The sequence below is a fragment of the Sphingopyxis sp. 22461 genome, assembly GCF_052044915.1.
In the GTDB taxonomy this organism is placed as follows: Bacteria; Pseudomonadota; Alphaproteobacteria; order Sphingomonadales; family Sphingomonadaceae; genus Sphingopyxis.
The window spans coordinates 1-218,812 of sequence record NZ_JBQENY010000007.1 but is presented as its reverse complement, the minus strand read 5'-3'; the positions used below and the strand labels follow the sequence as shown (position 1 = coordinate 218,812).

Genomic DNA, 218,812 nt, shown 5'->3' with positions numbered 1-218,812 from the left:
ATTTTTTCGTCGCCGCGATCCTCACGCTCGGCGCGCCATGGTTCATCGCCGTTCCTGCCGCGGGCCATGCGCCGCACATCCTCGGCGCCGCGATCCTCGCGACCACCTCGCTCCTGCTGTTGAGCTGGGCCTATGCCCGCGCCGAGACGCAGATTCTTGCGACGACCGAATATACCGGCTTCCTGTGGGCGATGGTCTTCGGCTGGTTCTTCTTCGACGAAGCCGTCACGCTGCCGACGTTCGCCGGTGCGCTGCTGATCGTCGCCGCCTGCCTGATCGTCGCGCGCAAGGCACCGCACGGCGACCCGATCGAGCCCGCGGCGGCTTAGTCTCCCTCCCATAAATGGGAGGGGAGAAGTTAAACCGCCGCCCTCGCCAACCGGTCATTGATCGCCGCGCCCAGCCCCTCCACCGGGATCGCCGCCACGGCGATCTTCGCCTTCGCGCTCGCCGCGCCGGCATGCAGCGCATCGAACAACCGCGCCGCTGCCTCGGTCAGATCGCCTGCCGCGCTCAGATCATAGTCCCCCGCGATCGCACCGAACCCGATGCCATACTCGGCGTCGGCAAACTCGGTCGCCCCCAGCCGCACCGGCTTGCCCGGCGCATAATGGCTCGCAAGCATCCCCGGCGCGACGATGTCCGATCCCTTCACGCCCGTCACCGCCATCCCGCTCGCCGCCGCGAGCATATCCGCCGTCACCGGCCCCGGCCGCAAGATTTCGACCGCGCCATCCTTCACCCGCGCGATCGTCGACTCCACGCCCGCCATCGTCGGCCCGTCGTCGATCACCAGCGTGATCCGTCCGTCGAGGCTCGCCAGCACATGCTCGGCTTTTGTCGGGCTCACCCGCCCGCTGGCATTCGCGCTCGGCGCCGCGAGCGGTGCGCCCGTCTCCGCCAGCAACGCCTGCATCGCGCGATGCCCCGGCACCCTTATCGCAATCGTATCGAGCCCTGCCGTCGCGATACTCGCCACCGGACAGTCATCAGTACGCGGCACCACCAACGTCAGCGGCCCCGGCCAGAAGCGCGCCGCGAGCGCCCGCTCGACCGCACCGAATACGCCCAGCGCCTCGGCAGCCGCCAGGTCCGGCACATGCACGATCAACGGATTAAAATCGGGCCGGCCCTTCGCGGCATAAATCCGCGCAACCGCTTTCGGATTGCGTGCATCGGCGGCGAGGCCATAGACCGTCTCGGTCGGCACCGCGACCGGCCAACCCTCCCCGATCAGCCCCGCGGCGCGCGCCATCGCCTCCGCCCCAAAGCGGCGGATATCGGTCGTCATGCGCGTTTGACCATCAGCCATGCCGCGCTATAGCGCCCGCGCAACGATATTCACCAGGAAAGTCGGCTCCCATGACTTACACGCCGCCCACCACCGAACAGCTTTTCGTCCTCAACCATATCGCACGCGTCGACGCGATGGCGAGCCACGAGCGCTTCGCCGCCGCGACGCCCGACATGGTCGAGGCGATCGTCACCGGCATCGGCGAGTTCGCCGCCGACGTCTATGCTCCGCTCAACCGCGTCGGCGACACGGTCAATCCCAAGTGGGACAATGGCAAGGTCACGATGCCCCCGGGGTTCAGGCAAGCGTACAAGCAGTTCGTCGAGGCGGGCTGGGGCAGCATCGACGGCCCCGGCGACTATGGCGGACAGGACCTGCCCTTCACCCTCGCGACGGTGGTGATCGAGGCGCTCGGCAGCGCGAACATGGGCTTTTCGCTGTGCAGCATCCTCACCCCCGGCGCGATCCACGCGCTGATGGCCTATGGCACCGAGGCACAGCGCCAGACCTGGCTTCCCAAGCTGATCACCGGCGAATGGAACGGCACGATGAACCTGACCGAGCCTGCCGCGGGCAGCGACGTCGGCGCGCTGCGCTCGACCGCCGAAAAGGTCACCGAGGGCGAGCATGCCGGACTCTACAGGATCAAGGGGCAAAAGATCTTCATCACCTTCGGCGAGCATGATCTCACCGATAATATCGTCCACCTCGTCCTCGCGCGCACCCCCGGCGCGCCCGAGGGGACGCGCGGCATCTCGCTCTTCCTCGTCCCCAAATACCGCCTCGATGCGGACGGCAAGCCGGCGCACTCGAACGGCGTCCACTGCGCCTCGATCGAGCACAAGCTCGGCATCCACGGCTCGCCAACCGCGGTGATGGTCTATGGCGAGGACGAAGACTGCCTCGGCGAGATCGTCGGCGACGAAATGGGCGGCATGCGCGCGATGTTCGTGATGATGAACAATGCGCGGCTGATGATCGGCTGCCAAGGCATCCAGATCGGCGAACGCGCGACGCAGCAGGCGCAGCGCTTCGCCGCCGAGCGCGTCCAGTCGTCGCTCGCGGGCTCGCCCGACCGCACCCCGGTGACGATCGACCAGCACCCCGACGTCCGCCGCATGCTGTGGCGGATGCGTGCGCAGACCGAGGCCGCGCGCGCCCTCACTTATTACGCCGCGGCGCAGATCGATTTCGGCAAGCTCGGCGACGAAGCCGCCGCGATGCGCGCCGACATCCTCATCCCGCTGGTGAAGGCGCACGCGACCGACATCGGCTGCGAGGTCGCGAGCCTCGGCGTGCAGGTGCACGGCGGCATGGGCTTCATCGAGGAAACCGGCGCCGCGCAGCATTATCGCGACGCGCGCATCGCCCCGATCTACGAAGGCACCAACGGCATCCAGGCCGCCGATCTCGTCGGGCGCAAGCTCGGCATGGCGGGGGGCGATCTTGTCCGCGGCCTCATCGACGATATCGCACACGGCGCCGCCGATTTCCCCGAGCTGCAGCAGCTCGTCGACGCGTGCCGCGCGGTCACGGACTGGATGGTCGGCGCGAACACCGGCGACCGGCTCGCGGGCAGCTATCCCTATCTCACGATGCTCGCGACGGCGACGTGCGGATGGCTGATGGCGATCCAGCACAGAGCCGCGCGCGCTGCGCTCGAAGAGGGCAATGGCGACCGTGCCTTCCTCGAAGCGAAGATCGTCTCGACACGATTCTACCTCGAACAGATCGTCCCTGCGGCGACCGGCCTCGCCGCTTCGGCGCTCGCCGGCGACGCGGCGCTGGAGCCGCTGCCCGTGATCGCCTGAAACACTTGGAATCCTGCGCCTGATGCTCCGGCGCGCGGCGCAGGATTTCATTCATAATTAACGCGATGATAACCATCTGGGACTAGGCACGGCCGGCAATTGCTGGAGACGTGCGTGCCCATCCCGGTCAAAAGTCTGATCATCAGCTGGCGAACCATCGCACTGTCGCTGCTCATCACGCTGGCGGTGGGCATTTCGTCGGCTGGCGAAATCGCCGACCGGGTGCTCGATGCGGTCGTCGGCCGTCTCGCCAATCGCGCGGTTACCGGGCAGGTCGTTGTGGTCGCGCTCGACGAGCGCACAATGGCGCAATCGCCCAACCGCAACTTTTCGATGACGCAATATGCAAACGTGGTCGACGCCGCGAACCGGGCCGGCGCCAAGCGCCTCCTGATCGATTTCTATTTCGACCGGCGGGAGGCGGACCGCGACTTCCCGCTATTCGTCGATGCGGTAAGGAATATGGGCGACCGCGTGGTGCTCGCCGTCTCGACGCGCCAGGTCCCCGGCAGCGACGAAAAAGTTACGACCTTTCCCAGCAAGCAATTTGGCCGCGATGTTCCCATGGCGAGCATCGCCATCGAAAGCGAGTTTTGGCAGGTCTGGAGCGCTCCGATCGCTTATCGCGCCGAAGGGCGGCTGCTTCCGACATTTGCCGCGATCATTGCCGGCCGGCATAGCGATACGCCGAAGAGCTTTCGCCTCGATCTCGGCTACAACACCCGGACAATCCCGGAGTATAGCGCAGTTGATCTGCTTTCGGGCAAGGTGGGCACGCGTGAACTGGCTGGCAAGGATGTGATCTTTGCCCCGACCGCGCCCAGCTTTCAGGATTATTTCTATCTGCCGGGGCATAATCGCATTCCCGGCGGCTTCCTTCACGTCATCGCCGCGGAAACGCTGAAGCGCGGAAATCCCGTCGACATCGGCTGGATTCCCCCGCTGCTATTCGCTGTCGCGGCGATCGGACTGGCGCTGCTCCCCCGCTTTCAACGCGCCTTCGCTCCGATCGCCCTAGGCACAACGGCCACCCTCATCGGCGGCAAGATCTTCCTCGGCACCATGCTCGTCACCTCGTGGATCGGCGCCGCGCTCTTCTTCATCGCCGCTATCGCCGCCAACGTGTCGCGCACCCGCCGCCGCGCTTCCGCACAACGCGAAAATCCGGTCTCGGGCCTGCCGAATTTCGAGGCGCTGCGGTCGCAAGCAGCGTTCGGCAGCGCGACCGTCGTCGCGGCGAAGGTCGTCAATTTCGAGGATCTCGCCGCTTTCATTCCGGGCGACGGTATCGCCAAGCTCGTCGAACAAGTCACACGCCGCCTCCAGCTCGCCTCGCAGGGCACGACGCTGCACCACGATCTCGACGGCACCTTCGCCTGGCTCGTCCCCTATTATCAGCACAGCCAGATCGAAGGGCAACTCGCGGGGCTTGCCGCGCTGTTCAACGCGCCGCTGACGATCGGCGAGCTGCGTGTCGACGTCGCGATCGCCTTCGGGGTCAACGACGAGTTCGAAGGGTCGAACGCCCAGCGCCTCGCCGCGGCGCTCGTCGCCGCCGAGCGCGCGATCCGCACGCGCTCGCTGTGGACCAAATATACTTCGCGCCAGAAAGAGGACGCCGGCTGGCAATTGAGCTTCCACTCGCAGCTTGAGGACGCATTGACCGGCGGCGACATCTGGGTCGCCTTCCAGCCGCAATATCAGATCGCGACGCGGCAGCTCGTCGGGGTCGAGGCGCTCGCGCGCTGGACGCACCCGACGCGCGGACCGATCCCGCCCGACGAGTTCATCGTCCAGGCCGAAAAGAGCCAGGACATCTATCGCCTCACCTTGTTCGTGATGGATCAGGCGATCCGCTCGGCCGCGCAGCTGCGCGAACGCGGGCTTCCGATCAACATGTCGGTTAACTTGTCGGCGAGCCTGCTCGACCACAGCGACCTCGTCGGCACGATCCGCGTCATGCTCACCGCACATCACCTGCCGCCCGAGGTTTTGACGATCGAGATCACCGAAACCGCGCAGATCGAAAACAGCCGCCAGGCGCGCCAGACGCTCGCCCAGCTCCGCCGCACCGGCATCCGCCTGTCGATCGACGATTATGGCACCGGCCAGTCAAACCTCGAATATCTAACCGAGATCGAGGCCGACGAAATCAAGATCGACAAGCGATTCGTGATGACGATGCGCGATTCGCAGCGGAACCTCGAAGTCGTCAAATCGACGATCGATCTCGCGCACCGCCTCGGCGCCGTCGCGGTCGCCGAAGGCATCGAAGACGCCGAAACCATGGCGCTTCTCGCCGGCCTCGGCTGCGATGTCGGACAGGGCTATCATCTTGGAAAACCTCAACTGTTTTCCGAACTAACCGCAACGCTCGCCGCGCCTCCCAAAGACCGCACCGCATAGCTGCCAAACTGGCAGCAATGCTTATAGTTAAGACTCGATTTACCTTACTAATTAAGGTATATGCTCCGTTAACTGTTCCTCGTGGGCAGTGCGAACAGGAGATTTATCATGGGTTGGTTTTGGCAATTCCTGGGCGGCACCGGTACGGACAGTGCTGGCGGTCAGGCCTAAGCAGAATTAGGTTTCAGGAGGGGCTCCGGCATCGCCGGGGCCCTTTCTTTTTGTCCAAAACCCGCATGACGGCCGCCGCGGAATGACCGCTTGCCGGTGCGGTGATCCGCACCGGAAGGGCGTTACCGGCGTCGCCTTTCGCTCCGGTCTTCCCATTCAAAAAATTCCGCTTTTTGATCCGGCGACGCCAATCGCTCCGCAAACCCGCGGAAAGGCTGGCGCGGCGCCTCGCGCTCGTGCATCTGCCGCGACGAGACGAATCAAATTATCGACGAATTGAGTCCCCAATCTGTCATTTAGCGTCTTGCATCGCGGCGCCGACGTGGCACTATAGGTGGTGGGTCACACACGGGGGCACCCCAAGAAATAGTATTCGGCTGCAACTGGCGGATTTCCGTCGTCCATCCCATATGGACACGGGAAAACCCTCCCTGCGCCCAAAAAAAGTGCCCACGGGGACAGGTTTAGATGCTAAGACCGGGGCTTCGCCCTGAGTCGAACAAGACAGGAACAAAGCGCACCAGTTGCGCGTTCAAATCGGGGGCGAATAAGATGGATTTTCGGGAAACGGAACGGGTGGAGACGAGCGACGTGGCGACGGCGGAACTGACGAAGAATGAAGCCCCCGTGGCACCCGAATCGACGGGTGAATCGGCTCCCGATGCGGCGCCCGCGGCAAAGCTCAACGACAGCAGCGAGCCCAAGGTCCACGCGCGCCGATTCGAGGTCGTGACCGACCGCAGCCGCGACGCGCTGCTCACCGACTTCGGCAAGGAAACGCTCGAGGATCGTTACCTGCTGCCCGGCGAATCGTACCAGGATCTCTTCGCGCGCGTCGCCGACGCCTATGCCGATGATCAGGACCACGCGCAGCGCCTGTACGACTATATCTCGAAGCTGTGGTTCATGCCCGCGACCCCCGTTCTCTCGAACGGCGGCACCGGCCGCGGCCTGCCGATCAGCTGCTATCTGAACTCGGTCGACGACAGCCTCGAAGGCATCGTCGGCACGTGGAACGAGAATGTCTGGCTCGCGAGCCGCGGCGGCGGCATCGGCACCTATTGGGGCGCGGTGCGCGGCATCGGCGAACCCGTCGGCCTCAACGGCAAGACCAGCGGCATCATTCCTTTCGTCCGCGTGATGGACTCGCTCACCCTCGCGATCTCGCAGGGCAGCCTCCGCCGCGGCTCGGCCGCCTGCTACCTCGACGTCTCGCACCCCGAGATCGAGGAGTTCCTCGAGGTCCGCAAACCCTCGGGCGACTTCAACCGCAAGGCGCTCAATCTCCACCACGGTGTGCTCATCACCGACGAGTTCATGGAGGCCGTCCGCGACGGCGCCGAATTCAACCTGCGCAGCCCGAAGGACCAGAGCGTCCGCGGCACCGTCGACGCGCGCTCGCTGTTCCAGAAGCTCGTCGAAACGCGCCTCGCGACCGGCGAGCCCTACATCATCTTCATCGATCAGGTGAACCGCATGATGCCCAAGCATCATCGCGACCTCGGCCTCAAGGTCACCACCTCGAACCTCTGCAGCGAAATCACGCTGCCGACGGGCCGCGACCATCTCGGCAACGATCGCACCGCGGTCTGCTGCCTCTCGTCCTTGAACCTCGAAACCTGGGACGAGTGGAACGGCGACAAGGTCTTCATCGAGGATGTGATGCGCATGCTCGATAATGTCCTCCAGGACTATATCGACCGCGCCCCGCCCGAAATGGCGCGCGCCAAATATAGCGCGAGCCGCGAACGCTCGGTCGGCCTCGGCGTGATGGGCTTCCACAGCTTCCTCCAGGCACGCGGCCTGCCGTTCGAGGGTGCGATGGCGAAGTCGTCGAACCTCCGCGTCTTCAAGCATATCCGCGCGCAGGTCGATCAGGCGTCGATGCTGCTCGCCAAGGAACGCGGCCCCTGCCCCGACGCCGCCGATCAGGGCGTGATGGAGCGCTTCAGCTGCAAGATGGCGATCGCGCCGACCGCGTCGATCAGCATCATCTGCGGCGGCACCAGCGCGTGCATCGAGCCGATCCCGGCGAACATCTACACGCACAAGACGCTGTCGGGCAGCTTCTCGATCCGCAACCCGCACTTGGAAGCCCTGCTCGTCGACAAGGCGAAGAACAGCGACAATGTGTGGAACTCGATCCTCGAAAAGGGCGGCAGCGTCCAGCACCTCGACTTCCTGACGCAGGACGAGAAGGACTGCTACAAGACGAGCTTCGAGATCGACCAGCGCTGGCTGCTCGAACTCGCCGCCGATCGTACGCCCTATATCGACCAGGCGGCGTCGCTGAACCTCTTCATCCCGGCGGACGTCGAGAAATGGGATCTGCTGATGCTCCACTATCGCGCGTGGGAACTCGGCATCAAATCGCTCTATTACCTGCGGTCCAAGTCGGTGCAGCGCGCCGGTTTCGCGGGCGGGGTCGAAGCCGACAACACCGCCGAGGCGCCCGTGTATCAGTTGGAGAGCACCGACTACGACGAGTGCCTGGCCTGCCAATAAGACGGCACTCCCCCTTCCTGTCATTCCCGCGAAAGCGGGAACCCAGGGCGGGGTCACGCAACACTGGGTCCCCGCTTTCGCGGGGATGACGAAGCAAAAGACCGAGGAAGCCCGCCATGCCGTTGTTAGAAGCCCGCAACACCTACAAGCCCTTCGAATATCCCTGGGCGTTCGATTTCTGGAAGCGCCAGCAGCAGATCCACTGGGTTCCCGAGGAAGTGCCGCTGGGCGAGGATTGCCGCGACTGGGCGCAGAAGATTTCGGACCACGAACGCAACCTGCTCACGCAGATTTTCCGCTTCTTCACGCAGGCCGATATCGAGGTGCAGGATTGCTACCACGACAAATATGGCCGCGTGTTCAAGCCGACCGAAATCAAGATGATGCTGACAGCATTCAGCAACATGGAAACCGTGCACATCGCGGCTTACTCGCACCTGCTCGACACAATCGGCATGCCCGAAAGCGAATATGGCATGTTCCTCGAATATGACGAGATGCGCGCCAAGCACGACTATATGCAGCAGTTCGGCGTCGACAATGACGAGGACATTGCGCGCACGCTCGCGATGTTCGGCGGCTTTACCGAAGGGCTCCAGCTCTTCGCCAGCTTCGCGATGCTGATGAACTTCCCGCGCTTCAACAAGATGAAGGGCATGGGCCAGATCGTCAGCTGGTCGATCCGCGACGAAAGCCTCCACTGCGAAGGCATCATCAAGCTGTTCCACACCTTCACCAAGGAACGCGGCTGTCTGACCAAGGCGGTGAAGGAAGACATCATCGACACCTGCCAGAAGACGGTGCGGCTCGAGGATGCATTCATCGACCTGGCGTTCGAACAGGGCCCCGTCCCCGGCATGACGCCGAAGGAGATCAAGCGCTACATCCGCTACATCGCCGACTGGCGCCTCGGACAGCTCGGGTTCCAGCCGATCTACATGATCGACGAACACCCGCTCCCCTGGCTCGCCCCGCTGCTCAACGGCGTCGAGCACGCCAACTTCTTCGAAACGCGCGCGACCGAATACAGCAAGGGCGCGACGCGCGGCGACTGGAACAGCGTCTGGACCAGCTTCGACAGCCGCAAGAAGGCGAAGAACAGCGAAGACGCGAGCCCGGTCAACGACGCCGAAAGCGACGGCGAAGACATGTTCAAACAAGCCGGCATCGCCGCCGAATAATGTCTTCCTGAAAACCCCTCCCGCCTGCGGGAGGGGCAGCGAGACTTGGGAGCTTGCTCCCTAGTCGCAGCGGGGAGGGCCACAAACGCCAAACCCCGCAGCGACCCAGATAAAACAAGGCCAACCAAATGACCGAAAAACAGAAACTCATCATCCTCAGCCAGCCGCAGCGCACGACGCTCGAAGGTCTGTCGAACCGCCGCCCCCAACTCCCCACCGACCCGATCCGCGACGAACTCGTCACGCTGGGCCTCGTCGTGAAGCAGGGCGCCAAATGGGCGCTGACCCCGCAGGGCAAGAAGGTGCTGGCGGCGAGCTCGAACCGGCGCAACTCGGGCGGGTTTTCGGTTTGAGAACCGATAAAACGACGCTGGATGTAACATCGACTTAGAAATCGCGGCGGGGTGAGATTCCGATGAACCAGCGCATGGTAAATGAGCTGTTAAAGTCTCAGTATTCAGAAAACTATCGGCGCGCAGAATCTCTAAAGAATGAATTAGTTTCTCAAATTCATTCCATAATTAGCCGTGAAAAGATAACACTCGGCGTCCCGCTCGAACATCGAGTAAAATCTTGGGATTCTATAGAAGAAAAATTTGATAGAAAATCGATAGAATTACCAGACATACGAGACTTGTCTGATCTTATAGGTATAAGGATAATTACGCTTTTCGAGAAAGACGCACAAAGGTTTGAGGATATATTCAGGGAATCTTTTGACGTTATAGATTTCGAATATACTGGCTCGAGACTCTCAGACAGCCAGTTTGGCTATCAATCTCGCCATTTTGTCGCGAAGATTAAATCAGAATGGGAAAATGTTCCAACTTTGAAGGGCATGACTGACTTTAAGTTTGAAGTGCAGGTGCGTACCTTGGCTCAGCACATCTGGGCAGCGGCGTCGCACAAGCTCCAGTACAAACGAGAAGACGCTGTGCCTCAAGGCTTGAAACGCTCTATCCATAGAATTTCGGCTTTGTTGGAAACGGTTGATTTAGAATTAGCCAGATTGCAGCAAGAGCGCGAGACTTATGACCAGACGGCAAAGAACATAGTCAGTGAGCCGAATGATTTAAATGTAGAAACCGTTAGAGCCGTGATGTCAGAAATATGGCCGAACGACAACGCTGATGATGACGAAAACTATGACGAAATTCTAAAAGAACTATCTGTATTAGAAATCAATGATAGCAAAATATTTGCTGACATTCTAAAAAGTAACAAGGACTCCGTCGTTTTTGATGACAAGCAGAGGGCATTGTCTGAAATTCCAACCGATTCCAGAGAGGAAGACAGAAGAAACAGGGGTGTTTATTACACCTTAACCGGCTTAACTAGAATGGCTCTTTCCAGAGAATTCGGCGAAAAATATGATGAGATGCTTTTGGTAGAATACAAGTAGAATACACCGAAGGGCGCACTGTCTCCCCAATTCTTGGTCCCATTCAGGCGTCAAGATGCCGGATCAAGTCCGGCATGACGATCCGAAGAGAAGCATCCGATCCGACCCAATCTTCGTCACCCCGGACTTGATCCGGGGTCCATCGCCGCCCTAGCCTCCATCCCATGCACGCCGACTTCCAGCCCTGCGTCTATACCATGGCGAGCGCGTGGCACGGCACGCTCTACACCGGCGTCACCTCCCATCTGATCCAGCGCGTGTGCCAGCATCGGGGCGGCAGCTTCGACGGCTTCACAAAACGATACGGCGTCAAAACGCTCGTCTGGTTCGAACTCGCCGGGACGATGCACGCCGCGATCACGCGCGAGAAGCAGATCAAGAACTGGCAGCGCAAGTGGAAGATCGAACTGATCGAGACGGCGAACCCGGAATGGCGCGATTTGGCGGAGGAATTGGGATTGTCTCCGTTGGGCGGGTGACACCTCGCCCTCCTTCGTCATGCCGGACTTGATCCGGCATCCATTCTACGGCCGCCTTATGGACCCCGGATCAAGTCCGGGGTGACAAAAAGAGACGTGGGTCCGCAAGCCCCTCAATGCACCGTAACCGGCCGCATCACCCCGCCCACACGCGCGACCGCGAACATCACGCCGTCGCGCACCACCTCGGGCGGGCCTTCGAGCATATAGAGCTTCATCAGCTCGCGCGTGACCTCGCTGTCGTCGTCGACGACCAGCCGGAGCGAATCCAGCCCCATATTGCCGCGCGCCACCACCACATCGCGCACCAGCGCGAGCGGCCATTGGGCACTCGCGCCGCGATAGAGCGTCACCCCGTCGTGGCGCAGATAATCGCCGCGCCGCCGCCACATGCCGATGATATAGGCCCAGACGCCGAGCACCGCCGCGATCCCGAGCAGCAGCAGCGGCTGCCCGAACACCATGTTCCAAAAGGCATCGACCGGATCGCCGCCCCAGTCGAGCCGCACCAGCAAGACGCCGAGCAGCACCGCGCAGGCGAACTGCCACCCCACCAGCGGCGCCGCGCGCAGCCGTGCCACCACCACCATTTTCCGGTCCCCGTTTGTCATCGCGGCCTAAATAGGCATCGCCGCCCCGCCGCGCTACCCCGCCCCGACTCATGCCCTTTCGCGCCGATGCGAAACAGGACCGCGCGCGCCTTTCCTACATAACCGCCGCGTGCCAGCCTTGCGCCCCTCGCTCTTTGAACCGTTGAAATCCGCAGCCGCTCCGCGGCGCGAAGCATCGCACCCGCGCGCGACCTTCGCGACCTTTCGCCCGGGCGCTCCGTGGGCGATCTTTGCGATCTTCGCGCCGCCCGCTTTTCCCACTCTCCTGGCGCCAAAAGCGTGCGCACGGGGAGGCGACGAGCGGGCGCCGCGACGCCGCAAAGGGAACCTACGGGCGCAGCATCCGTAATTATTGCAGCACAACACAGATTCGCCCAATCGCCCAAGGAGTCGAGATCATCGAGACCAGAATCCTCATTGCCTACGGTCTGATCCTGTTGCTGGTCGCGGCGGGCATCGCAGGCATCGCGTTCCTGCGCCACAACCGCCACGACCGCAGGATCGCCCGCCAGCGCGCGCGCGAACAGGTGCGCCGCGACGAGCGGCGCGACGCGGCGTCCCGACCGGACTAACCGCCCCTGCCGCGCGACGGATCGCCGCCCCCCGCGCCGGATCCTTGCTATACTCCGGCGCGAAAGGAGAAAGCCCATGCAGGCTGTAACCGAAGGCGACCGCCGCAAGGAGGTTCGCGTCCTCCTCGATCAGATCCAGGCGCACCCCGAACGCGACTGGACCGCGGCGCGCCAGCGCCTCGCAACGCTCAATAAATTGATCGCGGGGCCGCCCGGAAAACCGCCCCGTCCGCAACCGCATTAGCCACTCGTCGCGCACGCGCGGCGGTCCGTCGCAATGCGCCAAACGCAATGCAACAATCGGACATTGCACAAGTTTCTCCAGCCAAGGCATCGGCGACGCCCCCTTCCCCCCCGCGGGGCGCGCCGATGCCTGACCCAAATCCCCTGACTCAAGTCCCACGACGGAGACAGACATGCGCAAAGCATTTCCCCTTCTGACGGTCGCCCCCGCCCTCCTCGCCTTCCCCGCGCTCGCGCAGACCGCGTCCGCACCGGCCCCCGCGCAGCTCGCCCCCGACGGCAGCGCCAACATCAATCTGGTCGGCAAGGTCGGGCTGAAGGGCGGCGCGGTCGATGCCGCGGTCGATGGCGTCACCAACCCCGTCGGCGGCACCGTCGATCGCGTCGACAGCACGGTCGGCAAGGCCGTCGATACCGCGAATCTGACCCTCGCAACGCGCGAACAGGTGCGCGCGGGCGCCGAACTTTACGATACCGGCGGCAACAGCGTCGGAACGGTGCAGAGCGTCGAAGGCGACACCGCGGTCGTGGTGCGCGGCGGCAAGCTCTACAATGTGCCGATCGCCCAGATCTATCACGGCGCGGTGGGTGCGACCCACGGCCTCGTCACCAAATTGTCGAGCGCCGAAATCCAGGCGCGCACCACCGCCGCGATCGAATCGCGCTGACATATCGGGACTAGCCGCGGCGACCCCTTGCAATAAGGGACGTGGCCGCGCTGGGGGGAGCCGGGTGCACTCGGCTCCCCGCCTTGAAAATTAGGAGACCGCATCGCGCCAGCGATCGGGGAGGGAGCCGGGACACCGGCTCCCTTTCGTCGTTATGCCGCACCCGCAAACGAAAATGGCCCGCCCCAGGGGAGGGGGCGGGCCAGTTCGGTGCCGGCGCGCCCGATTGCGCCGCCGGCCCTCTGTTATCTCGCCTAAACTATTCGGCCTCTTCGAACAGGTCGACCGCGTTCGCGGCGTTCGCCGACAGGCGGACCGTGTCGCCCTCGACCGCCGCGACCAGACCCGCGGGCAGGTAATGATGCTTGCCGTCGCCGCTGTCGGCCTTGGTCAGCTTGATGCGCTCGCCGTCGAGATGGTCGACGGTGCCGACGTGGACGCCGTCGGCGCCGACAACGTTCAGGCCTTCCTTGATCGCGCTATGGTCATGCTCTGCCATGGTCATTCTCCTTGCCGCTCCGGGAGGGGGGAGCTTGACCATCATACGCACAGAAAAGCGAGTCGGCTCCCCTATACTAAGGCAGAGCGCCCGAAAGCCGCGCCCGCTTTCCATCGCGCCGCCGCACCGCTACCCCGACCGATTAGCACCAGGGGCGCCGCCGCCCCTCCCATGGCCGCGCCAGCCCCTCGGCGACCAGCACCGACCCGACGCTCGCCCCGCCGCGCGTGACGATGCGCAGGTTGCGGCCGTAGCGATCGGTGTCGCGCCCGGCGCTTTCGAGGCTGAAGGCGCCGGCATTCAGCCAGGCGCGGAGCCGTTCGGTCGCGGCGTCGCCGAGCGCCGCTTCCTCGGCGCAGCGCGCAGGATGCGTTTCGGGGGTGTCGATATCGGCGATGCGATATTTGTCGCCCGCGAACCAGAAGGTATCGCCGTCGACGACGCAATTGCTGCCGCCGCCGCTGTGACAGAGTGCGAAACGCGCCGACAGCGCGTCGCGCGCCGCTGCGCCTTCGCCGCCCGCAAGCATGGATGCCGCGGGCGCGGGCATCGCTTCGGCTCCGCCCGGAAAGCCCCGAAAGGTCGCGAGCGCAGCGACGAAGACGACCGCCATCGCCGGCTTCAGCCACAGCTTCGATCGGGCAGTGCGCCGCCGGCGCACCGGCAGCGGATCGTAAAAATCGGGTCCGGACATGCCGCGACCCTAGCGGTCGGGGCTTGGCAGAATCCCGGCGAGGCTGCACCGCTTTGACCGGCAAAGCAGGTCAATCGCGCCCGCTACGGCGCCGTTTTGACTCTTAATCCAAGGAGGTCAGGGCGCGCCGCGTGGCTCGTCGTCCTCGACCCCGCCCGGGCCAAGCTCGTCATCCTCGTCGTCGTCGCTGCGTTCGCCGCGATAGGCGTCCATGTCGATGACGCCCGACCGTTCCATCTGGGTCATATGATCGACCAGATCCTGCACATCGTCGCTATCGTCGCCGCGGCCGACCTTGTCGCTGTCTTCCTGCGGCCGGTCGCGGCGCGCGGCTTCGGCGACGCTCTGCGCCTGCGCATCCTCGTCATCCTGCTCGCGATTGCGCGCTTCGGGCGCTTCATCGGCTTGGGCATCTGCTCTGCGGGGATCGTCGATCATGGCCGGCTCCTTTCAGGGGATAGCCGGGAAACGCGCGGGATCGCGCGGCCGTTCCTCAGGCGGCGGCCGCCAGTATTTTCGTCTCGATCACGCGAATGAAAACCTCGGGATCCTGCGCCCCCGGGATCAGCATCCGCCCGCCGAGAATGAAGGCGGGCACCCCGGTGATATTCTGATCGGCCCAATAGGCTTCCTCGGTGCGCACCATCTCGCCAAACTCGCCCGACGCCAGGATCGCCGCCGCGCGCGCGCGGTCGAGTCCCACCGAGGCCGCGACATCGGCGAGTACCGCATGATCGCTAACGTCGCGATTGTCGGTGAAGTGCGCGGTGAACAACGCGAGCTTCAGCGCGGTCTGCACGCCCGTCGCGGCATCCTGCTCGGGCTCCTCAAGCGCGCCCGCCCAGGTCAGCAGGCGGTGCGCATCGAAACTGTTGCGCATCCGGAACTCCGGCCCGCGATTGAAGGTGAAGCCAAGGTCGGCGGCGACCCCCGCCATCCTGCCGCTGTTCGTCCGGCTCTGCTCGGCGCTGATCCCATATTTGCGCATGACATGCGCCGCGGCGTCCTCGCCCTCCGCCGGCATGTCGGGATTCAGCTCGAACGGATGCCACTGGACGCGGAAATCCAGCCGCCCCGCAAAATGGTCCATGACCTTCCGGAACTTCAGCCAGCCGATGATGCACCAGGGGCACATCACGTCGGACACGATGTCGACGGCGAGGCGCGGCACGCGCGGTTCGGTCAAATTTCTTCTCCTGCCGGCACGCGCCGCCGCACTCAGTCGGAACGGCGATCCTTACCCGTCCGCCGATCGCCCTTTCGGCGATCCGGCCCTTTGTAATTCGGGTCGTCGGTCGTCCGGCGGTCACTCGACCGCCGCTCCGAACTCGCCCTTTTGTCCTCATCGCTTGTCATACGCTTCCTCCCCACCACAAAGGAAAACAGAAGCGACCCGGCGCGTAATAACTCACAAAATGGTTAAAAAGACAAGCAACGGCGGGAATAGGCCGTTTGTGGGTGGGTCAGCTTTGGGGTGGTGAGCGGACGTTGCTTCCTTACGCTTCGTCATCCCGGACTTGATCCGGGATCCCGCTTTTTGAGGCATCGGCTGGCTCCGACCTCAAGCGGGACCCCGGATCAAGTCCGGGGCGACGAGAGTGTTGGAGTCCGCAACCGGTCGAAACCTGCCCGCGCGCTTACCCGTCAATGGCAGCACCATAATCGACGCTTTACCGAACCATTCATGGATCAGATCATCTGAAACGACCCGCTCTTCTCAAAAGCGGTAAATGCCTCGACGCTTCGGCGCATATTCTCAAGCATCGGGGGCAGGTCGTCCGGGCGATACCATTGCAGGTCGAGCGTTTCCGATCCGTCGGCGGTTACATCGCCGTCAAATTCGGTCGCGTAAAACATCATGACGAAGAACTGGCAAACATCACCGTTCGGGAAGCGCACCGTCTCATATTCCGGATCGCTGCCGAAACCGAAGGGCACCGGATTTCGAATGCGCAGTCCCGTTTCCTCGAGCGTCTCGCGAACGACCACCTCGGTCAGATCCTCGCCCTCCTCCGCATTTCCGCCGGGAAGGCCCCACACGCCAAAGTCGCTTCGATGTTGCAGGAGGATCGATCCATCGCCGCGGACTATCACGACGCGCGCGCCCGGAACCAGCAGGCAGCGGCTCCCGACGAGCGAACGCAGCTTTCCAAGATAGCTGTCCGCGAAACTCATTGGACCGCCCGCTATCCAGCGTCGACGGGCACCGCATTATCGACCGCCGCGACCGGCCGCGACAACACCCACCAGCTGCCAACCATCAGCAACACCGTCAGCGCCTCGATGATCATCGCTTGCACAATCCCCGTATTGACCGCATCGCCGCTCGCCACCCCGAACAACCGGCCGGCGAGCGCGGTGCCATAAAGCGCGGCGGGCACGAGCAGCGCGCGCAGCCAGCCCGGCACCAGCGCACCGGTCAAGGCCGCGCCGGCGGCGACGAGGAAGAAGGCCGACAAGTCGGCGCGGACTGTATTCCTGGCCGGTCCTTCGACCAATATGCCGAAGGCTTCGGTATAGCTCGCGGGATCGAACAACCCGCGCGCGCCGACGATGACGAAGAACAGCGCCCACAGCAGGACGGCGCCGCGCAAGACCCAATTGACCATCATTCTTCTCCCTTGTTGCTCGCAGGCTGCGCCATCGGGGAAGAAAGTTCAATCTATTCCGGGTTAAAGCCCGTCCGCCGCGAACGTCTCTTCGATCCAGCCGCCGCCGAGCACGCGCGAATTGTCGGCGGCATCGTACAGCACCGCCGCCTGCCCCGGCGCGACGCCATATTCGGCCTCGGCAAAGATCAGCCGATCGCCCGCGACGCGCGCGGGCACCGGCTTCGCCATGCTGCGCACCTTCGCCAGCACATCGCGCCCGTCGACCGCGCCCAGCCAGTTCGCCTCGCCCAGCCGCGCGCCGGAAACCGCGAGCGCGCGCCGCGGCCCGACGACGACGGCTTTCGTCGCGGCTTCGAGGCGCACCACGTACAATGGCTCGGCCTGCCCGCCGATCTCGATCCCGCGCCGCTGCCCGACGGTATAATGAATCAGGCCCTTGTGCGCGCCGAGCACGGTGCCGTCGACATGGACGATGTCGCCCTGATCGTCGGCCTCGGGGCGCAGCTTCCGAACGAGCGTCGCATAGTCGCCGTCGGGGACGAAGCAGATGTCCTGGCTGTCGGGCTTGCCGGCGACGCCCAAGCCAAGGTCGCGTGCGATCTCGCGCACGACGCTCTTCTCAAGGCCGCCCAGGGGAAAGCGCAGGAAGTCGAGCTGGTCCTGCGTCGTCGCGAAGAGGAAATAGCTCTGGTCGCGCGCCGGATCGACCGCGCGGTGCAGCTCGGCGCCCGCGGGCCCCATCATACGGCGGACATAATGACCCGTCGCCAGGCAGTCGGCGCCCAGCTCCTTCGCGAGCCGGAACAGGTCGGTGAACTTCACCCCCATATTACAGCGTACGCAGGGGATCGGCGTCCGCCCCGACAGATATTCGTCGGCGAACTGGTCGATCACCGTGTCGCGAAAGCGGCTTTCATGATCATAGACATGATGCGCGAAGCCCAGCCGGTCGGCGACCGCGCGCGCGTCGCGGATGTCCTGGCCGGCGCAGCAGGCACCAACGCGCTTCGCCTTGGCGCCATGATCGTAGAGCTGGAGCGTCACGCCGATCACCTCGGCGCCCGATCGCGCGGCGAGCGCGGCGACGACGCTCGAGTCGACTCCGCCCGACATCGCGACGACGATTCGCCGGTCTTTCAGCGGCATCGGCAGCTGAAAGTCGGCCTGGGCAAGCCCGGCAGGGGAAGGAATCGTCTCGATCATGATCGGCGCCATCTAGGGATGCGAATGCAAAAAAGCCAGCTTTTCCGCGCAAAGTGTCAAGATATTGACGGGGGTTAAGCTTCGCTAACAGGTTCTGAAACAGGCATTTACGGGACCTTAGCTCCTCTGGCGTAGACGAGTCGCATGAACTTCGTTCCATCCGATCTTCCGCGCATCGCCGGTGCGGCCAAGCTGTCAAAGCCCGGCTTCGACATCATATTGGCGGTGTCCAGCGCACGCCAGGCTGCCCTGCCGACGGTGCGGCAGCTGCGGACGCAGGCGCATCGCGAACGCCATGCGGCGAAGCTTAACGCTGTGCGCCACATATTTTGCGGGACGCGCGCAAGGGCGGAACAAAAAGCCCCGCGCGTCGTTCGTTTCTTCGATTTGTCCGACGATGCGAACGCCCTGCCCGAAACTATGAACGGCCTGTTTACCAGAGGATTTCAGCCGATGTTGAATCCCTCTGTTCTAGATACGAATGCGTCGGACACACCCCCCTCCGACGGTAATAATGTGGAATGAGCATGATCGAGAATCAGAAAATCCGGCCCGCACAGGTTATCGGCCCCCTCGGGGAGCCGTTGACGCTGGACTCGCTGCCGCCCCCATCGACGACCCGCTGGGTCGTTCGCCGCAAGGCAGAGGTCGTCGCGGCCGTTAACGGCGGGCTCCTGTCCGTCGACGAAGCGTGCGAACGCTATGGGCTGACCCTCGAGGAATTTGCCGGCTGGCAGCGGTCGATCGACCGCAGCGGCATGCCCGGACTGCGCGTCACGCGCATCCAGCATTACCGCGACCTCTACGAGCGCCAACAGCGCTTCTAAAGGACGCGGGACCGGACCAGGCATGAGAGAGGGCGCTTCGGGCGCCCTCTTTTTTTGCCTGCCGCACATGGATGGATAAGTGCGGCAGCGCTCCGGACCGGCCGAGTTAAATATTGCCGTTGCGGCGCCTCCCGATTACTCCCGCCATAAAAGCGGGGGGAATATTGTGAATTCTAATCATCTGAAAAAGATGTTCTTATCGGCTGCGATCGCGGCCCTGGTCGCAAGTTGTGGTGGCGGCGGAGACTCGGGCGGCGGCAATGTCGTCACCGTGCCGCCCACACCGACACCAACCCCCACGCCGACACCGACCCCCACGCCCACCCCGACCATATTTTCGGCCGTCGGTGGCGGCCCGCTGTTGGCGACCGTCTTGATCGATATGAACGGCAACAGCCAGTTCAACGATGCACCGGACGTCATGACGCCGACCTCGATGACGGGAACCTTTGGCCGCGGCGTTACGGTCCCGGGAACGGGAATAGGATCGGTGCCGGGATCGCCAGCGCATCGAATGCAGGCGTACGGCATCGATGCCACGACCGGTCTTGCCTTCGCCCAGATGACGGCTCCGGCCGGCGCGACGGTGATCTCCCCGCTCAGCACATTGATCGACGCGCACGGCAACCAGAACAGCGTGCGCAATGCGCTCGGGCTCTCGACGGGCGCGGCCGCCCTGCGAAGCGACACGAATTTACTCACATTCAATCCTGTCGACGGGCGGCGCAGCAGCAACGCCATGGTGGCCGAGGACGCGGCGCGAATAACGTCGGTCAACCTTCAGTTGCTGGCATTGGCGGTGGTGACCAAGGACACGAACGGCGATCCGATCGACTCCACCGTCACGCTGCGCGAAGTCTCCCAATATCTCGCCCAACTCATCAACGAGACCGGGAACGCGAGGCTCTCCGACAAGGCGGTCGTCTTGGCGGCACTGAAGAAGAGCCGCGTAGCCGTGGGCTGGCCCGACGCCGGTCTCGATGCGATGGCGACGCTGCTCGTGAAATATCTTGCGGCGATGCCCGAACGATTGTCCGATGACGCCGCGGTCCGCGCCTGGGCCTACGCCTATCGTTTCTATGTCCTCCCCGAACTCAAGATCCTGCACAGGAGCTGGCCCAACGCCGCGTTGGCGCGGATCGAGGCGATAACCCAGGCCGACATCGAGGCTGCGGCGCAATCCTTTGCGACGGTCGTACCGCCGGCCATGACCGCTTATGTCGGGGTAACCGACTATCGCGAACTCGGTCCCGAGGGCACGACTCCCTATCGCATCAGGATGGGCGGGTGCGACACCCAGCCCTATGCGCCTTACTGCAACGACTGGACGCTGTTCGGCGGCTCGTCGTCGCAGGGCAGCATCACGTCGGTCGAGTCCAACGCGCCGGGGGCGCTGTCGGTATTGCTGTCGAGCGACGGTTATGTGACGGTGTCGCGGCGCGGCACCTTCACCGGTCTCACGCATTTCACCTACACCGGACGCTCGCCGGATGGCTTGACGTCGACGGGTACGGTCTATGTCAGGGTAAGGGACGTTCCCTGAATTCCCGCCCCAAACAACGCCGAATCAAAAGAAAATCCGCGCGATTTCACGGACTTGATAATTTCATTGCAACCCTTGCGTTCACCCCGCGTTAAGCCTCCAAGTCAACTTTGGGAGTCATTCAATATGCGTAAGATGTTCATCACCCTCGCCGCCACCTCGGCCCTCGCGCTCGGCGCCTGCCAGAGCCCGGCTGCCGACAAGGTCGAGGATCAGGCCGAAGCCAAGGCCGACGTGATCGACGAGCAGGCCGACGCCATGCCCGAGGGCGCGGCCAAGGAAGCAACCGAAGCGAAGGCCGACGCTGTCGAAGCCGCCGGCGAGGAAAAGGCCAACGCGATGGACGACAATGGCGAGATCGCCCCGTCGGAAACCGGTGCGATGGCACCGGCAGACCCCGCCAAGAAGTAAGGGCTGCCTCCCCTAAAGGGCAGGGTGAAGGGCGCCGGTTCATTCCGGCGCCCTTTATCGTGCGCGGCATATTTTCGCGGGACCTGTGATCTCGATCACCCCTGCCCCGCGCAATCGCGGATATCGACCCTGAATGGGACGGGAACTCGCTTTTAAGCGAACCATTTCACGGACCACCCTTCCGCCGCCACCAGCGACCCAGGGCGGCGGGAGGGACTATCCCCCGGCCTCTTCGAGCAGGCGCAGCACATCCTGCACCCCCGGCGCGTCGTCATCGGCGCGCAGCGCCGCGATCCCCGCCGCGACGTCAAGCTTATAGTCGGCGACCCCCGCCGACTCGCCCGCCCACGCCGCATCCAGCGATTTCACCAGCCGCCGCGCCGCGGCATTTTCCGACAGCATATGTACGTCGAGCATGTCGAGCCCCTCGGCATGACAATGGACAAGCAGCGCGGCGGTCATCATCCGCGCCAGCCCTCGCCCCTGGAATGCGTCGAGCACCGCAATCGAAAATTCGCCCACCGGTCCGTCATGCCGGTGGCGCACCGCATGCACCGCGCCGATCGGCGGCTGCCCCGGGCATTCGGTGCAGATCGCGCCCCACGCGATATGGTCGTGCCCGTCTACATCGGCGAGCCGCTCGACCACCGCATCGGGCAGGACCGGCGCGGGCGAGAAAAAGCGCAGATAGCGCGACTCTGCCGACAGCTTCGCAATCCCCTCGCGGATCAGCGGCGCATCGTCGGGGGTGATCGTGCGGAGGCACACCGCGGTGCCGTCGTTCAGCGTGCAGTGCACCGCGATATCCTCGATCCGCGGCGCCACCCGCGCCCCTGCCTGCTTGTCCATTCCGGTCATCGCGGCCTCCTGCCCGCGCACGATAGGGGCGCCGCGCCCCGCCCGCAATCCACCCGCTTGGCGGCGCGCCCTACGCATTTTCCCCCGCCATAATCGGTGAAATGTTGAAAGCCGGACCGCCCTTAACTTTGGTAATGTTGCACCTCGAAGTCGAAAAGGTTGCACGTCTGTGATCCACGCTCACCCGGACAGCGACGCACGCTATGAAGTGCTCGGCGACCGCCTCGCGCGGCTGCGTCAGGCCAGGGGGCTCAGCAAGACCGAAATCGCCGGCCGGCTCGGCGTCACCGTCACCTCGATCTGCTATTGGGAACAGGGCCGCTCGCGCCCGCGGCTCGCGCGGCTGCAGGCGCTCGCCGATCTCCTCGGCACCTCGCCCACCGAGCTTTTGAGCCGCGACAGCGCGCCGGGCAGCGACCATTTGTCGGACCTCGTCACCCGCATGCGCGCCGAAATCGCCCACGCCGCGGGCACCACCCCGTCGAAGGTGCGCATCACGATCGAGATGTAGGCGCCCCGCCGCCGCCCCTCCCCCTTCGTCGCCCCGCCCCTGACACGGGGCGGCGTTGGGCGCGCCTCCTATCCCTTCGTCATCCCGGACTTGATCCGGGATCCCGCTTAGCGACGGTGGATAGCGGGACCCCGGATCAAGTCCGGGGTGACGATACAGGAGGACTCCAACTTTCCCCTTTCCTACATTGTTCCCATATGGTTCGTTTATAAAATTCAAACGAACCACAGGAGCCAAGCCGCGTGAAACAGGAAATCCTCCCGCCCCTCCCCGCCGTCATCGACGCAGAGGCCGACCCCGCAATTAACCCCGACGACCTCCCCGAAGAACTCGCCTTCACCCCCGTCGAACAGCGCACCAGACGCTGGACCGGCATCACCGCCCAGAAACAACGGATGTTCATCGCGCATCTCGCCGCGACCGGCGCGGTGAGCATGGCGGCGAAGGTCGCGGGCCACTCGACCTCGGCCTTCTACCAGCTCAGAAAACGCGACGACGCGGGCAGCTTCGCCGCCGCATGGGACCGCGCGGTCGAGGCGGGCGCGCGCCGCGTCGCCGACCTGCTCATGGAATATGCGATCTATGGCGTGCCCGAGACGATCTCGAAGGAGGGCCGCGTCATCCTCGAACGCCGCCGGCCGCACATCCGCGCGATGCAGCATATCGCCGCCAGCCGCTTCCCCGAACGCTTCGGCGGCATCAACCCCGTCGACGGCCCGGCCACCGCGCTCCCGCATGCCATCCGCCGCCTGCGCGAGAAATGGCAGGTCGAGTGGGAGGCCGAGCGCCAGGCCAAGCTGCTCGAACATAACGCGCGCGCGAACCGGCAGGAGACCGACCTCGACGACCGCCTCCGCATCATCCGCACCGCCTATCAGCGCAAGATTTCGCACGACCCGGTCAAGCGCGCCGCGTGGGACCTGCTCACCGGCCCCGGCACCGATTGGGCCGCGGTGCGAAAAGCCGACGCCTATATCAACCCGCAAAAGCACGAATGGCACATGCACCACCCCGACATGATCGTCCCGCTATCGGCCGGGTCGGGCAATGTCGACTGGGAGGCGGCCGAGGGCGGCGACCTGTCGAACCCTGCCCCGCCCCCCGCCGACCATGTCCCCTGGACCGAGGGCGGCGAAGAGGACGAGATCTGGTTCGAGCGTTACGAGGATCATATGATCGAGGGCGAAGCCGGCGAAAGCGACCTCGCCAATGGCAAGATCACCCGCGGCGACATGCGCATGGCCGCCCACACCGTGCGCGAGCGCGCCGAGGCCTGGCAACAGGCGCGCCAGCCCGTGTTCCAGCACCCCCACGGCTTCCTCGCCGACACCAGCCTGTACGGCGGCGGCACCGGCCGCGAACGCGACACCGCCCGCCGCCGCATCGAACGCGCGATCGCCGAGCTGGAGCGCGAATGGAACGCCGCCTATTGCGAGGAAAGCTGGGCGGCGTGGAAGGCGGGAACCCCGTCGCCCGCCGCCTCGCATCAGGCCGAGCACCGGGCGGAGGGCGAAGCATGAGCCTCGAACGCCGCATCCGCGAAGCCCGCCCCCACGAAGCCGGCTCCGCCCGCTTCGGCCGCAGGGTCGAAAGCATATGGTCCAGCCGCGCAACCCTATGGCGGCTGGGTCTCCTACGAAGCCTTCCAGCCCGAACAGGTCCAGGCCCGCCTCTCGATCGGCCGCCTGATCCACGACGATGATTGCATCAAGGTACTCGCCGGATCGGCAACGATCGTCGGCGACGAGGAACGGCTGATGCTGAGCGGGGTGATCGAGATTCCGGCGCGGTGTGTGGTGCGGATTGTGCGGTTGGAGGAGGCCAGCGATTAATGGCCGTTTTCTGACCGTACGCTTTGAGATCGGCGCACCATCAAAGCAGACATACGGTCGGCGCAGCGCGAGCCATCTCGCTTATGTAGTCCTCAGTGAGTCCGTAAATTTCCAGCCTTATGTTGCAAACGCACTACGTCAAAAGGGACTCCCCAAGCGAGTACCTTTAAGGCAGATACTGCGTCATGCAGAAAAGAAAACAGACAGCTTGGTGGCTGGTTGGCTCCTATGTTGTCTGGACACTTGTCATTCAGCCGATTTGGAATCTCAATATCGAAAGGGCTGCCGAAAAGGGCGGCGTGGACGGCGTTGTTGCCGATTTTGCGCCGATGACTTGGGTGCAAGAGATATGGAGTTTTCTGCCAAGCTCATTTGCCGCTGGCTTCGTTGCAGGCGCTCTCATCTTTTCCTACTGGGAAAATATAGTCAGCGTCATACGTGGAGTTCGTGGAAAAAAGCCGGAGCGAGACATGCGCGTCTGGATCGGCAACATGTGGCCACATTTCGATCCGGAGCACCGCACAATCGATTTGTGGATCACCCTTGTAAATGTCGGAACTGAGCCACTTAAACTTGTCCGACCGCAGGGCGTGATAAAAATCACGTCCGCTGGAGGATCTTACGAGCTTTCAAATCCCCGTTTTCAACAGGGTCCGGACGAAGGAGTCTTTTACAGCCGAGGGGTGTACTCGACTATCGCCGTCCGTTTCGATGTTCCCTCAAAAATTTGGTCGTCGCTTCCCGACATGTTTATCTGGCGCAACCCCCGCACGATTATGCACTTCGAGGAGTTCTCGATTATCATGGCGGCGGAGGATCTCACCGAGAAGGTCGTGAAAGGTTGGGACAGCCTGCGCCTCACGACCGGTGATTGGGAAATTTGCTCCCGCGAGACATTCAAACTGTTCGACAGCCCGGAAGAAAAAGAGAAGTTTCAAAAATCGCTCGGGTCGCTTGCCAATCTCTTTGGAAGCAAAAAATAGCAGGACGCCCGGTTGATTGTTACTAAGCAAAAGCACTTCTCCCCCTCGTCCCAGTCGCTAAGGATCTTGCCATGATCTTGATCCATGACCCGACGCAGGACCGTGCAATCCGCAATGAAGCGGCTGACAAGCTCGACCGAGGCCCCTTCGTGGAAAGTCTTGTACGCGCGCTGGTGCGTCAGGAGCTGGACAACGACGGCAAGCTCAAGGCGATGCGCGCTCATGGGCATGTGGTAGGGCTAACGGGCCGTTGGGGTCTCGGGAAATCGAGCATCGTAAATCTTCTGGCACTCAAGCTCGGAGCGATGGACCGGGTGCTGGTGGCTCAGTTCAATCCTTGGCTTGTTGGAAGTCGGGACGAGCTTTTGACGGGATTTTTTAACGCACTGCGTAGTGCAACTGGACGGAATACGCGTGAAGAGATGGACGCGCTTCGCAACGATATTGATAAGTATTGGGGCGCGATCAATTTTGCGGGGCATGCAGTGGCGGCGGGCGCCAGCATTAGCGGCTTTGGGTTTCTCAAGAAGGCGCGCGAATGGATTAAGCCCAATCCGCGAACGCCCGATGAAGAGCGTGTTTCGCTCGAGAAAAAATTAGAGAAGCTCGGATGCGCGGTAGTGGTGCTGATCGACGAGTTAGACCGCGTCGAGGATGATGAGGTTCGCGCGGTGGCGCGGCTGATTAAAGCGGTTGGTGAGATTAAAGGTCTTTCCTATCTTGTCGCTTATGATCCTGAGCGAGTGGTCGAGGCGCTTGGTCGCGGGACCCCGGGGGAACGGCGTGAAAATGGCGCACGTTATCTGGAGAAAATCGTACAGCATCAGATTCCTCTGCGCCCGCTGTTCGACGACGACACGCGCCCGCTGCTCGAAGCGGCGCTTGAACAGCAGGGTCTGGCGCTTCCCGATGATCCCGAAGCGAGCGAGAGAATCATCTTCGATCATTTGGTCGCAGTGATTGAGACTCCACGCGAGGTCAAACGGCTAGTGGGTTCGTTCGCGGTGCTCGAACCTGCAGTGCGCGGCGAGATTTCGCCATATGATGTGCTTGGCTATTGCTGGCTTATCGCTAAGGCTCCGACGTTGCGCGACCGCATCGCCGAGCAGATCGACGCATTGGTCGACGATCCAGGCGAAGACGAAATGCTCGCTCGGCTGAGTCGACAGATGGACAAGGAATCTTCGCCCGACATCGTAGCGGTCTTAGGTGATGGCGCCGCGCCATATCGTACGCTTCTTCATCTCTTGTTCCCGCGTTTTTCGTCACAACCAACAGCCGGCGGCGGCCGACGCTTGTCGCGCCGCCGCAATCTAGTGCGAATGCTCTATCTCGGTAATCCACCCGGAATGATCCACCGGGGGCAGGTTGAGCGGCTATGGACGGGAAGCGACCTCAAGGCGCTCGAAGCCGAGCTCCGATCGGCACGAGGCGACAACGTGTTGAGTGGATATCTCGATCGACTCGACGATCTGCTTCCCGAGCTTCCCGAAGCGCATGATGTCAGCTTCTGGACAGGTCTTGCGCGCAGTTTGGTGCGCGAGAGCGATTGGATAAAGGGACCCGACGATGCGAGTGCGCGCGCCGAAGAAGCAGCGACAGCCCTTATGCGTCTCGGGCTGCGCGACAATCGCCAGAAGCCGCGAGTTCGCAAGGTGCTCAGCGCCCTCATCGCAGACGGCGATCTTGTTGTGGCGCCATGGATCTTACGCAAGACGCTTCTTGCGAACGGACTGTCTCCTAATTCAAAGGGACCTAAGACCGAGGCGATCCTGGACCTCGCCCAGAGCAAGAAGCTCCTCGACAGCGAGCTCGCGCGCTACCGCCAAGCAGTCTTGAGCGGGTATGCACTCAAGCGTATCCCGCGGGTGGAGCTCTACTTCATCCTTTCGCAATCCGGCGCTTGGGACGAGGCGCTGCGTCGATCACTGACGCGGCAACTTTCCTCCGCAAAGGCAATCGGGACTTTGGCCAGTTTATTCGTGCCTCCGGGCTACATCATCGAGCGCGAGACAGTCGACGAGTTTTGCGACTCCCACGAGCTTCGCACGCGCACCGAGCGATTACTCAAGCGCAAGAACAGCTTGCCAGACCCGTGGGTCAATCAGTGCGTGCGCCGGCTAGCCCATATCTTGGCCGGACGCGATGCAATCTTTGCCGACGAAGTATGACAGTCAGGCGGCTTGGCTCAAACGGGAGCTTTCAGGTTGCTGTCGCGCAAGCTGCGACGACTTAGATCGGCCGCAAACTGGCAGCTAAGCATCATCCCCCATCCGCAGCGCCGCAATAAACGCCTCCTGCGGAATGTTCACATTCCCATATTCGCGCATCCGCTTTTTGCCCTCTTTCTGCTTTTCCAGCAGCTTCTTCTTGCGGCTCGCGTCGCCGCCATAGCATTTGGCGGTCACGTCCTTGCGCAGTGCGGCGATGGTTTCGCGGGCGATCACCTTGCCGCCGATCGCGGCCTGGATCGGGATCTTGAACATATGGCGCGGGATCAGGTCCTTGAGGCGCTCGCACATGCCGCGGCCGCGCGTTTCGGCGGTGCCGCGGTGGACGATCATGCTCAGCGCGTCGACCGGCTCGTTGTTGACGAGGATGCTCATCTTGACGAGGTCGCCGGGGCGGTGGCCGATCTGGTGATAGTCGAAGCTGGCGTAACCGCGGCTGATGCTCTTCAACCGGTCATAGAAATCGAACACGACTTCGTTGAGCGGCAGTTCATAGGTGATCTGCGCGCGGCCGCCCACATAGGTCAGGTTCTTCTGCACCCCGCGGCGGTCCTGGCACAGCTTCAGGATCGGGCCGAGATATTCGTCGGGCACGTAAATCACCGCCTCGATCCACGGCTCCTGAATCTCGTCGATGCGGTTCGGGTCGGGCATGTCGGCGGGGTTGTGGAGTTCGATCTCCTTCGCCGCCTCATTCTTGGTATGACCGAGCTTGAGCTTGTACACCACCGACGGCGCGGTGGTGATCAGGTCGAGGTCATATTCGCGCGTCAGCCGCTCCTGGATGATCTCGAGGTGCAGCAGGCCGAGGAAACCGCAGCGAAAGCCGAAGCCGAGCGCGGCCGAGCTTTCCATCTCGAACGAGAAGCTCGCATCGTTGAGGCGGAGCTTCTGGATGCTCTCGCGCAATTTTTCGAAGTCGTTCGCGTCGGTCGGGAACATGCCGCAGAAGACGACGGGCTGGACTTCCTTGAACCCCGGCAGCGCCTGCGCCGCGGGCTTTTTCGCGTCGGTCACCGTGTCGCCGACGCGCGCCTGCGCGACGTCCTTGATCTGCGCGGTGATGAAGCCGATTTCGCCGGGGCCGAGCTCGCTGAGCTGCTCGATCTTGGGCGTGAAACAGCCGACGCGGTCGATCAGATGGGTGGTGCCCGCCTGCATGAATTTGATCTGCTGACCTTTTTTCAGCACGCCGTCGACGACGCGGATCAGGATGACGACGCCGAGATAGGGGTCGTACCAGCTGTCGACGAGCATCGCGACGAGCGGCGCGGTCGCGTCGCCCTTCGGCGGCGGGATGCGCGTGACGATCGCTTCGAGCGCCTCCTCGATGCCGATCCCGGCCTTCGCGCTCGCGAGCACCGCGTCGTCGGCGGGCAGCCCGATGATGTCCTCGATCTCGGCCTTCACCTTGTCGACGTCGGCCGCGGGCAGGTCGATCTTGTTGATCACCGGGACGATCTCATGGTCGTGCTCGATCGACTGATAGACGTTCGCCAGCGTCTGCGCCTCGACCCCCTGCGCCGCATCGACGACGAGCAGCGCGCCCTCGCACGCCGCGAGCGACCGCGACACTTCATAGGCGAAGTCAACGTGGCCGGGCGTGTCCATCAGGTTGAGCTCGTACGTCTCGCCGTCGTGCGCCTTATACTTCAGGCGCACCGTCTGCGCCTTGATCGTGATCCCGCGCTCCTTCTCGATGTCCATATTATCAAGGACTTGCGCGGACATCTCGCGCGCGGTCAGCCCGCCCGTGAACTGGATGAGCCGGTCGGCCAGCGTCGACTTGCCATGATCGATGTGCGCGATGATCGAAAAATTGCGAATATGGGACAGAGGCGTGGTCATGCGCCGCGCACTAGCAGGCGAAAGCGCCGCTGTCAGCAGGGTCTTGAAGCCTCAAAAGCCCCGCATGCGCGGGTCGGTTTTGAGGCTTTTGTGGCTTCAAGGAGACAAGGGATACCGATGTACGATGCGAGACTGTCTCCTTTGTCGCTTTAAGCGAGCGATTATCTTCTGATCAATTCAGCCGGGCTGCTGGGGCAAGAGCAAGGCGTGTACCGCCTGACCGATCGCAGCAAGGCATTTCTGGCCGATGACCCCACGCTAGTCGAAGAGCTCGACAGGAACGAAGGGTTGCCCCGCATATTGGCTTTGCTCGCCGAAAAAGCATCGGCAAAGCGCAGCGACCTGCTCGATGACTGGGGCAATTATCTGGCGCAGGTGTCGAAAATTACCAGCCTGTCGATGATCAAAGATACGCTGCGCCGCCGTCTGCTCAATCTGGTCGAGCGGGGCTTGGTGGATCGCGACGGCAATCGCTACTCCCTGTCCGAAGCGGGTCGCGCCTATCTGAAAGCCCTTGGCGAGCAGGTTTCGCCGGCAGAACAAAAAGTAATCGGCGCGTCGCCAAGCGAGATCGACGCTGCATCGGCGATAGCTGCGCACAACAAGGTGGCGCGCGAAGCGCTGGTCGGCCGATTGATGGCGCTAGAGCCATACGCTTTTGAGCATTTCGTCAAGGAGTTGCTCGAAGCGATGGACTATGAAAATGTCCAGGTTACGAAGCAGAGCGGAGACAAGGGCGTCGATGTCGTCGCCAATTTCCAGTTCGGGATCACCGAAATCAAGGAAGTAGTTCAGGTCAAGCGAAGCGAGCTAACAGTTCGCCGCCCCTTGATCGACCAGCTTCGTGGTGCGCTACCCTATCATGGTGCAATCCGTGGAACATTGATCACGCTGGGGCGCTTCGCGAAAGGTGTCGAAGAGGCTGCCCTTTTTCCGGGAGCCGCTCCGATTACGCTCATCGATGGCGAACGGCTGGTCGAGCTCGTCGAACGGCATGAGGTCGGATTGCGGAAGAAGCCGGCGTATCTGCTGGAAATCAATGAAGCCTTTTTTGCCGAAAAAAATCTGGAAGACCTAGCCGACGGAGCGATGACCGCCTCCGACAATTAGACTTCCGTCGCTCACCGCCGTCATTCAGCCAGCCATCGCGCGCAATCATCCCGCACCCGCGCATCGCGATCGCGCATCCCCCGCTCCAGCACCGCCACCCTGTCCTCGCCCTCCGCCGCCGCCGCCAGCGCCGCAATCGCGTTCGCGCGCACCCTTGGCACCGGATGCGCCTTGGCAAACTGCTCGGCGACGTCCTTCCCATCCTCCGTCAGATGCACCGCGCAGCGGAGCAGCATTTCGCTACTGGTCAGCGTCGGGCGTTTGGCGATCGTGCCATGCTCGAGATCGACGATATACTGGTCGCGCCATGGGACGTGGTCGCCCTCGTCCATGATGTTGAGGCTGACCGAAAGGCTGGGCGGCGGGAGCTGGCTGTGGATGTCGCGATGGGCGCGGTAGAGCATCATCTTGCCATGGCTTAAGCTGCTGCGCTCGACGAATGTCAGGTTCAGCGACTCGCCGAGGCGGCCGTCGACGGTTTCGGGGTCGTAATCATAATAGTCGCTGACATAGCCGGGGCCGAAATAGCCGGCGGTGAGGAAGCTGAAATTATGGTCGTGCGGGACGCCGTAGGAGAAGGCCGCGGGGCCGCTCGCGGTGAAAGCGGCGTCGCGCTCGGACGGCCACATGTTGGCGCGGAGGTAAAAGCCGCGCGGGCTGCGGTGGATGAGGAAGACCTGCGCCGTATAGCGGTTGAGGGTGAGCTGGTCGGCGTAGCTTGCCTTGAGCGCGGCGATCACGCGGTCGGCGAGAAAGTCGGGGTTGCGGGCGAGGCCGGCGAGGAGGTCGGCGCAGCGCGCAATACTCGCTTCGTCGGCGAGGTCGACGCCGCATTCGTCGAGGCGCGCGGTCACCTCTTGGATATCGAGCGCGGGGCCCGCGGGCGGGTCGATCAGGCGGGGCATGGGGTCGACCCCTTCGCGCGGGGCGCCGGTTTGGGGGTGGAGGGCGCCGGGCTTGTGCAAGGCCCCGGCCCTCCACCCCCCTCCCGCCCCGTCTCACCGGAAGGCAGGGAGAAGAGCCTATGCGTCGCCGCGGCGGCGCTGCGAACCTCGGGATGCGGATCGGTCGCCGCCATCGCGCCGAGATGCGGAAACGCCGCTGCGGGATCGAGCGCGACGAGTTCGCGCATCGCGTTCCAGCGCGCGGCGAAATCCTCGCTTGCCGTCTCGGCGACGAAAAGCGGCGCCGCGTCGGTGCGGCTAAGCTGGCGCAGCAGCGCGAGCGCCATCTGGCGGAAGCTGCTGTCGCGGCGCGAGGCGCTGACGTGGGTCAGGCGGCCGCTTGCGATGTCATAGGCGCGGATCGGGAGACGGGACGGCGGCTGGACGATGAGTTCAAGGAAGAGGATGTCGCTGCTAGCGCCCTGAAGTGTGAAGCTTTGGCGCGCGGTGTCGAGGGTCAGCGTCTCGCCAGTCCGCAACGGGCGCGGCGGCTGGCTGTGGCACCGGGCGGCACTTTGGGCGGTGAAGCCGCCGGCTTCCTCGGCCGCGCTGACCGCCACCGCGTGCGCGCAAAGCTCGGCGGCGCCGTCGTCGAGAACATGGATCGCCGCGCGGCCGGGGACGAAGACCGCGCTGCCGGACGCGGCGCCATTAGCCGTGAATGGCCGCAGCTGGAGCGTCAGGCGGATTGCCTCGCGATCGGCGAGGACGAGCCCGCCAGCACCGCCATCGCCGCCGCCCACCATCCGCAGCGGCGGGCGCGCAAAGGGGTCGGCGGCGAGCAAGGTCAGTGCCGCATCGAGCCGGTTGCGGAGCCAGTGTGTGTCGGAGAGCCAGGGGAGAAGGCGCGTTATCGCAACATCGGCGGGGGCGTCGGCGAGCGCCGCGATGGCGGTCAGCAGCCCGTCGGGGGCGCTGTCGGCCGCGCTCCACGCGGCGTCGAGGTCTGCGACCGCGCGGCGCATCGTTCGACGGCGCGCGACATCGGCGCGGGGAAAATGGTCGTGGCGGGATGGCATGACGGCACCCTCGAAAAGCGGGGGAACGAAGGGCGCCGGTTTGGTGGCGCCCTCCGTTCCCGCCGCAGCTCAGTCGTAGACGATCATCGCGATCGCGACAGCGAGTTCGAAGACCGACGGCCCCGATGATGCGCTTTCGCCCATCAGCGAGCCGAACAATCCGACTGCGGTGTCAAGCAAAGGCAGCGCCTCGATATCGATGGTTGGCAGACCCATATTCCCCCTCCTGTCCTGAACGGCGGCGCGACCTGCCGCCGTGAACAGGGCTAGGAAGGCGCGGGCGCGCTTCCCAGTTAACTTATCGTAATCGCAGCCATGTCGCTGGTCGAAGCGGGGTTGCGGCGGTGTGCGCCGGGGATAGGCTGGCGCCTTCGAAACCGGGAGACCCGTCATGCGCCACACCATCGCCGCCGTCCTTTGCACGCTGTTGCTCGCCGCGCCCGCGGGCGCCGAAACCTTGCTCGTCGGCAACAAGGGCGAAGATACGCTGAGCGTCATCGCGCTGGCGTCGGGGGAAGAACTGGCGCGACTGCCGACGGGCAAGATGCCGCACGAGATCGCGATCTCGCCCGACGGCAAGCAGGCCGCGGTGGTCGCCTATGGCAGCACGACGATCGACGTGTTCGACGTCGCGAACCGGATCAAGATCCGGACGATCGACCTCAGCCCCAATCAGCGGCCGCACGGGCTGCTGTGGCTGTCCGACGGGCGGCTGGTCGCGACGACCGAGGGCAGCGAGTCGGTCGCGGTGGTGGCCCCCGATGGCAAGCTGACGTCGATTTCGACGGGGCAGAAGGGCACGCACATGATCGTCGTCGCGCCCGACAACCGCACCGCTTACACCGCGAATATCGCGGCGGGGACGGTGAGCGTGCTCGACCTCAAGACCGCGAAGAAGCTGCGCGACCTGACCATCGGCGGCAAGCCCGAAGGGCTGGCACTGACGAAACGCGGGCGCGAGCTGTGGGTCGGCGACCTCGATGCGCCGCGCGTGTCGATCTGGGATACGAAGACCGGCAAGAAAATCGCAGAGCAGCCGGTCGACCCGGTCGCGATCCGCGTGCTGGCGAGCCCCGACGGCGAGCTGGTCGCGACGAGCAATATCGCGAGCGGCACGATCAGCCTGTTCGACGCCGAAACGCGCGCGCCGGTGCGGACGATCAAGGTGTCGGGCGAGGCGGCCAAGGGTCAAGTCACCCTGCTGTTCAGCGCAGACTCGAAGCGGTTCTATGCTGCCGAGACCGGGCACGACAAGGTGGCGGAAATCGACGTCGCGAACGGCGAAGTGCTGCGCCGGATCGCCGCGGGGAAGAATGGCGACGGGCTGGCGATCGCGCCCTAGGCTTTTTCGGCGCGCAATGTGTCGCGAAAGGCAGCGAGGCGGCGGACGGCCTCGTCGAGTATCGCGCCGTCCTTGGCGAAACAGAGGCGGAGGATGTGGCGCGGCCCGTCGCCTTCGAAAAGCGCCGAGACGGGAATCGAGGCGACCCCCGCTTCGCGCACTGCGCGTTCGCTGAACTCACAGTCGGAGAGCGCGATCCCCGATGCGGCGAGGTCGATGCACAGGAACCAGGTGGCGGCGTTCGGCAGGACGGCGAAGCCCGCGGCGTCCAGTGCTGCCGCAAGACGCTGACGCGATGCGTCCCAGCGCTCACGCTGCGACGCGAACCATGCGTCAGGGCGACCGAGCCCCTCCGCCACCGCCCATTGCAGCGCGGGCGGGGTCGTGAAGGTCAGAAATTGATGCGCGCGGCCGAGCGCGGTTGCCATTTCAGGCGCGGCGCATAGCCAGCCGGTCTTCCACCCTGTCAGACCGAAGATCTTGCCCGCCGAACCGATCTTGACCGCGCGTTCGGCCATGCCCGGGAAGGACATCAGCGAACGGTGCGGCACTCCGTCGAAGCGGACATCCTCCCAGACCTCGTCGCAGATTGCGACGAGGTCGTGGCGCACGCAGGCGTCGGCGATCATAGCCAGTTCGGCCTCGCTCGCGACCGTGCCGGCTGGATTGAGCGGATCGTCGAGGATGAGGACGCGTGTGCGCGGCGTGATTACTGCGGCGAGCTGCCCGGCATCGTAGCGCCAGTCGGGCGGGGTGAGCGCGATCGAGACCGGGATACCCCCGGCGCGGCGCACCATCGGCGCGTAACTGTCATAGGCGGGCTGGAACAGGATCACCTCGTCGCCCGGCGCGACGAACGCGAGGATGGCTGCGGCAAGCGCTTCGGTCGCGCCCGAGGTCACGATCACCTGTTCGCGGATCAGCGCCAGCCCCTGCCGCCGCGCGTAGAAGGTGCAGATCGCGTCGCGCAGTTCGGGGAGCCCGAACGCCGGCGGATATTGGTTCGACTTTTCGGCGAGTGCGCGCGCCGCGGCGGCGATCATGTCGGGATGCGGCGGCTCGTCAGGAAAGCCCTGGCCCAGGTTGATCGCGTCATGCGCCCGCGCGAGCCCCGACATATGCTCGAAAATCGTCGGCTCCATGACGGCATAGAGCGGGTGGACCGGGCTCATGGAGGCAAAAGCCAGAGCGACAGGCCGGGCGGCGGGTCGACGGGGGGTGCATCGGCGATGTGACGCACCGCGTCGGCGCGGGCGCGGTCGAGAATGGCGGCGGGCACGTCCGCCGGGTGGAAAATATGATCGGCCTCGCCGAGCAGGCGCGCGGCGCGGAGGGTGAGGTCGTCGGGATCGGCGCTTGCCAGGGTGATGGTTTCGAGGCGCGATGGCTGGCTCGGGGTTTCGCTCGCCAGCCAGCGCTCGACCTTATCCGCCGCATCGGTGCCGAGCGGATCGAGCGCGCCGCCGCTCGCGAGCGCGGCATCGATTGCGCGGCGACGGTCGGCGGCGGCGGGCCAGCGCGCCTTCATCGCGCCGCGCGCGGCGTGGAGCGCCGCCGCGAGCGCGCCGAGGCGGGCGGGAAGCAAGGCTTCGATGCGCTGGCGGACGGCTTTTGCGAGGCCCGCCGATGCCCCGCCCGTCCCGATCGCGATCGTCACCGGCGCGCGGTCGACGATCGCCGGGGTGGTGAAATCGCAGAGGTCGGGGCGGTCGACGACATTGACGAGCAGCCCGTGCGCGCGGAGCGCGACGGCGGCGGCACGGGCTTCGGCGTCATCGTCCAGCGCGACGAAAGCGATCGTCGCGCCGTCTTCCCACGCCGGCACGATCCGCCCGCCCGCGCGCACGATCAGCCGCGCCTTGGCATCGGCGGCTTCCCCCTTCCCGACCAGCACGACCGTGCGGCCGGACAAGTTCAGGAAGATGGGAAGCTGTTCCATCGTCAGTCGATCCAGTCGGGCACGCGCTCGGCGGCCATGATCGTCCCCGCCGTGATCCGGTCGGCGACAACGGCATAGCGGTCGCCGTCGACGAGCACCTCGGGAACCAGACTGCGGCTGTTGTAGGTCGACGCCATCGTCGCGCCATACGCCCCCGCGCTGCAGAAGACCGCGAGGTCACCCGCCTCGACCTTGTCGATCAGCCGGTCGCGCGCGAAGGTGTCGCCGGTTTCGCAGACCGGCCCGACGATCGATGCGGTCATCGTCTCGCCCGACGGCTTTACCGCGACGAAATCGTGCCAGGCGTCATAGAGCGCGGGCCTGGCAAGGTCGTTCATCGCCGCATCGACGATGACGAAGGGGTGCGTTGCGCCGGGTTTCACCCACAATGTCTCGGTCAGCAAAACCCCCGAATTGCCCGCGATGACGCGGCCGGGTTCGAACATCAGCGTGACGTCCCAATCGCGCGTTACGCGCGCGACCATCGCACCATAATCGGCGGGCGACGGCGGAATGATATTGTCGCCCGCCCGATACGGCACGCCAAGCCCGCCGCCGAGGTCGACATGGGTGATGCTGTGCCCCGCGGCGCGCAGCTCGGCGACGAGCTCGCCCACGCGCTTGAACGCCGCCTCGAACGGGGCGAGGCTGGTGAGCTGGCTGCCGATATGGACCGCGATGCCGCGCAAGTTGAGCCCCGGCAGCGCCGACAGCCGGGCGAAGATTTCGGGCGCGACGTCGATCCCGACGCCGAACTTGTTATCGGCCTTGCCGGTCGAGATTTTGGCATGCGTGCCCGCGTCGACGTCGGGATTGACGCGCAGCACCGCGGGCGCGGTCATTTCCTTTGCGAGCGCGATCTCGGCGAGCGCGATACCCTCGGGCTCGTGCTCGATGTTGAACTGGCCGATGCCGCGGTCGAGCCCGAGCGCCAGTTCGGCGCGCGTCTTGCCGACGCCCGAAAAGACGATGTCCTCGGCCGCCATGCCCGCCGCGAACGCGCGTTCGAGCTCGCCGCCCGATACGACGTCGGCGCCATAGCCCTGCCGCGCGAGAACGCGCAGCACGCCGAGGTTGGGATTGCTCTTGATCGCGAAGGCGAGATGCTTCCTCGGAACATCCTTCAGCCCGTCGCGAAACGCCTGCGCATGACGTTCGAGCGTCGCGCGCGAATAGACATAGACGGGGGTGCCGATTTCCTCGGCAATGCGCGGCAAGGGAATGTCCTCGGCGTGCATCACGCCGTCACGAAGTTCAAAATGATTCATTTGGTATAGTCCTGAGGCTCAGCCCGGAGGCGGCAGATCGAAATCGTCGGGTTCGCGTTGTTCAGACCGTTTGAGAAGTTCGTCGCTGCGCGCGGGCCGGGCCTGCGCGTCAGGCGTCGTAAGCTCCTCCGTAGTCGGGGCGCGGGTCGCGCCGACGGGAATCACCGGTGCAGGCTGGCCTGCCACGGGCTTCAGATCTTCCTTGCTGCCGCACGCGCCGAGCAGCGCGATTGCAGCCATGCCAACAAGGATGAGGCGCTTGGTCGCCATCAAATCGTTCCTTCGAGCGCCGCACGGGCCGCGGCGATGGCCTGCCTTACCCGTTCGGGCGCCGTCCCGCCATAGCTGGTGCGGCTGGCGACCGACGCTTCGACGGTCAGCGCCGCGAGCACCTCGGGTGTCACCGCGGCATGGATCGCCGCGGCGTCGGTTGCGGGCAGCGCCGACAGTTCGACGCCGAGTTCCTCGGCACGCTTGACGCACGAGCCGACGACATGATGCGCCTCGCGGAACGGCAGTCCCGCCTCGCGCACCAGCCAGTCGGCAAGGTCGGTGGCGGTCGAATAGCCCGAAGCGGCGAGCGCGCGCATGCGGTCGGTGCGGAAGGTCAGCGTTTCGACCATGCCCGTCATCGCGGCGAGCGACAGCGCGAGCGCGTCGAAGGCGCCGAAGACAGTTTCCTTGTCGTCCTGCAAATCCTTCGAATAGGTGAGCGGCAGGCCCTTCACGATCACCGCGAGGCGCTGGAAGGCGCCGAGCAGTAGGCCCGCGCGACCGCGCACCAGTTCGGCGGCGTCGGGATTGCGCTTTTGTGGCATGATCGAGCTGCCCGTCGACCAGGCGTCGGGCAGGCTGATGAAACCGAAGGGCTGGCTGGCCCAGATCACAATCTCTTCGGCAAGGCGCGACAAATGGATCGCGGCGATCGACGCCGAGGCGCAGAATTCGAGCGCGAAGTCGCGGTCGGAGACGGCGTCGATGCTGTTCGCCATCGGGCGATCGAAGCCGAGCGCGGCGGCGGTCGCGTGGCGGTCGACGGGGAAGCCGGTTCCCGCGAGCGCGGCTGCGCCGAGCGGCGATTCGTTGAGGCGGCGGCGGGCATCGGCAAAGCGGCTGCGGTCGCGGCCGAACATCTCGACATAAGCGAGCAGATGATGGCCGAGCGTTACCGGCTGCGCGACCTGCAGGTGCGTGAAGCCCGGCATGATACTGTCGGCATGTTCATCGGCGCGCGCGAGCAGCGCGGTCTGGATCGCCTGCAATCCCGCGTCGATGCGCTCGCAGGCGGTGCGCGTCCACAGGCGGAAATCGGTCGCGACCTGATCGTTGCGCGAACGCGCGGTGTGGAGCCGCCCGGCGGCTTCGCCGACAAGGTCCTTGAGCCGCGATTCGACCGTCATGTGGATGTCTTCGAGCGCGAGGTCGACGGGGACGCCGTTCGCGGCGAACTCGTCGGCGATCTGCGCAAGGCCGCGGTCGATCACAACGGCGTCGTCGGCGCCGATGATGCCCGCCGCACCGAGCATCGCGGCGTGCGCGCGGCTCGCGGCGATATCTTCTTCCCACAATCGCTTGTCGACGGGGATCGAGGCGTTAATCTCTTGCATGATCGCGGCGGGTCCGCCACCGAAGCGGCCGCCCCACATGCTGTTGCTATCCGGAGTATTCGCCATCCGCCGCGTCCCAAATCCGTCCCTTGCGATCCTCGCCGTGCTTCTGGCCGGATCAATCGCCGGCTGCGATAGGGAAAAGCAGCCGGACGGGCAAGCCGGGCAAGGCCAAGCAAATGTTTCGGCGGGCCAAGCGAAGGGGCCCGGGCAGTTCGAGTATATTGTCGATCGCAGTCACAAGGGCGCGCTCGCGCCCACGGCCGGCTTTCGTGGCCCCGACGACGCGCCGGTGACGCTCGCGTCGTTTCGCGGGAAGCCGCTGCTCGTCAACCTGTGGGCGACCTGGTGCGCGCCGTGCGTCGCCGAAATGCCGACGCTCGATGCGCTCGCGGCGCAAAGCGCCGAACGGATGACGGTGATTGCCGTCGCGCAGGATTTGCAGGGGGCGGAAATTGTCGACCCATGGTTCCAGAAGGCGGGACTGAAAGCGCTCCAACCCTATATCGACCCGCAGAACGGCCTGCTCGACGCGGCGAACAGCGCTTTGCCGACGAGCATCTATTATGACGCCGACGGGCGCGAGGTCTGGCGCGTTGTGGGCGCCATCGACTGGCAGGGCAAGGAGGCGAAGGCGCTGCTGGCCGAAGCCAAGTCGTGACACAAGAAAGGGCGGGTGCCCCATGACACCCGCCCTTCCCTGCGACCCAGAGCAAGGCTCCGGGGAACTCGACAGGATTTATCCGCCGACGGTCACGCGGCCGGTGCGATAGCCCTTCTCGCGCATTTCCTTCACATAGTCCTTGTCGGCATCGACCACCTCGGTCTGCCATTCATCCCACGCGTCCCAGCGATCCTCGCGGTCGGTCGAATGGCGAAGGTCGCTGGTCAGCTCCTTCTCCGCCTCAAGAATATCGGCTTTGTAATTATACCATTGCTGGTTGACGATGCCCGCGATCGGCGAGGTGCGGATTTGCGGCGCCTCGAATCCCGGCGGCATTGAGCCATAGGGAACGGCAGCGACCGCGGCCGTGGCGGGGAGAGCCACGAGAACAGCGAGGGTGGTCCATTTTTTCATCGTCCATCTCCTGATTGCCCGCCCGTTCGGGGCGGTCAGGGGAGTCAACGAAACAGATCGCGCTTTTCTTCCCGGCTGAACGCCGAAATGGCACGGGTCGCGGTGGAAACGCTCATCCGGGGTGCGCTTCGTCGCCGACGGCGGAGCGAAGCAGACCCCGAAACACGTCCTGCGCGCTGCGTTTTCCCTGCGTCACATCGAACACATCGCGCGCGATCGGCATGTCGAGGCCATGTTTTTCGGCCAGCGCGATCACCGTCGGCGCGCTCTTCACCCCCTCGGCGACCATGTTCATGCCCGCGATGATCTCCTCGATCGGGCGTCCCTTGCCGAGTTCGACCCCGACATGGCGGTTTCGCGACAAGGGGCTGGTGCAGGTCGCGATCAGATCGCCCATGCCGGTGAGGCCGGCAAAGGTTTCGGCCCGCCCGCCCATCGCGACGCCAAGCCGGGTAATCTCCGAAAGCCCGCGTGTCATCAGCGCCGAGCGGGTGTTGTCCCCCGCACCGAGCCCGTCACCCATCCCGACCGCGATCGCGATGATATTCTTGAGTACCCCCCCGAGCTCGCAGCCGAGCAGGTCGGTGTTGGTGTAGACGCGGAACAGCCCCGAATGGAACACGGGTTGCAGCGCGCGCACGACGATCTCGTCCTCCATCGACAAGACGCTCGCCGCAGCCTGCCCCGTCATGATCTCGCGCGCGAGATTGGGCCCGGTGAGCACGCCGACGGGATGGCCGGGCAGCACTTCCTCGATTAGTTCGGTCATCCGCTTGCCGGAGGAAAGCTCGAGCCCCTTGGTCAGGCTGATGACCGGCACCCATGGACGAAGATGGGTCTTCGCTGCCTCGAGCACCGCGCGGAAGCTGTGCGAAGGGACCCCCATCACGAGCACGTCGGCGCCCGCGACGACTTCGGCCATGTCGTTCGTGGCGCGGAGGACCGGCGGCAGCGCGATGCCGGGCAGATATTTGCGATTCTCGTGATGCGTGTTGATATCGTCCACGGTCTCAGCATCGCGCGCCCACAAGGTGATCGGCGCATTGCGCGATACCACCGCCGCGACCGTCGTGCCCCAACTGCCCCCACCGAGCAGGCCGACCTTCAACCGCATGTGTCTCTCCCTGTTTTCAGGAGAGACTGGCGATCATTTCAATGCTTGGCAAGAAAGCCCTTCATCACCGCGGCGGTCGCCTTCGGATCCTCGATCATCGGGACATGGCCGACATGGTCGAAGATATGCGAGACGCTGCCGGCGATGCCCGCTTCGAGTACGGGAACGCAGCTGACGTCGAGCAGTTGGTCGTGGCGCCCCCAGATGATCAACGTCGGCGCCTTCACCTCGCCGAGCCGGTCGTTGAGCGGATGGTCGCGGCCCTCGGTCGCGATCACCCAGAAGATCGTGTCGAGCTGGTCGCGATATTTGAGCGCGTCGGCATAAAGGACCGGCTTCAAACGCGACGGGATATAGGGCGGCTTGTGGACCACCATCGCCACCAGCCGGTCGGCATCCTCAAGGCCGGCGAGGACGAGCGGGTTGTAGTCCTCGCTCGCCGCCAGTTTTTGAAGCGCGCTCTCATTCGCGCCATTGACCCCGGCATTGTCGAGCAGGGTCAGGCTGGCGAGCGCGTCCGGATAGTCGATCGCGTAGCGAAGCGCGATCCAGCCGCCCATGCTGTTGCCGGCGACGTGCGGGCGCTGGAGCCCGAGCGTGTCGGCAAATGCCTTGAGCCGCGCGGTTTGCGCCTGGAGGTCATAGGCGAGGTCGGGATTGCGCTCATTCTCGCCAAACCCCGGCAGGTCGGGCGCGATGACATGGTAATCGCGCGTGAGGTACGGCGCGATCATCGACCAATTATCCTTGTCACCGGCAAAGCCGTGGACGAGGAGGAGGAGCGGCTTCGACGGGTCGCCGCCCTCGAGATAGGGCCAGATGCGGCCGTCGACGGCGACGCTCTTCTGCACCATTCCGCCGCGGCGGCGGAGCAAGGCGCGCCCGAGCGCGACGAGGCGGCCGGGAAAGATGAAATACATCAGCGCGAGCGCGATCAGCGGCGCGAAGATGAGCACGAGGAGGATTCTCATGGCCATGATCCTGCCATTTATTCCGTCGGTGTCGACCCCTGTGACGCCGCAAGCACCGCCTTGTTATCCTCCGATGCCGCGACGGCGGGCACGCTCCTGGCGACGGGCGCGGGAACAGTGTCGGTCACGCCCGGGAAATCCATGCGCGTCATCACCTGTCCGGCGCAGCTATAGGTCGCAAGATTTTCGATTCTGGCTTCGGCCATCCGCGCAGCCACATCGGGCTGGAAACCCGCCATGGCGGCCTTGGCCTCGTTGAAATTGCGCGCATAGCCCATGCCGGTATGCCGGCGGCCCGTTGCAAGCGCAGCGTCCAGGAAGGGCGTCGCGTCGGCGAGATACGCATATTCGCCCGCCTTCACCTCGAAAGCCGGCGCGCCAAAGCAGTTTGTCGTGTTCGGCGGAACCATGCCCACCGCATCGGTTTGCAAAACATACCAGCCGGGCGTCAGCTTCACGACTTGCAATTCATAAGCCGCCTTCTTGTCCTTGCTGACAAATTCGCTGGCATAGGTCGTGCGATCGCCCTTTTTCTTCCAGTCGCGGGGCTGATAGAAAAGGTCCCCATTTTCTCGATCGAAGCGACGGATCTGAACGCGACCCGAGCGTCCCGCACTTCCGGCATCGTTGCGCCGGAATGCAACGACCAGACCGCCTTCATTTTCCCCGAGCGCAAATGGGGCTGCGGGATCGACTTTCTTGCCCAGAAACAGCGACGCCGGGCCGGCAAGCGCGCCGTTCATGTTCAGCCTGTCATCGGCCACCGGGGTGAAGCTTGTCATTTCGGTGATGGTGCCGTCGACCGCCTGGGCCCCGACGACGGTCTCGAAATAGCTTTGCCGTTCGGCGTCGGACATGGCGGCGACCTTCGCCGATTGCGCCGCGGGAAGCTCGACCAGGCGCCACCCTTTGATCAGCAAGCAGTTCCGCCGGTTGGCCCGGCGCATCTGGCCCTCGACGATCGCGGCGCCGATGGCCGCGCCGATCCCGCCTCCGATACCCGCCGCAAGCGGTGAGATCGCTGGATTATACATCGCCGGATTATAGATCGGAACCGATCCGGCTGGTGTCTGAGACCCGCGCGCGATCAACCGGCAGCTTTGCCAATCGGCATCATATTCCGCCCGGCTGGCGCCGGGCTTGTTGTAAAAGCGACTGTCCTTGAGATCGCGCGCCGCATCTTCGGCTATCTCCTCGGGCGTGTCCGCGTTGGTCTCCGCCGCACGCGCCGCGACCGGCTGCGCGAACAGCGCGCCAGCCGTCAAGAGCCATATCGCCTTTTCCATATCCCCCCCAATATTCCCCCGAGCCGAAGCTCACGCCTTTTGTGATGGGATCGGTGAGCGTGGTCAATCGGTTTAATCGGCGGCGGCTATGCGGCCCGGTCACCCTTGCCGTCCGTCCTGCTCGGGCCTGCCCTACCCTTCAGCGTGAAAGGGGCGGCGGAGAAACATCCGGGACATGTGTGTCGAACCAGTCGATCAGGTCGCCCAGCACCGCGTCGCGTTCGGGCTCGTTGTAGATTTCGTGGAACAGGCCGGGATAGATTTCGAGGCGCTTGTCGGCCGAGCCGACATTGTCGAACAAATAGCGCGACCCCGCCGGGGCGGTGAGCCGGTCGGCCTCGCCGTGCTGGATCAGGATCGGCAGCTTGATCTTTGGCGCGTCGGCCTGCGCGACCGCCATCGCATCCATGAACTCCTTGCCGAGCCTTGCGCCGATCTTGCCCTCATAGACGAGCGGATCGGCCTGATAGGCGGCGACCACTTGCGGGTCGCGGCTGACGCCATTGGCATCGAGCGACAGCACGCCGAGGCGCGGGAAGAAGCGCGAGAGAAAGCGGCTGATCCAGACGGTGAAGCGCGACGGCGGTTCGGCGGGCAGGATCGCGGGACCGGACACCGCGGCCGCGACAAAAGCATTTTGGCGCTCGACAAGGAACAAGGTCGCGATCAGCCCGCCCATGCTGTGCCCGAGCAGCAGGCGCGGCGTATCGGCGTGGTTGATTTCGACGAGCGTCAGCAGCTCGGCCATGCCGTCGAGAAAGGCGGAAAAGCGCGGGACGAAACCGCCCTCGCCGTCCGAATTGCCATGGCCCCAATGGTCGACCGCATAGATGGCATAGCCTGCGTCGGTCAGCCGCTTGGCGACATATTCGTAGCGCCCGGCATGTTCGGCATAGCCGTGCGCGAGCAAGACGATCGCACGCGGGCGCCCTTTGGGCAGCCAGTGGGTGACGTGGAGCTTTGCCCCCGCGCCCGCAGATCCGGCCGGCAGGATCACCGCCCCCGCCGCCATACTCAGCGAACCGCTTTCTTCAGCGCCGCGCTGCGATGCCCGGGGCCGTCGTCGCCCGCCTTGTCGATCTTCGCCAATATGGCTTCGAGCGCACGGCTGATTGCGGTCTGGGTGCGCACCATCTCGACCTTCGGCCATGCGGTGCGTTCGCCCGTGTCGATCAGTTCGTCGATATCCTCCTGCGCGAGATCGGACAGGATCTTTGCCGGTGACCAGAATTTGGGCGGGCGGATAATGTTGATGTCGCCGGTATATTCCTGGTTGATCACCGACCGCGCCATGTTCGCGAGGCTGTTGAGCGGGGGGACCCATTCGAGCGGCTTCTGGAAGATCACCATATTCGCGTTGAGCCACGCCTTGAAGGTCGCCATCGATGCGTGCTGGATCGCCTCGATCGGCGCCATCTGCTTGCGCGTGTCGGTCGCGAAGGGCAGCGCGATCGGGTTCGCCTGGCTGACGATATGATGGTTGACCCCGTAAAGGCGTTCGAGCCGCTTGGTCGGAATGTCGTGCGTCACCGAGCCGTCGACCCAGCGCCGGTCGGGCTGATACGGGATGCGCTCGCCCTTGTCGTCGCGCGCCATCAGCATCACCGGCGGAAAGACGCCGGGCACCGCGCACGACGCGAGCACGGCTTCGCGGATCAGCACGTTCGGCGCGGTGATCGCGTTCAAAAGCCGGCCGTTCTGATGCTTTTCGGCGGGCGCGACCGAAACGTTGAGATGGCGGCCGCTGATCTCATAGGCTTCCTGAAAGGTCAGGTCGGGGATCAGGTCGGCGAGGCGTTCGCGCACCTCGTCGGGCGCGAGGCGCCTCTGTTCGGGGTCGCGAGCGGGATTGGCGAGGCGGTTGCTTTCGAGGAAGGCACCGATGTCCGCGCTCTTGCGCGTGCAGACGATGGCGGCGACGATCGACCCGCCGCTCGCGCCCGACATGATCGCGGGCAGCACGCCTTCTTCCCACAAAGCCTTCACGACACCGATATGGAAGAAGAGGAAGCTGCCCGAACCCGAGAGCAGCAGCGCCGAGCGACCGTAGCAATGCTGGGCGCGGCGGAAGAAGTCGCGCTTTTCCTCGCGGGTGATGCTGCGCGCGGCGGCGATCTTGTCGAGCGATGCGACGACCTCGGCGACATAATCCTCGACCAGCTTTTTCGTCCCGAAACGCGCCTTTTGATAGAGGCGCTCGTGCCCCATGCCGTCGATATTGCCGTGGATGCCTTCGTTGAGGACGAAGAGCAGCCCCTTGACGTCACCCGCCGCCGACAGCTTGCGCAGCTTTTCGAGCCGCGCGCGGATCGCCCTATAATCGAAATGCTTGCTTTCGTCGGCGTCGCGCCACGCCTGCAATCCCGATTTCCGGTCATGTTCGCGTGCGGCGTTGCTCCATGCGGCATAATCGGGCGCGATCACCAGATCGCGGTCGGCGCTGAGCGTCGGGGTGAAGAGCATTCGGTAATCCTGCGAGAGCATGGTTATTTTTTCGGATTCTTGCCGGTTGCGTTCGCTTTAGCAACCGGTTTCACCCTGCTCTTCGCAGCAGGTTTCTGGACGGCTTTCGGTTTCGGCTTGGGCTTGGCCACGGGTTTCGGCTCTGCCGTAGCGGCTTTGGGCTTTTCGGGCTTCGGCACCGCCGCCATCAGGTCGGCGAAACTTTCCTCGATGCATTCACGGAAAAAGGCGATGTCGGGCATCACCGCGCGTTCGGAGATGAGCGAGAAAGCGATGCGGCCGTTGTAGCTGGGGGTCGCGACGAACAGCCCCATATTGTTCGCGAGCGGCGCCATGCCGTGCTGCTGCACAAGCTGCGCGCCGGCGAGATAGAGCGGCACCTGCGCCCCCGGCACGTTCGAGATGAACAGGTTCGTGCCGCGCACCGCGAAGCGCTCGCTGGTGACGAGCCGCGCGACCGCGGCCATCGTCGCGCCGGGGATATGCTGCGACAGGTCGGTCATGATGCGCGCGCTGACGCCGGCCTTCGCCTCCTTCGCTTCGACCGTATAGTCGCGGATCGCCGCGAGCCGCGCGAGCGGATCGGCGATATCGGTGCGGATCGGCACGCTCATCGCCGACACCTGGTTTCCCGGTTTCGACGCCTTCCCGCCCTTGCCGCGCAAATTGATCGGCGCGACCGCGACGAGGCTGTCCTTCGGCAATTCCTTGTGCTTCGCGAGATATTTGCGCAGCGCCCCGCCCACGGTGGTGAGAACAACATCGTTGACCGTCGCGCCGGGCACCTTCTTGCGGATCTCGGCGACATCGGCGAGCGCCACGATGGTCGCGTCAAACATCTTGTGCGGGCCGACCGGCACGTTGAAGCGCGTTTGGGGTACGCCGGCGGTCATGCCGCCCTCGGCGATCGACCGCCTCGCCGACGAGATAATCGCGGGCGACATCTTCATCAGCGCGTTCATGAACTTGACCGGCGACTGCATCGACGCCGACCAGGCGCGCGAGATCGTTTCGGCGCTCGACGGCGCCTTGCCCAGCTCCTCGACCGGCGGCGGTTCGGCTATCGCGGGGGTGCCCTTCGCATCGATGTCGCTCATCGCGATGAAGGCATGCGCGCCCGACGCGCCATCGACCGCGGCGTGATGGACGCGGTGGAGCATCGCGAAGCTGCCCTTCGGGATGCCCGGGATGCGGTCGAGCCCCTCGATGATATAGATGTCCCAGAGCGGCCGGTTCATATCCATCGGCTTTGAGAACCAGCGCGCGACCGCGATGCAGAATTGCCGCCAGTCGCCGGGCTCGGGCAGCCGCGCGTGGCTCATATGCGCCTCGATGTCGAAATGCTCGTCCTCGACCCAATAGGGGTGATCCATGTCGAACGGCAGGCGATGCAGGCGGCGCTTGAACAAGGGCGACGTGTGAACGCGGCTTTCGACGTGGCGGATGATGTCCTTGAAGCGCACGAAGCCGCCGGGCGCGGTCGCGGGATCGTAGATATAGACCCCCATGATGTGCGTCAGATTGTTCGCGGTCTGCGTGTAGAGGAACTGGGCGTCCTGCGCGCTGAGCTGTTTGAGCATCCTATCCTCCTGAACCGGGCAACCGGTCGGCAAGCGCCACGGTCGAGAGGCGCATCGTTTCCATGACGTTGGCGAGGCCGCGCAGTTCCATCAGCAGCGCGCGGCGCGCGGTGAGGTTCGGCGGGGTCGCGTCGGTTGTCAGCCCCATATGGCGCATCAGCGACAGGCCGTTGGCGAAGAGCAGCTTGCCGATCGCCGCCTCGCTGCTGATGCGGCGCAGCAGCCAGGCCTGTTTGCCTTCGGCGAGGGCCGCGTCGAGCAACGCCTGTTCGTCGACGACGTCGCCGGGCTTCGCGCGCGCGAGCAGTTCGGCGACGACCGAATAAGCCTCGGCGAAGGGAAGCAATATCGCGTGACCGACGACCGGCTGACACCGCCGGAGGAGCTGCGCGATGCCGCGGTCGCCGCTGGCAAGCCGGCGATCCCAGACGGGATCGATGCGCGTCAGTTCGGCCTCGATCGCGGCAAGATGCTCGCCCCGCGGCGGGTAGAAGAATTCGAATTTGAACAGGTCGCGCAGCCGGTCGATCTTCGCCCAGAAGGCGGCGGTCGCATCGCCGCTGTCGCCGTCGCGCAGCTCGAACAGCGCCAGCTCAATCATCGCGCGATCGAGGAAATGATGCGCGATGATGTTGCGGTAATAGCTCGCCATCGGATGTTTGGCGGGGTCGATCGAATAGACATTCTCGCTGCCCGCCTCGTAGCGCGTCAGCAACCCGCTCGCGACGAGCGTGTCGACCGTCGCCGAGAGCGCAGCATCGTCGCCGCTTTCGAGTTCGCTGCTGAGGCGGATATCGCGCGCCCGCGCCCAGTCGGTCACCGCGCCGATCGCGCCGAGCAGTTCGGCGGCGGTCGCGCCGCGCGGCGCCATGCCGAGCAGGATCAGGCACATCACCGAGGTGACGGTCAGCGGCGTGACGCGATTGGCCTCGACCGCGACGGCAAAGGCGATTGTTTCGAGCGCGCGTTTGTCGTCGGGGGCCGGCGCGGCGTCGATCACCACCGGATTGCCGATGTCGAGCCGGATGCGGCCCGAGGGTTCCTTGAGGCTCTTCATATAGCCGAGGAACCACGACAGGCTCTCGGGCTTCTTGTTCCGGCCGGTCTGTTCGGCGGCATATTCCTCGACGTCGCGGATCAGGTCGAAGCTGGTGACGAAGGGCACGAAATGCACATCCTTCGTCCCGGTCGCATGCGCCGCGTCGAGGACATATTTCATCAGGCCATATTTGGGCGGCATCAGCTTGCCGAGGCGCGAGCGCGTGCCTTCGAACGCCCAGCTCAAGGGGAAACGCTTGGCGAGCAGCCAGGCAATATAGTGGCGCAGCACGAGCTTGTAGACCGGCTGGTCCTGAAAGCTGCGGCGGATGAAGATCATTCCCGAGCGACGGAAGAATTCGCCCATGACCGCGAAATCGAGGTTGGCGCCGCCGAAGCTGTGCAGCATCGGCAGGTCGTTCTCATAGGCAAGCCGGCTGGGTGTCGCGCCGTCGATATAGGTTTTGTGCGTGAAGAGGATCGCTGTCGGATGCTCGCGCAGGATCGAACGCAGCTTGGCAAGCTCCGTCGCGTCGATTTCCATTTCGGGCGCATAACCGCCGAACATCATGCGATCGAGCCGGGCGCGCAGGTCGAGGAACAGCGCCGAGGGCCGCGCGATCACTTCCTTCATCAGTGGCCGCGCTTCGCGGAAGAGATCGGCGACCGGGCGCCCGGTCTTCTCTGAAAGCTCGGCGAGCGCGGCGCGGAATTTGGGGCTGGTGCGCAGGCCATCGGCGACGAAACGCGGGACCTTGTAGCGCGTGCCGCGAATACCGCGCTCGGCAACGTCGAGCGCAAGCGCGGCTTGCCGCGCGACGAAGCCCGCAAATTCAGGGCTCTCGGCGCCTTCGCCATCGCCGCCGCCGGTCTGCGCGCAGAAACGGTCGCGCAGCACATCGAGCGTTGCCGCTTCACCGACCAATATCTGGGCGCGGCGACGATCACGAAGCAGGATCAACCGCGACCGCAAGGGACCCGGATGACGCGGATCGCCAAAGATCAGGTGGCGGAATTTGAGCGCGCGCTCCTTGTCGAAACCCGGAATGCGCCACGCGACGCGCAGCGGCACGATCTGCCGCGACGGCGCGCCGCCGAGCCGCGCCCGCAGCACGTCGACGGGCAGCGCATGATCGCCGTCCTCGATGTCGAGGCTCGCCCACGCCGGCTCGTCATCGCCACTCGTCGCATGAATCCAGTCGAGCAACAGACGCTGCTCGACCCCATTGCGCGCGTCGATGATATAGAGCCGGTCGGCCGCCTGCTCCGCCACGATTGGGGTGCGGGGCGTTCCGTCGGCCACCGTTCAATGACGCTCCGCCAAAGACCCGTTCGTGTCGAGCGAAGTCGAGACACCCCGAGAGCAAGCGCCGTCCCGATGGGCATCTCGACTTCGCTCGATGCGAACGGGGAGGAAATGGGCCGTCATGTCTTAGCGGCTTTCCCGACCGCCTTTTTCTTGGGAGCGATTTTCTTGGCAGGTGGCTTCTTTTTGATGGCAGGCTTCCCAGGCGCCTTCTTGGTCGCCTTTTCCGGTTTCGCCTCGGGCGCAGCCTCGGTTGCCACCGATTCCGCCACGCTCTCCTCGGGCTGGCCCAGCGTGCGCAGGAACATGTTCCGCACGTCGCGGACATGATTGTTGATCGTCCGCACGCTCCATTTCGACGTATCGACCGGCGGCAGCACGGTGACGCGCACCGTCGCGGGGCGCATCACGAACTCGTTCTTCGGCGCGACGTCGGTGGCGTTGTGAATCACGATCGGGACGATCGGCACGCCGGCCTGCATCGCCAGATGGAACGCACCCTTTTTGAACGGCTCGAGTTTCGGCGTCAGGCTGCGCGTGCCCTCGGGCGAGATGCATATCGACTTGCCTTCGACCTTGATCGCATCGACCAGCGGCTCCATTGCCTTGATCGCGCTCTTGCCGTCGGCGCGGTCGACGAAGACGGTGCCGCCCCATTCCATCAGCTTGCCGAGGATGGGGATGTCCTTGATCTCTTTCTTGCCCACCCCGCCCATGTCGCGGCGGATGAGCTTGGCGAGGATCATCACGTCCGCCTTGCTCTGATGGTTGAAGATGAAGACGCACGGGCGCGAGGACCAGAGATGCTTCTCGCCCTCGACTTCCAGCTCGACCCCGGTGATCGCGGTCGCGAAATCGCCGAACAGCCCGATCGAGAAATTCGCCGCCTCTCGCTGCGAGCGTGTCAGCGCCCAGATCGGCAGTCCCGCGGCAAAGGCGCCGACGAGCGAGCCGGTGGCGTAGATGGTGCGCGTATAATCGACCCAGCTCGGCGTCCCGCGGCTCGCGAAGCGCTGGACCGGCCAGCCATGCTCGTCGGCGATTGCCTTGAGCTTCAGGTTCGGGTTGAGCGGGCGGGGTTTGCCAACGCGTTCGAGCAGTTCGATATCGTCGTCGCTGTCCGAATAGAAAAAGCTGTTGTCGAGATCGAGGCCATATTCGGCGGCGAGTTCCTCGGCCGCGAGCACCTTGCCTTCGCCGAAACACAAGGGCCGGATGATCTCGCCGGTGAAGACGCCGTCCTCAATCTCATAGGCCGAGCATTTGATGTCGGTGATGCCAAGGTCGCGCGCGGTCGGTTCGATCTGGTAGATCGTTGCCGACGAGATGATCGCGACGCGGTGACCTTTTGCCTGGTGCGCCTCGATGATCGCGCGCGTCTCGGGATAGATTTTGCGCGCGATATGCTTTTTGTAGAGCTCTTCACCGAATTCGATAAAGCTCTCTTCCTCGACGCCCTTCATGAATTTGGCGGCGCCCGACATCAGCCCCGAAAAACCGATTGTGCCAAGGCTGTGCTGCGCGACCACCTGCGCGGTCTCGGCGATTTCCTCCATCGACATTTCGCGGCGCTGGAATTTCTCGCGCAGCATCGCGGTGGCGGAGTAGCCCGAGATGATCGTGCCGTCGAAATCGAACAGCGCGGCGATATGCGGTCCGGGTTCGGACGCCAGGACTTCTTCCAAATGCGGCTGCGGCCTCGGCACGCGCATCTCCCCACCAAGCGGCTATATTGCCGCCTTTCTCTGCACGATGGCAGTAAAGATGGCGTTTATCAATGCGCCCAATTCGTGGTCCGGGTTAGGATGCGAGGGCTGCGGCCTCGCGCGCCAGTGCTTCGATCCGCGCGGGGTCGAGCGGGCCCGACGGCACGACCCAGCTGCCGCCGACGCACAGCACCGGCCCCAGCGCGAGCCACTCGGGCGCGGTCGCGGCGCTGATCCCGCCGGTTGGGCAGAAATTGATCCCGCCGAACGGCCCCGCGAGCGCCTTCAACGCCGGGATCCCGCCGCTCGTCGCCGCGGGAAAGAATTTGAAACTGTCGAGCCCGAGGTCGAGCCCCGCCATGATGTTCGACGCATTGGCGACGCCGGGCAGGAAGGGGATACCGTTCGCCACCGCCGCTTCGCCAAGGCTGTCGGTGAGGCCCGGCGAGACGATGAATTCGGAGCCCGCATCGAGCGCGTCCTTCAGCATCCGGGGGTTGAGTACTGTCCCGGCGCCGACCACAGCGCCCGGCACCTTCTTCATCGCCGCAATGGCATCGAGCGCGGCCGGCGTGCGCATCGTCACTTCGAGCACCTTGAGCCCCCCCGCGACGAGCGCCTCGGCCATCGGCACCGCATCCTCGACGCGGTCGATGACGATCACGGGGATGACGGGCGCGAGGCGCATGATCTGGTCGATGCTTTTGTCGGTCATTTCAATTCCTTCGTCGCCCCCGCGAAGGCGGGGGCCGCTATCAGTGTTGCGCATGGTTGCCAGCGGCCCCCGCCTTCGCGGCGGCGACGAGCTAGATTACCGTTTCCATCGCCGCCAAAACCGCCGACCCGCCCTTTTCGGCTTCGTCGGCGTGATGGCGGAATAGGGCGAACAGTTCGCGACCGACGCCCAGCGCCGGCGGCGGCGCGACGGCGGGACTGCGCGCGGCCCAGATATCAGGATCGACGAGCGCGAGCACCTCGCCCTTGCGCGCGCAAACGCGGACAATGTCGCCGTCGACTAGGAAGGCGAGCGGGCCGCTGACGCCGTCGATGCCCGGCAGCGCTTCGGGCGACAGGTGGATCACCGCGGGGACCTTGCCGCTCGCGCCCGACATGCGGCCGTCGGTGAGCAGCGCGACGCGGAAGCCGCGATCCTGGAGCACACCCAATGCCGGGGTCAGCTTGTGCAGTTCGGGCATGCCATTGGCGCGCGGGCCCTGGAAGCGCACGACGACGATGACGTCGTGTTCGAGCTCGCCCGCCTTGAACGCCGCCAGCACCGCGTCCTGCGTGTCGAATATCCGGCACGGCGCCTCGATCGTCCAGCGATCCTCGGCAACCGCGCTGGTCTTGATGATCGCGCGGCCAAGGTTGCCCGCGAGCAGGCGCATCCCGCCATCGGGCGAGAAAGGCGCTGCAGCGGGGCGGAGCATGGTGTCGTCGCGGCTTGTCGCGGGCGCCGCCTGCCAGTGGAGTTCGTCGTCGACGAGCACGGGCTCCGACGCATAGTCGGCCATCGTCCCGCCGACTGTCAGCACGTCGCCGTGCAGCAAGCCAGCGCCGAGGAGTTCGCGCACGACATAGCCGATGCCGCCCGCGGCGTGGAAATTGTTCACGTCGCCCGCACCGTTCGGATAAACGCGCGCGAGCAGCGGCACCGCGTGACTGAGCTCGTCGAAATCCTGCCAGTCGATGATGATCCCCGCCGCGCGCGCGATCGCGGGCAGATGGATCGCATGGTTGGTCGACCCGCCCGTGGCGAGCAGCCCGATCGCGGCGTTGACGATCGCTTTCTCGTCGACGCAGCGCGCCAGCGGGCGATAATCGTCACCGTCCCAGCCGATCTGCGCGACGCGATGCGTCGCGGCACGCGTCAGTTCCTGGCGCAGCTTGGTGCCGGGGTTGGTGAAGGCGCTGCCGGGGACGTGCAGCCCCATCAGCTCCATCATCATCTGGTTGCTGTTCGCGGTGCCATAGAAGGTGCAGGTGCCGGCGCCATGATAGCTCGCCGCTTCGGCTTCGAGCAGTTCGTCGCGGGTCGCCTTGCCCTCGGCATAAAGCTGGCGGACGCGCTGCTTTTCCTTGTTCGCGAGCCCCGAAGGCATCGGCCCGGCGGGGATGAGGATTTGCGGCAGATGGCCGAAGCGCAGCGCGCCGATCAGCAGGCCGGGAACGATCTTGTCGCAGATGCCGAGCAGCAGCGCGCTCTCGAACATCGCGTGGCTCAGCGCGATTACCGTGCCCTGCGCGATATTATCGCGGCTGAACAGCGACAGGTCCATACCCGCCTGCCCTTGCGTCACCCCGTCGCACATTGCGGGAACGCCGCCCGCGACCTGCGCGGTCGCGCCGACTTCGCGCGCAAAAAGTTTGATCTGCTCGGGATAGCGGCCGTACGGCTGATGCGCCGAGAGCATGTCGTTATAGCTGGTGACGATGCCGATATTCATCTCGGCGCCGGACCGGATCGCGGGCTTGTCCTCGCCCGACGCGGCAAAGCCGTGTGCGAGATTGCCGCACGACAGATTGCCACGGTTGGTGCCGGCGTCGCGCTGGCGGTCCATCAGGTCGAGATAAGCGGCGCGGCGCGGGGCGCTGCGGGCGATGATGCGGTCGGTGACCGCTGCGATGGTAGGGTGGAGATCAGTCATAAAATTTCCTCGTCGCCCCCGCGAAGGCGGGGGCGGCTATCGGCGCAGCGCAGGTTGCCAGCGGCCCCTGCCTTCGCAGGGGCGACGTGTTTTCCTCAGTCATGCCAGCTCGCTCCGTCGCGTTCGATTAGCGCGATGGCGCTCGACGGGCCCCAGCTGCCCGCGGTGTAATTCTGCGGCGCCATATCGACCTCCGCCCAGGCATCGCGGATCGAATCGATCCACTGCCACTGCGCCTCGACCTCGTCGCGGCGGACGAACAAAGTCTGGTCGCCCTCGATGAAATCGAGCAGCAGCCGTTCGTACGCGATCCGCCGCCGCTCGCCGGCAAAGCTGTGCGAGAGCGAGACGTCCATCGTCACCTCTTTCAGCTTCACACCGTCGCGGTCGAGCCCGGGCTGTTTCGCCATCACCTTGACCCGGATATTTTCCTCGGGCTGCAGGTTGATGATCATGCTGTTCGCATCGAGCTTGCCCGCGCCGACGCGCGCGAAGATATTGTGCGGCACCGGCTTGAACTGGATCAGCACTTCGGACTTGCGTTGCGGCATGCGTTTGCCGGTGCGCAGGTAAAAGGGCACGCCCTTCCAGCGCCAGTTGTCGATATAGGCCTTGAGCGCGACAAAGGTTTCGGTGTTCGACGGGTTGCCGAGTTCGTCGGCATAGCCCGCGACCGCGCCGCCGTTCACCGCGCCGCTGGTGTACTGGCCCTTGACGCTGTGCGCCTTGACGTCGGCGGCGGTCATCTTGCGAAGGCTGCGCAGCAGCTTGACCTTCTCGTCGCGCACCGCGGTCGACGATACGCTTGACGGCGGCTCCATCGCGATGATCGCGAGGAGCTGGAGCATATGGTTCTGCACCATGTCCTTGAGCGCGCCGACCCCGTCATAATAGGAAACGCGGCCCTCGAGCCCGACGGTTTCGGCGACGGTGATCTGGACATGGTCGATCGCCTGCGCGTTCCACAGCGGCTCGAACAACATATTGGCAAAGCGCAGCGCCAGCAGGTTCTGCACCGTTTCCTTGCCGAGATAATGGTCGATGCGGAAGACGCGGTCTTCGGCAAAGGCATCGCCGACCTGCGCATTCACGTCGCGCGACGAGGCGAGATCGTGGCCGATCGGCTTTTCCATCGCGATGCGGCATTCGGCGCACGCGATGCCGGCGGCCTTGAGCCCCTGTGCGATCGGACCGAACATCGATGGCGGGGTCGAGAGATAGACGCCGATCGGGCGGCCCGTACGGTCGCCGAGCAGCGCAGCGAGTTCGTCATAACCCGTGCCCGCGCCGGCATCGATCGCGCAATAGTCGATGCGGTCGAGGAAGGCCGCGACACCCGCCTCGTCGATACGGTCGGCGGGCAAATGCTCGGTCAGCGCCTCGCGGACCTGCGCCTGAAACGCCGCGCGATCCATTTTCGAGCGCCCCGATCCGATGATCGTCAGCGCATCGGCGAGCAGCCCGTCGAGGTGGAGATTGTAAAGCGAGGGAAAGAGCATGCGCTGCGCCAGGTCGCCCGTCGCGCCGAACAGCACCAATGTTTCGACTTTCACGCTCACAATCGTCCCCTTGGATAACATGCAAAGAATTGGGCGATACACGAAGCGAATGCAACGCGCATACGTAGGCCGCATACGATGTCGGCACTTGGCAAATCCGACAACGCTGCCATAGGAATTCGCCATGGCCGACAGCCCTGCCCCTTATGATGTCATCGTCGTCGGCGGCGGGGTCAATGGCGCGGGTGTCGCGCGCGATGCCGCGGGGCGCGGGGCGCGCGTTCTGCTCCTCGAAGCGGGCGATCTCGCCGAGGGCACGTCGTCGAAATCGACCAAGCTGATTCACGGCGGGCTGCGTTACCTCGAACATTATGAATTCCGGCTCGTCCGCGAAGCGCTGAAGGAACGCGAAATACTGTGGGGCATCGCGCCGCACATTATCCGCCCACTGCGCTTTGTCCTGCCGCATCGGCCGGGGCTGCGGCCACGCTGGCTGCTGCGGCTCGGGCTGTTTCTCTACGACCATATCGGCGGGCGCAAGAAACTGCCCGCGACGCGCTCGATCGACCTGCGCCGTCATACCGCGGGCGGACCGCTGCAGCCGCAATATGTCCACGGCTTCGAATATTCGGACGGCTGGGCCGACGATGCGCGGCTGGTCGCGCTCAACGCGCGCGATGCCGCCGACCGCGGAGCGCGCGTTCGCACGCGGACGCGCGCCGAAATGCTGCGCTGCGAGGATGGCCTGTGGGTGGTCGACGCGCGCGACGATCAGGGCCACCAATATCGCTTCACCGGCCGGAGCGTCGTGAATGCGGCGGGCCCCGCGGTGCTCGACCTTCTCAAACGCGCCGACGCCGAACCCGACCATCAGATGCGGTTGGTGCGCGGTTCGCATATCGTCGTGCGCAAGGTCTTCGAGCATGACTATGCCTATTTCTTCCAGCTTCCCGACGGCCGCATCTTTTTCGCCATTCCTTATGAGCGCGACTTCACGCTGATCGGGACGACCGATCAGGACCATGACGGGCCGGCGAGCGAGGCGAAGGCGAGCGACGAGGAAATCGCGTACCTCTGCGAAGGCGCGAGCCTCTATTTCCGCACGCCCGTCACCCCCGCCGATGTCGTCTGGACCTATTCGGGCGTCCGACCGCTGATCGAGGATGGATCGGGCCGCCCCGAGGCGGCAACGCGCGGATACCGCATCGACCTCGACCTCGCCGAAGGTGCGCCGCTGCTCACCATCTATGGCGGCAAGATCACAAGCTATCGCCACGTCGCCGAAGCCGCGGTCGACGAGCTTGCCGATCATGTTCCGGCGCTGTCGTCCAAGCACTGGACCGCCAAGGCGCCGCTTCCCGGCGGCGATTTTCCGACGAATGGCGTGGCGGCGCTCAAGGCCGAATATAGGCTTTCCTATCCCTTCCTGACGGCGGCGACGGTCGACCGCATCACCCGCGCCTATGGCACCGATGCGCAGTCGTGGCTCGCGCAGGCCGAAGGTTGGGACGCGCTCGGCGGCGAGATCGCGCATGGGCTCAGCGTGGCGGAACTGCGCTGGATGGCGATGCGCGAATGGGCGCGCACCACCGACGATGTCCTTTGGCGGCGCAGCAAGCTGGGGCTGCATTTCACACCCGCGGAAACCGAGCGTCTTGCGGTTCATGTCGAACGCCTCGCTGCCGAAGCGCGGCAGTCCGACGTCGAATTTTTCGACGACGAGCGGACCCGCTAGATCCTGACCCTAATCCGCGCCGAACTGCTCGGCGAGCTTGGCGCGCCTTACCTTCCACGTTTCGGCGAGCACAGGCACGTCGCGGAGCGCGCGCAGGTCCGCCGGGCGATCCTTCGCCTCGCCGCCAATCAGCAACGCGAAAAGCGATGCCAGCGGCCATTCGGGATAGGGCCGCTCGACAAGGTCGAGTGCGTCGCCCGCCCGCACATGGCCGGGTTCGAGCACGCGGTAATACCAGCCCGTCCGCCGCGTCTTGACCACCTGCGCCATCACGCCCTTGGTTCCAAAGCGATGGTCGAGCTTCCAGCACGGCTGGCGCGCCTGCGTCACTTCGACGAGCGCGGTGCCGAGGCGGAAGCGGTCGCCGAGGAAGACATTCTGCTCGTCCATCCCGGCGGTCGAGATATTCTCGCCGAACGCGCCCGGTGCATCGAGTAGCGGCGCATCGTCCAGATACCCCCGCCACCAATCATAATGATCGGCGGGATAATGATGGATCGCCTTGTCGATGCCGCCATGCACCGTCCGGTCGGCCTGCTCGTCGCCGGCAAGGCCCATCGCGCCGACGGCGACCACGTCCGCCACCGGCAGCTTGCCGATGGCGCTGGGTTCGTCGCCCCGGAAGGGCTGTGACTTGCCAAGGAGGACGGCGAGAATTTCGGTATTCATACCCGCGATTGCATAGGCTCCGCCGCCGAAATGGCAATCGTCAGGCTTGCGCGAGCACCGGGGCAGCGCGCTGGGGCGATGCCAGCACGATCGCGAGGCCGGCAACCGCCATCACCGCGCCCGCAATCGACACCGCCGGAAAACCGAGGCCGAGCCCGATCACCCCGCCGCCGACCGCGGCGCCGATGGCATTGCCGAGGTTGAACGCGCCGATATTGACCGCCGAGGCGAGGTTTGGCGCGTCGGAGGCCGCCTCCATCACGCGCATCTGGAGCGGCGGGACGATGGCGAAGGTCGCGACGCCCCACAGGAAGATCGTAACCCCGGCCGCGATTGGCGAATACATTGTGACAGCAAACAGGATCAGCATCGCCGCAAGCCCGGTCAGCGAGACGATCAGGGTGCGGTCGATCGAACGGTCGGCAAAGATGCCGCCGAGCCAGTTGCCGGCGGTGAGGCCGAGGCCGTAGATCACCAGCATCGCGGTCACGAACAAGGTCCCTGCCCCCGTCGCTTCGGTCAGGATCGGTGCGATATAGGTGAAGACGGTGAACATCGCCGCCGAACCGATCGCGGTGAGCGCTAACGCGACGAGCACTTCGCGGCGCTTCAACACGCCCAGCTCGGCGAGCATATTGCCGCCCTCGACGCGCGCGATGTCGGGAAGCGCGAAACGGAGCGCGGCCATGGTGAAGAGGCCCCATATCGCGATCGCGCCGAACGCGGTGCGCCAGCCGAACGCCTCGCCGACCCACGGCGCGAGCGGCACGCCGATGACATTGGCGAGCGTCAGCCCCATGAACATCGCCGCGACCGCGCTCGCGCGCTTTTCGGGCGCGACGAGGCTCGCCGCGACAACCGATCCGACGCCGAAGAAGGCGCCGTGGTTGAGCGAGGTGATCACGCGCGCGACCATGAGCGTCGTGTAATCGCCCGCAATCGCCGACAGGAAATTGCCGAGCGTGAAGATCGCCATCAGCCCGATCAGCAGGGTGCGCCGGTTCATCCGCGCGGTGGTGAGCGTCATCAACGGCGCGCCGAGCATGACGCCCAGCGCATAGGCCGAGACGAGCAGCCCGGCGGCGGGGATCGAGACCCCCAACCCTTCGGCCATGTCGGGGAGCAAACCCATCGGGGCGAATTCGGTGATGCCGATTCCGAAGGCGCCGGTCGCCAGCGCGAGCAGGGGAAAGTTGATTTTCATGGGAGAGAGTCCAGTCAGACGAGCGGCGGGTTCAGCCGGGCAAAACCCGCCTGCTGCCGATAGGGGGTGTGCGGATAGGGCGGCAGCACGTCGCTCGCAGCGTCGAGCACCGCTACCTGGTCGGCGGTCAGCGCCCAGCCGACGGCTCCAAGATTCTGGCGCAGTTGTTCCTCATTGCGCGCGCCGATGATGACCGACGACACGGTGGGGCGCCGGAGCAGCCAGTTGAGCGCGATCTGCGGCACCGTCTTGCCGGTTTCGGCGGCGACGGCTTCGAGCGCGTCGATCACGCGGTAGAGCATCTCTTCGGCGACGGGCGGCGCGAATTGCTCGGTTTCGTGCAGGCGGCTGCCCGCGGGAATCGGGCGGTCGCGCCCGATCTTGCCGGTCAGGCGGCCCCAGCCGAGCGGGCTCCACACCAGCGCGCCGATGCCCTGATCGGCGGCGAGCGGCATCAAATCGGCCTCATAGGCGCGCCCGATCAGCGAATAATAGACCTGGTGCGCGACGAAGCGCGGCGTGCCGAGGCGGTCGGCGGCCGCCTGCGCCTTCATCAACTGCCAGCCGGGATAGTTGGAAACGCCGGCGTAGCGCAGCTTGCCCGCGGCGATCAGCGTAGCGAGCGTGCCCATCAGTTCGTCGACCGGGGTCGAGGCGTCGAACGCGTGGAGTTGCAGCAGGTCGATATGATCGGTCCCGAGCCGCCGCAGCGCATTCTCGACCGCGCGGATCAGCCGGCTGCGCGAGGCGCCCCAGTCCTGCGGCCCGTCGCCCATCGGCAGCCCGGTCTTGGTCGAGATCAGCACCGCATCGCGGCGCCCCTTGATCGCCTCGCCCAATATCTGCTCGGACGCACCGTTCGAATAGACGTCGGCGGTGTCGAACAGGGTGACCCCGGCATCGAGGCTGATGTCGATCAGGCGCCGCGCCTCGGCGGCGTCGCTCGTGCCCCACGCGCTGAACAGCGGCCCCTGGCCGCCGAACGTCCCGGTCCCGAAGCTCAACGCCGGAACGCGAAGCCCCGACGATCCCAATTGCCGATATTCCATGATCCTGCCCTTTCGATTACGTGTCGTACGCATAGATGGACTCGAGATGACAGGCGCAGTAGCGTCCACGGGAGCCAAGGATTTTTGAAATGAACGCAAAGATGGACGGTAGTGGCGATCGCGCGCGATCGATGGAGGTCTTCGCCGCTACCGTCGCGGAGGGCAGCTTTTCCGCCGCCGGCCGCTGCCTTGGCCTCACGCCGTCGGCGGTCAGCCGCACGATCGACCGGATCGAGGCGCGGCTCGGCGTGCGCCTGCTGCTACGCTCGACGCGCGCGCTGGCGCTGACCGCCGAGGGCGAGGCCTATCTGCGCGCGGCGCGGCGCATCCTCGCCGACCTCGGCGATGCCGAACAGGCGATCGCCGATCAGGGCGCCCCGCGCGGACGGCTGCGCGTCAGCGCGGCGCAGGCGCACGGGCGGCTGACCATCGTGCCCTTGCTCGGCGACTTCGTGCGCCTGCACCCGCACATCCTCGTCGACATCAGCCTTGCCGACCGGCTCGTCGACATTTCCGCCGGTCAGGCCGACGTCGCGATCCGTTTCGGTCCGCTGGCCGACAGCCCACTCACCGCGCGCAAGCTGGGCGAAAGCCGCCGCATCATCATCGCTTCGCCCGCCTATCTCGCCGCGCACGGCACGCCGCGCGTGCCCGAGGATCTGCACGGCCATAATTGCCTGAACTTCAATTTCCGCCGCGCCGAGCCGACTTGGCCCTTCCGCGACGGCGACCGCGAATTCACGTTATCGGTGCAGGGCAATATCGAGGCGAACAATGGCGAGACGCTGGGACAGCTTGCGGCGGCCGGCGTCGGCATCGCGCGCGTCGGCGCGTTCAGCATCGCCGACCAGATCGCGAGCGGCGCGCTCGTCCCGATATTGGAGGACTATAATCCGGGCGATATCGAGGCGATCCACGCGGTGTTTGCTGGCGGCGCGAACACCCCGGCGCGGGTGCGCGTATTCGTCGACTTCCTCGCCGAACGGCTCGGTCGTGCCGGTTGAGACAGGCGAGCGCGGATGCGGTACGGTGTGCCGATGAATCAGGAAATGATCGACCTTCCGGTCCGGCGACTGGGGCTTGGCAAGCCCGGCGACGCGGAGTTGACCCGCAGCATTCCGGTCGAGGCGCCGGTTTCGGTCGAGGTCGGCGGCATTGCCTATGCCGTGATGATGGCGACCCCGGCCGATCTTGAAGATTATGCGATTGGCTTTGCGCTTGGCGAGGGTCTGATCGAAACCCCGGGTCAGATCGGACGGATCGATGTGCAACCGATCGAAGGCGGTTGGGCGCTGCGCATCTGGCTACCTCCCGAACGCAACGCGCTCGCGCTCGAACGCGCGCGCAAGCGCGTGAGCGAGAGCAGCTGCGGGCTGTGCGGGATCGAGAATATCGAAGAGGTGTTGCGGCCGCTGCCGCCCGTGACCGCGCGCATCAGGGCCGATCGCACCGCCATCGCGGCGGCGATCGCGGCGCTGCACGATCATCAGCCGCTCGGCCGCGCAACGGGCGCCGTCCATGCCGCTGCCTTCTGCTCGCCCGCGGGTGCCATCCTGCTCGCGCGCGAGGATGTCGGGCGGCACAATGCGCTCGACAAGCTGATCGGGGCGCTGGCACGCGCGGGTATCGATCCCGCCTCCGGCTTTATCCTGCTGTCGGCGCGGTGCAGCTATGAGCTGGTCGAAAAGACGGTGCGCGCGGGCTGTCCGATGCTCGTCACCATCTCGGCGCCGACCAGCCTTGCCGCGACACGCGCGGTGCAGGCGGGGCTGACGCTCGTGACGCTGGCGCGGGCGGATTCGGCGCTGGTTGTCAGCGATCCGCACGGAATGATCGCATGACGACGCTCGGCGCGGTGCTCGCAGGCGGGCGGTCGAGCCGCTTCGGGTCGGACAAGGCGCTCGCGATGCTCGATGGGCGGACCTTGCTCGACCATGCGCTGGCGGCGCTGCGCCCGCATTGCGATGCGGTGATCGTTGTCGGCAGGGGCGAGATCGCCGATTGGCCGCGCGCCGACATGGGGCCGCTCGGCGGGATTGCGGGGGCGCTCATCCATGCGGCAGATCAGGGCTTCGATCGGGTGCTGACGGCGCCGGTCGATTGCGTGCGCCTACCCGCCGATCTTCGCACGATTCTCGAACCGGCGCCGGCCTTTCTCGAAACGCAGCCGGTGATCGGTCTCTGGCCGGTTGCCTCGATCGACGACCTGCGGGCCATCCTGGAGGATGGACACGACCTCGCGGTCCGGGCCTATGCCCGACGGATCGGCGCGCGAGCGGTCTCCAGCGATTTCGTGCCGCCGAACATCAACAGCGCCGCCGACCTCGACCGGCTGGCGGGGTCATGATCCGCCGATGGCGTTCACGGTGAACGCCAAAATGCCCATGTTGAAGACAAATGCCGCCATGCAGTGGCCGAGCACGACGCGCCGCATATGCGCGCCCGATATGGTGACGTCCGACGTCTGGAAGGTCATGCCGAGCGTGAAGGCGAAATAGAGGAAGTCCCAATATCCGGGCTCATGCACGCCCGGAACCTCGATCCCGCACTGATCGCGCCCGTCCTTCTGCAGATAGTAGAGATGCGCATAGTGGAGCGTGAACACGATGTTCGCGAACAGCCACGCCAGCGCGAGCGTTGCGATGATCAGGAGGACGTCGCAGCGGCCCAGCTTGCCCGGGCTCGCGATCAGTGTCCCGACCGCAAACAATATGACGAGCGAGAGCAGCACGGTGATCGCGAGCAGGCCGATGCGGTTCGCGTCATTAAATTCGGCGCGGCGGCGCATCTGGTCGGCGTCGGCGCGGAAGAGCGGCATCACGGTGCAAAGAAAGACGAAGGCGGCGACGTCGAAGCCGATCAGGAACGCGGCGCGCGGATCGATGTCCAACGCTAGCGCCGCGCCCATCGCGGCGAGCAGCACGAACGGAAAGATCAGGAAACGGACGGGCGCGATATGTTTGCCGACGGGCATCGGCGGCGTCAGTCCGCGGCCCGGACGACGCGCACCGGGATCGATTTCGCCGCCGGACAGCCGCTCGTCCTGTCGTAATGGGCCAGCGGCAGCAGCGGGTTGAGCTCGGGATAATAGCCCGCGACCGAGCCGCGCGACATCGGATAGTCGAGGATCGTCAGCCCCCCTACCCGGCGCACGACGCCGTCGGCGCTGATCGTTTCGAGCGCGACCTTCGTTCCCGCCTCGAGCCCGCGGGCCGCGATGTCGTCGGCGTTCATGAACAGGACCATGCGGTCGTTATACACGCCGCGATAACGATCATTGTAGCTGTAGATCGTCGTGTTGAACTGGTCGTGCGAGCGGACGGTCGCAAGGCGCAGCATGTCGGGATCGTCGACCGCCGCATTGACCGCAAGCCCCGGCAGCACGAGGAAATTGGCCTTGCCGTTCGGCGTCGCCCACACGCGGCGGCGCGGCGGGATATCGAGGTGAAAACCCATCGGCGCCTTGATGCGCTCCGAAAAACCCTCGTAGAGCGCGGGATAGACCGCGGCGATCTTGTCGCGGATCAGGCCATAATCGTCGATATAGCTGGCCCAGCCGGTCTTGCTGTCCGGAAGCGTCGCCATTGCCATGCGGCAGACGATCTCGGTCTCGGGCATCAGGTCGGCGCTCGCAGGTTCGAGCACGCCGCGCGAGGCGGTGACGTTCGACATCGAATCCTCGATCGTCACGAACTGCTCGCCTGCCGCGGTTTCGATCCGCTCGGAGCGCGCGATAACGGGCAGGATCAGCGCGTCGCGGCCGTGGACGAGGTGCCCGCGGTTCAGCTTGGTCGCGATCCCGACGGTCAGGTCCAATTTTCGCATCGCGTCGTAAGCGCGGCCGGTGTCGGGCACCGCGCGTACGAAATTGCCGCCGAGGCCGATGAAGACCTTGGCGGTGCCCGCCATCATCGCCTCGACCGATTCGATGCTATGATGGCCCTCGCCGCGCGGGGGTTCGAAACCGAAGACATCGCGCACCTTGTCGAGATAGGCCTGGCCCGGTTTCTCGTCGATCCCGACGGTGCGGTCGCCCTGGACGTTCGAATGGCCGCGGATCGGCGAGATACCCGCGCCCGGTTTTCCGTAATTGCCCTTGAGGAGCAGCAGGTTCGCGATCTGCTGGACGAGCTGCGATCCCTGCTGATGCTGGGTCACCCCCATGCCGTAGCAGATGATCGTCGCGTCCGATCGGATGTAGATTTCGGCGCAGCGGCGGATCTGCGCCTCGTCGATCCCCGCCGCGGCCACAAGGTCGGGCCATGTCTGCGCCTCGATATCGGCCTTCAGCGTTGCGAAACCCGACGTATGTTCGGCGATGAAGTCGTGATCGAGCACAGTTTCGCCCGCGGCCTCGCGCTCGAACATCACCTTCATCATGCCCTTGAGGAGCGCGAGATCGCCGCCGATCCGGATATGCACGAATTCGCTGCTGACCTCGGTCGAGCCGAAGGTCGCCATCTGGACGATGTCCTGCGGCTCGGTGAATTTGATCAGCGCGCGCTCGGGCATTGGGTTGACCGCGACGATCGGGACCCCGCGCTTGCGCGCCTCGACCAGCGGGGTCATCATCCGCGGCGCGTTGGTCCCCGCGTTATGCCCGATCAGGAAGATCGCCTCGGCGTGCTCGAAATCGTCGAGGATCACCGTGCCCTTGCCGACCCCGATCGAGTGCGGCAGCCCGCGGCTCGTCGGTTCGTGGCACATGTTCGAACAGTCGGGGAAATTGTTGGTGCCAAATTCGCGCACGAAGATCGAATAGAGGAACGCTGTCTCGTTCGCGGTGCGGCCCGAGGTGTAGAATTCGGCCTCGTGCGGGCTGGCGAGCGCGCGCAAATGTCGGCCGATCAGCGCGAAGGCATCGTCCCAGCGCACCGGCACATAATGGTCGGTCGCGGCGTCGTAGCGCATCGGCTCGGTCAGCCGCCCCTGCATTTCGAGCCAATAGTCCGACTGCTCCATCAGGTCGGTCACGCTGTGCTGCGCAAAAAATTCGCGCGTCACGCGGAATTTCGTCGCCTCGTGCGCGAGCGCTTTCGCGCCATTTTCGCAGAACTCGAGCTTCTTGGTGCAGCTGGCGTCGGGAAAGGCGCAGCTCGGGCATTTGAAACCGCCCGGCTGGTTCATCGACAGCAGCGCGCGCGATCCCTTGGTGACGACGCTTTGTTCGAGCAGCACCTTCGCGGTCGCGGCCGCTGCGCCCCAGCCGCCGGCGGGGCTGTTGTAGGATTTGTACCGGGGTTTATCGTCAGCCATCGCCGCCCGATTAAAGCATAGCGACCCCGGCATATCCATCGCTCTTTGAATGCGCCCGTCGCCGTTTTTATCGCGTCAAAGTCATCCATCGTCTCACGCCATTGCGGCCGACAATTCAGCGGCGAGCGCCGCGACGAGATCGGCGGCCGGCATGGCGCGGACAAACGGCGCGCCCTGCCCGGCCCATTGCGCGCCATATCCATATTCGCCGCGCGCCTTGGCGGCGGCGTTCAGCGCTTTGCCGAGGTCATAGGCGATCGGATAGGCCGGAATATCGGCGGGCGCGATGTCGGCATCGAGCGCTGCGAAGTTGTTCGCCAATATCCGTGCCGGACGCCCCGACACCGCGCGCACCATCGCTGTTTTATACGCCGCGTCGCTGGCAAGCGCCGCGCGGTATCCCGCATCGGCAAGGCTCTCGTCGCTGGCGAGAAAGGCGGTGCCAAGCTGCGCCGCCGCGGCGCCGAGCCGCAGCGCCGCCGCGATACCCGCGCCGTCCATGATACCGCCCGCCGCGATCACCGGCAGATGGACCGCGCCAACGAGCTGGCGAACCAGCGCCGCCGTTCCGAGCCGATCATCGGGCGCGTCGAGGTCGAAGACGCCGCGATGACCGCCCGCTTCCCACCCCTGCGCAACCACCGCGTCGACGCCGGCGGCCGCTATGGCCCGGGCCTCGGCCAGATTTGTCGCGGAGGCAAACAGGACGATACCGGCATCACGCAGCGCACCGATCGCCTCCGCTGGCGGCAGGCCGAAATGGAAGCTCACAACCGCGGGCCGTTCGGCAACGAGCATTCGCAGCATCGCGTCGTCGGTGACGAAGCTCTGATAGATTTCGGAAAGATGGTCGGGCGGCGCGGCGCCATATTGGCCGAACAGGTCGCGAAATCGGTCGATCCACGCGCGTTCGACACTGCCGTTTGCGACCGCCGGGCGATGGCAGAAGAGATTGAGGTTGAAGGGCCGCCGGGTCCGCTCACGAACTGCAGCGATCATCGCCCGCGCCCCGCCCGCGTCGGTCGCGCCGACGGCGATCGAACCGAGTGCGCCGGCTTCGCTGACCGCGGCGGCCATGGCGGGCGACGAGACACCCGCCATCGGCGCCTGGATGATCGGCAATTCGATGCCAAGCAGCTGATGTAGAAGGCGGGTGGTCATCATCGTCTCCGAGGTCGAGCGAATCTGATCGGCGGCGCGCGCAAACAGCAATGGCGCGCCCGGCAGGATTCGAACCTGCGACCACCCGCTTAGAAGGCGGGTGCTCTATCCAGCTGAGCTACGGGCGCGCATAGGCTCTTGCGTCGCGCCGCGAATAGCGTGGTTTGCGTAGGCTGCAAAGCGGGTTAAGCAGCGGCCGATGATCGATTCCGACACCCCGCCCGCCAAACCCGCCCATGTCAGCGCCGCGAGCATCCGGCATTTTCGCTATTATGACCTCGTCATGGCGGCCTTCGTTGCGGTCCTGCTGCTCAGCAACATCATCGGTGCGTCGAAATTGTCGATGGTCGGCGGGTTCACCTTTGGCGCCGGCATCCTGTTCTTCCCGGTCAGCTATGTGATCGGCGACGTGTTGACCGAAGTCTATGGCTATGCGCGCGCGCGTCGCGTCATCTGGACGGGGTTCGGCGCGCTGCTGTTCATGGCGGTGATGAGCTGGATCGTGCTCGCGATGCCGCCCGCACAGGACTGGTGGTGCAGCGGCGCCGACGCGCTGACGCTCAAGGCGGGCGAAGCCGGCGGGACAGGCGCGGTGTGTCAGGCAAGCTACGAAAGCGTGTTCGGCAGCGCGTGGCGTATCGTCCTCGCCTCGATGGCGGCTTTCTGGGCCGGCGAATTCGTGAACTCCTATGTCCTTGCGCGGATGAAGCTGGCGACGGGCGGGCGTTTCCTGTGGATGCGCACGATCGGGTCGACTGTCGTCGGACAGGGTATCGACAGCCTGATCTTCTATCCGATCGCCTTCCTCGGCATCTGGGAAACCGAGCAGGTGCTGCTCGTTCTGACCACGAACTGGGCGATGAAGGTCGCATGGGAAGCGGCATTGACCCCGGCAACCTATCTGGTGGTGGGGGCGTTGAAGCGGCGCGAAGGTGTCGATGTGTTCGACGAAGGCACCGATTTCAATCCGTTCGGCGCCAAGGTTTGACTGCATGACTTTAATCGAGATCGCCTCGCTGTTCGAGGCGCGAAAAGTGTCGGTCATCGACGCGACGGGCCTCGATAAGGATGCCTTGCACATTTATTTCGGGCTGGCCGTGTTTCTTGCGGTGCGGCTTGTCTGGCGCTGGCGCGGCGGATGGGTGGCCGCGTGGCTTGTGGTCCTCGCCATGGCGTGCGGCGGCGAATGGCTCGACGTGACGGCCGAACTCAGCCGCTCGGCGATCCAGCCCGATGCGGCGCATTGGCACGATATCTGGAATACGATGTTCTGGCCGACGGTCTTGCTGCTGTTCGGGCGGTGGCTGGAGCCCGGCGTCAAAACCGCTGCGATCGCCGCGTACAGCGACGACGCACCGGTAACCTCTTACGGGAAAGCGGACGCAGGCTTTGCCGGCGAAGCGCCCTTGCGCTCAGGCGAGCACGCCGAGCGCCGCCTCGAACAGGCGTAGCCCGTCGGTGCCGCCGTGCGCGCGGTCGATCGCGCGTTCGGGATGCGGCATCATGCCCAGCACATTGCCCGCGTCGCTCAGCACGCCCGCGATGTCGCGCGCCGAGCCGTTGACGGCATCGGCGTAGCGGAAGGCGACGCGCCCCTCGCCCTCGATCCGGTCGAGCGTTTCGGCGTCGGCGAAATAATTGCCGTCGTGGTGCGCGACCGGCACGTTGATCGTCTCACCCGCATTATAGCTCGCGGTGAACAGCGACTGGCTGTTCTCGACCTTGAGCGGCACGGTGCGGCAGACGAAGTTGAGCCCCGCGTTGCGCATCAGCGCGCCCGGCAGCAGCAGCGCCTCGGTCAGCACCTGAAATCCATTGCACACGCCAAGCACCGGCACGCCGCGCGCTGCGGCATCGGCGACGCTGCGCAGGATCGGCGAGCGCGCGGCCATCGCGCCCGAGCGCAGATAATCGCCATAGGAAAAGCCGCCAGGCAGCGCGATGAAATCGGTGCCGTCGGGCAGCTCGGTCTCGCGGTGCCACACCATCGCGGGCGCACGGCCGGTGACCTGTTCCAGCGCGACCGCCATGTCGCGATCGCAGTTGGAGCCCGGAAAGACGATGACGGCGGTCTTCATGGCTTGGGTTCCCTTTACGGACGTTCGATGCGGTAGTTTTCGATCACCGTGTTGGCGAGCAGCTTGGCGCACATCGCGTCGAGGTCGGCGTCGCTCGTACCGTCGGCGACATCCAGCTCGATGAAACGGCCGGCGCGGACGTCCGCCACACCGCCGAAACCGAGGCCCTCGAGCGCATGATGGATCGCCTTGCCCTGCGGATCGAGCACCCCCGGCTTGAGCGTCACATAGACATTCACTTTCATGGGGGCGGACCTTTGCTTTTGGCGGGCGGGGAAGATGGGCGCGCCTATGCCCGCGAATCACTTTGGGGGCAAGGGGCGGCGGGCCGCCCGGCACCCGAAAAATGCCGCTGTTCGGATTGCGAACCAGTCGCATTTTCCTGTTGCGAATCGCTCGCACTATCCCTACATCACTCTTGTTGAGAAGGATTCGCACATGGTCGTCTGTGTCTGCAACGCAATAAGAGAAAGCCAGCTGCGCGATGTCGCACGCGATGGCCAATTGCGGTGCGCCAAGGCCGCCTATGCGCAACTGGGTCGCAAACCCAAGTGCGGACAGTGCCTGCCATTCGCTCGCAATATCATCAGCGACGTCGTCGCGACCGCCTGATTTTTCTTGGTTTTCCGCCATTTTTGACCTTGGCCTGATGGGGCCGGGGCGCGTATAATGCGCCCACTCCATTCCAAGACAAAATGACAGGATAGACACCATGAAGGGCGACGAAAAAGTCATCGATTTCCTCAACGAGGCGCTCAAGAACGAGCTGACCGCGATCAACCAATATTGGCTGCATTATCGCATGCTCGACAATTGGGGCGTCGCGCGCCTCGCCGCGTTCGAGCGCGAAGAGTCGATCGACGAGATGAAGCATGCCGACAAGCTGGCCGATCGCGTCCTTTTCCTCGGCGGCCTCCCCAATTTCCAGATGCTCGGCCGGCTGCGCGTGGGTGAGACGGTCGAGGAGATCCTCAAGGCCGACCTCGCGCTCGAAGAAGAGGCGATCCCGCTGCTCAAGGATGCGATCGCGCATTCGGAAAGCGTGCGCGACTATGTCAGCCGCGACCTGTTTGCCGACATCCTCGAAAGCGAGGAGCATCATGTCGACGAGTTGGAAAAGCAGTTCGAGATGATCGAGCGCATGGGGATCGAAAATTATATCCAGCTCCAGTCGAAGCCTGCCGGCGACGATTGAGGCCGCCTTCGTCATTCCCGCGAAAACGGGAATCCGGCTGGCCACGCTTTCTTCGATTCTCGACAAATGCGTCGAAGCGCGAAGGAAGAAGCGGGATTCCCACCTGCGCGGGGATGATGAAACGGGATAAAACAGCAGTTTTCAGGGGCGCTTTCGGGCGCCTCTTTTTTTACTTGTATTTGCGAATAATTCTCAATAGCAAGGTCAGGCAGTCCCCTCCTGCCGGCCGCTGCAACTTAAAGCTGCGCTTTAAAGCGGCCGGCATCTTTTTCGAAAACGGGAACGGACGGACTGCATGGGCCGGGAGAAACGAACCTCATGCAAAGCAGCGAGCTGATCCGCCAATTGTCCGAGCAGCCGCTGGTGCGCGATTTTTCGGTCGAAGCGGCGCAGGCGGTCCTCGCCCTGCGATACTGCATCCTTTGCCGCCGCAGCGAACGCGACCCGATGCCCGAACTCGAACGGCGCTGGGGCAATATCCTCGCCGCGCGGCGCTATCGGCTGGTGGTCGAGGCGATCGGCCATGTCTGGCCCGAACCCTTTGCCGTCGCCCCACCCTGCTGCCCGCGCGTCAGTTTCGACGAGGCGTTGCTCGCCGCGATCGTCGGCACCGCATCGCGCGGGGACCGCGTCCATTTCGACTGGCTGACCGCGGAGATGCTCGGCAGCGACGCGCGCGAGATGCTGTTCGTCGCGCTCGAGAATTTCATCCGGGCGCGGGCGCCGGGGCGCGTCTAGACTGCGATAATGGCCGAAGTCGAGGGTTCGCTCACCGGCCGCCGTGGAATGAACTTGGGATAGCGCAGGACGAGCAATTCCCAAGGCAGGCGGAAGCACACCGACTGGCTTTTGGGCGATCTGACTTCCACCGCAAAATGCAGCCCCGATTCATTGAGCATGATTTCGGTTTCCACAGACGTGATCTTGTCGGTCCAGCCACCGCTTCCGGGATAGTCCAGGCTGCCGACAGAATCTCCTTCGGCCGATAGCCGTACCGTCGGCGAATTTTTGGTCGCGAACCAGATCGAATCCATTGTCAGGCCATTGATGTGAATTCTTGGCCAGTGGGGATGATTGTCGGAGGTCAGAAAGCCGGCGGCAGTTCGCGAAGGCTGCGAGCATTCGGTGATGGAAAGATAGCTCAAACCCTTGGCTTCGTAGAAATTGAACCAGCGGCCTTCACCAAGCCCGAGCTGCGTTCCAGCGCCGACGGGGGCATTGGCAATATTCAAGGCGGAGAGGGGCGACGGATCGACCAGCATGGCGGGCATGACCGCCGCATCGGGCAGTGGCAAGCCGTACGGGCCGAAGCAGGCGATCCGCGTCGCGGGGTTGATCGTAAAATGGACTTCGACGCGCGCGCCATCCTGAGCACTCCAGTAGTTGGACGCGTCCTTGTCCCAGCCTTGCAGATGCAGGGCATGCAGGGCGGCGGACAATTTAACGGCGACGCAGCCATCATCCTCATCAATGTCGATGGTCCAGTCCGACAGCGGTTGCGTCCGTCGACGGTCCATACGGGTTGTATCGGCAAGGACACCGGTCTGATGCGCAAATTTCGCCGAGACCGGTGCCCTGACGCCCACCCCAAGCGCATGTTCAATCATGGCGGCAAGCGCGTCCGGAAGCAGAAGTTCGGATCCGAAAGCCTCGGCCCGCAGAAATCCAGAGCTGTCGCGCGACGCGCGGCAACGCGCGATCCGCATGCTGCCAAAGGCGCGCGATATGCTAACGCGCTCGGCCGCCAACGCCGCGAAATGCCCCTCGTCGTCGGCAGGATGGAAAAGAACGCCATGGCCGACCAGGGCACCATCCAGCGCAACATCGACGTCAACGATGTGCAGGCCCTCGCGGACACCACCCTCCGCCGCTCCCCATGGTCCAATCCTGCTCATTCAACGCGCCCTATCAGCCATTCCTTGCCGCCACCTTACGAAAGATGGAGGCGGCAGGATCGGGCACGTCCCGCGCCCGCATTATTTCCCCGCCTTGTCGCTCACCGCCTTGATCACCAGCGCCTTGTCGTCGACCAGATAGCGCTTCGCGAGCGCCTGCAACTCGGCCGGCGTCGCGGCCTCGACCGCGCCGATGCCCTTGCGGCTGCGGTCGAGGCGGTCGGCGTGGCTCGCGGCTTCGGCGACATAGTTCAGCCAATAGCTGTTCTCGCGCCGCGATTTCACCATCGCTTCGAGCAGCGGCCTCCGCGCGCGGTCGAGCAGGTCGGCGTCAATGGGCTTGTCGCGCAATTCCTTCGCGATCGCGAAAATCGCGGCGCGGGTCGTTGCGAGATCCTTATAGTCGACGTTGCTCGCCGCGAAGAGATGGCCGTAGCCGGGGAATTCGTCCGACAGGCTCGCCGCCGCGCCGGGGCTGTAGCTTTCGCCGAGCTTTTCGCGCAGCTCCTCGGTCAGCATCAGCTGCATCGCGCGCGACAGCAGGGTGAGCTGCATCGCCTCGGCGAGGTCGCTGTCGTCGCGCGCCGGCCAATAGACGCGCAGCTCAGCCTGTTCGGCGGGCCCCTTGTGGATCAGCGTACGCTCGCTGCGGTCGGTCGCGAACTGGCGGATGCGCGCATCGGTGCGTGGATCGAACGCCGCCCGCCGCTCGGGCAGCGCCCCGAACGTCGCCGCAATCGCATCGATCGCCGACTGTTCGCCGATATCGCCGACGACGCCGATCTCGATCGCGCCATGCGCAAAGCTGTCGGCGATCGCGGGCTTCAGCTGCGCCCAGTCGAGCGCCATGACCTTTTCGAGCGGCGGGGTCTGCGAGCGCGGGTCGTTGTTGGCGAGGATGCCGCCGACGTCGCGGCCGAGCACCGCCGCGGGGGTCGCGTCGTTCGCGGCATATTGTTGCGGCAGGACGCGGCGGATCAACGCAAGACCATCGGGGCGATAGCCGGGATGCGTGAGGAACGCCGCCATCAGCTTGGCCTGCAGCGCGAAATCCTCGGGCGAGGTCAGCGCCGACCCGCCGAACGCGTCGGTGGAGTTGCCGAACACCGGGCTGATCGTCTTGCCCGCGAGGATCGAACGCAGATCGTCGAGGCTGTGCGCTTCGAGGCCACCCAACATCAGTGAACCGGCGAGCGACACCTTGGTCGGATCATCGCGCGTCGCGAGCAGGTTGCCGCCATCGACGCGCAGCGACAGCATGACCTTGTCCTTCTGGAAATCGGTCGTCTTGATGTTGAGCATGACGTTGTTGGCGAAGCGAATGCGGCGGATGCCTAGGTCGTCGATGCGTTCGTCGCTGACAATTTTGCCGGGCGTGCCGAAACTGTCGTATGCGAAGGCGGCATTCGCGGCCTCGGTCGGTGCGGCGACGGCGACCTGCGTCGACGCACGCAGCGCCGCGAGGACCGCGTCAGGGCCACCCTCGACCGGTTTTTTCGCCGTCACGCGCGCGAGCGGCGCGCTGAGCCCTGCCATGCGCTTCTGGAACGCCGCTGTGACCGCCGCGGCGGTCAGCGACGGCGCCGCGGCCTCGAATAGCCCCTGCGAGGTTTCGGGCCGGACGAGGACGAAATCGCCATCGGCAGCCAAGATCAGCGCGTCGGCAAGCCCTTCGCTGCGCCGCGTCGTCACCCCGGCAACGGCGTTCTTGAGCGCGGTGCGGCGGTTCGCGAGCTGTTCGTCGACTTCGGCCTGAGTGAAGCCATGTTCGACGGCGCGCCGCTGTTCCTGTTCGGCGAGCGCGAGCGCTTCTTTCCACGCGCCTTCCTTGGCGACCGCGCCGACGGTGATCTGGTCGAATTTCTTCCAACCCTCGGCGTCGCTGAAATAGCCGGTCAGGATCGGCGAATCTTCGTTGAGCGCGATCTTCGCGAGCCGGCGGCTGACGATCGCCTCGCCGACATCCTCGGCGAGCTTGCGCGCGCGTTTCGCCTTGGTGTCGGGCTCGTCCACCCACGGCTTGAAGCTCGCGATCGTCACCGAATCCTGGATCGCCGGATCGACGAAATCGTCGGCCGCGGCGGCGCGCTGGTAATCGACATTGCCGATTTCGGGGTCGGCGCCTGCGGGACCGACGCCCTTCCAGTCGGCAAAGCGCGCCTTGATCTTCGCCTCGACCGCCGCGGGGTCGAAATCGCCGACCATCACCAGCGTTGCGCGTTCGGGACGGTAATAGCGGTCGTAGAGATCGCGGAGCCGCGACGCGGGCGCGGTCCTGATCACCTCCTCGGTGCCGACCGGGATGCGGTTCGCGACATTCATCCCCTTCATCTGGAAATCGAGCTGGTCGATCAGGCTTCGCAGCTGATAGGTGTCGCGCGCGCGGCGTTCGGACAGGATGATGCCGCGCTCGCGGTCGACCGCGGCGGGATCGATGGTCAGATTGCCGCCCGTCTCGCGCATCAGCATCAGCCCGGTGTCGATCAGATCGTCCGACGCGTTCGGCAGGTCGAGCTTGTAGATCGTCTCGTCGAAGCCGGTCGAGGCATTGGTGTCGGCGCCGAAGGCGAGACCCTTGCGCTCGAGCAGCTTGATCATCTCGCCCTCGGGCACATTGGTCGATCCGTTGAACGCCATATGTTCGAGGAAATGCGCGAGGCCGCGCTGGTCTTCGGCCTCGGCAAAGCTGCCGACGGCGAAGCGCATGCGCAGGACGACGCTATCCTTGGGCGTGCTGTTTTTCAGCAGCGCATATTTCATCCCGTTGGGGAGCACGCCGAAGACGATATTCGGATCGACCGGCACATCGCTCGCCGCGAAGTTCCACGCCTTCGCCGCTTCGCTCTGCGGATTGACCGCCGCGGATGCGGCAGCCTTTGCGGGCGCTTCCCTGGCCCAGGCGGGCGCGGTGCTGGCGATGAGGAAGACGAGGGGCGACAGCGCGGTCGAGGCGCGCCGGACAAGGGATTTGGTCATGGAGCATGATGTGGCCACCGCCCGTCGGGTGGTCAAGCCAGTGTTACGCGACCCGGCCGATGCTTTCGACAGGCGACGTCTTCTCGCGATCGGCGGCTTTTGCCGCGTAGAGCGCGCGGTCGGCGACCTCGAGCAATTTGCGCGCGCTGTCGCCGTGCTCGGGCCAGCTGGCGGTGCCGATGCCAGCGCCGACACCGATCGAGCGGCCGCCGATGCGGTAGGGCGCGGCGAGCGCGGCGAGAACATGGTCGGCAAGCGAGGTCTTGAGCAGGATCGACCCGGCGGGCACGAGGATCGCGAATTCGTCGCCGCCCTGCCGCGCGACCACCGCATGATCGCCGCACGCGCGGCGCAGACGCTCGGCGAGCTCGCACAAGACGCCGTCGCCGATCGCATGGCCGTGCTGGTCGTTGATCGGTTTGAAGCCGTTGAGATCGAGCAGCGCGATGGCGAACGGGTTGGCCGCGTCGCCCTTCGCAATCTCTTCGTCAAGCCGCATGTCGAACTCGCGGCGATTGGCGAGGCCGGTCAGCGGATCGGTGTGCGCCAGGTCGCGCATCTGGTGCTGAAGCTGGAGCAGGTCGATCAGCTGGTCGTGCTGCTGGAGGATCATGCGCAAGAGGAAGATCGTCGCGACGACCAGGCTGGTGCCCGCGGCGATTTCGGGCGGATTGCCCGATGTCAGCATCAGGAACGAGATCGGCACCAGCCCGATCAGCAGGTTGATGAAGGTCGCGAGGCGGATCGACGACAGGCAATAGGCGGTCGCGAGCGAGCCCATCGCCATGATCATCGCATAATAGCTATGCGTCGAGGGCGGCGCGGCGAGCCAGTTGATCACCGTCCAGCTGCTGCACATCGCGCCCGTCGTCCCAGACAGCCACATCGATTCTTTGATCATCCGCCGTGCGCGGCGCAGGCTCATCCGCCGGCCGCGATTGTGCATCAGAAAAACGAAGCCGAGCAGGCCGATGAGCGCCAGCGTGACCGGAAAGCCGATGCGGACGATCGGATGGACCGTCTGCACCCCGGCATAGATGGCGGTCGGCGTTGTCGCCGCCAGCATCAGGAAAAGCATCGGGGTCAGCGTTTCGACGCGATTGGCGCGCAGCAAGGCGACGTCGTCCCGAATCGCGTCCGGAATCGGCGGAAAGAAGCGCGTGCGCAGCCAGTGATAGACCCCCGTCATAACGGCGGGATAGCAAGCGCGAGTAAAGCAGGGGTTAAGGAATGAAAGCCTGTCTTATCACAAAGCTAAGTGGCGCCCGCGGGGAAATGGCTTGCGAAATATTAACCATGTTCAGGGACAAGCCCGGCCACTTGTTTCGCGCCCGAAAGGAGCCACGCCATGTCTTATCCGACGCCGCAGCCGACCGCATCCAATCCCGCGCCGGCCGCGCCGATGCCGCCGGCCGATCCCACGCTGCCGCAGGATGACACGTCCGCGCAGCAGGCCGCACGCGCGGCGCAGCTGACCGCGACGCAGGCCGTTTATACATGGACGACCGACGTCCCGACCCTGCCCGGCGTGCCGCTGGCGACCAGCGTGCCGAAAAATGACGAGCCGACGATCGCCTGGTTCGTGATCCTGATCGGCGTCGGGCTGGGCATCGTGCGCAATGCGCTGACGGTGAAGCTCGGCGGCGTCGACAAGGGCGAACTCGATAGCCCGCGCGCCGAATATGAGGCCGCACTCGCCGAATGCGATGCGATCGAAGCCTCGGCGGCGAAGATTGCGGTCGAACATGGCGTGCATACCGGCGGCAATATTTTCGAACGCGTCGTGGGCGATGTCGAAAACGCCGTCGCCGCCGCCGAGCGCGACGCGCATGTCGCGCTGCTTCAGGGTTACAAGGACCGGCTCGAAGAGCTGATGAAGGTCGAGGACGCCGACGGGCTCGGCAGCAAGACGCCGCGGAGCATCGAGGCGTATCGCGCGCTATTCGCCACGCTGCCCGTTCCGGGCGTCAGCTATATGTTCCAGGATGACAGCGAGTTCGCGCGGCTGCGCGTGCAGGGTCCGAACTGCATGCTGATCACCGCGGTCGGCGATGCGCTGCCCGCCAATTTCCCGCTGAGCGCCGCCAAATATAGTGCGGTGGTGAATGGCGACACGCTGGGCAGCGCGCTCGCAGATGGGCGGCTGTTCCTGCTCGATTACAAGCCGCTCGAGGTGCTCGATCCCGGCACCTATGGCACCCAAGCCAAATACGCCTGGCAACCGATCGCGCTCTTCGCGGTGCCGCCGGGCGGATCGTCGCTGATCCCCGTCGCGATCCAGTGCGGGCAGGATCCGGCCGACACTCCGATCTTCACCCCCTCGCCCGTCGCCGACAAGATCTGGGGATGGGAAATGGCGAAGTTCGCCGTGCAGGTCGCCGACGGCAATTATCACGAGCTGTTCGCGCACCTTGCGCGCACGCATCTGGTGATCGAGGCGTTCGCGGTCGCAACGCATCGTCATCTGGCCGAAATCCATCCGATCTGGGCGCTGCTCGTCCCGCATTTCGAGGGCACCTTGTTCATCAACGAACAGGCAGCAACCTCGCTCATCGCGGCCGGCGGCCCGATCGACCATATTTTCGCTGGCACGATCACGTCGAGCCAGCTCGCCGCGGTCGACGCGCGGCTGGCGTTCGATTTCTATGGCAAGATGCCGCATGCCGACTTTTCCGCGCGCGGGGTCGGGGTGGATTCGGCGCTCGCCGATTATCCGTACCGCGACGATGCGCTGCTTGTGTGGGACGCGATCCGCGAATGGGCGCGGCAATATGTCGACCTTTATTATGCGCACGATACCGATGTCGTCGCCGACACCGAGCTTGCCGCCTGGGCGGCGTGCCTTGCGGGCGAGGCGAAGATCAAAGGCTTCGGGCCGGTGACGACGCGCGCGCAGCTCGCCGAAATCTGCACGATGGTGATGTTCACCGCGAGCGGGCAGCATGCCGCGGTCAATTTCCCGCAAAAGGACATCATGGCCTTTGCCCCCGCGGTCACCGGCGCGGGCTGGCAGGCGGCACCGAACGGTCAGCGCGGGCATGACAAGGCGGGCTGGCTCGCGATGATGCCGCCGATGGCGCTCGCGCTCGAACAATTGAATGTGCTCGAACTGCTGGGATCGGTCCATTACCGCCCGCTCGGCGATTACCGCAGCAACGCCTTTCCCTATCCTTTGTGGTTCCAGGATCCGCGCGTGACGGGGGCTGAAGGGCCGCTCGCCTGGTTCCAGGCTGCATTGCAGGGCGTCGAGGCGGAGATCGCGACGCGCAATGCGGAGCGGATGCAGCCATACCCCTATCTGCAGCCGAGCCTGATCCCGACGAGCATCAATATTTGACGATCAAGAGAAAGGGCACCGGGCCATTCCGCAATTGGATGGCCCGGCGCCCTTTTTTTTCCTCAGCCTGTCTTTTCGGCCTTGCGCCGGAACGGATGAAGCAGTTGCGACGGGTAGGATGCCGGCATTTTTTCGTCGATGCCATAACGCGCCGGGAGTGTCCCGTGCGTCATATTCGCGGTGCCGAACAGCAGGTCCCAGAAGGACAGTTGGGCGCCGAAATTCCGGTTCCAGGCTTCAGGATTGTCGGCATGGTGCCAATGGTGGAATTCGGGCGACGCGATCAGCCAGCGCAGCGGCCCGATGCTGACGCGGACATTGGCGTGCAAAAGCAGCGTATGCCACTGATAGATCAGCGAGAAAATGAGAATCGCTTCAGCCGTGAAGCCGAGTGTAAAACAGGGAATGAGCGACGCGCCCTTGGTCAATATCTGATCGACCGGATGGATGCGATGCGCCGCCAGCCAGTCGAGATCTTCGATGCTGTGATGCACCGCATGAAAACGCCAGAGCAGGGGCACGCTGTGGAAGAGACGGTGAAAAGTATAAAAGAGGAGATCGGCGACGACGATCAGCTCGATCACCTGCAACCATAAAGGCTGGTCCGCGACCATTGTCCGGAAGACGCCCGGCACGAAGCGTTCGCCGAGCACCATCGCCAGCACGACGATCGCAACCACACCGATGCCGATCGGCACGCGGTTGACGATGAAATAGATGGTATCGGTGACCCACCCCGGGCGGAACATGCGCTGCTCCCTGCGTCGCGGCAGTAGCCGCTCGAGCGGCAGGAACAACAGCGCGACGAGAAGCAGGTTCTGGACATCGATAAAGCCCAAGAGGAAATTCATCCGCGTGGTCCCGATCAGAAGACGAAGGGGATCAGCCGGTAACGCACCTTCCGGCTCATGTCCTGATAGGCGGGATCGGCCATCAGCACGCGTTCCTCGGCCATGATCCGCGCGATATTGAGCCCGAGTGCAAGGCTATAGACCGCAAGGTTCCACCAGTTCGGGCCGCTAAGCAGAAAACCGATGTGGGTGAGCATGTAGCCCGCATACATGGGGTGACGTACGAAGCGATACGGGCCGCTGACCTTCACCCCGCGGTTCGCCGCGATGACGCCGAAGCTGCGCCGCAGCGTGAATTTGGCGTAAAGCTGGAAGAATATGCCCGCGATGATCAGGAAACCGCAGAAGGCGATGGGTACGAGCGGGGTGTCACTCGGCGCGATGACCAGCATCGCGGCGAACGTGCCGCCGAACCCCAGCGCCCAATCGAGCGGGCGGAGCGAGATATCGTTGGTGGACCGGCGGAACAGGACGAAGAAGACCACGCAGCCCTCGGCGAGCAGCAGCAGCCAGTTCTGAGAATGCCCCGCAATCGCCGATGGTATGAGCCGCGACGCCAGCGTCGCCAGCAGCAGAACGACGACGACTTTTTCCAAAAGGTCCCAATGGATGACGCTTACCGCCGGTTGCGACTTGCCGCCCGAAACGCTCATGATGCCATATCCCCACTAGATCAGGAGGATCGGATAGCGCCCGGATGGTTACCAACCGGATAATTTCGGAGATCTATCGCCGCGGCCCGGGCCTATTTGTCGCGTTTCTTCCGATGACTCTCAAGGTCGAGCACGGCATTCTCGCCGCCCTCGGGCAGCAGGCCGAGCCGGCGCGCGACCTCCTGATAGGCTTCGACTTCGCCGCCGAGGTCGCGGCGGAAGCGGTCCTTGTCGAGCTTTTCGTTCGTCGTCATGTCCCACAGACGACAACCATCCGGGCTGATCTCGTCGGCGAGGATGATGCGGCTGAAGTCGCCTTCATAAAGGCGCCCGAACTCGAGCTTGAAGTCGACGAGGCGGATGCCGACCGCGGCGAACATGCCCGACATGAAGTCGTTGATGCGGATCGCCATGTCCTGGATGTCGTGAAGCTCGTCCTGGCTGCACCAGTTGAAGCAGGCGATATGCTCCTCGGCGACGAGCGGATCGCCGAGTGCGTCATCCTTGTAGCAATATTCGATCAAGGTGCGGGGAAGCTGCGTCCCCTCCTCGATGCCGAGGCGCTTCGACAGCGTGCCCGCAGCGACGTTGCGCACAATCACTTCGATCGGCACGATCTCGACCTGACGGATCAGTTGCTCGCGCATGTTGAGGCGGCGGATGAAATGGTGCGGCACGCCGATATTGCCGAGCAGCGTGAAGACATGCTCCGAAATCCGGTTGTTGAGCACGCCCTTGCCGCTGATCGTGCCCTTTTTCTGCGCGTTGAACGCGGTCGCATCATCCTTGAAATACTGGATCAGCGTGCCCGGTTCGGGGCCCTCGTACAGGATCTTCGCTTTGCCTTCGTAAATCTGGCGGCGACGGGACATGGCGTGCAAACTTTCTGTCGGAACCAAATGAATGACCCCGGCAAAGCGACTCAGACGGAGCGCGGCGCCGGGGCGGTTGGGCGCCCTATAGCGGCAAAGGTCGGGCGCGTCATCCCCGGCATCGCACGCGCTGATTTACGTTTACGTCAACTAGAGCTTGCACTCCTCCGCCTCGCTTGCGACGCTGCACAAAAGCCAAGGAGAGAGATGGATGAGCTTCGACCAGATTCGCCTCGACCGCCATGAGGGCATCGCGCTGCTGACGCTGCATCGCCCCGACCGGATGAACGCCTTTACCACCGAGATGATGCTGGAGATCGTCGCCGCGCTCGACGAGTGCGACGCCGACGACGGTGTGCGCGCGGTGATCTTCACCGGATCGGGCGACCGCGCCTATTGCGCCGGCGCCGACCTCGGTCAGGGCGCCGCGACCTTCGATTATGACAAGCGCACCGACAAGGCGGCGCTGCTGCCCGAGGGCATGGCGGCGAGCCCGGTCGCCGAGGACGGCACGATCGACTGGTCGCACCCGCTGATCCGAGATTCGGGCGGGCGCGTCTCGATGCGTATCTTCGACTGCAAGAAACCGGTATTAGGCGCGATCAACGGCGCCGCGGTCGGCATCGGCGCGACGATGACGCTGTCGATGGACGCGCGGCTCGCGAGCGAGACCGCGCGCTACGGCTTTGTCTTCGCACGCCGCGGCATCGTGCCCGAGGCGGCGTCGAGCTGGTTCCTGCCGCGTCTGGTCGGCATCCAGAATGCGGTCGACTGGTGCTATTCGGGGCGGCTGATCGACGCCGCCGAGGCGCATGCGAAGGGGCTGGTGCAATCGGTGCACGCGCCCGGCGAACTGGTCGACGCGGCGATCGCCAAGGCGCGCGAGCTGACCGAGCATAGCGCACCCGTGTCGGTCGCGCTTACCCGCCACATGCTGTGGCGGATGCTCGGCGCGCCGCATCCGATGAGCGCGCACCGCTGGGACAGCCGCGCGATCTTCGCGCGCGGGCGCAGCGCCGACGCCGCCGAGGGCGTGTCGAGCTTCCTCGAAAAGCGTCCCGCGAACTTCACCGTGAGCGTCGCGAACGACTATCCCTGGTTTGCGGAGTTCGAGGACACACCGCCTTACGGCTGAACGCGCTTCCGGAAATAGGGCCGGAAAAACATATAGAGGCCCGAGAATATCAGCAGGAAGAGCGGCGGCAGCGGCAGATAATAGACCCACTGGGCGGGCTCCTGCCCCGCCCCGAGCATGACGAAAATCGCGAGAACGATCGCCGAGAAGAGGATCGACACCCAGCGGTGAAACTGCCGGATCCACAGGTTCCAGTTCATAAGATTCTCCCTGTTTGATTGTCAGTCGAGCTTGGCCACGACCTTTTCCAGATTTTCGAGATGGATGCGCCAGCCGCCCTTGGCGCCGCCGAAGGCCTGCTTCTGGTCGGGGCGGAAACCGACCTGCTCCATGCGCAGCAGCGTTCCGGCCGCGGTCGGTTCGAGCGTGAAGGTGACGACGCTGTCCAGCGCGTAGGCCGGATCATCGTGCGTGGTATTCCAAGCGTAGGACAGCGTCCGCCCCGGTTCGACATCGAGGATTTCACAATCGACATGGCCCCAGTCGCCGCGCAGCTGGAAGCGGTGGCCAAGGTCGAGGCCGAAATCATTCTTCATCAACCATTCCTCGATCAGATGCTGTTGCGTCAGCGCGCGCCACAGCTTTTCGGGCGGGTGCGGGATTTCGCGTTCAACGGTTACGGTGCGCACGTCGGTATCGGTCATTGATCCATCCTTTTGAGCAAATTTTCGAGATCGTCGAACCGCGCTTCCCAGAAGCGGTTCATGCGCCCGGTCCAGTCGACCAGCGGCGCGAGCGCGCGCTGCTGCGCGCTGTAATGCGTTTGCCGCCCCTCGTGCCGGTCGAGCACCAGCCCCGCCTGTTTGAGGATGCCGAGATGCTTCGACACCGCGGGCTGCGAAATGCCCGCGCCCGCGGTCAGCGCGCCGACCGTCTGCTCGCCGTCCAGGCAAAGCCGTTCGAACAGCGCGCGCCGGCTGGGATCGGCGAGCGCCTTGAAGAGAAGATCGGGCGAGGGTTGCGTCATAATTCATAACTCACTGGCTATGCATTTTCTCATAACCATATAGTTATGGATGTCAAGCGCCGCCATTGCGGCGGCCGCGCCGCCCATCGGATGCTGGAGCCGGCGTTTGCCTTCTGGCTAGATAGCGGAATGAGACCTCCGGGCTCGCCTTCCGTCCACCCTTCGCGCCGCATCGTCTGCGCCGGGATGCTGGCGGGCCTGACCCTCCCGTCCATTGCAATTGCGAGGCCCGTCATGCCCAATCGCGCGATCAACCCGACCGGCGTCTCTTATGCGCAGGCGCATCTTGTCGAAGCGCCGACGCGCTGGCTGTTCGTCAGCGGCCAGATTCCGGTCGACGAAAAGGATCGGGTGCCCGCGGACTTCGAGAAACAGTGCCGGCTCGTCTGGCGCAATATCGAAAAGCAGCTTCTAGCCGGCGGGATGACCTTGCAGGACCTGGTCAAGGTCACCGTCTTTCTGTCGGACCGCCAATATCGCGCGGCGAACTACAAGGTGCGGCACGAAGTCCTGGGCGGCCATTCGCCCGCGCTGACGATCATCATTGCCGGCATCTACGACGAGGCGTGGCTGCTCGAGATCGAGGCGATCGCCGCCGCTTGATCCGCGCCTAGCGGTCCTTGTCGCGTTTCAGGATCAGCGCGGTGGTCGTGTCCTCGACCCCGGCGATCAAAGCGATCCGGTCGCGCGCGGCGTTGAGCCCGGCCGCATCGGCAGCCTCGATCTCGACCAACAGGTCGATCTCACCGCTGAGCGAATAGCAGCGCGCGACCTCGGCCATGCCCGTCACCGCCGCGACAATATCGGGCGAAGGGGTGCGCGCGAGCCGCAATTGCAGGATCGCCGCAATCCCGCCCTCATCGACGATGCGCGCGTGATAGCCGCCGATCGTTCCCGCGGCTTCCAGCTTCGACAATCGCTCGCGCACCGAACTGCGCGCTAGGCCCACGGTCGCCGCGATCGTCTTCAGCGGCAGGCGGGCGTTGCCCCGCAGCATCATCACGATTTGCCGATCGGTCGCGTCCATAGTCTCTCTCCCGCCGCCCTTTTGACGCCGCCACCGCCGATCGGACGCTGGCCAACCGCCTCGGGTCCGGCAAAATTCATTGCGCTTCTGCTAGCGTCTTGCCGGAGAGAAAGTCCATGATGTTTGCCAACCGTCCGCCAGCGCTCCTCTGCCTGATCATGCTTGCGGGATGTACCGCGGCGGCCGAGACCCCGTTGCCGGGCAGCGCGAAGCTGTGGACCCCCGCCGCCATCTCGGGGCCGGGCTATGAATCCTCGCCGACGTTCACGCCGGACGGGCGGACGATGATCTATCTGGCCGCCGACAAGGATTTCGCGAATTACCGGCTGATGCAGTCTCGCTGCGAAAATGGCGCGTGGGGAAAGCCCGCGCCACCGCCCTTCGCGATGCCGTTGCCCGTGATCGAGGCCGATCCTTTCGTCACTCCCGACGGCAAGCGGCTCTATTATATCTCGTCGCGCCTTGCGCCCGCGAAGGAGGATTTCGACATCTGGTATGTCGAGCGCACCGCGGATGGCGGCTGGGGCGAGCCGCAGCGTCTGCCCGAACCGGTCAATTCGCCCGCCGCCGAACTCCTCCCGCGCACCGACGCCGACGGCCGCCTTTATTTCGGATCGAGCCGCGCGGGCAGTGCGGGCGGCGGCGACATCTATGTCGCGACCGAAGTCCGGCCGGGCGAATGGACGGTCGCCAACCTCAGCCCGCCGGTCAGCGGGGGCGGTTACGAGTATGAGGCGGAGATTTCGCGCGACGGAAAGACGATGATCGTCGTGTCCGATCGCGGCGATCGGTCGCACCTCTACCGCTATCGCCGCGAAGGCGAACGCTGGGTCGAGGTCGGGCGCATTCCCGCCGATCCCGCCCAGTTCCAGGTGGGCCCGCTGCTGTCGCCGAAGGGCGACCGGCTGCTCTTCGCGCAGCGGCACGGCGATCGGTCGGGCGAGATGTTCCTGATCGATCTCGTCCCAGAGCCCGACCGGTCGTGGCCGCCGACGTGCGGCGATCAGGCGGCGTCGTAGACGCGCCGCCCGCGCGTTGCGGTCATGCTGTGCGTATTCTTCAGCGCGAGCGAGCGTGCCCGGATCGTTTCGACGCTGTGCCAGTTCGCGGTCACCCGCTCGGGGGAGAATTGCACGGTCACATAGCCGCGATCCGCGGTATTCGCCCATTTGAGCTGCGGCGACGAGCGGCGCAGCGCCGTCACGCGCGCCTCGTCGGTCACGCCCTTGATATAGCTTTCATACCCCGGCGAGGTGACGCTCTGTCCCGCAATCTCGATCCCCGCCGGCCGGCCGTCCTCGGCGAGGTCGAAGGCCCAGGCATTGTGCGTGTCGCCGGTCAGCGTGACGAGGTCGGCGTCGGCGCGCTGCGCCGCGGCGAGCAGGCGCGAACGCGCGGCGGGATAGCCGTCCCACGCGTCGAGGTTGAGCGGCAGCCCCGCCTTGGCCGCCAGCTGGCCCGCCTCGACCCGGCGGCGGATATAGTCGGGCTGTTCGCCTGCAAACCAGTCGCGCGTTTCGGGCGGCGTGAAGAGCGTGCCCATCACGACCTGCTGCGCGCAAACCTGCCAGCGCGTACCGGCCTTCGTCGATGCGGCGAGCCCGTCGAACAGCCATTTTTCCTGCGCCGCGCCGAGCATCTGGCGCGCGGCGTCGCGGTAGCCGGTTTCGGCGAACTGCTTGAGCTTTGCCGCGGCATCACCGCCGCCCGCGATAATCTCGTCGACCTCGAACTGCCGATCGCGGGCGGTCACGCGCGTTTCGGGAAGGAAGATCGTCGCGAGGTCGCCGACCTGATATTGGCGCCAGCGTGCGTCGGCGACGGGCATCCATTCGCGATAGGCGCGTTCGGCGGCGGCCATGCGCGCCGCCCAGTCGCCTTCGCCTTCATTATGGTTTTCGGCACCGCCCTTCCAGACGTCGTTCGCGAATTCATGGTCGTCCCACTGGGCGATCATCGGGAACAGCTGGTGCAGCTTCTGCAGGTCGGGGTCGGCACGATAAGCCGCATAGCGAAGGCGATAATCGGCAAGCGCGACGATCTCCTGCGCCGGCTGGATCTCGCGCCCGGGCAGCGCCTGCTTCGCCGAAGGATAGTCGCCCGCCTTATATTCGTAGAGATAGTCACCGACATGCGCGACAAGGTCGATGTCGCCGCGCGCCGCGGCATGGCCATAGGCATTGAACCAGCCGAACGGCATGTTCGAACAGGAGAAGAGCGCGAGATTGAACGCCTTGGTCGAACCCTGCGGCAAGGTGCGCGTGCGGCCGGTAACCGACCTGGTGCCGTCGGGGGCGATGAAGCGATAATGATACCAGCGGCCGGGCTTCAGCCCGCCGACGACCAGCTTTGCGGTATGATCGCGCTCGCCTGCCGCGACGACGCCGCCGCTCGCAACAACCTTGGAGAAATCCTCGCTTTCCGACAATTCGGCGGTCAGCGCCGTGTCGTTCGCGGCGGCATAGCGCGTCCAGAGCAGCACCGAATTCGGCCCCGGCTCGCCGCTCGCGACGCCATGGGTAAAGCCCTGCGCCATCATCGCGCGCGCAGCGCCCGGCAGCGACAGCGCCGCCAGCCCGACGGTGCCCAGCTTGATCAGATGACGCCGGTCGATCTCGCCCCAATGATGATGCATCGCGAATCTCCTCCTCTTTGGCCGGGTCTTTGCCCCGCCTTTGTGACGATTCGGTGCTAGCCCATCACCCCGAGCGCGAGCAGCAGCAGCATGAAGGTGATGACCGAAAAGAGGCTGAAAAAGAGAAGCAGGCTCGTGCGCACGAGCGCCCCGAAGCGCGACGAGCGATAGGCGCCACGAAGCTGGCGGTACATATGGAAGGGCACATAGAGCATCGCGAACGCGGTCGCGACGTCGCCGAATATCGTCAGGTTGAACAAGCGCACGACGACGAACAGGAGCAACATGAAGCTGATCGAATACGTGACGAAGACGAAATGGTCGTAGGTGTGAAAGCGGCGACTGAACGGAAACAGCAGCCACATGAAGGGCAGCGACAGCGGGATCAGCGCCCAGGCGAATTTATACGCGTTCGCCTGTAATTTGTATAATATGAGCGCGGGGTTCGCGTTCGCCTTTTCAAGGCCCTCGTCGATGAACGGCACCCCGGTATTGAAATTGGTGCGTGAAACGAATTCGACGCTGGTCATCATCTGCTGCGCCGGATCGTCGAGCACCGGCGGCCCCTTGGTACGCTCTTCCTTGCTCATGCTGCGCGCGACGCCGAGATAGTTGGCGCTTTTCTGGAGCGTTTCGCGCTCTTCGACGAGCAGGCGGCGTTCGGCCGCCTTCAAGTCCTTGACCGCGAGGCTTGCGTCGACGCGCTTAACCTCCTCCTCGAAACTTTCCTTGAGCGCGTTCGAGCGCGTCTGCTCGGCCGCTGCCTTCGCGATCCCCTCGCCGACCCCGCCACCGCTGCCGACGATGGCGAGCACGGCATAGGTCAGGAAGACCGCGAACAGGAACAGCGCAAGCGGCGAGACAAAGCGCGCGCGTTCGCCGTGAATATAGCGCCGCGTCAGGTCGCCCGGCCGCCAGCTGAGCAGCGGCAGCGTGTTCCAGACCTTACCTTCAAAATGGAAGATCGCGTGGACCAGATCGTGCCCGATTGCGCCGAAGCTGCGATGCACGTCGGCGCGCTGCCCGCAATAATGGCAATGCGAGCCCGCGAGGCTGGTGCCGCAGTTGAGGCAGCGCGCGCCGGCATGGGGCGCGCCCGTGCCCCCATGCCGCGGCTCGACCGCCTGCCCTGCCAACCCGGCGGTAACCGCCGCCCCGATGCCTTCGATGTCCCCGCTCATGGCGCCCTGCCTAAAGGCGCGCGCGGCAGCGCGCAACGGGACTTTCGGGGGTCAGGTAAAACGTGATAGTGGCAGCGCCATGAACGCCGAAGCCCTCTCCGCCCCGCCGATGCCCGGCGATGCCGCCGCCCTGATCGCCGACATGGGCGCGCGCGCGCGCGCCGCGTCGAAAGCGCTCGCGCTGGCGCCGACGGCGGACAAGGCGGCTGGACTGGTTGCGGCGGCGGCGCAGATTCGTGCGCGGGCGGCGGATATTCTTGCGGCCAATGCCGAGGACATGGCGGCAGGACAGAAAAACGGCCTGTCGGGCGCGATGCTCGACCGGCTGCGGCTCGACAAGGGCCGGCTCGCGGCGATCGCCGACGCAATCGACGATGTCGCGGCGCTGCCCGATCCCTCGGGTGCCGAAATCGATCGCGTGACGCGGCCCAACGGGCTCGTTCTCAGCCGCGTGCGCGTGCCGCTCGGCGTCGTCGGCATCATCTATGAAAGCCGCCCCAATGTGACCGCCGATGCGGCGGCGCTGGGGCTGATGTCGGGCAATGCCGTGATCCTGCGCGGCGGCAGCGAGGCGGTGCATTCGAACCGCGCGATCCACGCAGCGTTCGCCGCGGGGCTGGTCGAAGCCGGCCTGCCCGCCGACGCGGTGCAGCTCGTGCCGACGCAGGACCGCGCCGCCGTCGGCGCGATGCTGCGCGCGCAGGGGCTGATCGACATCATCATCCCGCGCGGCGGCAAGGGGCTGGTCGCGCGCGTGCAGGACGAGGCGCGCGTGCCCGTGCTCGCGCACCTCGACGGCATCAACCACCTCTATATCGACGGCGCCGCGGACCCGGCGAAAGCCGTCGAGCTTGCGGTCAACGCCAAGATGCGCCGCACCGGCGTGTGCGGCGCGACCGAGACGATCCTGATCGACCGCGCCTATCCCGCGCCGCTCGCGATCGTCGACGCGCTGGTCAAGGCGGGCTGCGAGGTGCGCGGCGACAAGGGCGTCGTGGCGCTGAGCCCGCATGTCGACGCGGCATCGGCGGGCGACTGGGACACCGAATATCTCGACGCGATCGTGTCGATCGCGATGGTCGACGGCCTTTCCGGCGCGCTCGCGCATATCGACGCGCATTCGAGCCGCCACACCGACGCAATCGTCACCGAGGATGCGGCGGCCGCCGAGCGCTTCCTGACGGGCGTCGACAGCGCGATCGTGATGCACAATGCCTCGACCCAGTTCGCCGATGGCGGCGAATTCGGCCTCGGCGCCGAAATCGGCATCGCCACGGGGCGTCTGCATGCACGAGGGCCCGTGGCACTCGAAGGGCTCACCACCTATAAATGGCTGGTGCGCGGAAGCGGGCAAGTCCGGCTTTGACGGCCGTCAAGCCCAGCAGAAGGGCACGATGGTTTCGCTGGGCGGCCCTCATCTTGCTGATCGCCGCAACGCCATTTTTTTGGCTTGTTGCGCGGGATGCCCTGCTCATACTGCGCGCCGATGAAGGCCACGGAAAAGAAATCGCGCGGAACATCGTCGCCGATCGCTTGGTAGAGACGATCCGCGATTCAAAGGCAGCCCCCTTTACGCGAGAGCCACTCTATCTGACGATCATGCTCGATCCATCTTGTTTCGTGATCGACGGGAAGAGCTTCCGCCCGAGCAAGACGCCGGCCGAAGCCGGTTCGCTTCGTGACAAAAAATTTCCGTCGCTTGAAGAAATTCTCTCCAATCATCGCTGGATCGCCGAGCGCGAAGTCCGAGATCTCGTTTTTCGCACGCAAGTTTCGGACGGCTTTTCAACGGGTGAGCTAATCGCTTTGAACGGTTGCATCGCCGCGACACCGCTCGTGAGATGGTGCGAAAACAAGGTCTCCGTGCGGATCGATAAGATGGGCGACACGACCTACCGCAAGGTTGCCGCTCGTTTAGGACTAAAAGCGCAACGAGCCGGCGAACCTGATCTTGAATGTTACATGCTGCCTGAGGTTGTCGAAGGGTCAGCTGAGCCGTGATCCCCACCGGCCTCCTCGGCGGCAGCTTCAATCCCGCACACGGCGGGCATCGCGCGATCAGTTTGAACGCAATCGAGGCGCTCGGCCTCGACGAGCTGTGGTGGCTGGTGTCGCCCGGCAATCCCTTAAAGCCCAAGGCGGGCATGGCATCGCTCCCCGCGCGCCTCGGCTCGGCGCAGCACGCGGCGCGGCGTTCGCCGATTCGCGCAACGGGAATCGAGGCCGAACTCGGCACGCGCTACACGATCGACACGCTCAAAAAGCTCGTCCGGCGTTACCCGAACCGGCAGTTTATCTGGATCATGGGGGCCGATAATCTGGTCCAGTTGCCCCAATGGCGCGACTGGCGGGGGATTGCCCGACTCATGCCGATTGCGGTTATCGCGCGTCCGGGCTATAATGACCGCGCCCATGCAAGGCGTGCGATGGGTTGGCTTCGGCGCTTCGTCCGGCCCGTGGACCAGAAATTACATTGGACGGACTGGAGACCGCCCGCCCTCGTGTTCCTGCGATTTTCGCCCGATGTGCGATCCGCAACTGCGATACGGCAGGCCAACCCCCGCTGGTTCGAACGCTATGAAGGCCGCGCCTTGCGCGACCCGCTGACCCGTTCGCGCCTTGTGGACCCGACTAGGAAAGGACGCATTTGATCTCCGCAACCCAGGATGCCGCCACCGGCGCCGCATCCGCCAACGATAACGTGGATACGCTCCACGCGCTGATCCTCCACCAGCTGGATGAGGACCAGGCCCAGGAAACCATCTCCATCCCGCTTGCCGGCAAAAGCAGCATCGCCGATCATATGGTGATCGCGAGCGGCCGGTCGACGCGCCATGTCTCGGCAATCGCCGAGAAACTGGCACAGCGGATCAAGCAGGAAGCGGGCCGCCAGGTTCGCGTCGAAGGGCTGCCCAATGCCGACTGGGTGCTGCTCGATGCGGGCGATGTCATCGTCCACCTGTTCCGCCCCGAGGTTCGCAGTTTCTATAACCTCGAGCGCATGTGGTCGTTCGGCGACGCGCCGCCGGTTACCGCGGCAAATTGACGTCCGCCCCGCCTACCGGCTAGGCGGACGCTCATGTTGCTGCACATCATCGCGCGCGGGCGCATCGGGCGCGGGCCCGAGGCCGAGCTGGTCGAGCGCTATATGAAGCGCGTGACCTGGGCGCAGAAGATTTCGGAGCTTCCCGATACGGGCGGCCGTCTGCCCGCCGCTGCGGAGAATAGCCGCACCATCCTCCTCGACGAGGGCGGCGACCAGATGTCGTCGCTCGAATTTGCCAAATTGCTCGAAAAATGGCGCGACGGCGGGGTGCGCGAGGCGCGCTTCTGCCTCGGCGCCGCCGCCGGTTTCACCCCCGAGGAGCGCGAAGGCGCCGATAAGGTCATCGCCTTTGGCCGCGCGACCTGGCCGCATCTGATGGCGCGCGCGATGCTCGCCGAACAATTGTGGCGCGCGACGAGCATTGTCGCGAACCACCCCTATCACCGCGAAGGGCGCCAGTGAGGCGCGCGCTCGCGGCTCTCGCGATCACCGTCGTTTTGGGCGGCGGGGCGGCGCTCGCGCTGGCGCCGATCGACATCTTCGATCCACAGGCGATCGCGGCGCGCGAGCGCATGCAGCTGATCGATGCCAAGCAACAATCGGCGGCGGCGATGGCGCGCAGTGCGTTGCTCGAAAAACAGGCGTTGGCGGCGAGCAGCGAGGCCGACCGGCTGAAGAAACGCAGCGCCGCGCTCGCCGCGCGCATCCAGTCGGCCGAGGCCGACATCGGCGCCGGTGAAGCCCGCGTCGCGCTCGTCAGCCGCCGCCTCGCGGGTCAGCGCGCGCGGCTGGCGCAGCAGCAGCAACCCTTGCTCGAACTCGCCGCATCGCTTCAGCAATTGAGCCGCCAGCCCCCCGTCAGCGTGCTCGCGCAGCCGGGATCGCTGACCGACATGGTGCATGCGCGCGCGGTAATCGACGCCGCGATGCCGGTGATCGAGCGCCGCACCGCCGGAGCGCGGCGCGAACTCGGGGCGCTGCAGACGGTGCGGCAGCAGCAGGCGATCGCATTGAAGGCGCTTTCGGCGAGCAAGACCCAGCTCGCGCAGCGCCGCGACGCGCTCACGCGGCTCGAAAATGAAGGACGGCTGCGCTCGCGCGAGCTGATGAGCAGCGCGCAGCTTGAGGCCGACCGCGCGCTCGGGCTTGGCGAAAAGGCGCGCGATATCGTCGACCTGATGGACTCGCTCGAAGCCGATAGCGCGGTGCGCGCCGAACTCGCGCAGCTCGCCGGCCCGCTGCCGCGTCCGCGCAACCCCGAAGGCAGCATCGCCGCCGCCGTACCGCCCGCCGCCGCCGAGTCCGAATTGACGCAAGGCGCCTATCGACTGCCCGTCGTCGGACGCATCGTCGCGGGGCTGGGCGAGGTCAACGAAAGCGGCGTGCGTTCGCGCGGCGTCACCATCGCAGCACGCCCGGGTGGGCAGGTCGTCGCCCCCGCCCCGGGCCGCGTCGGCTTTGCCGGCGATTATCGCGGCTATGGCAAGATCGTGATCATCGACCATGGCGGTGGCTGGGTGTCGTTGCTCACCGGGATGATCGCATTGTCGGTCGGGGTCGGCGATACGCTCGATTCGGGGGCGCCGATCGGCCGCGCCGGATCGGACGACAGTCGCATCACCGTCGAGCTCCGCCGCGCCGGCCGCCCCGTCGATATTGTCGCGATGATCGGCTGAGCGGCACCGTTAATCGCCCGTTCGGCCGCTGTCTCGCATAGGGATGCACCGCTTGACGCCCGCAGATTTGCGTAGGAGGATGGCGTGCCGGGGATTATAAGGCGGGATTGCTCTCGCGTGACTGAAAGACGCCCATGACCGAATCGACCAAGACCGCCGTGTCCCCGAAGCGCCGCTTCGCCTTGTGGCAGGGCGCCGCCGCGCTCTCGACGCTGGCGCTCGTTCCGCTCGCGACCGGCGCGATGGCGACCGTCGATTCGAAGACGCAGGAAGAAATTTCGCGCTTCATGGACGTCTATCTCGAGGTCAAATCCAACTATGTCGAACCGGTCGACGATTCGAAGCTGATCGAAGGCGCGATCAACGGCATGCTCGCCAGCCTCGACCCGCATTCGGGCTATCTCGACGCGCGGGGCTTTTCGAACCTGCGCACGCAGACCGACGGCGAATATGGCGGGCTCGGCCTGTCGGTGACGATGGAAGACGGCGTCGTGAAGGTGATCGCGCCGACCGCCGACACCCCGGCCGACAAGGCGGGGATCAAGGCGGGCGACTATATCACGCACATCAACAAGGAACTGATCTTCGGCCTGACGCTCGACGAGGCGGTCGAACAAATGCGCGGGCGTCCGGGCACCGAGATCGGGATCACCGTCGTCCGCGAAGGCCAGGACAAGCCGATCGAAATGACGCTGACGCGCGAGATCATCGACCTGAAGCCCGTGAAATGGGAAGTCAGCGGCGATGTCGGCGTGCTCACCGTCACCAGCTTCTCGGCCGACGCGACGACCGACCTCAAGGCCGCGATGATGGCGGTCGAAAAATCGCTCGGCAAGAAACCGCGCGGCTGGATTCTCGACCTTCGCTCAAACCCCGGCGGTCTGCTCGACGAAGCCGTCGGGATCAGCGACCTGTTCCTCGAACGCGGCGAGATCGTTTCGCAGCGCGGCCGCAAAAAGGGCGACATCGAACGTTATTTCGCCGAGCCCGGCGACCTCGCCGGCGGCGCGCCGGTCGTCGTGCTGATCGACTCGGGATCGGCCTCGGCGTCCGAAATCGTCGCGGGCGCACTGCAGGACCAGCACCGTGCGGTCGTGATGGGCGAACGCAGCTTCGGCAAGGGATCGGTGCAGACCGTCCTGCCGCTGACCGACACCACCGCGCTGCGCCTGACCACCGCGCGTTACTACACCCCGTCGGGCCGCAGCGTGCAGGAAGGCGGGATCGAGCCCGATATCCGCGTGCCGCAGATTTCGGATCCCGATTATGCGTCGCGGCCGAAGTTCCGCGAAAGCGACCTGCGCCGCCACCTGATCAACGAAAAGAAGGTCGACAACGGCCTGCTTGAGAAGGATGAAAAGGCCGACCCGCGCTTCACCGCGACTGCCGCCGAACTGAAGGCGAAGGGCATCGAGGACTTCCAGCTCCACTATGCTGTGCAGACGATCGGGCGCATCGGCCCGGTCGCGCCGCGCATGGCGCAAAGCGGCAAGCCGCCGGTCAAGCCCGCCAAGCCGACCGCGCGCAACTAAGGGGCGCGGGACATGCTGAACTCGCGGCTTTCCGCGCCCGTCGCCGCGTTTCTTGCGCCGCTGCTGCTCTATGGCGGCGCGCTCGTGTCGCAATATGGCTTTGGCCTGCACCCGTGCGAGATGTGTTACTGGCAGCGCTGGCCGCATCAGGCGGCGATCGTGCTCGCGCTGCTCGCGCTGCTGCTGCGCGGCAATGACAAGGCGATGCGTGCGCTCACGCTGCTCGCCGCCGTCGCGATTGCGGTGAGCGGCGCGATCGGTGTCTTTCACGCCGGGGTCGAATATGGCTTCTGGGAAGGCGTCACGACCTGCGCGACCGGTGCTGCTGGCCCCGTGTCGCTCGATTCGATCATGAACGCGCCGCTGATCCGCTGCGACACCGCGCAATGGACGCTCTTCGGCATCTCGCTCGCGGGTTTCAACGCGATCTTCTCACTGGGCGCGGCCGCGCTCGTCTTGACCTTGCTGCGCCGGAAGACCACATCGGCAACATGATGAACAAGCGCACCGCATCGATGATCCGCGTCGACCAGGCGGGCGAATATGGCGCGACGCGCATCTACGCGGGCCAGCTGGCGGTGATGGGCGACCGCCACCCGATGGCGCGCGAGATCGCGCATATGGCCGAACAGGAAGAGCGGCACCGCAAATTCTTCGACGACATGATCACCAGGCGCGGTGTGCGCCCGACCGCGCTCCAGCCCTTCTGGAACGTCGCGGGCTTTGCCTTGGGCGCAGTGACCGCCGCCATGGGGCCGCGCGCCGCGATGGCGTGCACTGCCGCGGTCGAGACCGAGATTGATCGCCACTACCAGCACCAGCTCGACGAACTGGGCGACAGCGATCCCCAGCTCAGCGCCGCGGTCGACGAATTCCGCGCCGAGGAGCTGGAGCATAAGGAAGCCGCGCTTGCGGCGGGTGCCGAGAGCGCCCCCGGCTACCCGGTCCTCAGCTTCGCGATCCGCGCGGGTTGCCGTGCAGCCATCGCGCTGTCGAAACGTATCTGATAGAATGATCGCCGGCGCCGTTCACGACGGATGCAGGTGGTGGCTGCCATGCCGCCCGAAACGACAAAGGAAGATCGAGATGACCCGCCTCCCCCTGTTCGCGCTGATCCTCGCCGGCAGCGCCGCCCTGCCCGCCGCGGCACAGCAAACCGTGGTCGAGGGCGAAAAGGTCAATCAGGTTGTCGTCTACGGCGACGACCAATGCCCCAAAGGCGCCGCTGACGAAATTCTGGTCTGCGCGAAGCTTCCGGAAACCGAACGCTATCGCGTTCCAGAGATGCTCCGCGGCAATCCGCTGGACGTCCGCAACGAAGCCTGGGCGAACAAGGTTGTTGCGGTCGAACGCATCGGCCGCTTTGGCACCGACAGCTGCTCGCCCACCGGCCTCGGTGGCTTCACCGGCTGTACGCAGGCGCTGGTCGCCGGCGCGAAGGCCGAACGCCAGGCCGCGAACAAGACCGACTGGCAGGCGATGATCGCCGACGAACGCGCCAAGCGCATCGCGGGCATCGACGCCGCGTCGGACGAAGTCGAAGCCGCGGTGGTCGCCGAGGAACGCGCGCTCGCCGAACGGCAGAAGGCGGCCGCGGAACTCGAGCGTCAGGCGAGCGGCCAGGCGCCCGCGCCGACCGCCCCCGACGAAGCCGACGCGGCGCCGCTGCCGACCCCGCCGAAGCACTGAGCCGGCTTTCCGGCAAGCGGCCGCGCCCGGCCTTCGCCGGAGGGTGACGTCCGCCGTCAGTTCAGCAGATATGTCTGCCAGAAGAGCAGCGAAGACCAGAATGTGTAGTCCACATTCTCCTTCTTGCCCCACTGGTGTCCCTCGTTCGTCGCCACCAGATGCCAGGCAGTGCCGCCGCCCTTGCGCACCGCGGCCACGACCTGATCCGCTTCGGACGCGGGCACGCGCGGGTCGTTGGCACCGGTCACGACAAACAGCGGCTTGCGGATGTCTGCAACACGCGTGAGCGGCGAGATTTCCGTCAGCTTTCGGCGCTGCGCCGGATCGCGCTCGTCGCCATATTCGACGCGGCGCAGATCGCGGCGATATTCCTGCGTATTCTCGAGGAAAGTCACGAAGTCGGAGATGGCGACCACGCAGAGGTTCGCGCGCAGCTTGTCGGCGAAATGCGTCGCGGCGGCGTAGCACATATAACCGCCATAGCTGCGCCCGGTCAGGCCGAAACGCGACGCGTCGAGCCGCGTGTCCTTGGCAAGGACATCGAGGAACACCCCCATGTCCTTGACGCTGTCCTCGCGCTTGAACGGCCCGTTATCGAGCCCGACGAAGCGCTTGCCATAGCCGGTCGAGCCGCGGACGTTCGGATAGAAATAGGCGACCCCCAGCTCATTGACGATATAGTTGGTGCTGCCCAGATATTCGGGGCGCCACTGGCTTTCGGGCCCGCCATGGACGTGCATGATCAGCGGCCGTTTGCCCGGAAATTTCGCGGGATCGGGGCGATAGAGAAAACCCGACATCGCGGTGCCGTCGAAGCTCTTGATGCTCACCAGTTCGGGTTCGACGTTGCGCGCGACATCGAGCCCGCCGGTCTCGCTCTGCGTCCAGCGCGTCACGGCGAGCGTTTCGGGGTCGATGCTATAGGCATCGGCCGCGCTGCGCGCCGACGTGAAACCAATGCCGATCGCGCCCCACGGTGCGATGTCGATATGCCCGATGACGCCCGCGGGCAGCGCGTCGACCGTGCGTGCCCGCCCGCTCGCGACGTCGAGCAGGCGCAGCCGGCTTACGCCCGCCTCGTTGACCGCATAGGCGATGAAACGCCCGTCTCCCGAGATGTCGAACGCCTCGACATCCCATTTTTCCGCCGGGCCGCGCGGCGTGAACGCGCCGGTCGCGGGATCGAGCGTGCCGAGGCGCTGCACGTCGCTGCCGGCGTCGCTCGCCACCCAGATCGTGCCGTCGGGCGCGAAGGCGGCGCCGCTGAAAGCGATCTTCTTTCCGTGGTCACCGACCGGCGTCATCTTTCCGCTCGCAAGGTCGAGACGGAACAGATCGGTCTTTTCGACCGACGCCGAGCGCGTGACGAGCGCCCAGCTCTTGTCGGGCGCGAACCCTGCGACCGACCAGCCGTTGCTGTCGACCTGCCCGGCCAGTCGCGCCGACGCGGGGTCGCGCGGGTCCATGACATAGATATCATTGTCGCGGCCGTTGCGGCGGGTCGAGGTGAAAGCGACGAGGCTACCGTCCTTGCTCCACGCATCGAGCGAATTGCGGCTTTTTCCGTCGGTCAGCATCGTCAGCCGGCCATCCTTCATCGCGAAAATCTGATAAAATTCGCTGCCGCCGATGTCCTTTTCGATCAACATCACATCGCCGGTTCCGGGCGCCCAGCCGCCATGCGCAACCGGTTCGGCCTCGAAGGTCAGCTGCTCGCGCGCGCCGAGCGGCCGCGCGACGCGGTGAAGCTGCGCCGTGTTACCGAACCGCGTCGCGACAAGCATCGACCGGTCGGCGGGGTTCCAGCCGACGAAGGCCGCGGTCCGATATTCGAGATAGGGCCGGGTCGACGCCGCCAGCGCCGCGGGCACCGCGGGCACACCGTCGGCGACAAGCGCCGCGGGCTTCGGTTCGGCGGCCGGAGCCTCTTCCCCAGCGCCCAGCGCGGGTGCGATGGGCAAGGCAAGGGCGGCCACAACGGCGAGATAACGCATGATTGATTTCCCCGGTTTCCTGAAACGAACGGCTATGGCCTAGACGCTACCGCAGCCAGCCCCGGAAGCAAGTCGACCAACTGTACACAAGGCTCGACCATTGACCGCAATTGTGAACCGATAAGGCGATGAATATGGCCGATTTTGAAGCAATTCGGCGCCCCGACCCGATTACGTTGCGATTCCGCGATGAATCGAGTGCAAAAATTAACGAATCACTGGCAAGCTGTCTTGACTTGGGAATTTTTGGGGCAAAACGTGCGGTTCTGGGAATCGCCAGCCTAGGGGGCTGTAATATGGCATCAGCATTTGGACCGCGCCTTTGGAGGCGCACGACCGTCAGCGTGCCGCCGGCACGGAGTCTGGGTCGCCGAATGACGTGGCATGCCGCCACCGCCCTCCTCGCTTTTGCCGCCTTGCAGATCTGGCTCGTGATGAGCGCGGTCGCTGCCGGCGCGCCGTCTGCTTTCATCGTCGTCGCGCTTGTCATGCTGCTCGTGCTCGCCCTCCCCGTCGCGCGCTCGACCGAACGGCACTGGTATCGCCTCAGCCGTCAGGCGCTCGCGAGCTGGGGCCTGCATGCGCGCTTCCGCCGCGACGTCCGCCGCCTGTGGGTTGCAGCACTCACGCTGCCCTTCCTGTGGATCAGCGGCGCGATGGCTGCCACCGACGCCATCGCGAAGATCGCGAACTGACCCTTTTTCAGCGCTGGTTTTGATTTTTTGCCGCGCGCCGTATAGGGCGCGGCCATGCTGACCGTTTCCGAAGCCCTCGATCGTGCGCAGATGCTGTGCGACGCCGCTGCGAAAGCCGGCGCCGATGCCGCCGACGCGCTCTATTATTGCAACGCCGCAACCTCGGTCTCTATGCGGCTCGGCGCGCTCGAGGATGTCGAGCGGTCCGAGGGGCAGGATATTTCGCTCCGCGTCTTCGTCGGCCAGCGCAGCGCGAGCGTATCGACCGCCGACATGGACGCGGGCGAACTGACCAAGCTGGTTGAGCGCTGCGTCGCGATGGCGCGCGAGGCCCCCGAGGACCCCTATGCCGGGCTCGCGCCCGAAGACCTGCTGTTCAAGGGGCAGGTTCCCGATTTCGACCTCGATGACGGCAGCGAAGCCGACCCTGCAGCGCTGCGCGAAGCCGCGCTGGTGGTCGAGGAAGCCGCGCGCGCCGTCGCCGGCGTGACGAACAGCGAGGGCGGCAGCGCAAGCCACAGCCGCACGCGCTTCGCGCTCGCGACCAGCCATGGCTTTGCCGGCGGTTACGGGTCGAGCGGCCACAGCCTGTCGGCGAGCGTCATCGCAGGCGAAGGCGCAAGCATGCAGCGCGATTATGGCTGGCACAGCGCGCATCATCTGGCGGACCTCGAAAGCGCGGCGGACATCGGCAACCGCGCCGGTACGCGCGCTGTTGCAAGGCTGAACCCGGGCAAGGCGCCGAACGGCAAACTGCCCGTGCTGCTTGATCCGCGCGTCAGCGGCGGCATCGTCGGCCACCTGCTCGGCGCGATCGCCGGTCCCGCGATCGCGCGCGGCACCAGTTTCCTGCTCGGCAAGGAAGAGCAGACGCTGTTCGACAGCGGCATTATCATCCGCGACGAACCGCACCGCGCACGCGGCCTGCGCAGCCGCGCCTTCGACGGCGAGGGCTTGCCCACCGCGGCGCGCGACATCGTCGCCGGTGGCAAGATCACCGGCTGGCTGCTCGACACCGCATCGGCGAAACAGCTCGGCCTGGCGCCGACCGGCCATGCCAGCCGCGGCGGCGGCGCGTCGGGGGTGGGCGCGAGCAACCTGCACCTCGCGGCGGGCAGCGTGACACCCGCGGCGCTGATGGAGGGCATCGCCGACGGCGTCTATATCACCGAACTGATCGGCCACGGCGTCAATCCGGTGACCGGCGATTACAGCCGCGGCGCGTCGGGTTTCCTGATCAAGGATGGCGCTCTCGCCGGGCCGATCGCCGAATTTACGATCGCGGGCAATCTGATCGACATGTTCGCAGGCCTGATCCCCGCGAACGACCTCGAATTCCGCCATGGCACCAACGCGCCGACGCTGCGCATCGACGGCATGACCGTCGCGTCGAGCTAGAGACCGCCGCCGATGCCCGGCCGCAACCTCGAAGCCGCGATCGCCGCGACGCGCGAAGTCGGCGACATGGCGATGGCGCGCTGGCGCGGCGAGGGGCAAGCGGTCAATGTTTGGAACAAGTCGCACGACAATCCGGTCAGCGACGTCGACCTCGCGGTCGATGCGCGGCTGAAAGCCGTGCTCGGCGCGATGGTGCCCGAGGCGGGGTGGCTGTCCGAAGAAACCGCCGACAATGAAGCGCGGCTGTCGTGCCGCGCGATGTGGTGCGTCGACCCGATCGACGGCACGCGCGATTTCATCCGCGGCCGGCCCGGCTGGTGCGTGTCGGTCGCGCTCGTGATCGACGGCACGCCCGAGTTCGGCATCCTCTACGCCCCCGCGCTCGACGAACTATGGGTCGCACAAAAGAGCCAGGGCGCGCTGCTCAACGGCGAAACATTGCACGCCAGCCAGCGCACGACATTCGCCGGATCGCGCGTCCCCGCCGATGCGCTGCCCAAGGTCGACAGCGATCTGGTCATCGTCACCAAGCCGAACAGCATCGCGCTGCGCATGGCGCTCGTCGCCGACGACCGCGCCGACCTCGTCGCAACGCTGCGCTGGGGGTTCGAGTGGGATGTCGCCGCCGCGGCGCTGATCGCCAGCGAGGCCGGAGCGACGGTGACCGATGCGTTCGGCGCCCCTTTGCGCTTCAATACCCCGCGCGCGCAGGCGTTCGGTGTGATTGCGTGCGCCCCCGGAATCCATGCCGCCGTTGTCGACCGCTTGCATGATCGCGCGGTCGCCCTTACATCGCCATCCTGAGCGGTGATCCACGGCTTCAAACCACCGCACTTCGCTTGACAATCAGCCCGACTCACCTTAGTTGCGCGTCCATTCCGACAGCCTGACCGGACGGCGAAGCGCCATGCGCGCATCGTGGTCCGTTTTTTGCGTTGGAAAATCAGACGCTTTGAGATGGGACCGATTGCCTACGGCCCCGTGGAGCAGGAGAAAGTTACCAATGGCACGTATTGCGGGCGTCAACTTGCCCACCAACAAGCGCGTAATCATCGCGCTCACCTACATCCACGGCATCGGTCGCAAGAGCGCTGTCGACATCGCCAACAAGCTGGGCATCGACCACACGCGTCGCGTTCAGGATCTTTCGGATGCCGAAATCCTGCAAATCCGCGAAACTCTCGACGCCGACCACACGGTCGAGGGTGATCTTCGCCGCAACACGGCGATGAACATCAAGCGCCTGATGGACCTCGCCTGCTATCGCGGCCTGCGTCATCGCAAGGGCCTTCCGGTCCGCGGCCAGCGCACGCACACCAATGCGCGCACCCGCAAGGGCAAGGCCAAGGCGATCGCCGGTAAGAAGAAATAAGGTCGAGCGCGTCCATCCGGGCGCGCTTCCTTATTTCCCCTGCCGGGGCAGCGGCGCATCGCCCGCCACCGGCCATTCAGGATTTAGGTTAGGAATATATCATGGCTCGTGAACCGCAGCGTCTTCGTCGGCGCGAACGCAAAAACATCTCGTCGGGCGTCGCCCACGTCAACGCGACCTTCAACAACACGATGATCACCATCACCGACGCACAGGGCAACGCGATTGCCTGGTCGAGCGCCGGCATGATGGGCTTCAAGGGAAGCCGCAAGTCGACCCCGTATGCGGCGCAGGTTTGCGCCGAAGACGCCGGCAAGAAGGCCGCCGAACATGGCGTCCGTACGCTGGAAGTCGAAGTCAAGGGCCCGGGCGCGGGCCGTGAATCGGCTCTCCGCGCGCTGCAGGCCGTCGGGTTCCACATCACGTCGATCCGCGACGTGACGCCGATCCCGCACAATGGCGTCCGCCCGGCCAAGCGCCGCCGCGTCTGACGTCTTTCGGGCGCGCTCCGCCGGAGCGCCGCCCGTACAAAACTCCTCGCTGGACAGGTGGTCGACCCCCACCCGTCCCGCCCAAAGCAAAGGGAAATCCATGACTGTCAATATCCGAAACTGGCAGGAATTGAAGAAGCCCAGCAACCTGGAAATCAAGGCTGGCAGCGACGGCAAGCGCAAGGCGACCTTCGTCGCCGAACCGCTCGAGCGCGGCTTCGGCCTGACGCTCGGCAACGCGCTGCGCCGCGTTTTGCTCTCGTCGCTCCAGGGTGCGGCTATCACGTCGATCAAGATCGAGAATGTGCTCCACGAATTCTCGAGCCTGGCCGGCGTGCGCGAAGATGTCACCGACATCGTCCTCAACGTGAAGCAGATCGCGCTCAAGATGGAAGGCGAAGGCCCGAAGCGGCTTCAGCTTTCGGCGACCGGTCCCGCGACCGTCAAGGCCGGCGACATCATGGTGTCGGGCGACATCAAGGTGATGAACCCGAACCACGTCATCTGCCACCTCGACGACGGTGCGACGCTGAACATGGAACTCGTTGCCGACACCGGCAAGGGTTACGTCCCCGCGACCGCCAACCGTCCGATCGACGCGCCGATCGGCCTGATCCCGGTCGACTCGCTCTACTCGCCCGTGCGCCAGGTCGCCTACAAGGTCGACAATGCCCGCATCGGCCAGGAACTGGACTATGACAAGCTGAACCTGACCGTCGAAACCGACGGCACGATCACCCCGGAAGACGCCGTCGCTTACGCCGCGCGCATCCTCCAGGACCAGCTCCAGGTCTTCGTCCACTTCGAAGAAGCGATGAACGACAGCGGCCTCATCGGCATGGCGGCTTCGCCGACCACCGCCGACGAATCGGACGTCAACCAGCTCAACCGCTTCCTTCTCAAGAAGGTCGACGAGCTCGAACTGTCGGTCCGTTCGGCCAACTGCCTCAAGAACGACAACATCATCTATATCGGTGATCTCGTTCAGAAGACCGAAGCCGAAATGCTCCGCACGCCGAACTTCGGCCGCAAGTCCTTGAACGAAATCAAGGAAGTGCTGTCGTCGATGGGCCTGCGTCTCGGCATGGACATCCCCGGCTGGCCGCCGGAGAACATCGAAGAAATGGCCAAGAAGCTCGAACAAGAGCTGCTGGGCTGAAGATAGCCGTCGCCCCAGCGAAAGCTGGGGCCGCTATCGTGGCATTGTGCCGCGAGCGATCCCAGCTTTCGCTGGGATGACGATTTCGGGAATGGGTCGGCCCGCACATCGACCTGGCTTGGGGTACCTCGAACGGCCCCTCTGACAAACGAAGGAATGAATTATGCGTCATAAATCGGGTGGCCGGAAGCTTCAGCGCACGAGCGCACACCGCACGGCCCTGTTCCGCAATATGTCGGCTTCGCTCATCAAGCATGAGCAGATCACGACGACCGTCGCCAAGGCGAAGGAACTGCGTCCCTATATCGAAAAGCTGGTGACGCTCGCCAAGCGCGGTGGCCTGGCCAACCGCCGCCTCGCGAACAGCCGCCTGCTCGACGACACGCAGCTCAAGAAGCTGTTCGACGTCCTCGCCGAACGCTACAAGGACCGCAACGGCGGCTACACCCGCGTGATCAAGGCCGGTATCCGCGCCTCGGACGCGGCGCCGATGGCGATCATCGAATTCGTCGACCGCGACGTCGATGCCAAGGGCCAGGATTCGGGTCCCGTCGAGCAGTATGACGACGAGGCGGAAGCCGCATAAGGCGCGCTTCGAGCGACACGAGAAACAAGGGCGGCATCCGAAAGGATAGCCGCCCTTTTTCATGCCCATTGACATCCATCCTGTTTCGTCCGAAATTTCTGTTATGACAGAAATTACCGAACATGATTCGAAACTGTCCCCGGCGGCGACCGAATTCATCCTTCATTGGGGTAATCTCGGCGGCCAGTGGGGTGTCAACCGCTCGGTGGCGCAAATCCATGCTTTGCTGTTCATCTCCGACCGCGCGCTCCACGCCGAGGAGATCGCCGAGATGCTCGGACTCGCGCGCTCGAACGTCTCCAACTCGATCAAGGAACTGCTCGGCTGGCGGCTGATCGAGCGCGTCCCGTTGCTCGGCGACCGGCGCGACCATTTCACCGCCGAAAAGGACATCTGGGAAATGGTCACGCGGATCGCCGCGGGCCGCAAGGCGCGCGAGGTCGATCCCGCCGAGGCGGCGCTGAAAGCGTGCGTCGCGCGTGCCGCGAATGACCCCGGGCTCAGCCCCGATGCCAAGGCGCGCCTGTCCGACATGCTCGATTTCGTGACGACGATGGGCCGCTGGCACGACGAGATGCTGAGCGTGCCCAAACCGGCGCTGATGCGGCTGATCAAGCTCGGCGCCGGGGTGACGAAGCTGATCAACTGGCGCCCGGGCAAGGGCAAGGATGCCGGTCAGGAGTGGTAGGATGCGAAGCGGAGCGGAACGGCAGATCGAGGCAGTGATCCCGGCGGCACGCGACGCCGGCGATAGGCTCACCGACGATCGCTTCCGCCAACTCGTTCCGCGCGCGGACTGGGATGCGCTGCCCGCCGACGTCCGGCGCCGCTTTTCAAAGCGCCTCTGCGGAACGGCGGTCGCAAGCTACAGCGGCGAGATCGTCTGGACGCGTCTTTCACGCGCGGGCTGGCTACTTGCGCAGCTCTGCCGCCTGATCGGCGCGCCGTTGCCGACGAGCGCCAGCGGTCCCGCACCCGCCGCCGTCGCGGTGAGCGAAGATCGCATAAGCGGCGGCCAGTGCTGGACGCGCCTTTACGGCCGGACGCGCGGCCATCCGCAGGTGATCCACAGCGCAAAGAGCTTTGCCGGCCCGACGGGGATTGAAGAGCATATCGGCGGCGGTTTCGGCATGGCGCTTACGGTCCGTGCCGAAGCCGATGCGCTGATCTTCACCTCCGACCATTATTTCTGGCAAGCGGCGGGGCTTCGGCTCCGCCTTCCCCGCCGGCTGTCCCCCGGCACGACCGTCGTGACGCATCAGCATCTCGGCAGCGGCCGCTTCGCCTTCGACCTCAAGGTCATGCACGCGCTGTTTGGCGAATTGCTCAATCAGCACGGATTGTTCCGCGATGCCTGACGCGGCCGGCCCGATCATTCTGTTCGACGCCGAATGCGTGCTGTGCTCGGCCAACGCGCAGTTCGTGCTGCGGCACGACAAGCGCGCGCGGTTTCGCCTGGCGTCGATCCAAGGGGTGGCGGGTGCCGCGCTGTGCCGCGAACATGGCCTCGATCCGCGCGATCCGACGAGCATTCTGGTCATCGATGGCGCACGCGTTCGGCGCGACAGCGATGCCGTGCTCGCAATCTATGAGGGACTCGGATGGCCGTGGCGGGTGCTCGCGCTCTTTCGCCTGGTCCCGGCATTCTTCCGGGACCCCATTTACCGCTGGATCGCGCGCCATCGCTACCGTCTGTTCGGAAAGCGCGCGACCTGCTGGGTCGCGCCGCCCGAATATCAAAACCGGATATTAGAATGAAGATATTGATCCTCGGCGGCTATGGCGTGTTCGGCGGACGCCTCGCCGAGCTGCTCGCCGACGTGCCCGACATCGACCTCTTCATCTGCGGCCGCGACCTCGGCCGAGCGGAGCGCTTCTGCGCCGCCTATCGCGGCATCGCGCGCGTCAATCCGCATAGGCTCGACCGGCGCGATACCGCTGCGGCGCTGGATCGGCTCCGTCCCGACCTCGTCGTCGATGCTTCGGGACCCTTCCAGGATTATGGCGCCGACGGCTATCGGGTGGTCGAGGCGTGCATCGCGGCGAAAGTCGACTATCTCGATTTCGCCGACGGCGCCGATTTCGTCTTCGGCATCGACCGCTTCGATGCCGCGGCGAAGACCGCGGGCATCTTCATCCTGTCGGGGGTCAGCAGTTTCCCCGCGCTCACCGGCGCGGTGTTGCGCGAAATGGCAAAGACGATGGACGTCCGCGCGGTCGAGGGCGGGATCGCGCCGTCGCCCTTTGCGGGCATCGGGCTCAACGTGATGCGCGCGGTCGTCGGCTATGCCGGCGCCCCGGTGAAGCTGCGACGCGACGGCAAGGATGCGCACGGCATCGGGCTTGCGGAAAGCGTGCGCTATACCGTCGCGGTCCCCGGCCGGCTGCCACTCAGGAACATCCATTTCTCGCTTGTCGACGTCCCCGATCTCCAGCTCATCCCGCGCGCCTGGCCCGCGCTCACCGACATCTGGATGGGCGCGGGCCCGGTGCCCGAGATCCTGCATCGCATCCTGAACCTGCTGGCAAAGGCGCGCGCGCGCTTTCACTTGCCGTCGTTCGAGCCCTTCTCGCGCCTCTTCTACGCGGTGCTCAACCGCATGCGCTTCGGCGAGCATCGCGGCGGGATGTTCATTCTCGCGCGCGGGCTTGCCGAAGGAAAAATGGCCGAGTGGAGCTGGCATCTTTTGGCCGAGGGCGATGACGGGCCCTATATTCCGTCGATGGCGATCGAAGCGATCGTCCGCAAATTGCGCGCCGGCGATCGTCCGGCCGCCGGCGCGCGGTCGAGCGTCGATGCGCTGAGACTCGCCGACTATGACGCGCTGTTCGCGAACCGATCGATTCACACCGGCTTTCGCAGCGAAGAGCCCGACGCGCCGCTCTATCGTCAGCTTCTCGGGACCGCCTTCGACACGCTGCCGCCGACGCTTCAGTTGCTGCACGGAAGCAAGGCCGAACGCCGGTGGCAGGGTCACGCCGAAGTGCGCCGCGGCACCGGGCTGCTCGCGCGGATCGCCGCCGCGATCGTCGGCTTTCCGAAAGCGGCTGCGCGCGTCCCCGTCACGGTCGCCTTTACGCCCGAAAAGGGCGGCGAGCGCTGGACCCGCGATTTCGGGGGCAAGCGCTTCGCGTCGTTGCAAATGCGCGGAACCGGACGGAACGACTATCTGCTCGTCGAGCGCTTCGGCCCGCTATCGTTCGCGATGGCAATCGTGGTTGAGAAGAACCGCCTTCATCTGGTCCCGCGCCGCTGGTCGGCCTTTGGCGCCCCGATGCCGCGCTGGCTGATGCCGCGCGGCCCCAGCTTTGAAACCGAGGCCGACGGCAGCTTTCGCTTCGACGTCGAAATCGCCGCGCCGCTTATCGGATTGATCGTCGCCTATCGCGGATCGCTCGATCCCGCCTGACGGGCATCAAAGCCCCTTGCCCGCCCCTTGCCGATGCTTACATATCGGCGCACGATAATTTCCCGCAGAGAATGAGGATCGCCTTGCCATGTCCCGTAAAGCCCTGTCCGCGCCGCTCGCGCTGGTTGCCCTGACGATGATCCCGGGCGCAGCAGCAGCGGCCGATGCCGCGGCGACATCGGCGACGGCCAAGGCCTTGACCTATCCCGACACCACGCGCGGCGACACGGTCGATCCGCAGTTCGGCGTCGACGTTGCCGACCCCTATCGCTGGCTGGAGGACGACGTGCGCGTCAATCCGAAGGTCGCTGACTGGGTCGCCGCGCAGAACAAGGTCACCGATAGCTATCTCGAAACATTGCCCGGCCGCGACAGCTTCAAGGAACGGATGACCGAGCTTTACAATTACGAACGCTTCGGCCTGCCGACGAAGGCCGGAACGCGCTATTTCTATAGCCGCAACGACGGGCTCCAGCCGCAGTCGGTGCTCTATGTCCGCGAAGGGCTCAAAGGAGAGGGTCGCATACTGATCGACCCCAATAGCTGGGCGAAGGACGGCGCGACCGCGCTCGGCGAGTGGAACCCGTCGGAAGATGGCAAGCATCTCCTCTATTCGGTGCAGGACGGCGGCACCGACTGGCGCATCGTGCGCGTCAAGGATGTCGCAACGGGTCAGGATCTGTCCGACGAGGTGCGCTGGGTCAAATTTTCGGCGCTCGACTGGGCGAAGGACGGCAGCGGCTTTTATTATTCGCGCTTCCCCGAGCCTAAAGAGGGCGAAGCCTTTCAGTCGCTCAACGAAAATCACAGCGTCTATTTCCACAAGCTCGGGACGCCGCAGAGCGCGGACGTGCTGATCCACGCGACCCCCGACAAGCCCAAGCTCAACAACAGCGCCGTCGTCACCGACGACGGCCAATATCTGCTCGTCGTCTCGTCCGAAGGCACCGACGAACGCTATGGCCTGACGCTGTATCCGCTCGGCAAGCGCGGCGCGAAGCCGATCACGCTTGTCGACGATTTTGCGAACAACTGGGAATATGTGACCAATGAGGGTACGCGCTTTACCTTGGTCACCAACAAGGGCGCGCCGCGCGGACGCATCGTGTCGCTGGACATCAAAAAGCCCGCCGCGCTGACGCAGCTGGTCGGCGAGAATGAGGCGACGCTGGTCGGCGCATCGCGTGTCGGCAACCGCCTGATTCTCTCCTACCTCGGCGATGCCAAGTCGGAGGCGCGCATGGTCGCGCTCGACGGCAAGCCGATCGCCAACATCAATCTCGCCGACATCGGCGCGGCCTCGGGCTTCGGCGGCAAGTCGAGCGACCCCGAAACCTTCTACAGCTTCTCGAGCTATGCGCGGCCGACGACGATCTATCGCTTCGACACGCAGACCGGGAAGAGCGAGATTTTCGCCGAACCGAAGCTGACCTTCAAGCCCGCCGACTTCAGCGTCGAGCAGCGTTTCTACAAGTCGAAGGACGGCACCGAAGTGCCGATGTTCGTCGTGATGAAAAAGGGCCTCGACCGCAGCAAGGGATCGCCGACATTGCTCTATGGCTATGGTGGCTTCAACGTCTCGATGACCCCCGGCTTTTCGCCGACCAAGCTCGCCTGGGTCGACAAGGGCGGCGTGCTCGCGATCGCGAACCTGCGCGGCGGCGGCGAATATGGCAAGGCGTGGCACGACGCCGGGCGCCTCGACAAGAAGCAGAATGTCTTCGACGATTTCATCGCCGCGGGCGAATATCTGATCGCCGAAGGTATCGCAGGCAAGGGCCAGATCGCGATCGAGGGCGGATCGAACGGCGGGCTGCTCGTCGGCGCGGTGACCAACCAGCGCCCCGACCTGTTCGCCGCGGCGCTGCCCGCGGTCGGCGTGATGGACATGCTGCGCTTCGACCGCTTCACCGCCGGCCGCTATTGGGTCGACGATTATGGCTATCCGTCGAAGGAAGGCGATTTCAAGAATCTGCTCGCCTATTCGCCGTACCATAATATCAAGGACGGCACCGCCTATCCCGCGGTGCTGGTGACGACCGCCGACACCGACGACCGCGTCGTGCCGGGGCACAGCTTCAAATATACCGCGGCGCTCCAGCATGCGAAGGCGGGCGACAAGCCGCACCTGATCCGCGTCGAAACGCGCGCGGGCCACGGCAGCGGCAAGCCGACCGACAAGATCATCGCCGAGGCGGCCGACAAATATGCCTTCGCGGCGAAGTGGACCGGGCTGAGCGTCGAATAATGTCCTTCGCCCTCGCCTTCTCCGCCACCGATCCCGCCGAACGCTGGGCCGAGGCGGGTGACGCCGCGGCCGCGCTCGTCGCGGGCGAACCCGACGGCATCGCCAATATGGCGAATGTCGCGGCGCTGATCTGGCAGGCGATCCCCGACCTCAACTGGGCAGGCTTCTATCGCTTCGACGGGACCGAGCTGGTGCTTGGCCCGTTCCAAGGCAAGGCGGCGTGCATCCGCATTCCGCTGGGCAAAGGGGTGTGCGGCGCCGCTGCGCGGCTGCGCGCCACGCAGCGCGTCGACGATGTCCACGCCTTTCCCGGCCATATCGCGTGCGACGCCGACAGCCGCAGCGAGCTCGTCGTGCCGGTGATCGCGAAGGACCGGCTGGTCGGCGTGCTCGACCTCGACAGTCCGATCCCTGACCGCTTCACCGCCGCCGACCAGGCAGGTGCCGAAGCGCTCGTCGCGCGCATCGCGGCCGCGCTCGCGGCCTGAAACCCCGCCCCAAATCGGGACAGATAAGTCACGGTTAACGGATTCGCGAAAAGGCGCTAATTTTGCTAACAAACTGTTAACCAATCGGTTCGGCCGAGGGAACAGGGAGTAAGTCATGCGCACGTTCGTGTTGTTGGGAATGGCCGCAGGGTCGTTGTTGCTGGCGAGTCATACGCGCGCCGAGCAGCCCGCGCTCGACTATGGCGTTCCCGCCGATCCCGATACCCGTGTTTACACCGGCTATCCCGACCGCGTGCCGAGCGAAGTCGATTATCGCCACGTCAATGGCACCTATGACGCCGAGGGCCGCTGGACCGGCACCTGGGACGGCACGTACGAGACATCCGACGGCCGCCGCTACGAAGGCCGTTATGAAGGCACGATCGAGGGCCATGGCGCCGGCTATCCGCCGCCGCCCGCTTACGACCCCCGTTATCACGGCGGGTATGACGCCCGTTATGACGAAGAGATGGAACGCCGCTGTGGCCGGGGGGGCACAGTGGGCGGCGCGGTTGTCGGCGGGCTCGTGGGGGGCATCGCCGGCAACCGCATAGCCGGACGCGGCGACCGCACCGCGGGCACGCTGATCGGCGGCGGGCTCGGCGCCCTGGCCGGCAGCGCGATCGGCAGTGCAGCCGACAAGAAGAAATGCGACGAATATTGGTCGAGCCGCAGCGCCCGCTACCAGGGTGGCCATTATCAGGGCGGCTATTATCCCGGCGGCACCTATCCCGGTGGCTATGCGACGACTTACCAGCACAGCGGCTACGGCTATGGCTACGGCTATTACACCCCCGGCGTCGTCGTCACAACGATCATCAACGGCGCGCCGATCGTGACCGAAACGGTCGAGACGTCGACGCGCACCTATTATGAAAATGTTCCGGTGCGGAAACGCTATGTCGCGAAGAAAAAGTGGAAGCCGAGACCCAAGGCCGCGCCGCGCTGCGTCTGCTGATACCCGGGAACAGGTCTGGTCATCTGTAACAGGCCCGTCATCCCCAGGATGGCGGGCCTTTCGGTTCTTTTCGTCATCCCGGGCTTGACCCGGGCTCCCGCTTTTCCGGCGTATCGATCGCAAGCGGGACCCCGGATCAAGTCCGGGGTGACGATAAAAGGAAGGATGCCACCAAGCTCGCCTCATCGGGCGGCGGCCACGGTTCAGCGGTGCGAAAGCATCGCGCGCGTAGGGCGGTGACATTGCGGGCTGGACCATCCTGAGCCCGCCGAAGGGGAGCTTCCCTCGATGCGTAAATTGACCAGCTTCACCACCGCAGCGGCGATCGTCCTGACCTCGGTCGGTCTCATCGCCGTGCCCGCCGAAGCGCGCGGGCGCCATCATCATGGCGGCTGGGGTTATCGCGACCGCGACAATATCAGCACCGGCGACGTGCTCGGCGGGCTGCTCGTCATCGGCACGATCGCCGCCATCGCGAGCTCGGTGAGCAAGAACAAGCGCGAGCGGGCGCCCGACTATCGTTACGAGCCGCCTTATCGCGGCGACGACCAGCGGCAGGAGGTGCCGCGCTACGAACCCGATGCACCGAACGACATCACCCCCGGCGCCTATGGCCGCGGCGAGGCCGAAGCGCGCGCCGCCGATGCCTGCAGCTGGGCGGTCGAGGGCGAGATGGGCGACGACGCCCGCGTCGACAGCATCACCGGCACAGAGCCGAACAACGGCGGCTGGTACGTCACCGGCACCGCCTCGCGCCTTGGCGGCGAGGTGAGCAGCTTTGGCTGCAGCTATCGCAATGGCCGCGTTATCGACGTCAATTTCGGCTGACACTATCCAACACCGGTAAAAGGCCTCTCGCCTCCGTGGCGAGGGGCCTTTTTCCTTTATGAACGCCAGCGAAACCAAGTCTGAACCCCAGATAAGCGGTGGGTTCAGCGCCCTGTCACCGCCACACCGGTAAACCGTCTCCAACAGGCCGCGAAGCTGCTGCCTGCGCTTAAGGAGACCGAACCATGGCTATCAAAACCACCCTGACCAAGGCCGCAATTGGTGCGGCCACCGCCGGCGCGATGCTGATGAGCGCCGCCCCTGCCGCCGCGCGCGATCGCTATGACCGCGACGGAATCAGCGCGGGCGAAATCATCGCCGGCGCCGTCGTAATCGGCGGCCTCGCGGCGATCCTGTCGAGCGGCGACAACGACCGCTACGACCGTTATGATGGCCGCTACGACGATCGCTATCGCGGGCGCTATGACGATCCCCGCTACGGCTATGGCTATGACTATAACCGCTATGGCAACAGCCGCCGCGCGGTCAGCCAGTGCGTCGGCGCCGTCGAGCGCGGCAGCCGCCGCTATGGCCGCACTGACGTGACCGAGGTCACCAGCATCGACCGCAAGCGCGACGGTTACCGCGTCAAGGGCCGCGTCATCGTGCGCGATGGCTATGGCGACCGCTGGGGCCGCGGCGGCTATTACGACAAGGGCAAGTTCACTTGCGAGGTTCGTTATGGCCGCGTCCAGGACATCCGCTTCTCGGGCCTCGGCTAACCGTCAAAGCCCCTCTCCTAAAGGAGAGGGGCTTTTCTTTATTCGCGTTGGGCGGCATGAAGCCATCTGCCCTCGCTCGTGCTTGGCTATCCGGCGATCCGCTTCACCGTCGGCGTCGAAGATTAGGCCCACCACCATCAGGTCAGCATCGACGGCGCGTCAGTTCGAACACGACGGTGAAATGGGCGCCCGGTTAAGGACGCTGCCGCCTATCGGCTGTATTGGCGCCGCGCCGACCGCAACGACTGGTCCGACGGCCGGGTCGTCCCGTCGGATGCTCCGAACCGAGGTCGTGTTGTCCGGTGCAATCGTCGACGATAATTTCTTTGGCGTTTCAGCGCTTTCCGTGGACGACCGCGAAAGCATCGTCACCTTGAGCGGGCTGCCGCCGGCGCAATAATTACCGAACACGCTATACGAAAATTTACCTTCTGCCTTTACGACTATCGGAGGACCACAATAATCGGCCGACGTGGGGGTCAGCCGACAGAGATGAGTCGCGCATGTCCAGTCCCGAGGCTTCCCCAGCCTCATCCGTCCCCGCCGAGAAGCGCCAGCCGCGTCAGTCGCGTCTGGTAAAGGGCGCGCTTGCCTGCGCGCGGCTCGGCCAATTCGATGTAACGATCCGCAACGTGTCCGAAACCGGCATCGGCGGGCAGGGACCCGTTGCGCTTAATATCGGCGAGCGAATCACTGTGTTTCTGCCCGGCCACGACCCGATGCTGGGCACTGTCCGCTGGGTCGTCGACAAAAGATTCGGCATCGAGACCGACCGGCCGATCGACACGGCATTGCTCCGCGCCGCGCACGGGGGGGCGGCTCCGGCAACCCATGCCGTCGCCTCGGGCTTCGAGATCGTCCCGCCCCCGAGCGCCCCCGCACGCCGCCCCGGCCTCGTCCTCGGCGCTGCCCAACCGGCGCACTCCGGCCGCAGCGTGTGGCAAGGCAAACGGCAGTGAAGCAGTTTGGCGTTAGGGTGCTGAGCTAATGTTCTGACATTCGTCATTCCCGCGGACGTGGGAATGACGAAGGAAGAAAGAGCGCGGCCACGCCCGGTCTTGAGCGGCCGGACGGGTGCGCTTCCTTTGGGCCGAACGGCCGGATTCAGCCCGCCTGCGGCATCCCCTGATAGAAATATTAAATTGCAAATGACTCGCAATAACATATAAGCCCGCCGGCGCGGCTTGTCGCGCGCGCTGGAAAGGGAAGCGATGTACGCCTTTGTCGATCGACCGGTGGCAAGCCTGTGTAACAGCGGGCGATTCCTGCTCTGGGCGATGCGCGGGTGGGTTCACGCCGCCGAGCGCGGGCGATGTCCGCCGCAGGTGCTCCATCGGGGCTTTGCTGCGGTCGGTGCCGCGGGCGCCCTGCCCGACTTTCACGTTGCGATGGCGCTGCTTGCCGGCGATGCCGTCGAAACCCTGCTGCTCGCGCCCCTGCCCTGTCTCCAGATTTCAGAGGATGAAGCAATTCTGCTTGGACTCTGGCGCGATTTTTCGCTTGAGAACGCCGCAAATGCCCATGCGACGCTGGCCTTGCTGGCCGAGGGAGAAAGCGTCGGCCCGATCGCCAAAGCGATGGGCGCCGCGATCGACCGGCTGGTCGCGACGGGATTCGATATGCCGGCCCTCGCGGCCGGCACCATGACACATCAGGAAAGTCCAAAGTGATGAGTGACCGTATTGCCGAAGCCGCCAAGCTGGCCCCCTCCGCCTCGCTGACCGTCGAGGAGGTGCGTTCGGTGCGTCATTGGAACGAGCATCTGTTCAGCTTCACGATCACGCGGCCGCCGAGCTTTCGCTTTCGCTCGGGCGAGTTCGTGATGATCGGCCTGCCCGGCGAAGGCCGCCCGCTGCTCCGCGCTTACTCGATCGCGAGCCCCGCCTATGCCGACGAGCTCGAATTCCTGTCGATCAAGGTGCCCGACGGCCCGCTGACCTCGCGCCTCCAGCTGATCCAACCGGGCGATCCGGTCTATCTCGGCCGCAAGCCGACGGGGACGCTCGTCGCCGACGCGCTGACCCCCGGGCGGCGTTTGTTCATGCTGTCGACCGGGACGGGGCTCGCCCCTTTCCTCAGCCTCGCCCGCGACCCCGACATTTACGAGCGTTTCAACCAGATCGTGATCGTGCATTGCGTGCGGCAGGTCAGCGACCTCGCCTTCCGCGACGAGCTCGAAAGCCAGCTTGCGGGCGATCCGCTTGTGCAGGATCAGGCGCTCCTCCAGTTCCACTATCTGCCGACGGTGACGCGCGAGCCCTTCCCCACGACGGGCCGCATCGACGCGCTGATCGAAAACGGACTGCTCTTTGGCCATCCGCTGACCGGCCCGAGCGCCTTCGATTCCACCACCGACCGCATCATGATGTGCGGCAGCATGGCGATGATCCGCGACCTCGAGGCGCGCTTCGAGGCGCTCGGCTTCAAGGAAGGCTCGAACGCCGCGCCCGGCGACTTCGTCATCGAGCGCGCGTTCGTCGGTTAGGACCAAATCCCGTCAGGGCTTGTCCGCGTAAGCCTTCACCAGGTCGAACATATAGTCGCGCCCGACATAGACCGAACGCACTTCCATGCGTTCGTTGAGGCCGTGCGCGCCATTGCCGTCGGGGTCGCCCCACATGCCGGGGATGCCATAGGTCGGGATGCCGACCGCACCCAGAAAGGTCGCGTCGGTATAGCCGTTCGCCATCGACGGGATGACCTTCAGCCCCGGCCAATATTTGTCGACGAGTGTCTGCATCGGGCCGAGGATCTTCGGGTCGAGCGGCGGCGCGGGCGGTGCGGGGCGTTTGGGCGGGAGCTGGGTGATCGTGACGCCCGGATCGCCGATCACACGTCCGAGTTCGTCCTTGATCGATTCGATGCTGTGCCCCGGAAAGATGCGGCAATTGATGTTCGCGCCCGCGCGCTGCGGCAGTGCGTTCGGGGCGTGACCGCCGTCGAGCAGGGTCGCAACGCAGGTGGTGCGCAAATTGCTGTGGAGGAACGGGTCCTTGTTGACGATCGCTTCGGCCGCCTTGTCGGCGGGGTTCTTCGCCAGCGCGGCCATCGCCCTGCCGGTCTCGTCGCCGCGCGCGGCGCCTGCTTCGGCAAAAAAGCGCCGCGTCGTGTCGGTCATCTCGACCGGGAAATCATAATCCGCAACCTTGGTGAGCGCGCGCGAAAGCTCGTAGATCGCATTGTCGGGCACCGGCGCCGAGCTGTGCCCGCCGGGGTTTCTCGTCTCCAACCGGAAGTTCGCGAAGGTCTTTTCGCCGACCTGCACCGACTGGCCGAGCACCTTGCCCTTTCCATCGCTGTCGCCGCCGCCGCCTTCGTTCAATGCAAATTCGGCGTCGATCAGGTCGCGTTTGTTCGCCGCGAGCCATTCGACGCCATTGAACGCACCATTGGTTTCCTCGCCGCAGGTCAGCGCGACTTTCACTGTGCGCTTGGGCTTGTAGCCCGCCTGCTGGAAACGGATCAGCGTGTCGACCCACACCGCGGCCTGCGCCTTGTCGTCGGCGGTGCCGCGGCCATAGAAATAGCCATTCTCCTCGACCATGACGAACGGATCGCGTTCCCAGTCGGCGCGCTTCGCCTCGACGACGTCGATATGCGCGACGAGCAGGAGCGGCTTCGCGGTCTTGCTGGTACCCGGATAGACGGCGACGAGACCGCCTTCCTTGGGGTTTTCAGCGGTGGCGAACAGGGTCAGCTGGCTCGCCGGTATGCCCGCCGCCTTCAGCCGCGTGGCCATGCGCTCCGCAGCGAGCGTGCAGCTGCCCGACGAGAGCGTCGTGTTCGTCTCGACCAGCTCCTTGTAAAGGCCGCGGAACGCAAGCTGGTCGGGGCGCGGCTGCGCCTCGGCGGCAATCGCGGGCGCCGCAAGCAGCATGGCGGACGTCAGCAGCGCGGACAGCGTCTTCATCATTTTCTCCCCTGTTTTGCGGATGAAGGGAGCAGAAAGACGGCATCGCCGCAAGCCGCGATGCGCGCACCTCTTGCGCCGCGTGCGCCTTTCGCGCAATTCGGGCCATGGGAGAGGACCAAGCGTGACACGAATGAATGACGACCCGCCGGGGCTGGTGGCGCGCGCGGTGCGCCGCCTGCTGCTTTTGCTGTACCGGATGCGCGGATGGAAAGCCGTCGGCGAGGTGCCCGAACCGCGCCGCTTCATCCTGATCGCGGCGCCGCACACGAGCAATTGGGATTTCGTCAATTTCCTCGGGCTGACCGCCGACCTCAAGATCCGGCCCTTTTTCATGGGCAAATTATCGCTGTTCCGCTGGCCGCTCGGCGGCTTCATCCGCCAGATGGGCGGTGTCCCGGTCGATCGCCGCGGCGGCGGCAATGTCGTCCAGCAGATGGTCGATGAATTCGCGCGCCGCGCCGAATTCATGCTGACCGTCGCGCCCGAAGGCACACGCGGCAAGACGGCGAAATGGCGCACCGGCTTTTATCAGATCGCGATGGCCGCCAAGGTTCCGCTCGTCGTCGGCTTCATGGATTATGCCACCAAGACCGGCGGGCTCGGCCCGCTGATCTGGCCCACAGGCGACTTTCGCGCCGACATGATGAAGGTATTTGAGGTATATAAGAGCCATAGCGCTCGATTCCCCGAGCGGCAGGCGCGCTCGATCGATGACATCGTCGGCCGCGATGAGGAACGAGGCATGCGCGCGTGAGTGACGCCCTTTTGCTGCTGACGATCAATTTCGGCGGATTGCTGGGCGCGATCCTGCTGCTCTGGGGCATCGCGACCCTGATCCGCGACGTGTCGTTCATCGACGCCTTCTGGGCATTCGGCATGGTGCTGCTCGCGTGGGGCACATGGTGGCAGGTCGGCGCGGAGGGCGCGCGCGCCAAGCTGCTCCTCGGCCTGACCTCGCTATGGGGACTGCGGCTCGCAATCCATCTGACGATCCGCTGGGCGAGCCATGGTGAGGACCCGCGCTACAAGAAAATCCTCGCGTACTCGATGGAGAAGCGGAGGTGGAGCTGGGCGAAGACCGCGCTTGTCATGGTTTTCCTGACGCAAGCGCCCTTGCTGTTCATCACCTGCCTGCCCGCGCAAATCGGCATCTGGGCGAGCGCGCGCGACCCGGCCGCGAGCGTCGGCGTCATCGGCTGGATCGGCGCGGCGGCGGCGCTCGCCGGCATCGCGTTCGAAAGCATCGGCGACGCGCAGCTCGACGCCTTTCGGAAAAACCCCGCGAACAAGGGCAAGGTGCTCGACACGGGCCTCTGGCGTTATACGCGCCATCCCAATTATTTCGGCGACGCTTTGACCTGGTGGGGCCTCTGGCTGATCGTCGCCGACCTCGGCTGGGCGCCCGCGCTCGCGAGTGTGATCGGGCCGGTCTTCCTGACCTTCACGCTCACCAGATGGTCGGGCAAGGCACTTCTCGAAAAGGGGCTGCACAAGACGCGGCCCGATTATGCCGACTATGTCGCGCGCACCTCCGGATTCGTCCCATGGCCGCCAAAGACCAGGGTTTAGGCGGCGAGGAAAGCCCGGCCGATGTGTCGGCGCTGGGCGACGCGCCGCGGATCCGCGCGATATTGGTCGAGGCGGCGCGCGCGGGGCGCAGCGTCAGCTACTCCGAACTGCTCGGCGATCTGGGTTTCCGCTTCACCCGGCCCAAGATGCGCGCGGTGTGCCGGACGCTGGAGGAAGTCGACCGCCTCAGCGCGCTGGACGGCGAACCCGATCTGGCGGTGCTGGTGGTGCGCGAGAGCGACCGGCTGCCCGGGCAAGGCTGGTGGGCCGGCGGGACGGCTTTGTTGCTCGGCTATGACGGCCCGTGGGAAGGGGCGGCGGCGGCGTGGTTTATTCGCGAGCAGCAGCAGGCGGTGTTCGATTTTTGGGAGGGGCGGTAGGCTGATTTCGACCAGTTGCTGACATATCCATCATCGTCACCCCGAACTTGATCCGGGGTCCATGACTTCAACGCTGCGGTGAATCCCGGATCAAGTCCGGGATGACGAAAGGAGGGGATGGCAGCTAACCACCCCGGAACCGTCATTCGCTTATTTCTTCAACCCGATCTCGCGCAGCCGCTCCTGCAGATACTCGTCCGCCGTAATCGGCGTCGGATATAAATTCGGGTGCGATGCATCGACGCAGCTTTCGAGCGTCTCGATCGGATAGTCCGAACGGAAGTGGAGGAAGAAGGGCATCGAATAGCGCGCGACGCTCGCGCGGCCCGCGTCGGGGTTGCGGACGCGGTGCGTGGTCGAGGGCAGCTTGTTGTTGGTCAGCCGCTGGAGCATGTCGCCGACGTTGACCGCCATTGCGCCCGGAGGCGGCGAGACGGGGAGCCAGCTGCCGTCCTTATCGAGGATTTCGAGCCCGGCTTCTTCTGCGCCGAGCAGCAGCGTGATCGTGTTGATATCCTCATGCGCCTCTGCACGGATGCCCTTCGCGGGGGCTTCGACCGGCGGATAATGGAGCAGGCGCATCACGCTGTTGCCGTCGGCGACCGTGTCGTCGAAGAAATCGGGCGCGAGGCCGAGGTAGCGCGCGATACCGGAGAGGAGACGCGCGCCGACGCGGTCGAATTCGGCGAAGAGCTTGTCATAGGCGGTACGAAAGCCGTCGACCTCGGCGGGCCAGACATTGTTCGGCTGCTGCGCCGCGAGGCGGTGCCCCGCGGGCAGGTCGCGGCCGACATGCCAGAATTCCTTGAGGTCGACTTCCTTCGCGCCCTTGGCGATCTCGGTCCCGAACGGAGTGTAGCCGCGCGCGCCACCGCCACCGGCGATATGATAGGCGCGCTTGGTTTCCTCGGGCAACGCGAAAAAGGCTTTCGCCTTGTCCCAGGCTTGGTCGATCAGCGCGGGGTCGATGCCGTGATCGGTGATCATCGCGAAACCGAAGCGTTCGAACGACGCGCCGAAATCCTTCGCGAACTGGTCGGCGGGGAGCGACATCGAAATGGTGGGAACTGCGGCAGTCATCTTATCATCCATATTGGGCGAAGCTTAGGCCTTCGCGACTCTGTTCCCGCATGTAGGACCGTCGACGAGGCAGGGAAAGAGGCTCGCTCTTTTCAAACCGGCGATGCTTGCTAAGAGAGCGCATGGCAAAATCATATTGGCTGATGAAATCCGAACCCGACGCCTATGCGTGGGAACAACTCGTCAAGGACGGCACCGGGATGTGGGACGGGGTACGCAACCACACCGCCAAACTCAATCTGATGGCGATGAAGGTCGGCGACGAGGCGCTCTTCTATCACAGCAATATCGGCAAGGAATGCGTCGGGATCATGGAGATCACCGAAGAGAGCTTTCCTGATCCGACCGCCGAAAAGGGCGCGCCGTGGGTCGTGGTGCGCGTCGCGCCCGTTCGTGCGCTTGCCAACCCGGTGACGCTGGCGGCGATCAAGGCTGATCCCAAGCTCGCCGACATGGATTTGATCCGCCAGTCGCGGCTGTCGGTCGGGCGCGTAACGCCCGCTGAGTGGAAGCATATCTTGAAGAAGTCCGAGCAGCCCGAGGGCTGAGCCGGCTTACTGACCGCGCAGCTTGACCTGCAGATGCTTCGCCACCGACGGGTGAAGCGGGTTGACGAATTCGCAACCATAATTGTTGCCATCGGCGCGGCGAACGACGGCTTCCAAAGGCTGGAGCCCGGGCAGGTTCACCCAGATATGCTTGCCGATCTGCGGCCGGAAAAACGTCACCATGCGAAAGCCCGTCGACGACAGGTCGAACAGTTCGACGTCGAAGGGGTTTAGCCCCGGTTCGCGGAAGCGTGCGCGGGCGGCCACGGGCGCGCGCTCGGCGCCGCGCCCGGCGGTGGGCGCCTTCTTGGTTTCGATGGTGCGATTCCCCAACACGGATTCGGTCCCTGCATTTCATTCTTGGTCGAACCGCTTTTAAGGCGCCGTTGGTTACCTTAAAGTGAAGCAATATGGTGAAAATCGGTTATACCGGCGGCGTGTCGCCGACCGCCAACAACTGGCTGGGATAAGGGACCGCGAGCGCTACGGCGGCGCGCCATTCCCCGCTTAGCCAGGTGGCATAATCCTCAGGGTAAAGGATCACCGGCATGCCCTTTGGCTGATGATGCGCGACCAGCCCGTTGGCGTCGGTCGTGAGCATCGCAAAGCACGGCCAGTCATCGCCCTGACGATGGATTCCGGCGAAGGCGAACACCGGCCGCGACGGAACCGAGAACCAGCGCTGGCGCCGCGCGCCGTCGGCACCCGACCAATAGGCAAAGGCGGTCGCGGGGATCAGGCAGCGCAGTTCGGCATGGCGGAGCGTCCCGATCCAGAACGGGCTGGCGAGGTTGCGGACGCTGGTGACCGGCCGGTCGCCCTGCGGCGGCGGCGGAACGCCCCACAGCTTCGGGCGCAGATAGCGCCGCGATCCGCAGCGACCGTCGCTGACGATCACCGGCGCGGGGCGGCCCGGCGCGACATAATCGCCGGTCCAGGGGTCATTGCCGGCTTCGGCGCCGAACGCCGCGGCGATCGTGCTGGCGGGGGCATCAAGACGGTAGAGGCTGGTCATCGAGGAGCTTTAGTCGGTTCCGCGCACCCGGCCGCGTCCGGCCTTGACCGTGCTGCGTGCTTTCTTGCTATCGACGCGGCGCGCTTTCGCCGCCTTGCTCGGCTTGGTCTTGATCCGGCGTTCGGGGCGGACGAGCGCGGCGTCGATCAGTTCGGACAGGCGTTGCCGGGCATCGGCGCGGTTCGCTTCCTGCGTCCGGAAACGGCGCGCGAGGATCACCAGTTCGCCCTCGGTCGTGAGCTTGCTTCCTGCGAGCAGCTTCAGCCGGCGAAAGGCATCGGGGGCGAGGCCCAGCGCGTAGATATTGACGCGCAATTGGCACGCCGTCGCGACCTTGTTGACGTTCTGGCCGCCCGGGCCCGATCCCGCGAGGAACTTCTCGCTGATCGCGCTTTCGGGTATCTCAGCCACGGGTCGGCGAGGCGCCTTCGGGTGCAGCGAAGCCCAACGCGATGAAGCTGTCGGGGAACGGCGCCTCGGCAATTATCGACGGCTTGACGTCACGTTTTACGACGAGCCGTTCGGCGTGGAGCAAGGTGCGCGTTTTGGTGCCACCGCGGCCGTAGACGGGGTCGCCGACGAGCGGGAAACCGAGCCCTTCGAGCGCGTGGACGCGCAGCTGGTGCGTGCGGCCGGTTTCGGGGCGGAAGCGAAGCAGCGCACGGTCGCCGACGACGGCGAGCTTTTCCCAATGCGAGACCGAGGGCTTGCCCTTCGGGTCACCGATCATGCGCCAGCCCTCTTCGGCGGTCGACACCTTCGACAGCGGAAGGTCGATCGTGCCGCCGTCGCCGTCGGGCACGCCGTCGACGATCGCGAGATATTGCTTCTCGACCTCACGGCTTTCGAACGCGCGGGTGAAACGGCCGTGCGCCTTGGGATTGCGCGCGAGGAGCAGGCAGCCCGACGTGTCGCGGTCGAGCCGGTGGACCGCGAGCGGCCAGCGTTTGAAGCCGAACTTGAGCAGGTCGAGATGATTTTCGAGGCTGATGCTGCCGTCGCGCGGCGCGTCGACCGGAAGGCCCGCGGGTTTGTCGATGACAAGGGCCTCGCCGTCGAGGAAGAGAACACGATCTGAAAGGAGCATGGCGCGCTATAGGCGCGCCGCTGCCTAGTCGAAAGCGTAAACGTCCATCGCGAGCAGGCCGTAGGTGATGCTGTGATGCAGCCGCTCGGCCTTGAACGGCGCCCCGCCCGCCCCCATCGCGACAAACAGCGGCAATATATGGTCGGGGGTCGGGTGATTGTCGCGACCGTGCGGCGCACGTTCGACGCCGTGGAGGACGTCATCGACTGCGCCAGCGACCATGCGTTCGGCGATCCAGTCGGTGAAATCACTGACCCATGCCGGCGCTGGAGCGTCGATCGGCAGGCGCGCCGCGAACAGCGCGCGGAGGTTGTGCGTGATGCTGCCCGATCCGACGATCAGCACATTGTCGTCGCGGAGCGGCGCGAGCGCCTGGCCGAGCGCATAATGCCATTCGGGCGAGGCGTTCGAGGCGATCGAAAGCTGGACCACCGGAATATCGGCGTCGGGATAGATCAGCGACAGCGGCACCCATGCGCCGTGATCGAGGCCGCGGTCGGGATCGGCGGTGACGGACAGGCCGTGGTCCGCGAGCAGTTCGACCACGCGCGCCGCGAGCGCCGGGTCGCCCGGCGCGGGATAGCGCATTGCGAAGAGCTCGTCGGGAAAGCCGCCGAAATCGTGGATCGTCGGCGGCGCCGGCGATGCGGTGACGGTCGCGCGGCCGCCCTGATACGCGGCGTCATGATGCGCCGACACGACGAGGATCGCCTGCGGGCGCGGGAGCCCGGCACCCAGCCCGGCGAGGAAGGTCCGCGCCGGGCTGGGCTCGAGCGCCATCATCGGCGAGCCATGCGAAAGGAAAAGGCTCGGGAGACGGCGCATCGGTTCAGGCAGCCTGCCGCAGTTCGCCGATCGCCGACGTGGCGCGAGCGACCGCTTCACCGTCCATCATATAGCCGTCGGCGGCGATGATCGTGACGTCGGTGATGCCGACGAAGCCGAGGATATGCTTCAGGTACCCGCTCGCGAAATCGACCTCGCTGCCCAGCGGCACGCCGCCCGAGGCAAAGACGATAAACGCGCGCTTGCCCGTCAGCAGCCCTTCGGGACCGGCTTCGGTATAGCGGAAGGTGCGGCGCGCGCGGGCGATCAGGTCGACCCAGGCTTTGAGCGACGCGGGGATTGCGAAATTGTAGATCGGCGCGGTGATGACGATTGTATCGGCGGCTTCGAGTTCGGCGATCAGTTCGTCCGACCCCGCGAGCACGGCCTTTTGCTCGTCGCTGCGCGCCGCTTCGTCGGTGAAGTTGGCGCCGATCCAGCTTTCGGTGAGCAGCGCGGGCGGCGCGGCGTTGAGATCGCGGCGGGTTACGGTGGCGCCATAGCCCTGTTCGACGAGGCGATTGACCAATTGGTCGGCGAGCGGACGGGTGGTCGAACCTTCGTTGCGGGCGCTGGCGTCGATGCGAAGAATATGGGTCATCGGGGTACTCCTTTTCACTTCGGGGAGAGGGGGTGCCGCGAGCCGCCCATGTTTTTGGGAAGAACTCGCGGCACCGGTTGGGCCGCCGTCAGGGAGGGGGAAGGCGGCGGCCCAGGGGCTTCTTAGATGCTGTCTACGAGCACCAGCTCGGCGTCGTCGAGCGCCTCGACCTCGATCGTGCCGACATCACGGAGCGCGATGCCGTCGCGGGGATCGGCGTCCGCGCCGTTGACGCGGATGCGGCCCTTGGCGGCGACCAGATAGGCGTGGCGCCCGGCTTCGAGGTCATAGGAAACGCTCTCACCGGCATTCACCGTCGCCGCGGCGACGCGGGCGTTGGCGCGGATCGGCAGCGCTTCATCGCCCTCGATCCCGCTCGCCAGCGTCACGAACTGACCCGACCTGTCGGCCTTGGGGAACTGGCGTGCACCCCAACCGGGATTGCCGCCGTCACGGTCGGGCATGATCCAGATCTGGAACAGCGTCGTTTCCTCATCCTCGAGGTTGAACTCGCTGTGCGTCACGCCGGTGCCGGCGCTCATCACCTGGACATCGCCCGCCGCGGTGCGGCCGCTGTTGCCCATCGAGTCGCGGTGCGTGATCGCGCCGGTGCGGACATAGGTGATGATTTCCATGTCGCGGTGCGGGTGCGGGGGGAAACCGGACTGCGCCGCGATGGCATCGTCGTTCCAGACGCGGAGCGCGCCCCAACCCATACGCTTCGGGTCGTGATAGTTTGCGAAAGAGAAATGGTGACGGGCGTCGAGCCAGCCGTGGTTGGCGTGGCCCAGCGTGTCGAATTTGCGGATGTCGATCATTGGCCTTGTCCTTTCGTATCTTCTCAATCGTTGCGCACATCGGCGATGCGGATGCGCTGCTGTTGAGGACAAAATAGGCATTTCGATCGTTTCTAAAATAGCGTAGATGGAAAACCATCGTTTCCATTCAGGAGCTATTGCGTGGCACTTCCCGACTATGAAGGCTGGGCCTGTTTCGTCGCTGTCGCCGATGGCGGCAGCTTTACCGCGGCGGCGGCATCGCTCGGGCTGTCGAAGGCGAGCGTGTCGAAAGCGGTGACGCGGCTCGAGGCGTCGCTCGGCATTACCCTGCTGCACCGAAGCTCGCGCGTCGTCGCGGTCTCGACCGCGGGCGCGGGGCTGCTCGACGAGGCGCGCGCGATGGTCGCGGCGGCGACCGCCGCGACGGAAGCTGCACGCGGCGACCGCGTCGACCTCGCGGGCCCGATCCGCCTCGCCGCGCCGATGAGCTTCGGGATCAAGGTGCTCGGCCCGCCGCTCGCGGTCTTTCTCGAGCAGCACCCCGCGGTCGAGATCGAGGTATTGCTGAGCGATGCGCGCAACGATCCGGTCGCCGAAGGCATCGACCTGACGCTGCGTATTTCGCCGCTCGCCGATTCGAGCCTGCTCGCGCGGACGATCGCGCCGGTCGCGGCGTCGGTGATCGCGAGCCCGGCCTATCTGGAAAAGCATGGCACCCCGAAACATCCGCTCGAACTCGCCGGCCACCGGCTGATCGGTTACGGCCATCGCCAGCGCGCGATGCCGCTGCATTTCCATCGTAAGGGCGAGGAGGCGACCGTGCTGCCGACGGGACCGCTGTTCGCGAACAATGGCGACGTCGCGGTGCCCTTGGTCGTCGCGGGGGTCGGAATCGCCTCGCTGCCTGACTTCATCGCCGCCGAAGCACTGGCATCGGGCGCGGTCGTCCCGATCCTGACCGACTGGTCGTTGCCGCAGTCGCACCTGCACCTGTTGTCGCCGCCATCGCGGCTGCGCCCGGCCCGCGTGCGCGCGCTTTCGGACCATCTGGTCGACACGCTGAAGATGTCCTGTACCGGCGCACATGATCGCTATGTGGCGCTTCACCATGATCCGAAAACGGCCTGAGCGACTGTTGCAAAATGGCCGCGACTCGCGGACTTCTGCGGGTTAAATCAAAATTAACCTTTTCCCTTCATTAGTTTCGTGGTTAATGTTCCGGCAGTCCTGCAACGGGGGTTTGGTCGGTGACATCCTTGATGGTCATGCGATCGGGTTCGCGGGATTATCGTGGGAAAAAGGGGTGCCCAATGCGCGTACTGCTGATCGAGGACGAGCCGACGACCGCGAAAGCGATCGATACGATGCTCACGACCGAGGGCTTCAATGTCTATACCACCGATCTTGGTGAGGAAGGCTTGGACCTGGGTAAGCTCTATGATTACGACATCATCCTGCTCGACCTGAACCTGCCCGATATGCACGGCTATGACGTGCTGAAAAAGCTCCGCACCGCCAAGGTGCAGACGCCGGTGCTGATCCTGTCGGGCATTTCGGAAATGGATTCGAAGGTGCGTTCGTTCGGCTTTGGCGCCGACGATTATGTCACCAAGCCGTTCCACCGTGACGAGCTGGTCGCGCGCATCCATGCGGTCGTCCGCCGGTCGAAGGGCCACAGCCAGAGCGTCATCAAGACGGGCAAGCTGGCGGTCAACCTCGATACCAAGACGGTCGAGGTCGACACGACGCGTGTGCATCTGACCGGCAAGGAATATCAGATGCTCGAGCTGCTGAGCCTCCGCAAAGGCACGACGCTGACCAAGGAAATGTTCCTGAACCACCTGTACGGCGGCATGGACGAGCCCGAATTGAAGATCATCGACGTCTTCATCTGCAAGCTGCGCAAGAAACTCGCGCTCGCCTGCCACGGCGAAAATTATATCGAGACGGTCTGGGGCCGCGGTTACGTCCTTCGCGATATCGACGACGAAGGCAATGAGGTGCGCCGCGTCGCCTGACGCGTAGCAACTCGCAAGATTTACCGAGGGAGCCCGGCGCGGAGCGATCCGCGCCGGTTTTCTTTTGGCGGTGTCGGCCGACGGCGGTTTTCGATCGGCAAGTGACATCATTCACCGTCACCCCGGGCTTGACCCGGGGCCTGCCTTGCCTTTTCATGTGACGATGGAGCGCTATCCCTGCGTCTATATTCTTGCGCGTTCATCGCACGGCACGCTTTACACCGGGGTTACGTCGAACCTCGTCCAGCGCATCCACCAGCATCGCGAAGAGACCTTCGAAGGTTACACCAAGGAATATGGAATCAAGCGTCTCGTCTGGTTCGAAGGCCATGACACGATGGATTCTGCCATCCTGCGCGAAAAGCGGATCAAGCGATGGCTGCGATCCTGGAAGTACGAACTGATCATCGCGATGAACCCAACGTGGCGCGATCTGGCCGAAGATTTTGGATTCGGCCCGTTGCCGTTGGGACAAAAGAAGGCGGGTCCCGGGTCAAGCCCGGGATGACGAAGCGGGGTAGTGCCGCCCGCTTCCGACCCCAAAGCGGACCAGCATCCGCCACGCGCGGCACCTCACGCCTGCGATTGCGTCAGCCGATGGATCGGGCCGAATTGCGCAATCGCGGCGCCAACGAAGGGTAGCGCGACGAGCCAGAGGCGTACGCCGGTGACGCCGAGCGGGCTCGCGATGCTGATCGCGGCGGTGGCGCCGAGCCCGGCGCAGATGAGGAGCAGCCCGGTGATCAGGCGCCAGTGCGGCACCTCGCCGCTGTCCTTGCTCGCGCGTTCGTAGCGCGCGAAGAGCGTGATCAGCGGGAAAAGCGCCGCAATATAGAGGATGAACCAGATCGGGCGCGCGAGCCACCATGCGGCGCTGCCGGGCGCGACGTCGAGCCCGATCCCGCCGAGCAGCCACGCCGCGACCATCACGAGCACGAAAGCGGTGAGGTGCCAGAGGTAGATCGTCATGATCATGCCGTTGACGAGCACGACGCTGGTCCAGATGCGGAGATTGTCGAGCATCCGCCGCCCCGCGGGTTCGAGCGCGAGCGCGATGCCCGCCTGTGCGATGCCGAGCGCGAGCAAAGCGAGCGTCGGCGGCATCGAGTTGCTGAGCCCGCTTCCCGGGACGCCGATCATCGCGACCGGATAGGGCCCGAAGCCGACGAGCAACGCGAGCGCGGCCAGCCCGCCCACACCCCACAAAAGCGCCCTGCCCGGCGCCAGCCGCCCCTCGCTCCACGCGAAGCCGAGTTGGTGGATCGCAAGCCAGACGAAGGCGAAGTTGAGGAAATTGACGTACGGCACATCGAAGCGCAGCGCCGCGACGTCGATCGCCACCGCGCCCGCGACGAGCGCCCAGAAGGAAGCGAAGCCCCAGCGTTTCCACGCCTTCCACGTCAGCGGCACGACCGCCGCAACCATCAGGTAAACCGACAGGAACCACACCGGGATCAGCGCGAGCTGCGCCGCCATCGCGACGATGCCGCGATCGATCCCCGCAAGCGTCCCGAACATCGCGACGAGCGTCCAGATCAGGAATAGCGGGAGCACCGGGTTGATCAGCCGTTGCAGCCGCCCGCTGTACCAGCTTTCGTAGCTGCCGCCCTTGCGCAGCGTCGCCGCCCACGACATGCCGTTCGAAAAACCGCCGACGAGGAAGAAGAGCGGCATCACCTGGAAACCCCAGGTCAGCCACTGCGTCCACGGCAGGATGCCTAGCAAATGCCCGCCCTCGACCGCGCCGTCCTTCATATAGGGCGCGGCGACGAGCCAGTGACCGACGACGACCGCGAGGATCGACAGCGCGCGGAGGAAATCGACGTAGCGGTTGCGCTCGGGCGGCGCCTGCTGCGCCATCTCCCTGGCCCGCGACCAGATGCTTTTGCGAGTTGCGGCAGCTCCCATTTCGGTCAAAAAAATTCCTCCCTCGTAAGCCCGGTTCTTTCTTCGTCATTCCCGCGAAGGCGGGAATCCCGCTTTCTTCATTGGAGCCAGAGAAGCGGGATTCCCGCCTTCGCGGGAATGACGGGTGTTGTTGACGTCGGAACCTAGTGCGGCTTCGCGTTGGCACAAGAGCGAAGACGCTTCGCCTTTGCCTTGGCGCGCCAGCCTTGCTATCGCGCCCAACAATGGCCAGCACGACAGACGACCTTCCGCCTTCAGAACCCGTCCCCGGCATGACCGATACCCCGTTCGACAGCGCGCTGTCCGAACGCTATCTCGTCTATGCGCTGTCGACGATCACCGCGCGTTCGCTGCCTGATCTGCGCGACGGGCTGAAGCCCGTCCACCGCCGCCTGCTGTGGGCGATGCGCGCGATGCGGCTCGACCCGTCGCAGGGCTACAAGAAATCGGCACGCGTCGTCGGCGACGTCATCGGTAAATTCCACCCGCATGGCGATGTTGCGGTCTATGACGCAATGGTCCGCCTCGCGCAGGATTTCTCGCTCCGCTACCCGCTCGTCGACGGCCAGGGCAATTTCGGCAACATCGACGGCGATAATGCCGCGGCATACCGCTATACCGAAGCGCGGCTGACGCGCGTCGCGGTCGACCTGATGCAGGGGCTCGACGAGGGCACGGTCGATTTCAAGCCGACCTATAATGGCGAGGACGAAGAGCCCGAGATCATGCCGGGGCTGTTCCCGAATCTGCTCGCCAATGGCGCGAGCGGGATCGCGGTCGGCATGGCGACGAACATCCCGCCGCACAACGCCGCCGAGGTGATCGACGCGGCGCTGGTGCTGATCGAGAATCCGCGCGCCGAGCTCGCCGAACTGCTCGAGCATGTCAAAGGCCCCGATTTCCCGACCGGGGGCATCGTCGTCGACAGCCCCGAGACGATTGCGCATGCCTATGAAACCGGGCGCGGCGGTTTCCGCGTCCGCGCGCGCTTTTCGACCGGCAAGCTCGGCGATAGCTGGGAAGAGAGCGGGATCGAGAAGCAGTCAGGCGGCACCTGGCAGCTGGTCATCAGCGAAATTCCGTACGGCGTCGCCAAGGGCAAGCTGATCGAGCAGATCGCGCAGCTGATCGCCGACAAGAAACTCCCGATTCTCGAGGATGTTCGCGACGAAAGCGCCGAGGACCTGCGCATCGTCGTCGAACCCAAGAGCCGCAACGTCGATCCGGATATCCTCAAGGAAAGCCTGTACCGGCTGACCGACCTCGAAAACCGCTTCGCGCTCAACCTCAACGTCCTCGACGCGACGCGCACGCCGAAGGTGATGGGGCTGCACCAGCTGCTCACCGAATGGCTGCAGCACCAGATCGTCGTCCTCGTCCGCCGCGCGCAGCACCGCATCGCGAAAATCGACGACCGGTTGGAGCTGGTCGCGGGCTATATCATCGCCTTCCTCAACCTCGACCGGATCATCGAGATCATCCGTACCGAGGACGAGCCGAAGCCGGTGATGATCGAAGAATTCATCCTGACCGACCGGCAGGCCGAGGCGATCCTCAACATGCGGCTGCGCTCGTTGCGCCGGCTCGAGGAAATGGAGCTGAAGCGCGAACAGGCCGACCTGACTGCCGAGCGCGAAGAGCTGGTCAAGCTGGTCGAGAGCCCTGCGCGGCAGAAGACGCGGCTGCGCAAGGATCTGGAGAAATTGCGCGCCGTTTACGGGCTTGAGACCCTGCTCGGTGCGCGCCGCACGACGATTGCCGAAGCCGCACCGGCGCGCGACATTCCCCTCGACGCGATGATCGAGAAGGAACCGGTGACGGTGATCCTCTCGAAACGCGGCTGGATCCGGGCCCAGCGCGGCCATGTCGCCGCCGACCAGTGGGCCGAATTCAAGTTCAAGGAAGGCGACGAGCTGTTGTTCGCCGCGCACGCGCAGACGACCGACAAGCTGCTGATCGCGGCGAGCGACGGGCGTTTCTTCACCGTCGGCGCCGACAAGCTGCCCGGTGGGCGCGGTTTTGGCGAACCGCTGCGCCTGATGGTCGACATCGACCCCGAGGCGCGGATCGTCGCGATGATCCCGGCGAGCGCCGATGGCCGGCTGCTGCTCGCCTCGACGAGCGGCCACGGCTTCGTCGCGCAAATGGCCGAAGTCGTCGCCGAAACGCGCAAGGGCCGCAACGTCGTCAACCTGAAGCCCAAGGCCGCGCTCGCCATCGTCCGGCCGGTTTCGGCGAGTGACGACAGCGTCGCGGTGGTCGGCGAAAATCGCAAGCTCGTCGTCTTCCCGCTCGCCGAGGTTCCGGTGATGGCGCGCGGGCAGGGCGTGATGCTGCAACGCTACCGCGACGGCGGGCTGTCCGACGCGGTCAGCTTCGCCTTTGCCGACGGATTGAGCTGGGCGATGGGCGGCGACACCGGCCGCACGCGCACCGAAACCGACCTGGCACCGTGGCGCGTCGCGCGCGGCGCCGCCGGACGGATGCCTCCGACCGGTTTTCCGAGGAACAATCGTTTCGGCTGAACGTATTTCGTTATTGCCGTAAATCCCTTCTTTACTTCCCGTGACCTAGGCATTGGGCAATGGGGAAAGGTCGCACAAAACCCTCTGTTATGCCTATCGATAGAACCGGCGAAGACCGGCCCTTATTGTTCGTCGGCTGGATCGACGCGTTGCCCGTTCCGGCCGCGCTGATCAGACCGATGGCGCGCGGCAATTTCCGGCTCCATGCAAGCAACGCCGCGTTCGACCGGTTGAGCCTGTCGCCCGCGGGCGTCGAGGCGCCGATCGAAATGCTGCGCGCGATCGAGCGCGCATCGCAATATACGGACGAATCGCAGGAATTTTCCTGCCAGCTCGGCGAAGGGCCCGCGGCGCGCGACCTGCGCGGCTCGATCGGCCCGCTGCCCACCGAATCGGGCGATGACGGGCTGTTCCTGCTGACGCTGATCGACCGGACGCAGGAGATGATGACCGAGCGCAACCTGCGCCGCGAGCTGGTGTCCGACAGCCTGACCGGGCTTCCCAACCGCGCCGGGTTCGAGGAACTCGTCGAACAGCGCTCGATCACCGACGTCGGCGTCGCCGACCATGCGATCCTGCTGCTCGACCTCGCACGGTTCAGCCGCATCAACGAACATATCGGGCCGATGGCCGGCGACGAGCTGATCATCACCGTCGCGCGGCGGCTGAAATCGAGCCTTCGCAGCGGCGACATATTGGCGCGCACCGGCGGCGACGAATTCGCCATATCGACGCGCGTCGTGGGCGGCCGCGCCGATGTGCGCGAAATGGCGCGGCGCATCCGCGGTTGTTTCGACCACCCCTTCCGCATCGGCGAATTGAAGGTCAGCGTCGACTGCGCGCTCGGCTGCGCGATCCAGCCGGCAGCTGACACCGATGTCGCCGATCAGATCCGCCACGCGCAGATCGCGCTCAAACGCGCGAAGCAGACCGACCGCATCGAAATCTATGAACCCGAAGCCGCGATGCTGTCGGACAACCGGTTCGGGATGGAAACCGAGCTGCGCAACGCGATCGAGGAAGACCGGCTCCACCTCGCCTTCCAGCCGCTGATCGAACTGGCGAGCGGCCGCGTTGCCGGGTTCGAAGCGCTGGCGCGCTGGGACACAAGCAGCGGCCATTCGGTTTCGCCGACCGAATTCATTCCGATTGCCGAGGATTCGGGTCTGATCGTCCCGCTCGGCCAATGGGCGATCGGCAAGGCCGCCGCGGTGCTCGCCGACTGGGACAAGCAGAATGGCGGCGGAATCGTCGACTGCTATTTCTCGGTCAATGTTTCGGCGATCCAGCTGGTGCGCGACGATGTCGCCGCGGTGGTGCGGCAAGCGCTTGAAAGCCATAAGATCGGCGGCGAAAGGCTGATGATCGAACTCACCGAAAGCGCGATCATCGGCGATCCCGACCTCGCGCTGTCGGTGCTCAGCGAGCTGAAGGCGCTCGACGCGCGCGTCGCGATGGACGATTTCGGCACCGGCTATTCGAACCTCGCCTATCTCCAGCGCCTGCCGATCGACGTGCTCAAGATCGACCGCAGCTTTGTCGAACATATGGTCGACGACCGCGACAAGGTGGCAATCGTCCGCACGATCCAGAGCCTGGCGGAAGTGCTGGGCATGCGCACGACGGCCGAAGGCGTCGAGACCGCCGACCAGGCGCGGTTGCTGTCGGCGCTCGGCTGCGATTTCGGGCAGGGTTTCCTGTTCGCGCGGCCGATGGATGGCAAGGACGCGCTCGATTATTGGCGTCAGTCGCTGGTGCGGCCGATCTTCTGATCGACCAACTCGGCGACGCGCGCGACGTCCGGGAAATCCTCCGCCACCCACTCGGCCTCGACCGCTTTCAGAATGCGCGCGACCTCGGGGCCGACCGCAATCCCGCGCGCGACGATGTCGCCGCCCTTGAGCGGCATTTCGGGGACGGTCCAGCCCGATAGTGCTTCGACCGCCGTGCGTGCCGAAGCCGCATCGTCCGCGAGCAGATGCACGTCGCGCGCGGCGTCGACCCCGATCGCATGCGCCAGCTGGCGGACCGGCCTGACGGTATCGGCGCGGCGTCCGCCGAGCGCGGCGAGATGTTTGCGCTGGCGCGTCGACAGGCGAAGCCGGCTCGCGACCTGTTCGGCAATGGCGGCGTCGGCGGGCAGCAGCGCCGATAGGCGGCGCAAAGGCGCGACGGCCACGCCCGCGGCTTCCTCATTGGCCACCAGCCGGTCGAACGCGGCGGCGAAGCCGGCATCGCGTTCGGGCAGCAAGACCTCGAAAATCCCGTCGGCGGCCATTTGCCCGACAATTGCGCGCGGATCGGGCAGCGACAAGATCTTGAGCAGCTCGTCGGCGATCCGTTCGCGCGACAGGCTTTTGAGCGACTGGCGCGCGGTCACCACGGCGGCGTGGCTCACGGCGTCGAGGTCGCCGCGCCCGAAACGCGCGGCGAAGCGATAGAAGCGCAGGATGCGCAAATGATCCTCGGCGATGCGCGTCGCGGGGTCGCCGATGAACGCAACGCGCCCCGCTTTCAGGTCGGCAAGGCCGCCGAACCAGTCATCCACCGTGCCGGTATCGGGGTCGGCATAGAGCGCATTGATCGTGAAGTCGCGCCGCGCCGCATCGTCGCGCCAGTCGTCGGCGAAGGCGATCGTCGCGCGGCGTCCGTCGGTTTCGACGTCGCGGCGCAATGTCGTGATTTCATGATGGTCGCCACTGGCGATCGCGGTGACGGTGCCGTGCGCGATGCCGGTCGGAATGACCTTGATATCGGCCGCCTCGAGCCGCCGCGTTACCTCCAGCGGCAGCAGCGGGGTTGCGAGGTCGATGTCGGTGACCGCGAGGCCGAGCAACGTATCGCGTACCGCGCCGCCGACGATCTTCACCGCGCCGCCATCGGCGGCCAGCGCGGCGACGATGCGCCGCAATCCGGGCCGATCGCGCCACTCGGCGGCGGGCAGCGCGGTCATCGGTGCCACCCCGCCGGCATCCGCCGCGCCAGATTGATGATGATTCCCGCCGTCACGCCCCAGATCCGTCGCCCCTGCCAGTCCATGTCATAATAATGGCGGTCGTGTCCCTGAAAATTCGCATGCTGGCGCGCATAATTGTCGGGATCGAAGAGGATATCGAGCGGCACCTCGAACCAGTCCTCGACTTCGTCGGGATTGGGGTCGAGCGGCAGGTCGGGCGGGATGACGCCGAGCACCGGGGTGATGATATAGCCGCTGCCCGAACGATAGGGTTCGGTGACGCCGGCGACCATCACGTCGCGGCGGTTGAGGCCGATTTCTTCCTCCGCCTCGCGCAGCGCCGCGTCGATCGCATCGCGGTCGCCGGGGTCGATCTTGCCGCCCGGAAAGGCGACCTGCCCCGCATGGCTGCGCAGCCATTGCGGCCGCTGGGTCAGGATGACGCCGGGATCGGGCCGGTCGGTGAAGGCGATGAGCACCGCGGCATCGCGCAAGGTCGGGGCGCCGAGATAGGCTTCGTCCTCGCCGGCGTCGGGGAGCAGATTATCGAGCGCGGCGCGCAGCTTTTCGGAGAGCATCAGCCGTCGACCAACGGAAAGCGTACGCCGTTGGACCAGATCGCTGGCTTATCGGCGTCCTCGGCGAGCGCCATCTCGACGAGCTCGTAGTAGAGCGCACGGTCGATCCGCGCTTCGAGCCCGTTGCCGATCGTGCCGCGTACGTGCAGCCGCGGGTTGGGATTGTCGGCATCGCTGCCGAAGTTCAGCGGGTGGTCGGCGCCGGCCATGACGAGATCGTCGGTATCGAGACGGAAGACCAGCTTGCGCGCGTCGCCCCCGCCTTCGCTCTTCATCTCGACGGCGCGGAAGGGCGTGTCTTCAACCGCGATCGAAAGCTTTTCAGCCGGGGTGACGAGAACATGGCTGCCGTCGGCTTCGCGACGCAGGATCGTCGAGAAGAGCCTGACCATCGCGGGGCGATTGATGCGGCCGCCTTCGTGATACCAGCTGCCGTCGGCGCGGATTTCCATGAAGCTGTCGCCGGTCCGTTCGGGATGCCATTGTTCGACCGGCGGCAGCTTGCGCGCCGCGAGCTGTTCGGCGGCTTCGGTCAGCGAGAGCTGCGAAAATTCCTTGGGAAGCGACGGTGCGGGGGTGACCATGTTTCCGACATAGGGGGAAGGATGGCGGGTGCAACCCCGGGGTTGCCTTCCCCCTTGATGGGGGAAGGATATGAAGCCTCATCCGCGTCAGCGGATTTAGGCGGAGTTGGATGGGGGTGATGGCGCGACCCTGCATCGTCGTTTCAGGCCGAGCGCACCCCCACCGCTGCGACTAGGCAGCAAGCTGCCAAGTCTCGCTGCCTCCCCCATCGAGGGGGAGGAACATCAGCGCGGTCCGATCATGCCCGCGCCCGTCGGCAGGCTGTGGCCGTTCACCGCCCGCGCGAGCAGGCGGCGTTTCTCGAACGGTCCTGGCAAATCCCATTCGCCCGTCGCATCGGCCGTAAAGCCGAAGAAGCGGCCATAATATTCGGGATCGCCGATCATCATCAGCGCGCCGTCGGCCTGGGTTTCTGCGGCATCGAGCATCTGCGCCATCAATGCGCGGCCATGGCCGCCGCGCTGGACGTCGGGGCGGATCGCCACCGGACCGACCATCACCAGCGGGGCTTCGCCGCCATCGGGCGCACGGAGCGCGACCGGCCAGCACTGGATCGTGCCGACCAGCGCGCCATCCTCGACCAGCGCAAAGCTGAGTTCGGGCACCGCATCCACGCCTTCGCGGATGCGATAGGCGGTTCGTCCAAAGCGATCCGTTCCGAAAGCGGCGTCGAGGAGATCCTCGACGGCCTGCGGCTCGATATCGGACAATGGAAGTAACTCGACCAACGCGTACCCTTTCGCTAATGCGGCGGCGCTTTAGGGTCCGGCGTCGGTATTGCAAAGCCGAATGTCGCACCGCTCGACAGGATGACCGTGTGACCGATAGTTTATGGCTGGAAGTGGACGGGCTGACCGTCCAGGTGCTGACCGGCATTTATTCCGAAGAAACCCATCTGCCGCAACCGCTGCGCATCTCGGTGCGCGCGAAGCTGGCAATGGCCGACCATTATGATCCGACGACGCCGCTGAGCGCGTCGAAAAACTATATGCACCTGAAATTCGCGGCGACCGAGGGCATACCCAAGGACGTCCATTTCGTGCTGATCGAAAGCGTCGCCGACCATATCATCGACACTTTGTTCCTGCAGGACGACAAGGTCCACGAGGTCGAGGTCAAGATCGTCAAGCTCGCGATCGCCGAGGAAGGCGAAGAGATCGGCATCACGATGCGGCGGGTGCGGAAGTGACGCAAAAGCTCGCTCTCGTCACGGGCGGGCTGCACCGCGTCGGCGCGGCGATTTCGGCGCGGCTGGCGCGCGAGGGCTATGCGCTGGCGATTCACAAGCGCAGTCCGGGCGACGCCGATCCGGTGCTGGCCGAGGCGCTGGCCGAGACCGGCGCCCTCGCCCATCGCTTTGCCGCCGACCTCGCCGATCCGGCGGCGGTCGATGCGCTGATCCCCGCGGTGATCGAGAAATTCGGCCGCGCGCCCGACCTGCTCGTGAACAATGCGGCGCTGTTTGCCGAGGGCGAGTGGACAGACCTGTCGGCTGCGGCGCTCGCCGAGATGATGCAGGTCAATCATCATGCGCCGGTGATGCTGGCGAAGGCGCTCGTCGCGGCGAGCGAAGGCAAGCGCCCGGCGATCGTCAATATCGTCGATCAGCGCGTTCTCCATCCAGTGCCCGACCAAGTCGCGTACAGCCTGTCGAAATCGGCGCTGTGGCAGGCGACGGCGACGCTCGCGGTCGCGTTCGGGAACCGCGCGCGGGTCAATGCCGTGGCACCGGGGCTGACGATGGCGACCGAGGATTATTCGGCGGCGCAGGTCGAGCGACTGGCGAAGCTTATGCCGCTCGGCGCGCTGCCGACGCCGGCGCAGATCGCCGATGCGGTCGTCTATCTCGCGCGCGCCGAGGCGGTGACGGGGCAGACGATCTTCGTCGACGGCGGCGCGCATCTGGCGCCGATGGCGCGCGATTTCGTGGCGCTGGAGCGGGATTAGCCACACACCTCTGTCGTCATCCCGGGCTTGACCCGGGATCCCGCTTATTGAGGCGGCGACCGGCTTCGATTTCAAGCGGGACCCCGGATCAAGTCCGGGGTGACGATGAAAGTGAAAGGCCGGTTGCGGCCGCGACCAGAGGCACGTGACTCTTGTCGCCCTTCGCGGGGGCGACGATCCATTAATAAATATGCACTGCCTTGGTAACGAGATAGCCGTCGAGTCCCTCGGGCCCGCTTTCGCTGCCGAAGCCCGATTCCTTGATCCCGCCGAACGGCGTGTCGAGCGTCGAGATCACGAAGCTGTTCACCCCGACCATGCCGCTTTCGATCGTGTCCACGATGCGATTGATGCGGCGGCCATTCTCGGTGAACGCGAAGGCCGCGAGGCCGTAGGGCAGCCGGTTCGCCTGTTCGAGCGCCTCATCCTCGGTGCCGAAGGGCCGGATCAGCGCCATCGGGCCGAAGGGTTCGTGGTTCATCGCATCGGCCTCAACCGGCACATCGGCGATCGCGGTCGGCTGGAAGAAATAACCGTTGCCCGTCGCCTCGCCGCCCGCGATGACGCGCGCGCCCTTGGCCTTGGCATCGGCGACCAGCGCTTCCAATGCGGGGATGCGGCGCGCGTTGGCGAGCGGGCCCATCTGCGTATCGCCATCGAGGCCGCTGCCGATCTTCACCTTCGCCGTCCGCTCGGCAAAGCCCTTCACGAACGCGTCGTAGATGCCCTGCTGCACATAGAAGCGCGTCGGCGAGATGCAGACCTGGCCGGCGTTACGGAATTTTTGCCACACGACCTTGTCGAGCGTGGCTTCGAGGTCGCAATCGTCGAAGATCAGCACCGGGGCATGGCCGCCGAGTTCCATCGTGATCCGCTTCACCCCGTCGGCGGCAAGCTTCATCAGATGCTTGCCGACCGCGGTCGAACCGGTGAAGCTGACCTTGCGGATCACCGGGCTCGCCAGCAGATGCCGGCTGATCTGGTCGGGGTCGCCGTAGACGAGCTGGACGACGTCACCCGGAATGCCCGCGTCCGCAATGCAGCGCATGATCGCGCTGGTGCAGCCCGGCGTTTCCTCGGGCGCCTTCGCGATCACGACGCAGCCCGCGGCGAGCGCGGGGGCGATTTTCTTGACCATCAGGTTGACCGGGAAGTTCCACGGGCTGAAGCCCGCGACCGGCCCGACCGGATGCTTGGTGACCATCGCGCGCTGCCCCGCCGGGCGCTGGAGCACGCGGCCCTCGATGCGTTTGCCCTGCTCGGCGAAATAGTCGAACAGCCCCGCCGCCGACAGCACCTCGCCGCGCGCCTCGGCGATCGGCTTGCCCTGTTCGAGCGTCAGCAAGGTCGCGATATGCTCGACGCGCTCGCGGATGATACCAGCGGCCTTGTGCATCAGCGCGGCGCGCTCGTCGGGGGTCTTGGCGCGCCAGACGGGCCAGCCGCGGTCCGCCGCGGCGAGTGCCTCGTCGAGGTCGGCCGCCGTCGCCACCGGCAGCTCGGCAATCGTGCCCGCGGTCGCGGGGTTATAGACCGGCCGCTCGTCGCGTCCCTCGCCGCTCCGCCAGGCGCCGTTGATGAAGAGCTGGAGGTCGGCGTCGTAGGTCGCGGTCATATTATATTCCTATCCGAACCGTTCGCATCGAGCGAAGTCGAGATGCCCCTCGACCTCGCACCACGCCGATGGGTGTCTCGACTTCGCTCGACACGAACGGGAATGGGGTGGTCAGATGGCGCCCATATAGGACCGGCTCAGCGATAGTTAAAGCTGATGCTGATCCGTTCGCCCTTGCCCGAATGCGGCATCACTTCGTGGCGGAGCCAGCTTTCCCAGAGGAAGACGCGCCCCGCGGCGGGCTCGGCATAAATGAAGGGCAACAGATGCTCGGGCGCATCGTCGGTGCGGCCGGGTGCGGCCATCAACATCGCGAGGCGCGGGTCTTCGAGTTTCAGCGCGCCCGATCCCGCGGGGACGGCGACGTAGAAGGTTCCCGATACGATGCTGTGCGGGTGGATATGGCCGCTATGCGTGCCGCCGGGTTTCAGGACATTGACCCACAGGCTGTCGAGCTTGAGCGGTTTCGCAAGGTCGAAGTGGCACGCCTTGGCGAACGCCTTCACTTCCTTGTCGAGCAGCTTCTTCAGATCATAGAAGGCAGGATCGCGCTCGGGCAGGTCGCCGAGGCTCGCGTAGCTGGTGTAGCCCTTATAGCCGTGGTCGCGGCTCCAGCGCCGCCCCGCGCCATCCTCCTCGGCGAACAGGCGGCTGCTTTCCTCCAGCTCTTCGAGCAGGTCGGGCGTGCCGATATCGGCCTCGTAGAAATTGGTGGCGAAGAGCGTGCGAACGGGCATGATGGCCGCAAAGCACAGCAAGTGCGGACACGCAAGGGAGATGGGGATGGCCGAGTTTGAACTGATCGCCGACGGATTGCGCTTTCCCGAGGCGCCGGTGGTGATGGACGACGGCAGCGTCATCGTCGTCGAGATCGAGGCGAAGCGCATCACACGCTGCTGGCCGGGCGGCCGGAAAGAGGTCATCGCGACCCCCGGCGGCGGTCCCAACGGCCTCGCGATCGGTCCCGACGGCAAGCTTTATTGCTGCAACAACGGCGGGTTCAACTATGTCGAATCGAACGGCTATCTCGCCCCGCACGGGATCGCCGACGATTATTCGGGCGGGCGGATCGAGCGTATCGATATCGAGACGGGCGAAGTCGAGGTGCTGTACAAGTCGGGCGATCATGGCGTCGTTTTGCGCGGCCCGAACGACATCATGTTCGACGCGCACGGCGGCTTCTGGTTCACCGATCATGGCAAGGTCGATTATGCCGCGCGCTGCCACGACATCGTCGGCATCTTCTATGCCAAGGCCGACGGCAGCTTCATCGAGGAAGTGATCTTCCCGAGCTATAATCCCAACGGCATCGGCATCTCGCCCGACGGGACCAAGCTCTACGCCGCCGAAACCTACACCTGCCGCCTCACCCAGTTCAACATTATCGCGCCGGGCAAGGTCGACGATGCCGCGGGACCCGGCGGCCCCGGCATCCCGCTCTATCGCCCCGCGGGCTATAAATTCTTCGACAGCCTCGCGATGGAAGCGAACGGCAATATCTGCGTCGCGACGATCGGCGAGTGCGGCATTTCGGTCGTCGGCCCCGATGGCGCGCTCGTCGAATTTGTCGCGACCGACGATATCTTCACCACCAACATCGCCTTCGGCGGACCCGACCGGCAGGATGCCTATATCACCCTGTCGGGCACGGGCCGGCTCGTGAAGACGCGCTGGGCCAGACCGGGGCTGCAACTGCAGTACTGACCCCGCGCCCGTTCGGGAGGCGAGGATGAGAATCGTGGGGATGGCGGCGTTGCTGATCGCGGCGCCCGCGAGTGCGCAGGGTCTGAATGCCGAACAGGCCGATGCGATCGTCAAGGGCTGCGCGGCGCACGCGCGCGCCAAGGGTCAGGGCCATGCGATCGCGGTCGTCGACCTTGGCGGCCATCCGGTCGCGATGTGGCGAATGGACGGCAATGCGTTCGGCATGATGGACTTCTCGCTCGAAAAGGCGCGCGCGGTCGCGGCATGGGGTTTCGCGACGAGCGGGATGGAGGAAGCGGCGAAGGGCACGCCGGGCTTCGCCGATGCGCCGCATGTCGTCACTGTGCCGGGCGGCATTCCGGTCTTCTCCGCCGACGGCCGCACCCGGCTGGGCGGGGTCGGCGCGTCGGGCGAGGCGCCGGCCGACGATGCCGCTTGCGCCGCCGCCGGGATCGCGGCAGCAGGACTCCAATCGGAGCGCGCCCGCTGACGGTCATGGCGCCTCCTGCAACGGGGAGCGCCGCAGATGCACGAGGAAACCCACGCCGTCACGCGGATCGGCTGGCTGCGCGCCGCGATCCTCGGTGCCAACGACGGGATCGTGTCGACCGCGAGCCTGATCGCGGGGGTCGCGGCGGCGGGGGCGTCGCAGTCATCGATCCTCGTCACCGGTACCGCGGGGCTGGTTGCCGGCGCGATGTCGATGGCGGCGGGCGAATATGTGTCGGTGAGTTCGCAGGGCGATGCCGAAAGGTCCGACGTCGAGCTGGAGAAACGGCATCTCGCGGCCGATCCCGAATTCGAGCTCGAAGAGCTGACTTTAATCTATCAGGAGCGCGGACTCGACCGCGCACTCGCCGAGCAGGTCGCGGTGCAGCTGACCGAGCATAACGCGCTCGACACGCATCTGCGTGACGAGCTGGGCATGACCGACGCGATGGCGGCGCGGCCGGTCCAGGCGGCCGCCGCCTCTGCAGCAAGCTTTGCGATCGGCGCGGCGTTGCCGCTTGCAACGGTGCTCGTCGATCAGGGCGATACGCTGCCCCTCACCGTATCGGCGGCGTCATTGGTCTTTCTCGCGATCCTCGGCGCACTCGGCGCCTGGGCGGGCAATGCCCCAATGCTGCGTCCGGTCGTTCGCGTCACCTTCTGGGGTGCGATGGCGATGGCGGTGACGATCGCGATCGGATCTCTGCTCGGAACGACGGTGGGCTAGCGCCGTTCCAACCACTCACGCAACGCGACGGCGTTGTTTCGCTGCTCGCTCTTCGCGGCATAAAGCAAGGTCACCAGTCCGGCCTTCGCCGCGGCGTCGAGCGTGAAGAGCGCCGCCTTTACCTCCTCACCGCCCGCGTCGAGTTCGGCGAAATAGTCGAGGCGGAACGCATCCCATGCCTCGTCCGAATCGGCGGTCTCGCCGTGAAAACGCTTGCGCAGCCCATCGCTCGGCGACAGCGGCTTGAGCCACGCCGCGAGCGCCGCCTTCTCCTTCGACACGCCGCGCGGCCACAGCCGGTCGACGAGGAAACGCGTGCCGTCACCGGGACCGGCCGGTTCGTGGATGCGTTTGACCGCGATTGTCAGGGGCGGTGCCATCTGTATGACTATCGATCATCCCGCATTCGCGGGCAAGACAATCGGAGGGGTCCGGAATGAGCGCAAAGAGCTGGGCGATCGACATCGATCGCGACGATATCACGCAAGCCAAATTGGTCGAGGATGCGGGCGCGCCGCTCGCACCGGGACAGGTTCGCGTGCATCTGGGCAGCTATGCGATGACCGCGAACAACATCACTTATGCGGTGTTCGGCAAACCCGCCGGGTTGTTCGGAAATGATCAAGGCTATTGGGATTTCTTCGCCGAGCGCGATACGCCCGGCCGCCTGCCGGTCTGGGGCTTTGCGACGGTGACCGAAAGCGCCGCCGAGGGGGTGTCGGTCGGCGACCGCTTCTATGGCTATTATCCGATGGCGGAGGGCGCGGTGCTGACCGTTGGCAAGGCGGGGCCGGGCGGCTTCACCGATGTGACGCCGCGGCGCACCACCCTGCCCCCCATCTATAATGCTTATCAGCGGATCGAGGCGCTGCCCGATTATCGCGCCGCCGACCATGATTATTGGCCGGTGTTCCGTCCGCTGTTCCTGACCGGCTGGCTGATCGCCGACCAGTTCGAGGATGAGGGCGATTATGGCGTCCAGCAGATTTTGATCGCCAGCGCGTCGAGCAAGACCGCGATCGGCCTCGGCTTCGCGCTCAAGCTGCGCACCGAGCGGCCCGAAACGATCGGTCTGACGAGCGCGGCCAATGTCGACGCCCTCGCCGCGCGGGGCATCTACGACCGCGTCATCAGCTATGACCAGATCATGACGCTGAACGCGACCACCCCCGCGGCGCTCGTCGATATGGCGGGCAATGGCGCCGTGACGCGAACCGTCCACAGCCATTTCGGAGGGCAGCTTCAGGCATCGATCGTCGTCGGCAAGTCGCACTGGGATGCGCAGGCCGATGGCGAAGGGCTGCCCGGCCCCGAGCGCCAGGGCTTTTTCGCCCCGGGGCGCAGCCAGAAGCGCATCGCCGACTGGGGCGGTCCGGCGTTCGGACAGAAGATCGCCGAAGCCTGGCTGGCGTTCATGGACGTTGCGCCGCGGCTGACTTCGGTCGATAAACGCCGCGGCGGCGAGGCGGCGCTTGCCGCCTATCGGGAGATGCTCTCGGGACAGGCCGACCCCGCGAAAGGGATCGTCGTCGTTCCATGAGGGTCGTGGGGAGCAGTCCCTTTCACCGCCGCACGAAAGGACAGACCATGCTTCGCATTCTCGCTTTCGCCACGTCGCTCGCACTCCTGCTTCCGGCGGGAGCCGCGCTTGCCGAACCGCCCAAGGCCGCACCCGCGCGGAAGGCCGATCTCGCCGACCGCGTCGCCGGCACATATAAGGGCGCGGTGGCATCCGATGCGCGCGGATCATCGCGGGACAATGTCACGATCACCGTCACGCGCACGGGGCCGAACAAGGTCGAGATCAAATCGGACTATCCGCGCATCCCGACCGTCACCATCCCGCTCGAGCAAGCGATGGACGCGATCCTCGCCGCGAGCGGGCCGTCGGTCTTCCTGCTCGATACGGTACGTTCGCCCGACCGGCTCGACCTGACTATCGACGACGCCAGCTGGTCGGGCAATCGCGTCGCCACCCCCGCCAAGAAATAAGGTTCTTTCTCCCGCATGACTTACACGACGGTGATATTCGACTTCGGCGGCGTCATCACGGCGTCGCCGTTCGAAGCCTTCAATCGCCTTGAAGAAGAACGCGGGCTGCCGCGCGATTTCGTGCGCCGCGTTAACAGCGCCGATCCCGACGATAACGCCTGGGCGAAGTTCGAACGTGCGGAGATCGACGCCGCGACCTTCGACACATTGTTCGCCGAAGAAGCGCGCGCATTGGGGCATGACCTTGAAGGCGAAGCCGTGCTTGCCGTCATCGCGGGCGCGGTGCGTCCGGCGATGGTCGCGGCGCTCGATACGCTGAAGGACCGCGGCTTCACCATCGCGTGCATCACGAACAATGTCCCCGGCGGCAAGATGGGCGTTCTCGGCGCGGGGATGACACGCAGCGAAGAGGCCGCGATCGAGGTCGCCGATATCATGGCGCGCTTTGCGCATGTTATCGAATCGAGCAAGGCGGGGGTGCGCAAACCCGACCCGCGGATCTATCTGATGATGTGCGAAAAGCTTGGCGTCGAACCCGGCGAGTGCATCTATCTCGACGACCTTGGCATCAACTGCAAACCGGCGAGCGCGCTCGGCATGCATGCGATCAAGGTGACGAGCGGCGAGCAGGCGCTCGCCGACCTGTCGGCGGTGCTGGGGATGGAATTGCCCTGACCGGTCTTTCGATCACGCAATGAATGACGGTTTGGGGTGGTGAGTTGACGGCGAACTGCTCCACTTCGTCATCCCGGACTTGATCCGGGATCCACGACGACGGCGCAGCTATGGATCCCGGATCAAGTCCGGGATGACGATGAAAGGAAGGGCAGCTTCCGGTCGATCCTGCCGTCCGGATCAGACCACCGCCTCCGCAAGATTCAGCTTCGCCGCGCGCTCGAAGATTTGCGTGAGGACAGGTTCGGTGTCGGTGACGCGCATCGCGACGTGAAATTCGACCGGGGCCAAGGCCGGCATGCCGTCGATTGGGGCGAGCGCGCCGCTCGCGACCTCCCCGCGCACCATCGGTTGCGGAAAAATGCCGATCCCCCCGCCCGCCTTCGCGATGTCGATCATCGTGCGCGCATTGTTGCAGAGGTTCAATGATTTCTGCGCGATGCGCGACGCCGCTATCGCCTCGCGCATCCGGCCATGGATCGGCGAATGGCTGGCGAGCGACCAGACGGGGAGCGTAGCTTCGCCACCGGCAAAGGCCGATGCGACCACAGGGCTTGCGAGCCAGACGAGTTCGACCGCGCCGATCGGGCTGGTTTTCAGTGCGGGGTGGGCGATCGGTCCCGCAGCAAAGGCGATGTCGGTGCGGCCGGTCAAAAGCTGCTGGATCAGGTTCGCGGTGAGGTCGATTTCGATTTCGAGCCCGACACCCGGCATATCGGCCTTCAATCCCGCGACGAAGGCGGGAAGGCAGCTTGCCGCCGCAATTTCGCCGGCGCCGATGCGCACCACCCCGCTCGCCTCGCCATATCCGCCGCTGCCGAGCAGCGCGACCTGCATGTCGCGGAGCAGCGGGTCGCAGTCGCGCACCAGCTTGCGCCCCGCCGCGGTGAGCGACATCGCGCGGCCTTCACGGCGGAACAGCGCGGTGCCGAGGCGCTGTTCGAGCTCGCGCATCCGCGCCGACACCGTCGGCTGGGTGGTGTTCAGCCGCTCGGCCGCCGCCGAAAAGGTGCCGAGCCGGTCGATCCAGAGCAAAGTTTCGAGATGATAGAGCGAGACGCGATTGATAGACATCGTCTATGTATAATCCAAAAATCGAACAATTAGAATTGATGGATCAAATGCGCCAAGGTCGCGCGCGAAACCATTCAGGAGAGCCGTCCCATGGGGAAGAAGCAATATCCCGACGCCGCCGCCGCCCTCGAAGGCCTGCTGTTCGACGGCATGCAGATTTGCGCAGGCGGCTTCGGCCTTTGCGGCATCCCCGAACGTCTGATCGACGCGATTCGTGACGCGGGCACCAAGGATCTGACGATCGCCAGCAACAATGCCGGAATCGACGGCGAAGGGCTCGGCAAGCTGCTCCGCACCAAGCAGGTCAAGAAGATGATCTCGTCCTACGTCGGCGAGAATAAGGAATTCGAGCGGCAATATCTGGCGGGCGAGCTCGAGGTCGAATTCTGCCCGCAGGGCACGCTCGCCGAGCGTTGCCGCGCGGGCGGCGCGGGCATTCCCGGCTTCTATACGAAGACCGGCGTCGGCACGCTGGTGGCCGAGGGCAAGGAAGTGAAGAATTTCGACGGGCAGGATTATATCCTCGAACGCGGCATCTTCGCCGACCTCGCGATCATCAAGGGGTGGAAGGCCGACGAGAGCGGCAATTTGATCTTCCGCAAGACCGCGCGCAACTTCAACCAGCCGATGGCGACCGCGGCAAAGATCTGCGTCGCCGAGGTCGAGGAAATCGTCCCTGTCGGCAGCCTCGATCCCGACGCGATCCACCTGCCCGGCATCTATGTGAAGCGCCTCGTCCTTGGCGCGCCGTACGACAAGAAAATCGAATTCCGCACGACGCGCCCGCGCGAGACGGCGTGATGCGCAGCCTCGCCATTGGCGCCGCGCTGCTCCTTGCAGGGTGCGCGAGCGCGCCGGCAGAGGTGGCCACGGCTCCGGCTCCGCCCGCCCCTCTGCCGGCCCCCGCACCGGCGGAAGCCGCCAAGCCGCCCGTCGCGCTGCAATATCTCTATGGCTCGCCCGAGGCGGCCGTTGCGGTGCGCGGGGTCAATGCGCGGATCGCGGACTATGGCGTGTGGCGGATCAAGCAGCGGCCGAAGGACAGCGTTGTGCTCGCCGCGGGTGCGACGATGGACGCACCGGCGTTCGAGCCGTGCGGCGACAAGCCTTTCGCCGCGGTGTTCGACGCCGACGAGACGCTCATCTGGAACCTTGGCCCGATGCGGCATTTCGCTGAAAAAGGCACCGGCTTCGACCTTAAGGTCTGGGACCAGTGGGAAAAGGGTGGCGCGGGCAAGGCGGTCGCGATGCCCGGCAGCGTCGAGATGGTGAACAAGCTCCGCGCCGCGGGAATCACCGTGATCGCGAATACCAACCGAAGCGCCGCCAATGCCGCGGGCAGCGAGGACACGCTGCGCGCCGCCGGCCTCGGCGCGTTCAAGCATGGCGAGACTTTGTTCCTGATGGGCGACGACGCCGGCGGGTCGAGCAAGGACGGGCGCCGCGCGACGATCGCGTCGCGCTACTGCGTGATCATTCTCGGCGGCGACCAGCTTGGCGATTTCAGCCAGCAGTTCAACGTCAAGGACCTGCCCGCCGCGCAGCGCATGGCGCTCGCGACGAGCACCGCCGCCACCGCACTCTGGGACAAGGGCTGGTTCCTTTTCCCCAACCCCGTCTACGGCCCGTGGGAAAAACTGGGCTGGGGCGACGCCTTCCCCTCCGACAAGCAATGGGAGCCAAGCGAATGAGCTGGACGCGTGATGACATGGCGGCGCGCGCCGCGAAGGAACTGCAGGACGGCTACTACGTCAATCTCGGCATCGGCATCCCGACGCTCGTTGCGAACCATATCCCTGCGAGGATGACGGTGACGCTGCAGTCGGAGAACGGCATGCTCGGCATCGGTCCGTTTCCCTTTGAGGGCGACGAGGATCCCGACCTGATCAACGCGGGCAAGCAGACGATCAGCGAGCTGCCGCAGTCGGCCTATTTCAGCTCCTCGGACAGTTTCGCGATGATTCGCGGTGGGCATATCGACCTGACCGTCTTGGGCGCGATGGAGATCGCCGAAAATGGCGACATCGCCAACTGGATGATCCCGGGCAAGATGATCAAGGGCATGGGCGGCGCGATGGACCTTGTCGCCGGGGTCAAGAAGATCATCGTCGTGATGGAGCATAACGCCAAGGACGGCAGCCCGAAGTTCATCCCCGCATGCACGCTGCCGCTGACCGGCAAGAATGTCGTCGACATGATCATCACCGACCTCGCGGTGTTCAAGCGCGACAATCATGACGGCCCGTTCAGGCTGATCGAGCTGGCGCCGGGGGTGACGCCCGAGGACGTCGCCGCGAAAACGACGGCGCATTATATTGCATAATGTCGCGGCCAACCCCGGCTCCACTTGGCTGATCGTCGGCGGGTGGCTGTCGGTGCTGGCCGCGCTTCTGCATATCGCCTGCATTTTCGGCGGCCCCGACTGGTATCGCTTCTTCGGCGCGGGCGAAGGCATGGCGCGTGCGGCGGCGCGCGGCGATCTGCGGCCGACGCTGATCACGCTGGCGATTAGCGCCGTCCTGCTGATCTGGGCCGCCTATGCCTTTTCCGGCGCGGGCAGCTTACCGCGCCTGCCGCTGCTGCGGACTGGCCTGATCGTGATTACTGCTATCTACCTGCTTCGCGGACTGATCTTCGTGCCACTCCATCTGTGGCGCCCGCAACATACCGACAGTTTCGCGATCTGGTCGTCGCTGATCGTCCTTGTCTATGGCGCGGTTTACGCCGCCGGGACGTTCAAAGCGTGGGACCATCTCGCGCCCTGAGGGGTGACGGCGGCGGATGTCGCGGCTAAGACGACGGCCAATCATGAGGTCGCAGTCCAAAAACAAGTCCAGGAAGCCGGTTTTCACCTATCTCATCGCGATCCTCGCGTTGGGGTTGGCGGGCTGGTTTGGCATTCACGCGCTCGGCGGGAAGCACCCGCTCGCCAGCGTTCCGATCCCGATCAAGGCGCCGGAAAACCTGCCCGACACGCCCGCCGAATGGCGCGGCCGGATCGATTATCGCGCGCTCGACGGGCAACTCGCTGCGCTGTCGCAGCGGCCCGAAATGGCGGGGCTGGCGGTGGCGGTGGTCGAAGACGGCAAGCTCAGCTTTGTCCGCACCTATGGTGTCGCCGACAAGTCGACCGGCGCGCCGGTCACGCCGCAAACGCTGTTCCGCTGGGCGTCGGTATCCAAGACCGCAACGGGGGCCTTGGCGGCGGCGCTGGCCAAGGATGGCAAGGTCGATCTGGACCGGTCGGTTGCCAGCTGGCGCACGTCGCTGCGCCTTCCCGGCGGCGCCGAGGAACGGATCACGGTGGGCGACCTGCTCGCTCAGCGGACCGGCCTCACCAAAAACGCCTATGACGAAAAGCTGGAGGAAGGGCAGAGCCCGCAGCTGCTACGCGCGAGCCTTGCCCTCGCACCGCTGCAATGCGAGCCCGGAACCTGCCACACTTACCAGAATGTCGCCTTCGACACGGCGAGCGAGATATTGGGCAAGGCCGCCAACGAGCTGTTCGCCGACGCGGTCGAAGACCGGTTTTTCCGCCCGCTCGGCATGGTCAGCGCGGGCTATGGGAAGGAGCGGCTGACGAGCGCCAAGGATTGGGCGAAACCGCACCGCGGCGCGCAGGTGCGCCCGATCAAGGAGGCCTATTGGCGCGTTCCCGCCGCCGCGGGGGTCGAAAGCGATATCGTCGATTTCGCGACCTGGATGCAGGCGATGATGGGCAGCCGTCCCGATGTGCTGCCGGGCGAGGTGCTGCAGATCGCGCATCGCCCGCGCGTCGGCACGGGGCGGCTCTATGGCGGCACCTTGCGGGCTGCCACGGGCGAAGCGGGCTATGGCCTCGGCTGGCGGAGCTTCACCTATGCCGGCGGCCGGCTCGAAGGCCATTCGGGTGCGGTCGAGGGCTACCGTGCAACGATGATTTTCGAACCGGCGACGCGGACGGGCGTCGTGGCATTGTGGAACAGCGATTGGGGATTTCCCTTCCGCATCCCGTTCACGGTGATCGACAGCTATCATAGGCGCGACGACGCGGGCTGGCTCGACCTCAGCGAACTGCCCCAGGCGGCCGGCGGCGCGGCGACCCGCCCGGTCGTCGCGAATCCGAAAGGCTAACCGCCTTTCCCCCTGTCCGCCGCCTGTGTATGAGGCGCGCGGACGAGACCGGGAGGAGATATAACGATGCGCGTACTGCTGACCGGATCATCGGGTTGGCTGGGTCGCTATCTCGCTCCGCTGCTCGTCCAAAGCGGTCATGACGTGACCGGGCTCGACGTCGTGCCTGGGACGCATACGCAGGTGGTCGGCACCGTTGCCGACCGCGCGCTGATCGACCGGACGATGGGCGAGCATGGAATCGAGGCGGTGATCCATGGCGGCGCGCTGCACAAGCCCGACATCGTCCGTTATCCGCGGCAGGCCTTCGTCGACACCAATGTCAGCGGCACGCTCAATTTGATCGAAGCCGCGGTTGCGGCGGGCAACGACCGCTTTCTCTTCACCTCGACGACCTCGCTGATGATACGCGCCGATGTGCGCGAAGGCGCGGGCGAGGCGGGCGCGTGGTGGATGGACGAGGATTTCGCGCCCATAGAGCCGCGCAACATCTATGGCATCACCAAGCTCGCCGCCGAGCAGGCGGTGAAGCTGGTGCACCGCGAGCATGGCATCGCGGTGGCGATCCTGCGCACCGGGCGCTTCTTCCCCGAAGATGACGACACGCATGCCGTGCCGAGCGGACCGAACCTGAAAGCGAACGAACTGCTCAACAGGCGTTTGACGGTCGAGGATGCCGCCGCTGCGCATCTCGCCGCGCTCGAGGCCGCGCCCGCGATCGGCTGCGACACCTTCATTCTCTCGGCCCCGCCGCCGTTCGCGCGCGAGGAGGCCGAAGAACTGGCGCGCGATGCGCGCGCAGTGATCGCGCGGCATCATCCCGATGCGGCCGAGCTTTATGCCGCCAAAGGCTGGATGCTCCCCGAGATCATCGACCGCGTCTACGACCCCTCGCGCGCCGAGCGCCGTTTCGGCTGGCGCGCCACGACCGATTTCGGCAGCGTGCTCGCCGCGCTTCGCGACGGCACCGAACTGCCCTTCGCGCACGATCCCGATTACACTTCCCCCATCATCGCACAGGAGCGCCAGGCATGTATGTGCTGATCACCGCCAACCGCAATTATTCGAGCTGGTCGCTACGCCCGTGGGTGCTGATGCGCGCGCTCGGCATCGCGTTCGAGGACCAGATCGAACCCTTCACCAACCCGATCAACTATGACGAGTTTCGTAGCTTCTCACCGACCGGACAGGTGCCCGCGCTGCTCGACGAAGGACGGACGGTTTATGATTCGCTGGGCATCACGCTCTATCTCGCCGACCGGCACGAGGGCGTCTGGCCGGCCGACCCCGACGCGCGCGCCTGGGCACAATGCGCGACGGCGGAAATGCACAGCGGTTTTTCGGCGCTGCGGGGCGATTGCACGATGAATGTCGGGGTTCGCGTGACACCGAAGCCGCCTTCGGGTGCGCTCCGACTCGACGTCGCGCGAATCCGCGAGTTGTTTGCCGAGGGCCTGTCGCGCTTCGGCGGCCCCTTCCTCGCGGGCGACCGCTTTACCGCGGTCGATGCTTTTTTCGCCCCGGTCGCCTTCCGTATCCGCACCTATGGACTCGACGCCGGCGCCGGACAGGCGTGGGTCGACCATATGCTTGCGCAGCCGGCGATGGTCGAATGGGAGCGGCAGGCGCTGCTCGAGGATTGGCGCGAGGAAAGCCATGAGGCGGAATTGATGGCGGCGGGCGTGATCACCGCCGATTACCGGACGGCCTAACTATATCGTCGCCCCCGCGAAGGCGGGGGCCGTTGTCGGTGTAGCGCAAGGTTGCCAGCGGCCCCCGCCTTCGCGGGGGCGACGGTTATTCTGCCAGCGCCTCACGCACCACTGCGATCCCGGCCTCGCGCTGCGCTCTCAATTCGGCCTTCAGCTTCGCCGGATCGCGCGCGACGACGAAGCCGAAGCTGACCCCGCCCTCCTTGCCGACCGTGGCGTGATGGAGCTTGTGCGCCTGCACCAGCCGCTTCGCATAGCCGCGCCGCGGCACCCAGCGGAAATAGCGCTGGTGGACGAGCCCGTCGTGCACCAGCGTATAGATGATGCCGTAGAAGAGGACGCCGAGTCCGATCCACGTTCCGGGCTCCCACGCCGCGGCGCCCATGATCATCGGGCTGCCGACGACGAACATCGAAATGCTCAACGCGGCGCCGACGAGGCCGAACAGGTCGTTCTTTTCCAGCATCTTGTCGTGCGGCCCATGGTGGTCGCGGTGCCACGCCCAGCCGAAGCCGTGCATGATATATTTGTGGCTCGCCCAGGCGACGCCCTCCATCGCCGCGACGGTGGCGAGAATGAGCGCGATGATGGCGGGCGTGGTCATCACACCATTATAGACGAGTTCGTCGCCCCTGCGAAGGCAGGGGCCGCAGGCAACCTCACGCGAAGCCGATAGCGGCCCCCGCCTTCGCGGGGGCGACGCGTTAACGCGACCGAAAATTGCGTTTTTGATCGCCACTCGCTTGCATTGTTGTCGCGCAGGCTTAAGTGAACCGCATGACCCGGCCCCGCACCCTTTATGAGAAAATCTGGGACGCGCATGTCGTCGAACAGCGCCCCGATGCCACTTGCCTGATCTTCATCGACCGTCACCTCGTCCATGAAGTCACCAGCCCGCAGGCGTTTGCCGGGCTTCGCGCGAGCGGCCGCACGGTGCGCCGCCCCGACCTGACGATTGCGGTGCCCGACCATAATGTGCCGACGACCGCGCGGCTCGACGCGGCGGGCAACAAGCTGCCGATCGCCGACCCCGAAAGCGCGGCGCAATTGGCGGCGCTCGAGAAGAACGCGCCCGAATTCGGCATCCGCTACATCGATGCGACGGCGCCCGAACAGGGCATCGTCCATGTCGTCGGCCCCGAGCAGGGCTTTTCGCTGCCCGGCACGACGATCGTCTGCGGCGACAGCCATACCGCGTGCCACGGCGGCATCGGCGCGCTCGCCTTTGGCATCGGGACGAGCGAGGTCGAGCATGTGCTCGCGACGCAGACGTTGCTGCTCCAGCCGTCGAAGACGATGGAAGTGCGCGTCGAGGGCGAGGTTGGCCCCGGCGTCAGCGCGAAGGACATCATCCTCCACATCACCGGCGTCATCGGCGCCGCGGGCGGCACCGGCCATGTCATCGAATATACGGGCAGCGCGATCCGCGCCTTGTCGATCGAGGGCCGACTGACGGTCAGCAACATGGCGATCGAGGGCGGCGCGCGCGCGGGCCTGATCGCGCCCGACGAGACGACCTTCGCATACATCAAGGGTCGCCCCTATGCGCCGAAGGGCGCCGATTGGGAGGCCGCGGTCGCTTACTGGAAAAGCCTCGCGACCGACCCCGGCGCGACCTATGACAAGACCGTCGTCATCGACGCCGCCGACATCGCGCCGAGCGTCACCTGGGGCACCAGCCCCGAGGATGTCGTGCCGATCACCGGCGTCGTGCCTGCGCCCGAAAGCTTCGCCGACCCGTCGAAGCAAGCCGCCGCCGCCAAATCGCTCGCCTATATGGGCCTCGAGCCCGGCACGCGGATGCAGGATGTGCCGGTCGAGAATATCTTCATCGGCAGCTGCACCAACAGCCGCATCGAGGATCTGCGCGCTGCGGCGGCGGTGATCAAGGGCCGCCACAAGGCCGACAATGTCAAATGGGCGATCGTCGTCCCCGGTTCGGGCCTCGTGAAGGCGCAGGCCGAGGCCGAGGGGCTCGACCGCATCTTCACCGACGCGGGGCTCGAATGGCGTGAACCGGGCTGTTCGGCATGCCTCGCGATGAACCCCGACAAGGTGCCCGCGGGCGAACGCTGCGCCTCGACGAGCAACCGCAATTTCGTCGGGCGTCAGGGTCCGGGCGCGCGCACCCACCTCGTCAGCCCCGCGATGGCGGCGGCGGCGGCGGTGACGGGCAAGCTCACCGACGTGCGGGAGTTGATGGCATGACCCCGCTCGACAAGGTCGAAGGCCGCGCGATTCCGTTCGGGCTCAAGAATGTCGACACCGACGTGATCATCCCGGCGCACTGGCTCAAGACGACGACGCGCGAGGGCATGGGCCGCGGCGCGTTCGAAAGCCTGCGCGCCGATCCCGACAATCTGTTCGACAGCGCCGATTTCAAGGGCGCGCCGATCCTGATCGCGGGCGACAATTTCGGCTGTGGGTCGAGCCGCGAGCATGCCGCATGGGCGCTCGGCGACCTCGGCATCCGCGTCGTGATCGCGCCGAGCTACTCGGACATTTTCTCGGGCAACGCGGTGAAGAACGGCATATTGCCCGTCGTGCTTCCCCAAGCGGCGATCGACCGGCTGATGGAGGTTGCGACAACCGATCCGGTCTTCGTCGACCTCGAGCATCAGACGGTGACGACGCAGTTCCAGGACCGTTTCAGCTTCGAGATCGACCCGTTCCGCAAGATGTGCCTGCTCGAAGGGCTCGACGAGATTTCGCTGACCGAAAAGAGCGACGCGGCGATCGGCGCCTATGAAAAACAGCTCGACGCCGACCGGCCATGGATGCGTCCTGCCGCGTAGGATCAAACGAACACCATAAGAGGAGAAGATGATGAAGGCTCTCTTGTCGACCGCAACCGGCGGCCCCGAAACGCTCACATTGGGCGAACTGCCGCGCCCGACCGCGGGCAAGGGCCAGATCGTGATCGACGTGAAGGCCTGCGCGGTCAACTTCCCCGACGTGCTGATCATCGAGGATAAATATCAGTTCCGCCCCGAACGCCCCTTCGCCCCCGGCGGCGAAGTCGCGGGGCTCGTCGCCGAGATCGGCGAGGGCGTCACCGAGTTCAAGATCGGCGACCGCGTGATCGCGGGCTGCGGCAATGGCGGCATGTCCGAAGCCGTCGCGGTGTCGGTGCACAATGTCTATCACCTTCCCGAAGCGCATGATTTCGCCGCGGGCGCGTCGCTGCTGATGACCTATGGCACCAGCATCCACGCGCTCGTCGACCGCGGGCATATCGAGGAAGGCGACACCTTGCTCGTGCTCGGCGCATCGGGCGGCGTCGGCATCGCCGCGGTCGAGCTGGGCAAGGCGTTCGGCGCGCGCGTCGTCGCCGGCGTGTCGAGCGAGGAAAAGGCCGACATCGCTCGGGCTGCGGGCGCCGACGAGGTGGTCGTCTATGGCCGCCAGCCGTTCGACAAGGACCAGTCGAAGGAGCTTGCGAACAAGTTCAAGGACGCCGTTGGCCCGAATGGCGCCAACGTCATCTATGACGCGGTCGGCGGCGATTATGCCGAGCCCGCGCTGCGTTCGATCGCATGGGAGGGCCGCTACCTCGTCGTCGGCTTCCCCGCGGGCATTCCGCGCCTGCCGCTCAACCTCACTTTGCTCAAGAGCTGCGACGTCGCGGGCGTGTTCTGGGGTGCATTTGTAGCGCGCGAACCGCTGCGCAACCGCGCCAATATCGCGCGGCTGTTCCAGCTGTGGGAGCAGGGCAAGATCCAGCCGCGGGTGACCGAGAGCTTTGCCCTCGCCGACGGCGGCAAGGCGATCGCCAAGCTCGGCGACCGGACCGCGGTCGGCAAGCTGGTCGTCACCGTCTGAAATACCGGCCCGACCCGGCGCTGACCGAAGCGCTGCGCGCGCTCGCAGCGTCGGGACGGATTGCAGTGCGGGTCACGCCCGGCGCGCGTCGCGACGAGATCCGGGTCGAGGGCGAAACCGTGCATATCCGCGTCACCGCTCCGCCCGCCGACGGCGCCGCGAACGATGCGGTGCTGCGCCTGCTCGCCGCGGCGCTCGGCCGCCCGCCGCGCGATTTGACGCTGCTTCGCGGGGAGACCGCGCGCATCAAATTGATCGGGATTGCGACGAGCCGATAGCGCCGGGTTAACCAATTGGCAGGGGCTGGGCGCTATAGCCGCGAGCAGGACTAGCTGGGCCAAGGTGGATCAATGGCAAAACGCCGATCGACAAGCGAAGAGGGAGACGCGAGTATCGCGAATATTTCGCGTACCCGCCGCGCGCAGCTTGTCGCCGAATTCGAAGGCGAACTGGGCATCGACTATAAGGCCCGCGCCAGGGCCGAAGAGGCCGAGCGCCGCTGGATCGCCCGCAAGACCTTTATCGTCTGGACGATCGCGGTGATGTTCTTTGCCATCGCATGCCAAAAGCTGTGGATCATGGGCAACGACGTCGACGTGCCCTTTTCCGACATCAACCCGGTGCGCAGTCTGTTCGGCGAGTAACAAGCCGATAGTCAAGCGAACGGGGCCGCGATCGCTCGCGACCCCGCTTTGTCCACTAAAATCGATCAGTAAACGCGCGCCTTCGGCTTGATATATTCGACATCGTCCGACAGCGTATATTCGTGGACCGGGCGGTAATCGAGGCGGACGCCGCCGCCCTTGCCGCCCCAGCCGTCGAACCAGCTGATCGTGTGCTTCATCCAGTTCGCGTCGTCGCGGTTCGGGAAATCCTCGTGCGCGTGGGCACCGCGGCTTTCCTTGCGGTTGAACGCCGAATGCATCGTGACCGTCGCCTGGGCAATCAGATTGTCGAGCTCGAGCGTTTCGATGAGGTCGGTGTTCCAGATCAGGCTGCGGTCGGTGACATGGACGTCGTTCATCCGCTGATAGGTTTTGGTGAGCTTTTCCTTGCCCTCGGCCATCAGTTCGTCGGTGCGGAACACCGCGGCATGGGCCGACATCGCGCGCTGCATCTCGGTGCGGATTTCCGCCGTCGGCGACCCGCCATTGGCGTTGCGGAAATGATCGAGGCGGCCGAGCGCGAGATCGGCGCTGTCCTTGGGCAGCGCGGCCTGTGCGGCGCCGGGCTTCAGGATTTCCTTGAGGCGGTGCCCGGTCGCGCGGCCGAAGACGACGAGGTCGATCAGGCTGTTCGAGCCGAGGCGGTTCGCGCCATGGACCGACACGCACGCGGCTTCGCCGACCGCGAACAGGCCGGGGACGACGGTGTCGGGGCCGTCCTTGCCCAAGGTCACGACTTCGCCATGATAGTTACAGGGGATGCCGCCCATATTGTAATGGACCGTCGGCACGACGGGGAGCGGCTGGCGCGTCAGGTCGACGCCCGCGAAAATCTTGCCGCTTTCGGTGATGCCGGGCAGGCGCTCGGCCAGCACCGCGGGATCGATATGGTCGAGGTGCAGATAGATATGGTCGTTGTGCGGGCCGACGCCGCGGCCTTCGCGGATTTCGAGCGCCATCGAACGCGACACGACGTCGCGCGATGCAAGGTCCTTCGCCGAGGGGGCATAGCGTTCCATGAAACGCTCGCCTTCGGAGTTGGTGAGGTAGCCGCCCTCGCCGCGCGCACCCTCGGTGATGAGCACGCCGGCGCCGTAAATGCCGGTCGGGTGGAACTGGACGAATTCCATGTCCTGCAGCGGCAGGCCGGCGCGCAGCACCATGCCGCCGCCGTCGCCGGTGCAGGTGTGCGCCGACGTCGCAGTGAAATAGCAGCGGCCGTAGCCGCCGGTTGCGAGCACGACGGCCTGCGAACGGAAGCGGTGGATGCTGCCATCCTCGAGGCACATCGCGATGACGCCCCGGCAGGCGCCATTTTCCATGATCAGGTCGAGCGCGAAATATTCGACGAAGAAGTCGGCGTCATATTTCAGCGACTGCTGATAGAGCGCGTGCAGCATCGCATGGCCGGTGCGGTCGGCCGCGGCGGCGGTGCGCTGCACCGGCGGGCCTTCGCCCATATTCTGCATATGGCCACCAAAGGGGCGCTGGTAGATGGTGCCGTCGGCGTTGCGCGAAAACGGCACGCCGGCATGCTCGAGTTCGTAGACCGCGTTCGGTGCCTCGCGCACCATATATTCGATCGCGTCCTGGTCGCCGAGCCAGTCGGAGCCCTTGACGGTGTCGTACATATGCCATTGCCAATGGTCGGGCGAATTGTTGCCGAGCGACGCGGCGATGCCGCCCTGCGCCGCGACGGTGTGGCTGCGCGTCGGGAACACCTTGGTGATGCACGCGGTCTTGAGCCCCGCTTCGGCGCTGCCCATCGTGGCGCGCAGGCCCGAGCCGCCGGCGCCGACGACGACGGTGTCATAGATATGGTCGATGATCTTGTAGGCGTCGGTCATCTTACATGCCCCCCGGAGCGAGCCCGGCGGCGGGCGCAAGCACGATACGGACAATGGCAAAAATGCCGTAGGCGGCGCCGCCGATCGCGTAGAAGTTGAGAAGGACGAGCGACAGCAGACGCGTCGCCTCGCCATGGACATAGTCCTCGATCAGCACCGTCAGGCCCAGCCGCAGGTGCCAGAAGACGCTGACCACCATCAGGATCAGCGCGAGCGCGACGGTGGGATTCGATGCCCAGCGCAACACCGCAGCATGATCGCCGAGCGGCAGACGGACCAGCGAAACGAACAGGAAGCCGACGAGGAGGATATTGGCGAGCGCGGTCAGCCGCTGTTGCAGCCAATGCTGCGAGCCATGCCCCGACGAGCCGAGGCCGCGGACCTTGCCCAGATGCGTGCCATTGCCCATCAGAGTGCCTCCGCCATGATATAGAGCCAGGTCGCGGCGGTCGCGAGGACGCCCGCGGTGATCACGGCGATCGACCAGAGCTTGTTGGTCTTCAGTTCGTAACCGGCACCCGTATCGAGCACGAAGTGGCGCAGCCCCGAAAAGAGATGCTGGAAAAAGGCCCAGGTCAGGCCGACAAGCACGACCTTGCCGACGATATTGGTGATCTGGTGAACGATGCCGACCTCGGGGCTGGGATCGTGCCAGACGCAGGCGAGGAATGCGGCATACGCGTCGGGACCGGCCGCGAGCGCGCCAAGCCACCATAGGAACATGCACGCACCAACAATCGCGAGACCGTCACCGCTCGCGCGATGAAGGATCGAGACCGCCATCGCGGGGGTCCATTTATATACCTGCAAATGCGGGGAGCGCGGACGCGCACTCGGTTCGTTGCCAGCCATATCAGCCCTGTCTTGACTCTAAACGGTCGATGCGGTGCCGGTTAAGCCTTCCCGCCGCGATATGCAATTGCTTAGGAGCATAGGCAAAAAAATCGCCGCCTTCCGCGATATTCAGCGCGTCACATACCCGTTGAGCGCGAGCCAGCTGGCAAGAATGGCGATATACTCGGACGAATCCGGCCGTTCGGTGCCGTCGTGCTTGGGATCGAGCGAGATTTTCTGATCGACCGACATCGCCATCGCGTGATCGGCGCCCGCGATGCTGTGCACCGTCAGTTTCGGCATCTGCGCCGCGACCGCCTTCAGCCGCTCGACCGAGACGGCGACCGGCACCACCGCATCGTCGGCGCCATACAGGACGAGCGTCGGCACGCTGACCGCCGACAGATTCTTCAGCGGATCATTCTCGATCTCGCGGCGCCAACCCGAAACGGCGCGGTCGCGGATCGTTTCGCCCATATAGGTATATTTGAACCACGGCTGGGTCTTTGCCGCATCGATCATTTTCTGCGCGGCCTCGCGGCTCGCCGTTCCGCGCATATAATCGTCGACCGCCTTGCGCGTCGCGGTCATCTGATCGATCTCGGCCTGCGAATGGCCGTTCGCCCTCAGGTGGTTGGTCGAGGAGAAGAGCATCTGCACGTCGGCGGTGACGACCGGCGCCGACACCGCGATCACAAAGGCGATATCGGGGCTTCGCGACGCCGCCAGCGGCGATATCCAGCCGCCCTGGCTCAGCCCCCAGGTTCCGATGCGCTTCGGATCGATGCGCGGATCGGCCTTCAGGCTCTGCGCCGCGGCAATGGCATCGTCGGCAAGGACGGCAAAGTCGCCGCCGGCTGTCTTCGTGCCCGACTGGCCCGAACCGCGCCGGTCATAGACGAAGACCGCGATGCCGAGCGCAGGCAGGGCGGTCTTGAGATGATCGTAAAGCGACGCGCCACGGAGCGGCGACGACGCGCTGTGCGTGACGACGACCGCCGCCACCGGCCGCGCACTCCGCGGCAGGATCAGCGTCCCCGAAAGCTCGGTGTCGCCGCTCATAAAACGGCGGTCCTCGGTGACGACTTGCGTCGTCGCGGGCGCGGTCCACGGGAAAGCGGACGCGCCCGGCGCCGCGAGCGCAGGCTGAAACGCCGCGAGCCCGGCCGCGACGGCCCAAAGGGCGGCGATCATGCGCATCAAAGAGTCCCCGGCCCGGTCACGGGCGCGGACACGGGGACATGCCTCACTTGATCTTGCCGCGGTTCGCGTAGAGCAAGGCCGCGATCACCGCGGCCGAGCCGATGCCGAGGCCAGCGGCGGCCGCGGTCTTCCAGCCGCGCTTGCCCTTGGCCTCTTCCTCATCGGCCGCCTGCGCCGCCTCGGCGGCTTCGCGCTGCTGCTGGCGCTCGCGCGCGGCGCGCAGCACTTCGTTTTCCTCTTCTTCGGGCGGGGGAGGTGCCACTGGATCGGTCATCGTCTCTCTATGTCCTTTTGTCTTTTGTCAGGCGAGCGCCTGTTCGACAGGCACATAATCGGTTCCGATCGCTTCGGCTACGGCTTCGAACGTCACCTTACCATTCCAAACGTTCAAACCCTGCGCAAGATGCACGTCGCGCTTCAAAGCCTCTTTCCACCCCAGATCGGCGATGCGCAGCGCGTGCGGCAGCGTCACATTGTTGAGCGCATAGGTGCTGGTGCGCGCGACCGCGCCGGGCATGTTCGCGACCGCATAATGGACGATGCCATCGACCACATAGGTGGGGTCGGCGTGGGTGGTCGCGTGGCTCGTCTCGAAACAGCCGCCCTGGTCGATCGCGACGTCGACGAGCACCGAGCCGGGGCGCATCGTGCCGAGCATCTCGCGCGTGACGAGCTTGGGCGCTTCGGCGCCGGGGATCAGCACCGCGCCGATCACAAGGTCAGCCTCGGCGACGCATTCGGCGAGGTTCGCGCGGTTCGAGAAGCGCGTCTTGGCGCGCGCCTCGAAAAAGGTGCCGACGCGTTCGAGCACTTCGGGATCGCGGTCGAGGATCGTGACGTCGGCGCCGAGGCCCGCCGCCATCTGCGCCGCGTTGAAGCCGACGACGCCGCCGCCGATCACGCAGATCTTGCCCGGTGCGACGCCCGGCACGCCGCCGAGCAGCACGCCGCGGCCGCCATGCGCCTTTTCGAGCGCGGTCGCGCCGGCCTGGATCGACATGCGCCCCGCGACCTGACTCATCGGCTTCAGCAGCGGCAGGCCGCCGTGCGGGCTGGTGACGGTTTCATACGCGATGCACACCGCCCCCGATGCCATCAGGTCGCGCGTCTGGTCGGGATCGGGGGCGAGGTGGAGATAGGTGTAGAGAATCTGCCCGGGGCGCAGCATAGCGCGCTCGACGGGCTGCGGTTCCTTGACCTTCACGACCATTTCGCAGGTGGCGAAAATCTCTTCGGCGGTCTGCACGATCTCGGCGCCCGCCTCGACATAATAGCGGTCGTGCGCGCCGATACCCTCGCCCGCGCCGGTCTGCACCAGCACGCGGTGGCCGTGGACGACGAGCTCGCGTGCGCTCTCGGGGGTCAGGCCGACGCGATATTCGTGATTCTTGATTTCCTTGGGGGTGCCGATGATCATGGTCGCTCTCCGGATATGGGTGTCATCGGCGATCGACTATCGCCGCCGAAAACTTGTCGGCGCTTTTAGCAGAAATGGCTCGCGAGGTGCTTGCATATCCATTGCGGATTCGCGACATACTTGCACGATTTTGGCGTAGAATGGATCGATGGCGCACAATGATTGACCGGATCGACGTCAAGCTGCTCGACTTGCTGCAACGGCAGGGCCCGCGCCCTGCCGCCGAGCTGGGGGAGATCGTCGGGCTGTCGGCATCGGCGTGCCACCGGCGCATCCGCGCGCTGGAGGCAGCGGGGATCATCACCGGCTATACCGCACGGCTGAACCCCGACAGCATCGGGCTCGGGCTCGATGTGTTCGTCGACATCAGCCTGACGTCGCAGAGCGAAGAAGCGCTGACCGCGTTCGAGAGCGCGGTGAAGAGTTTCGACGAGATTCTCGAATGCCAATTGCTGTCGGGGGCGTCGGATTACCGGCTGCGCGTCGCGGCGCGCAACGTCGCCGATTTCGACCGGCTGCACCGCCACTGCCTGTCGCGCCTGCCCGGGGTCGCGGCGATGCACAGCGCCTTTGCCCTGCGCACGATCAAGGCGTTCGAGGGCTATCCAGTGCCGGCAGCGGGTTAACACCGCTTTTACCATTTCCAGCGCATATCCCGTTCACCAGTTTCATGGGACGCATGCGGGCGACAGACCCGCGCGCCTTTTGGGTCGATCAGGGAAGCCAAGATCATGGTGAAGGAAAATCCGATTCATAAGCAGCAGATCGATCCGGTGCCGATGGCCGATCGCTTTCCCTATTACGATCTCGACGGGCGCCTTGCCGCCAATGCGACGGAAATTCACGCCATCATCGCCGGCCGCGAGGAAGCGATCGCCGCGGCCTATTGGAATGCATTCAATACGCTGCCCAGCGTCGACCGCCGCGTCGAGGGCGAATTATTCGAATCCTATGTCCGCGGCAGCGCGCGCCACACCGTGGCCAAATATGCCGACGCCGCGGGCCAGGAGGTCGCGACGATCGCGTGCCAGAACGCCCATATGGCGCGGCGCGTGAAGCTGCCGCTTGCATCGGTGATGTCGTGCATCGCCGAAAGCCAGCGGCTGACGATCGAATATGTCGTCGAAGCCTGTTTCGGCGACGCCGAACGGCTGGCGCGGCTGACGAGCGCGGTGAATCGCCTCGCGCTGCTCGAATTCGACATCATGCACCGCTATGCCAAAAAGCTCGACCGCGCGGTGATCTCGAGCGAGCGGCAGACGCTCGCGGGCGATTTCGACCGCTCGATCGCGTCGCTGGTGCAGGACACCGACGGGGTGCGCGAGCAGCTCGCCAAGCAGGCGGCCTCGGCCGACCAGGCGGCGAAGGGCATGATCGCCAAGACCAGCGAAGTCGCCGCGGCGTCCGAACAATCGGCGATGGCGATGCGCGAAGCCGCTTCGACCGCCGCGGGCCTGATCCGCGCGATCGAGGATGCACGCAGCGAAGTCGAAGCCTCGGCCAGCGTCGCAACGCGCGCGTCCGAGCAGGCGGGCGAAGCGGTCGCGATGTCGGCGACGCTGTCGCATCACGCCGAATCGATCGAATCCATTTTGGGCCTGATCCGCGAAATCGCAGGACAAACCAACCTTCTCGCATTGAACGCCACGATCGAAGCGGCGCGTGCGGGCGAATCGGGGCGGGGCTTTGCCGTCGTCGCGCAGGAGGTGAAGAGCCTCGCCAACGAAACCGCGCGCGCGACCGACGATATCGCGGGCAAGATCACCGCGATCCAGCAGGCGACGCGCGGGTCGGTCAGCGCCAACCAGTCGATCCAGGCGACGATCGTCGAGGTGCAGACCTCGGCACAGCGCATCCGCGACGCGATGGACGCGCAGGCGCAGACGGTCACCTCGATCACCGCCGCGGTCGACGAAACCGCGCTCGCCGCCGACAGCATGTCGTCGACGATCGCGAGCATCCGCAACGATTCGGGTATGGTCGCGAGCGAGATCAGCGTGCTGAGCCAGGAATTCGCTAAGATGGGCGGCCGGTTGCAGCAGCTGGAACAAGCTGCGAGCGAGTTCAGCCGCCGCGTGGCATAACACAGCCGCTTCCCCCGCTTGGCAAGCCCCGCCCCGCTGCCTAAGGCGGGGCATGAGCACGCATATCCTGATCACCGGCGCGAGCCGCGGCATCGGCGCCGCGATCGCCGACGCCTTCGCCACCGGTGCGACCAAGGTTGTCGCGCTGTCGAGCGCCGACGGCGACCTGTCCGATCCCGCGACCCCCGACCGATTGTGGCAGGCGAGTCTCGACCGGCTCGACGGCCGCATCGACGTGCTCGTCAACAATGCCGGCGTGTTCGAGGCAAACCCGCTGGGCGACCCCAACGCCGACTGGCTCGCGAACTGGAACCGCACGATGCAGGTCAATCTGACCGCGAGCGCGCAGCTCTGCCGCCATGCGGTGCTCCACTGGCACGAACGCGGCGCCCCCGGCCGCATCGTCAATATCGCGAGCCGCGCCGCGTACCGCGGCGACAGCCCCGCGCACTGGCATTATGCCGCGTCGAAATCGGGCATGGTCGCGATGACCAAGACGATCGCGCGCGCCTATGCCAAGGACGGCATCCTCGCCTTTGCGATCTGCCCCGGCTTCACGATGACGGGCATGGCCGAGGACTATCTGGCGAGCCGCGGCGGCGAGAAACTGCTTGCCGACATCCCCCTGGGCCGTGTCGCAATGCCCGACGAAGTCGGCGAAATGGCGCGCTGGTGCGCGCTCGATGCCCCTGCGTCGATGACCGGTGCGGTGCTCGACGTGAACGGCGCAAGCTATGTGCGCTAACCTCTTTTCATCGTCATTCCCGCGAAGGCGGGAATCCCGCTTCTGGCCCGGAAAAAGCGGGATCCCCGCCTGCGCGGGGATGACGAAAGAGGGTAATGGAGTGACAGGGTTGGACGGATGAGCTGGATCGTCTCGCTCCCCTGTACCCGCGACGAAGCCGAAGCGTTGTCGGGCGAAATTCCCGAACTCGACGCCGCGCCCGAGGCGCCGGTCGTGGTGACGCGCGAGATCGACGAGGACGCCGGGCTTTGGCAGCTCGACGCCTATATGGACGCCAAGCCCGGGGCAGCGCTGCTGACGTTGCTGCAGTCGTTCGTGCCGAGCGCGAAGGGCAAGAAACCCGTCGTCGCACAATTGCCCGAAGAGGATTGGGTGACGCTGAGCCAGCAGGGGCTGGAGCCCGTGCAGGCGGGGCGCTTTTTCGTCCACACCAGCAGCTATGCCGACCGCGTGCCCGCGGGCAGCACCCCTTTCCTGATCGACGCGAGCCAGGCATTCGGCACAGGCGGGCACGACACGACCGCTGGCTGCCTGTCGATGCTCGACCGGCTCGCGCGGCAAGGGGCGAGCCCGCGCAATATCGCCGACATCGGCACCGGCACGGGATTGCTCGCCTTCGCCGCGATGGCGCTGTGGCCGCGCGCCAAAACGATCGCGTCGGACATCGACCCCGCAAGCATTTTCGTGACGCGCGACAATGCGGAGATCAACGGCGTGCCATTGGGGCGCGGCGGCGGGCGGCTCGCGCTCGCGGTGGCACCGGGGACCAATCACCCGTCGATCAAGCACCGTGCGCCCTATGACCTGGTCATCGCGAACATCCTTGCGGGACCGCTGATCACCCTCGCCCCCGATATTGCCGCCGCGACGGCACCGGGCGGCCATGCGATCCTGGCCGGCCTCATCGCGCGGCAGATGGAGCCGGTGCTCGCCGCCTACCGCGCACAGGGCTTTCGCTTCGCCGCGCGCGGCGGCAGCGCCGAATGGCCGTGCCTGTTGCTCGTCAAACGCCGCCGCTATGGCTGGCGCCGCAAGGAACGCGCGTTCCACCGCGCGAGCCCATCGGATGCGAGCTTCGGAAGCTGGTAAGCTAAACGCTGGAAATATCGCGGCGATTTGCTAGCCTAGCGCAAGTCACCGGGAGGAATCGGCCATGAGCCTTTTTGCCGCCGTCGCTTTGCTTGCCGCCATGCCCGTCGCCAGCGACACCCCCGACCCTATCGTCGTGACCGGCACGCCCGTCACCGGCGACGAAGCCCGCAAGCGCGCGCTCGAATTCGTCCGCCGGACGGGTGTCGCCGAATTGCGCCCGATCGCGCGCTGGATCGCGCCGGTCTGCCCGCACGTCATCGGGGTCGACGACACAGTGGCGGCCATCGTCGAAAAGCGGGTCGGCGAGGTTGCCGTCGCGGCCGGGGCGCGGGTCGCCCCGGCGGGCTGCGACGCCAATATCGCCATCGTCTTCACTTCGAACGGCGGCGCGTTGACGCGCGCGATGCTGCGCAAATCGCCCATGCAACTGAGCGAATTGTCGCCAGCGGCGCGCGAGCGGACGGCGCAGGGCGACGATGCGATCCGCTGGTGGTACAGCACGCGCGTGCAAAGCCGCGATGCCGTATCGGCCTCGACCGCGCCGCTGCCATGGGCCGTCGGACATAGCGAAGGCGGCGGGCCGGTCATCAACGGCGCGGGCCCGACGTTATCGCATTATGGATCGAGCCTCATCAGCACACAGGCGGTGCGCGCGCTGACCGCCGCGACCGTCGTGATCGATGTCGAAAAGGCCGACGGCACGCCGCTCGATGCCGTGGCGTCCTTCGCCGCGATGGTGGCGATGGCCGAAATGGACAGCGACCCGCCGCCGCCCGGAAACTCGATCCTCGCGCTGTTCGACGGCGAGGACGACCGGCGCGCGTTGTCGAGCGAGGATCAGACGCTGCTGCGCGCTATCTATAGCCTGCCGCCCGACCGCGAGGCCCATCAGCACCGCCGCCAGCTGGTTACCGCGATCGCCAAGCCCAAGAGCGGCGATTGACCCGGCCATGAGCCTGTTCGCCGCCATCGCCCTGCTCGCCGCCGCGCCCGTTGCCGGTGACGATCCCGATGCGATCATCGTCACGGGGACACCCGTCACCCGCGAAGAAGCGAAGAAACGCGCGGCCGAATATGTGCGGCGCGCCGGGATCGCGCAGCTCAAGCCCCTCGCGCGGTGGGTCGATCCCATATGCCCGCGCACGGTCGGGGTCGACGAAACGGTCGCGGCCATCGTCAACGCACGCGTTCGCACGGTCGCCGCTGCCGCGGGTGCCCCGGTCGCCCCCGCAGATTGCCAGGCGAATATCGTCGTCGCCTTCAGCTCGGACGGCCGGAGCCTCGCGCGCGCAGTGCGCCGCAAGGCGCCCGACCAGTTCGCCGAGCTGGCGCCGGTGGCGCGCGATCGCGTGCTCGACGGCACGGGTGCGATCCGCTGGTGGTACACGACGCGCGACGAAAGCCGCGACGGGATGCCGATCAGCGATTTTTTCGTGAAGCTTTACAACAGCAGCATCGTCAGCACGCAGGTCGTGCGCGCGCTCCAGTCGGCGACGGTCGTGATCGACGTCGAACAGGCCGACGGCACGCCGCTCGATGCCGTCGCCGCCTATGCCGCGATGGTCGCGCTCGCGGAGTTCCGGAGCAATCCGCCGCCGCCGAAGGATTCGATCCTGGCGCTGTTCGACGGCGAGGCAGAGCGCCGCGAGTTGTCGAGCCACGACGCGGCGCTGCTGCGCGGGATCTATACCGTGCCGCCCGACCGCGAAGCCTATCAGCAGCGGCGCCAGCTGGTGACGACGGTCCGTAAAAGCGGCGAGTGACGGTCAGCCGCTCTTGGCGAGCGCATATTCCTGTGTGCCGCGCGTGATCACCTCATCCTCCGGCAGGAAGTCGGCGATCGGAATCGGCGGCAGCGCGGCATTTTTGGCATAGAGCGGCGCGAAATCGGTGTTCACCGTCGTGTCGAGCAGCTGATCGAGGCTGTCGATGACGAAATAATTCTGCTGGAAATCATCGATCCGGTAATCGGTACGCATCACGCGCGCGAGATCGAAGCCGATGCGGTTCGGGCTGTCCGAATCGAGCGCAAAGACGCTCTCGGCAAAAGAGGAGACGATGCCCGCGCCATAGATGCGCAGGCCGCCGGCTTCGCGGATCAGGCCGAATTCGACCGTGTACCAGTAAAGCCGCGCGAGCTGTTTCAGCGCGTCGAACTTGAGGCTGCGCAGCCCGCCTTCGCCGTACGCGACCATATAGTCCGCGAACACCGGGTCGGCGAGCATCGGGACATGGCCGAAGACGTCGTGGAAGACGTCGGGTTCCTGGAGGTAATCGAGCTGTTCGGGGGTGCGGATGAAATTGCCCGCCGGAAAGCGGCGATTCGCGAGATGGTCGAAAAACACCTCGTCGGGGACGAGCCCCGGCACCGCGATCACCTGCCACCCCGTCGCGGCCATCAGCCGCGCGTTGAGCTCGCGATAATCGGGTATGCCCGGCTTTTCGAGGCGCAGCACGTCGATCCCGCGCAGGAAGGCGTCGGCGGCGCGGCCGGGGAGCATATCCGACTGGCGCGCGAAGAGGCGGTCCCACATCGCATGCTCGTCGGCGGTGAAGGCGTCCCAATTTTGCGAAATCGTCCAGTCGGCCGCGGCACCCGGCGGCGGCGTGTCATGGACATGGGTAAACTGGCTTTCCATACGACCGCTTCTATCATCAAAATGGTTTCATGTGAAACTTTATTCACCGATCGCCATCACCGAGGTCGCGAGCCGGTCGATCTCGGCGCGGTCGTGGCTGACATAGAGGATCGGCAGTTTGAGCTCGTCGCGAATCCGCTCGATCACCACCATGATATCGCCGCGCCGCGCGGTGTCGAGCGACGACAGGGGTTCGTCCATCAGCAGGATTTCGGGTCCCGCGAGCAAGGCGCGGCCGATCGCGACGCGCTGCGCCTCGCCCCCCGACAGGCTGTGCGGCCAGCGATCGAGCAGATGGCCGATGCCGAGGAATCGCGTCGCCTCGTCGAGGGTCATCCAGCGGTTCGCGGATGGTACAATGTCATGGCCGTAGGTCAGGTTCGCGCGGACACGGCGATGCGGGAAGAGCCGCCCGTCCTGAAAGACATAACCGACGCGGCGCGCCTCGGGCGGCAGGTCGGTGGCGCCGTCGAACAGCGTGCGGTCGCCGACGCGAATATGCCCCCGGTCGGGCCTCAGCAGTCCCGCGACCATGTTGAGGATGCTCGTTTTGCCCGCGCCCGATGGCCCGAACAGGGCGGTCAGGCCGGGCCCCGCGGTGAAGCGCGCGGCGATGCTGCGGTCGCCGAGACGCCTGGCGACGTCGATATCAATCGCCATGGCGCTGCCTTTCGCGATGCGTGCGGCGGACGAGCCATTCGGACAGTATCAGCGCGCCGAGCGAAAGCGCGACCGAGAGCAGCGCGAGCCGCGTCACCATCGCTTCGCCGCCGGGCACCTGCAGCGCCGAATAGATGGCGAGCGGCAGCGTGCGCGTTTCGCCGGGGATGTTCGAGACGAACGTAATCGTCGCGCCGAACTCGCCGATCGAGCGTGCGAAGCCGAGGACGAGCGCGGCGAGGATGCCGGGGAGCGCGAGCGGCAGGCTGATCGTCCAGAAGCTGTGCCAGGGGCTCGCGCCGAGCGTGCGCGCCGCGCCCTCGAGCCGCCGGTCGATCCCCTCGATCGACAGCCGCATCGCGCGCACCATCAGCGGCAGCGCCATGATCGCCGCCGCCAGCGCGGCGCCGGTCCAGCGGAACATCAGGCTCACCCCGAACCAGCTTTCGAGCCAGCGCCCGGCGGGGCCGAACGGGCCGAAGGCGATGAGCAGCAGCCAGCCGGTGACAACGGGGGGCAGGACGAGCGGCAGATGGACGAGCGCATCAAGGACAACGCGGCCGGGGAAGCGGTGGCGCGCGAGCAGCCACGCGAGCGCGAAGGCGATCGGAAGCGTGGCGAGCACCGCGACGCCGCCGACCTTCAGCGACAGCGCGACAATGCCCCACTCTTCGGGTGAAAGCATCAGGGCGCCGAAAAACCGTGGCGGACGAAGATCGCGCGGCCCTGTTTCGACAGCAGGAAGGCGCGGAAACCCGCGGCGTCCTTGCTGCGTGACGCCTTGAGCAGCGCGACGGGGTAGCGGATTGGCGGATGGCTCGATGCCGGAAAAACACCGACGACACGCACCGCTTTCGACGCACGCGCGTCGGTTGCGTAGACGATGCCGAGCGGCGCGGCGCCGCGTTCGACGAGCGCCATCGCGGCGCGGACATTTTCGGCGGGGGCGACCTTGGCCGCGACGCCGGCCCAGACGCCGAGATGCGTGAGCGCCGCCTTCGCATATTTGCCCGCAGGCACCGCGTCGGGATCGGCGAGCGCAAGACGGCGGCTGCCGAGCGCCCTGGCGAGCGCGAAGCCGCGCGCCGGGGTCAGGCGGACCTTGCTCGACGCGGGGGCGATCAGCACGAGGCGGTTGCCGAGCAAGGTCGTGCGGGTGCCCGCGCGAAGCAGGCCGGCCTTCGCGACCGCGTCCATCCACTCCTCGTCGGCCGAGAGGAAGAGGTCGGCGGGGGCGCCCGCCATGACCTGCCGCGCGAGCGCCGACGAGGCGGCAAAGGAGATGACGGGTTTGGCGTGCCCCTTCGCCGCCCACGCATTCGCCGCTTCGGTGAGCGACTCCTGCAGGCTCGCCGCCGCGAGCACGACGGGGCCACGTTCCTGCGCCATCGCGGTGGGGGCGAGGAGCAGCGCGATGAGCAGGGCGAACAGGTGGAGGGCACGGGCCATCTCCAACCTATAGGCGCGCCGGGGCCTTCGCCGCAACGCCGAGCCATCGCGCCATGCTCGGCATGCGCGGAAGGATCAATCGCTCGACGATCCAGAGGAGGATCAGCGAGGCGGCGAGCATGGGGAGAAGCGCGGCGAGGATCAGGATCAACGCGGCAACGCCCTTGAGCTTTGCGGGATCGCGCGCAGCGGGCGGCGCGCCGAGCGCATCATCGGGTCTGCGGCGGCGCCACATCAGGAAGCCCGAGATGGCGAGGGTGAAGAGCGCGAGCGCGGTCGCGACGCCGATCAACTGGTTGGCGAGGCCGAAGAGCTGCCCCTCGTGCCACGCGATGCCATAGCCGACGGCGCGGTCGATCACATGCTTGTCGGCAAAGCCGCTGCGCGACACCTCCAGGCTTGTTTCGGGGTCGTAGCTCACCTTGCGAACCTGCGGGCGGTTTTGGGTGAGCGTCGTGAGCGTCCAGACATTGCCGTTGGGCGGGCCGAAAGCATTGGGTGCGCCCGGCGGCTGGATGATTGCGGGCGCGGGCATATGCTCGCTGCGGGCGCGGAGGACGATATATTCCAGACGCGCTTGCGGAGGCGGTCCGGCCGGCTGGGCCGCCGCCATCGCATGATGATCGTGCGCGGCGTGCGGGTTGGCGCCGCCCTTCCAGTCCTGCACGCCCGACACCCAACCCATTTCGGCGCGGACGGTGCGAAGGCCGCTAGCCCACACCTCGGTCCACGGCAGCGCGGTGAAAAGCAGGATCAGCGCGAGGCCCGAAACCCAGAAGCCGGTGACGGCGTGGAGGTCGCGCAGCGCGGTGCGGCCCCGGAGCGAGAGCCGCGGCCAGACCACACCGGCCGCGCCGCGGCCGCGCGGCCACCATAGGTAGAGGCCGGTCAGGATCATCACGATCGCCCAGCTCGCGGCGAGTTCGATGAGCAGGCGGCCGGCGCGGCCGATCAGCAATGTGCCGTGGATGCGCGAGAGCCAGGCCGAGATGCGCTGGTCGGGATCCGCGGCGCCGATCACCTGTCCCCGCGGCGAGACGGCGACATCGCGCATTCCCCCATCCGGCAGGCCGATATGGACGACCGCCGCATCGCCCGATGCTTCGGGGATGCGGTAGTAATGAAAGCTCGCGCCCGGATTGGCCGCGAGCACGGCGGCGACCCGCGCGTCGGCGTCGACCGCGCCCGCCGACGGCAGGTCGCGCCATGCGCGCTCCTCCCACCGGTCGATCTGCGGCTTGAACAGATAGGCGGCCCCCGTCGCCGACAGGATCAAGACAAAGGGGACGACGAACAGCCCGGCGTAGAAATGCCAGCGCCAGATCGTGCGATAGAGCGGAACGCGGTTGCTGTCGGTCATCCCCTGCCCTGCCCTTTAGAAGCGCGCGCGGATGCCCGCGGAGACCGCGCGGCGTTCGACGGGGTAATAGATCGCCGATGCGGGTGTGACGGCGATCGCCGCGCTGATGTCGCCGATCGCCTTCTTGCCGGTGATGTTGCGGACGTCGACAAAGGCGTCGATGCCCTGCGCAATCGCCGCGCCGCCGGTGACGCCGAGCAGCGCATAGCCCGGGGTGCGGACCTGATTGCGGTAGTCGGCGAACGGTCCGTCGGGCACCCATTCGAGGGTCGGCGCGATGTGCAGCGCGTCGCTGCCGAGGCGGAGTTCGGCGCGGTAGACGTGTTTCGGCACGACCGGCAGACGGTTGTCGCCGAATTGCGCGTCACCCCGGAAACGGAAGTCGCTGTAGGTGTAGACCTGCCGCAGCCGCAGCCAGTCGGTCGGTGCCAGATCCAATCCGGCCTCGACGCCCTGATGGAGCGTGCGGGCGGCGTTGAAGGTCGCGGCGGGGATGCTGGCGTTCGTCGTGAACTGGAGCAATTCGCCCTTCAGCGTCGATCGGTAAACGGCGATATCCCAGCTCGCGAAACCAAGCTTGCCGCGCGTGCCGATCTCGGTGGTCCATGCGCGCTGCGGGCGGATGTCCGAAACGACGGTGCTCGTCGGCGGGGTGCCGATCGTCTGGAACACTTCGCCGAAGCCGGGGAATTCGGCCGAGCGGCTGTAGTTGGCGAAGATCTGGATATCGGCGGCCGGCTCGAACAACAAGCCGACTTTGGGCGAGAATGCGTCGAAGTCGATCCGGCCGTCGGTTGCCGGCGTGGCGGAGAAATTGACGGTCCGCTTGCGCCAGCCATCGGCGTAGACGCCGCCCGCGATCAGGGTCAGCCCCTCGACGGGCCGCACGCGGACTTCGCCATAAAGCGTCGCGGTCTGTGCCTTCTGGTCGGCGTCGAAGGTCAGCACGCCGCGCCGCCCGCCGGTATTGACGAACTGGCGCGCATCGGTGCTGCCGCGGCGGATTTCCCCGCCCAGCGTGACCTCGACCGGGCCGGTCGCATAGTCGGCGCGGAAGAAGCCGCCCACATCGACCGACTTCTGGTCGATGAGCTGGAAGATCGGGTGGTGGAGCGACTTGGCGTTGACGAAGCCGCCGACGTCGAGGGTCAGAGCGCCCCAGTCGAAGCTTGTGCGGTTCTGGAGGCGCAGCGAGTCGATGTCGCGCGCCTGATCGCCCGCGACCGCGCCAGCGTTGGCCTTGCGCGGGGTCGACAGAGCCTCCGCCATCGTCAGCGCGCCGGGAATTTCCTGCCGGATATGGTTGACGCTGGCGTAGAAGCGCGTGTTCACCACGTCGCTGAAACGCATTCCAACATTGCCTTGAAAGCGCAGGCTGCGGCGTTTCGCATGGTCGCGGTCGCCGTCCGACGTATCGGCGCTGATCGCGCCCCACGCATCCACGCGGTCGCTCGCGACGCCCGCCGAGACGAGGCCGCGCACGCTGTCGAAGCTGCCGACGTCGCCGCGCAGGTAAATCCCCTTCGCCGTGCGCCCCGTCGGGGTCACGCCGTTGATCGCGCCGCCGAGCGTGCCCGACCCGAAGCGCAGCGCGTTGGCGCCGCGATAGACTTCGAGATGGTCGAAGAAGATCGGTTCGAGTTCCTGGAAATCCCCATTGTCGTCGGCGAGGTTGATCGGCACGCCGTCCTGGAGCAGCGTCAGCCCGCGCATGTGGAAGCCGCGCGACAGGCCCGAACCGCGGACCGATATGCGAACCTCCTGCCCGTAACGCGGCTGGAGATAAACGCCGGGTGAGAAAGCGAGCGTGTCGCGCAAGGACACGACCGATTTGTCGGCATAGTCGTCGTATGACACGACGTCCGTGCCGCCCGGCGTGCGTGCGGCGCGCTCCTCGGCGGCGTCGGTGGCGGTCGGTGCGGTGACGATGATGGTCGAATCGACCTCTTCGGCACGGACGGGAGCGGCGACAAGACAGGTCGCAAGCGCGAGCAACGGCGCGGCCCCATGGGTACGGGTTTTCATAGATTTTCCTTCGCTGAATACAGTCATGGGCCGCGCCGCGCGAAAGCGCGGGCAGCCGATTGGTCTGGATCAGGCGAAGGCGGGTGGTCCGGTACTCGGCGGCAGCGGTGAGGCGATGCCCGGCGCGAAGCCGAGCGAGCGTGCCGCGACGGGGACGGGTTCGCCCGTGACTGGCGCGGCGGCGAGGACGGGCAGGGCGGGGACGATCGGCGCATTGGCGAGCGCGCCCCACGGGCAATGTTGCTGCGCTTCACCCGCATTATGGTCGCCGGCTTTCTCGAGCGGGATCGTCATCGTGCCGCCGGGGTTGGCGGGGTCCGAACAGATGCGAACGGTAATCGACCCGCCGGCATCGCTCTCGATCATCCAGCCCGGCGCGACGAGCACGCGCGCGGCGAGCGCGAGCAGCAGCGGCAAAAGCAGGAGGATGCCGGGACGGCGAAAGGCGGCGAGCAGGCTCACGCCCCGCGCCTTATGGCGCGCCCACGATGCTGGCAAGCGGACAGATTGCCCTATTCGGCTCTAGCTATTCGGCCGGCGTCTCGTCGGTCTTCTTGCCCGTACGCGTCCAGGGATAGAGGAACTGGCCCCAATAGCTGCGCGGCACATCTTCGGGGATGCCGTAATTTTCGGGCCAGCGGTCCTTGGGCAGGTGGAAGGTGCCGAACATCTTGTCGATCCACGGGAAATGGATCGCGAAATTGACGTCGAACGCCTCGCGTTCGAGCCCATGGTGCCAGTGGTGGAAACGCGGGGTCGCGATCCAGTGGCCCAGCCGGTTGAAATTGCCGCCAACATTGGCGTGGAGCAGCGACGACCAGACATAGACGAAGCCGATATAGGCCTGCATCACCGACGGCGCGAAACCCAAGGTGAAGAGCGGCAGCGAGGTGATCGAGCGCAAAAGGATGATCTCGACGAAATGCATCCGCGATCCCGCGAGCCAGTCCATCGACTTCGCGCTGTGGTGCACCGCGTGGAAACCCCAGAGGAAGGGGTAGCGGTGGAAGGTGCGATGGAAGAAATATTGCGCCATGTCCGACGCGACGAGCACGATGACGAACTGGACGATCCACGGCAGCGAGGCGACCCCGGCACGGAACGCCTCCCAGTTCGACGTATTCTCGTTGATGATCGTCGAGGGCGCGAGCGCGAGGAAGCCCAGAACCTGCACGAACATCGTGCTGACGAGATAATAGAAAAGATCCTCGCGCCATTCGATGCGGAACAGGCGCTGCGTCCGGCGATGCGGAAAGGCGCGCTCCAATGGCGCGAACATGAAGCCGGTGACGAGCAGGTTCACGACGAAGAAGTCGAGCCCGAAGAAAATGCCCCAGTCGCGCGTTTCCTGCGGCTGGACGTTCGCACCGCCGACGAGGATCGCGGCGAGCCCGATCATCAGCGCGGTGAGGCCGAGCGCCTTGCGCGGGCGGAGCAGCAGGCTGAGCAGCGAAAGGCCATAGCTCACGAGCAGGATCGCATGGACCAGCCCGCGAAAGCCGCCCCAATGCTTGATGATTTCAAGCTCGGGGGTCGCGAACCAGTCGGGGAAGCGCAGCGCGATCACCATGAAGAAACCCGCGACCGCGAACAGCAGCCCGAAGAAGCCCGACAGCCAGCCGCTACCGAACCGCCGCACCTCGGTATGCGATTCGAGATCGCGCATCAGGTTCTGAAGATAATCACGCTTTGCCATGCGGCCCCACCCCCTCAATCGTCATGCCGGACTTGATCCGGCATCCATTCCTGCCCCGGCGTCATGGACCCCGGATCAAGTCCGGGGTGACGAGGGTGGATGGTTCTCATCCCGCCGCGGCGACGATCGCCGCCCAGTCGGCCTCGTCGATCACGCGGATGCCGAGCGCGCTCGCCTGCTTGAGCTTCGACCCCGCGCCGGGACCCGCGACGACAAGATCGGTCTTGGCGCTGACGCTGCCCGCGGCCTTGGCACCGAGCGCTTCGGCCTGCGCCTTGGCCTCATCGCGGCTCATCGTTTCGAGCTTGCCGGTGAAGACGACCGTCATTCCCGACACTTCGCTCTCGCGCGTCTCGACGATGTAAGGCGGCGGCGAGACTTCGGAGAGGAGGTCGTCCCATAGATCGCGGTTGTGGGGTTCGTGAAAGAAATCGGCGAGCGCTTCGGCGACGGCGGGGCCAATGCCGTCGGCGCGGACTTCGAGGATCGCCTTGAACGCCTCGACCTTGCGCGTCGTATATTTGCCGTCGGATTCGCCCTCGCCCTGCGGGTTCGCTTCGAGATAGGCGTGGATCTCCGCCGCCTTTTCGGGGAGCCGCGCGATATCGCCGAGCCCCTTAAGCAGATCGCGCGCGGTCACCGCGCCGACGTGACGGATGCCGAGTCCGAAGAGCAGCCGCGCGGCGTCGGGCGAGCGTTTCGCCTCGATCGCGGCGAAGAGATTGTCGACTGACTTTTCCTTCCACCCCTCGCGGCCGAGCAGTTCGGCGCGGTGGCTTTTTAGCCGGAAGATGTCGGCGGGACCCTTGTCGAGCCAGCCTAGCCGCAAGAATTCCTCGATGCTCTTTTCGCCCAGCCCCTCGATGTCGAGCGCGCCGCGGCTGACGAAATGGCGCAGACGCTCGAACTTTTGCGCGGGACAGATCAACCCGCCGGTGCAGCGCACATCGACCTCGCCCTCTTCGGCGACCGCCTCGCTGCCGCAGCCGCCGAATTCAACGGGGCAATGGTCGGGGAACAGATAAGGCGCGCGCGCTTCGTCGCGGGTCAGATTCTCCACAACCTGCGGGATCACGTCGCCCGCGCGTTGGATGACGACGCGGTCGCCCGGGCGGACGCCGAGGCGGCCGATCTCGTCGCGGTTATGGAGCGTGACGTTCGAGACGACGACACCGCCGACGGTGACCGGAACGAGCCGCCCGACGGGGGTCAGCTTGCCGGTGCGGCCGACCTGTATGTCGATTGCCTCAAGGGTTGTCTGCGCGCGTTCGGCGGGAAATTTATGCGCGATGGCCCAGCGCGGCGCCTTGGCGACAAAGCCGAGGCGCTGCTGCCATGCGAGGCTGTCGACCTTGTAGACGACGCCGTCGATGTCATAATCCATGTCGGCGCGGCAGCGCTCGATCTCGGCATAATGCGCGAGGATATCGGTGACCGATTCATAACGCTTGAGCAGCGGCGACACCGGGGCGCCCCAGCGTTCGATCTGCTTCATCACATCATACTGGGTGTCGGCGGGAAGCGCGCTGACCTCGCCCCAGCCGTGCGCGAGGAAGCGCAGCGGGCGCGATGCGGTGACGCTCGCATCCTTCTGGCGCAGCGAACCCGCGGCGGCGTTGCGCGGGTTGGCGAACTGGCGGACCGTGGCGGAGTCGAACTCCTGTTCGCGCTGCGCGGCGAGCGCCCTGCCCTCTTCCATCAATCGTTCGTTGAGCGCCGTGAAATCGGCCTTCGCCATATAGACTTCGCCGCGGATCTCGAACACGTCGGGCGCTGCGCCCTTCAGTTCCTGCGGAATGTCGGCGATATGGCGGACGTTCGCGGTGACATCCTCGCCGACGCTGCCGTCGCCGCGCGTCGCGGCCTGCACAAGCTTGCCCTTTTCGTAGCGCAGCGAGCAGGAGAGGCCGTCGATCTTGTCCTCGGCAGTCATCGCGATCACGGCGTCGGCGCTGAGGTTGAGGAAGCGCCGAACGCGCGCAGCGAATTCCTCGACATCCTCGGCCGCAAAGGCGTTGTCGAGGCTCATCATCCGCTGCGCGTGCGTGACCTTGGCGAGCGGCGACGCCTCGACCGCGGCGCCGACCTGGCTGTTTGGGCTGTCGGCACGGATCAGCGCCGGGAAGGCGGCTTCGAGTTCGTTGTTGCGGCGGACGAGCGCATCATAATCGGCGTCATCAATCTCCGGCGCATCCTCCGCATGATAGCGTTTGCTGTGATAGGCGATCTGCTTCGCCAGCCGCATCAATTCATTGGCGGCGTCGGCCTGCGACAGGGATTCGATTTCGGTCATGCACCGGCCTTTGCCACCGGCTTGAACTCGGCGCGAGTACCAAATCCGGCGATCAGCGGACGCCCCTTTTTGATCGCGTCCTGCACCGCGGGAAGCTTCAGCGAGGCGGCGTGCGCTTCCTTGCTGTCCCACAGCTCGACGATCCAGATCGCGTCGGGATTCGCGCTGTCCTCGCCGATCAGATAGGCGATGTTGCCGGGCATGGTCCCGGTGCCTTCGGCGAGGATCGCGACGAGCGCGGCACGTTGGCCCGGCTGCGCCATCATCTGGCCGAGCAGGCCATAGTGGGGATCGGCGTCTTCCATCTTGGCCTCCAGGGCGCGCAGTTTCGTTGCGGGGAACAGCACCGCGGCCATCGCCAGCATCGCGGCAAGATGCTGGCGGCGGTCCATCATTTCGCGATCGCCAGCACATGCACCTCTCGCCGGATACGAAAGCCGAGCGATTCATAGAGTGCGATCGCGCCGGCATTGTCGGCATAGCTGTGCAGGAAGGGCTGCTCGCCGCGCGCGACCATTTCGCGCATGACGTGGCCGATCAGCGCGCGTGCGAGCCCGCGGCCGCGGCAATCCTCCCACGTCGCGACACCGCTGACCTCGGCCATGCCGGGAACCAATATGCGTTGCCCCGCCATCGCGAGCAGCCGGCCGTTTTCGCGGATTCCGAAGAAGGGGCCGTAGCGATGCGTCTTCGGCCCCCATGGTCCGGGCTTCGCATGCTCGGCGAGCGACGCCATTTCGGGGGCATCATCGTCGCCGAGCGCGATGATCGCGGGCTCGCCTTCGCGCAGCGGCGGCGCGCCCTCGGCGACCATCTGCGCCAGCACCGCGCGCTTCACTTCGCGCGTGCCGGGAGGGACCGGCCACGGCTCGCCCTCGACGATCCAGATTTCGCCTTCATCGGGGACGAGTGCGGCGAACGCGGCAAGCGCTGCGGCGCCGGTGTCGGGAGCGGCGCCGAAGACGCCATAGCCGCGGTCGATCCGCACTGCGGCGCCACCGCCCTCGGCGAGATGCGCCTGCCGCCCGGTAAGCATGCTCCAGACGGGCCGGTCGAGCGGATGCGGCGCAGTCATACCGCCGTCTCCAGCAGCCTCTCGGCCTGCGCGCGCGCCTCGGCCGTGACTTCGGCGCCCGAGAGCATGCGCGCGATTTCTTCGCGGCGGCCGGCTTCGTCGAGCGCGTGGACGCTGGTGCGGGTGACGATGCCCTGGCTCGACTTGGCGATGATGAAATGCGCGGCGCCTTTTGCGGCGACCTGCGGGCTGTGCGTCACCGCGAGCAACTGCTTGCCCGCGCCCGCAAGGCGCGCGAGCCGTTCGCCGATCGCCGAAGCAACCGCGCCGCCGACGCCGCGGTCGATTTCGTCGAAGATGATCGTGTCGGCGCCACCCTCTTCGGCGAGCGCGACCTTCAGTGCGAGGATGAAGCGCGAGAGTTCGCCGCCCGATGCGATCTTGGCGAGCGGCGCGAAGGGCGCGCCGGGGTTGGTCGAGATCAGATATTCGACGCGGTCCATGCCCTCGGGCCCCCAGCGCTCGGCAGGCAGGCGTTCGACGAGCGTCTGGAAGCGCGCGGCGTCGAGTTTCAGCGGCACAAGTTCGCCCGCGACCGCGGCGTCGAGGCGGGTCGCGGCCTTGGCGCGCTGGTCGGACAGCGCCGTCGCGGCGTGGGTGTAAGCGGCGGCGGTCTCGGCAACCGCGGTTTCGAGCTTCGCAAGCCCCGCGCTGCCGCCCTCGATCGCATCGAGCCTTGCAGCGAGCGTCCCGGTGAGTTCGGCAAGTTCGTCGGGCTGGACATTGTGCTTGCGCGCCATCGCGCGCAGCTCGAACAGCCGCGTCTCGGTCGCCTCGAGCCGTTCGGGATCATATTCCATCGCGCGCGCGGCTTCGTGGAGCTTGCTCTCGGCCTCGTCGGCCTCGATGATCGCGCGGTCGAGCCCCGCGAGCGCCTCGGCGAGCAACGGATGGTCGCCCGCGAGCCGGTCGAGCCGCCGCGCCGCGCCGCGGAGTTGCGCGGGGCCGCTGTCGCTGCCCTCGAACGCCTCCATGATCGCGCCGAGGTCGCCGGCGACCTTCTCGCCCTTTTGCATCGTGGCGCGCGCTTCGGAGAGTTCGGCATCCTCGCCGGGTTGGGGCGCCAGCGTCTGCAATTCGGCGACGCAATGCTCGAGCCATTCGCGATCGCGTTCGGCTTCGGAAATTGCGGTGCGCGCGGCGGCGAGCCTGTCCTCGGCGGCACGCCATGCGGTGTGGGCGGCGGCGACGCCGCGGGTATCGGCGCGGGCATAGGCGTCGAGCAGCGCGCGGTGCCCGGCGGGGGCGAGCAGGCCGCGGTCGTCGTGCTGGCCGTGAATTTCGACGAGATAGGTTCCGACCTCGCGCAGCAGCGCCGCCGAACAGGGCTGGTCATTGAGGAAGGCGCGGCTGCCGCCGTCGGCCTTCAATGTGCGGCGGATCAGCAACGGTTCGCCGGTTTCCAGCGCAATCTCATTCTCGGCGAGCAGCGCCGCGAGCTTCGTCCCCGGCGCCGGCGCGACAAAGCTGGCGGTCACCTGCGCCTTGTCGGTGCCCTGCCGCACCAGCGCGCTGTCGGCGCGCGCGCCGAGCGCGAGGCCCAGCGCGTCGAGCAGGATCGACTTGCCCGCCCCGGTTTCGCCGGTCAGCACGCCCAGCCCGGCCTCGAAATCGAGGTCGAGCCGTTCGATCAGGACGATATTGGCGATGGACAAAGCGGTTAGCACAGGCCGTCCTTACCGCAGAACAAAGGCAGAATCTATTCCCGGCGCAATCAGGCGCTCGGCGCGTTCTTCTGCATCAGCTTGTAGGCGCGCGCATACCATTCGTTGCCCGGATAGTTGGCACCGAGCACCGCGGCCGACTTTTTCGCCTCGGTGGGGATGCCAAGCGCGAGATAGCATTCGGTCAGGCGATAGAGCGCCTCGGGCGCGTGGCTGGTCGTCTGATATTTGTCGACGACCTCGCGGAAACGGATCGATGCGGCGAGCCAGTTCGAGCTGCGCTGGTAGAAACGGCCGATCTCCATTTCCTTGCCCGCAAGATGATCCTGCACCAGGTCGACCTTGAGCCGCGCGTCCGACGCATAGCGGCTGTCGGGATAGCGGCGGATCACTTCGCCGAGCGCGTTCTGCGCCTGCTGGGTGATCTTCTGGTCGCGGGTAACATCGCTAATCTGCTCATAATAGCTGAGCGCGATCAGATAATAGGCGTAGGCCGCGTCCTTGTTGCCCGGATGGATCGCGAGGAAGCGCTGCGCGGCCTCGATCGCCGGGGTATATTCGCGGTCCATATAATAGCTGAACGAGCTCATCAGCTGCGCGCGGCGCGCCCACGGCGAATAGGGGTGCTGGCGCTCGACCTCGTCGAACAGCGCCGCGGCGAGGCCATATTGCCGGCGGTCGAGCCGGTCCTGCGCCGCGCGGTACAGCGTGTTGACGTCGCGCGCGACGTAGCGCGTGTCCTTCTTCACATTGCCGCCCCCGGCACAGGCCGCCAGCATGGGAGTAATCGCAAGTGCGGCGGCGAGCAGGCGCAGGGTCGCGCGCGAAGGGGCATGTTGAGTCATGCGCGCGGTATAGCCACAGCGCGGATGAACGCAAAATAAATGATCGTCATTTGTCGCCGTTTCCTGCCTCTTCGTCACCCCCGCGAAGGCGGGGGTCCCGCTTTCATGCATTGAGCGTATTGAACAAATCGAGCCAATCAGGATTCTGCCCCTCGATCAGCCGAATCTTCCATTCGCGATTCCATTTCTTCATCGCCTTTTCGCGGGCGATGGCATCGCGGATGTCGTCGTGAGGCTCGGCGTAGACGAGGCGTTCGAGGCAGTAACGCTTGCAGAAATCCGAGCCGTCACCAGTCCGGTGTTGCATTATCCGGGCGGAAAGATGCGCTGTTACGCCGATGTAGATCGTGCCGCGGTAGCGGTCGGCCATGATGTAGACGTGACCGCCTTTGCTCACGCGCAGCGGGACAAGCGGGACCCCTGCCTTCGCGGGGGTGACGGGAAAAGGATCACCATCTCAACTCCCCTTCACCACACACCCCTTCGGAGCATCCGCCGGTGCCGGGACGCGCCGCGCGGTCTTGATCGTCACCTGAGGTTCGAGCATCTGGCCGACCATCACGCCCTCACCCGCGGTCGGCGAGATCGGGGCGTTGAAGATCGCCTCGGCGACATCGGCGCCGCCGACGATCTCGCCAAACACCGCGAAACCCGCGCCGTCGCCGCCCGGCGCATCGGCGTTGAAGCCCTTGATATCGGACAAGAGCAGGAAGAAGTCGCTCGTCGCATCGCCGGGGTTGAGCCGCGCCATCGACAGCGCGCCCTTGCAGTTGGTCAGCCCCGTCTTCGTGGTCGGCTCGTGCGCGATCGGCGGAAAATTCTTGCGCGCATCGCCGCGGTTGCCCGCCTGTACCAGCTGGTTCGCCGGACCCCAGCTTTTTGTCGAGCGATAGAATTTGAACCCGTCCATCCGCTTCGCATCGACATAGCGGAGGAAATTGGTGGCCGTGATCGGCGCGCGCTTGTTTTCGATCCGCAATGTGATCGTGCCGAGATCGGTGGCGAGCGCGACATAGGGCCGCGTATCCGCCTCGACAACGGGCGTGACGGGCGCAGGAATCGGCGGCAGCGTAGCGGGCGGCAATTGCGTCGCCTGCGGCGGGACGGGGGTCGATTGGGCGGCGAGCGCGAGCGCGGAAAGGAGCGTGGTCAGCATGGCACCGATCATAAACGCAATGCACCGGTCGATGCGAGCGGTTTCAGAATGGTTGCCGGCAACAGGGCCGATTGGAAAAATCAGCAAGCCGGTCTAGGCATGCGCCCCCAGGCAACGAAAGAGGATAGTGATGAGCGAAACGTCGAGCCGCGACACCACACCCGAACCTGCCGTGTCCGCACCCGACGTCGCGGCGATCGGATCGCGCTTCCTGCGCTATTTGCCATTCATTACGATCGCGCATTTCCTCATTGGCCTGCCAGCGCTGATCGCCTCGCTCGCGCTCGCCTATTTTGCCTTCGTTCAGGCCGACGCGACGCAGAAGATGCAGAGCGGCGGGGTGATGCCCTTCGTGACCTTCGGAACGAGCAATGGCGACAAGGCCGGCAATCAGGATATTGCGCTGACGCTGACAAACAACGGGGTCGGCCCCGCGATCCTCGGCCCGATCGAAATCCGCTATGAAGGCAAGCCGGTAAACACCCCGATCGACTTGCTCGAAGCATGCTGCACCGACGCCGGCGCGCGCCCCTTGCGCTTTTCCACCTCGCCTTCAACCGGAATCGCCGTGCGGCCCGGCGAGACGATCGAATTCGTCAGCTTTCCGCGAATCCCCGCATCCGAAAAAGTCTGGCAGAGGTTCAACAAGGAGCGGTGGAAACTCAAGGTCCGTGCCTGCTATTGTTCGATCTTCAACGATTGCTGGATCACCGAAGGGATGCAGGGATTGCCAAAGGCGGTGAACAAATGCCCCGCCGACTGGTCGCTCTATCGCGAGGATGCGGGAAACCGGATCGCCGGGGCCGACGCGAAATAATTCAACCAATCGGTTGACATTAAAATCAGGGCGATGAATATTCAACCTCATGGTTGAACATGATTCGCACACACTCGATACGATTTTCCACGCGCTGGGCGATGCAACGCGCCGGGCGATGCTGGGCGAGCTGGCCGCCGGCGAACGGACGGTCGGCGAGCTGGCTGAGCCCTTCACGATGTCGCTCGCCGCGGCATCGAAGCATATCAAGGTGCTGGAAAGTGCCGGGATGGTCCGCCGCGACGTGCGCGGGCGCACCCATGTCTGCAGCCTCGACCCCGTGCCGCTGATGAGCGCCGACCAGTGGCTTGGCATGTACCGCCGCTTCTGGACCGACCGGCTCGATACGCTCGAACGGCTGCTGCGCGCCGAGGATGCCGTCCCCCCTCCCCCCAAGAAGCCCCTCCCCGGGAAAGAAGGAGAAAAGTGATGACGACGATGCTGACCCACGACAATTACGGCGTGCTCACCGAGCCCGCGACGCTGACGATCGAGCGCCTGCTCCCCGGCCCGATCGAGCGCGTCTGGTCGTACCTAACCGATGGCGAACTGCGCCGCCTATGGCTCGCCGCGGGCGCGATGGAGGCGATGGTCGGCGCACCCGTCGAACTCGTCTGGCGCAACGACGAACTCACCGACCCGCCGGGCACGCGTCCCGAGGGCTTTGGCGACGAGCACCGCATGACGTGCGAAGTCTTGGCGATCGACGCCCCGCGCAGCCTTGCGATCAGCTGGGGCAGCACCGGCGGCGTGACCTTCACCCTCACGGAAAAGGGCGATGAAGTGCTGCTGACGATCGTCCACAGCCGTGTCGAGGATCCGTCGGTGCTGCTCAACGTCAGCGCGGGCTGGCACAGCCATGTCGATGTGCTCGAAGCGAAGCTGCGCGGTACGACGCCGGTGCCGCACTGGGACAATTTTGCGCAGCTGCGCGGCGTTTATGCCGAGCGCCTGTTCGGCTGACGCCAGAATTTGACCGAAGCCCCGAAAGAACGGGCTGTCTGCATGGACAGCCGGCCAGGGATCGTGGCATTTTCCGACGCGAAGACAAGCCGACGGGAATGCCACGATCATGGAAGACAGCGAAGAATATCTGCGCGAAGCGATCGCGCTCGCCTATGCCAATGCAGAAAAGGGCGGCCGGCCGTTTGGCGCGGTGATCGTCCGTGACGGGCGGATCATCGCCAAGGCCGTCAACGAAATATCGGCGACCGGCGATCCGACCTCGCATGCCGAACTCAATGCCATCCGGCTCGCGAGCAAGTCGCTGGGCGCCGACCTCAGCGGCTGCGCGGTCTTCGCGAGCGGGCACCCCTGCCCGATGTGCATGGCGGCGATGCGCCTCACGGGAATCGAAGCCGTGACCTATGCCTATTCGAACGAGGACGGCGCCCCCTACGGCCTGTCGACGGCGGCGATCTATGACGATCTGGCCAAGCCATTTTCGCAGCAGTCGATGGAAATCCGGCACCTGCCCCTCCGGCTGGCCGGCAAACCCGATCTCTATGCGGGCTGGCGGCAGCGGCAGGGTTGATCAACGCAGGGCGATACGCCGACGACGGCTTGCGACCGGAATACGCCAATCAACGCTGCGGCGAAGCGCTCCGTTAGCGGACCTTCCCGAAAGCAAGCCAAGTCCAAGAAACCCCCATGACCTGATTACCCCTTTGAATGGAGTGGGCGTCCTGCCTGCGCAGGAGGTGCAGTCCACAAGCATATGCCATTTCGATTGTCAGGTCGGGCGACACCGGAAATACCCTGCGACCTTTGGCGCCGGGGCCGTGTCGAAGCGACATGATGAGGATTCCGTTCGGTGCGATCATAGTCGCAAGGCGAGCTATGGCGATTGCCCGATCTGCGTCGGGAAGGTGCTGCCACACGGCGCACAAGGTCACGAGATCGAACGAGACACCGGCCGGCACTGCGCCGAGATATGGCAAGCGATCATCCAGCCACTTGATATTTGCGGAGGGGTGAAGCTTCTTGCCCGCCTCGCGAAGTTCACGCACCGGTTCGATAGCGAGTATGTCGTGTCCCTTGGCGGCCAACCATGCTGCGTCGCGCCCCGTTCCGGCTCCAATATCCGCAATCTTAATGCTGCGATCTGGGAGTAAATCGATGACGTGCTTGTATATGCTTTCCGGCGACAGCCCTTCATATGCGGCAATAAAGTCCGCGGTGGCAACGGCGGCGTATCCTTCCAGAACATCCTGCATTGGTCTTCCACGAATGACTGGAAATCGACGGTATACCTGCGGAAGGGAACGGGCAAGAATCCACCCCAAAGCTACCAAGAAAAAGGGGCCGCTTTCGCGGCCCCTTCTCTTTTCCGATTAGCGGAAGGCTCAGTCCTTCAGGAAGTCGGGCACATGGCCCTGGTCTTCCGGACCTTCGCTGCGCTCACGGCGCGGGCCGCGGTCGCCACGGCCTTCGCCGCCGCCATCACGGCGCGGACCACGGTCGCGGTCACGGCCACCGCCACCGCCACCACGCGGGCCGCGATCACCGCGGTCGCCGCGGTCGCCGCCGTCACGGCGCGGACCACGGTCGCTGCGCGGTTCGCGCGGCGGGCGCGTGTCTTCCAGCTCTTCGCCGGTTTCCTGGTTCACGACGCGCATCGACAGGCGAACCTTGCCGCGCGGATCGATCTCGAGGACCTTGACCTTGACTTCCTGACCTTCGCTCAGGACATCGGCGACCTTCTCGACGCGCTCGTTGGCGATTTCACTGACGTGGACAAGGCCGTCCTTGCCGCCCATGAAATTCACGAACGCACCGAAATCGACGAGGTTGACGACCTTGCCGTCATAGATCTTGCCGACTTCGGCTTCCTCGACGATGCCCGAAATCCACTTGCGGGCGGCTTCGATCTGCTCGGGATCGCTCGACGATATCTTGATCAGACCTTCGTCGTCGATGTCGACCTTGGCGCCGGTCGTTGCGACGATCTCGCGGATCACCTTGCCGCCGGTGCCGATGATGTCGCGGATCTTCGACTTGTCGATCTGCATCGTTTCGATGCGCGGCGCATGCGCCGACAGTTCGGTGCGGGCTTCGCCCAGCGCCTTCGCCATTTCGCCGAGGATGTGCGCGCGGCCTTCCTTCGCCTGGTTCAGAGCGGCTTCGAAGATCTCGCGCGTGATGCCCGCGATCTTGATGTCCATCTGCATCGTGGTGATGCCGTTGGCCGTGCCCGCAACCTTGAAGTCCATGTCGCCGAGATGATCTTCGTCACCAAGGATGTCCGACAGGATCGCATAATCCTTGCCTTCGAGGATCAGGCCCATCGCGATGCCCGAAACCGGACGCTTCAGCGGCACGCCGGCGTCCATCATCGCAAGGCTGCCGCCGCAAACCGACGCCATCGACGACGAGCCGTTCGACTCGGTGATGTCGCTGGTGATGCGGATCGTGTAGGGGAACTCGTCCTTCGTCGGCAGCACCGCGTGCAGCGCACGCCATGCCAGCTTGCCATGGCCGATGTCGCGGCGGCTGGGCGCCCCGAAACGACCGACTTCGCCGACCGAATAGGGCGGGAAGTTATAGTGCAGCATGAAGTTCGAGTAGCTGAGGCCGTTGAGGCCGTCGATCATCTGCTCGCTGTCCTTGGTGCCCAAGGTGCAGGTTGCGATGGTCTGCGTCTCGCCACGCGTGAACAGCGCCGAGCCGTGCGCGCGGGGCAGGAAGTGCGTTTCGGCAAGGATGGGACGAATCTGCGTCGTCGTGCGTCCGTCGATGCGCTTACCGTCCTTGAGGATGGCGCCGCGAACGATTTCGGCTTCGAGCTTCTTCATCAGCTTGCCGGCGGCCATCTGGTCCTGCGGCGCGGCGTCGGCGAAAGCAGCCTTGGCGGCGGCGCGGGCTTCGTTCAGCGCGTTCGAGCGGGCCGATTTGTCGGTCAGCTTGTACGCGGCGGCGATGTCCTTGCCGATCAGCTTCTTGAGCTTGTCCTTGGCAGCCGACAGGTCGGCCTGTTCGGCCATGTCCCAGGGATCCTTGGCAGCCTGTTCGGCCAGCTTCACGATCGCCTTGACGACGTCCTTGCACGCATCGTGCGCGAACAGCACGGCGCCGAGCATGATCTCTTCCGACAGCTCGTTGGCTTCGGATTCGACCATCATCACGGCGTCGTAGGTCGCGGCGACGACGAGGTCGAGGTCGCCTTCGGCAACCTGCGCATCGGTCGGGTTCAGGATATATTCGCCGTCGACATAGCCGACGCGTGCGGCGCCGATCGGGCCCATGAAGGGCACGCCCGAGATCGTCAGAGCCGCAGACGCGGCGACCATCGCGAGAATGTCGGGTTCATTGTGGCCGTCATAGCTCAGGACCTGGGCAATGACGTTGATTTCGTTGTAGAAACCTTCGGGGAACAGCGGACGGATCGGACGATCGGTCAAACGCGAAACCAAAGTTTCCTTTTCGGTCGCGCCGCGCTCGCGCTTGAAGAAGCCGCCGGGGATGCGGCCTGCGCCCGAATATTTTTCCTGATAGTGGACGGTGAGCGGGAAGAAATCCTGCCCTTCCTTGACCGTCTTGGCGGCGGTGACCGCGGCCAACACCATCGTTTCGCCGAGCGTCGCGACAACCGCGCCGTCGGCCTGACGGGCAACCTTGCCCGTTTCGAGGGTCAGCGTTTCACCGCCCCACTCGATCGATACTTTTTTCACGTCAAACATGGAGTTTCCTTCGCCCGCCGGGCCCGATGCCGGGCGGGGCCTCTGATTCCGGGCAATCCGGCCCGGGGCGGTTTAGGGCGTCTGTCTGCCCTTATGGCGGTCCCGCCGGATGCGGGAGCGGCCCTGTGGCCCGGCACTTTGCGCGGGACCAATATGACAGCGGCCCCGGAAATCCGGGGCCGCCAGAAATTCTTACTTACGAAGACCCAGCTTCGCGATGAGAGCCGAATAGCGACCCTCGTCCTTCTTCTTCAGATAGTCGAGCAAGCTGCGACGCTTGTTGACCATCATGAGGAGGCCGCGGCGGCTGTGGTTGTCCTTGTGGTGCGCCTTGAAGTGGGCGGTCAGCGTGTTGATGCGGTCGGTCAGGATTGCGACCTGCACTTCCGGCGAACCGGTATCGCCCTTTGCACGGGCATTGTCGGTGATGACTTCGGTTTTGCGCTCGGCAGTAATCGACATAGATATTTTCCTCGAACATCCTTGTTTACAGATTGAAGCCCCGGACGACTTTCAGCGTTCCCGCCAAAGCCTCGATCAGGGCAACGGGACGCATTTCGCTGTCCCTTCCCCAATAGAGCCCGTCATCCGTGCTACCCCCGGTCCAGACGCGACCCTGACGGATCGCCCCTGCCGCTTCCGGGGAAAGGTTCAGAGCCGGGATGTCGACCAGCCCTGCCTCAAGCGGCAGAAATATTTCTGATTGGGCGGCCCCTTGGCCGAATGCGTTCAATTTGTCCAGCGAAATCGCCTGTTCCAGATCGAACGGCCCGGCCTTGGTGCGGCGGAGCATCGTGACGTGGCCGACGGTGCCGACGGCGTGCGCGATGTCGCGCGCGAGGCTGCGGATATAGGTGCCTTTGGAGACGTGGGCGGTGAGGGTGATCTCATCGAGCCCCTCCCCTCGCTCGTCACCCCGGACTTGATCCCGGGTCCATTCTACCGTCGCCGCGATGGATGCCGGATCAAGTCCGGCATGACGAAGGGAATAGACCGTCACCGCCCGCGCCTTCATCTCGACCTCTTCGCCCGCACGAGCGCGATCATAGGCGCGCTGGCCATCAATCTTGATCGCCGAATAAGCCGGCGGCACCTGTTCGATCGGGCCGGTGAAGCGCGGCAGCACCGCTTCAACCTCCGCAAGCGTCGGCCGTTCGTCGCTCGTTGCAATAACCTCACCCTCGGCATCGAGCCCCGCCGTTTCGGTCCCGAACTTTATGGTGAAATCGTAAACCTTGCTCGCATCGAGCATCCGGCCGCAAAGCTTCGTCGCCTCGCCGAGCGCGATCGGGAGCACACCCGACGCGAGCGGGTCGAGCGTTCCGCCATGGCCGACTTTGACCTTGCCCAGCCCCGCCTCGCGGCACACGCGCTTGACCGCGCCCACCGCCTGCGTCGAGCCAAGGCCGACGGGTTTGTCGAGGATGATCCAGCCGTTCATCCCGCGCCGCTAGAGCATTTTCAAGTCAGGTGAAACCTGATGATTCGTAAAATGCGGCAGACAAGAAATCGCGGGTTGAAGACTGTCAATTTTGCGCGGCCTTTTCGGCTTCGCGCGCGGCCTTCCGCTCGGCCTTCGACGGCGGCGGCGCCGAGGTCACGAAGGACGAGAGCATGCACCGCTCGCCGCGGACGATGATCGAGGCGAATTTGTCGAGCCGCCCGGCGCCGCGCGTTTCGACGCCGATCGCGTGCGCGAAATCGACGTCGCGGCAGAGGCCGGCGAAGCTGCCATAATACCATTCGCCGCGGCGGCCCTCGATCCAGATGCCGCGGTCGCGGTCGGCCTGCCAGTTGCGGATCGTGCTGTCGCTCGGAAAGACGATGCTCGATTCGACGCCGAGCGCACGCGGTTCTTTTGCAGGCTCGTTGGCCGCCGCGGCCGCAGAAAGGGGAAGCAGCACGGCGGCCAGGGAGAGTGCGAGATTCTTCATGGCGAGTCGTTTAGCCAGAGCAGGCTGAACCTTGGCTGACCCTGATCCTCCCTGTGCCGAAGGCATGGGGAGGTGGCAGCGCGAAGCGCTGACGGAGGGGCTGTGGCGCAACGTCGCCGCCCCTCCACCACCGCCTACGGCGGCGGTCCCCATCCCCATCGCTTCGCGACAGGGAGGATTATGTTTGCCACTCGCTTGCAAGTAACGACCAGAGGCCGGTATCACGCACATAGCCCGTCCAGGTGATGCGCTCCGACCGCAGCACGCCGTCCTTGGTACAGCCGAGCTTCGCGACCGCGGCCTGGCTCCGCTTGTTGCGCTCGTCGATGCGGAATTCGATGCGGCGGATGCCGACCGCAAAGGCGTGATCGAGCATCAGGCGCTTGACCCGGCCGTTGAAGCCGGTGCCGCGCGCATCGGGGTGGATGAAGCTGTTGCCAATCTCGACCGTCTGCGCCGACATATCGGGGCGCAGCCAGGCGGTCATGCCGACGAGCCTATCGCCGTCCATGATCGCATAGGGCATCCGGCCGCTACCGCCGATCAGCGTGTCGAAGCTCTTGTCGAAATGGCCGGGGCCGAAGCTCGACGAATAGATCGCCCAGACATCGGCATCGGCGGCACAAACCGCGCGCAGGTCTTCGCGATGCGCTTCGGTCAGCTTGACGAGTTTGAGGTCGCCGTCGGCGAGGTCGGCATAGAGGCGGTCAAGCATTGGCGCCCACTTTCCTTGGCGCCTCGGCGGCTTCGCGCCGTTTCGCCATGAAGTGGCGCCGGCACATCGCGACATAGCGGTCATTGCCGCCGATTTCGGTCTGCGCGCCCTCGACGACGGCGCGGCCGCTTTCGTCGACGCGCAGGTTCATCGTCGCCTTGCGCCCGCACTCGCACACCGCCTTCAGCTCGACGAGCGCGTCGGCAATGCCGAGCAGCGCCGCCGATCCGGGGAATAGCTCGGCCGAAAAATCGGTGCGCAGGCCATAACAGAGCACCGGGATGTCCACCTCGTCTGCGAGCCGCGCAAGCTCCAGCACCTGCGCGCGCGTCAGGAACTGCGCCTCGTCGACGAGCACGCAGGCGAGCGGCCGCTCAGCGTTTTCGGCGCCCACCGCCGCCCATAGGTCGCTGTCGGGATCGAATTTATGCGCTTCGGCCATCAGCCCGATGCGGCTCGTCACTTGCCCCGCGCCGTAGCGGTCGTCGAGCGCCGCGGTCCACAGCATCGTTTCCATGCCGCGCTCGCGATAGTTGAAATCCGCCTGCAACAGCGTCGTCGATTTGCCGGCGTTCATGCTGGCGTAGTAGAAATAGAGCTTGGCCATCGGCGCCCAATAGCGCGGACATGGGCCTTGCACCAGTTGTCAGGACTTAGGGTCCAGACCCTAAAGCGCGAGCCGCCAGTGTTCGCTCTGTTCGGGCTTGCCGAATTCGTCGTGCGTCTCGACCTTTTCGATGGTGAAACCATAGTCCGCATAGATGGCGCGCGCCGATGCGAGGACCGTGTGCGTCCAGAGCACCAGTTCGGCATAGCCCGCCTCGCGCGCGAAGGCGATGCAGCGCCCGACGAGATCGCGGCCCAGACCATGGCCCCGCGCCGCGGCATCGACATAGAGCAGGCGCAGCCGCGCGACCTTGTCGGACTCCGCGACGAGGAAGACGCTGCCGAGCAGTTCGCCATGGCGTTCGGCGACCCAGCATTGCTCGCGGCCGGCATGGAAATCGCGAACGAAGCGGCTCGTAATCTCGCCGATCAGCACTTCCATCGCGTCGCCCCAGCCATAGGCATTGCGATAATAGACCGCCTGTTGCGCGGTGATCAGCCCCATGTCGCCCGGCCGCCACGGACGGACCGCGGGCGGCGGCAGCGGCGCACCCGCCAGCCGCGCCTCGATCCATGCCAGCCGCTCGGCCAGCCCGGCCTGTTCGTCGCGCGACAGATGCGCGAGCGTCGCCGATGTCGACGCCGCGGTGGTACGGTCGAGGTCAGAAAACAGCGCCTCGCCCGCGGCGGTCAGCCGGATCGGATGCTCGCGCGCGTCGGCTCCGCGCGTCCGCGCGATCCAGCCCAGCTGGGTGAAGCGGCGCAGGATGCGGCTGAGATAACCGGGGTCGACCGACAGCGTCTCGACGATCCGCTTCGAGACGACCGGCTGCCCCGTGGCGATTTCATAGAGGATGCGCGCCTCGATCAGCGACAGCTCGCTGCCCATATAGCCGGGGCCGAGTACCCCGGCAAAGCGCGTGTAGAAGCGGTTGAAGCGGCGTAGCGCGTCCGTGGCGGCATGGGGCGCCGGCGCGTGATCGTCCGGCAGGTGGAGGTTGACCGATGGCATGGTGGTACGATGCGTTGATTATTTGACTTTGTCAACTAACTAGCCCAGGCCCACGCGCTTGACACACCCATACCCCCTGTCATGCTGCGCATCAAAGATGCAGCATAAACAGTGGGGAGAGCTGCCATGCGGCTGATGCCGGTGACCGACGCGATGTTTTTGGTCGCGGAAACGCGCGAGACGCCGATGCATGTCGGCGGCGTCAATCTCTATACATTGCCCGACAAGGTCGACGAGACCGAGTGGCTGAACGAGCAGCTCGCGATGCTGCGCCAATCCGAAGGGCTGCGGCGGCCATTCAGTGAGGTGTTGAAGCTCACGCCGCTCGGTCAGTACGGCCCAATCCGGCTCGAACCCGACCGCGACATCGACATGCATTACCATGTGCGCAGCGCCGCCTTGCCCAAGCCGGGGCGCTATCGCGAAATGTTCGAGCTGGTTTCGCGCCTTCACGGGACCTTGCTCGACCGGACGCGGCCGATGTGGGAGATCACGCTGATCTCGGGCCTGCCCGACCGGCAGATCGCGACCTATTTCAAGATCCACCATGCGTTGATGGACGGCGCCTCGTCGATGCACTTCACCAACGCGATGCTGAGCGCCCATGCGAAGGAGAAGCGCAGCTACTCGCCGATGTCGGTCGAGGCCTATGAAGCGTATAAGCGCAAATTCCCGGCACCGAAGAAAGCGCCGACGCCGAGCATCACCGACATCAAGGCCATCGGCACCTTCCTGAAGGAGCAATGGGGCAACAGCGTCGGGGTGACCAAGGCACTGAACCAATATGCCGCCGCGATGTTCGGGCTCGGCGGCAGCGACCTTGCGACGCCGTGGGGCGGGTTGCCGCGCACCAGCTTCAACCGCAATATCACCGGAGCACGGCGTTTCGTGGCGCAAAGCTGGTCGCTCGAACGCGTGCGCGCGATGGGCAAGGCATATGACGGGACGATCAACGACGCGGTGCTCGCAATGTGTTCGGGCGCGATGCGCAAATATCTGCAATCGCTGAACGAGCTCCCCGACAAACCCTTGAAAGCGATGGCGCCGGTATCGATCCGCGCGAAGGACGACATCGATTCGGGCAATTCGGTCGCGGCGGTGACCGCGAACCTCGCGACGCATATCGACGATCCCGCGACGCGCATGGCGACGATCCAGGCGTCAATGAACGCCGCGAAGGCGCAGCTGCGCGAAATGACCGCGCAGCAGATCCAGATCTATACCGCGATCACGCAGATGCCGCAGATGCTGACCGCGCTGACGCGCACCGCCGACAAGTTCCCGGCGTACAGCGTCACCATCTCGAACGTCCCCGGCCCGCGCGAGCAGCTTTACTGGAACGGCGCGCGGCTCGACGGCATGTATCCCGCGAGCATCCCGGTCGACGGCATGGCGATGAACATCACGCAGGTGTCGAACAACAAGAATATCGATTTCGGCATCACCGCGTGCCGCCGCAGCGTGCCGCACGTCCAGCGGCTGATCGACTATCTGGAGGATGCGCTGGTCGAGCTGGAGGAAGCGGCGGGGATCAAGAAGTAACCGTCGCCCCCGCGAAGGCGGGGGCCGCTGGCAACCTTGCGCTATGCCGATGGCGGCCCCCGCCTTCGCGGGGGCGACGGCTTTGTTCAGGCTTCGCCCTCGCCGCTCGTTAAATCGCGCGCGACCTTCGGGTCGCGCAGCAATTTTTCGATATGGCTCGCCTCGTCGAAGCTTTCGTCCGACAGGAATTTCAGTTTCGCGGCATATTTCATGCTCATCTTCTCCGCGACGCTCTTTTGCAGCCAGGCGGTGTTGGTGCGCAGCGCCTTCAGCACCGCTTCCTCATTCTTGCCGAGCAAGGGTTTCACGAACACCGTTGCGTGGCGCAGGTCGGGCGACATGCGGACCTCGGTGATGCTCACCGGATGCTTGGCCAAGAGCTCGTCATGCGCGTCGCCGCGTGCGAGGATTTCGGAGAGGAGGTGGCGCACCTGTTCGCCGACGCGTAGCACGCGGACCGAGGGGCCTTTTTCTTTTTCGGTTTTCATCGCCTAACCCTTTGCCTCTTCGTCCAGTTTCGCGATGATCCGCGCGATCGAGCGCATGTTGCGCGCGGTGCCCTTGTGTCCCAGCCGCCGCTCGATCAGCCGCGCGTGCAACTTGCTGTCGGCGGCTCCGTCGCCAAAGTCGATATAGAGCGCCCGGTCGCCGAGCGCGAGGCGCTCGTTCGGCCGGACGCGGTGGTCGGTCGCCAGCGCATCGAACTGCTCCGCGGTGGGCTGACCGTCGAGGAACATCGTATGGACGATGCGATCCTCGTTCGTGCCCGCGAACGGATTGTCGGCGATCGCCGCGGCGAGTTCGTCGCGATCGCGCACCAGCGCCGCGCTCGTCATGTAGAAACGCTCGTCGACCATGATCGACAATTTCTCTTCGAGCCCGCGCGTCGGCCGCGCGTCATGGTCGAACAGCACATTGCCGCTCGCCACGACGGTTTCGACGTTGCTGAAACCCTCGGCCTCGAACGCCGAACGCAGGTCGGCCATCGTCAGCCGGTTGCCACCGACGTTGATGCTGCCGAACAATGCCACATAGCGAGCCATGCCGGCACCTCCTGACCCGCGCGGAGCGGACGCCCGTTAGAGCGTCCGTTCGCGCAGTTCGACTTCGAAGACTTCGAGGTGGTCGCCCGCCTTGATGTCGTTGGTATCCGCCAGCACGACACCGCATTCGAGACCCGCGCGCACTTCGGCGACGTCGTCCTTGAAGCGGCGGAGCGACGAGATGGTCGTTGCCGACACGATGACATCGTCGCGCGTAAGGCGTGCGTGCAGCCCCTTGCGGATCGAGCCTTCGAGCACGAGCAGACCCGCAGCCTTGTCGCGCTTGCCCGCGGGGAACACGTCCTTGACCTCGGCGCGGCCGACGACGGTTTCGATCCGTTCGGGACCCAGCTCGCCCGCCATTTCCTTCCTGATCTCATCGGTCAGGTGATAGATGACGTCATGATACATGAAGCGCACTTTTTCGCGCTTCGCGATATCGCGCGCCTTGGCGTTCGGACGGACGTTGAAGCCGATGATCGGCGCCTTGGTCGCCGCCGCCAGCGTCACGTCGCTCTCGGTGATCGCGCCGGCGCCCGACTGGAGCACGCGGACGCGGATCTCGTCGGTCGACAGCTTGTTCAGCGCATTGACGATCGCCTCGACCGACCCCTGCACATCGCCCTTGATGATCACCGGGAACTGGATGACGTTCGCCTTGTCGGCGAGCGCCTCGAACATGCCTTCGAGGCTGACCGGTGCCTGGACGGTGCGCTTGCGCGTCGCCTGTTCCTGACGATAGGTCGCGACTTCGCGGGCGCGCGCTTCATTCTCGACGACGGTGAGCGTATCGCCCGCCATCGGGACGCCGCCCAGACCGAGCACTTCGACCGGCATCGACGGGGTCGCCGATTTGATCTGCTTGCCCTGGTCGTCGATCAGCGCGCGAACACGGCCGCTTTCGGCGCCGCAGACGAAGATGTCGCCGACCTTGAGCGTACCGCGGCGGACGAGGATCGTCGCGACGGGGCCGCGGCCCTTGTCGAGCTTCGCCTCGACCACCGTGCCTTCGGCGGCGCGGTCGGGGTTGGCTTTGAGCTCCATGATTTCGGCCTGCACCGCGATCGCGTCGAGCAATTTGTCGAGGCCGGTCTTCTTGAGCGCCGACACTTCGACATTCTGCACGTCGCCGCCCATTTCCTCGACCACCAGCTCATGCTCGAGCAGGCGTTCGCGGACGCGCTGCGGATTGGCGCCTTCCTTGTCGACCTTGTTGATCGCGACGATGATCGGCACGTTCGCCGCCTTCGCATGATTGATCGCCTCGATCGACTGCGGCTTGAGGCCGTCGTCGGCGGCGACCACCAAGATGACGATGTCGGTGACATTGGCACCGCGCTGACGCATCTCGGTAAAGGCTTCGTGGCCCGGCGTATCGAGGAAGGTGACGAGCGACCCGTCGGGGGTCTTCACCTGATAGGCGCCGATATGCTGGGTGATGCCGCCGGCTTCGCCCGCCTGCACATTCGCACCGCGCAGCGCGTCGAGCAGCGACGTCTTGCCGTGGTCGACGTGACCCATGATCGTGACGACCGGGGCACGCGGCTTCAGATGTTCGGCATCGTCGACATCTTCATCGTGACGGATGTCGATGTCGCCTTCGCTGACGCGGATGATCTCGTGCCCGAACTCGGTGACGAGCAGTTCGGCGGTGTCCTGATCGATCGTGTCGGTGCTGGCCGACGGGACGCCCATCTTGAACAGCGCCTTGACCAGATCGCTGGTCTTTTCGGCCATGCGGTTGGCGAGATCCTGAACCGTGATGCTTTCGGGCACGGTGACTTCGCGGATCTGCTTCTCACGCGGACCCGACGAGGCGGTGTGCGAACGCTTTTCCTTTTCGCGGGCGCGCTTCAGCGCCGCGAGGCTGCGCGCGCGCGCACCTTCGTCTTCGTTCAGCGCCCGCGTGACGGTGAGTTTCCCCGACTGGCGGCGGCTGTCGCCGCCGCGGGTTGCCTTCGGCTCGGGGCGCTTGGGTTCGGGGCGCTGCGGAGCCGCGACCGGGGTAAAGCGGCGCGGTGCGGGCGCAGCGCTGGTCGTCGCGCGCGGCGCGGGCGTCGGCGCGGCCTCGCTCTGCGGCGCTGCGGCAGCGACGGGCGCTTCGGCGGCGGGAGCGGCAGCGGGCGCTTCAGCAGCGGGCGCGGCAGGAGCCGGCTCGACGGCCTTCGCCGTTGCCTGTTCGACCTTGGCTTCGGCGCGCGCCTTCTCTTCCTCGGCGGCGCGCGCACGCGCGGCTTCGTCGCGGCGGCGATTATCTTCTTGCGCCGACATGCGCGCTTCTTCGGCCTCGCGCAGCAGCTGCGCCTGGCGTTCCTGACGCGACATCAGGCTGTCGTTCTCGCTGACGCGGGGCGCGGCCGGCTTCGGAGCGGGCGCGGGTGCCGGAGCGGGAGTCGGTGCGGGCGCCGGAGCGGCCTCGACCTCTTCGGCCTCGACCGGGGCGGCTTCGCCCGGACGACCGAGCACGCGGCGACGCTTCACCTCAACCACCACCGTGTTGCGGCGCCCGTGGCTGAATTGTTGCTGCACCTGTCCGGCCTCGACCGTCCGCTTCAGCCCCAGGGGCTTGCGGGTAAGGGTCGGTTTGTCCTGTTCGTCACTCATCGAAAACCATCATTCCTTCAAAACGCGTCCGAAGCGGCGCTGCTGGTCGGCAACGCCCCAATATTTTCCTCGCCAGAAGCCGGCGCGGCGTGCGGGTCGGAATCGCGGTTGGTCGCGTCCCTACTCCATCCTGTGAAAAACTGCCAGCGGCTCAAATGCGCCAGCACCCGGTCCGCGGCGCGGGCGTCGGTCAACGCCAGATGCACCGCATTCTCGCGGCCTAATGCCATAGATAGGGTGCCGCGGTCCACCGGCAAGACCCGGCCCTCGCGGCCCGAGCCTTCATCGTCCTCGCCGACGCGCCACGCCTGCGCCAATTTCTTGCGCCCGTCCTCGCCCGCATCGCTGGCGTGGAGCAGCAAGCGAACCTGACCCTTGCGCGCCGCGGTTTCGATCTTTTCATTGCCGCTGAGCAGGGTGCCCGAGCGCGATTCCAGCCCCAGCCGGTCGAGCGTCGCGCGCTGAAGCTGCGCCTCGATGCGCGCGCCGAGATCGTCGGGGATCGTGAAATTGCCGTCCTGCAGCGCGCGCGCGAGCCCGCCCTTCAGCTTGCCCTTCGCCTGTGCAGCTTCAAGCGTCGCGCGATCGACGCCGATCCACGCGCCGCGCCCCGGCGCCTTGCCGAGGACGTCGGGCGCAATCGTGCCGTCGGGCCCGAGCGCAAGGCGCACGAGCCGTTCGGCCGGCGAAACCTCGCCGGTGATGACGCAGCGCCGTTCAGGCACATGCTGGCCGCGCCGACCAGCGCGGTCTGGTTCGCTCAGCTGATCATTGTGCGGGGTCCGCATCGGCGGCCTCCCCGTTTTGCGGCTCCGCCGCGGGTCCAGCTTCCGGTGCGTCGGCTTCCGGCTCGTCGTCGAACCAGTGCGCGCGCGCCGCCATGATGATTTCGTTGCCCTGCTCTTCGCTCAGGCCATATTCGCCCAGCACGCCGCCCTTGTCCTCGGCGCGTTCGCTGCGCGGCGGGCCGCGGCGGTTGTCGGTGCGCTTCTTGGCGATCAGTTCGTCGGTCGCCAGATCGGCGAGATCGTCGAGCGTCTTGATCCCGGCCTTGCCCAGCACGACAAGCATTGCTTCGGTCAGGTGCGGGATCTCGGCCAGATCGTCCTCGACGCCGAGCGCGCGGCGTTCCTGACGCGAGGCTTCTTCGCGGCGCTCGAGCCCTTCGGTCGCGCGGCTTTGCAGTTCCTGCGCCAGTTCCTCGTCGAAGCCTTCGATGCTCGCGAGTTCGTCGATGCCCACATAAGCGACTTCTTCGAGTTCGCCGAAGCCTTCGGCGACGAGCAGCTGTGCAAGCGTTTCGTCGACGTCGAGCTCTTCCTGGAACATCGTCGAGCGTTCGACGAATTCGCGCTGGCGCTTCTCGCTCGCGTCGGCCTCGGTCATGATGTCGATCTGGCTGCCGGTGAGCTGGCTGGCGAGACGGACATTCTGGCCGCGGCGACCGATGGCGAGCGACAGCTGGTCGTCGGGAACGACGACTTCGATGCGGCTGTCATCCTCGTCGATGACGACGCGCTGGACCGTTGCGGGCTGGAGCGCGTTGACGACGAAGGTCGCCGTGTCTTCGGACCAGGGGATAATGTCGATCTTTTCGCCCTGCATTTCCTGGACGACCGCCTGCACGCGGCTGCCCTTCATGCCGACGCAGGCACCGACGGGATCGATGCTGCCGTCATAGCTGATGACGCCGATCTTGGCGCGCGAGCCCGGGTCGCGCGCGGCGGCCTTGATCTCGATGATGCCGTCGTAGATTTCGGGGACTTCCTGCGCGAACAGCTTCTTCATGAAGTCGGGGTGCGCGCGGCTGAGGAAAATCTGCGGGCCGCGCGTTTCGCTGCGCACCGACAGGATCAGCGCGCGAACGCGGTCACCGACGCGCATCAGTTCGCGCGGGATCTGCTGGTCGCGGCGGATCACGCCTTCGGCGCGGCCGAGGTTGACGACGATGTGGCCGAATTCGACCGACTTCACGACGCCGGTGATGATCTCACCGCCGCGATCCTTGAATTCCTGATACTGGCGCTCGCGATCGGCTTCGCGGACCTTCTGAAAGATCACCTGCTTTGCCGACTGGGCGTCGATGCGGCCGAGATCGACCGCGGGCAGCGGGTCGACGATGAAGTCGCCGATCTTGGCGTCCTTCTGCAGCTTCTGGCCGGCGGCGAGGTCGACCTGCTTGAAATAATCCTCGACCTGTTCGACGACTTCGACGACGCGCCACAGGCGCAGGTCGCCGGTCTGCGGGTCGAGCTTCGCACGAATGTCGTTCTCGGCGCCGTAACGGGCGCGCGCGGCGCGCTGGATCGCTTCTTCAATGGCTTCGATGACGATGCCCTTGTCGATCATCTTTTCGCTGGCGACGCTGTTGGCAATCGCGAGGAGTTCGGCCTTGTTGGCGGAAATGGCAGTGGCCATCAGTCCTGTCCTTCTTCTTCCATTTCGTCGGCGCCCTCGATCGAGAGCGGGACGGTTGCGGCAATCAATTTGTCGGTGAGAACGAGCTTCGCCGTGTCGATCGCGTCGAACGGCAGCTTGTGCTCCACACCCTCTTTATCCGAAATCGTAACGACATCGCCGTCGATGCCGATCAGCTCGCCGTTGAAGCGCTGACGTCCGTCGCGCTTTTCCTTGAGCGCGATCTTCGCCTCGTGCCCCGCCCAGTCGGCGAAGTCGGCAGGGCGCGTCAGCGGGCGGTCGATGCCCGGCGACGACACTTCGAGCCGGTACGCCTGCTCGATCGGGTCCTTGCCCGCTTCCTCGAGCGCGTCGAGCTGCGCCGAAATGCGGCGCGACAGGTCGGCGCAATCCTCGATGGTCAGCTGGCGCGTGTCGGGGCGCTCGGCCATGACCTGCAAGGTCGGATCGCTCTCACCGCCAAAGAAAGCGACGCGCACGAGCGCAAGGCCCATCGCCTCGGCTTCGGGCGCGATGATCGCATTAAGGACGTCGAGATCGGCCAATGAAATTTCCCGTTTCGGATGACCGGAAAGCATGTGGGTATAGCCGCCGCGGCCCGCGGCCCCGACGTCCCAACTGGCTAACCATGTCAAGAAGTACGGCGCATATAGGCTTTGGCGGATGAGTCGGCAAGGGGGAATGCGGGATGGGGCAAGCGACCGGAAGTAGACCTTACTCTTTATCGTCACCCCGGACTTGATCCGGGGTCCCGCTTGAGGCCAAGGCTGCCCGATGCAGCAAAAAGCGGGATCCCGGGTCAAGCCCGGGATGACGAAAAATGGGGGTACATGACCACCCCATGATGGGCCGCACCTTTCCCATCGCTTGCCATTCTTCGCTTTTGGGATAGGGAATGGCCATGTCGTTCGATAGCGAAACCGAGGCGCTGGCCCACGACCATGTCTTCCTCGGCAAGCGGCACGACGAGAATGCGCGGCGTACCTTGTGGGTCGTCGCAATCACCGCGGTGATGATGGTCGGCGAGATCGCCGCGGGGCTTGCCTTCAACTCGATGGCGCTGCTCGCCGATGGCTTCCATATGGCGACGCATGCAGGCGCGCTCGGGATCGCAGCGATCGCCTATGCCTATGCGAAGCGCCACGCGCATGGGCGCCGCTACAGCTTTGGCACCGGCAAGGTCGGCGACCTCGCGGGTTTCGCCTCGGCGCTCGTGCTCGGCATCGTTGCGCTCGGCATCGCGTTCGAATCGGCGATGCGCCTTGTCGATCCGAGCTCCGTCGCCTTTACCGAGGCGACGATCATCGCGGTGATCGGGCTGGGGGCGAATATCGTGAGCGCACTGCTGCTTGGCCATGGGCATGATCACGACCATGGGCATCATCACGGCGAGGACCATCATCACGACCATACGCACGAACGCGATAACAATCTCCGCTCGGCCTATCTGCACGTTGTCGCCGACGCGTTGACCTCGGTACTCGCGATCGCCGCCTTGCTCGGCGGGCGCTATCTGGGCTGGGTGTGGCTCGATCCGTTGATGGGGATCGTCGGATCGGTCGTGATCGCGGTGTGGGCCTGGTCGCTGATGCGCGACACCGGCGCGGTGCTGCTCGACGCGACCGACGCCGCGATCGAGGCCGAGATCCGCGACCTTGTCGAAGGGCCGGGCGACGCAAAGATCACCGACCTCCACGTCTGGCGCGTCGGCCCCGGCGCGCATTCGGCAATCATCAGCGTCGTCGGCGCAACGCGCGAGACCATTTGCACGCGGGTCAAACCCGTCCACGAGATCGAACATCTGACGGTCGAGATTCGCTGAGCTTCGCCGGATGCGGCTTGCCGAATTCATGTCCCGCCGCAGGGTCAATTCTTGTGGAATATTTTTACAGCGAACCGATGAAATCACAGGAAATTGCCAAAAACCTTGACTTTTCGGTAAAATAATTTCAATGTAATTTGGCTAACGTCGCCTGCGACGGAAATTTGATGCCTAGCGGCGGATACTTCCCTTCACGCGCTACCAGCTCCTCCGGTGCTTTTGCCGGTTGATTCCCTGTTTTCGTGAAAGGAAACATCCCATGCCCATCGGCACCGTAAAATTCTTCAACAGCGACAAAGGCTATGGTTTCATTGCCAATGAAGATGGCTCGGGCGACAGCTTCGTCCACATCAGCGCCGTCGAGCGCGCCGGAATGGCGACGCTGAACAAGGAACAGCGCGTTTCTTACGAGCTGGAAACCGACCAGCGCGGCAAGACCTCGGCTGTCAATCTTCAGCCTGCATGAATGACATCCGGCCTGGCGCTCATCGGGCGCCGGGCCGGACCATTCGCCGATCGTTCGGCCCCATGCTCGCGCAGTCACAAGGAATAATCCTATGGATATGAACGAGCTTTTCTACCGGCACCAGATGGCCCTGATGGCCACCCGCCCCTTGCACGGCGCCAGCGCGCGCCATGCCGATTTCGATCTGCCCGGCCATTATGCCGACCGCATCGACGCCTATCGCGTCCGCCGCGGCATGAGCAAATATTTTGCGGAACCGGCGAGCGCCACGCCGCCGACCATCCCGCCTTTGCCCAACTAGGCCGTTTCAGCGGCGGGTCTTCGGCGCTATGCTTGCCGCGTGACCCAAGCCGTACTGCCATGCCGCAACCATCTGGGCGCATCGCTGCGGCGCTGGCGCGCGATGAATCGCATCAAGCAGTCGGCGCTGGCGGACGAGATGGGGGTCTCGCAAACGACGGTATCGCGGTGGGAGGCGGGTGTGCTGACCCCCGGGACGACCGAAGAGGATCGGTTGACGCGCCTGCTCGCAGCGCGGCCGAACTCGGCTGCCGACAGCGCCTTGCTCAACCTGGTGCGCCATTCGCCGCAGCCGGCACATCTGATCTGCGACCTGACGCACCGGCTTTTCGCCGCGTCGCCGACGCGGATCTCGGGCTGGCGGGTCGGGATCGAGGAACTGGCCGGAAAGTCGCTGTGGCGATTCGCCTCGCCGGGCATCGCAGAGGGCGAGGCGGCGCTGGACGCGCTCGGCTGGTACGAACCGGTCGCGCCCGCGGTTATCGTCGATACCGGATATGCGGATTTCGACGAACTCACGATCGCCGCCGGCCAGCTTCGCTACACACGCATGCCGCTTTCGGACGGCAGCTTTGCGCGGCTGGTCCAGGATGGCGGCGCATAAATTATTCGGCGGCTTGAATCGGCGATCCTGCCGGTTAGCCTCGCCGCATGACGATACCCTATGCCATCGCGCCGTCGCGCCTCGCCGCGATCATCGATTTTCTGCAAGCGGCCGAAAAGCTGAAGGACACGCTGCGCAGCGGGATTACATCGAACGGCCGCGCCGAAAGCACCGCCGAGCATAGCTGGCGGCTCTGTCTGATGGTGATGCTGTTCGACCGCGAACTGGCAGATTATGATCGGCTGAAGCTGCTCAGGCTCTGCCTCGTCCACGACCTGGGCGAAGCGATTTCGGGTGACGTCCCGGCGACATGCCAAAGCCCCGACGACGGCCGGGCGGCGCGCGAGCGCGCGGATCTTGAAACATTATGTGCGCCGCTGCCCGACGACCTACGCGGCGAAATCCTGGGCCTATGGGACGAGTATAGCGGCGGCACGACGCCCGAAGCCCGACTGGTCAAGGGCTTCGACAAGCTGGAGACGATGCTGCAGCACCTCATCGGGCGGAACGCCGCCGATTTCGACTATGCGTTTAACCTGACCTACGGCACACAGCATACCGTCCGGCACCCTCTGCTTTTTCAGATACGCGAACTGGTGGACGCGGCAACGCGCGAGCGGATCGCGGCATGCGGGACGCGGAAATAACGAGGTCCGCGAACCCGCCCGTCGCTTAAGCCCCGGCGTTTTGCCTGCTCCACCGCGACACATCACACAGGCATTGCAACATTTTGTTGGCGTTTCAGCGTATAAGACGGACTGACGCCCCGTTCGCGCGAATCGGCGACGGGCGGAGCGATGGAATTTGATGCGCGAATGAAGCCCGAACTGTCCCTGACCGCCCGCTCGACGTGGCGCGACCCGGTGCCGGAAAAACCGGCGGGCCCGGGACGTACGTTCTGGGCGGCGATCGTCGCGGTGGTCGCGGTCGCGTGCCTCGCCTTCCTGCTGTCGAGCGGTCAGTTCCGCGCGCCCGCGTTCTTCGGGCCGTATAGCGTGTCGGTGCCGCTGAACTTTCGCGCCTATGATCCCGAACGCTGGGCGATCATGAACGCCGAGGATTATGCGGACGCGCTGAAGATCGACCCGACGCTGCCCAACCCCGACAGCGTCGGTTATGGCGACGCGGCCGCGCTGCCGCCTGCCGACCCCGCATTGCTGCGCGAGGAAGCCTTTGTCGGGCCGCCTGCAAAATCCTATGTGTTCCGCGGCGTCACCGCGCTCGACCGCGAGCGCGCGCATTATTGCCTGACCGCCGCCATCTATTACGAAGCCGCGTCGGAGACCGACGACGGGATGCGCGGGGTTGCGCAGACGGTGATCAACCGCGTCCGCCACCCGAGCTTTCCCAACACCGTATGCGGCGTCGTTTTCCAGGGATCGCAGCGCGCGGGCGTGTGCCAGTTCACCTTCAGCTGCGACGGCGCGATGGCACGGAGCCCAAGCAAGCCCAACTGGCTGCGCGCGAGCCGCGTCGCATCGGCGGCGCTCGGCGGTTATGTGTTCCCCAAGGTCGGCCTCGCGACGCATTATCACACGCAGGCGATCTGGCCGCGCTGGGGCAAGAGCCTGGTGATGACCAACATCGTCGGCGCGCATATCTTCCACCGCTGGCGCGGGCGCTGGGGCATGCCCGATGCGTTTCGCGCGCCCTATCTCGGCCGCGAGCCGGTGCCCGGCCCCTATCTGCCGCTGGCACAGCAGCTGGCGATCCTGAAGGGTCAGGGCCTGCCGCCCGGCGCCGGTCCGGCGCCGATGCTCACCGCTGGCGCCGCACCGCTTCCCGATACCCCCGCGGCCCCGCTGCCCGGCACGATGCCCCCCGCGGCGTCCGTCGCGCCGCCGGTCGCGGCCCCCGCCGCGCAGACCTATGCAGATCCGCGCCTCAACCAGTCGGGCCAGGTCCGCGAAGAATTCAAGGGCAGCGGGGAGTGGAAACGCTGAGCCAATCGGCCTAGGCTGTCCGCTTCACGGGCGGGAGGCCATCATGGGACATGTCAAAGGCATCGGTGGACTGTTTTTCCGGGCACGCGACCCCGAGGCGCTGAGCGCCTGGTATCGCGAACGGCTGGGCGTCGGAGGCGGATGCAGCGCCGACGAGAGCGTACCGCCGAACCAATGGGTGTGGAATGTGACCGCGGGTCCGCTCGTCTTCGCGCCGTTCAAGGCCGACACCGACTATTTCCCCGCCGACCGCCAGCATATGCTGAACCTGCGCGTCGACGATCTCGACGCCGTGCTGGCGCCGTTTCGCGCGGCGGGCGACGAGATCATCACCAAGGACGAGTGGGACGACCCCGCGGTCGGACGATTTGCCCGGGTGCATGACCCAGAGGGTAACCCGATCGAATTGTGGGAACCGCCGAAAACATAATATCGTCATGCCGGCGAAGGCCGGGATCTCGACCTACCGACATGGCGCACCGGTGAGATCCCGGCCTTCGCCGGGATGACGGTTTTGGGTTTGGCGCCGGGACTTACCGCCCCTGGCTGCGCCAGCGCTTGACCACACGCTCGAGGATTTCTGCCTCGCCGCCGGTTTCGCGCCATAGTTTCGAGAACAGCGGATCGCTCGATGCCGGGCGCTTTTCCTCTTCGAGCGTGTCGAGATAGACGCGGATCGGGATCGACACGCCCTCGCCGCAGACGATGCATTCGCGGTTACGCAGCGCCGGGATCGAATCGATGAAGCCGCGCGCGCCTTCGGGCATCGCGGCCTTCACGAAATGCTGGTCGCGTTCGTTGTTGAGGCGCATCGAGATGATCGTGCCGCACTGCGACAGCACGCCTTCGGCCAGATCGGACGGACGCTGGGTGATGAGGCCCAGCGACACGCCATATTTGCGGCCTTCCTTGGCGATCCGTTCGAGGATCTTGCGCACCGCCTGACCCTGGCCGATGTCCTTGGCCGGGATGTAGCGGTGCGCTTCTTCGCAGACGAGCAGGATCGGGCGCTGCGGTTCGCCGCGCGACCAGATCGCATAGTCGAAGGTCAGGCGCGACAGCACCGCGACGACGACCGACGTGATGTCGCTCGGCACCCCCGACACATCGATGATCGAGATCGGCCGGCCGTCCGACGGCAGGCGGAAAATCTTGCCGATGAAATTCGTCATCGTGTCGGCGACGAGCATGCCCGAGAACATGAAATTATAGCGCGGATCGGCGCGCATTTCCTCGATCTTGCCCTTGATCCGCATGAACGGCGCGCTCGACGTCGCCTTGTCGAGCTTGCCCATTTCGTTTTGCAGAATGTTGAGCAGGTCGGAGAGCAGATAGGGAATCGGCGAGTCCACGGTAATCTTCGTCATGCCTTCGGCCAGCCGGTTTTTCATCCGCGCCTGGAGCAGGCAGCGCGCGAGCACGTCGCAGTCGGCCTGGCGGTCGCGGCCCTCGGCGGTGACGAAGACTTCGCAATGCTCTTCGAAATTCATCAGCCAATAGGGCATGGCGAGGTTGTCGACGTCGAACAGCGCACCGATGCCCTTGAACGCCGCCGAATATTCGCCGTGCGGATCGATCATCACGATATGACCCTGCGGCGCGAGCTCGCAGATCTTGTGAAGGATCAGCGCGGCGCTGGTCGATTTACCCGTACCGGTCGAACCCAAGAGCGCGAAATGCTTGCCCAGCATCGCGTCGACATAGAGCGACCCGCGAATATCCTTGGTCGGATAGACGGTGCCGATTTCGACATGCGCGCGCTCGTCGGCGGCGTAGATCTGCTTGAGATCGGCGCTGGTTGCCGCAAAAACCTGGCTGCCCGGGATCGGGTAGCGGGTGACGCCGCGGCGGAAATTGTGAATGCGGCCGGTGATCTTTTCTTCTTCGCCTTCGCCAAGAAAGTCGACCGTCGCGAGGATCAGCCCCTCGCCGCGTTCGTGCAGCTGCTGGTCGCGGATGCTGGCGATCAGCCAGATATTGCCGACACGGACCTTGACCTGCGCCCCGACCTGCCCGGCCATCGCCACCGCGGAATCGCTGGAGGAAGCCAATTTGCCGATCGCCGCGGCATCGAGCAGGATCCGCGAGGCCGATCCCGAAATATCGACGACTTCGCCGATCATCAGATCGTCGCGATGATGGTTGGTTACCGGCGCAATCGAGGCCGCTACGCCGCCGCCGGCAAGCCGAACATGCTGTGCCGCCGTCAAGTCCCCGGCGCTGAATCCGCCGCCCTGCATGTCCATGTATCCGCCCCGCCTATTGTGGTCCCCGGCCGGGTATCGCAGACGAGGGTAAATAGGCCGTGAATGATAGCTATCGGCGCCGGAAGATCGCCGAAGCGCCGTAACCGAGCACGAGCGACAGGAATACGGCCGAAAGACCGTAAAGAAAGCCGTGCCGCTGCGCCGCGAGCGCGACGAAGCGCTCGAACCCGGCCTTGCGGATCTGGACATCGCGCGACGCGACCGCGAGCACGCGCCCGCGGCTGATCAGATAGGTTTCGGCGCGGTAGGTGCCAACCGGAACACGCGCCGGCACGGGGATACGCGCGCGATAGAGCACGCCTTCGGTGATTTCGACCGCGGCGGGATTTTCGACGAAAAGGCCCGAGCGGCGATAGAGGTCGGTCAGCCCCGCCTCGAACCGCTCGAGCTTCTTCGCCTCCGAAAATCCGCTTGGCGACATCGACAGATTGGCGAGGCCGAGTTCAAAGATCGCTGCGGTGCGTTCGTCGACCAGCTTGTCGATCGGACGCGACGAGCCGATCGCGTAAAAGCCCGGGGACGTGCGCAGGCGGATGCTGCTGGCGTTGACCCAGATGCCCGCGACGCGGCTTTTTTCGCGCAGCACGATCGGCCGCACCGGCCCCTTCAGCACGACGACGATGTCGGCGCGGTCGTCGGGCAGGCGCTGGCCGGGATAGAGGATCGCGCCGAACAGCAGCAATTCCTCGCCGGTAAAGCTGTACTGGATATCGATCGCGCGGCTCGACACATCTGGCACCAGCCGCGGATCGGCCGCATGGGCGGCCGCGGGCAACAGCAGCGCCGCGAGCGACAGAAGCAAGGCGCGCGGCGCGCTCATTGCACGGTGTAGATTTCGTCGGGGCGGATGAAGAGGTCGACGCCCATGCGCAGCGCGACGAGCAGCACGATCGCCGCGAGCGCCATGCGCAGATATTCGGGCTTCACCTTTTGCGCGAAGCGCGCACCGAACTGCGCCCCGATCACGCTGCCGAGCAGCAGCAGCCCCGCGAGGACGATATCGACGGCGCCGGTGGTCAGCGCATGGACCATCGTCGTCGCGATCGTCACGAACAGGATCTGGAACAGCGACGTGCCGACCACCACCTGCGTCCCCATGCCGATCAGGTAAAGCATCGCCGGCACCATGATGAAGCCGCCGCCGACGCCGAGCAGCATCGTCAGCACGCCCCCGACCATGCCGAGCAGCAGCGGCGCGAGCGGCGAAATATAGAGGCCCGACCGATAGAAGCGCCAGCGCATCGGCAGGTTCGCGACCATCGGGTGATGACGCCGCTTGCGCGCGGGCGCCGGCAATCCGGTCTGCGCGGCGCGGTAGCTTCCCCACGCCTCGCGCCCCATGAAGGTGCCGACGATACCGAGCAAAGCGACATAGAGGATGTTGATCACCGTATCGATCTGGCCCCAGGCGGTGAGCAGCTCGAACAGCCCCGCGCCGATCAGTGAGCCGATCAGGCCGCCCGCGACGAGCACCCAGCCCATACGCAGGTCGACCCCATCGCGCTCGAGATGCGCCATCACCCCCGACACGCTCGCGCCCGTCACCTGCGTCGCCGCCGACGCCGCGGCGACCGTCGGCGGGATGCCGTAAAAGATCAGCAAAGGCGTGGTCAGGAAACCCCCGCCGACGCCGAACATGCCCGACAGGAAACCCACCCCGCCACCGAGCAGGATGATGACCAGCGCATTGACCGACAGATTGGCGACAGGAAGGTAAAGGTCCATGGGCCCCGATTGCGCTCAGCGGCGCTGGAACCGCGCCGATTCCAAGGACCCTAGACCATTTTTTCGGCGTGGGGAATCGGCCGCGGCGGCTAAATTTTACCGTTCTCTAGAAGTCGCTTGCGAGGGTCAGGGCAAGGCCGCTTTCGGGGCGCGCATCGCCCGCGACGCGCTGGCGCCAGTCGAGCGCGATGCGGCTGCCCTCGCCCACGTCGGGCAGGCGGAGCGTCAGCCGCGGGCCGACATCGACGCGCGCCGCGCCGGGCTGCACCGCTCCCGCCGCGAGCGCGCCGAGGCGCAAGGATGTTTCTTCGGAACCAAGGCGGCGATCGACGACAATCGCCCCGTCGGCAAAGCCGTCGCGCCGCCGCGTCCCGACGACGCCCGCCTGCGCATAGGCGTCGAGCCGGAAACCGGCGGGCAGCGTGACATCCGAGACCCCGCCGCTGGCCATCACGGCAAGCGCCGTTCGACCTTCTTTTCCCGCGGCGACGCGCTGCTCGATCGCGAGATCGACCGGCAGCTGCGCGAGCGGGGCGAAAGCGAGGCCGAAGGCAAGCTCGCGTTGCTGCGGCCGCTGCACCGCGATCGTCGCGCGGCCATAGGCGCGGATACGGCCGGCATCGCCGAACCCATAGGCGAGGCGGAGCCCGGCCTGACTGCCGCCGAGCTGGCTCGCGCCGCCGATGGTTTCCGGCGCATTCCCCGACCCTTCGCGCAGATAGAGCCAGCCCGCGAGCGCCCAGCCTCCCATCTGCCGCTGGATCCAGAAGGGCTTGCCCTGCCCCGGATCGGCCGGCGCGGCGGGCGCGAGGGGGAACCATAAAGGCCCGTTCGCCGCAGCGGCCGACTGCGCGAACCGGCCGGGAGGCGCGGGTAGGAGTCGCGCGAATAACGCGAGACGAAGGCTGTGACGATCGGCACCGAAGCCGCCCGAAACCGGCTCTTCTCCCGGCGTGAGCGACACATCGACCGACCGTGGTCCCGGCACAGCGAAAGCATGCGCTGCGCGCGCGCGCAGCGACGGCGTGGCACGCATCGGTGAAGCGTCCGCGCGTGGGGCGCTGTCCCGAACACTGTCGCTCGCGGCAAAGGGCGACGGCACGGCCCAAGGCACGGTGGCCGGATCGGGGGGCGGCGCGATAGCGGGGTTCCAGACGACCATGATCCGCACCGCGATCCAGCCGCCGACGCACAGGAGCAGGAAGCGCAGCGCCGGCGCGTCGCGCCGCGCATCGGCCCGGCGCGCCATCACCGCGCCACCGTCCTGGCAAAAGCGTCGTCGTAGGTGGCCTCATGTTCCAGATGTTCGGTCTTGTCCCATATGACTTCGCCCGATCGCAGCATTCGCCAATAAAGACCGATCGCGCGCCGCGCCGCGAGCATCGCGATCACATTCGAAAAAAAGGCGCGCGGCAGCGAAAGCATCGCTTCGCTGAGGCCGTACCAGCGCGCCGTGAAATGCCCGCGCATTGCCAGTCGCCAGCAGAGCATGACCGCATTGAAGGCGAGAAGCAGCCGCATGCCGTCGCCGACGATGATCGCATTCCAGCCGAGCAGATATTGTCCCGCCCAGCCCAGCGCCGTCAGTAGCGCCCCGACATACGCGGCAAGGAGAATGAGCGCGGCGAGCGGCGCGCGGCGGTCACGCCACAGCATCCAGCGTGCGATCCAGGCACGGCCGCTGCGAAGATCGGCGTCGTCGCGCCGCGATCCCGGCCAGCCCAGATGGTCCCACCCCGCCAGCGCGATCCCGGCGATCCAGCGCGATTTCTGCCGCACCGCCTTTTCGGTCCGGCCCGGAAAGGCACCCCGCGACACAATACGGTCGCCGGCGGGTCCGACCGTATCGACAAAGCGGGTTCCAAGGCCATAGGCGCCGATCACCATGCCGATCTCATAATCTTCGGTCAGGCTGTCGCAGCGAAAAGGTTCACCGCCGCGTTCGATCGCCAGCAGCGCCAGCGCAGTGCGCGTCAGCGCGCAGCCGACCCCCGCCGACGGAAGCGGCAGGCCGAGGCGCGAACGAACGACCAGTTCCTTGCCATGCGCTTCGGCAAATTCGTCGCCATAATGCCCGCCGACCCAGCGCTCCGCACGCTTGATCAAGGGCACGACGGGTATTTGCACCATCGCATTTTCGCCGAGATAGCGGCGATAGAGCGCGAGCTCGCCTGGATGCACATGATCCTCGGCATCGTGAAGGACGATAGCGGCAAACCGAACGCCTTCCGCCCGCTCGTCCTCGGCGAGCGCCACCCACAGCCGATTGAGATTGTCGCCCTTGGTCGTCGGCCCTTCGCCACTGCCGACGACAAGCCGTAGCCGTCCATCGCGCGCGACCAGCGGCGACACGGCGAAGAGCGTCTCGGCGTCGTTGGGATAGCAGCCGACGTAAAGCCGGAAATCCTCGCCCTCCCAAGCGCCAAGCGTGCGCCGCAGCATCGCGGGAAGCGCTTTGGCCTCGTCCCATGCGGGCACGAAGATCGCGAAGCGCCCCTCGACCGGCGGCGCGGTCGGCGTCAGCGACCGTCCGCGCCGGCGCGTCGCCAGCCACAGCGCGTCGAAAAGCAGGTCATCGAGCCCGAACAGCAGGATTCCGACCGATGCGAACAGCATCAGTTCGTGGCCGGCACCCAGCACCAGCCATTCCAGCCATGCGGTCGACAGCTCCAATGTGCTAGCCCCGCCCCCACCGATCACCTAATGTCATCAATATCGATATTGCTAGTGAACAGAGCAGATTTGTAAAGACGCGCCCCTGTCGGCGGCCAACCGTCAAATTTTCTGACAAACAAAGGAAATCGCTTACTCATGACCCGCAGTTTTCCGCCCCGTTCAGCATTGCGCGAATTCCTGGAGAGCGAAAGCGCGGGCGGAATGCTGCTTATTTTCGCCGCCATTTTGGCGATGATTGTTGCCAATTCGCCGCTGGCGGCACTTTATCACGATGCGATTCATGCCGTGACCGGCCCGGTGCTCACCGACAAACTTGGGCCGATGACCGTCCATCTGTGGATCAATGACGGGCTGATGGCGATTTTCTTCCTGCTCGTCGGGCTGGAGATCAAGCGCGAGTTCGTCGACGGGCGGCTCGCGAGCTGGGACCGGCGGCGGCTGCCGTTCATCGCCGCGGCGGCGGGGATGGCGGTGCCGGCGGCGATCTATATGGGTTTTGCCGGAGGCAACCCGGCGCTGGCGCAGGGCTGGGCAATCCCCGCGGCGACCGACATCGCCTTTGCGATGGGCGTGCTCGCGCTGCTCGGCAAGCGCGCGCCGACCTCGCTCAAGCTGTTCCTCGTCACCGTCGCGATTGTCGACGACATGGGCGCGGTCGCGATCATCGCGCTGTTCTATACCGCGAAGATCAACCTGCTCGCGCTCGCCGCCGCTGCGGTCATTCTCGGCCTGATGTTCGCGATGGGCCGGATGCGCGTGCAGAGCCTGCCGCTCTACCTGCTGATGTTCGCCTTGCTCTGGTACGCGATGCTGCTCTCGGGCGTCCACGCAACGATCGCCGGGGTGCTCGCGGCGATGGCGATCCCGTTCGATCGCACCCCGGGCGCGCCCGACAGCGAAACCTCGCCGCTCCACCGGCTCGAACATGGCCTCCACCCGTGGGTCGCCTTTGCGATCGTGCCCCTGTTCGGTTTCGCCAATGCCGGGGTCGACGTGAGCGGGCTGACCGCCGAGCAGATTTTCGCGCCGCTGCCGCTCGGTATCGCCGCGGGGCTGTTTATCGGCAAGCAGATCGGCATTTTCGGCAGCGTCTGGCTGTCGGTCAAACTCGGCATCGCGGGGCGGCTGCGCGGCGCGACATGGCTGCAGGTCTATGGCGTCGCGATGCTGTGCGGCATCGGCTTCACGATGAGCCTGTTCATCGGCGGCCTCGCCTTTCCGGGCGACGCACTGCTCGTCGAAGAGGCGAAGATCGGGATCCTGATGGGGTCGCTCGCGGCGGCGCTCGCGGGCTTTGCGGTGCTGCGTTTCGCGCCGCCGCATCCCGAACATGGGGCGGTCGAAAGCGCGTCCGATGCCGAGATCGCCGCCGACGGCGATGTGCGTGACACGTCCGAAAAGCGCGCTATGGCAGACTGATGCGCAAATTTGTCATTCTGTCGCTGGTTGCCGCCCTGTCGGCCTGCGCTGCAAGCGAAACAAAAACGCCGCCGAAACCCGGGGTCGCGACGCTCGACGTGCGCCGCACCGCCGCCTCGACCGAGGCGCTCGACGAGATTGCGGCAGCCTATTTGCGGCTGACACTCGAAATCGGGACGCACGAGGCCGGCTATATCGACGCCTACTACGGCCCGCCCGAACTCAAAACAGCCGCCGAGGCCGCACCGCGCGACAAGGCTGCGTTGCTCACAGCAACGCGCGAGTTGATGGCACAAATCGATCTCGCGGCGCGGCGCATTCCCGACCCGCTCGAACGCCGCCGCGCGACTTTCCTGCGCGCTCAGCTCCGCGCTGCCGAAACGCGGCTGATGATGATGCAAGGCACGCGCTTCGCCTTCGCCGACGAGGCCGAACGGCTGTTCGGCGTGCGGCCGCGACTGAAGCCGCTCGCGAGCTATGATGCCGAACTCGCGAAGATCGACGCGCTGGTCCCCGGCGAAGGCGCACTCCCGGACCGCGTCGAAGCCTATCTCGACGCCTTCACCATCCCCAAGGACCGGCTGCAAAAGACCTTCGACGCCGCGATCGCTCGCTGCCGCGGCCGCAGCATGGCGCATATCCCGATGCCGGCAAACGAAAGTTTCCGCCTCGAATTCGTCACCGGCAAAAGCTGGAGCGGCTATAATTATTACCAAGGCGGCTATCACAGCCTGATCCAGGTCAATACCGACCTGCCGATCCGCCTGTCGCGCGCGCTCGATCTCGGCTGTCACGAGGGCTATCCGGGACATCACCTGCTCAACATGAAGCTCGAAGAGAAGCTCGTGAAAGAGCGCGGCTGGATCGAGTTCAGCGTCTATCCGCTCTACAGCCCGCAAAGCCTGATCGCGGAGGGCAGCGCCAATTACGGCATCGACCTCGCCTTTCCCGAAAGCAGCAAGGCCGACACCGAACGCGACGTGCTGATGCCGATCGCCGAGATCGCGGTGCCGTCCGGCGATCGCTACTGGCAGCTGCTCGCGGCGATCAAGCGCGCGTCGGGGGCGCGGCTGACGATCGCGCAGCAATATCTCGACGGCGAAATCGACCGTCCGACGGCGGTCGCGCTGACGCAGAAATATATGCTCGTCTCGGCCCAGCGCGCCGAACAGTCGATCAGCTTCACCGATCAGTATCGCAGCTATGTGATCAACTATGGCCTCGGCGAGACGATGGTCCGCGCGTGGGTCGAGCGCGGCAGGCCATCGCGCGACGAGATGTGGCGGCGCATGGCAAAGATCGTCAGCGAACCGACCTTGCCTTCGGATTTGCTCGCGCGCTGAGCCGTCAAATATCGACGATGATCTTGCCGAAATGCGCGTTCGCCGCCTGATGGCGGAAAGCCTCGGCGAGATTTTCGAGGGGGAAATGTTGGTCAAGAATCGGCCGGATAGCATTCGCCTCGACCCCCGCGATCATCGCGAGCTGCTGCGCACGGCTACCGACGGTCAGCCCTTGCACGCGCAGATTCTTGCTCATCAACAGCGCGGTCTTTACCGGTCCGGCGATCCCCGCGAGCACACCGATCAGCGCGACATGGCCGCCGACGCGGGTCGCGACCATCGACTGGTCGAGCGTCCCCGCGCCGCCGATCTCGACCACCGTATCGACCCCGCGCCCGCCCGAGAGTTCGAGCGCCTTGGCGCCCCACGCCGGCACCTCCTTGTAATTGATCAGCTCGTCGGCGCCGAGCGCTTTCAGCCGGTCGAGCTTCGCGTCGGACGAACTCGTCGCGATGACGCGCGCGCCGGCTGCCTTGGCGAATTGCAGCGCGAACACCGATACGCCGCCGCTGCCTTGCACCAGCACGGTCGAGCCCGGCTGTGTAACACCGTCGACGAACAATGCGCGCCATGCGGTCAGCCCCGCGCAGGTCAGCGTCGCCGCCTCGGCGGCCGACCATCCCGTGGGCGCCTGAGTGAACCAGTGCTGCGGTGTCACCACCACTTCACGCGCATAGCCGTCGATGCCGTCGCCCGGCACCTGCGTGAAGGCGGTCGACGGCGCCGCGCCGTCGTCCCAGTAAGGAAAGAAGAGCGACACGACATGGTCGCCGACCCGATAGTCGGTCACCCCTTCGCCGATCGCCTCGACCGTCCCCGCGCCGTCGGACATCGGGATGCGACCGTCGACGGTCGGGATCATTCCGGCGACGACCGCGAAATCATGGAAGTTGAGCGACGAAGCCGTCAGCCGCACGCGAATCTCGCCGGGCCCCGGATCGCCGGGGTCGGGAAGATCGGCCAGCCTCAGATTGTCGAGCGAGGCGGGCGCGCGAAGCTGGACCGCCCGCATCACTCCGCCGCCATCGCCATTTCGACGCGCTGCGGGCCGCGGATCACGCCGCCGGGGGTCGGTCCCTGCATGGCGCCGCCCTTGAATGTCACCACGCCCGACTTCACCGTCGCGACATAGCCGTCGGCCTTTTGCAGCAGGCGCTTGCCGCCTGCGGGCAGGTCGAAGGCGAGCCAGGGTTTGCCGAGCTTGATCGCATCCATATCGATGACGTTGAGGTCGGCGAGATAGCCCGGCGCGAGCACGCCGCGGTCCTCGAGGCCATAGAGCAAGGCGGTATCGCGGCACTGGCGCTTGACGGCATGTTCGAGCGCGATGCGATGGCCCTTGCGGTCGCGCACCCAATGCTGGAGCATGAAGGTCGGCGAGGCCGCGTCGCAGATCGTCCCGCAATGCGCGCCGCCGTCGGACAGGCTGTTCACTGTGTCGTCCGACGCCTGCAAATCCTCGAGGAAATTGAGGTTGCCGTCGCGGTAGTTCAAAATCGGAAAATAGATGAAACCCTTGCCGTCGTCCTTCATCAGCAGGTCATACGCATATTCGGCCGGCGAGACGCCCGCCGCGGCGGCGCGACCCGCGATGCTTTCGTCCATCTTCGGCTCATAGTTGAAGTCGGGATCCATCTCAAAATGGACCGGCCAGCCTTCGGCGACTATTTTCAGGAAGTCGAGGATGTCGCTTTCGGGCCAGACATTCGCTTCCGAAATCATGCGTGCCTTGAACGCCGGGTCTTTCAGCTTCGCGAGCTGCTGCTCCCACGAAAGGTCGATGATCTCGTTCCACGCGGGCTTGAAGCGGAAGGGGTGGACGGTGCCCTGCCACGCCATGATGATGCCGTTGCCGCGCAGCGCGATCTGCGCGACGATGTTCGCGCCGGTCGCATTCTGCTTCCGCATTTCGGCAATCTGCTCCTCGAGCGGCAGTTCCTTGGCGATCGACTGGAGTGCGGCGAAGGTCACCGGCAGCCCCGTCTCGCGGCTGAGATCGCCCATCCACTGAAATTCGTTCCACTCGCGCTTCATGTCGCTCGCCATTTCGAACACGCCGTAGCCGACGCGCCCCATCGCGCGGCCAATCGCGATCAATTCCTCGGCGGTCGCCGTGGTTCCGGGGACAAGTTCGCCGTCGATCGACTTGTGCAGCACGGTGCGGCTGGTCGAGAAGCCGAGCGCCCCCGCGCGCACACCTTCCTCGACGATGCGCGACATTTCGGCGATGTCCGCCTCGGTCGGGATCGCGCCGGGTTTTTCGCGGTCGCCGAGCACATAGGCACGCACCGCGCCGTGCGGGACATGGCACGCGACGTCGACGGTGCGCGGCAGCTTTTCGAGCGCGTCCATATATTCGGGGAAGGTTTCCCAGTCCCACGACATGCCTTCGGCGAGCGCGGTGCCGGGGATGTCCTCGACGCCTTCCATCAGCGAAATCAGCCAATCATGCCGGTCGGGCTTGGCGGGGGCGAAGCCGACGCCGCAATTGCCCATCACGACGGTGGTGACGCCGTGCCAGCTCGACGGCGCCATTTCGGCGTCCCACGTCGCCTGTCCGTCATAATGGGTGTGGACGTCGACGAAGCCCGGCGTGACGATCTTGCCGGCGGCGTCGATTTCTTCGCGGCCCGCGCCAAGATTTTCGCCGACGGCGACGATACGGTCGCCATCGACCGCGACATCCGCGACAAAGGGCGCGCCGCCCGAACCATCGACGACGGTGCCGCCGCGAATCACCAGATCATGCATGTCCGCTCTCCCAATTTTTTAGTTTCACGAAGAAACCTATCATCAAAATCGCGAGATGCAAATAAACGCGCAGCCGCCCCGGCAAGACGCTATGATGGCGGGACAAGAGATAGGGAGTCGATGCCATGATCCGTCCGCTTACCCTCGCCCTGATACTCGCCGTCTCGGCGACCCCGCTCGCCGCCAAACAGGCGGCCGCCCCCAGCTATAAGACCGCGCTCGCCGATCCTGCGCGGCCCGCCGCCGACCGGGCACGCGACGCGGCGCGCAAGCCCGCAGAACTGCTCGCCTTCGCCCAGGTCAAACCCGGACAAAAGGTCGGCGATTATGTGATGGGGGGTGGTTATGTCACCCGCCTGCTCGCCGCCGCGGTCGGACCGTCGGGCAAGGTTTATGCCTTCCAGCCCGCCGAATTCATCAAGTTCAAGGCGCAATATGGCACCGATCAGGCCGCGGTCGACGCCGCTTACGTCAATGTCGATGCCGTCGCCGGTCCGTTCGCCGCGCCCGCCTTTCCCGAGCCGCTCGACACGATCGTTACGGTGCAGAATTTCCACGACCTCTATCTGAAGCCCTTCCCCGAAGGCACGGGCGACAAGGCGAGCGCGGCCTTGTTCGCGGCGCTGAAACCCGGCGGCACGTTGGTCGTCGTCGACCATAGCGCGGCGAAAGGCACCGGCACGACGCTGTCCGACAGCCTGCACCGGATCGACAAGGATGCGGTCGTCGCGACGCTGACCAAGGCTGGCTTCAAGCTCGAGGCCGAAAGCGATCTCTATCGCCGCCCCGCCGATCCGCGTAGCGCCAATGTCTTCGACGACAAGATCCGCGGCAAGACCGACCAGTTCACCCTGCGCTTCCGCAAACCGGGATAAAAATATGACCAGCGACGACGAAGATTATGTCTATGACGAGGCGAGCGGCGAATGGCTGTCCGCCGGCGATATCGCCGCACGCGATGCCGCCGCGGTGGCGGGTCCCGAGGTGCGCGATGCCGTCGGAAACCTGCTCGCCGACGGCGACTCGGTCGTGCTGGTCAAGGATCTGAACGTCAAAGGCGCGGGGCAGACGCTGAAGGTCGGCACCGTGATCAAGTCGATCCGCCTGACCGGCGACGATCAGGAAATCGACTGCCGGCACGAGGGGATCAAGGGGCTGGTGCTGCGCGCGGAGTTTGTAAGAAAGCGATAGCACCGTCGCCCCAGCGAAGGCTGGGGCCGCCATCGTCACAGCAGGCCGCCGGCGATCCCAGCTTTCGCTGGGATGACGACTAGTCGAACCTAACCCAACCTCCCCTTCCGCGGCCCCATATATCCGAACAGGTAAGCGGCGACCTTTCGCATCTGGATTTCCTCGGCGCCTTCGGTGATGCGGTATCTTCGGTGGTGGCGGTAGATATGTTCGAACGGCTTGTGGCGTGAGTAGCCGATGCCGCCATGGACCTGCATCGCGCGGTCGGCGGCTTCGCAGACGAGCCGGTTCGCCCAGTAATTGCACATGCTGACCTTGTCGGAGAGCGTGCGCTCGACCTCCTTGTGCGGCGTATTGTCCATGTCCCATGCGGTCTTGCGGATCAGCAGGCGCAGCATCTCGGCCTGCGTCGCCAGCTCGACCAGCGGGAACTGGATCGCCTGGTTCTTCGCCAGCGCCTCGCCGAACGGCTTGCGCTCGCGCGCATATTTGACCGACTCCTCGATGCAGTAGACCGCGGCGCCCAGCGAACTCGCCGCCTGGCGGATGCGGTTCTGGTGAACGAAGCTTTGCGCGATCGACAGGCCGCCGCCCTCGGGGCCTAATCGCGCGCTGTCGGGCACCCACACGTCGCTGAACGTCATCCTCGGATGGTCGGTCGGCATGTTGAACGTCCACATATATTCGTCGACGGTCATGCCGGGGGTGCCGGTGGGGACGAGCAGGCAAGTGATGCCCTTCGCATCGCCGTCGTCGCCGCTGGTGCGGCAGAAGGTCGCGCAATGCGTCGCTGTATGCATGCCGGTGATCCACATCTTGCGGCCATTGATGAGCCAGCCATCGACGCCATCGCGCGTCTCGCGCACCGCGCGTGTCTCCATATGCGTTGCGTCGCTGCCATGGTCGGGCTCGGTGAGCCCGAACGCGGTGCGGCGCTTCCCTTCGAACCCGCCGAGGATGAACTCGGCCTTCTGCTCGTCGCTCGTCGCAAACTGCTCGAACATCTCGACGAACGGGAAGTTGCCGACGATGCTGTGCTCGTTTTGCAGGTCGTTGTGGAGGCCGAGCCCCTTCGCCGCGAAGTGCTCGCGGATCACCGCCATCCACAGGTTGCTGCCGTCCTTGCCGCCGTACTTCTTCGGCGCCGAGAAGCGCCAGTGCCCCGCGGCATCGGCCTTGCGCGTCGCCTGCTTCAGAAGCTGCTCCCACTCCTTGCGCGGCAGCCCCTGATTGTCCCAGTCGGTACGCGCATGCTCGCGCCGGTGGTCGAAGAAGCGGATATTGTCGCCTTCGAGCTCGAGCGGTTTGATCTCGGCCTCGATAAAGGCGTCGAGCTCGTCGAGGTACGCCTGCAAGTCGGCGGGCATCGCAAAATCCATGTTTCTCTCCCTGTTCCGTTATCCGCGCCAGTCGGCGCGCGCCGCAGCGAGCGCGGCATATTTGGGGCTGTCGATCGCGCATTTGTCGAGCACGGCGCGGCGCAGCTTCGCGAGCAGGCCCGGCTCGGCGAGCGTCGTGGTTCCCGACAGCAGCGCGGCAGCAAGCTCGGCATCCTCGGCGCGCACCCCGGCATCGAGGTCGCGCAGCACGATGCCGAGCGCGTTCATCGCGACCACCGCCTCGAACTTGGCGTGCCCCTCAGCCTGCGGCTTGATCGATCCTTCGATCCAGTCGCGCACCGCCTGCACGATCTCGCGGTTCGTTGGCTCGCCAGCGGGTTCCGGTACGACCGGCTTCGACGGTGGCAAGTCCCGCGCCCGCTCGGCCTCGGGCGCCTCGTCTTCGAGCAGGCACACCAGATCGAGCTCCTGCTCCGCCGTGCGCCGGCCGATGACGACGCGCTCGACCGTCCGGTCGGCGCCGCTCCGCCACATCTGCCCCATCTGCAGGCAGCCGAGCGCCCACCACAAGGTGCGATAGATCAGCCAGAAGCGGAAGCGGCCCCTGTCGACCGTCACCCCGCCCGCCGCCTCATAGGCCGCAAAATACTCCTCGAGGCTGCCGACCCCGAACGCCGGTTTATCGAGCGCGCCGAAGCGCCACACCGTCATGCAGCCGAACGCGAGGTCCTCATGCGCATCGCCGCGGTGCGCCAGCTCCCAGTCGAGCACCGCCGCCAGCCCGTCCGCATCGACCATGACATTGCCCATGCGATAATCACCATGGACGAGCACCGGATCGGCGGGCGCGGGCAGATGCTCCTCGCACCATCTGATCGCCAACGCGATCACCGGGCGGTCGCCGCCGTACGACAGGAAGCGCGCGCGCAGCTCCGCCAGCGCCGTCGCCGTGTCCATCAGCGGGATCGCAGCGGGCACGCGGTCCAGCGGGATGCTGTGGATGCGCGCCAGCTCGCGGCCGAGATCCTCCAGCAGCGACGGCGGCGGACCCGCCAATATCTTCGCCGGCGACACCTCCGCCAGCACCCGCCGCATCACATAGCCCGTGCCTAGGCCGTCGGCGTCCGT

Annotated in this window: 230 protein-coding genes and 1 tRNA gene (1 of these 231 cut by a window edge); 115 read left to right on the top strand and 116 right to left on the bottom strand. The window is 65.5% G+C overall.

What is annotated here, in order from left to right; all coding sequences use genetic code 11:
- Nucleotides 1-329, top strand: the end of a protein-coding gene (locus tag ACTJI5_RS13550; protein WP_440860683.1) for a DMT family transporter. 574 nt of this gene lie to the left of the window's left edge; only the last 329 of its 903 coding nucleotides appear in the window; its start codon lies beyond the left edge, outside the window; it ends in the stop codon at nucleotides 327-329.
- A gap of 29 nt (nucleotides 330-358) precedes the next feature.
- Here the strand turns inward: ACTJI5_RS13550 and ACTJI5_RS13545 are convergent, their stop codons facing one another.
- Entirely contained in the window at nucleotides 359-1,312 is a 954-nt protein-coding gene (locus tag ACTJI5_RS13545; protein WP_440860682.1) for an L-threonylcarbamoyladenylate synthase, read from the bottom strand.
- A 50-nt stretch (nucleotides 1,313-1,362) separates the two neighbouring features.
- On the opposite strand from ACTJI5_RS13545, the gene ACTJI5_RS13540 reads away from it, so the two are divergent.
- The 7 genes from ACTJI5_RS13540 to ACTJI5_RS13510 all read left to right on the top strand — a co-directional run bounded on the left by ACTJI5_RS13540 (nucleotide 1,363) and on the right by ACTJI5_RS13510 (nucleotide 11,249).
- Nucleotides 1,363-3,105 carry an acyl-CoA dehydrogenase gene (locus ACTJI5_RS13540; protein ID WP_440860681.1) on the top strand — a complete coding sequence of 581 codons (1,743 nt, stop codon included), beginning with the start codon at nucleotides 1,363-1,365 and terminating at the stop codon, nucleotides 3,103-3,105.
- 114 nt (nucleotides 3,106-3,219) lie between these two features.
- Nucleotides 3,220-5,511 (top strand): EAL domain-containing protein, encoded by a 2,292-nt coding sequence (locus tag ACTJI5_RS13535; RefSeq protein ID WP_440860680.1) that lies wholly within the window; start codon nucleotides 3,220-3,222, stop codon nucleotides 5,509-5,511.
- 723 nt (nucleotides 5,512-6,234) lie between these two features.
- Nucleotides 6,235-8,187 (top strand): ribonucleoside-diphosphate reductase subunit alpha, encoded by a 1,953-nt coding sequence (locus ACTJI5_RS13530; protein ID WP_439510992.1) that lies wholly within the window; start codon nucleotides 6,235-6,237, stop codon nucleotides 8,185-8,187.
- Between the two features lie 116 nt (nucleotides 8,188-8,303).
- Entirely contained in the window at nucleotides 8,304-9,368 is a 1,065-nt protein-coding gene (locus ACTJI5_RS13525) for a ribonucleotide-diphosphate reductase subunit beta (RefSeq protein WP_310255164.1), read from the top strand.
- Nucleotides 9,369-9,496: 128 nt separating this feature from the next.
- Nucleotides 9,497-9,721 (top strand): hypothetical protein, encoded by a 225-nt coding sequence (locus tag ACTJI5_RS13520; protein ID WP_440860679.1) that lies wholly within the window; start codon nucleotides 9,497-9,499, stop codon nucleotides 9,719-9,721.
- Nucleotides 9,722-9,783: 62 nt separating this feature from the next.
- On the top strand, nucleotides 9,784-10,770 hold the full coding sequence (locus tag ACTJI5_RS13515; protein ID WP_440860678.1) for a GTP pyrophosphokinase: 987 nt from the start codon (nucleotides 9,784-9,786) through the stop codon (nucleotides 10,768-10,770).
- 164 nt (nucleotides 10,771-10,934) lie between these two features.
- Nucleotides 10,935-11,249, top strand: a complete 315-nt coding sequence (locus ACTJI5_RS13510) for a GIY-YIG nuclease family protein (RefSeq protein WP_440860677.1) — start codon at nucleotides 10,935-10,937, stop codon at nucleotides 11,247-11,249.
- A 113-nt stretch (nucleotides 11,250-11,362) separates the two neighbouring features.
- On the opposite strand, the gene ACTJI5_RS13505 is transcribed toward ACTJI5_RS13510, so the two are convergent.
- Nucleotides 11,363-11,839, bottom strand: coding sequence for a hypothetical protein (locus tag ACTJI5_RS13505; protein ID WP_440860676.1), 477 nt, complete (start codon nucleotides 11,837-11,839; stop codon nucleotides 11,363-11,365).
- A gap of 251 nt (nucleotides 11,840-12,090) precedes the next feature.
- Here ACTJI5_RS13505 and ACTJI5_RS13500 point away from each other — a divergent pair, with 251 nt between their 5' ends.
- From ACTJI5_RS13500 to ACTJI5_RS13490, 3 genes are all read left to right on the top strand, one after another.
- Entirely contained in the window at nucleotides 12,091-12,432 is a 342-nt protein-coding gene (locus tag ACTJI5_RS13500) for a hypothetical protein (protein WP_440860675.1), read from the top strand.
- Between the two features lie 76 nt (nucleotides 12,433-12,508).
- Nucleotides 12,509-12,676 carry a hypothetical protein gene (locus tag ACTJI5_RS13495; protein ID WP_171013687.1) on the top strand — a complete coding sequence of 56 codons (168 nt, stop codon included), beginning with the start codon at nucleotides 12,509-12,511 and terminating at the stop codon, nucleotides 12,674-12,676.
- 172 nt (nucleotides 12,677-12,848) lie between these two features.
- Entirely contained in the window at nucleotides 12,849-13,343 is a 495-nt protein-coding gene (locus ACTJI5_RS13490; protein WP_440860674.1) for a hypothetical protein, read from the top strand.
- 259 nt (nucleotides 13,344-13,602) lie between these two features.
- On the opposite strand, the gene ACTJI5_RS13485 is transcribed toward ACTJI5_RS13490, so the two are convergent.
- The 7 genes from ACTJI5_RS13485 to mnmA form a co-directional block, all read right to left on the bottom strand.
- The gene (locus tag ACTJI5_RS13485) at nucleotides 13,603-13,842 is read right to left on the bottom strand and encodes a DUF2171 domain-containing protein (protein WP_058539995.1); all 240 of its coding nucleotides are present in this window, start codon (nucleotides 13,840-13,842) and stop codon (nucleotides 13,603-13,605) included.
- A 142-nt stretch (nucleotides 13,843-13,984) separates the two neighbouring features.
- A complete protein-coding gene (locus ACTJI5_RS13480) occupies nucleotides 13,985-14,536 on the bottom strand; it encodes a thermonuclease family protein (RefSeq protein WP_440860673.1) in 552 nt (183 codons plus the stop codon).
- A gap of 117 nt (nucleotides 14,537-14,653) precedes the next feature.
- Entirely contained in the window at nucleotides 14,654-14,974 is a 321-nt protein-coding gene (locus ACTJI5_RS13475; protein WP_440860672.1) for a hypothetical protein, read from the bottom strand.
- Between the two features lie 55 nt (nucleotides 14,975-15,029).
- Nucleotides 15,030-15,722 (bottom strand): DsbA family oxidoreductase, encoded by a 693-nt coding sequence (locus ACTJI5_RS13470; protein ID WP_440860671.1) that lies wholly within the window; start codon nucleotides 15,720-15,722, stop codon nucleotides 15,030-15,032.
- A gap of 503 nt (nucleotides 15,723-16,225) precedes the next feature.
- A complete protein-coding gene (locus ACTJI5_RS13465) occupies nucleotides 16,226-16,711 on the bottom strand; it encodes an NUDIX domain-containing protein (RefSeq protein WP_440860670.1) in 486 nt (161 codons plus the stop codon).
- A gap of 11 nt (nucleotides 16,712-16,722) precedes the next feature.
- Entirely contained in the window at nucleotides 16,723-17,145 is a 423-nt protein-coding gene (locus ACTJI5_RS13460) for a hypothetical protein (protein WP_440860669.1), read from the bottom strand.
- A gap of 63 nt (nucleotides 17,146-17,208) precedes the next feature.
- Nucleotides 17,209-18,363 carry a tRNA 2-thiouridine(34) synthase MnmA gene (mnmA, locus tag ACTJI5_RS13455; RefSeq protein ID WP_405053460.1) on the bottom strand — a complete coding sequence of 385 codons (1,155 nt, stop codon included), beginning with the start codon at nucleotides 18,361-18,363 and terminating at the stop codon, nucleotides 17,209-17,211.
- A 132-nt stretch (nucleotides 18,364-18,495) separates the two neighbouring features.
- Here mnmA and ACTJI5_RS13450 point away from each other — a divergent pair, with 132 nt between their 5' ends.
- From ACTJI5_RS13450 to ACTJI5_RS13435, 4 genes are all read left to right on the top strand, one after another.
- Nucleotides 18,496-18,876: a hypothetical protein gene (locus ACTJI5_RS13450; protein WP_058540000.1), complete on the top strand. Its 381-nt coding sequence runs from the start codon at nucleotides 18,496-18,498 to the stop codon at nucleotides 18,874-18,876.
- Between the two features lie 2 nt (nucleotides 18,877-18,878).
- Entirely contained in the window at nucleotides 18,879-19,178 is a 300-nt protein-coding gene (gene sciP, locus ACTJI5_RS13445; RefSeq protein ID WP_037518529.1) for a CtrA inhibitor SciP, read from the top strand.
- A gap of 79 nt (nucleotides 19,179-19,257) precedes the next feature.
- Nucleotides 19,258-20,721, top strand: coding sequence for a hypothetical protein (locus ACTJI5_RS13440; protein ID WP_156419834.1), 1,464 nt, complete (start codon nucleotides 19,258-19,260; stop codon nucleotides 20,719-20,721).
- Nucleotides 20,722-20,847: 126 nt separating this feature from the next.
- Nucleotides 20,848-21,132, top strand: coding sequence for a hypothetical protein (locus ACTJI5_RS13435; protein WP_439510979.1), 285 nt, complete (start codon nucleotides 20,848-20,850; stop codon nucleotides 21,130-21,132).
- Between the two features lie 216 nt (nucleotides 21,133-21,348).
- Here the strand turns inward: ACTJI5_RS13435 and ACTJI5_RS13430 are convergent, their stop codons facing one another.
- The gene (locus tag ACTJI5_RS13430; protein ID WP_310255150.1) at nucleotides 21,349-21,990 is read right to left on the bottom strand and encodes a GNAT family N-acetyltransferase; all 642 of its coding nucleotides are present in this window, start codon (nucleotides 21,988-21,990) and stop codon (nucleotides 21,349-21,351) included.
- Between the two features lie 169 nt (nucleotides 21,991-22,159).
- Here ACTJI5_RS13430 and ACTJI5_RS13425 point away from each other — a divergent pair, with 169 nt between their 5' ends.
- The 4 genes from ACTJI5_RS13425 to ACTJI5_RS13410 all read left to right on the top strand — a co-directional run bounded on the left by ACTJI5_RS13425 (nucleotide 22,160) and on the right by ACTJI5_RS13410 (nucleotide 27,487).
- Nucleotides 22,160-22,501 (top strand): helix-turn-helix domain-containing protein, encoded by a 342-nt coding sequence (locus tag ACTJI5_RS13425; protein ID WP_440860668.1) that lies wholly within the window; start codon nucleotides 22,160-22,162, stop codon nucleotides 22,499-22,501.
- A 242-nt stretch (nucleotides 22,502-22,743) separates the two neighbouring features.
- On the top strand, nucleotides 22,744-24,021 hold the full coding sequence (locus tag ACTJI5_RS13420) for a hypothetical protein (protein ID WP_440860667.1): 1,278 nt from the start codon (nucleotides 22,744-22,746) through the stop codon (nucleotides 24,019-24,021).
- A gap of 497 nt (nucleotides 24,022-24,518) precedes the next feature.
- On the top strand, nucleotides 24,519-25,316 hold the full coding sequence (locus ACTJI5_RS13415; protein WP_440860666.1) for a hypothetical protein: 798 nt from the start codon (nucleotides 24,519-24,521) through the stop codon (nucleotides 25,314-25,316).
- Nucleotides 25,317-25,387: 71 nt separating this feature from the next.
- The gene (locus ACTJI5_RS13410) at nucleotides 25,388-27,487 is read left to right on the top strand and encodes a P-loop NTPase fold protein (protein WP_440860665.1); all 2,100 of its coding nucleotides are present in this window, start codon (nucleotides 25,388-25,390) and stop codon (nucleotides 27,485-27,487) included.
- 84 nt (nucleotides 27,488-27,571) lie between these two features.
- Here the strand turns inward: ACTJI5_RS13410 and lepA are convergent, their stop codons facing one another.
- Complete coding sequence (gene lepA / locus ACTJI5_RS13405; RefSeq protein WP_440860664.1) at nucleotides 27,572-29,395, bottom strand: translation elongation factor 4; 1,824 nt, start codon at nucleotides 29,393-29,395, stop codon at nucleotides 27,572-27,574.
- A 207-nt stretch (nucleotides 29,396-29,602) separates the two neighbouring features.
- On the opposite strand from lepA, the gene ACTJI5_RS13400 reads away from it, so the two are divergent.
- Nucleotides 29,603-30,505 (top strand): restriction endonuclease, encoded by a 903-nt coding sequence (locus ACTJI5_RS13400; RefSeq protein ID WP_440860663.1) that lies wholly within the window; start codon nucleotides 29,603-29,605, stop codon nucleotides 30,503-30,505.
- Nucleotides 30,506-30,525: 20 nt separating this feature from the next.
- On the opposite strand, the gene ACTJI5_RS13395 is transcribed toward ACTJI5_RS13400, so the two are convergent.
- The 3 genes from ACTJI5_RS13395 to ACTJI5_RS13385 form a co-directional block, all read right to left on the bottom strand.
- Nucleotides 30,526-31,410: a transposase gene (locus tag ACTJI5_RS13395; RefSeq protein ID WP_440860662.1), complete on the bottom strand. Its 885-nt coding sequence runs from the start codon at nucleotides 31,408-31,410 to the stop codon at nucleotides 30,526-30,528.
- Nucleotides 31,398-32,468 (bottom strand): HEAT repeat domain-containing protein, encoded by a 1,071-nt coding sequence (locus ACTJI5_RS13390; RefSeq protein ID WP_440860661.1) that lies wholly within the window; start codon nucleotides 32,466-32,468, stop codon nucleotides 31,398-31,400. Before ACTJI5_RS13390 ends, ACTJI5_RS13395 begins: the two co-directional genes overlap by 13 nt.
- A 69-nt stretch (nucleotides 32,469-32,537) precedes the next feature.
- Nucleotides 32,538-32,684, bottom strand: a complete 147-nt coding sequence (locus ACTJI5_RS13385; protein WP_156419673.1) for a hypothetical protein — start codon at nucleotides 32,682-32,684, stop codon at nucleotides 32,538-32,540.
- Nucleotides 32,685-32,859: 175 nt separating this feature from the next.
- Here ACTJI5_RS13385 and ACTJI5_RS13380 point away from each other — a divergent pair, with 175 nt between their 5' ends.
- The gene (locus ACTJI5_RS13380; protein ID WP_440860660.1) at nucleotides 32,860-33,810 is read left to right on the top strand and encodes a beta-propeller fold lactonase family protein; all 951 of its coding nucleotides are present in this window, start codon (nucleotides 32,860-32,862) and stop codon (nucleotides 33,808-33,810) included.
- Here ACTJI5_RS13380 and ACTJI5_RS13375 read toward each other — a convergent pair.
- From ACTJI5_RS13375 to argH, 5 genes are read right to left on the bottom strand one after another with little or no spacing between them, the layout of a single operon-like run.
- Nucleotides 33,807-34,982, bottom strand: a complete 1,176-nt coding sequence (locus tag ACTJI5_RS13375; protein WP_440860659.1) for an aminotransferase — start codon at nucleotides 34,980-34,982, stop codon at nucleotides 33,807-33,809. The two genes, ACTJI5_RS13380 and ACTJI5_RS13375, sit on opposite strands and share 4 nt — an antisense overlap.
- Entirely contained in the window at nucleotides 34,979-35,749 is a 771-nt protein-coding gene (locus ACTJI5_RS13370) for an NAD(P)-dependent oxidoreductase (protein WP_440860658.1), read from the bottom strand. Before ACTJI5_RS13370 ends, ACTJI5_RS13375 begins: the two co-directional genes overlap by 4 nt.
- 2 nt (nucleotides 35,750-35,751) lie before the next feature.
- On the bottom strand, nucleotides 35,752-37,017 hold the full coding sequence (lysA, locus tag ACTJI5_RS13365) for a diaminopimelate decarboxylase (protein WP_440860657.1): 1,266 nt from the start codon (nucleotides 37,015-37,017) through the stop codon (nucleotides 35,752-35,754).
- Between the two features lie 18 nt (nucleotides 37,018-37,035).
- Nucleotides 37,036-37,287 carry a hypothetical protein gene (locus ACTJI5_RS13360; protein ID WP_058539713.1) on the bottom strand — a complete coding sequence of 84 codons (252 nt, stop codon included), beginning with the start codon at nucleotides 37,285-37,287 and terminating at the stop codon, nucleotides 37,036-37,038.
- Complete coding sequence (gene argH / locus ACTJI5_RS13355; RefSeq protein ID WP_440860764.1) at nucleotides 37,287-38,663, bottom strand: argininosuccinate lyase; 1,377 nt, start codon at nucleotides 38,661-38,663, stop codon at nucleotides 37,287-37,289. Before argH ends, ACTJI5_RS13360 begins: the two co-directional genes overlap by 1 nt.
- Between argH and ACTJI5_RS13350 the strand changes: the two genes are divergently transcribed.
- Complete coding sequence (locus ACTJI5_RS13350) at nucleotides 38,623-39,285, top strand: TlpA family protein disulfide reductase (RefSeq protein ID WP_310255136.1); 663 nt, start codon at nucleotides 38,623-38,625, stop codon at nucleotides 39,283-39,285. The genes argH and ACTJI5_RS13350 overlap by 41 nt on opposite strands.
- Before the next feature lie 78 nt (nucleotides 39,286-39,363).
- Here ACTJI5_RS13350 and ACTJI5_RS13345 read toward each other — a convergent pair whose 3' ends face one another.
- The 12 genes from ACTJI5_RS13345 to zwf form a co-directional block, all read right to left on the bottom strand.
- Entirely contained in the window at nucleotides 39,364-39,702 is a 339-nt protein-coding gene (locus ACTJI5_RS13345; RefSeq protein ID WP_058539716.1) for a hypothetical protein, read from the bottom strand.
- Between the two features lie 112 nt (nucleotides 39,703-39,814).
- Nucleotides 39,815-40,816 carry an NAD(P)H-dependent glycerol-3-phosphate dehydrogenase gene (locus tag ACTJI5_RS13340; RefSeq protein ID WP_440860656.1) on the bottom strand — a complete coding sequence of 334 codons (1,002 nt, stop codon included), beginning with the start codon at nucleotides 40,814-40,816 and terminating at the stop codon, nucleotides 39,815-39,817.
- A gap of 38 nt (nucleotides 40,817-40,854) precedes the next feature.
- A complete protein-coding gene (locus tag ACTJI5_RS13335) occupies nucleotides 40,855-41,787 on the bottom strand; it encodes an alpha/beta fold hydrolase (RefSeq protein ID WP_440860655.1) in 933 nt (310 codons plus the stop codon).
- A 17-nt stretch (nucleotides 41,788-41,804) separates the two neighbouring features.
- Entirely contained in the window at nucleotides 41,805-43,052 is a 1,248-nt protein-coding gene (locus ACTJI5_RS13330) for a hypothetical protein (protein ID WP_440860654.1), read from the bottom strand.
- 160 nt (nucleotides 43,053-43,212) lie between these two features.
- A complete protein-coding gene (locus ACTJI5_RS13325) occupies nucleotides 43,213-44,070 on the bottom strand; it encodes a lysophospholipase (RefSeq protein WP_440860653.1) in 858 nt (285 codons plus the stop codon).
- 17 nt (nucleotides 44,071-44,087) lie between these two features.
- The gene (locus ACTJI5_RS13320; RefSeq protein WP_440860652.1) at nucleotides 44,088-45,536 is read right to left on the bottom strand and encodes a DUF3336 domain-containing protein; all 1,449 of its coding nucleotides are present in this window, start codon (nucleotides 45,534-45,536) and stop codon (nucleotides 44,088-44,090) included.
- Between the two features lie 23 nt (nucleotides 45,537-45,559).
- Nucleotides 45,560-47,116 (bottom strand): WS/DGAT/MGAT family O-acyltransferase, encoded by a 1,557-nt coding sequence (locus ACTJI5_RS13315; RefSeq protein ID WP_440860651.1) that lies wholly within the window; start codon nucleotides 47,114-47,116, stop codon nucleotides 45,560-45,562.
- A gap of 1 nt (nucleotide 47,117) precedes the next feature.
- Nucleotides 47,118-49,457 carry a glycerol-3-phosphate 1-O-acyltransferase gene (locus ACTJI5_RS13310; protein ID WP_440860650.1) on the bottom strand — a complete coding sequence of 780 codons (2,340 nt, stop codon included), beginning with the start codon at nucleotides 49,455-49,457 and terminating at the stop codon, nucleotides 47,118-47,120.
- Between the two features lie 122 nt (nucleotides 49,458-49,579).
- On the bottom strand, nucleotides 49,580-51,145 hold the full coding sequence (locus ACTJI5_RS13305) for an HAD-IB family hydrolase (RefSeq protein WP_440860649.1): 1,566 nt from the start codon (nucleotides 51,143-51,145) through the stop codon (nucleotides 49,580-49,582).
- 115 nt (nucleotides 51,146-51,260) lie between these two features.
- Complete coding sequence (gene eda, locus ACTJI5_RS13300) at nucleotides 51,261-51,881, bottom strand: bifunctional 4-hydroxy-2-oxoglutarate aldolase/2-dehydro-3-deoxy-phosphogluconate aldolase (protein WP_440860648.1); 621 nt, start codon at nucleotides 51,879-51,881, stop codon at nucleotides 51,261-51,263.
- Between the two features lie 91 nt (nucleotides 51,882-51,972).
- A complete protein-coding gene (gene edd / locus ACTJI5_RS13295; RefSeq protein WP_440860647.1) occupies nucleotides 51,973-53,814 on the bottom strand; it encodes a phosphogluconate dehydratase in 1,842 nt (613 codons plus the stop codon).
- A gap of 95 nt (nucleotides 53,815-53,909) precedes the next feature.
- Nucleotides 53,910-55,394: a glucose-6-phosphate dehydrogenase gene (gene zwf, locus ACTJI5_RS13290; RefSeq protein WP_440860646.1), complete on the bottom strand. Its 1,485-nt coding sequence runs from the start codon at nucleotides 55,392-55,394 to the stop codon at nucleotides 53,910-53,912.
- Nucleotides 55,395-55,497: 103 nt separating this feature from the next.
- Here zwf and glpD point away from each other — a divergent pair, with 103 nt between their 5' ends.
- Nucleotides 55,498-57,048: a glycerol-3-phosphate dehydrogenase gene (gene glpD / locus ACTJI5_RS13285; protein ID WP_310255124.1), complete on the top strand. Its 1,551-nt coding sequence runs from the start codon at nucleotides 55,498-55,500 to the stop codon at nucleotides 57,046-57,048.
- A 9-nt stretch (nucleotides 57,049-57,057) separates the two neighbouring features.
- Here the strand turns inward: glpD and ACTJI5_RS13280 are convergent, their stop codons facing one another.
- From ACTJI5_RS13280 to ACTJI5_RS13270, 3 genes are read right to left on the bottom strand one after another with little or no spacing between them, the layout of a single operon-like run.
- The gene (locus tag ACTJI5_RS13280) at nucleotides 57,058-57,717 is read right to left on the bottom strand and encodes an MOSC domain-containing protein (protein WP_440860645.1); all 660 of its coding nucleotides are present in this window, start codon (nucleotides 57,715-57,717) and stop codon (nucleotides 57,058-57,060) included.
- Between the two features lie 40 nt (nucleotides 57,718-57,757).
- Complete coding sequence (locus ACTJI5_RS13275) at nucleotides 57,758-58,921, bottom strand: MFS transporter (protein ID WP_440860644.1); 1,164 nt, start codon at nucleotides 58,919-58,921, stop codon at nucleotides 57,758-57,760.
- A gap of 14 nt (nucleotides 58,922-58,935) precedes the next feature.
- Nucleotides 58,936-59,970 (bottom strand): aldo/keto reductase, encoded by a 1,035-nt coding sequence (locus ACTJI5_RS13270; RefSeq protein WP_440860643.1) that lies wholly within the window; start codon nucleotides 59,968-59,970, stop codon nucleotides 58,936-58,938.
- 89 nt (nucleotides 59,971-60,059) lie between these two features.
- On the opposite strand from ACTJI5_RS13270, the gene ACTJI5_RS13265 reads away from it, so the two are divergent.
- From ACTJI5_RS13265 to mobA, 3 genes are read left to right on the top strand one after another with little or no spacing between them, the layout of a single operon-like run.
- Nucleotides 60,060-60,974 (top strand): LysR family transcriptional regulator, encoded by a 915-nt coding sequence (locus ACTJI5_RS13265; RefSeq protein ID WP_440860642.1) that lies wholly within the window; start codon nucleotides 60,060-60,062, stop codon nucleotides 60,972-60,974.
- Between the two features lie 45 nt (nucleotides 60,975-61,019).
- A complete protein-coding gene (gene fdhD / locus ACTJI5_RS13260; RefSeq protein WP_440860641.1) occupies nucleotides 61,020-61,811 on the top strand; it encodes a formate dehydrogenase accessory sulfurtransferase FdhD in 792 nt (263 codons plus the stop codon).
- The gene (gene mobA, locus ACTJI5_RS13255) at nucleotides 61,808-62,317 is read left to right on the top strand and encodes a molybdenum cofactor guanylyltransferase (RefSeq protein ID WP_440860640.1); all 510 of its coding nucleotides are present in this window, start codon (nucleotides 61,808-61,810) and stop codon (nucleotides 62,315-62,317) included. The genes fdhD and mobA overlap by 4 nt, the downstream gene beginning before the upstream one ends.
- Here the strand turns inward: mobA and ACTJI5_RS13250 are convergent.
- From ACTJI5_RS13250 to ACTJI5_RS13235, 4 genes are all read right to left on the bottom strand, one after another.
- A complete protein-coding gene (locus ACTJI5_RS13250) occupies nucleotides 62,312-62,944 on the bottom strand; it encodes a DUF1345 domain-containing protein (protein WP_440860639.1) in 633 nt (210 codons plus the stop codon). The genes mobA and ACTJI5_RS13250 overlap by 6 nt on opposite strands.
- A gap of 8 nt (nucleotides 62,945-62,952) precedes the next feature.
- Nucleotides 62,953-65,226, bottom strand: a complete 2,274-nt coding sequence (locus ACTJI5_RS13245; RefSeq protein WP_440860638.1) for an FdhF/YdeP family oxidoreductase — start codon at nucleotides 65,224-65,226, stop codon at nucleotides 62,953-62,955.
- Nucleotides 65,227-65,319: 93 nt separating this feature from the next.
- Nucleotides 65,320-66,387, bottom strand: coding sequence for an NAD(P)H-dependent flavin oxidoreductase (locus ACTJI5_RS13240; RefSeq protein ID WP_440860637.1), 1,068 nt, complete (start codon nucleotides 66,385-66,387; stop codon nucleotides 65,320-65,322).
- Nucleotides 66,388-66,438: 51 nt separating this feature from the next.
- Nucleotides 66,439-66,515 (bottom strand) — tRNA-Arg (locus ACTJI5_RS13235).
- 71 nt (nucleotides 66,516-66,586) lie between these two features.
- Here ACTJI5_RS13235 and ACTJI5_RS13230 point away from each other — a divergent pair.
- Both ACTJI5_RS13230 and ACTJI5_RS13225 read left to right on the top strand, forming a co-directional pair.
- On the top strand, nucleotides 66,587-67,375 hold the full coding sequence (locus ACTJI5_RS13230) for a queuosine precursor transporter (RefSeq protein ID WP_058539734.1): 789 nt from the start codon (nucleotides 66,587-66,589) through the stop codon (nucleotides 67,373-67,375).
- A 4-nt stretch (nucleotides 67,376-67,379) separates the two neighbouring features.
- Nucleotides 67,380-67,838 carry a hypothetical protein gene (locus ACTJI5_RS13225; RefSeq protein WP_440860636.1) on the top strand — a complete coding sequence of 153 codons (459 nt, stop codon included), beginning with the start codon at nucleotides 67,380-67,382 and terminating at the stop codon, nucleotides 67,836-67,838.
- On the opposite strand, the gene purQ is transcribed toward ACTJI5_RS13225, so the two are convergent.
- Nucleotides 67,800-68,465, bottom strand: a complete 666-nt coding sequence (purQ, locus tag ACTJI5_RS13220; RefSeq protein ID WP_440860635.1) for a phosphoribosylformylglycinamidine synthase subunit PurQ — start codon at nucleotides 68,463-68,465, stop codon at nucleotides 67,800-67,802. The two genes, ACTJI5_RS13225 and purQ, sit on opposite strands and share 39 nt — an antisense overlap.
- A gap of 14 nt (nucleotides 68,466-68,479) precedes the next feature.
- Nucleotides 68,480-68,710, bottom strand: a complete 231-nt coding sequence (gene purS, locus ACTJI5_RS13215; protein ID WP_037513977.1) for a phosphoribosylformylglycinamidine synthase subunit PurS — start codon at nucleotides 68,708-68,710, stop codon at nucleotides 68,480-68,482.
- Nucleotides 68,711-68,903: 193 nt separating this feature from the next.
- On the opposite strand from purS, the gene ACTJI5_RS13210 reads away from it, so the two are divergent.
- The 3 genes from ACTJI5_RS13210 to ACTJI5_RS13200 all read left to right on the top strand — a co-directional run bounded on the left by ACTJI5_RS13210 (nucleotide 68,904) and on the right by ACTJI5_RS13200 (nucleotide 70,398).
- Complete coding sequence (locus ACTJI5_RS13210; RefSeq protein ID WP_058539777.1) at nucleotides 68,904-69,077, top strand: (2Fe-2S)-binding protein; 174 nt, start codon at nucleotides 68,904-68,906, stop codon at nucleotides 69,075-69,077.
- Nucleotides 69,078-69,177: 100 nt separating this feature from the next.
- On the top strand, nucleotides 69,178-69,660 hold the full coding sequence (gene bfr, locus ACTJI5_RS13205; protein ID WP_058539736.1) for a bacterioferritin: 483 nt from the start codon (nucleotides 69,178-69,180) through the stop codon (nucleotides 69,658-69,660).
- 318 nt (nucleotides 69,661-69,978) lie between these two features.
- Nucleotides 69,979-70,398, top strand: a complete 420-nt coding sequence (locus ACTJI5_RS13200; RefSeq protein WP_440860634.1) for an addiction module antidote protein — start codon at nucleotides 69,979-69,981, stop codon at nucleotides 70,396-70,398.
- Here ACTJI5_RS13200 and ACTJI5_RS13195 read toward each other — a convergent pair.
- The 3 genes from ACTJI5_RS13195 to ACTJI5_RS13185 all read right to left on the bottom strand — a co-directional run bounded on the left by ACTJI5_RS13195 (nucleotide 70,395) and on the right by ACTJI5_RS13185 (nucleotide 75,720).
- Complete coding sequence (locus ACTJI5_RS13195; protein ID WP_440860633.1) at nucleotides 70,395-71,555, bottom strand: hypothetical protein; 1,161 nt, start codon at nucleotides 71,553-71,555, stop codon at nucleotides 70,395-70,397. The genes ACTJI5_RS13200 and ACTJI5_RS13195 overlap by 4 nt on opposite strands.
- An 81-nt stretch (nucleotides 71,556-71,636) precedes the next feature.
- Entirely contained in the window at nucleotides 71,637-74,531 is a 2,895-nt protein-coding gene (locus tag ACTJI5_RS13190; RefSeq protein ID WP_440860632.1) for a M16 family metallopeptidase, read from the bottom strand.
- Between the two features lie 43 nt (nucleotides 74,532-74,574).
- Nucleotides 74,575-75,720 carry a GGDEF domain-containing protein gene (locus ACTJI5_RS13185; protein ID WP_440860631.1) on the bottom strand — a complete coding sequence of 382 codons (1,146 nt, stop codon included), beginning with the start codon at nucleotides 75,718-75,720 and terminating at the stop codon, nucleotides 74,575-74,577.
- Nucleotides 75,721-75,879: 159 nt separating this feature from the next.
- Between ACTJI5_RS13185 and ACTJI5_RS13180 the strand changes: the two genes are divergently transcribed.
- A complete protein-coding gene (locus ACTJI5_RS13180) occupies nucleotides 75,880-77,868 on the top strand; it encodes a lipoxygenase family protein (protein ID WP_440860630.1) in 1,989 nt (662 codons plus the stop codon).
- 62 nt (nucleotides 77,869-77,930) lie between these two features.
- Here the strand turns inward: ACTJI5_RS13180 and ACTJI5_RS13175 are convergent, their stop codons facing one another.
- From ACTJI5_RS13175 to purC, 3 genes are all read right to left on the bottom strand, one after another.
- Nucleotides 77,931-78,719, bottom strand: coding sequence for a sterol desaturase family protein (locus ACTJI5_RS13175; RefSeq protein ID WP_058539740.1), 789 nt, complete (start codon nucleotides 78,717-78,719; stop codon nucleotides 77,931-77,933).
- Between the two features lie 14 nt (nucleotides 78,720-78,733).
- Nucleotides 78,734-79,372 carry a methyltransferase family protein gene (locus ACTJI5_RS13170; RefSeq protein ID WP_058539741.1) on the bottom strand — a complete coding sequence of 213 codons (639 nt, stop codon included), beginning with the start codon at nucleotides 79,370-79,372 and terminating at the stop codon, nucleotides 78,734-78,736.
- Between the two features lie 92 nt (nucleotides 79,373-79,464).
- Entirely contained in the window at nucleotides 79,465-80,244 is a 780-nt protein-coding gene (purC, locus tag ACTJI5_RS13165) for a phosphoribosylaminoimidazolesuccinocarboxamide synthase (protein WP_056368675.1), read from the bottom strand.
- 211 nt (nucleotides 80,245-80,455) lie between these two features.
- Here purC and ACTJI5_RS13160 point away from each other — a divergent pair, with 211 nt between their 5' ends.
- Nucleotides 80,456-81,379, top strand: coding sequence for a crotonase/enoyl-CoA hydratase family protein (locus tag ACTJI5_RS13160; protein WP_440860629.1), 924 nt, complete (start codon nucleotides 80,456-80,458; stop codon nucleotides 81,377-81,379).
- On the opposite strand, the gene ACTJI5_RS13155 is transcribed toward ACTJI5_RS13160, so the two are convergent.
- The 3 genes from ACTJI5_RS13155 to ACTJI5_RS13145 are packed head-to-tail and all read right to left on the bottom strand — an operon-like array spanning nucleotide 81,370 to nucleotide 82,346.
- Nucleotides 81,370-81,579, bottom strand: coding sequence for a hypothetical protein (locus ACTJI5_RS13155; protein ID WP_440860628.1), 210 nt, complete (start codon nucleotides 81,577-81,579; stop codon nucleotides 81,370-81,372). The genes ACTJI5_RS13160 and ACTJI5_RS13155 overlap by 10 nt on opposite strands.
- A 21-nt stretch (nucleotides 81,580-81,600) precedes the next feature.
- A complete protein-coding gene (locus tag ACTJI5_RS13150; protein WP_310255109.1) occupies nucleotides 81,601-82,023 on the bottom strand; it encodes an SRPBCC family protein in 423 nt (140 codons plus the stop codon).
- The gene (locus ACTJI5_RS13145; protein WP_037513915.1) at nucleotides 82,020-82,346 is read right to left on the bottom strand and encodes an ArsR/SmtB family transcription factor; all 327 of its coding nucleotides are present in this window, start codon (nucleotides 82,344-82,346) and stop codon (nucleotides 82,020-82,022) included. The genes ACTJI5_RS13150 and ACTJI5_RS13145 overlap by 4 nt, the downstream gene beginning before the upstream one ends.
- A 234-nt stretch (nucleotides 82,347-82,580) precedes the next feature.
- On the opposite strand from ACTJI5_RS13145, the gene ACTJI5_RS13140 reads away from it, so the two are divergent.
- On the top strand, nucleotides 82,581-82,949 hold the full coding sequence (locus ACTJI5_RS13140; RefSeq protein ID WP_440860627.1) for a RidA family protein: 369 nt from the start codon (nucleotides 82,581-82,583) through the stop codon (nucleotides 82,947-82,949).
- A gap of 7 nt (nucleotides 82,950-82,956) precedes the next feature.
- Here ACTJI5_RS13140 and ACTJI5_RS13135 read toward each other — a convergent pair whose 3' ends face one another.
- Complete coding sequence (locus tag ACTJI5_RS13135; protein WP_440860626.1) at nucleotides 82,957-83,373, bottom strand: Lrp/AsnC family transcriptional regulator; 417 nt, start codon at nucleotides 83,371-83,373, stop codon at nucleotides 82,957-82,959.
- Between the two features lie 116 nt (nucleotides 83,374-83,489).
- Here ACTJI5_RS13135 and ACTJI5_RS13130 point away from each other — a divergent pair, with 116 nt between their 5' ends.
- Nucleotides 83,490-84,392 (top strand): hypothetical protein, encoded by a 903-nt coding sequence (locus ACTJI5_RS13130; RefSeq protein ID WP_440860625.1) that lies wholly within the window; start codon nucleotides 83,490-83,492, stop codon nucleotides 84,390-84,392.
- On the opposite strand, the gene ACTJI5_RS13125 is transcribed toward ACTJI5_RS13130, so the two are convergent.
- A complete protein-coding gene (locus ACTJI5_RS13125) occupies nucleotides 84,377-86,008 on the bottom strand; it encodes an alkaline phosphatase D family protein (RefSeq protein ID WP_440860624.1) in 1,632 nt (543 codons plus the stop codon). The two genes, ACTJI5_RS13130 and ACTJI5_RS13125, sit on opposite strands and share 16 nt — an antisense overlap.
- Before the next feature lie 56 nt (nucleotides 86,009-86,064).
- A complete protein-coding gene (locus tag ACTJI5_RS13120; protein WP_440860623.1) occupies nucleotides 86,065-87,189 on the bottom strand; it encodes a DUF3667 domain-containing protein in 1,125 nt (374 codons plus the stop codon).
- Nucleotides 87,190-87,268: 79 nt separating this feature from the next.
- Between ACTJI5_RS13120 and ACTJI5_RS13115 the strand changes: the two genes are divergently transcribed.
- The 10 genes from ACTJI5_RS13115 (at nucleotide 87,269) to ACTJI5_RS13070 (ending at nucleotide 95,132) form a co-directional block, all read left to right on the top strand.
- Nucleotides 87,269-88,555 (top strand): glutamate-5-semialdehyde dehydrogenase, encoded by a 1,287-nt coding sequence (locus tag ACTJI5_RS13115; RefSeq protein WP_440860622.1) that lies wholly within the window; start codon nucleotides 87,269-87,271, stop codon nucleotides 88,553-88,555.
- 53 nt (nucleotides 88,556-88,608) lie between these two features.
- Nucleotides 88,609-89,190, top strand: a complete 582-nt coding sequence (locus ACTJI5_RS13110; protein ID WP_440860621.1) for a hypothetical protein — start codon at nucleotides 88,609-88,611, stop codon at nucleotides 89,188-89,190.
- Nucleotides 89,187-89,840 (top strand): nicotinate-nucleotide adenylyltransferase, encoded by a 654-nt coding sequence (locus tag ACTJI5_RS13105; RefSeq protein WP_310255101.1) that lies wholly within the window; start codon nucleotides 89,187-89,189, stop codon nucleotides 89,838-89,840. The genes ACTJI5_RS13110 and ACTJI5_RS13105 overlap by 4 nt, the downstream gene beginning before the upstream one ends.
- Nucleotides 89,837-90,235, top strand: a complete 399-nt coding sequence (rsfS, locus tag ACTJI5_RS13100; RefSeq protein WP_137893304.1) for a ribosome silencing factor — start codon at nucleotides 89,837-89,839, stop codon at nucleotides 90,233-90,235. The genes ACTJI5_RS13105 and rsfS overlap by 4 nt, the downstream gene beginning before the upstream one ends.
- 33 nt (nucleotides 90,236-90,268) lie before the next feature.
- Nucleotides 90,269-90,697, top strand: coding sequence for a 23S rRNA (pseudouridine(1915)-N(3))-methyltransferase RlmH (locus ACTJI5_RS13095; RefSeq protein ID WP_440860620.1), 429 nt, complete (start codon nucleotides 90,269-90,271; stop codon nucleotides 90,695-90,697).
- Nucleotides 90,694-91,911 (top strand): murein hydrolase activator EnvC family protein, encoded by a 1,218-nt coding sequence (locus ACTJI5_RS13090; RefSeq protein WP_440860619.1) that lies wholly within the window; start codon nucleotides 90,694-90,696, stop codon nucleotides 91,909-91,911. Before ACTJI5_RS13095 ends, ACTJI5_RS13090 begins: the two co-directional genes overlap by 4 nt.
- Nucleotides 91,912-92,045: 134 nt before the next feature.
- Complete coding sequence (locus ACTJI5_RS13085; protein WP_440860618.1) at nucleotides 92,046-93,443, top strand: S41 family peptidase; 1,398 nt, start codon at nucleotides 92,046-92,048, stop codon at nucleotides 93,441-93,443.
- A 12-nt stretch (nucleotides 93,444-93,455) separates the two neighbouring features.
- Nucleotides 93,456-93,938 carry a disulfide bond formation protein B gene (locus ACTJI5_RS13080; RefSeq protein ID WP_058539754.1) on the top strand — a complete coding sequence of 161 codons (483 nt, stop codon included), beginning with the start codon at nucleotides 93,456-93,458 and terminating at the stop codon, nucleotides 93,936-93,938.
- A complete protein-coding gene (locus ACTJI5_RS13075) occupies nucleotides 93,935-94,450 on the top strand; it encodes a demethoxyubiquinone hydroxylase family protein (RefSeq protein ID WP_440860617.1) in 516 nt (171 codons plus the stop codon). The genes ACTJI5_RS13080 and ACTJI5_RS13075 overlap by 4 nt, the downstream gene beginning before the upstream one ends.
- 79 nt (nucleotides 94,451-94,529) lie before the next feature.
- Nucleotides 94,530-95,132 carry a hypothetical protein gene (locus ACTJI5_RS13070; RefSeq protein ID WP_058539756.1) on the top strand — a complete coding sequence of 201 codons (603 nt, stop codon included), beginning with the start codon at nucleotides 94,530-94,532 and terminating at the stop codon, nucleotides 95,130-95,132.
- Nucleotides 95,133-95,188: 56 nt separating this feature from the next.
- Here the strand turns inward: ACTJI5_RS13070 and ACTJI5_RS13065 are convergent, their stop codons facing one another.
- Complete coding sequence (locus tag ACTJI5_RS13065; RefSeq protein WP_440860616.1) at nucleotides 95,189-97,126, bottom strand: S9 family peptidase; 1,938 nt, start codon at nucleotides 97,124-97,126, stop codon at nucleotides 95,189-95,191.
- 374 nt (nucleotides 97,127-97,500) lie between these two features.
- On the opposite strand from ACTJI5_RS13065, the gene ACTJI5_RS13060 reads away from it, so the two are divergent.
- The 19 genes from ACTJI5_RS13060 to ACTJI5_RS12970 all read left to right on the top strand — a co-directional run bounded on the left by ACTJI5_RS13060 (nucleotide 97,501) and on the right by ACTJI5_RS12970 (nucleotide 113,966).
- The gene (locus tag ACTJI5_RS13060) at nucleotides 97,501-97,821 is read left to right on the top strand and encodes a hypothetical protein (protein ID WP_310255096.1); all 321 of its coding nucleotides are present in this window, start codon (nucleotides 97,501-97,503) and stop codon (nucleotides 97,819-97,821) included.
- Nucleotides 97,822-97,875: 54 nt separating this feature from the next.
- On the top strand, nucleotides 97,876-99,219 hold the full coding sequence (locus ACTJI5_RS13055; RefSeq protein WP_440860615.1) for a TldD/PmbA family protein: 1,344 nt from the start codon (nucleotides 97,876-97,878) through the stop codon (nucleotides 99,217-99,219).
- Nucleotides 99,220-99,231: 12 nt separating this feature from the next.
- The gene (locus ACTJI5_RS13050; protein ID WP_310255094.1) at nucleotides 99,232-100,023 is read left to right on the top strand and encodes an inositol monophosphatase family protein; all 792 of its coding nucleotides are present in this window, start codon (nucleotides 99,232-99,234) and stop codon (nucleotides 100,021-100,023) included.
- Between the two features lie 199 nt (nucleotides 100,024-100,222).
- A complete protein-coding gene (rpsM, locus tag ACTJI5_RS13045) occupies nucleotides 100,223-100,591 on the top strand; it encodes a 30S ribosomal protein S13 (RefSeq protein WP_037513891.1) in 369 nt (122 codons plus the stop codon).
- A 101-nt stretch (nucleotides 100,592-100,692) separates the two neighbouring features.
- Nucleotides 100,693-101,082 (top strand): 30S ribosomal protein S11, encoded by a 390-nt coding sequence (gene rpsK, locus ACTJI5_RS13040; RefSeq protein WP_003040416.1) that lies wholly within the window; start codon nucleotides 100,693-100,695, stop codon nucleotides 101,080-101,082.
- A 100-nt stretch (nucleotides 101,083-101,182) separates the two neighbouring features.
- Nucleotides 101,183-102,241: a DNA-directed RNA polymerase subunit alpha gene (locus ACTJI5_RS13035; protein WP_058539761.1), complete on the top strand. Its 1,059-nt coding sequence runs from the start codon at nucleotides 101,183-101,185 to the stop codon at nucleotides 102,239-102,241.
- 163 nt (nucleotides 102,242-102,404) lie between these two features.
- A complete protein-coding gene (gene rplQ, locus ACTJI5_RS13030) occupies nucleotides 102,405-102,827 on the top strand; it encodes a 50S ribosomal protein L17 (RefSeq protein ID WP_058539762.1) in 423 nt (140 codons plus the stop codon).
- A gap of 103 nt (nucleotides 102,828-102,930) precedes the next feature.
- Nucleotides 102,931-103,515 (top strand): GbsR/MarR family transcriptional regulator, encoded by a 585-nt coding sequence (locus ACTJI5_RS13025; protein ID WP_440860614.1) that lies wholly within the window; start codon nucleotides 102,931-102,933, stop codon nucleotides 103,513-103,515.
- 1 nt (nucleotide 103,516) lies between these two features.
- Complete coding sequence (locus ACTJI5_RS13020; protein WP_440860613.1) at nucleotides 103,517-104,185, top strand: DUF4166 domain-containing protein; 669 nt, start codon at nucleotides 103,517-103,519, stop codon at nucleotides 104,183-104,185.
- A complete protein-coding gene (locus tag ACTJI5_RS13015) occupies nucleotides 104,178-104,585 on the top strand; it encodes a thiol-disulfide oxidoreductase DCC family protein (RefSeq protein WP_440860612.1) in 408 nt (135 codons plus the stop codon). The genes ACTJI5_RS13020 and ACTJI5_RS13015 overlap by 8 nt, the downstream gene beginning before the upstream one ends.
- Complete coding sequence (locus tag ACTJI5_RS13010) at nucleotides 104,582-106,237, top strand: DUF4166 domain-containing protein (protein ID WP_440860611.1); 1,656 nt, start codon at nucleotides 104,582-104,584, stop codon at nucleotides 106,235-106,237. The genes ACTJI5_RS13015 and ACTJI5_RS13010 overlap by 4 nt, the downstream gene beginning before the upstream one ends.
- Nucleotides 106,238-106,325: 88 nt before the next feature.
- Nucleotides 106,326-108,485, top strand: a complete 2,160-nt coding sequence (locus tag ACTJI5_RS13005) for a prolyl oligopeptidase family serine peptidase (RefSeq protein WP_440860610.1) — start codon at nucleotides 106,326-106,328, stop codon at nucleotides 108,483-108,485.
- On the top strand, nucleotides 108,485-108,973 hold the full coding sequence (locus ACTJI5_RS13000) for a GAF domain-containing protein (protein ID WP_440860609.1): 489 nt from the start codon (nucleotides 108,485-108,487) through the stop codon (nucleotides 108,971-108,973). The genes ACTJI5_RS13005 and ACTJI5_RS13000 overlap by 1 nt, the downstream gene beginning before the upstream one ends.
- 115 nt (nucleotides 108,974-109,088) lie before the next feature.
- On the top strand, nucleotides 109,089-109,931 hold the full coding sequence (locus ACTJI5_RS12995; RefSeq protein WP_058539768.1) for a glycine zipper 2TM domain-containing protein: 843 nt from the start codon (nucleotides 109,089-109,091) through the stop codon (nucleotides 109,929-109,931).
- A 288-nt stretch (nucleotides 109,932-110,219) separates the two neighbouring features.
- Complete coding sequence (locus tag ACTJI5_RS12990; protein WP_058539769.1) at nucleotides 110,220-110,759, top strand: hypothetical protein; 540 nt, start codon at nucleotides 110,220-110,222, stop codon at nucleotides 110,757-110,759.
- A gap of 185 nt (nucleotides 110,760-110,944) precedes the next feature.
- Complete coding sequence (locus ACTJI5_RS12985) at nucleotides 110,945-111,481, top strand: hypothetical protein (RefSeq protein WP_058539770.1); 537 nt, start codon at nucleotides 110,945-110,947, stop codon at nucleotides 111,479-111,481.
- 503 nt (nucleotides 111,482-111,984) lie between these two features.
- Complete coding sequence (locus ACTJI5_RS12980) at nucleotides 111,985-112,440, top strand: PilZ domain-containing protein (RefSeq protein ID WP_310255063.1); 456 nt, start codon at nucleotides 111,985-111,987, stop codon at nucleotides 112,438-112,440.
- Nucleotides 112,441-112,692: 252 nt separating this feature from the next.
- Nucleotides 112,693-113,151, top strand: coding sequence for a hypothetical protein (locus ACTJI5_RS12975; RefSeq protein ID WP_440860608.1), 459 nt, complete (start codon nucleotides 112,693-112,695; stop codon nucleotides 113,149-113,151).
- On the top strand, nucleotides 113,151-113,966 hold the full coding sequence (locus ACTJI5_RS12970; RefSeq protein ID WP_310255059.1) for a ferredoxin--NADP reductase: 816 nt from the start codon (nucleotides 113,151-113,153) through the stop codon (nucleotides 113,964-113,966). The genes ACTJI5_RS12975 and ACTJI5_RS12970 overlap by 1 nt, the downstream gene beginning before the upstream one ends.
- A gap of 12 nt (nucleotides 113,967-113,978) precedes the next feature.
- Here the strand turns inward: ACTJI5_RS12970 and ACTJI5_RS12965 are convergent, their stop codons facing one another.
- Nucleotides 113,979-115,391 carry a M20/M25/M40 family metallo-hydrolase gene (locus tag ACTJI5_RS12965; RefSeq protein WP_310255057.1) on the bottom strand — a complete coding sequence of 471 codons (1,413 nt, stop codon included), beginning with the start codon at nucleotides 115,389-115,391 and terminating at the stop codon, nucleotides 113,979-113,981.
- Nucleotides 115,392-115,524: 133 nt separating this feature from the next.
- Here ACTJI5_RS12965 and ACTJI5_RS12960 point away from each other — a divergent pair, with 133 nt between their 5' ends.
- From ACTJI5_RS12960 to ACTJI5_RS12950, 3 genes are read left to right on the top strand one after another with little or no spacing between them, the layout of a single operon-like run.
- A complete protein-coding gene (locus tag ACTJI5_RS12960; RefSeq protein WP_440860763.1) occupies nucleotides 115,525-116,148 on the top strand; it encodes a lysophospholipid acyltransferase family protein in 624 nt (207 codons plus the stop codon).
- On the top strand, nucleotides 116,145-116,963 hold the full coding sequence (locus ACTJI5_RS12955; RefSeq protein ID WP_440860607.1) for a DUF1295 domain-containing protein: 819 nt from the start codon (nucleotides 116,145-116,147) through the stop codon (nucleotides 116,961-116,963). The genes ACTJI5_RS12960 and ACTJI5_RS12955 overlap by 4 nt, the downstream gene beginning before the upstream one ends.
- Entirely contained in the window at nucleotides 116,939-117,343 is a 405-nt protein-coding gene (locus tag ACTJI5_RS12950; protein WP_440860606.1) for a ribose-phosphate pyrophosphokinase, read from the top strand. The genes ACTJI5_RS12955 and ACTJI5_RS12950 overlap by 25 nt, the downstream gene beginning before the upstream one ends.
- A 150-nt stretch (nucleotides 117,344-117,493) precedes the next feature.
- On the opposite strand, the gene ACTJI5_RS12945 is transcribed toward ACTJI5_RS12950, so the two are convergent.
- Nucleotides 117,494-118,423 carry an isopenicillin N synthase family dioxygenase gene (locus tag ACTJI5_RS12945; RefSeq protein WP_058539704.1) on the bottom strand — a complete coding sequence of 310 codons (930 nt, stop codon included), beginning with the start codon at nucleotides 118,421-118,423 and terminating at the stop codon, nucleotides 117,494-117,496.
- 122 nt (nucleotides 118,424-118,545) lie between these two features.
- On the opposite strand from ACTJI5_RS12945, the gene ACTJI5_RS12940 reads away from it, so the two are divergent.
- Complete coding sequence (locus ACTJI5_RS12940; protein ID WP_440860605.1) at nucleotides 118,546-118,971, top strand: EVE domain-containing protein; 426 nt, start codon at nucleotides 118,546-118,548, stop codon at nucleotides 118,969-118,971.
- A 6-nt stretch (nucleotides 118,972-118,977) separates the two neighbouring features.
- On the opposite strand, the gene ACTJI5_RS12935 is transcribed toward ACTJI5_RS12940, so the two are convergent.
- From ACTJI5_RS12935 to ACTJI5_RS12905, 7 genes are all read right to left on the bottom strand, one after another.
- A complete protein-coding gene (locus ACTJI5_RS12935) occupies nucleotides 118,978-119,307 on the bottom strand; it encodes a PilZ domain-containing protein (RefSeq protein WP_440860604.1) in 330 nt (109 codons plus the stop codon).
- Nucleotides 119,308-119,395: 88 nt separating this feature from the next.
- Nucleotides 119,396-119,986 (bottom strand): SOS response-associated peptidase, encoded by a 591-nt coding sequence (locus tag ACTJI5_RS12930; RefSeq protein ID WP_440860603.1) that lies wholly within the window; start codon nucleotides 119,984-119,986, stop codon nucleotides 119,396-119,398.
- A gap of 9 nt (nucleotides 119,987-119,995) precedes the next feature.
- A complete protein-coding gene (gene arfB / locus ACTJI5_RS12925; RefSeq protein ID WP_440860602.1) occupies nucleotides 119,996-120,397 on the bottom strand; it encodes an alternative ribosome rescue aminoacyl-tRNA hydrolase ArfB in 402 nt (133 codons plus the stop codon).
- The gene (locus ACTJI5_RS12920) at nucleotides 120,390-121,073 is read right to left on the bottom strand and encodes an RluA family pseudouridine synthase (RefSeq protein WP_440860601.1); all 684 of its coding nucleotides are present in this window, start codon (nucleotides 121,071-121,073) and stop codon (nucleotides 120,390-120,392) included. The genes arfB and ACTJI5_RS12920 overlap by 8 nt, the downstream gene beginning before the upstream one ends.
- A 24-nt stretch (nucleotides 121,074-121,097) precedes the next feature.
- Nucleotides 121,098-121,898 carry a DODA-type extradiol aromatic ring-opening family dioxygenase gene (locus tag ACTJI5_RS12915; RefSeq protein ID WP_440860600.1) on the bottom strand — a complete coding sequence of 267 codons (801 nt, stop codon included), beginning with the start codon at nucleotides 121,896-121,898 and terminating at the stop codon, nucleotides 121,098-121,100.
- A 4-nt stretch (nucleotides 121,899-121,902) separates the two neighbouring features.
- Nucleotides 121,903-122,499 carry an FMN-dependent NADH-azoreductase gene (locus ACTJI5_RS12910; RefSeq protein ID WP_440860599.1) on the bottom strand — a complete coding sequence of 199 codons (597 nt, stop codon included), beginning with the start codon at nucleotides 122,497-122,499 and terminating at the stop codon, nucleotides 121,903-121,905.
- 122 nt (nucleotides 122,500-122,621) lie between these two features.
- Nucleotides 122,622-123,317, bottom strand: coding sequence for a pirin family protein (locus tag ACTJI5_RS12905; RefSeq protein ID WP_440860598.1), 696 nt, complete (start codon nucleotides 123,315-123,317; stop codon nucleotides 122,622-122,624).
- 141 nt (nucleotides 123,318-123,458) lie between these two features.
- Here ACTJI5_RS12905 and ACTJI5_RS12900 point away from each other — a divergent pair, with 141 nt between their 5' ends.
- The 3 genes from ACTJI5_RS12900 to ACTJI5_RS12890 all read left to right on the top strand — a co-directional run bounded on the left by ACTJI5_RS12900 (nucleotide 123,459) and on the right by ACTJI5_RS12890 (nucleotide 125,804).
- Nucleotides 123,459-124,406 (top strand): LysR family transcriptional regulator, encoded by a 948-nt coding sequence (locus tag ACTJI5_RS12900; protein ID WP_440860597.1) that lies wholly within the window; start codon nucleotides 123,459-123,461, stop codon nucleotides 124,404-124,406.
- A gap of 182 nt (nucleotides 124,407-124,588) precedes the next feature.
- Nucleotides 124,589-125,296: a response regulator transcription factor CtrA gene (gene ctrA, locus ACTJI5_RS12895; protein ID WP_037513859.1), complete on the top strand. Its 708-nt coding sequence runs from the start codon at nucleotides 124,589-124,591 to the stop codon at nucleotides 125,294-125,296.
- 70 nt (nucleotides 125,297-125,366) lie between these two features.
- Nucleotides 125,367-125,804, top strand: coding sequence for a GIY-YIG nuclease family protein (locus tag ACTJI5_RS12890; RefSeq protein WP_440860762.1), 438 nt, complete (start codon nucleotides 125,367-125,369; stop codon nucleotides 125,802-125,804).
- A gap of 65 nt (nucleotides 125,805-125,869) precedes the next feature.
- On the opposite strand, the gene ACTJI5_RS12885 is transcribed toward ACTJI5_RS12890, so the two are convergent.
- The gene (locus ACTJI5_RS12885) at nucleotides 125,870-127,204 is read right to left on the bottom strand and encodes an acyltransferase family protein (protein ID WP_440860761.1); all 1,335 of its coding nucleotides are present in this window, start codon (nucleotides 127,202-127,204) and stop codon (nucleotides 125,870-125,872) included.
- 224 nt (nucleotides 127,205-127,428) lie between these two features.
- Here ACTJI5_RS12885 and parC point away from each other — a divergent pair, with 224 nt between their 5' ends.
- Both parC and ACTJI5_RS12875 read left to right on the top strand, forming a co-directional pair.
- Nucleotides 127,429-129,729: a DNA topoisomerase IV subunit A gene (gene parC, locus ACTJI5_RS12880; RefSeq protein WP_440860596.1), complete on the top strand. Its 2,301-nt coding sequence runs from the start codon at nucleotides 127,429-127,431 to the stop codon at nucleotides 129,727-129,729.
- Between the two features lie 89 nt (nucleotides 129,730-129,818).
- A complete protein-coding gene (locus ACTJI5_RS12875) occupies nucleotides 129,819-131,501 on the top strand; it encodes a putative bifunctional diguanylate cyclase/phosphodiesterase (protein WP_440860595.1) in 1,683 nt (560 codons plus the stop codon).
- Here ACTJI5_RS12875 and ACTJI5_RS12870 read toward each other — a convergent pair.
- The 4 genes from ACTJI5_RS12870 to ACTJI5_RS12855 all read right to left on the bottom strand — a co-directional run bounded on the left by ACTJI5_RS12870 (nucleotide 131,474) and on the right by ACTJI5_RS12855 (nucleotide 134,576).
- Nucleotides 131,474-132,682, bottom strand: coding sequence for a CCA tRNA nucleotidyltransferase (locus ACTJI5_RS12870; RefSeq protein ID WP_440860594.1), 1,209 nt, complete (start codon nucleotides 132,680-132,682; stop codon nucleotides 131,474-131,476). The two genes, ACTJI5_RS12875 and ACTJI5_RS12870, sit on opposite strands and share 28 nt — an antisense overlap.
- Complete coding sequence (locus ACTJI5_RS12865; RefSeq protein ID WP_440860593.1) at nucleotides 132,679-133,263, bottom strand: CoA pyrophosphatase; 585 nt, start codon at nucleotides 133,261-133,263, stop codon at nucleotides 132,679-132,681. The genes ACTJI5_RS12870 and ACTJI5_RS12865 overlap by 4 nt, the downstream gene beginning before the upstream one ends.
- Nucleotides 133,263-133,847 (bottom strand): DUF1285 domain-containing protein, encoded by a 585-nt coding sequence (locus ACTJI5_RS12860; protein ID WP_440860592.1) that lies wholly within the window; start codon nucleotides 133,845-133,847, stop codon nucleotides 133,263-133,265. Before ACTJI5_RS12860 ends, ACTJI5_RS12865 begins: the two co-directional genes overlap by 1 nt.
- 225 nt (nucleotides 133,848-134,072) lie before the next feature.
- Complete coding sequence (locus ACTJI5_RS12855; protein ID WP_058539674.1) at nucleotides 134,073-134,576, bottom strand: GNAT family N-acetyltransferase; 504 nt, start codon at nucleotides 134,574-134,576, stop codon at nucleotides 134,073-134,075.
- Between the two features lie 89 nt (nucleotides 134,577-134,665).
- Between ACTJI5_RS12855 and ACTJI5_RS12850 the strand changes: the two genes are divergently transcribed.
- Complete coding sequence (locus ACTJI5_RS12850) at nucleotides 134,666-135,037, top strand: dihydroneopterin aldolase (RefSeq protein WP_310255019.1); 372 nt, start codon at nucleotides 134,666-134,668, stop codon at nucleotides 135,035-135,037.
- Complete coding sequence (locus ACTJI5_RS12845) at nucleotides 135,034-135,795, top strand: SDR family oxidoreductase (RefSeq protein ID WP_440860591.1); 762 nt, start codon at nucleotides 135,034-135,036, stop codon at nucleotides 135,793-135,795. The genes ACTJI5_RS12850 and ACTJI5_RS12845 overlap by 4 nt, the downstream gene beginning before the upstream one ends.
- Nucleotides 135,796-135,976: 181 nt before the next feature.
- Here the strand turns inward: ACTJI5_RS12845 and ACTJI5_RS12840 are convergent, their stop codons facing one another.
- Nucleotides 135,977-137,410: an NAD-dependent succinate-semialdehyde dehydrogenase gene (locus tag ACTJI5_RS12840; RefSeq protein WP_440860590.1), complete on the bottom strand. Its 1,434-nt coding sequence runs from the start codon at nucleotides 137,408-137,410 to the stop codon at nucleotides 135,977-135,979.
- A 137-nt stretch (nucleotides 137,411-137,547) separates the two neighbouring features.
- The gene (locus tag ACTJI5_RS12835; RefSeq protein WP_439513839.1) at nucleotides 137,548-138,147 is read right to left on the bottom strand and encodes a TIGR02466 family protein; all 600 of its coding nucleotides are present in this window, start codon (nucleotides 138,145-138,147) and stop codon (nucleotides 137,548-137,550) included.
- Between the two features lie 46 nt (nucleotides 138,148-138,193).
- Here ACTJI5_RS12835 and ACTJI5_RS12830 point away from each other — a divergent pair, with 46 nt between their 5' ends.
- The 3 genes from ACTJI5_RS12830 to ACTJI5_RS12820 are packed head-to-tail and all read left to right on the top strand — an operon-like array spanning nucleotide 138,194 to nucleotide 140,330.
- Complete coding sequence (locus ACTJI5_RS12830; protein ID WP_440860589.1) at nucleotides 138,194-139,114, top strand: SMP-30/gluconolactonase/LRE family protein; 921 nt, start codon at nucleotides 138,194-138,196, stop codon at nucleotides 139,112-139,114.
- Nucleotides 139,115-139,139: 25 nt separating this feature from the next.
- Nucleotides 139,140-139,604 (top strand): GlcG/HbpS family heme-binding protein, encoded by a 465-nt coding sequence (locus tag ACTJI5_RS12825; RefSeq protein ID WP_440860588.1) that lies wholly within the window; start codon nucleotides 139,140-139,142, stop codon nucleotides 139,602-139,604.
- Nucleotides 139,605-139,640: 36 nt separating this feature from the next.
- Nucleotides 139,641-140,330 carry a VIT1/CCC1 transporter family protein gene (locus ACTJI5_RS12820; protein WP_440860587.1) on the top strand — a complete coding sequence of 230 codons (690 nt, stop codon included), beginning with the start codon at nucleotides 139,641-139,643 and terminating at the stop codon, nucleotides 140,328-140,330.
- On the opposite strand, the gene ACTJI5_RS12815 is transcribed toward ACTJI5_RS12820, so the two are convergent.
- Nucleotides 140,327-140,710 carry a DUF488 domain-containing protein gene (locus ACTJI5_RS12815; protein ID WP_440860586.1) on the bottom strand — a complete coding sequence of 128 codons (384 nt, stop codon included), beginning with the start codon at nucleotides 140,708-140,710 and terminating at the stop codon, nucleotides 140,327-140,329. The two genes, ACTJI5_RS12820 and ACTJI5_RS12815, sit on opposite strands and share 4 nt — an antisense overlap.
- A 56-nt stretch (nucleotides 140,711-140,766) precedes the next feature.
- On the opposite strand from ACTJI5_RS12815, the gene ACTJI5_RS12810 reads away from it, so the two are divergent.
- Genes ACTJI5_RS12810 through ACTJI5_RS12800 form a run of 3 tightly spaced genes read left to right on the top strand, consistent with a single transcriptional unit; the run spans nucleotide 140,767 to nucleotide 142,997 of the window.
- A complete protein-coding gene (locus ACTJI5_RS12810; RefSeq protein WP_440860585.1) occupies nucleotides 140,767-141,870 on the top strand; it encodes a DUF2855 family protein in 1,104 nt (367 codons plus the stop codon).
- Nucleotides 141,871-141,917: 47 nt separating this feature from the next.
- Nucleotides 141,918-142,322, top strand: coding sequence for a hypothetical protein (locus ACTJI5_RS12805; RefSeq protein ID WP_440860584.1), 405 nt, complete (start codon nucleotides 141,918-141,920; stop codon nucleotides 142,320-142,322).
- A gap of 15 nt (nucleotides 142,323-142,337) precedes the next feature.
- Nucleotides 142,338-142,997: an HAD-IA family hydrolase gene (locus ACTJI5_RS12800; RefSeq protein ID WP_440860583.1), complete on the top strand. Its 660-nt coding sequence runs from the start codon at nucleotides 142,338-142,340 to the stop codon at nucleotides 142,995-142,997.
- A gap of 180 nt (nucleotides 142,998-143,177) precedes the next feature.
- On the opposite strand, the gene ACTJI5_RS12795 is transcribed toward ACTJI5_RS12800, so the two are convergent.
- Nucleotides 143,178-144,071 (bottom strand): LysR family transcriptional regulator, encoded by an 894-nt coding sequence (locus tag ACTJI5_RS12795; RefSeq protein ID WP_440860582.1) that lies wholly within the window; start codon nucleotides 144,069-144,071, stop codon nucleotides 143,178-143,180.
- Nucleotides 144,072-144,161: 90 nt separating this feature from the next.
- On the opposite strand from ACTJI5_RS12795, the gene ACTJI5_RS12790 reads away from it, so the two are divergent.
- The 7 genes from ACTJI5_RS12790 to ACTJI5_RS12760 all read left to right on the top strand — a co-directional run bounded on the left by ACTJI5_RS12790 (nucleotide 144,162) and on the right by ACTJI5_RS12760 (nucleotide 149,896).
- Nucleotides 144,162-144,872, top strand: a complete 711-nt coding sequence (locus ACTJI5_RS12790) for a CoA transferase subunit A (protein WP_056368554.1) — start codon at nucleotides 144,162-144,164, stop codon at nucleotides 144,870-144,872.
- Entirely contained in the window at nucleotides 144,872-145,762 is an 891-nt protein-coding gene (locus ACTJI5_RS12785; RefSeq protein WP_440860581.1) for an HAD family acid phosphatase, read from the top strand. Before ACTJI5_RS12790 ends, ACTJI5_RS12785 begins: the two co-directional genes overlap by 1 nt.
- On the top strand, nucleotides 145,759-146,394 hold the full coding sequence (locus tag ACTJI5_RS12780; protein ID WP_440860580.1) for a CoA transferase subunit B: 636 nt from the start codon (nucleotides 145,759-145,761) through the stop codon (nucleotides 146,392-146,394). Before ACTJI5_RS12785 ends, ACTJI5_RS12780 begins: the two co-directional genes overlap by 4 nt.
- Complete coding sequence (locus ACTJI5_RS12775) at nucleotides 146,387-146,836, top strand: hypothetical protein (RefSeq protein ID WP_440860579.1); 450 nt, start codon at nucleotides 146,387-146,389, stop codon at nucleotides 146,834-146,836. Before ACTJI5_RS12780 ends, ACTJI5_RS12775 begins: the two co-directional genes overlap by 8 nt.
- Before the next feature lie 43 nt (nucleotides 146,837-146,879).
- Nucleotides 146,880-148,184, top strand: coding sequence for a serine hydrolase domain-containing protein (locus tag ACTJI5_RS12770; protein ID WP_440860578.1), 1,305 nt, complete (start codon nucleotides 146,880-146,882; stop codon nucleotides 148,182-148,184).
- Between the two features lie 66 nt (nucleotides 148,185-148,250).
- On the top strand, nucleotides 148,251-149,228 hold the full coding sequence (locus ACTJI5_RS12765; RefSeq protein WP_440860577.1) for an NAD-dependent epimerase/dehydratase family protein: 978 nt from the start codon (nucleotides 148,251-148,253) through the stop codon (nucleotides 149,226-149,228).
- On the top strand, nucleotides 149,216-149,896 hold the full coding sequence (locus tag ACTJI5_RS12760) for a glutathione S-transferase family protein (protein WP_439513829.1): 681 nt from the start codon (nucleotides 149,216-149,218) through the stop codon (nucleotides 149,894-149,896). The genes ACTJI5_RS12765 and ACTJI5_RS12760 overlap by 13 nt, the downstream gene beginning before the upstream one ends.
- Before the next feature lie 85 nt (nucleotides 149,897-149,981).
- On the opposite strand, the gene ACTJI5_RS12755 is transcribed toward ACTJI5_RS12760, so the two are convergent.
- A complete protein-coding gene (locus ACTJI5_RS12755) occupies nucleotides 149,982-150,500 on the bottom strand; it encodes a sterol desaturase family protein (protein ID WP_440860576.1) in 519 nt (172 codons plus the stop codon).
- Nucleotides 150,501-150,673: 173 nt separating this feature from the next.
- On the opposite strand from ACTJI5_RS12755, the gene leuC reads away from it, so the two are divergent.
- From leuC to ACTJI5_RS12730, 5 genes are all read left to right on the top strand, one after another.
- Complete coding sequence (leuC, locus tag ACTJI5_RS12750; protein WP_440860575.1) at nucleotides 150,674-152,104, top strand: 3-isopropylmalate dehydratase large subunit; 1,431 nt, start codon at nucleotides 150,674-150,676, stop codon at nucleotides 152,102-152,104.
- A complete protein-coding gene (gene leuD, locus ACTJI5_RS12745; RefSeq protein ID WP_439513825.1) occupies nucleotides 152,101-152,691 on the top strand; it encodes a 3-isopropylmalate dehydratase small subunit in 591 nt (196 codons plus the stop codon). The genes leuC and leuD overlap by 4 nt, the downstream gene beginning before the upstream one ends.
- A 31-nt stretch (nucleotides 152,692-152,722) precedes the next feature.
- Nucleotides 152,723-153,718, top strand: a complete 996-nt coding sequence (locus ACTJI5_RS12740; RefSeq protein ID WP_440860574.1) for an NADPH:quinone oxidoreductase family protein — start codon at nucleotides 152,723-152,725, stop codon at nucleotides 153,716-153,718.
- Nucleotides 153,719-153,783: 65 nt separating this feature from the next.
- On the top strand, nucleotides 153,784-153,996 hold the full coding sequence (locus tag ACTJI5_RS12735) for a DUF167 family protein (RefSeq protein ID WP_248455392.1): 213 nt from the start codon (nucleotides 153,784-153,786) through the stop codon (nucleotides 153,994-153,996).
- Between the two features lie 72 nt (nucleotides 153,997-154,068).
- Complete coding sequence (locus tag ACTJI5_RS12730; protein WP_058539654.1) at nucleotides 154,069-154,362, top strand: hypothetical protein; 294 nt, start codon at nucleotides 154,069-154,071, stop codon at nucleotides 154,360-154,362.
- Nucleotides 154,363-154,427: 65 nt separating this feature from the next.
- On the opposite strand, the gene sdhA is transcribed toward ACTJI5_RS12730, so the two are convergent.
- The 6 genes from sdhA to ald form a co-directional block, all read right to left on the bottom strand.
- The gene (sdhA, locus tag ACTJI5_RS12725) at nucleotides 154,428-156,230 is read right to left on the bottom strand and encodes a succinate dehydrogenase flavoprotein subunit (protein WP_137892876.1); all 1,803 of its coding nucleotides are present in this window, start codon (nucleotides 156,228-156,230) and stop codon (nucleotides 154,428-154,430) included.
- A 1-nt stretch (nucleotide 156,231) separates the two neighbouring features.
- Nucleotides 156,232-156,639 (bottom strand): succinate dehydrogenase, hydrophobic membrane anchor protein, encoded by a 408-nt coding sequence (gene sdhD, locus ACTJI5_RS12720; RefSeq protein WP_058539652.1) that lies wholly within the window; start codon nucleotides 156,637-156,639, stop codon nucleotides 156,232-156,234.
- The gene (sdhC, locus tag ACTJI5_RS12715; protein ID WP_137892875.1) at nucleotides 156,639-157,082 is read right to left on the bottom strand and encodes a succinate dehydrogenase, cytochrome b556 subunit; all 444 of its coding nucleotides are present in this window, start codon (nucleotides 157,080-157,082) and stop codon (nucleotides 156,639-156,641) included. The genes sdhD and sdhC overlap by 1 nt, the downstream gene beginning before the upstream one ends.
- Nucleotides 157,083-157,193: 111 nt before the next feature.
- Nucleotides 157,194-158,264, bottom strand: coding sequence for an alpha/beta hydrolase family protein (locus ACTJI5_RS12710; RefSeq protein WP_440860573.1), 1,071 nt, complete (start codon nucleotides 158,262-158,264; stop codon nucleotides 157,194-157,196).
- Nucleotides 158,265-158,310: 46 nt separating this feature from the next.
- The gene (locus tag ACTJI5_RS12705; RefSeq protein ID WP_058539649.1) at nucleotides 158,311-158,541 is read right to left on the bottom strand and encodes a hypothetical protein; all 231 of its coding nucleotides are present in this window, start codon (nucleotides 158,539-158,541) and stop codon (nucleotides 158,311-158,313) included.
- 27 nt (nucleotides 158,542-158,568) lie between these two features.
- Nucleotides 158,569-159,684 carry an alanine dehydrogenase gene (gene ald, locus ACTJI5_RS12700; protein WP_439513821.1) on the bottom strand — a complete coding sequence of 372 codons (1,116 nt, stop codon included), beginning with the start codon at nucleotides 159,682-159,684 and terminating at the stop codon, nucleotides 158,569-158,571.
- A gap of 158 nt (nucleotides 159,685-159,842) precedes the next feature.
- Here ald and ACTJI5_RS12695 point away from each other — a divergent pair, with 158 nt between their 5' ends.
- From ACTJI5_RS12695 to ACTJI5_RS12670, 6 genes are all read left to right on the top strand, one after another.
- Nucleotides 159,843-160,310, top strand: coding sequence for an Lrp/AsnC family transcriptional regulator (locus ACTJI5_RS12695; RefSeq protein WP_310254974.1), 468 nt, complete (start codon nucleotides 159,843-159,845; stop codon nucleotides 160,308-160,310).
- Nucleotides 160,311-160,415: 105 nt separating this feature from the next.
- Nucleotides 160,416-161,768, top strand: coding sequence for a methyl-accepting chemotaxis protein (locus tag ACTJI5_RS12690; RefSeq protein WP_058539647.1), 1,353 nt, complete (start codon nucleotides 160,416-160,418; stop codon nucleotides 161,766-161,768).
- A 52-nt stretch (nucleotides 161,769-161,820) separates the two neighbouring features.
- Entirely contained in the window at nucleotides 161,821-162,513 is a 693-nt protein-coding gene (locus tag ACTJI5_RS12685) for an SDR family NAD(P)-dependent oxidoreductase (RefSeq protein WP_058539646.1), read from the top strand.
- Between the two features lie 117 nt (nucleotides 162,514-162,630).
- Nucleotides 162,631-163,602, top strand: a complete 972-nt coding sequence (locus tag ACTJI5_RS12680; protein ID WP_440860572.1) for a 50S ribosomal protein L11 methyltransferase — start codon at nucleotides 162,631-162,633, stop codon at nucleotides 163,600-163,602.
- A 64-nt stretch (nucleotides 163,603-163,666) separates the two neighbouring features.
- The gene (locus tag ACTJI5_RS12675; protein WP_439513819.1) at nucleotides 163,667-164,548 is read left to right on the top strand and encodes a hypothetical protein; all 882 of its coding nucleotides are present in this window, start codon (nucleotides 163,667-163,669) and stop codon (nucleotides 164,546-164,548) included.
- Between the two features lie 7 nt (nucleotides 164,549-164,555).
- Complete coding sequence (locus tag ACTJI5_RS12670; RefSeq protein WP_440860571.1) at nucleotides 164,556-165,368, top strand: hypothetical protein; 813 nt, start codon at nucleotides 164,556-164,558, stop codon at nucleotides 165,366-165,368.
- A 3-nt stretch (nucleotides 165,369-165,371) separates the two neighbouring features.
- Here ACTJI5_RS12670 and phhA read toward each other — a convergent pair whose 3' ends face one another.
- The 15 genes from phhA to ACTJI5_RS12595 all read right to left on the bottom strand — a co-directional run bounded on the left by phhA (nucleotide 165,372) and on the right by ACTJI5_RS12595 (nucleotide 180,467).
- Nucleotides 165,372-166,244: a phenylalanine 4-monooxygenase gene (gene phhA, locus ACTJI5_RS12665; protein ID WP_137892856.1), complete on the bottom strand. Its 873-nt coding sequence runs from the start codon at nucleotides 166,242-166,244 to the stop codon at nucleotides 165,372-165,374.
- A gap of 39 nt (nucleotides 166,245-166,283) precedes the next feature.
- The gene (locus tag ACTJI5_RS12660; RefSeq protein WP_440860570.1) at nucleotides 166,284-166,904 is read right to left on the bottom strand and encodes a molybdenum ABC transporter ATP-binding protein; all 621 of its coding nucleotides are present in this window, start codon (nucleotides 166,902-166,904) and stop codon (nucleotides 166,284-166,286) included.
- On the bottom strand, nucleotides 166,894-167,589 hold the full coding sequence (gene modB, locus ACTJI5_RS12655) for a molybdate ABC transporter permease subunit (protein WP_439513816.1): 696 nt from the start codon (nucleotides 167,587-167,589) through the stop codon (nucleotides 166,894-166,896). Before modB ends, ACTJI5_RS12660 begins: the two co-directional genes overlap by 11 nt.
- Nucleotides 167,589-168,353, bottom strand: coding sequence for a molybdate ABC transporter substrate-binding protein (gene modA / locus ACTJI5_RS12650; protein ID WP_440860569.1), 765 nt, complete (start codon nucleotides 168,351-168,353; stop codon nucleotides 167,589-167,591). The genes modB and modA overlap by 1 nt, the downstream gene beginning before the upstream one ends.
- Before the next feature lie 7 nt (nucleotides 168,354-168,360).
- A complete protein-coding gene (locus tag ACTJI5_RS12645; RefSeq protein ID WP_440860568.1) occupies nucleotides 168,361-169,713 on the bottom strand; it encodes a PepSY-associated TM helix domain-containing protein in 1,353 nt (450 codons plus the stop codon).
- A gap of 15 nt (nucleotides 169,714-169,728) precedes the next feature.
- Entirely contained in the window at nucleotides 169,729-171,738 is a 2,010-nt protein-coding gene (locus ACTJI5_RS12640; protein WP_440860567.1) for a TonB-dependent receptor family protein, read from the bottom strand.
- A 69-nt stretch (nucleotides 171,739-171,807) separates the two neighbouring features.
- Nucleotides 171,808-172,200, bottom strand: coding sequence for a hypothetical protein (locus ACTJI5_RS12635; protein WP_440860566.1), 393 nt, complete (start codon nucleotides 172,198-172,200; stop codon nucleotides 171,808-171,810).
- Between the two features lie 64 nt (nucleotides 172,201-172,264).
- Nucleotides 172,265-173,434, bottom strand: coding sequence for a sterol desaturase family protein (locus tag ACTJI5_RS12630; RefSeq protein ID WP_440860565.1), 1,170 nt, complete (start codon nucleotides 173,432-173,434; stop codon nucleotides 172,265-172,267).
- 106 nt (nucleotides 173,435-173,540) lie between these two features.
- A complete protein-coding gene (gene ligA / locus ACTJI5_RS12625) occupies nucleotides 173,541-175,727 on the bottom strand; it encodes an NAD-dependent DNA ligase LigA (RefSeq protein ID WP_440860564.1) in 2,187 nt (728 codons plus the stop codon).
- Nucleotides 175,724-176,122, bottom strand: coding sequence for a putative quinol monooxygenase (locus ACTJI5_RS12620; protein WP_440860563.1), 399 nt, complete (start codon nucleotides 176,120-176,122; stop codon nucleotides 175,724-175,726). Before ACTJI5_RS12620 ends, ligA begins: the two co-directional genes overlap by 4 nt.
- The gene (locus tag ACTJI5_RS12615; RefSeq protein WP_440860562.1) at nucleotides 176,119-176,802 is read right to left on the bottom strand and encodes a GNAT family N-acetyltransferase; all 684 of its coding nucleotides are present in this window, start codon (nucleotides 176,800-176,802) and stop codon (nucleotides 176,119-176,121) included. The genes ACTJI5_RS12620 and ACTJI5_RS12615 overlap by 4 nt, the downstream gene beginning before the upstream one ends.
- Nucleotides 176,799-178,469, bottom strand: coding sequence for a DNA repair protein RecN (gene recN / locus ACTJI5_RS12610; RefSeq protein ID WP_440860561.1), 1,671 nt, complete (start codon nucleotides 178,467-178,469; stop codon nucleotides 176,799-176,801). The genes ACTJI5_RS12615 and recN overlap by 4 nt, the downstream gene beginning before the upstream one ends.
- Nucleotides 178,470-178,516: 47 nt before the next feature.
- On the bottom strand, nucleotides 178,517-179,311 hold the full coding sequence (locus ACTJI5_RS12605) for an outer membrane protein assembly factor BamD (RefSeq protein ID WP_056368495.1): 795 nt from the start codon (nucleotides 179,309-179,311) through the stop codon (nucleotides 178,517-178,519).
- Nucleotides 179,312-179,414: 103 nt separating this feature from the next.
- Complete coding sequence (locus tag ACTJI5_RS12600; protein WP_440860560.1) at nucleotides 179,415-179,708, bottom strand: GIY-YIG nuclease family protein; 294 nt, start codon at nucleotides 179,706-179,708, stop codon at nucleotides 179,415-179,417.
- Between the two features lie 60 nt (nucleotides 179,709-179,768).
- Entirely contained in the window at nucleotides 179,769-180,467 is a 699-nt protein-coding gene (locus ACTJI5_RS12595) for a peptidylprolyl isomerase (RefSeq protein WP_440860559.1), read from the bottom strand.
- A gap of 130 nt (nucleotides 180,468-180,597) precedes the next feature.
- Here ACTJI5_RS12595 and ACTJI5_RS12590 point away from each other — a divergent pair, with 130 nt between their 5' ends.
- The 4 genes from ACTJI5_RS12590 (at nucleotide 180,598) to ACTJI5_RS12575 (ending at nucleotide 182,818) form a co-directional block, all read left to right on the top strand.
- On the top strand, nucleotides 180,598-181,284 hold the full coding sequence (locus ACTJI5_RS12590) for a hypothetical protein (RefSeq protein ID WP_440860558.1): 687 nt from the start codon (nucleotides 180,598-180,600) through the stop codon (nucleotides 181,282-181,284).
- A 49-nt stretch (nucleotides 181,285-181,333) separates the two neighbouring features.
- Nucleotides 181,334-181,714: an ArsR/SmtB family transcription factor gene (locus ACTJI5_RS12585; protein WP_440860557.1), complete on the top strand. Its 381-nt coding sequence runs from the start codon at nucleotides 181,334-181,336 to the stop codon at nucleotides 181,712-181,714.
- On the top strand, nucleotides 181,714-182,247 hold the full coding sequence (locus ACTJI5_RS12580; RefSeq protein WP_440860556.1) for an SRPBCC family protein: 534 nt from the start codon (nucleotides 181,714-181,716) through the stop codon (nucleotides 182,245-182,247). Before ACTJI5_RS12585 ends, ACTJI5_RS12580 begins: the two co-directional genes overlap by 1 nt.
- 109 nt (nucleotides 182,248-182,356) lie before the next feature.
- A complete protein-coding gene (locus ACTJI5_RS12575) occupies nucleotides 182,357-182,818 on the top strand; it encodes a nucleoside deaminase (protein WP_440860555.1) in 462 nt (153 codons plus the stop codon).
- A gap of 73 nt (nucleotides 182,819-182,891) precedes the next feature.
- Here ACTJI5_RS12575 and ACTJI5_RS12570 read toward each other — a convergent pair whose 3' ends face one another.
- The 8 genes from ACTJI5_RS12570 to ACTJI5_RS12535 all read right to left on the bottom strand — a co-directional run bounded on the left by ACTJI5_RS12570 (nucleotide 182,892) and on the right by ACTJI5_RS12535 (nucleotide 190,230).
- A complete protein-coding gene (locus ACTJI5_RS12570) occupies nucleotides 182,892-183,500 on the bottom strand; it encodes a class I SAM-dependent methyltransferase (RefSeq protein WP_440860554.1) in 609 nt (202 codons plus the stop codon).
- 129 nt (nucleotides 183,501-183,629) lie between these two features.
- Nucleotides 183,630-185,963, bottom strand: coding sequence for a polyribonucleotide nucleotidyltransferase (gene pnp, locus ACTJI5_RS12565; RefSeq protein ID WP_440860553.1), 2,334 nt, complete (start codon nucleotides 185,961-185,963; stop codon nucleotides 183,630-183,632).
- A 192-nt stretch (nucleotides 185,964-186,155) separates the two neighbouring features.
- The gene (gene rpsO / locus ACTJI5_RS12560; protein ID WP_058539624.1) at nucleotides 186,156-186,425 is read right to left on the bottom strand and encodes a 30S ribosomal protein S15; all 270 of its coding nucleotides are present in this window, start codon (nucleotides 186,423-186,425) and stop codon (nucleotides 186,156-186,158) included.
- A 25-nt stretch (nucleotides 186,426-186,450) separates the two neighbouring features.
- A complete protein-coding gene (gene truB, locus ACTJI5_RS12555) occupies nucleotides 186,451-187,404 on the bottom strand; it encodes a tRNA pseudouridine(55) synthase TruB (protein WP_440860552.1) in 954 nt (317 codons plus the stop codon).
- Between the two features lie 85 nt (nucleotides 187,405-187,489).
- Nucleotides 187,490-187,897 carry a DUF6491 family protein gene (locus ACTJI5_RS12550; RefSeq protein WP_440860551.1) on the bottom strand — a complete coding sequence of 136 codons (408 nt, stop codon included), beginning with the start codon at nucleotides 187,895-187,897 and terminating at the stop codon, nucleotides 187,490-187,492.
- A 178-nt stretch (nucleotides 187,898-188,075) separates the two neighbouring features.
- Nucleotides 188,076-188,612 (bottom strand): GNAT family N-acetyltransferase, encoded by a 537-nt coding sequence (locus tag ACTJI5_RS12545; protein ID WP_440860550.1) that lies wholly within the window; start codon nucleotides 188,610-188,612, stop codon nucleotides 188,076-188,078.
- A complete protein-coding gene (locus ACTJI5_RS12540) occupies nucleotides 188,605-189,219 on the bottom strand; it encodes a thymidine kinase (protein WP_440860549.1) in 615 nt (204 codons plus the stop codon). The genes ACTJI5_RS12545 and ACTJI5_RS12540 overlap by 8 nt, the downstream gene beginning before the upstream one ends.
- Before the next feature lie 60 nt (nucleotides 189,220-189,279).
- Nucleotides 189,280-190,230, bottom strand: a complete 951-nt coding sequence (locus tag ACTJI5_RS12535; RefSeq protein ID WP_440860548.1) for a bifunctional helix-turn-helix transcriptional regulator/GNAT family N-acetyltransferase — start codon at nucleotides 190,228-190,230, stop codon at nucleotides 189,280-189,282.
- 126 nt (nucleotides 190,231-190,356) lie between these two features.
- On the opposite strand from ACTJI5_RS12535, the gene ACTJI5_RS12530 reads away from it, so the two are divergent.
- Complete coding sequence (locus ACTJI5_RS12530; RefSeq protein WP_440860547.1) at nucleotides 190,357-191,772, top strand: WS/DGAT/MGAT family O-acyltransferase; 1,416 nt, start codon at nucleotides 190,357-190,359, stop codon at nucleotides 191,770-191,772.
- Between the two features lie 86 nt (nucleotides 191,773-191,858).
- Here ACTJI5_RS12530 and rbfA read toward each other — a convergent pair whose 3' ends face one another.
- From rbfA to rimP, 6 genes are read right to left on the bottom strand one after another with little or no spacing between them, the layout of a single operon-like run.
- Nucleotides 191,859-192,260 carry a 30S ribosome-binding factor RbfA gene (rbfA, locus tag ACTJI5_RS12525; protein ID WP_440860546.1) on the bottom strand — a complete coding sequence of 134 codons (402 nt, stop codon included), beginning with the start codon at nucleotides 192,258-192,260 and terminating at the stop codon, nucleotides 191,859-191,861.
- A 3-nt stretch (nucleotides 192,261-192,263) separates the two neighbouring features.
- Nucleotides 192,264-192,815 (bottom strand): DUF1697 domain-containing protein, encoded by a 552-nt coding sequence (locus ACTJI5_RS12520; protein ID WP_440860545.1) that lies wholly within the window; start codon nucleotides 192,813-192,815, stop codon nucleotides 192,264-192,266.
- Nucleotides 192,816-192,851: 36 nt separating this feature from the next.
- Nucleotides 192,852-195,419 carry a translation initiation factor IF-2 gene (infB, locus tag ACTJI5_RS12515; RefSeq protein ID WP_058539616.1) on the bottom strand — a complete coding sequence of 856 codons (2,568 nt, stop codon included), beginning with the start codon at nucleotides 195,417-195,419 and terminating at the stop codon, nucleotides 192,852-192,854.
- Nucleotides 195,420-195,436: 17 nt separating this feature from the next.
- Complete coding sequence (locus ACTJI5_RS12510) at nucleotides 195,437-196,207, bottom strand: DUF448 domain-containing protein (protein ID WP_310254916.1); 771 nt, start codon at nucleotides 196,205-196,207, stop codon at nucleotides 195,437-195,439.
- Complete coding sequence (nusA, locus tag ACTJI5_RS12505) at nucleotides 196,188-197,837, bottom strand: transcription termination factor NusA (RefSeq protein WP_058539615.1); 1,650 nt, start codon at nucleotides 197,835-197,837, stop codon at nucleotides 196,188-196,190. Before nusA ends, ACTJI5_RS12510 begins: the two co-directional genes overlap by 20 nt.
- Nucleotides 197,837-198,382, bottom strand: coding sequence for a ribosome maturation protein RimP (gene rimP, locus ACTJI5_RS12500; protein WP_310254912.1), 546 nt, complete (start codon nucleotides 198,380-198,382; stop codon nucleotides 197,837-197,839). Before rimP ends, nusA begins: the two co-directional genes overlap by 1 nt.
- 356 nt (nucleotides 198,383-198,738) lie before the next feature.
- Between rimP and dmeF the strand changes: the two genes are divergently transcribed.
- From dmeF to ACTJI5_RS12465, 7 genes are all read left to right on the top strand, one after another.
- Nucleotides 198,739-199,659, top strand: a complete 921-nt coding sequence (gene dmeF, locus ACTJI5_RS12495) for a CDF family Co(II)/Ni(II) efflux transporter DmeF (protein WP_440860544.1) — start codon at nucleotides 198,739-198,741, stop codon at nucleotides 199,657-199,659.
- Nucleotides 199,660-199,918: 259 nt separating this feature from the next.
- Nucleotides 199,919-200,125, top strand: coding sequence for a cold-shock protein (locus ACTJI5_RS12490; RefSeq protein WP_037514749.1), 207 nt, complete (start codon nucleotides 199,919-199,921; stop codon nucleotides 200,123-200,125).
- Between the two features lie 91 nt (nucleotides 200,126-200,216).
- Entirely contained in the window at nucleotides 200,217-200,426 is a 210-nt protein-coding gene (locus ACTJI5_RS12485; protein WP_058539613.1) for a hypothetical protein, read from the top strand.
- Between the two features lie 39 nt (nucleotides 200,427-200,465).
- Nucleotides 200,466-201,029: a helix-turn-helix transcriptional regulator gene (locus tag ACTJI5_RS12480; RefSeq protein ID WP_440860543.1), complete on the top strand. Its 564-nt coding sequence runs from the start codon at nucleotides 200,466-200,468 to the stop codon at nucleotides 201,027-201,029.
- Nucleotides 201,030-201,076: 47 nt separating this feature from the next.
- A complete protein-coding gene (locus ACTJI5_RS12475; RefSeq protein ID WP_440860542.1) occupies nucleotides 201,077-201,676 on the top strand; it encodes an HD domain-containing protein in 600 nt (199 codons plus the stop codon).
- Between the two features lie 168 nt (nucleotides 201,677-201,844).
- Nucleotides 201,845-202,972, top strand: a complete 1,128-nt coding sequence (locus ACTJI5_RS12470) for a cell wall hydrolase (protein WP_440860541.1) — start codon at nucleotides 201,845-201,847, stop codon at nucleotides 202,970-202,972.
- Nucleotides 202,973-203,015: 43 nt separating this feature from the next.
- Nucleotides 203,016-203,402, top strand: a complete 387-nt coding sequence (locus ACTJI5_RS12465) for a VOC family protein (RefSeq protein WP_058539610.1) — start codon at nucleotides 203,016-203,018, stop codon at nucleotides 203,400-203,402.
- 103 nt (nucleotides 203,403-203,505) lie between these two features.
- On the opposite strand, the gene ACTJI5_RS12460 is transcribed toward ACTJI5_RS12465, so the two are convergent.
- The 5 genes from ACTJI5_RS12460 to ACTJI5_RS12440 form a co-directional block, all read right to left on the bottom strand.
- Entirely contained in the window at nucleotides 203,506-205,218 is a 1,713-nt protein-coding gene (locus ACTJI5_RS12460) for an ATP-binding protein (RefSeq protein WP_197411538.1), read from the bottom strand.
- Between the two features lie 70 nt (nucleotides 205,219-205,288).
- Complete coding sequence (locus tag ACTJI5_RS12455; protein ID WP_058539609.1) at nucleotides 205,289-206,059, bottom strand: TIGR02186 family protein; 771 nt, start codon at nucleotides 206,057-206,059, stop codon at nucleotides 205,289-205,291.
- A complete protein-coding gene (locus tag ACTJI5_RS12450) occupies nucleotides 206,056-206,964 on the bottom strand; it encodes a sulfite exporter TauE/SafE family protein (protein ID WP_058539608.1) in 909 nt (302 codons plus the stop codon). The genes ACTJI5_RS12455 and ACTJI5_RS12450 overlap by 4 nt, the downstream gene beginning before the upstream one ends.
- Before the next feature lie 106 nt (nucleotides 206,965-207,070).
- Nucleotides 207,071-208,213 carry a hypothetical protein gene (locus ACTJI5_RS12445; RefSeq protein WP_440860540.1) on the bottom strand — a complete coding sequence of 381 codons (1,143 nt, stop codon included), beginning with the start codon at nucleotides 208,211-208,213 and terminating at the stop codon, nucleotides 207,071-207,073.
- Nucleotides 208,213-209,637, bottom strand: a complete 1,425-nt coding sequence (locus tag ACTJI5_RS12440) for a glycosyl transferase family protein (RefSeq protein ID WP_440860539.1) — start codon at nucleotides 209,635-209,637, stop codon at nucleotides 208,213-208,215. The genes ACTJI5_RS12445 and ACTJI5_RS12440 overlap by 1 nt, the downstream gene beginning before the upstream one ends.
- Before the next feature lie 138 nt (nucleotides 209,638-209,775).
- Here ACTJI5_RS12440 and nhaA point away from each other — a divergent pair, with 138 nt between their 5' ends.
- Both nhaA and ACTJI5_RS12430 read left to right on the top strand, forming a co-directional pair.
- Complete coding sequence (gene nhaA / locus ACTJI5_RS12435) at nucleotides 209,776-211,059, top strand: Na+/H+ antiporter NhaA (protein WP_440860538.1); 1,284 nt, start codon at nucleotides 209,776-209,778, stop codon at nucleotides 211,057-211,059.
- Complete coding sequence (locus ACTJI5_RS12430; RefSeq protein ID WP_440860537.1) at nucleotides 211,059-212,402, top strand: hypothetical protein; 1,344 nt, start codon at nucleotides 211,059-211,061, stop codon at nucleotides 212,400-212,402. The genes nhaA and ACTJI5_RS12430 overlap by 1 nt, the downstream gene beginning before the upstream one ends.
- Nucleotides 212,403-212,406: 4 nt before the next feature.
- On the opposite strand, the gene ACTJI5_RS12425 is transcribed toward ACTJI5_RS12430, so the two are convergent.
- Together ACTJI5_RS12425 and ACTJI5_RS12420 are read right to left on the bottom strand one after the other, a co-directional pair.
- A complete protein-coding gene (locus ACTJI5_RS12425; RefSeq protein WP_058539603.1) occupies nucleotides 212,407-213,414 on the bottom strand; it encodes a zinc-dependent alcohol dehydrogenase family protein in 1,008 nt (335 codons plus the stop codon).
- On the bottom strand, nucleotides 213,414-215,153 hold the full coding sequence (locus ACTJI5_RS12420) for an N-acyl-D-amino-acid deacylase family protein (protein WP_440860536.1): 1,740 nt from the start codon (nucleotides 215,151-215,153) through the stop codon (nucleotides 213,414-213,416). The genes ACTJI5_RS12425 and ACTJI5_RS12420 overlap by 1 nt, the downstream gene beginning before the upstream one ends.
- Nucleotides 215,154-215,278: 125 nt before the next feature.
- Here ACTJI5_RS12420 and ACTJI5_RS12415 point away from each other — a divergent pair, with 125 nt between their 5' ends.
- Both ACTJI5_RS12415 and ACTJI5_RS12410 read left to right on the top strand, forming a co-directional pair.
- On the top strand, nucleotides 215,279-216,028 hold the full coding sequence (locus ACTJI5_RS12415) for a class I SAM-dependent methyltransferase (protein ID WP_440860535.1): 750 nt from the start codon (nucleotides 215,279-215,281) through the stop codon (nucleotides 216,026-216,028).
- A gap of 4 nt (nucleotides 216,029-216,032) precedes the next feature.
- Nucleotides 216,033-216,344 carry an alkylphosphonate utilization protein gene (locus ACTJI5_RS12410; protein WP_439513754.1) on the top strand — a complete coding sequence of 104 codons (312 nt, stop codon included), beginning with the start codon at nucleotides 216,033-216,035 and terminating at the stop codon, nucleotides 216,342-216,344.
- An 89-nt stretch (nucleotides 216,345-216,433) separates the two neighbouring features.
- Here the strand turns inward: ACTJI5_RS12410 and ACTJI5_RS12405 are convergent, their stop codons facing one another.
- Both ACTJI5_RS12405 and ACTJI5_RS12400 read right to left on the bottom strand, forming a co-directional pair.
- Nucleotides 216,434-217,723, bottom strand: a complete 1,290-nt coding sequence (locus ACTJI5_RS12405; protein WP_440860534.1) for an acyl-CoA dehydrogenase family protein — start codon at nucleotides 217,721-217,723, stop codon at nucleotides 216,434-216,436.
- Between the two features lie 18 nt (nucleotides 217,724-217,741).
- A partial coding sequence (locus tag ACTJI5_RS12400) for a phosphotransferase (protein ID WP_440860533.1) occupies nucleotides 217,742-218,812 on the bottom strand: 1,071 nt, incomplete at its 5' end.

What these genes read in the sequence shown, in the direction of transcription:
- ACTJI5_RS13515 (WP_440860678.1), top strand. Translation starts at nt 9,784, where the DNA reads ATGAACCAGCGCATGGTAAATGAGCTGTTAAAGTCTCAGTATTCAGAA.
- ACTJI5_RS13195 (WP_440860633.1), bottom strand. Translation starts at nt 71,555, where the DNA reads ATGAGCAGGATTGGACCATGGGGAGCGGCGGAGGGTGGTGTCCGCGAG.
- purS (WP_037513977.1), bottom strand. Translation starts at nt 68,710, where the DNA reads ATGAAAGTGAATGTCTATGTGACGCTCAAGCCGGGGGTGCTCGATCCG.
- rplQ (WP_058539762.1), top strand. Translation starts at nt 102,405, where the DNA reads ATGCGTCATAAATCGGGTGGCCGGAAGCTTCAGCGCACGAGCGCACAC.
- ACTJI5_RS12645 (WP_440860568.1), bottom strand. Translation starts at nt 169,713, where the DNA reads ATGACCGACAGCAACCGCGTTCCGCTCTATCGCACGATCTGGCGCTGG.
- ACTJI5_RS13150 (WP_310255109.1), bottom strand. Translation starts at nt 82,023, where the DNA reads ATGACCGATACCGACGTGCGCACCGTAACCGTTGAACGCGAAATCCCG.
- ACTJI5_RS13145 (WP_037513915.1), bottom strand. Translation starts at nt 82,346, where the DNA reads ATGACGCAACCCTCGCCCGATCTTCTCTTCAAGGCGCTCGCCGATCCC.
- truB (WP_440860552.1), bottom strand. Translation starts at nt 187,404, where the DNA reads ATGAACGGCTGGATCATCCTCGACAAACCCGTCGGCCTTGGCTCGACG.
- ACTJI5_RS12685 (WP_058539646.1), top strand. Translation starts at nt 161,821, where the DNA reads ATGAGCACGCATATCCTGATCACCGGCGCGAGCCGCGGCATCGGCGCC.
- ACTJI5_RS12915 (WP_440860600.1), bottom strand. Translation starts at nt 121,898, where the DNA reads ATGCGCCGTCTCCCGAGCCTTTTCCTTTCGCATGGCTCGCCGATGATG.
- ACTJI5_RS12885 (WP_440860761.1), bottom strand. Translation starts at nt 127,204, where the DNA reads ATGGGAGCTGCCGCAACTCGCAAAAGCATCTGGTCGCGGGCCAGGGAG.
- phhA (WP_137892856.1), bottom strand. Translation starts at nt 166,244, where the DNA reads ATGGAAAGCCAGTTTACCCATGTCCATGACACGCCGCCGCCGGGTGCC.
- ACTJI5_RS13085 (WP_440860618.1), top strand. Translation starts at nt 92,046, where the DNA reads ATGACCGAATCGACCAAGACCGCCGTGTCCCCGAAGCGCCGCTTCGCC.
- ACTJI5_RS12815 (WP_440860586.1), bottom strand. Translation starts at nt 140,710, where the DNA reads ATGGCACCGCCCCTGACAATCGCGGTCAAACGCATCCACGAACCGGCC.
- purC (WP_056368675.1), bottom strand. Translation starts at nt 80,244, where the DNA reads ATGTCCCGTCGCCGCCAGATTTACGAAGGCAAAGCGAAGATCCTGTAC.
- ACTJI5_RS12910 (WP_440860599.1), bottom strand. Translation starts at nt 122,499, where the DNA reads ATGACCCATATTCTTCGCATCGACGCCAGCGCCCGCAACGAAGGTTCG.
- ACTJI5_RS12795 (WP_440860582.1), bottom strand. Translation starts at nt 144,071, where the DNA reads ATGTCTATCAATCGCGTCTCGCTCTATCATCTCGAAACTTTGCTCTGG.
- ACTJI5_RS12585 (WP_440860557.1), top strand. Translation starts at nt 181,334, where the DNA reads ATGGTTGAACATGATTCGCACACACTCGATACGATTTTCCACGCGCTG.
- ACTJI5_RS13505 (WP_440860676.1), bottom strand. Translation starts at nt 11,839, where the DNA reads ATGGTGGTGGTGGCACGGCTGCGCGCGGCGCCGCTGGTGGGGTGGCAG.
- ACTJI5_RS13530 (WP_439510992.1), top strand. Translation starts at nt 6,235, where the DNA reads ATGGATTTTCGGGAAACGGAACGGGTGGAGACGAGCGACGTGGCGACG.
- leuC (WP_440860575.1), top strand. Translation starts at nt 150,674, where the DNA reads ATGACCCGGCCCCGCACCCTTTATGAGAAAATCTGGGACGCGCATGTC.
- ACTJI5_RS12860 (WP_440860592.1), bottom strand. Translation starts at nt 133,847, where the DNA reads ATGGTCACCCCCGCACCGTCGCTTCCCAAGGAATTTTCGCAGCTCTCG.
- ACTJI5_RS13250 (WP_440860639.1), bottom strand. Translation starts at nt 62,944, where the DNA reads ATGCCCGTCGGCAAACATATCGCGCCCGTCCGTTTCCTGATCTTTCCG.
- ACTJI5_RS13370 (WP_440860658.1), bottom strand. Translation starts at nt 35,749, where the DNA reads ATGGAACAGCTTCCCATCTTCCTGAACTTGTCCGGCCGCACGGTCGTG.
- ACTJI5_RS13080 (WP_058539754.1), top strand. Translation starts at nt 93,456, where the DNA reads ATGCTGAACTCGCGGCTTTCCGCGCCCGTCGCCGCGTTTCTTGCGCCG.
- ACTJI5_RS12920 (WP_440860601.1), bottom strand. Translation starts at nt 121,073, where the DNA reads ATGCTCCTTTCAGATCGTGTTCTCTTCCTCGACGGCGAGGCCCTTGTC.
- ACTJI5_RS12450 (WP_058539608.1), bottom strand. Translation starts at nt 206,964, where the DNA reads ATGGACCTTTACCTTCCTGTCGCCAATCTGTCGGTCAATGCGCTGGTC.
- ACTJI5_RS13175 (WP_058539740.1), bottom strand. Translation starts at nt 78,719, where the DNA reads ATGAATTTCCTCTTGGGCTTTATCGATGTCCAGAACCTGCTTCTCGTC.
- ACTJI5_RS12580 (WP_440860556.1), top strand. Translation starts at nt 181,714, where the DNA reads ATGACGACGATGCTGACCCACGACAATTACGGCGTGCTCACCGAGCCC.
- ACTJI5_RS12420 (WP_440860536.1), bottom strand. Translation starts at nt 215,153, where the DNA reads ATGCATGATCTGGTGATTCGCGGCGGCACCGTCGTCGATGGTTCGGGC.
- ACTJI5_RS12510 (WP_310254916.1), bottom strand. Translation starts at nt 196,207, where the DNA reads ATGCGGACCCCGCACAATGATCAGCTGAGCGAACCAGACCGCGCTGGT.
- sdhC (WP_137892875.1), bottom strand. Translation starts at nt 157,082, where the DNA reads ATGGCTGGCAACGAACCGAGTGCGCGTCCGCGCTCCCCGCATTTGCAG.
- ACTJI5_RS12615 (WP_440860562.1), bottom strand. Translation starts at nt 176,802, where the DNA reads ATGACTGCGCCGCATCCGCTCGACCGGCCCGTCTGGAGCATGCTTACC.
- ACTJI5_RS12710 (WP_440860573.1), bottom strand. Translation starts at nt 158,264, where the DNA reads ATGCGCATGATCGCCGCCCTTTGGGCCGTCGCGGCCGGGCTCGCGGCG.
- ACTJI5_RS12690 (WP_058539647.1), top strand. Translation starts at nt 160,416, where the DNA reads ATGGTGAAGGAAAATCCGATTCATAAGCAGCAGATCGATCCGGTGCCG.
- ACTJI5_RS12930 (WP_440860603.1), bottom strand. Translation starts at nt 119,986, where the DNA reads ATGACCAGCCTCTACCGTCTTGATGCCCCCGCCAGCACGATCGCCGCG.
- ACTJI5_RS13230 (WP_058539734.1), top strand. Translation starts at nt 66,587, where the DNA reads ATGATCGATTCCGACACCCCGCCCGCCAAACCCGCCCATGTCAGCGCC.
- ACTJI5_RS13375 (WP_440860659.1), bottom strand. Translation starts at nt 34,982, where the DNA reads ATGAGCCCGGTCCACCCGCTCTATGCCGTCATGGAGCCGACGATTTTC.
- rpsM (WP_037513891.1), top strand. Translation starts at nt 100,223, where the DNA reads ATGGCACGTATTGCGGGCGTCAACTTGCCCACCAACAAGCGCGTAATC.
- ACTJI5_RS12460 (WP_197411538.1), bottom strand. Translation starts at nt 205,218, where the DNA reads ATGGACATGCAGGGCGGCGGATTCAGCGCCGGGGACTTGACGGCGGCA.
- ACTJI5_RS12490 (WP_037514749.1), top strand. Translation starts at nt 199,919, where the DNA reads ATGCCCATCGGCACCGTAAAATTCTTCAACAGCGACAAAGGCTATGGT.
- mnmA (WP_405053460.1), bottom strand. Translation starts at nt 18,363, where the DNA reads ATGGCGCCGATCATGATCGAGACGATTCCTTCCCCTGCCGGGCTTGCC.
- zwf (WP_440860646.1), bottom strand. Translation starts at nt 55,394, where the DNA reads ATGTTATCCAAGGGGACGATTGTGAGCGTGAAAGTCGAAACATTGGTG.
- ACTJI5_RS13265 (WP_440860642.1), top strand. Translation starts at nt 60,060, where the DNA reads ATGAACGCAAAGATGGACGGTAGTGGCGATCGCGCGCGATCGATGGAG.
- ACTJI5_RS12430 (WP_440860537.1), top strand. Translation starts at nt 211,059, where the DNA reads ATGCGCAAATTTGTCATTCTGTCGCTGGTTGCCGCCCTGTCGGCCTGC.
- ACTJI5_RS12730 (WP_058539654.1), top strand. Translation starts at nt 154,069, where the DNA reads ATGGCAAAACGCCGATCGACAAGCGAAGAGGGAGACGCGAGTATCGCG.
- fdhD (WP_440860641.1), top strand. Translation starts at nt 61,020, where the DNA reads ATGATCGACCTTCCGGTCCGGCGACTGGGGCTTGGCAAGCCCGGCGAC.
- argH (WP_440860764.1), bottom strand. Translation starts at nt 38,663, where the DNA reads ATGTGGGGCGGCCGCTTCGGTGGCGGACCCGCCGCGATCATGCAAGAG.
- sciP (WP_037518529.1), top strand. Translation starts at nt 18,879, where the DNA reads ATGATCGAGAATCAGAAAATCCGGCCCGCACAGGTTATCGGCCCCCTC.
- ctrA (WP_037513859.1), top strand. Translation starts at nt 124,589, where the DNA reads ATGCGCGTACTGCTGATCGAGGACGAGCCGACGACCGCGAAAGCGATC.
- ACTJI5_RS12485 (WP_058539613.1), top strand. Translation starts at nt 200,217, where the DNA reads ATGGATATGAACGAGCTTTTCTACCGGCACCAGATGGCCCTGATGGCC.
- modB (WP_439513816.1), bottom strand. Translation starts at nt 167,589, where the DNA reads ATGCTTTCACCCGAAGAGTGGGGCATTGTCGCGCTGTCGCTGAAGGTC.
- ACTJI5_RS13360 (WP_058539713.1), bottom strand. Translation starts at nt 37,287, where the DNA reads ATGGCGACCAAGCGCCTCATCCTTGTTGGCATGGCTGCAATCGCGCTG.
- ACTJI5_RS12820 (WP_440860587.1), top strand. Translation starts at nt 139,641, where the DNA reads ATGCACGAGGAAACCCACGCCGTCACGCGGATCGGCTGGCTGCGCGCC.
- ACTJI5_RS13545 (WP_440860682.1), bottom strand. Translation starts at nt 1,312, where the DNA reads ATGGCTGATGGTCAAACGCGCATGACGACCGATATCCGCCGCTTTGGG.
- ACTJI5_RS12740 (WP_440860574.1), top strand. Translation starts at nt 152,723, where the DNA reads ATGAAGGCTCTCTTGTCGACCGCAACCGGCGGCCCCGAAACGCTCACA.
- ACTJI5_RS12660 (WP_440860570.1), bottom strand. Translation starts at nt 166,904, where the DNA reads ATGGCGATTGATATCGACGTCGCCAGGCGTCTCGGCGACCGCAGCATC.
- ACTJI5_RS12770 (WP_440860578.1), top strand. Translation starts at nt 146,880, where the DNA reads ATGAGGTCGCAGTCCAAAAACAAGTCCAGGAAGCCGGTTTTCACCTAT.
- ACTJI5_RS12985 (WP_058539770.1), top strand. Translation starts at nt 110,945, where the DNA reads ATGGCTATCAAAACCACCCTGACCAAGGCCGCAATTGGTGCGGCCACC.
- ACTJI5_RS12830 (WP_440860589.1), top strand. Translation starts at nt 138,194, where the DNA reads ATGGCCGAGTTTGAACTGATCGCCGACGGATTGCGCTTTCCCGAGGCG.
- ACTJI5_RS13070 (WP_058539756.1), top strand. Translation starts at nt 94,530, where the DNA reads ATGACCCGCCTCCCCCTGTTCGCGCTGATCCTCGCCGGCAGCGCCGCC.
- ACTJI5_RS13345 (WP_058539716.1), bottom strand. Translation starts at nt 39,702, where the DNA reads ATGAAAAAATGGACCACCCTCGCTGTTCTCGTGGCTCTCCCCGCCACG.
- ACTJI5_RS13050 (WP_310255094.1), top strand. Translation starts at nt 99,232, where the DNA reads ATGCCCGGCCGCAACCTCGAAGCCGCGATCGCCGCGACGCGCGAAGTC.
- ACTJI5_RS13395 (WP_440860662.1), bottom strand. Translation starts at nt 31,410, where the DNA reads ATGCCCCGCCTGATCGACCCGCCCGCGGGCCCCGCGCTCGATATCCAA.
- modA (WP_440860569.1), bottom strand. Translation starts at nt 168,353, where the DNA reads ATGGCCCGTGCCCTCCACCTGTTCGCCCTGCTCATCGCGCTGCTCCTC.
- ACTJI5_RS12535 (WP_440860548.1), bottom strand. Translation starts at nt 190,230, where the DNA reads ATGCCATCGGTCAACCTCCACCTGCCGGACGATCACGCGCCGGCGCCC.
- ACTJI5_RS13415 (WP_440860666.1), top strand. Translation starts at nt 24,519, where the DNA reads ATGCAGAAAAGAAAACAGACAGCTTGGTGGCTGGTTGGCTCCTATGTT.
- ACTJI5_RS12475 (WP_440860542.1), top strand. Translation starts at nt 201,077, where the DNA reads ATGACGATACCCTATGCCATCGCGCCGTCGCGCCTCGCCGCGATCATC.
- ACTJI5_RS12825 (WP_440860588.1), top strand. Translation starts at nt 139,140, where the DNA reads ATGAGAATCGTGGGGATGGCGGCGTTGCTGATCGCGGCGCCCGCGAGT.
- ACTJI5_RS13240 (WP_440860637.1), bottom strand. Translation starts at nt 66,387, where the DNA reads ATGACCACCCGCCTTCTACATCAGCTGCTTGGCATCGAATTGCCGATC.
- ACTJI5_RS12780 (WP_440860580.1), top strand. Translation starts at nt 145,759, where the DNA reads ATGAGCTGGACGCGTGATGACATGGCGGCGCGCGCCGCGAAGGAACTG.
- ACTJI5_RS13185 (WP_440860631.1), bottom strand. Translation starts at nt 75,720, where the DNA reads ATGACGGGGGTCTATCACTGGCTGCGCACGCGCTTCTTTCCGCCGATT.
- ACTJI5_RS13020 (WP_440860613.1), top strand. Translation starts at nt 103,517, where the DNA reads ATGCGAAGCGGAGCGGAACGGCAGATCGAGGCAGTGATCCCGGCGGCA.
- leuD (WP_439513825.1), top strand. Translation starts at nt 152,101, where the DNA reads ATGACCCCGCTCGACAAGGTCGAAGGCCGCGCGATTCCGTTCGGGCTC.
- ACTJI5_RS13385 (WP_156419673.1), bottom strand. Translation starts at nt 32,684, where the DNA reads ATGGGTCTGCCAACCATCGATATCGAGGCGCTGCCTTTGCTTGACACC.
- ACTJI5_RS12785 (WP_440860581.1), top strand. Translation starts at nt 144,872, where the DNA reads ATGCGCAGCCTCGCCATTGGCGCCGCGCTGCTCCTTGCAGGGTGCGCG.
- ACTJI5_RS12590 (WP_440860558.1), top strand. Translation starts at nt 180,598, where the DNA reads ATGAGCGAAACGTCGAGCCGCGACACCACACCCGAACCTGCCGTGTCC.
- ACTJI5_RS12640 (WP_440860567.1), bottom strand. Translation starts at nt 171,738, where the DNA reads ATGAAAACCCGTACCCATGGGGCCGCGCCGTTGCTCGCGCTTGCGACC.
- ACTJI5_RS13075 (WP_440860617.1), top strand. Translation starts at nt 93,935, where the DNA reads ATGATGAACAAGCGCACCGCATCGATGATCCGCGTCGACCAGGCGGGC.
- ACTJI5_RS13410 (WP_440860665.1), top strand. Translation starts at nt 25,388, where the DNA reads ATGATCTTGATCCATGACCCGACGCAGGACCGTGCAATCCGCAATGAA.
- ACTJI5_RS13540 (WP_440860681.1), top strand. Translation starts at nt 1,363, where the DNA reads ATGACTTACACGCCGCCCACCACCGAACAGCTTTTCGTCCTCAACCAT.
- ACTJI5_RS13140 (WP_440860627.1), top strand. Translation starts at nt 82,581, where the DNA reads ATGCCCAATCGCGCGATCAACCCGACCGGCGTCTCTTATGCGCAGGCG.
- ACTJI5_RS12760 (WP_439513829.1), top strand. Translation starts at nt 149,216, where the DNA reads ATGTATGTGCTGATCACCGCCAACCGCAATTATTCGAGCTGGTCGCTA.
- ACTJI5_RS12570 (WP_440860554.1), bottom strand. Translation starts at nt 183,500, where the DNA reads ATGCAGGATGTTCTGGAAGGATACGCCGCCGTTGCCACCGCGGACTTT.
- ACTJI5_RS13450 (WP_058540000.1), top strand. Translation starts at nt 18,496, where the DNA reads ATGAACTTCGTTCCATCCGATCTTCCGCGCATCGCCGGTGCGGCCAAG.
- ACTJI5_RS12410 (WP_439513754.1), top strand. Translation starts at nt 216,033, where the DNA reads ATGACCAGCGACGACGAAGATTATGTCTATGACGAGGCGAGCGGCGAA.
- nusA (WP_058539615.1), bottom strand. Translation starts at nt 197,837, where the DNA reads ATGGCCACTGCCATTTCCGCCAACAAGGCCGAACTCCTCGCGATTGCC.
- nhaA (WP_440860538.1), top strand. Translation starts at nt 209,776, where the DNA reads ATGACCCGCAGTTTTCCGCCCCGTTCAGCATTGCGCGAATTCCTGGAG.
- ACTJI5_RS13460 (WP_440860669.1), bottom strand. Translation starts at nt 17,145, where the DNA reads ATGGTCAATTGGGTCTTGCGCGGCGCCGTCCTGCTGTGGGCGCTGTTC.
- ACTJI5_RS12950 (WP_440860606.1), top strand. Translation starts at nt 116,939, where the DNA reads ATGGCCGCCAAAGACCAGGGTTTAGGCGGCGAGGAAAGCCCGGCCGAT.
- ACTJI5_RS12865 (WP_440860593.1), bottom strand. Translation starts at nt 133,263, where the DNA reads ATGCTCTCCGAAAAGCTGCGCGCCGCGCTCGATAATCTGCTCCCCGAC.
- mobA (WP_440860640.1), top strand. Translation starts at nt 61,808, where the DNA reads ATGACGACGCTCGGCGCGGTGCTCGCAGGCGGGCGGTCGAGCCGCTTC.
- ACTJI5_RS13320 (WP_440860652.1), bottom strand. Translation starts at nt 45,536, where the DNA reads ATGCTCTTCACCCCGACGCTCAGCGCCGACCGCGATCTGGTGATCGCG.
- ACTJI5_RS13335 (WP_440860655.1), bottom strand. Translation starts at nt 41,787, where the DNA reads ATGAGAATCCTCCTCGTGCTCATCTTCGCGCCGCTGATCGCGCTCGCG.
- parC (WP_440860596.1), top strand. Translation starts at nt 127,429, where the DNA reads ATGGCCAGCACGACAGACGACCTTCCGCCTTCAGAACCCGTCCCCGGC.
- ACTJI5_RS13475 (WP_440860672.1), bottom strand. Translation starts at nt 14,974, where the DNA reads ATGATCGACGATCCCCGCAGAGCAGATGCCCAAGCCGATGAAGCGCCC.
- rbfA (WP_440860546.1), bottom strand. Translation starts at nt 192,260, where the DNA reads ATGAAAACCGAAAAAGAAAAAGGCCCCTCGGTCCGCGTGCTACGCGTC.
- ACTJI5_RS13055 (WP_440860615.1), top strand. Translation starts at nt 97,876, where the DNA reads ATGCTGACCGTTTCCGAAGCCCTCGATCGTGCGCAGATGCTGTGCGAC.
- ACTJI5_RS12595 (WP_440860559.1), bottom strand. Translation starts at nt 180,467, where the DNA reads ATGCTGACCACGCTCCTTTCCGCGCTCGCGCTCGCCGCCCAATCGACC.
- ACTJI5_RS12545 (WP_440860550.1), bottom strand. Translation starts at nt 188,612, where the DNA reads ATGCTTGACCGCCTCTATGCCGACCTCGCCGACGGCGACCTCAAACTC.
- ACTJI5_RS13350 (WP_310255136.1), top strand. Translation starts at nt 38,623, where the DNA reads ATGATCGCGGCGGGTCCGCCACCGAAGCGGCCGCCCCACATGCTGTTG.
- ACTJI5_RS13160 (WP_440860629.1), top strand. Translation starts at nt 80,456, where the DNA reads ATGAGCTTCGACCAGATTCGCCTCGACCGCCATGAGGGCATCGCGCTG.
- ACTJI5_RS13390 (WP_440860661.1), bottom strand. Translation starts at nt 32,468, where the DNA reads ATGCCATCCCGCCACGACCATTTTCCCCGCGCCGATGTCGCGCGCCGT.
- ACTJI5_RS12905 (WP_440860598.1), bottom strand. Translation starts at nt 123,317, where the DNA reads ATGATCGACATCCGCAAATTCGACACGCTGGGCCACGCCAACCACGGC.
- ACTJI5_RS12425 (WP_058539603.1), bottom strand. Translation starts at nt 213,414, where the DNA reads ATGCGGGCGGTCCAGCTTCGCGCGCCCGCCTCGCTCGACAATCTGAGG.
- ACTJI5_RS12965 (WP_310255057.1), bottom strand. Translation starts at nt 115,391, where the DNA reads ATGAAGACGCTGTCCGCGCTGCTGACGTCCGCCATGCTGCTTGCGGCG.
- ACTJI5_RS13005 (WP_440860610.1), top strand. Translation starts at nt 106,326, where the DNA reads ATGTCCCGTAAAGCCCTGTCCGCGCCGCTCGCGCTGGTTGCCCTGACG.
- ACTJI5_RS13280 (WP_440860645.1), bottom strand. Translation starts at nt 57,717, where the DNA reads ATGAATACCGAAATTCTCGCCGTCCTCCTTGGCAAGTCACAGCCCTTC.
- ACTJI5_RS13155 (WP_440860628.1), bottom strand. Translation starts at nt 81,579, where the DNA reads ATGAACTGGAACCTGTGGATCCGGCAGTTTCACCGCTGGGTGTCGATC.
- ACTJI5_RS13275 (WP_440860644.1), bottom strand. Translation starts at nt 58,921, where the DNA reads ATGAAAATCAACTTTCCCCTGCTCGCGCTGGCGACCGGCGCCTTCGGA.
- ACTJI5_RS12630 (WP_440860565.1), bottom strand. Translation starts at nt 173,434, where the DNA reads ATGGCAAAGCGTGATTATCTTCAGAACCTGATGCGCGATCTCGAATCG.
- ald (WP_439513821.1), bottom strand. Translation starts at nt 159,684, where the DNA reads ATGATCATCGGCACCCCCAAGGAAATCAAGAATCACGAATATCGCGTC.
- ACTJI5_RS13170 (WP_058539741.1), bottom strand. Translation starts at nt 79,372, where the DNA reads ATGAGCGTTTCGGGCGGCAAGTCGCAACCGGCGGTAAGCGTCATCCAT.
- ACTJI5_RS13115 (WP_440860622.1), top strand. Translation starts at nt 87,269, where the DNA reads ATGAACGCCGAAGCCCTCTCCGCCCCGCCGATGCCCGGCGATGCCGCC.
- ACTJI5_RS13015 (WP_440860612.1), top strand. Translation starts at nt 104,178, where the DNA reads ATGCCTGACGCGGCCGGCCCGATCATTCTGTTCGACGCCGAATGCGTG.
- ACTJI5_RS12755 (WP_440860576.1), bottom strand. Translation starts at nt 150,500, where the DNA reads ATGACCACGCCCGCCATCATCGCGCTCATTCTCGCCACCGTCGCGGCG.
- ACTJI5_RS13245 (WP_440860638.1), bottom strand. Translation starts at nt 65,226, where the DNA reads ATGGCTGACGATAAACCCCGGTACAAATCCTACAACAGCCCCGCCGGC.
- ACTJI5_RS12800 (WP_440860583.1), top strand. Translation starts at nt 142,338, where the DNA reads ATGACTTACACGACGGTGATATTCGACTTCGGCGGCGTCATCACGGCG.
- ACTJI5_RS12980 (WP_310255063.1), top strand. Translation starts at nt 111,985, where the DNA reads ATGTCCAGTCCCGAGGCTTCCCCAGCCTCATCCGTCCCCGCCGAGAAG.
- ACTJI5_RS12415 (WP_440860535.1), top strand. Translation starts at nt 215,279, where the DNA reads ATGATCCGTCCGCTTACCCTCGCCCTGATACTCGCCGTCTCGGCGACC.
- ACTJI5_RS12945 (WP_058539704.1), bottom strand. Translation starts at nt 118,423, where the DNA reads ATGACTGCCGCAGTTCCCACCATTTCGATGTCGCTCCCCGCCGACCAG.
- ACTJI5_RS13340 (WP_440860656.1), bottom strand. Translation starts at nt 40,816, where the DNA reads ATGCGGTTGAAGGTCGGCCTGCTCGGTGGGGGCAGTTGGGGCACGACG.
- ACTJI5_RS12550 (WP_440860551.1), bottom strand. Translation starts at nt 187,897, where the DNA reads ATGAAGAATCTCGCACTCTCCCTGGCCGCCGTGCTGCTTCCCCTTTCT.
- glpD (WP_310255124.1), top strand. Translation starts at nt 55,498, where the DNA reads ATGGCCGACAGCCCTGCCCCTTATGATGTCATCGTCGTCGGCGGCGGG.
- ACTJI5_RS13130 (WP_440860625.1), top strand. Translation starts at nt 83,490, where the DNA reads ATGATGTTTGCCAACCGTCCGCCAGCGCTCCTCTGCCTGATCATGCTT.
- rpsO (WP_058539624.1), bottom strand. Translation starts at nt 186,425, where the DNA reads ATGTCGATTACTGCCGAGCGCAAAACCGAAGTCATCACCGACAATGCC.
- ACTJI5_RS12990 (WP_058539769.1), top strand. Translation starts at nt 110,220, where the DNA reads ATGCGTAAATTGACCAGCTTCACCACCGCAGCGGCGATCGTCCTGACC.
- dmeF (WP_440860544.1), top strand. Translation starts at nt 198,739, where the DNA reads ATGTCGTTCGATAGCGAAACCGAGGCGCTGGCCCACGACCATGTCTTC.
- ACTJI5_RS13495 (WP_171013687.1), top strand. Translation starts at nt 12,509, where the DNA reads ATGCAGGCTGTAACCGAAGGCGACCGCCGCAAGGAGGTTCGCGTCCTC.
- ACTJI5_RS12455 (WP_058539609.1), bottom strand. Translation starts at nt 206,059, where the DNA reads ATGAGCGCGCCGCGCGCCTTGCTTCTGTCGCTCGCGGCGCTGCTGTTG.
- ACTJI5_RS13510 (WP_440860677.1), top strand. Translation starts at nt 10,935, where the DNA reads ATGCACGCCGACTTCCAGCCCTGCGTCTATACCATGGCGAGCGCGTGG.
- ACTJI5_RS13200 (WP_440860634.1), top strand. Translation starts at nt 69,979, where the DNA reads ATGCAAAGCAGCGAGCTGATCCGCCAATTGTCCGAGCAGCCGCTGGTG.
- ACTJI5_RS13125 (WP_440860624.1), bottom strand. Translation starts at nt 86,008, where the DNA reads ATGCATCATCATTGGGGCGAGATCGACCGGCGTCATCTGATCAAGCTG.
- ACTJI5_RS13065 (WP_440860616.1), bottom strand. Translation starts at nt 97,126, where the DNA reads ATGCGTTATCTCGCCGTTGTGGCCGCCCTTGCCTTGCCCATCGCACCC.
- sdhA (WP_137892876.1), bottom strand. Translation starts at nt 156,230, where the DNA reads ATGACCGACGCCTACAAGATCATCGACCATATCTATGACACCGTCGTC.
- bfr (WP_058539736.1), top strand. Translation starts at nt 69,178, where the DNA reads ATGAAGGGCGACGAAAAAGTCATCGATTTCCTCAACGAGGCGCTCAAG.
- ACTJI5_RS13035 (WP_058539761.1), top strand. Translation starts at nt 101,183, where the DNA reads ATGACTGTCAATATCCGAAACTGGCAGGAATTGAAGAAGCCCAGCAAC.
- ACTJI5_RS13315 (WP_440860651.1), bottom strand. Translation starts at nt 47,116, where the DNA reads ATGCTCAAACAGCTCAGCGCGCAGGACGCCCAGTTCCTCTACACGCAG.
- rpsK (WP_003040416.1), top strand. Translation starts at nt 100,693, where the DNA reads ATGGCTCGTGAACCGCAGCGTCTTCGTCGGCGCGAACGCAAAAACATC.
- ACTJI5_RS12810 (WP_440860585.1), top strand. Translation starts at nt 140,767, where the DNA reads ATGAGCGCAAAGAGCTGGGCGATCGACATCGATCGCGACGATATCACG.
- ACTJI5_RS13210 (WP_058539777.1), top strand. Translation starts at nt 68,904, where the DNA reads ATGGTCGTCTGTGTCTGCAACGCAATAAGAGAAAGCCAGCTGCGCGAT.
- ACTJI5_RS12940 (WP_440860605.1), top strand. Translation starts at nt 118,546, where the DNA reads ATGGCAAAATCATATTGGCTGATGAAATCCGAACCCGACGCCTATGCG.
- ACTJI5_RS12675 (WP_439513819.1), top strand. Translation starts at nt 163,667, where the DNA reads ATGAGCCTTTTTGCCGCCGTCGCTTTGCTTGCCGCCATGCCCGTCGCC.
- ACTJI5_RS12705 (WP_058539649.1), bottom strand. Translation starts at nt 158,541, where the DNA reads ATGACCGATCCAGTGGCACCTCCCCCGCCCGAAGAAGAGGAAAACGAA.
- ACTJI5_RS12605 (WP_056368495.1), bottom strand. Translation starts at nt 179,311, where the DNA reads ATGACTCAACATGCCCCTTCGCGCGCGACCCTGCGCCTGCTCGCCGCC.
- ACTJI5_RS12575 (WP_440860555.1), top strand. Translation starts at nt 182,357, where the DNA reads ATGGAAGACAGCGAAGAATATCTGCGCGAAGCGATCGCGCTCGCCTAT.
- ACTJI5_RS13120 (WP_440860623.1), bottom strand. Translation starts at nt 87,189, where the DNA reads ATGAGCGGGGACATCGAAGGCATCGGGGCGGCGGTTACCGCCGGGTTG.
- ACTJI5_RS13465 (WP_440860670.1), bottom strand. Translation starts at nt 16,711, where the DNA reads ATGAGTTTCGCGGACAGCTATCTTGGAAAGCTGCGTTCGCTCGTCGGG.
- ACTJI5_RS12790 (WP_056368554.1), top strand. Translation starts at nt 144,162, where the DNA reads ATGGGGAAGAAGCAATATCCCGACGCCGCCGCCGCCCTCGAAGGCCTG.
- ACTJI5_RS13525 (WP_310255164.1), top strand. Translation starts at nt 8,304, where the DNA reads ATGCCGTTGTTAGAAGCCCGCAACACCTACAAGCCCTTCGAATATCCC.
- ACTJI5_RS12840 (WP_440860590.1), bottom strand. Translation starts at nt 137,410, where the DNA reads ATGACCGCGACCTACGACGCCGACCTCCAGCTCTTCATCAACGGCGCC.
- ACTJI5_RS12445 (WP_440860540.1), bottom strand. Translation starts at nt 208,213, where the DNA reads ATGGCGCGCCGGGCCGATGCGCGGCGCGACGCGCCGGCGCTGCGCTTC.
- ACTJI5_RS12530 (WP_440860547.1), top strand. Translation starts at nt 190,357, where the DNA reads ATGCGGCTGATGCCGGTGACCGACGCGATGTTTTTGGTCGCGGAAACG.
- ACTJI5_RS12960 (WP_440860763.1), top strand. Translation starts at nt 115,525, where the DNA reads ATGAATGACGACCCGCCGGGGCTGGTGGCGCGCGCGGTGCGCCGCCTG.
- lepA (WP_440860664.1), bottom strand. Translation starts at nt 29,395, where the DNA reads ATGACCACGCCTCTGTCCCATATTCGCAATTTTTCGATCATCGCGCAC.
- ACTJI5_RS13490 (WP_440860674.1), top strand. Translation starts at nt 12,849, where the DNA reads ATGCGCAAAGCATTTCCCCTTCTGACGGTCGCCCCCGCCCTCCTCGCC.
- ACTJI5_RS12875 (WP_440860595.1), top strand. Translation starts at nt 129,819, where the DNA reads ATGCCTATCGATAGAACCGGCGAAGACCGGCCCTTATTGTTCGTCGGC.
- ACTJI5_RS13380 (WP_440860660.1), top strand. Translation starts at nt 32,860, where the DNA reads ATGCGCCACACCATCGCCGCCGTCCTTTGCACGCTGTTGCTCGCCGCG.
- ACTJI5_RS13010 (WP_440860611.1), top strand. Translation starts at nt 104,582, where the DNA reads ATGAAGATATTGATCCTCGGCGGCTATGGCGTGTTCGGCGGACGCCTC.
- ACTJI5_RS13025 (WP_440860614.1), top strand. Translation starts at nt 102,931, where the DNA reads ATGACAGAAATTACCGAACATGATTCGAAACTGTCCCCGGCGGCGACC.
- edd (WP_440860647.1), bottom strand. Translation starts at nt 53,814, where the DNA reads ATGACTGATCTCCACCCTACCATCGCAGCGGTCACCGACCGCATCATC.
- ACTJI5_RS12995 (WP_058539768.1), top strand. Translation starts at nt 109,089, where the DNA reads ATGCGCACGTTCGTGTTGTTGGGAATGGCCGCAGGGTCGTTGTTGCTG.
- ACTJI5_RS13485 (WP_058539995.1), bottom strand. Translation starts at nt 13,842, where the DNA reads ATGGCAGAGCATGACCATAGCGCGATCAAGGAAGGCCTGAACGTTGTC.
- ACTJI5_RS12620 (WP_440860563.1), bottom strand. Translation starts at nt 176,122, where the DNA reads ATGATGGACCGCCGCCAGCATCTTGCCGCGATGCTGGCGATGGCCGCG.
- infB (WP_058539616.1), bottom strand. Translation starts at nt 195,419, where the DNA reads ATGAGTGACGAACAGGACAAACCGACCCTTACCCGCAAGCCCCTGGGG.
- ACTJI5_RS12970 (WP_310255059.1), top strand. Translation starts at nt 113,151, where the DNA reads ATGAGTGACCGTATTGCCGAAGCCGCCAAGCTGGCCCCCTCCGCCTCG.
- ACTJI5_RS12975 (WP_440860608.1), top strand. Translation starts at nt 112,693, where the DNA reads ATGTACGCCTTTGTCGATCGACCGGTGGCAAGCCTGTGTAACAGCGGG.
- pnp (WP_440860553.1), bottom strand. Translation starts at nt 185,963, where the DNA reads ATGTTTGACGTGAAAAAAGTATCGATCGAGTGGGGCGGTGAAACGCTG.
- ACTJI5_RS13135 (WP_440860626.1), bottom strand. Translation starts at nt 83,373, where the DNA reads ATGGACGCGACCGATCGGCAAATCGTGATGATGCTGCGGGGCAACGCC.
- ACTJI5_RS12540 (WP_440860549.1), bottom strand. Translation starts at nt 189,219, where the DNA reads ATGGCCAAGCTCTATTTCTACTACGCCAGCATGAACGCCGGCAAATCG.
- ACTJI5_RS13225 (WP_440860636.1), top strand. Translation starts at nt 67,380, where the DNA reads ATGACTTTAATCGAGATCGCCTCGCTGTTCGAGGCGCGAAAAGTGTCG.
- ACTJI5_RS12695 (WP_310254974.1), top strand. Translation starts at nt 159,843, where the DNA reads ATGATTGACCGGATCGACGTCAAGCTGCTCGACTTGCTGCAACGGCAG.
- purQ (WP_440860635.1), bottom strand. Translation starts at nt 68,465, where the DNA reads ATGAAGACCGCCGTCATCGTCTTTCCGGGCTCCAACTGCGATCGCGAC.
- ACTJI5_RS12805 (WP_440860584.1), top strand. Translation starts at nt 141,918, where the DNA reads ATGCTTCGCATTCTCGCTTTCGCCACGTCGCTCGCACTCCTGCTTCCG.
- sdhD (WP_058539652.1), bottom strand. Translation starts at nt 156,639, where the DNA reads ATGGGCAATGGCACGCATCTGGGCAAGGTCCGCGGCCTCGGCTCGTCG.
- ACTJI5_RS12670 (WP_440860571.1), top strand. Translation starts at nt 164,556, where the DNA reads ATGAGCCTGTTCGCCGCCATCGCCCTGCTCGCCGCCGCGCCCGTTGCC.
- ACTJI5_RS12520 (WP_440860545.1), bottom strand. Translation starts at nt 192,815, where the DNA reads ATGGCTCGCTATGTGGCATTGTTCGGCAGCATCAACGTCGGTGGCAAC.
- ACTJI5_RS12465 (WP_058539610.1), top strand. Translation starts at nt 203,016, where the DNA reads ATGGGACATGTCAAAGGCATCGGTGGACTGTTTTTCCGGGCACGCGAC.
- ACTJI5_RS13000 (WP_440860609.1), top strand. Translation starts at nt 108,485, where the DNA reads ATGTCCTTCGCCCTCGCCTTCTCCGCCACCGATCCCGCCGAACGCTGG.
- ACTJI5_RS12870 (WP_440860594.1), bottom strand. Translation starts at nt 132,682, where the DNA reads ATGACCGCGCTGCCCGCCGCCGAGTGGCGCGATCGGCCCGGATTGCGG.
- ACTJI5_RS13180 (WP_440860630.1), top strand. Translation starts at nt 75,880, where the DNA reads ATGTCTTATCCGACGCCGCAGCCGACCGCATCCAATCCCGCGCCGGCC.
- ACTJI5_RS12470 (WP_440860541.1), top strand. Translation starts at nt 201,845, where the DNA reads ATGAAGCCCGAACTGTCCCTGACCGCCCGCTCGACGTGGCGCGACCCG.
- ACTJI5_RS12835 (WP_439513839.1), bottom strand. Translation starts at nt 138,147, where the DNA reads ATGCCCGTTCGCACGCTCTTCGCCACCAATTTCTACGAGGCCGATATC.
- ACTJI5_RS13480 (WP_440860673.1), bottom strand. Translation starts at nt 14,536, where the DNA reads ATGTCCGGACCCGATTTTTACGATCCGCTGCCGGTGCGCCGGCGGCGC.
- eda (WP_440860648.1), bottom strand. Translation starts at nt 51,881, where the DNA reads ATGACCGACAAAAGCATCGACCAGATCATGCGCCTCGCGCCCGTCATC.
- ACTJI5_RS12680 (WP_440860572.1), top strand. Translation starts at nt 162,631, where the DNA reads ATGAGCTGGATCGTCTCGCTCCCCTGTACCCGCGACGAAGCCGAAGCG.
- ACTJI5_RS12405 (WP_440860534.1), bottom strand. Translation starts at nt 217,723, where the DNA reads ATGGATTTTGCGATGCCCGCCGACTTGCAGGCGTACCTCGACGAGCTC.
- ACTJI5_RS13095 (WP_440860620.1), top strand. Translation starts at nt 90,269, where the DNA reads ATGTTGCTGCACATCATCGCGCGCGGGCGCATCGGGCGCGGGCCCGAG.
- ligA (WP_440860564.1), bottom strand. Translation starts at nt 175,727, where the DNA reads ATGACCGAAATCGAATCCCTGTCGCAGGCCGACGCCGCCAATGAATTG.
- ACTJI5_RS12765 (WP_440860577.1), top strand. Translation starts at nt 148,251, where the DNA reads ATGCGCGTACTGCTGACCGGATCATCGGGTTGGCTGGGTCGCTATCTC.
- ACTJI5_RS13190 (WP_440860632.1), bottom strand. Translation starts at nt 74,531, where the DNA reads ATGACCAAATCCCTTGTCCGGCGCGCCTCGACCGCGCTGTCGCCCCTC.
- ACTJI5_RS13520 (WP_440860679.1), top strand. Translation starts at nt 9,497, where the DNA reads ATGACCGAAAAACAGAAACTCATCATCCTCAGCCAGCCGCAGCGCACG.
- ACTJI5_RS13430 (WP_310255150.1), bottom strand. Translation starts at nt 21,990, where the DNA reads ATGACCGGAATGGACAAGCAGGCAGGGGCGCGGGTGGCGCCGCGGATC.
- lysA (WP_440860657.1), bottom strand. Translation starts at nt 37,017, where the DNA reads ATGAATCATTTTGAACTTCGTGACGGCGTGATGCACGCCGAGGACATT.
- ACTJI5_RS13060 (WP_310255096.1), top strand. Translation starts at nt 97,501, where the DNA reads ATGACGTGGCATGCCGCCACCGCCCTCCTCGCTTTTGCCGCCTTGCAG.
- ACTJI5_RS13435 (WP_439510979.1), top strand. Translation starts at nt 20,848, where the DNA reads ATGCGTAAGATGTTCATCACCCTCGCCGCCACCTCGGCCCTCGCGCTC.
- ACTJI5_RS13270 (WP_440860643.1), bottom strand. Translation starts at nt 59,970, where the DNA reads ATGGAATATCGGCAATTGGGATCGTCGGGGCTTCGCGTTCCGGCGTTG.